Raw genomic sequence first — 220338 nt, forward strand, 5'->3', positions numbered from 1 at the left:
CCGATCCGATATTGATGATGCGGCCGAAGCGCGCCTTGGTCATGCCGCGCAGCACGGCCTTGGACAGACGATACAGACTGTTCAGGTTGGTATTGATGACGTCGAACCACTCGTCGTCCTTCATCCGCAGCATCAGGTTATCGCGGGTGATGCCGGCGTTGTTGACCAGGATCAATGGCTGACCCAAGTGCTGCTGAATATGCTCCAGCGTGCTGGCCACCGATTCGTCGTTACCGACATCCAGGACCAGGCCGGCGCCCTCGACGCCATTGGCCTTCAGGGTTTCGGCGATGCGCTCGGCACCGGCGGCGGACGTCGCCGTGCCGATGACCACGGCGCCTTGGCGCCCCAGCTCCAGGGCGATGGCCTGGCCGATACCGCGGCTCGCACCGGTGACCAGGGCAACTTTACCTTGCAGGCTCATAAAAACCTCTCCTCAATCAGGCCAAGGCCGCACGACTGGCGGCGAAGGCGTCTGGGGTATCCAAATTATGGGTATTGATGCCTTTGACGCAGCGCTTGTTCAGCCCCGACAACACCTTGCCCGGACCACACTCGAGCAGATCGGTCACGCCCTGCCCGGCCAGGCAGACCATCGACTCGACCCAGCGTACCGGGCTGTAGAGCTGAGCCAGCAAATCGCGCTTGAGCGCCTCCAGGTCGGCCACCGCGGCCGCACTGACATTCTGCACCAGGGGAATCTGCGGCGCCTGCCAGGCGATTGCCGCCACCGCCTCGGCGAAACGCTCGGCCGCCGGGCGCATCAGGGCGCAGTGCGACGGCACGCTCACCGGCAGGGGCATGGCTCGCTTGGCGCCACGCGCCTTGCAGGCCTCGACCGCACGCGCCACCGCGGCCGCGGCGCCCGCGATCACCACCTGGCCCGGCGCATTGAAATTGACCGCACTGACCACCTCGCCCTGCGCCGCCTCGGCACAGGCAGCCAACACGTCGGCGTCTTCCAGGCCCAGGATGGCCGCCATGCCCCCCTGGCCGGCCGGAACTGCCTGCTGCATCAACTGGCCACGGTGCTCGACCAGCTTCACCGCCGCGGCGAAGTCCAGGCTGCCGGCGGCCACCAGGGCCGAGTATTCACCCAGGCTGTGGCCGGCGACGAACGCCGGGCGCTGGCCGCCTTCGGCCAGCCACAGGCGCCACAAGGCGATGGAAGCCGCGAGGATCGCCGGCTGCGTCCTGTCGGTCTGGTTCAGCTGTTCTTCCGGCCCCTGCTGGGTCAGGGCCCACAGGTCGTAACCGAGGGCATCGGAAGCTTCGGCGAAGGTATCGACGATCGACTGCTGCTGAGCGCCATGCTCGGCCAGCATCGCCAGAGACTGGGAGCCCTGGCCGGGAAAGACAAAAGCGAGGGATGCAGACATGTAAACGATTCCCTAGTGGTCTTAGCATCGGGGAGTTGCGACAAGGCATAGCCAAACGCAACAAACTGACAGTTGGATGACAGGCCACCGGCCTCGGTCACATCCTAGAGCAACAGATCCTCGAGGCGGCCATGCAGGCGCTGCGGCAGATTCTCCTCCACCTCCAGCAAGGCCCGGCGAATCGCACTCCGGAAGCCTTCCTGCCCCGCCGCCCCGTGACTCTTCACCACGATACCCTGCAAGCCGAGAAAGCTCGCGCCATTATGCCGTGCAGGGGTCAGCTCGGCGCGCAAACGCCGCAGCAGCGGCAACGCCAGCGCCCCGACCAGGCGTGCGCCAGCGCCCTCGCTGAACAGCGTCCCGATGCGCGCAGAGATCATCTGCGCCAGCCCCTCGCTGGACTTGAGCAGGATATTGCCGACGAAACCGTCGCACACCACCACATCAGCCTCGCCGCGATACAGGCCGTCACCCTCGATAAAACCGCTGTAGTTCAGGCCGACGGCCTGCTGCAACAGGCTCGCCGCCAGCTTGACCTGCTGATTGCCCTTGATGTCCTCGGTGCCGACATTGAGCAGCGCCACCCGAGGCCGCACCACCCCCATCGCCTCGGCAGCCACGGAGCCCATCACGGCGAACTGATAGAGGTGTTCGGCACTGCAATCGACGTTCGCCCCCAGATCGAGCAACTGGCAATGCCCCTTGCGGGTCGGCACGGCCGCCATCATGGCGGGCCGATCGATGCCGGGCAGCGTTTTCAACACATAGCGCGACAGCGCCATCAGGGCCCCGGTATTGCCGGCACTGACGCAAGCCTGGGCCCGACCGCTGCGCACCAACTCCAAGGCGACACGCATCGAGGCGTCCGGCTTGTTGCGCAGGGCCTGCGCCGGACGCTCGTCCATGCCGATCACTTCGCCGGCATGCTCGACGCGCAGGCGTGCGCGATCGACCCCGGGACTTCGGGCGAGCAGTTCTTCAATAAGGGGGGCTTGGCCGACAAGGACCAGGTGCAGCGAGGGGTATTCGGCCAGACAGGCGATACTGGCTGGAACAATGCAGTGGGGACCGAAGTCCCCACCCATTGCATCAATCGCGATGATCGGAGCGGACAAGGATTACTCGTCGGCGCCCTTGTCGATCACTTTGCGACCACGGTAAACACCTTCCGGCGAAACATGGTGGCGCAGGTGTACTTCACCGGTGCTCTTCTCGACGGACAGCGCATTGCTCTCGAGGGCATCGTGCGAGCGACGCATGTCGCGAGCGGAGCGGGATTTTTTGTTCTGCTGAACAGCCATAACTAATTAACTCCTAAACGTTTGGGTCACGCTTTAACTGTGCCAATACACTGAACGGGTTGGACCGCGTTACCTCGTCCTCGCTCGGCGCGGGCTCTTCGAGGCCGGCCGGCTGCTGGCAATCTTCAGGATCATGGGCCGGCACTATGGGCAAGGCGAGCAGCAGCTCATCCTCGACCAGCGCCAGCAGATCCAATGGCTCTTCACCCAACTCCAGCACGTCATAGCCTTTCGGCACAGACTGGGTATTCGCACCTTCTTTCACCACAGCGTAATCACACGCGCTTTGGATCGGCAGAGCGACCAACTCCAGACAACGCTGGCAAACCATCTTGACCTCGACCTCGAGCTCGCTATGCATAACCACTGCATTGCGCTCATCGCGCTCGAAGACAAACTTCGCGCTCACCCTGCCGGCATTATCGGCAAGCGAATCGCAGAGCCTGTGCAAATCGGCCAGCGCCACCACTCCCTCGAGAGCAGTGCCACGATCGGCCAGTTTGCGCGGATCAACGTGAGGTGGAATCGGACCATTCGACATAGGCGCCGCATTCTAGGGATGCGCCCACCCCCTGTCAAAGGAAATTCGGCCTGTCCAGCATCCAGGGCGACCGCTAGAATCACCCTCCCTTTATAAGGAGTACAACATGCTGCCCCTGGTGCTCGCCTCCAGCTCCCCCTATCGCCGCGAACTCCTCGCCCGCCTGCGCCAACCCTTCACCTGGAGCGCGCCGGCGATCGACGAGAGCCGCCTGCCGAACGAGGACGCGAGCGGCCTGGTTCGCCGCCTGGCCGAGGAGAAAGCCCGCGCAATCAGCACCAGCCACCCCCAGCATCTGATCATCGGCTCCGACCAGGTCGCCACCCTCGACCAGGAGATCCTCGGCAAACCCCATGGCTTCGAACGGGCTCGCGAACAGCTGCTCGCCGCCAGCGGCCGTAGCGTGACCTTCCTTACCGGCCTGGCCCTGCTCAACAGCGACACCGGCCACTGCCAGGTCGACTGCATCCCCTTCACCGTGCACTTTCGCCAACTCGGCGAGCCTCAGATCAGGCGCTACCTGGAAGCCGAACAGCCCTACGACTGCGCCGGCAGCTTCAAGGCAGAAGGCCTGGGCATCAGCCTGTTCCGCAGCACCGAGGGCAGCGACGTCAACAGCCTGATCGGTTTGCCACTGATCCGCCTGGTGGACATGCTGCACCAGGCCGGCATCGACATCCCCTGAACTCAAACAAAGAAGCCCGGTCAAGACCGGGCTTCTGCGCAACAGGCAGAACCTAGCGCAGCGCCGGCCCCTGGAAGCCCATCCACAAGGCCAGATGCTCGGCAACACTGGCGCCGAGACGCTTGGCGAAGCGATCGAACGGCGTCTCCTGCACGGTGAAATCGACCAACCTCTCAACCCCGACCACTTCCCGCGCCACGTAGCTGGAGTTACCCAGGGCGTCGATCAACCCCAACTCCAGCGCCTGCTCGCCGGACCAGACCAGCCCCGAGAACAGCTCGGGATGGGCATCCACCTTCAAGCGCTCGCCACGCCCCTGCTTGACGCTGTCGATAAACTGCCGATGGGTAGTCTCCAGGACCCCCTGCCAGAAACGCTCCTCATCCTCCTTGGGTGGCTGGAACGGATCGAGAAAGGTCTTGTGCTCGCCCGACGCATACACCCGACGGTCGACACCCAGCTTCTCCATCACCCCGACGAAACCGAACCCCGCGGCAGTGACGCCGATGGACCCCACCAGGCTGGCCTTGTCGGCATAGATCTGATCCGCAGCACTGGCGATGTAATAGGCACCCGAAGCCCCCAGATCGCTGATCACCGCGTACAGTTTGATCTGCGGATACTTGGCACGCAGGCGGCGAATCTCGTCATAGATGTAACCGGACTGCACCGGACTGCCACCCGGGCTGTTGATCCGCAGAACCACACCCCTGGTACCGGCATCCTCGAAGGCCGCGCGCAGGCTGCCGACGATATTGTCGGCACTGGCCGCCTCCTTGTCGGCAATCATCCCCGCACCTCGATCAACGCGGTGTGATCCCCCCTTCCCCACCCCCTTCTGCGAGTCGAACAGCGGGGCAATCAACGCCAGGCCGACGAACAGGTAGACGAAGATCAGCAGCTTGAAGAATATCCCCCACCGCCTGGCCCTGCGCTGCTCCTGCACGCTGGCCAGCAGCGCCTTTTCCAGCAATTGCCAACTTTTGGCGTCGTCCTCACCCACGGCCGCCGCCTTCCATTCATCCGACATAATGACTCACCTCATCCTTCTGCCCGGTTGCGCGACCCTCGAGCCAGGCGCGCAACGCCGTAAATTCCTCGATCGCCAGCTTCGGCGCATAACGGCGTAACGCCGACAAGGGCTGCGCCCCATAACCTACCGCAACCGCGTCCATGCCGGCACGCTGCGCCATCAGCAGGTCGAACGCCGAATCCCCCACCATCAATGCCCGAGAGGCGCACACCCCGCAATGGGCGAGGATCTGCTCCAGCATAAGGGGATCCGGCTTGCTCGCCGACTCGTCCGCGCAGCGCGTCGTATCGAAATAATTCAGCCAGCCACGCTGCTCCAGCACCCGGTGCAAGCCATGCCGCCCCTTGCCCGTCGCCACGGCCAGGCCATAGCCCGCCGCCCGAAAAGCCTCCAGCGCCTCGGCCACCCCGGGAAACAAGGCCGACGGCTCCGACTCCAACCGCAGATACTGTTCGCTATAGCAGCGACGAAAGCGTTCGACGAGACACGGCTCATCCAGCTGCGGATACAAGGAACTGATCGCCTCGGGCAAACCGAGACCGATGATACCCTTGACCCGCAGATCACTTCGGCGCTCCAGGCCGCAGGCGTCTGCCGCGCGATGCATCGCCTCGACGATACGCCCTATGGAGTCGACCAGGGTGCCATCCCAATCGAAGATCAGCAGCTGGTAGTCAGGCACCCAGGCGCTCCAGGGTGAGCGCCCATACCTCATCGACCGGCGCCTCGAGACGCAGCTCGCCGCCATCGGGCAGCGGCACCACCAGCTCATAGGCATGCAGGAACAGGCGCTTGCCGCCCAGCTCGCGAATCTCGCGAGTGAACTGCTCGTCGCCATACTTGCTGTCACCGGCGATGCAGTGACCGGCATGCTGGGCATGTACGCGAATCTGATGAGTACGCCCCGTCACCGGCTTGGCCTCGACCAGGGTGGCGAACTCGCCGAACCGACGCAGCACGCGAAACAGGGTCAGCGCCTCCTTACCCTCGGAGCTGACCTCGACCATGCGCTCACCCGAGCGCAGATTGCTCTTCTGCAGCGGCGCATTGACCTGCTTCTTCGCCGTCGCCCAATGACCGCGCACCAAGGCCATGTAGCGCTTGTCCACGCCGTCGCCGCGCAGCGCCTCATGGAGGTGGCGCAACATGCTGCGCTTCTTGGCGATCATCAGGAGGCCGGAGGTGTCGCGATCGAGGCGATGGACCAGCTCCAGATCCTTGGCATCCGGGCGTAACTGGCGAAACGCCTCGATCACCCCGAAGCTCAGGCCGCTGCCACCATGCACGGCGAGGCCGGCTGGCTTGTTCAGCACGATCAAGCCCTTGTCCTCGTAGACGATCGCCGCCTCCAGCCGTTCGAGCAGCCCCTGGGCCAGCGGCGCCGGCTCGTCGCGTTCGGCCAGGCGCAGGGGCGGCACACGCACCACATCGCCGGCCTGCAGCTTGTACTCGGGCTTGATCCGCCCCTTGTTCACCCGCACCTCGCCCTTGCGCAAGATGCGGTAGATCAAGGTCTTGGGCACCCCCTTGAGCTGGGTACGCAGGAAGTTGTCGATACGTTGGCCGGCGAGTTCCGGTGCAACCTCGAGCAGTTGGACGCCGGAGGTTGGAGAGGCAGGAGTAGTCATCGCGCAATCATAACAATTTTTTATGGATTTGAAGCACTTAATCATTGCTGCTATAGTCGCGAACGCCGCCAAAAGCGGTCTGGTCTGCGGATGTTCGCCAAACTGCCATCCCCACACCAACGCAACCCATTCAGGACGCAAGGCCGTCCGACGGGTTCTTCAGAGACTGAATGGCCGCGAAGGCCCTCGAAGACCTCGGAAATAAAGCCTTAGCAATAGATGCGCGACCTTCCCCTTTGGACGGTTGCGGTAAATGCCAACCCGCTGCAGATTCTGCGCGCGGCACCCGATTTTCAGCGATACGTGTAGGGTGGAGATGTACAACTGTCGGCCTGCGTAGCACATAGCTTTACCAAGACGCTTCATCTCGTCCGCTACCGGCAGCTGATTCCTCCTCCTGAGCAAGTGCTTTCTGTCACAACAGCAAGCAGGAGACGTCCGTCGCGGCCCAGCACAACTGGCTGACTGCCGCTTGACAATGAAACGATTTACGACCGTTTCTGACGCGCCTGACACCGACCCTGAGAGTCGTGTGTGCCGAACGCCGTTTCCGTCAGCACCGGAAACCGACGGTACTACATGAAAAGAATGCTGATTAACGCGACTCAACCCGAAGAGTTGCGTGTTGCCCTCGTCGACGGCCAACGCCTGTACGATCTGGACATCGAATCGGGCGCCCGCCAGCAGAAGAAGGCCAACATCTACAAGGGCCGCATCACCCGCGTCGAACCCAGCCTCGAAGCCGCCTTCGTCGACTTCGGCTCCGAGCGCCACGGCTTTCTGCCCCTCAAAGAAATCTCCCGCGAATACTTCAGTAAAGCCCCCGAAGGTCGCGTCAACATCAAAGACGTGCTCAAGGAAGGCCAGGAGGTCATCGTTCAGGTCGAGAAGGAAGAGCGCGGTAATAAAGGCGCTGCCCTGACCACCTTTATCAGCCTGGCCGGTCGTTACCTGGTGCTGATGCCGAACAATCCGCGTGCCGGCGGCATTTCCCGCCGCATCGAAGGCGAAGAGCGCAACGAACTGCGCGAAGCGCTGAATGGCCTGGTCGCACCGAGCGACATGGGCCTGATCGTACGCACCGCCGGCCTGGGTCGCTCCAGCGAAGAAATGCAGTGGGACCTCGATTACCTGCTGCAACTCTGGACCGCCATTAAAGAAGCCTCGCTCGATCGCGCCGCCCCTTTCCTGATCTACCAGGAAAGCAACGTGATCATCCGCGCCATCCGCGACTACCTGCGCCAGGATATCGGCGAAGTACTGGTCGACAGCGTCGAAGCGCAGCAAGAAGCCCTCAGCTTCATCAACCAGGTGATGCCGCAGTACGCCAGCAAGATCAAGCTGTATGAGGACAGCGTGCCGCTGTTCAACCGCTTCCAGATCGAGAGCCAGATCGAGACCGCCTTCCAGCGCGAAGTGAAGCTGCCGTCCGGCGGTTCGATCTTCATCGACCCGACCGAGGCCCTGGTGTCCATCGACATCAACTCGGCCCGCGCCACCAAGGGCAGCGACATCGAGGAAACTGCCCTGCAGACCAACCTCGAGGCGGCCGAAGAAATCGCCCGCCAGCTGCGTCTGCGCGATATCGGCGGCCTGATCGTCATCGATTTCATCGACATGACCCCGGCCAAGAACCAGCGTGCCGTGGAAGAGAAGGTCCGCGAGTGCCTGGAAGCCGACCGCGCCCGCGTCCAGGTCGGACGCATCTCGCGCTTCGGCCTGCTGGAGATGTCCCGCCAGCGCCTGCGCCCGTCGCTGGGCGAAACCAGCGGCATCGTCTGCCCGCGCTGCAACGGTCAAGGCATCATCCGCGACGTCGAATCGCTGTCGCTGGCCATCCTGCGCCTGATCGAGGAAGAGGCCCTGAAGGACCGCACCGCCGAGGTTCGCGCCCAGGTGCCGATCCCGGTCGCGGCCTTCCTGCTCAACGAGAAGCGCAACTCGATCACCAAGATCGAACTGCGCACCCGCGCGCGCATCGTCATCCTGCCGAACGACCACCTGGAAACCCCGCACTTCGAAGTGCAGCGCCTGCGTGACGACAGCCCGGAAGCCCAGACCACCCAGTCCAGCTACGAGATGGCCACGGCGGAAGTGGAAGAAGAGAAGCCGACCGCCGCCACCCGCACCCTGGTCCGCCAGGAGGCCGCGATCAAGGCCGCACCGCCTCGCACCGCGCCGACCCCGGCGCCGGTCGAGGAAGCCCCGGTGGCCGCTCCGGTGGCCAGCGAACCCAGCCTGTTCAAGGGCCTGGTCAAGTCCCTGGTCAGCCTGTTCGCCGGCAAGGAAGAGGAAAAGCCCGCGGTCATCGAGAAGAAGACCAGCGAGCGCCCGGCCCGCAGCGAAGAGCGTCGCAGCGGCCGCCAGCAGAACCGCAGCCGCGGCGGTCGCCGCGACGAGGAACGCAAGCCGCGCGAAGAGCGCAAGCCGCGCGAAGACCGTGCGCCCCGCGAGGAGCGCCAGCCCCGTGAGGAGCGCGCCGCGCGCGAGGAGCGTCAGCCGCGTGAGGAACGCCAGCCGCGCGACTCCGTAGAGGTCCGCGAACCCCAGGAAGTGCGCCAGTCGCGCCCGCCGCGCGAAGGCCAGGAGGGACGCCGTGAGCGCAAGCCACGCGAAGAGCGCCAGCCACGGGAACTGCGTGCCCCCCTGGACGCCCCGGAAAGCAGCGAGGGCGAAGAGCCCCGCGCCGAGCGCCCGCAGCGCGAGCCGCGCCAGCCACGCCCGCCGCGTGAGGAGCGCGTGGCGCGCGAGGAACAGAGCCAGGCCGAGGAAGAAGTGCTGAGCACCGAGCCCCAGGCGACCGACGACGAGCAGGAGAGCGCTGAAGGTGGCGAGCGTCCGCGCCGTCGCTCCCGCGGCCAGCGTCGCCGCAGCAACCGTCGCGAGCGTCAACGCGATGCCAGCGGCAACCTGATCGAAGGCGGCGAAGAAGCCGGCGAAGAAGGTGGCGAAGGCCCAGCCAAGCCAAGCGCGATTACCCCCGTGGCGGCTGCCGTCGAGGCCGCAAGCGGCGCAGCGGCGGCCAGCGAGCAGCCGACCAGCGAAACACCGGCCGAGGCTGTTGAGGCTGTTGAGGCTGTTGAGGCTGTTGAGGCTGTTGAGGCTGTTGAGCAGCCTGAAGCAGCGGCAAGCGAGGCCGCAACCGCCCAAGCCGAACCTGCCGAACCTGCCGAACCTGCCGAACCTACCGAGGAGGCCCCGGCCGTCGCCGACGCACAACCAGTGGCCGAAGAGGCGCCCAGTGCCGACGTGAAGCAGGGCGAAGCCCAGGTCGAAGCCGCGGCTAGCGAGGCTGTAGCCGAATCCGCCCCGGAAGCGGTGCCAGCGCCGACTCCCGCACCGGCCGCCGGCGGTCGCGCACCGAACGACCCGCGCGAAGTGCGTCGCCGTCAGCGCGAAGCCGAGCGCCAGGCCCGTGAAGCCGCAGCCGCTGCAGCCCGGGGCGAGAGCGAGGCGAACGCAGCCGAGGTTGCGCAGGCCGATGCCGAGCCGACCAGCGAGACGGACGAAGCGAGCGAAGCCAAGGTAGGGGCTGGCGAGCAGGTAGCAGGCGAAGCAGCAGAAGCGCCGACGCAAGACGTCGAGGCACAGGCTGAAGACCAGGCCGAGGACGGCGAGAAGCAGCAGAAAGAGCAGGCGGAGAAACCGCACGCCTGACACGGCTCGGCAACATGAAAAAGGGGATGCTTCGGCATCCCCTTTTTCATTGCAGCTTCGTCGCCCCGGGCAGTATGCCCGGCGGCCGCAGCGGGCTCATTCAGAGTACGTTGGGTTCGATCTCCAGGGTCACCGCGAAACGCTCGGCGATATCCGCCTGGATGCGCCGCGCCAAGGCCAGCAGTTGCCGCCCGGTGGCCTGGCCGTAGTTGACCAGCACCAGCGCCTGCAAGCGGTGCACCCCGGCATCGCCCTCGCGAAAGCCCTTCCAGCCGGCCTGCTCGATTAGCCAGCCGGCGGCCAGCTTGACCAGACCATCGGCCTGCGGGTAGGCCACCAGCCCCGCATGGGCAGCGCGCAGGCGCTGTGCCACTTCGGCGGTCACCAGGGGATTCTTGAAGAAACTGCCGGCATTGCCCAGCACCGCCGGATCCGGCAACTTCTCGCTGCGAATGGCGCAGATGGCGCGACCGACGTCGATCGCCGTCGGCACCTCGATACCCTGCTCCGCCAGGCGCTGGCGCACCGGCCCGTAGTCCAGGTGCAGCGCCGCCGAGCGACTCAGGGCGAAGCGCACCCGCAGTATCACCCAGCGCCCCGCCTCGCACTTGAAACGGCTGTCGCGATAGGCGAACGCGCAGTCGGCCAGGCCGAACTCGCGCGACTCGCCCGTCTGGCGGTCCAGGGCGGTCAGGCCGGCGAACACGTCCTTGAGCTCGACGCCGTAGGCGCCGATGTTCTGCATGGGCGCGGCGCCGACCGTGCCCGGGATCAGGCTGAGGTTCTCCAGGCCGACGAAACCCTGGTGCAGCGTCCACTGCACGAAGGGATGCCAGGGCTCACCCGCCTCCGCCTCGATCAGCACACGCTCGGCGCCATCCTCCAGCACGCGGATGCCGCGACTGGCCATGCGCACCACCAGGGCCTCGACGTCGCCGGTCAGCAGCAGGTTGCTGCCGCCGCCGAGCAGCATCACGGGCAGCCCCCGCTCAGTGGCGCAGGCCAGGGCCTGAAGCACCTCGCCGTCGTTGTGCGCCTCGGCGAACTGGCGCGCCCGGGCCTCGACGGCGAAGCTGTTATAGGCCTTGAGCGAGACATCCTCGCGGACCTGCAAAGTCATAGCCGCCCCCTGAGTTCGAGCAACAGGGCGTCGCCGGCCTGTTCGATCAGGTCCAGCACCTGCTCGAAGCCGGCCTCGCCACCATAGTAAGGATCGGGCACCTCGTCCGGCGCCAACCGGCAGCGGCGCAGCAGGAGATCCAACTCGGCACCACCGCCAGCCGGGCGCAAACGCTCGAGATGACGCAGATTATTGACGTCCATGGCCAGGATCAGGTCGAAACGGGCGAAGTCATCGACGCACACCTGGCGGGCACGCAGGGCCGACAGGTCATAACCGCGGCGCAGCGCGGCCTGGCGGGTGCGCGCGTCCGGTGCCTTGCCGACGTGCCAGTCGCCGGTGCCGGCGGAGTCGACCTCGATGCGGGCCTGCAACCCCGCCTCGCGCACCTTGTGGCGAAACACCCCCTCGGCGGTGGGCGAGCGGCAGATATTGCCCAGGCAGACGAACAGGACGCGCATCAGGCCTCCAGCAGTCGACGGACCCGCTCGAGATCCTCGGGCGTATCGACCCCGGCCGGCGGCGCCTGCAGGGCATCGGCGACATGGATACGCACGCCGTGCCACAGCGCACGCAGCTGCTCCAGACACTCGGTGTTCTCCAGCCAGCAGGGACCCCAGGCGACGAAGTCGTGGAGAAACTGCGCACGGTAGGCATAGATGCCGATGTGCCGGCGGTAGGGCACGCCGGCCGGCAGCTGCGTGCGATCCGTCGCGAAGGCATCCCGCGCCCAGGGCAATGGCGCGCGGCTGAAGGTCAGGGCCAGGCCGCTCGCATCGCTGGCCACCTTGACCACGTTGGGATTGAACAGCGCGGCCACCTCGCCGATCGGCTCGGCCAGGGTGGCGACCGCCGCCTGCGGGTTGGCCGCCAGGTTGGCGGCCACCTGATCGATGATCGCCGGCGGAATCAGCGGTTCGTCGCCCTGCACGTTGACCACTATGGCGTCGCCCGCCAGGCCCAGCGCCGTGGCGACCTCGGCCAGGCGGTCGGTGCCGGAGTTGTGCTCGGCGCGGGTCAGCTGCACCGCGGCACCGAAGGCGCGGCAGGCCGCGACGATGCGCGCGTCGTCGGTGGCCACCACCACCTGCTGCGCACTGCTCCTGCAGGCCTGCTCCCAGACATGCTGGATCATCGGCTTGCCGGCGATTTCCTGCAGCGGCTTGCCGGGCAGGCGACTGGAGGCATAGCGCGCCGGAATCACCACGGTGAAGGCTGTGCTCATCTACTTGTCCAGGCGCTCGTCGACGTTCAGGGTGCGGGCCTCGCTTTCCAGCATCACCGGGATACCGTCGCGCACGGGAAAGGCCAGGCCGTCGGCCTTGCAGATCAGCTCGTGCTTGTCGGCGGTCAGCTGCAGCGGCCCCTTGCACAGGGGGCAGGCCAAGATATCGAGAAGTTTCGGGTCCATGGGAGATCCTTGCTATAGGGCTGCATCGCTCGCCGCCGCCCCACATTGCCGCGAAGGACTAGGGAGCCATGGGCAGCAGGCGGGCCAGTTGCGAGTCGAACCAGGTGACAAAGGCCGCCGAAGGCTCGGCATCCACCGCCAGGTACCACCAGTCATCGGCGGCAAAGGCCCGGCATTTCACCGCGTCCTTCTCCGTCATCAGCAGCGGCAGGTGCGGAGTGAAATCCAGCCGCTCGGCGCTGTACTGCGCATGGTCGGGGAAGGCATGCGGAATCGGCCGCCAGTGTAGCGCCTCGAGCGTGGCGAAGAAACGCTGCGGATTGCCGATGCCGGCCACCGCATGCAGGCACTGCCCCGGCGGAAAATGCGCCAACGCGCAGCGCTCGCCGCTGCGCAGGTTGACCAGCGCCCGCGGCCGCAGGCCGAAGCCATAGCCGCCCGCCGGGTCGGTGTCGGCGCCGTTGAACAGCAGCGCGTCGACGCTGCCCAGGCGCTCGACCGGCTCGCGCAGCGGCCCGGCCGGCAGGCAGCGGCGGTTGCCCAGGCCGCGCGCCGCATCGATCAGCACCAGCTCCAGGTCGCGAGCCAGGCGGTAGTGCTGCAGCCCGTCGTCGCTGAGGATCAGATCGAGGTCCTCCTGCTCGAGCAGCGCGCGCACCGCGCGCCCACGGTCCGGATCGATCACCAGCTGCACGCCGCTGCGCTGCACGATCAGCAGGGGTTCGTCGCCGGCCAGGCTGGCCGCCTGTTCGGCACGCACCCGCCAGGGAAATTGCGGCGGGCTCGCGCCGTAGCCGCGGCTGACCACGCCGACGCGCAGGCCGCGCTTGCGGCAATGCTCGATCAGCCAGAGGATCAGCGGGGTCTTGCCGGTGCCGCCGACGGTGATATTGCCCACCACCAACACAGGCACCGGCGCCCGATAGATCTCGCCCGCCCCGGCGAGAAAGCGTGCGCGCTTGCGCTGCGCCACCCGCCGATAGAGCATCTCCAGCGGCCGCAGCAGAGCGAGCGCAGGATGACCGGCATACCAGGCGGCGACCAGGCGGTCGGACAGCCCCATCAACGGCCCGCCATCACGGTGCGGCCTGCGCCTCGACCGTGGTGATGCGCAGGTGGGCGAAGCCCAGCTTGCCGGCGGCATCCATGGCGGTGATCACCGCCTGGTGCGGGGTCTTGGCGTCGGCGCTGATGGTCAGCGGGAGGCTGCTGTCGCCCTCCGACTCCTTCTGCAGGGCGGCGCTCAGGCCGGCCAGGTCGCTCTTGAGCAGCTGGCGGCCGTTCAGCGAGTAGCTGCCGTCGGCGGCGATCAGCACCTCCAGCTGCTTGAGTTCGGTCTGCTCCGGCGGCGTGCCGCTGGCGGCCTCGGGCAGGTCGACCTTGAGCTGGGTTTCGCGGGTGAAGGTGGTGGTGACCACGAAGAACAGCAGCAGGATGAAGACCACGTCGATCAACGAGGCCAGGTTGATCTCGACGTTCTCCCGCGGTTTACGCCGAAACTTCACGCCTTGCCCTCACCCAGGTCGACGTCGCGGTCGCCCTGCACCACTTCCACCAGCTTGATCGCCTCCTGCTCCATGCCGACCACCAGCTCGTCGATACGGCGCTGCAGATAGCGATGGAAGAACAGTGCCGGGATGGCCACCATCAGACCGGCCGCGGTGGTGATCAACGCCTTGGCGATGCCGCCGGCCAGCACCGGCGCATTGGCCATGCCCGAGCCCATGAAGGAGCTGAAGATCTCGATCATGCCCAGCACGGTGCCGAGCAGGCCGAGCAAGGGGGCGATGCCGGCGATGGTGCCGAGCGCGTTGAGATAGCGCTCCAGCTCGTGGATGACCCGCGCGGCGGCCTCCTCGATGCACTCCTTCATGATCTCCCGGCCATGCTTGGAGTTGGCCAGGCCCGCTGCGAGAATCTGCCCCAGGGGCGAATTGGCCCGTAGCTCCTTGAGCCTCTGGTTGTTCAGCTTCTTGTCCTTGATCCAGCGCCATACCTCGCCGAGCAGGTTGGGCGGCGTGATGCGACTGGCGCGCAACGTCCACAGGCGCTCGGCGACGATGCCCGCCGCGGCGATGGAGCACAGAATAATTGGCAGCATCATCCAGCCGCCGGCTTTGACCAGTTCCCACACGGTGGTAAATCCCCTTCGGAAAAGTGGCGCCACTCTAGCATAGGGGCGCACCCTCGCCGACCGCCGCCGTTCTCATTTTTCTCGCCAGAATCGGCGCTCGGCGCGCAGTCCACGGGCCTCGCCGAAGGTCCCCAGGCGCAGCCGCAAGGCGCCCTGCTCGGCCGTGTCATAGAGCCGCGCGGGCAGCGCCGCATAACGCGCCACGACCGTGGGGTGAGGGTGACCGAAACCATTGTGCCGACCGCGCGAGACGAGTACCGCGCGCGGCGCCACGGCGCGGAGGAACTCGGCGGACGAGGAGCTGCGGCTGCCGTGATGGGGCACCAACAGCCAGTCGGCCCGCAGGTCCCGACCCGTGGCGAGCAGGGCCCGCTCGGCCCGGCTGTCGATATCGCCGGTGAGCCACAGGCGCTCGCCCGCGGCCTCGACCAACAGCACGCAGGAGGCCTGATTGGCATCGCTCGCCTGGGCCCAGCGCCAGAGGCTGAAACGCACCCCATCCCACTCCCAGTGCCGGCCCGACGGGCAGTCGCCGGCCCGCAACTGTGCCGGCAAGGCGCCGGCCTCGCCACTCCACACCTGCGCCACAGGCATGCCCTGGTGTATCGCCGGGGCGCCACCGGCATGGTCGTTATCGGCATGGCTGAGCAACAGCAGGTCGAGGCGCCGCACATCCAGGGCACGCAACGAGGGCAGCACCACCCGCTCGCCGATATCGAATTCGCCGAAGCGCGCGCCGGCGTCATACAGCAGCGCATGCTCGCGGGTTCGCAGCAGGACGGCCAGGCCCTGGCCGACGTCCAGCACCCAGACCTCGGCCTGGCCCTGGGGCAGCTTCGACTGCGGACTGCAGACTATCGGCAGCAGCAAGAACCAGCCGAGCCCGCGCAGGGGAACGCCGGCCGGCAGCAACAGCAACAGGCTGCCGAACAGCACCAGCAACCAGGCCGCCAGCGGCAGCGCGCTGGGTAGCCAGGCCGGCAGCCAGGCGGCGATCAGCGCCAACAGGCGAAACAGCAACTCGAGGGCACCGCCGGCCAGCCAGAGCACCCCCTCGCCCACGCCCGCCACCGGCAGCAACAGGGTGCCGAGCAGGGCCAGGGGCACCACCACGATGCCGACCCAGGGCACGGCGATCAGGTTGGCCAGCGGCGCGCTGGCGCTGATCGGCAGCCCCAGGGCCAGCAACAACGGCAGCAAGCCGAGCGCCATCGCCCACTGCGCCCGCCCCAGGCCGCACCACCAGGACCAGGCCCCCAGGCGGCCGCCGAAGGTCAGAACCAGCAGCCCCACCGCGCCGAAGGACAGCCAGAAGCCCGGCTGCAGACTGCTCAGCGGCTCCACCAGCAGGACCAGGGCCAGGGCCACCAGCAGCGGCAGCCAGGCGCCGAGGTGGCGAAAGCGCCAACGCCAGAGCAGCACCAGCGCGACCATCACGCAGGCGCGCCGCACCGGCACCTCGAACCCCGCCGCCAGCCCGTAGGCCAGCGCCCCGACGAAGGCCAGCAGGCAGGCCCAGGGCAACCACGGCCAGGCGCGCGGCCACCCCCCCAGACGCACCAGCCCCACCACCAGGCCATAGAGCAGCCCCGCCACCAGGGCCACGTGCTGGCCGGAAATCACCAGCAGGTGCACGGTACCGGTGTGCTGCAGGACCCGCCAATCGGCCGTCGACAAGCCGGAATCATCGCCCAGCACCAGGGCCGCCAACGCCCCCGCCCGCGGCGCGGCGCTGGCCAGCAGGCGTTGCCGCAGGGCATCGCGCCAGGCCGCCGCCCCGTCGGCGGACGCCAGCCGCTGTCCGCTCTTCACCGTGCCGGTGGCACCGATACGCTGCGCCAGCAGCCAGGCCTCGTAATCGAAGGAGTGCGGGTTGACCAGGCCGTGGGGGCGCTTCAGGCGCACCGCCAGCCGCCAGGTTTCGCCACCCCGCAGCCGCGGCCCGCCGTACCAGGCCAGACGGAGCAGCGCCGGCAGCTCGGCGCGGCGCGAGACCGCCCCCCGCAACTGGAAACGCACCACGCCGTCGCGCACCTCCGGCAGCCCCACCACCTGCCCCTCCAGCCACAGGGTGCGCTCATCCAGCTCAGGCGCCAGACGGTCGTCCAGCGCCCACTGGGCCGAGACACAGGCCCAGCCGAAGCCGATCAGGAAAAAGCCCACTGGATAGCCGCGAGACGGCAGCGCCAGCAGGCCGAGCGACGCCAGCAGGCAGGCCAGCCAGACAGGCGGCAAGGCCGGCAGAATGCGCAGCACCAGCAATCCCGCGACCAGCGCGAATATCCCCAGGCGCATAGGCCAGCACTCCTTCAGATCCTTCCATGAATCCTGCGGGACGACGGCTGCCGCATATTTGCTGTCACAAAGTGTAAAAGCAGCCGTTTCCGAATCTGTGCATAATATCCGCGCTTTTCAGCCCGCCAGAGACTCCCCATGCCGCGTCGTTTTTTCAAGCGCTACATGCCCAACCCGGACCGCATCAAGGGCAACAAGTCCCTGCGCTTTCTCGGCACGCTGATTCACGATCCCAATCTCTGGCACCTCAACCGCCACTCCGTCTCCCGCGCCATGGCCATCGGCCTGTTCTGGGCGATGATCCCGATGCCCCTGCAGATGATAGCCGCCGCGGTGGTGGCGGTTCCGGCACGGGCCAACCTGCCGATCTCGGTCGGCCTGGTCTGGCTGACCAACCCCATCACCATGCCGCCGGTGTTCTATTGCAGCTACAAGTTCGGCGCCTGGATGACCGACACCCCCACCCTGCGCATGCCCGAGCAGGTCACCCTGGGCTGGATCGGCGAAGTGCTGCAGAGCCACTGGCAGCCGCTGTATCTCGGCTCCCTGGTCCTGGGCCTGCTGCTCGCCACGATCGGCTACCTGGCCACCAACACCTACTGGCACTGGTGGGTCCGGCATAACTGGCGCAAACGCCAGGAACGGCGGCGCAAAGCCAAGGCCCAAGGCTGAAACGTAAAAAGCCGTTACCCAGGTAACGGCTTTTTTCTGCCCGCAGCTTAGCTCACTCGTAGCGCAGCGCCTCGGCCGGCTGGATCTGCGCGGCGCGCCAGGACGGGTACAGGGTGGCGAGAAAGCTCAGGGCAAGGGCCGCCGAGCAGATCAGCAGGACATCCGACAGCAGCAGCTGCGACGGCAGGTTGCTGATGAAGTAGACGTCGGAGCTGAGCACCTGCTGACCGCTGACGCGTTCGATCCAGCCGACCAGCTGGCTGACGTTGAGGGCCGCCAGCACGCCCAGCACGCCGCCGATCAGCGTGCCCACGGTGCCGATCACCGTGCCCTGCACCATGAAGATGCCCATGATCTGCCGCGGCGTCGCGCCCAGGGTGCGCAGGATGGCGATGTCGGCGCCCTTGTCGGCCACCACCATGATCAGGGTGGCGATGATATTGAAGGCCGCCACCGCGACGATCAGCAGCAGCAGCAGGCCGATCATGGTCTTTTCCATCTTCATCGCGCTGAACAGGCTGCCCTGGGTCTGGGTCCAGTCGCTGGCGCTGTAGCCGCCCCCCAGCTGCGCCGCAACCTCGGCGGACACCTGCGGCGCCTGGTACAGGTCCTTCAGCTTCAGGCGCAGGCTCTGCACCCGGCCCGGCTCCAGGCGCTGGATCTGCGCGGCATCGGCCACGTTGATCAGCGCCAGGGAACTGTCCAGCTCGGCGCCGACCTTGAACACCCCGACCACGTTGATCCGCTGCATGCGCGGCACCACCCCGCCCGGTACCGAGCCGAGTTCGGGCACGATCAGGGTCAGCTTGTCGCCGACCTTGAGCTGGAAACGCCGCGCGGTGATTTCGCCGACCACCACACCGAACTCGCCGGCGCGCAGGTCGGCCAGACGCCCCTGGACCATGTGCCCGGGCAGGATGGAGACCCGCGACTCGAACTGCGGGTCGATGCCCTGCAGCTGGATCGGCTGCATCGCCCCGCGGTGCGACAGCATGCCCTCCAGCTCGGCGAAGGGCGCGGCCGCCAGTACCTGCGGATGCTTGCCGGCGACCTCGGCCACCGCCTGCCAATCCTCCAGGGCCTGCTCGTGGGCGACGCTGGCATGGGGCACCATGCCGAGGATGCGCGAGCTCATTTCCTGCTGGAAGCCGTTCATCACCGACAACACCACGATCATCGCCAGCACGCCGAGGGCCAGACCGATCATCGAGGTCAGGGAAATGAAGGAGATGAAGTGATTGCGCCGCTTGGCCCGGGTATAGCGGCTGCCGATGAAGAGACTCAGCGGACGGAACATCAGGCGGCCACCAGCTTGCCGTCTTCCAGACGCAGCACCCGATCCATCTGCAGGGCCAGCTGCATGTCATGGGTCACCACCAGGAAGGCGGTCCGGGACGAGGCGCTCAGCTCCTTCATCAACTCCTGAATACCCTGGGCGGTGTGATGGTCGAGGTTGCCGGTCGGCTCGTCCAGCAGTACCAGCCCCGGGCGGTTGACCAGGGCGCGGGCAATCGCCACCCGCTGGCGTTCGCCGCCGGACAACTCCGCCGGCTTGTGCGCCAGGCGATGACCCAGGCCGACCCGCTCGAGCAGCTCGGTGGCCCGCTGCCGGGCCTCGGCGATGGCCGTGCAGCCGATCAGCAGCGGCATGCAGACGTTCTCCAGGGCGGTGAACTCGGCCAGCAGGTGATGGAACTGATAGACGAAACCCAGGGCCCGGTTGCGCAGCAGGCCGCGCTCCTTCTCGTTGAGCGCCGACAGCTCTTCGCCGGCCAGCCAGACGCTGCCGGTGCTGGGCGTGTCCAGGCCGCCGAGCATGTTCAGCAGGGTACTCTTGCCCGACCCCGAGCTGCCGACGATGGCCACCCGCTCGCCGGGATGCAGCTCGAGCGCCAGGCCCTCGAGCACCACCACCGACTGCGGGCCCTCCTCGTAGCTCTTGCCCAGGTTGCGGCAGCTCAGCACGGCCTGATCTTGCATGACGCGGTCACCCATCAGTTGATTATTCATAACGCAGCGCCTCCGCCGGCTGGATGCGCGCGGCGCGCCAGGCCGGGTACAGGGTGGCGAGGAAGCTCAGGACCAGGGCCGCGGCGCACACCAGCAGCACGTCGCCCCACATCAGTTGCGCTGGCAGGTAGTCGATGAAATAGACGTCGGCATTGAGGAACTTGATCCCCAGCAGGCGTTCCAGTGCGGCGACCCCGGCGCTGACGTTGAGCGCCGCCCAGATGCCCAGCAGTGCGCCCAGCGCGGTGCCGAACACGCCGATCACCGTGCCCTGGACCATGAAGATCGCCATGATCTGCCGCGGCGTCGAACCCAGGGTACGCAGGATGGCGATGTCGCCCTTCTTGTCGGTGACCACCATGACCAGGGTCGAGATGATGTTGAACGCGGCCACCGCGACGATCAGCAGCAGCAGCAGGCCGATGATCGCCTTCTCCATGCGGATCGCCTGGTACAGGTTGCCGTGGGTACGGGTCCAGTCGCGGGCGTAGTAGTCGCCCTCGCCCAGGGTCTGAGCCAGCTCCCAGGCGGTACGCGGGGCCTGGAACAGGTCGGCGAACTGCAGCCGCACGCCCTGCACCTGGCCGGGCCGCCAACGCTGCAGGCGAGCCAGGTCCTGGACATGGGCCAGGGCCAGGTGGCCGTCGATCTCGCCGGCGCCGACATGGAAGATGCCGACCACGGTGAAACGCTTGAGGCGCGGGAACATCCCGGCCGGGGTGACCGTCACCTCCGGCGCGACGAAGGTCAGCTTGTCGCCCAGCGTCACACCCAGCTTGGCCGCCGCCTTGTCGCCGATGACCATGCCGAACTCGCCCGGCGCCAGGTCCTCCAGGCGGCCCTGGCGGAAGAAGTCGCCGATGATCGACACCCTGGCCTCCTCCTGCGGGTCGACGGCATTGATCAGCACCTTCTGCACCTTGCCATCGTTGCTGAGCAGGCCCTGCATCTGGCTGAAGGGGGCCGCCGCCAGCACCTGGGGGTGCTTCAGCGCACCGGCGGCGAGTTCGCGCCAGTCGGCGAGCGGCGTCGCGCTCTCGATCGTGGCATGCGGCACCATGCCCAGCACACGGGTGCGCATCTCGTGATCGAAGCCGTTCATCACCGACAGCACCAGGATCATCACCAGCACACCGAGTGCCAGCCCGATCATCGAGGTCAGGGATATGAAGGACACGAAATGACTGCGGCGTTTGGCACGCGTATAGCGCGTACCGATGAAGACGAACAGGGGTCTGAACATGTCGGGGGCTGATTCGGGGGAAAGAGGAACGTCCTTGTGGCGGGGCTTGGCGAGCAGCCTTACACTCAGACCACTACTGCTGCCATGGGTTCGCCATGCCGTCTCAAGATGAAAAAGATCGCCGCGAATACTATCGTATCGACGACACGATCGCACTGGATTTCACCCCGCTGTCCGGCGCCGAAGCCCTTGCCAGTGACGCACTGCACGACACCTCGCCGCTGTTCAATCTGCTCAGCGACCTGCACCTGATGGACTTCGAGTCGCAACACCTGTTGCGCCACATCAGCGAGCGCGACCGCACCCTGGCCAACTACCTCAAGGTGGTCAACAAGCGCATCGACCTGCTCGGCCAGGCCGTCGCCCAGAGCCTGCTGCGCGATATCGGCGCGCCGAAGCAGGTCTGCCTGTCCGAGGGTGGGGTGAATTTTACTCACGGCAAGGCGGTCGCCCCCGACAGCCATCTGGCGATCAAGATGGTGCTGATGCCCCAGGCCCTCGGCCTGCTGCTGCGCGCCAGGGTCATCCATTGCCGCGCGCTGGATGACGGCCAGTTCGAGATCGGCACCGAGTTCGAGGCCTTGACCGACGCACAGCGCCAGTTGCTGGCTCGGCATATCCTGCAGAAGCAGGCCTGGGAACGCCGCCAGGCCCGCGAATGACCACCACCAGCGCGAAGGAAAGCCCCATGCCACGCCTGCTCGCCCTATTGGCCTTGCTGCTGCCGCTGGGCAGCGTGGCCGAGACCCTGCAGATCCCCCTCGGCCAGCAGGGCGCCACGAGCTTCGAACTGCCGCAGCGCGGCGAGTCGCGCCGTGCCGTGCTCGAGCGCTTCGGCCTGGCCGACCAGGAGCATCCAGCGGTCGGCCGGCCGCCGATCACCCGCTGGGACTACCGCGAGTTCAGCGTGTACTTCGAGTACGACCATGTGATCAACAGCGTGCGCCAGCATCGACGGCGCACCGCCACGCCCGAGTAAGGAGTAATCGTGACCCTGATTTACGGCCACCGCGGCGCCAAGGGCGAAGCACCGGAAAACACCCTCGCCAGCTTCCAGACCTGCCTCGGTCACGGCGTGCGCCGCTGCGAGCTGGACCTGCACCTGTCGCGCGACGGCGAGCTGATGGTCATCCACGATCCGACCCTCAAGCGCACCACCGGCCATCGCGGCAAGGTGGTCGAGCACGACGCCGCCGATCTGGTGCGCTATGACGCCCGCCAGGCTGGCCCCGAGTGGCCCACGCCCTGCCCCATTCCACGCCTGGGCGAGCTGTTCGAGCAGTGCGACTTCGAACACTGGCAACTGGAGGTCAAGAGTGCCTCGAGGGAGCGCGCGGCACGCACGGTCGAGGCCATCGCCGCCCTGGCCGGGCAGCATGGCCTGAGCGACAGGATCACCGTGACCTCCAGCTCGCGGGAAGTGCTGCGGGCGCTGCAGCGCCTGCATCCGGGCATATCCCGCGGCCTGGTGGCCGAGCACGCCTGGCTCGACCCGCTGAAGGTGGCCCGCCACTACGGCTGCGAACTGCTCGCCCTGGACTGGACGCTGTGCAGCCCGGAGCGCCTGCTGAAGGCCCAGAAGGCCGGTCTGCACGTCTCAGTGTGGACGGTCAACGAACCGGCGCTGATGCGTCGGCTCGCCGATTTCGGCGTGGACAGCCTGATCACCGACTTCCCCGGCCTGGCGGTGGCGACGCTGACGCGCTGAGTCGGCCAGACCGCCTGCGAGCGAGCATGAAAAAACCGGCCATGGGGCCGGTTTTTTCATGCTGCCTGGTCAGAAACTCTCCCGATTCGGCCACTGCCAGGCTCGGGAGTCGCTGAACGGGTCCTCCCCGACCGGCTCAGGCCACCGGTCGGAGCCGCTCAAAAAAGCCGGTTGAGGCCGTCGAAGGCGGCCACGCGATAGGCCTCGGCCATGGTCGGGTAGTTGAAGGTGGTGTTGACGAAGTACTTGATGCTGTTCGCCTCGCCCTTCTGGTTCATGATCGCCTGACCGATGTGCACGATCTCCGAGGCCTGATAGCCGAAGCAATGCACCCCGAGCACCTCCAGGGTCTCGCGGTGGAACAGGATCTTCAGCATGCCCACCGGCTCGCTGGAAATCTGCGCCCGGGCCATGCTCTTGAAGAACGCCTTACCCACCTCGTAGGGAATCTTCGCCTGGGTCAGCTCGCGCTCGTTCTTGCCGATCGAGCTGATCTCCGGAATAGTGTAGATGCCGGTCGGCACATCGTCGACGAAGCGCCAGCTGTCGTTCTCGACTATATTGCCCGAGGCCGAACGGCCCTGGTCGTAGGCCGCGCTGGCCAGGCTCGGCCAGCCGATCACGTCGCCGGCGGCGAAGATATTGGACTGCTCGGTGCGGTAGTTCTGGTCGACCTCGACCTGGCCGCGGCTGTTGACCTGGATGCCGATGTTCTCCAGCCCCAGCTTGTCGGTATTGCCGGTACGGCCGTTGCACCAGAGCAGGGCATCGGCCTTGATCTTCTTGCCGGACTTGAGGTGCAGGATCACCCCGTTGTCCAGGCCCTCGATGCGCTCGTACTCCTCGTTGTGGCGGATCAGCACGTTGTTGTTGCGCAGGTGGTAGCTGAGCGCATCGGAGATCTCGGCATCGAGGAAGCTGAGCAGCTGGTCGCGGTTGTCGATCAGGTCGACCAGCACCCCCAGACCACTGAAGATCGAGGCGTATTCGCAGCCGATGACCCCGGCGCCGTAGATGATCAGCCGGCGCGGCGTGTGGCTCAGGGTCAGGATGGTGTCGCTGTCATAGACCCGCGGGTGGCGGAAATCGACGTCCGATGGGCGGTAGGGCCGCGAGCCGGTGGCAATGACGATCTGCTTGGCCACCAGGGTTTCCACCACGCCGTTGGGACACACCACCTCGACGGTCTGCTCGTCGGCGAAGCTGCCGGTGCCGTAGAACAGGTCGATGCGGTTGCGCGCGTAGTAACCGGTGCGCGAGGTGACCTGCTTGCCGATGACCCGCTCGGCGCTCTTGAGCACGTCCGGGAAGGAGAACCAGCGCGGCTCGCCGATCTGACGGAACATCGGGTTGGTGTTGAACTGCATGATCTGGCGCACCGAATGACGCAGCGCCTTGGACGGAATGGTCCCCAGGTGAGTGCAGTTGCCGCCGACTTCGCGGCGGGTGTCGACCACCGCCACCTTGCGGCCGGCCTTGGCGGCATTCATCGCCGCGCCTTCCCCTGCCGGACCGGAGCCCAGCACCACCACGTCATAGTTGTAGACCGCCATGTTCACTCCTTCAGATCACGCCGGGGCGCTTATGCCGCGCCCGCGGCAGGACCGGCGCCGCAGAGCGGCGCCGGCAATCAATCCATCCGCATAGCCTGCGGTCGGGCATCAACGCTTGCTGGCGTCGTAGGACAGGTCCGCGACCGCCTCGCCCTCAGGGCGATTGACCTCCTCGCACTTCTCGCGGCTGCCGCCACAGATCGAGCATTCCTTCTCGATGCCCAGGTTGGCAATGCCGCCACAGGAGCCGGCGATGGGCTTGCGGCCCATGATCACACCGACCGCCATCAGCCCCACCATCAGCAGCATGGCCAGAAAAACCACTACGAAAGTCATTGCTCTTCTCCTTCGGCGAATAATCGCTCGAATGCACCGCTAGTCTGTGTGACGAAACGTTCGCCATCCCGGATCACAAAAAATGCCGCGATACCCGCCCGCTCAGCGTAAGCCAAGCCGCGCGCCGGTCCCAGCACCATCAACAAGGTGGACAGGCCATCGGCGCGCAGGGTCGACGGATCGGCCACCGTCACCGATGCCAGCTTGTGGCCGATGGGCGCCCCGGTCTGCGGGTCCAGGGTATGGGAGTAACGCGTGCCGTTCTCCTCGAAATAGTTGCGGTAGTCGCCGGAGGTGGAAATGCCGTAGCCATCCAGCTCCAGGACCCGCTGCGCCACCCGCTCGTCGTCCCGCGGCGCCTCGATGGCGATGCGCCACGCGTCGCCGCCGGGCTTGCGGCCGGCCGCCTTCAGCTCCCCGGTGACATCCACCAGGTAGCGGGTGACGCCCAGCTCCACGAGACGGGCGACGATGCGGTCGACCGTATAACCGGCGGCGATGCTGTTGAGATCCAACTGCAGGTCGACGTCCTTGCACAGCCGCTCGCCGTCGATACGCAGGTGCCGATGGCCGGTGCGCGAACGCGCCTCGGCCAGTTGCTCGGCAGTCGGCAGCCGCTCGACCCGCGCCTGGGGACCGAAGCCCCAGAGGTTGAGCAGTGGCTCCAGGGTCAGGTCGAAGGCCCCGCCGCTTTCCTGCGCCAGAGCCTGGCCGACGCTCACCAGCTGCAACATCTCTGCCGGCATGGCCATGCAGCTGCCCGCCGGGGCGCGATTGAACCGGGAGATCAGCGAGTCGTCGCGGTAGGTGGACATCTGCCGATCGACCTCGGCGAGGATCGCCTCGGTCTCGGCCTGCAGCGCCTCGACAGCCGGCGCACCCTCGGTGCGCACGTACTTGACCGAGTAGGTGCTGCCCATGGTCGGACCAGCGAACTCCTCGACCCGCTCGGAAAACCAGCAGCCCGTTAAGGCGGCCGCCAAGGCGACCGCGATAACGGGCTGGAGTGCAGCGTGCAGCACGCTTAGCCGCCGAAGTCGTCGAGCAGAATGTTTTCCTGCTCCACACCCAGGTCGATCAGCATCTTGATCACCGCGGCGTTCATCATGGGTGGGCCGCACATGTAGAACTCGCAGTCCTCGGGCGCCGGATGGTCCTTGAGGTAGTTCTCGTACAGCACGTTGTGGATGAAGCCGGTGAGTCCGCTCCAGTTGTCCTCCGGCTGCGGATCGGACAGCGCCAGGTGCCACTTGAAGTTCGGGTTCTCGGCCTGCAGCTGATCGTACTCTTCGTTGTAGAAGGCCTCGCGCATGGAGCGCGCGCCGTACCAGAAGCTGATCTTGCGCGTGGATTTCAGGCGCTTGAGCTGGTCGAAGATGTGCGAGCGCATCGGCGCCATGCCGGCACCGCCGCCGATGAACACCATCTCGGCATCGGTGTCCTTGGCGAAGAACTCGCCGAAGGGTCCGTACACCGTGATCTTGTCGCCCGGCTTGAGGCTGAACACGTAGGAGGACATCTTGCCCGGCGGCAGGCCGTCCTTGCCCGGCGGCGGCGAGGCGATGCGGATGTTGAACTTGACCAGGCCGCGCTCTTCCGGGTAGTTGGCCATGGAGTAGGCACGGATCACGGTCTCCTCGACCTTGGACACGTACTTCCACTGGTTGAACTTGTCCCAGTCGCCGCGATACTCCTCCTGGATGTCGAAATCCTTGTAGTGGACGGTGTGCGGCGGGCACTCCAGCTGCACGTAGCCGCCGGCGCGGAAGTCGACGTTCTCGCCTTCCGGCAGTTTGAGGGTCAGCTCCTTGATGAAGGTGGCCACGTTCGGGTTGGACTCGACCGTGCATTCCCACTTCTTCACGCCGAAGACTTCTTCCGGCACCTCGATCTTCATGTCCTGCTTGACCGCGGTCTGGCAGGACAGGCGCCAGCCTTCCTTGGCCTCGCGGCGAGTGAAGTGCGACTCCTCGGTCGACAGCATCTCGCCGCCGCCCGACTCGACGATGCACTTGCACTGGGCGCAGGTGCCGCCGCCGCCACAGGCCGACGACAGGAAGATCTCGTTCTCGGCCAGGGTCTGCAGCAGCTTGCCGCCGGCCGGCACCACTATGGTCTTCTCGCCGTTGATCTCGATGCTCACGTCGCCGCTGGAGACCAGCTTGGCGCGCGCCGCGAGGATGATCAGCACCAGCGCCAATACAATGGCGGTGAACATGCCGATCGCTAGGAATATCTCGAAATTGATCATCTGCTCATCCTTTCCTTAGAGCTGCACGCCAGAGAAGGACATGAAGCCCAGAGACATCAGGCCGATGGTGATGAAGGTGATACCCAGCCCCTGCAGGCCGGCCGGTACGTCGCTGTACTTGAGCTTCTCGCGGATGCCCGCCAGGGCGGCGATCGCCAGGGCCCAGGAGACGCCGGCGCCGATGCCGTAGACGGTGCTCTCGGCCAGGTTGTAGTCGCGCTCGACCATGAACAGCGAGCCGCCCATGATGGCGCAGTTCACCGTGATCAGCGGCAGGAACACGCCGAGGGCGTTGTACAGGGCCGGTACGTACTTATCCAGGGTCATCTCGAGGATCTGCACGATCGCCGCGATGACGCCGATGAAGGTCAGCAGGCCGAGGAAGCTCAGGTCAACCTCGGGCAGGCCGGCCCAGGCCAGCGCGCCGTCCTTGAGGATGTTGGTGTAGATCAGGTTGTTGACCGGCATGGTGATGCCCAGCACCACCACCACGGCGATACCCAGGCCGATCGCCGTCTCCACTTTCTTGGAGATGGCGATGAAGGTGCACATGCCGAGGAAGAACGCCAGCGCCATGTTCTCGACGAACACCGCGCGGACGAACAGGCTGATGTAATGCTCCATTAGTAGGCCTCCTTGTTGGATACCTGAGGCGCCATCTTGTAGGCGTTGCTCTCGACCTGGTCGGTCTTCCAGCTGCGGACGGCCCAGATGAACAGGCCGATCAGGAAGAACGCCGAAGGCGGCAGCAGCAGCATGCCGTTGGGCTGGTACCAGCCGCCGTCGTTGACCACCGGAATGATCTCGTAGCCCATCAGCTTGCCCGCGCCGAACAGCTCGCGAATGATGCCCAGGGCGATCAGGAACGCGCTGTAGCCCAGACCATTGCCGATGCCGTCGAAGAACGACAGGACCGGCGGGTTCTGCATGGCGAACGCCTCGGCACGGCCCATCACGATGCAGTTGGTGATGATCAGGCCGACGAACACCGACAGCTGCTTGGACAGGCTGAAGGCGTAGGCCTTGAGTACCTGGTCCACCACGATCACCAGCGAGGCGATGATCACCATCTGCACGATCATGCGGATCGAGCTGGGGATCTGGCTGCGGATCATCGAGATGAACAGGTTGGAGAAACCGGTCACCAGGGTCAGCGCCGCGGACATCACCAGGGCGGTCTGCAGGTTCGAGGTCACCGCCAGGGCCGAGCAGATCCCGAGGATCTGCAGGCCGATGGGGTTGTTGTTGAAGATCGGATTGAGCAGGACTTCTTTAATAGTCGGCTGCGACATGATCAAGCCTCCCCTGCGCGCAGGTTAGCGATAAACGGACCGAAGCCGTTCTGGCCGAGCCAGAACTTCAGCAGGTTGTCCACCCCATTGCTGGTCAGCGTGGCGCCGGCCAGGCCGTCGACCTGGTGCTCGGCCTGCGGACTCTGTGGATCGACGCCGCCCTTGACGATGGCCACGGCCAGGTCGCCGTTCGCATCGAACAGGGTCTTGCCCGGCCACTGGCCCTTCCACTTGGGATTGTCGACTTCGCCGCCCAGGCCCGGGGTCTCGCCATGCTGGTAGAAGCCCATGCCGACCACAGTATTGAGGTCGCCCTTGAGGGCGATGAAGCCGTGCAGGGTCGACCACAGGCCATAGCCGCGCACCGGCAGGATCAGGGTCTGCACCTGGCCTTCCTGCTCGACCACATAGACGGTGCTGAAACGCTCCTGGCGCTTGATCCCGGCGATGTCCTCGCCGGCCGGCAGCGCGCCGGACAGCTTCGGGTCCTTGGACGCCTTGAGCGGGTCGAAGGTGACCGGGTCATGGGCCTCGGAGAAGGTGCCGGTTTCCAGGTCGACCAGTTTCGCCCTGATGGTGCTGGCGAACAGTTCCTTGACCTGCTTGCCGCTCATCGCGGCATCGCCCAGCCCGGCGATCGCCAGGATGCTGCGCTGCTTGTCCAGCAGGCGGTTGTCCACCTGGGTCGGCTTCAACGCGATGGCCGCGCCGGCGACGAACACCGAGCACACCAGGCACACCAGCAGGGCCACCGTCAGCGTGCGCACGGTGGATTCTTTATGACTAGACATTGCGTGCCAGCCTCCGCTTGATATTGGCTTGAACGACAAAGTGGTCGATCAGCGGTGCGAACAGGTTGGCGAACAGAATCGCCAGCATCATGCCTTCCGGGAAGGCCGGGTTGACCACACGGATCAGCACCACCATCACGCCGATCAGGGCACCGAAAATCCACTTGCCGGTATTGGTCATGGACGCCGACACCGGATCGGTGGCCATGAACAGCATGCCGAAGGCAAAGCCACCAACCACCAGGTGCCAGTGCCAGGGCATGGCGAACATCGGGTTGGTCTCCGAGCCGATGGCGTTGAACAGCAGGCTCAGGCCGACCATGCCCAGCATCACGCCGGCGACGATGCGCCAGGAGGCGATCTTGGTCAGTACCAGGACGCCGCCACCGATCAGGATGGCCAGGGTGCTGGTCTCGCCCAGGGAACCGTGAATGGTGCCGACGAAGGCGTCCATCCAGCTGATGCCCTGGCCGATAACGTTCTCGATGCCGCCGGAGGCCGCCAGGCTCAGCGCCGTGGCGCCGGCAAAGCCGTCCACCGTGGTCCACACCGCGTCGCCGGACATCTGCGCCGGATAGGCGAAGAACAGGAAGGCGCGACCGGTCAGGGCCGGGTTGAGGAAGTTCTTGCCGGTACCACCGAACACTTCCTTGCCGATCACCACGCCGAAACTGATGCCCAGCGCGACCTGCCACAGCGGAATGCTCGGCGGCAGGATCAGGGCGAACAGCACCGAGGTGACGAAGAAGCCTTCGTTGACCTCATGCTTGCGGATCGAGGCGAACAGCACCTCCCAGAAACCGCCGACGATGAAGGTCACCGCGTACACCGGCAGGAACCAGGCCGCGCCCTGGACGAAGTTGTCCCACAGGCTGTTCGGGTCGAACCCGGCCAGCGAGCCGATCAGGGCGAAACGCCAGCCTTCCTGGGCCGCCAGCAGCTCGGGGCTGTTGGCGAAGATCAGGTTGGCCTGATAGCCGGCGTTCCACATGCCGAAGAACATCGCCGGGAAGGTGCACAGCCATACGGTGATCATCATGCGCTTGAGGTCGATGCCGTCGCGCACGTGGGCGGTGGTCTTGGTCACGCTGCCCGGACGATAGAAGAAGGTGTCGATGGCTTCGTACAAGGCATACCAGTTCTCGTACTTGCCGCCCTTCTCGAAGTTGTGCTCGATCTTGTCGAGGAAATCGCGAATACCCATGGCTTAACCCTCCTTCTCGATACGGGCGAGGTTATCCCGCAGGATCGGGCCGTATTCATACTTGCCGGCGCACACGTAGGTGCACAGCGCCAGGTCTTCTTCGTCGAGTTCCAGGCAGCCCAGCTTCTGGGCCATCTCGGTGTCGCCGACGATCAGGTAGCGCAGCAACTGGGTCGGCAGGATGTCCAGCGGCATCACTTCTTCGTAGTTGCCGACCGGCACCATGGCCCGCGGACTGCCGTTGGTGGTGGTGGAGAAGGCGAAGGTCTTCGCGGCCATCAGTTTGGAGACGAAGACGTTCAGCACCGAGTGCTTGTTCACCCCGGCGCGCAGGTAGTGCATCAGTTCGCGCTCGGCGCCCTCCGCCAGGCAGGACACCTGCTGGTGGTAGCGACCGAGGAAGGCGAAGGCGCCCTGGGCCGTGCGGCCGCCGAGCACCGAACCGGAGATCACCCGGTTGTAGCCGGACTGCAGCTGGCCGGCGGTCAGCTCATCCAGATTGGCGCCCAGGCGGGTGCGCAGCAGGCGCGGCTGCTCGACCACCGGCCCGGCCAGGGCGACGACGCGCTCGACCCACAGCTGGCCACTGGTGAACAACTTGCCGGCGGCGATCACGTCCTGATAGCCGATCGACCAGACGCTCTTGCTGGCATTGACCGGATCGAGGAAGTGGATATGGGTGCCGGGCAAGCCGGCCGGGTGCGGGCCGGCGAAGGCCTCGGCCTGGACGTTGGCCAGCTGCTCGCCCGGCAGGCTGACGCCCTCGGCCTTGCACAGGAACACCTTGCCCAGGCGGCTCAGCACCTTGAGGCCGTTCTCGAAGTCGCCGGCGTACTCGCCGATCACCACCGCCGGATCGGCCGCCAGCGGATGGGTGTCCACCGCAGTAACGAAGATCGAGCTGGGCACCGCGTCGACGGCCGGCACCTTGCTGAACGGGCGGGTGCGCAGGGCGGTCCACAACCCGGACTGCTGCAGGTTCTCACGCACCTGTTCGGCGCTCAGGCTGTCCAGCTGGGCGGCCGGATACTGAGCGAAGGTCAGCTGCTCGTCGCCGTCGAGGTCGATCACCACCGACTGCAGGACGCGCTTCTCGCCGCGATGAATGGCACTGACCACGCCCGCGCCAGGCGCGGTGTAGGTCACGCCGGGAGTCTTCTTGTCGGAGAACAGCACCTGACCGAGCTTGACCCGATCACCGACCTGAACCTCCATCGTAGGCTTCATGCCGTGATAATCGAAGCCTATGACGGCGACGCTGCGCACCGGCCTGGCGGCCTCGATGCGTTGCGCCGGCGCGCCCGTTATGGGCAAGTCGAGCCCATGTTTAATTTTGATCATAGGTTTGCCTAACCACTGATTTATAAGCTTTTTTTAGAATACGACCGACACCTTGAACGGCTCATATCGAAAACCAGTGCGAGCCAGCAATCGGTGAGGACAGGCGTGTCGAACGCGGGTAAAAAATCCGCTCAATTATAGAGAGACGGCCACTGGCTGACCACCCAAGCGCTTGCTTTTTTTGAGTTTTCAGTCAAGTAGTCAGGGCAGCGACAACTTGACGCAAGGCCGCCGAGGCGCGGAACACAACCCCTGCCACCGGAGCCGGCATGCCCAACCTGCTTATGCCCGCCACCGCCCTCCTCCTGCCGAGCCAGCCGCAACCGGCCGGCGCCGGCACACGCCTGGACGAGGCGAACGTCGCCGCGCAGCACCGGCTCGACCGGGAGATTCTGGAATCTGAAGAATCAGGGCCTGCCGCACCACCATGGGCCGACGCCTATGCGGCCGCTTTCTACAGCGCTCAAGGAACACGCCCCGCCCAGGCACTCGACGCACTGTGCAGCCTGCACCTGGGACTGCATGACTTTCGTGCGATTGGCCGCGAGGACGTGATCAGGGTTGCCTGGACCACCAACAGACAGCGAGACGCCGACTACGGCGCCTGCGCCCCGAACTGGACGCCCTGCGCGCGCAATTTCGCGACACTCGCCCAGGCGACCGCTACGCCCTCGATTACAGCGTCGGCAGCGGCCCGAACCTGGAGCGCGCCAGCCTGCCGGCCGACCCGCCCACCGCACACACAAAAAAACGGGAGCCTAAGCTCCCGTTCTTTTCACGCCAATCCTGGCCTTAGCCCGGAAAGGCCGGCGGGTTGACGCCGACCATGTCTTCCATCACCCGGACCACCTGGCAGCTGTAGCCGAACTCGTTGTCGTACCACACGTACAGCACCACACGGTTGTCGTTGGCGATGGTCGCATCGGCATCCACCACACCGGCATGGCGCGAGCCGACGAAGTCGGTGGACACCACTTCCTGGGAATTGACGAAATCGATCTGCTTGTGCAGATCCGAGTGCAGCGCCATGTAGCGCAGGTACTCGTTGATCTCCTCGCGACTGGCGGCCTTCTCCAGGTTGAGGTTGAGGATGGCCATGGACACGTTGGGCGTCGGCACGCGAATCGCGTTGCCGGTCAGCTTGCCCTTGAGCACCGGCAACGCCTTGGCCGCAGCGGTGGCCGCGCCGGTTTCGGTGATGACCATGTTCAACGCGGCGCTGCGGCCGCGACGACTGCCCTTGTGGAAGTTGTCGATCAGGTTCTGGTCGTTGGTATAGGAGTGCACGGTCTCCACATGGCCATTGACGATGCCGTACTTGTCGTTCACCGCCTTGAGCACCGGCACGATGGCGTTGGTGGTGCAGGAGGCCGCGGAGACGATGCGGTCGTCGGCGGTGATGTCGGCATGGTTGATGCCATGCACGATGTTCTTCAGCTCGCCCTTGCCCGGCGCAGTCAGCACCACGCGATCGATACCCGGGCACTTGAGGTGCTGCCCCAGGCCCTCGGCATCGCGCCACTTGCCGGTGTTATCCACCAGCAACGCATCCTTGATGCCGTACTGGGTGTAGTCGATGGACGCCGGATCGTTGGAGTAGATGATCTGGATCAGGTTGCCGTTGGCGGTCAGGGTGTTGTTCGCCTCGTCGATGGTGATGGTGCCATCGAACGGGCCATGCACCGAGTCGCGGCGCAGCAGGCTGGCACGCTTGACCAGGTCGTTCTCGGCACCCTTGCGCACGACGATGGCGCGCAGGCGCAGGCCGTCGCCGCCGCCGGTCTTCTCGATCAGGATACGCGCCAGCAGGCGGCCGATGCGGCCGAAACCATAGAGCACCACGTCGGTGCCCTTGCGCGCCACGGCATTCTGCTGCCCGGCTACGGAGCCCAGTTCGTCGCGCACGAACTGCTCGATGCCGCGACCGGCGCCTTCCTGCAGGTACTTGGCCATCATCCGGCCCAGGTCCACGGAGGCGGCGCCGAGCTTGAGCTCGCACATGGTCTTGAGCATCGGGAAGGTGTCATGCACCGACAGTTCGGCATCGCCATCCAGGCGATGGCGGGCATAACGGTGGGCCTTGAGGATCTGGATGACGGAGCGATTGATCAGGCTACGGCCGTAGATCGAGGTGACCACGTTGTTGTTGCGGTAGAGCTGGCCAATCATCGGAATCATCGCTTCCGCAAGGGCTTCTCGATCGATCCACTCACCAAGACACTGGTCGGGCTTCTGAGTCACGGGCAGTACCTTCCACATGTAGGGGCTGAAAAAAGGGGCTACATTATGACGGCGCACGCAAGCGGGAGCAATGCGCGCCTGTCGCGACTGACACGATGCGCCCTGCCCCGCTACAATCGGCGGCCTTGTACCACGACCGTGAGCCGCCCGTGTCCGTACTGCGTCTGCCGCCCCTGCCGGCCACCGCCGGAAAACAGCACTGGGGCAACCTGCCCGGCGCCGCCCTGAGCCTGGCCATCGCCGAAGCCGCCAGCGCCGCCCGGCGCTTCACCCTGCTGCTGACCGCCGACAGCCAGAGCGCCGAGCGCCTGGAACAGGAGCTGAGCTTCTTCGCCCCGACGCTGCCGGTGCTGCACTTCCCCGACTGGGAAACCCTGCCCTACGACCTGTTCTCGCCGCACCAGGACATCATCTCCCAGCGCATCGCCGCGCTCTACCGCCTGCCCGAGCTGAAGCACGGCGTGCTGGTCGTGCCCATCACCACCGCCCTGCACCGCCTGGCGCCGACGAGTTTCCTGCTCGGCAGCAGCCTGGTGCTGGATGTCGGCCAGAAGCTCGACGTCGAACAGATGCGCCTGCGCCTGGAGGCGGCCGGCTACCGCTGCGTCGATACCGTCTACGAGCACGGCGAGTTCGCCGTGCGCGGCGCCCTCATCGACCTGTTTCCCATGGGCAGCGACACCCCCTATCGCATCGACCTGTTCGACGACGAGATCGAGACCCTGCGCACCTTCGACCCCGAGACCCAGCGCTCGGTGGACAAGGTCGAGTCGATCAAGCTGCTGCCGGCCCGTGAGTTCCCCCTGGAGAAGAAGGCCGTCGGCGATTTCCGCGGACGCTTTCGCGAGCGCTTCGACGTCGACTTCCGCCGCTGCCCGATCTACCAGGACCTGAGCACCGGCATCACCCCGGCCGGCATCGAGTATTACCTGCCGCTATTCTTCGAGCAGACCGCCACCCTGTTCGACTACCTGCCGGCAGACACCCAGGTCTTCTCCCTGCCCGGCGTGGAGAAGGCCGCCGAGCACTTCTGGCAGGATGCCCGCAACCGCTTCGATGAGCGCCGGGTCGATCCGGAACGCCCGCTGCTGCCGCCGGCCGACATCTTCCTGCCGGTGGAGGACTGCTTCGCCCGCCTGAAGGACTGGCCGCGGGTAGTGGTCAGCCAGGACGACATCGAGGCGGGCGTCGGCCGCCAGCGCTTCGCCGCCCGGCCGCTGCCGGACCTGGCGATCCAGGCCAAGGCCAACGAACCGCTGGCCGCCCTGCGCCGCTTCATCGAGGAACACCCGGGACGGGTGCTGTTCTGCGCCGAGTCGGCGGGGCGGCGCGAGGTGCTGCTGGAGCTGCTCGCCCGCCTCAAGCTCAAGCCCAGGACAGTGGAGGGCTGGCACGAGTTCGGCGCCAGCGCCGAGCGCCTGGCCATCTGCATCGCCCCGCTGGACGAGGGCCTGCTGCTCGACGACCTGGCCCTGATCGCCGAGAGCCCGCTGTTCGGCCAGCGGGTCATGCAGCGCCGGCGCCGCGAGAAGGCCCGCGACGGCGGCGACAACGTGATCAAGAACCTCACCGAGCTGCGCGAAGGCGCGCCGGTGGTGCATATCGACCATGGCGTCGGCCGCTACCAGGGCCTGATCACCCTGGAGATCGACGGCCAGAGCGCCGAGTTCCTCGCCCTGCAGTACGCCGAGGAGGCCAAGCTCTACGTGCCGGTTGCCAGCCTGCACCTGATCGCCCGCTACACCGGCAGCGACGACGCCCTGGCGCCGCTGCACCGGCTCGGCTCGGAGACCTGGCAGAAGGCCAAGCGCAAGGCCGCCGAACAGGTGCGCGACGTCGCCGCCGAGCTGCTGGATATCTACGCCCGCCGCGCCGCCCGCGAGGGCTATGCCTTCGCCGACCCGCAGCTCGACTACGCCACCTTCAGCGCCGACTTCCCCTTCGAGGAGACGCCGGACCAGCAGGCGGCCATCGACGCGGTGCGCGAGGACATGCTGGCGGCCAAGCCGATGGACCGCCTGGTCTGCGGCGACGTGGGCTTCGGCAAGACCGAGGTGGCCATGCGCGCCGCCTTTATCGCCGTGCACAGCGGCCGCCAGGTGGCGGTGCTGGTGCCCACCACCCTGCTCGCCCAGCAGCACTACAACAGCTTCCGCGATCGCTTCGCCGACTGGCCGGTGAAGGTCGAGGTGATGAGCCGCTTCAAGAGCGCCAAGGAGGTCGGCGAGGCCATGGCCCAGCTGGCCGAAGGCAAGGTCGACATCGTCATCGGCACCCACAAGCTGCTGCAGGACGACGTCAGGTTCAACAACCTGGGCCTGGTGATCATCGACGAGGAGCACCGCTTCGGCGTGCGCCAGAAGGAGCAGCTCAAGGCGCTGCGCAGCGAGGTGGACATCCTCACCCTCACGGCGACCCCCATTCCGCGCACGCTGAACATGGCGGTGGCGGGCATGCGCGACCTGTCGATCATCGCCACCCCGCCGGCGCGCCGGCTGTCGGTGCGCACCTTCGTCATGGAACAACAGAGCGGCGTGGTCAAGGAGGCCCTGCTGCGCGAGCTGTTGCGCGGCGGCCAGGTCTACTACCTGCACAACGACGTGAAGACCATCGAGAAGTGCGCCGCCGACCTGGCGGAGCTGGTACCCGAGGCGCGCATCGGCATCGGCCACGGGCAGATGCGCGAGCGCGAGCTGGAGCAGGTGATGAGCGACTTCTATCACAAGCGCTTCAACGTGCTGATCGCCTCGACCATCATCGAGACCGGCATCGACGTACCCAGCGCCAACACCATCATCATCGAGCGCGCCGACAAGTTCGGCCTGGCCCAGCTGCACCAGCTGCGCGGCCGGGTCGGTCGCAGCCACCACCAGGCCTACGCCTACCTGCTGACGCCGCCGCGCAAGCAGGTGACCGACGACGCGCAGAAGCGCCTGGAAGCCATCGCCGGCGCCCAGGACCTGGGTGCCGGCTTCGTCCTGGCCACCCACGACCTGGAGATCCGCGGCGCCGGCGAGCTGCTCGGCGACGGCCAGAGCGGACAGATCCAGGCGGTGGGCTTCACCCTCTACATGGAGATGCTCGAGCGGGCGGTCAAGGCCATCCGCAAGGGCGAGCAGCCCAACCTCGAGCAACCGCTGGGCGGCGGCCCGGAGATCAATCTGCGGGTGCCGGCGCTGATCCCCGAGGACTACCTGCCCGACGTGCATGCGCGCCTGATCCTCTACAAGCGCATTGCCTCGGCCGCCGACGAGGACGGCCTGAAGGAGCTGCAGGTGGAGATGATCGACCGCTTCGGCCTGCTGCCGGAACCGACCAAGAACCTGGTGCGCCTGACCCTGCTCAAGCTGCGGGCCGAGGCCCTGGGCATCAAGAAGGTCGACGCCGGCCCCCAGGGCGGGCGCGTCGAGTTCGCCGCCGACACCTGCGTCGACCCGCTGACCCTGATCAAGCTGATCCAGAGCGCGCCGACCCGCTACAAGTTCGAAGGCGCCACCCTGTTCAGGTTCCAGGTGCCGATGGAGCGCCCGGAACAACGCTTCAATACCCTGGAGGCGCTCTTCGAGCGCCTGATCCCCGCCGCCTAAGGACTGAACCATGCGCGCACTCCGCACCCTGGCCCTGCTGCCGCTCACCCTGCTCATGCTGCTCGCCACCCCGACCTTCGCCGAAGGCCTGTATCAGGTCGAGGTCATCGTCTTCCGCCAGGCCGGCGAACCGGTTCCCGCCAGCCGGACCGCGCCGGACGACTGGGCCCGGGACGCCCAGGCGATCGACGCCGGCAGCGAACGCGGCACCACGCTGAACAGCGAGGCCAGCAAGCTCACTCCGGGCAACGGTTATCAGGTGCTACTGCACAAGGCCTGGTCGCAGCACCTCTCCAGCGCCCCCAGCCGGGTGGCACTGAGCGGCGGCAGCGAGCAGTTCGGCCATTTCCCGGTAGAAGGCACCCTGAGCCTCAAGCAGGCCCGCTTCATCGATGTGGAGGCCGACCTCTGGATCAACAGCTTCGACGCCAGCGGGCTGCTCGCCGGCAGCGAGCGCCTCAGGCAGGACAGCCGCCTGAAGAGCGGCGAACTGACCTTCCTGGACCACGGCAGCCTCGGCCTGCTGATCCGGGTCAAGCCGCTGTAACCCCGGACCACGAAAAAGGGCCGCGCAATGCGGCCCCTTTTCATTCCCTCGCCGGCTTAGCCAACCAGCACCCGCGCCAGCACCGCCTTGACCTGACCCATCCCCTCATCCAGCGCCCGCTCGATCTCCGCCATAGTGATCAGCGCGGTGGACTTGCCGGCCGCCGGGTTGACCACCAGCGACAAGCAGGCATAGGGCAGCGACAGCTCGCGGGCCAGCACCGCCTCGGGCATGCCGGTCATGCCCACGATATCGCAGCCGTCGCGCTCCAGGCGGGCGATCTCCGCCACCGTCTCCAGCCGCGGCCCCTGGGTACAGCCGTAGACGCCATGGCCGCTGAAGGCGCAGCCTTCCGCCGCCAGGGCACCGCACAGCTTGTCACGCAGCGCCGCATCGTAAGGGTGGCTGAAGTCCACATGGGTGACATGTTCGAGCTCGCCCTCGTAGAAGGTGTGGGCGCGCCCGGAGGTGTAGTCGATGACCTGATGTGGCACGCAGAAATGTCCGGTGCCCATGGCCGGGTGGATGCCGCCTACCGCGTTCACCGCGATGACCGCCTTGGCCCCGGCCTCCTTCAGCGCCCAGAGGTTGGCGCGGTAGTTCACCTGATGCGGCGGGATGCGGTGCGGATGGCCGTGGCGTGCGAGGAACAGCACCTCGCGCCCGGCGTACTCGCCGCGCAGCACCGGCGCCGATGGCTGGCCGTAGGGCGAATCGAGGTTCAGCGCCGAGTTGATGGTCAGACCATCCAGTTGGGTCAAGCCGGTACCGCCGATAATGGCGTAAACAGTCATCACATCGTCCTCAATCTATTAGTTGGGCGGCACGCAACGCCGCCATTGCCTGCAGCCAGCGGGGGTCCTGCCGATACTCGGTCCCCGGAAAGGCCCGGCGGCGCATACGCGCCAGGCCCGCCGGCGCTCTGACCTTGAGGCGCTGCAGGGCGCTCAGGGCCAGCTCGGCAGCACCCCGGTCGTTGCACACCAGGCCCATGTCGCAGCCCGCCGCCAGCGCCGCCTCGATGCGCCCGGCGGCATCGCCGGCGACATGGGCGCCGGCCATGGACAGGTCATCGCTGAAGATCACCCCGGTGAACCCCAGCTCGCCGCGCAGGATGTCCTGCAGCCAGCGGCGCGAGAAACCCGCCGGCTGACTGTCGACCTGCGGATAGATGACATGGGCCGGCATCACCGCGGCCAACTGGCCGCCAAGCTGCACGAAGGGCTGCAGATCGCTGGCGCGAATCTCGGCCAGGCTGCGCTCGTCCAGTGGAATCGCCACATGGGAGTCGGCCTCGGCCCAGCCGTGCCCCGGAAAATGCTTGCCGGTGGCGGCCATGCCGGCCGCGGCCATGCCGCGGATGAAGGCACCGGCCAACAGCGTCGCACGCTGCGCATCACCCTCGAAAGCGCGACTGCCAACCACGGCACTGCGCTGGTGGTCGAGGTCCAGCACCGGGGCGAAGCTCAGATCCAGTCCGGCGGCCAGCACTTCGGTGGCCATGACCCAGCCGCACTGCTCGGCCAGCGCCTCGGCATTGTGATTGTCGGCCACCGCCCGCATCGCCGGCAGGCGCACGAAGCCCTGGCGCAGGCGCTGCACGCGCCCGCCCTCCTGATCCACCGCCAGCAACAGGTCGGGGCGCAGGGCGCGGATCGCCGCGCACAGTTCGCGCACCTGGCGCGGATGCTCGATGTTGCGGGCGAACAGGATCAACCCGCCCACTTCGGGCTGGCGCAACACATGACGGTCTTCGGCAGTCAGCCAGGTGCCGTCGATATCCAGCATCAGCGAACCTTGCATGCTTGAACTCACGAGAAATCCTTAATTGAGGGGCGCCGTCGCCCAGTCCGGGCAAGCCGCCTCGTCGATGCGTACCATGCAGTTGAGCGGCACCCGCGGGAACAGCTCGACCAGGTCGGCATTGCGCAGGCGTATGCAGCCATGGGAGCGCGGCTCGCCCATCGGCTCGCTGTCCGAGGTCCCGTGCAGGTAGATATAGCGGCGGAAGGTATCCACAGCGCCGAGCCTGTTGCGCCCCGGCTCGCAGCCGCTGAGCCAGAGGATGCGGCTGAGTATCCAGTCGCGTTCGGGGAAGCGCGCGGCGAGTTCGGCCGACCACAGCTCGCCGGTCCAGCGCCGGCCGCGTAGCACGGCGCCGACCGGCAGGCCCTCGCCGATCTTCGCCCGCACCCGGTGCAGACCGCGCGGGGTACACCCTGAGCCATTGAGCTCGCCAGGTCCGTTGAGCGCCGTGGAAACCGGCAGGCGCAGCAACAGCTGCCCGTCGGCAAAGCCGTACAGACGCTGATCGGCGAGAGAAATATGCAGAAGATCGAGAGCACGCATGGGCGGCTAGCTTAGCGGATCACACCCGCCGCGCCCACCCGTGGCGCATCAAACCTTGGCGGGTGCGGCCGGGCTCTTGATCCGCGGCTTGTGCTGCGCCGTGGCCAGTGCCTCGTCGGCCAGTCCGCTCTCCGCACGCATGCCGGCTGCGAGAAAGGGCACCATCAGGCGCATCACCTGCTCGATCGAGGTATTGACCCCGAAATCCGTCTCGGCCATGGCCCGCAGGGCCTTGATCCCGGACATGCTGAACGCCGCCGCACCGAGCATGAAATGCACCCGCCAGAACAGCTCCAGCGGCGGAATGCGCGGTGCAGCCTCGTGCACCAGGAGCATGTAGCGACGGAAGACCTTGCCGTACACCTCTTCCAGATACTTGCGCAGATGCCCCTGGCTCTGGCTGAACGCCAGCCCCAGCAGGCGCATGAAGATCGACAGGTCGTTGCCGCTGCGCGGCTTGACTGCCAGGGCCTGCTCGACCAGCAGCTCGAGCAGCTCCTCGAGGCTGGCCCTGCCCTCCGGCTTGGCCTGACGCCGGTCGAGTTCGCGCTCGAGACTGGCGCAGAAAGGCCCGAGAAAGCGCGAGAAGACCGCCTGAATGAGGGCCTTCTTCGAGCCGAAATGATAGTTGACGGCGGCCAGGTTGACTCCGGCCTTGCTGGTGATCAGGCGCAGCGAGGTCTCGGCGAAACCTTTCTCCGCGAACAGCTGTTCAGCGGCATCGAGAATGCGTTCAACGGTTTCCGACTGAGCCATGAGCTACCACCTGACAAACACTTGTTTGAAACATACGTTTCAGCCCGCCATCTTGTCAAGTCGCGCGGGCCGTCTTTTGGCCGGCCGGTCACGCTTGACTGGACGCGCCCAGCCCTAAGCCAAGACGCGCGTCACGGCCGCCTAGTAACACGCCGCCAACCACAAAGTGCAAGAGAGAAACCGCCCAGGAAGGCTAACAAGGATTGCCAAGCCAGGGTCACTGTATATAATCCCAGTCACTGTATAAAAAAACAGAGCCCAGACATGCTGAAACTGACGCCGCGGCAAACAGAGATTCTCGCCTTCATCAAGCAGTGCCTCGAGGACAATGGCTACCCGCCGACCCGCGCGGAAATCGCCCAGGCGCTCGGCTTCAAATCGCCCAACGCCGCCGAGGAGCACCTCAAGGCCCTGGCTCGCAAAGGCGCCATCGAGATGACCCCGGGCGCCTCCCGCGGCATTCGCATACCGGGCTTCGAACCCAGCGCCGAGGAAGAAGGCCTGCCGGTCATCGGCCGGGTCGCGGCCGGCGCCCCCATTCTGGCGCAGCAGCACGTGGAGGAATCCTGCCGCATCAACCCGGAGTTCTTCCACCCCCGCGCCGACTACCTGTTGCGCGTGCGCGGCATGAGCATGAAGGACATCGGCATCTTCGACGGCGACCTGCTCGCGGTACACACCACTCGCGAGGCGCGAAACGGCCAGGTGGTAGTGGCCCGCCTCGATGACGAGGTGACGGTCAAGCGCTTCAAGCGCGAGGGCAGCAAGGTCTGGCTGATCGCCGAGAACCCCGAATTCGCCCCGATCGAAGTGAACCTGGAAGAGCAGGAGCTGGTCATCGAAGGCCTGAGCGTCGGCGTCATTCGCCGCTAGAGGAGCATCCATGCAGTCCCCGCAGCCGCTGAACCGCAGCCAACTCCCCCTGTTCGACGCCTTCCTGACCGCGCCGGCCTGCGCGCTGATAGCCGAGGCCGAGCGAGCAGCCTGGCAGGACGAGTCCGAGGCGTTCAGCGAAATATCGCTGCGAGGGGCTGCCGGACACTGTCTCAACCTGCTCGCCCCCGTCCTCCGTGAGCTGAGCGAAAACCAGGATGCCCGCTGGCTGACCCTGATCGCCCCACCCCGCAGCCTGACGCCCGCCCGGCTGCGCGATGCCGGGCTGAACCGCGAGCGCATCCTGATCCTGCATCCAGGCAACAAAGGCAGCGCCCTGCAGCTCGCCGAGGAAGCCCTGAAGCTGGGCCATAGCCATACCGTGGTCAGCTGGCTGCAACCACTGGAGCAGCCTGCCCGGCGACGGCTCGAGCAAGCGGCTCGGCACGGCGGCGCGCAGAGCCTGAATATCAGCCTGGGTTAACGGGGGCTAGGGCAGAGAGGAGCTGCGCTAGAGAGTCGCCTCGAACAGGAAGCGACAACGGCGCAAGGGCATCGACCGACGGCCTGTTCGAGAAGAAGCCAGGCGGCGGCGTTCAGTGCAGCACACGCGCCTCTTCCTCATGCTGGAAGTCGCCCTCGGCCAAGCGGCCGGCCATCTGCACGCCCACGTTCAACATCGCCTTGGCCACCTCGACGTGCTGCCCCTGCAGGAAGGCCTTGGCATCGGAAGAAAAATCCAGCACCACCAGCGCCTCTTCATCCTCCGCTCGACGCAGGGCTATGCGCCCATCGGGCAATTCGACAATTTCCAGAAAGGCTGTAGACATTGGTTCGGCTCTCCACGTAAGGCCGGCATTGTAACAGCCGGCCAGGCTTCACCCTAGCCCGCCCATCCAGAGCCGCCTCACCACTCGGTGAGCGACTCGCGAAAGCGTTGTGCCAGCACCTTGAGCTGCTGCCGCCAGGCCTCGAGCGTCTCCCGCGCCAGCGGCGGCTCCTCGCGGTCCAGGCTGACCGCTTCGATCAGCGGCGTGGCCGGATCGACCTTGGCCTTGCGTTCGCCCTGGGGCGGCTGGAATAGCTCGGCGTAGGCCCGCAACAGCTGGGCCAGCCAGGTCTCCGGCTGCTGCGCCAGCTCGACCAACTCCGCCAGCTCCGGACTCGGCGCCGCCTCCAGCACCGCATGGCTGAGCAACTGCTCGGCCCGCGGTGCGGTGCGCTCCGGCAAGCGGTAATAGCCGGCGATTTCGTGACACAGCCCCAGCAGCGCCCCGTACAGGTGGAACAACGCCGCCTCGCGCTCGGCCTGAATCAGCGCCTGAGCGTTCATCGCCCGCCCCTCTTGCGCCTGGCGCCAGGACTCCAGCGCCAGGCCGGCGTAGAAAAGCTTCTGATTGGTACGGGTATAGAGTTCATTGGCCATCGGGACACCCTCCACGACTTATCCCATCACTATACGCGCGCCCGCGGCGAGCCGGCGCGCGCAGAATGATCAGCGCTTGTCTTCGACCTTCCATTTGCCGCCATCGTAGAAGGCGCGCCAGCCGGTGGGCTTGCCCTCGACCTCGGACTGCACGTACTGCTCCTTGGTCTTGCGGCTGTAACGGATCACCGCCGGGCGGCCTTCCGGATCCTTCTGCGGCGCCTCCAGCAGGAAGTGATACTTGGGGTCGATCTCGTCCTTGTGCGGAAGCAGTTCCAGCACCAGCGGCGCGCGGGTCTCGCGGTTCTTCGGGAACTGGCTGGCGGCGAGGAACAGTCCGGAAGCGCCGTCGCGCAGCACGTAGGTGTCGTTGACCTTCTCGCACTTGAGCTCCGGCATCTTCACCGCATCCATCTTCGGCGGCGCCGGCTCGCCGCTCTTGAGCAGCTTGCGGGTGTTCTTGCATTCGCCGTTGGTGCAGCCGAAGAACTTGCCGAAACGCCCGGTCTTGAGCTGCATCTGGCTGCCGCACTTGTCGCACTCCAGGCTCGGCCCCTCGTAGCCCTTGATGCGGTACTGGCCCTGTTCGACCTCATAGCCGGAGCAGTCCGGGTTATTGCCGCAGACGTGCAGCTTGCGCGTCTCGTCCAGCAGGTAGGCATCCATGGCGGTGCCGCATTTCTGGCAGCGATGCTTGCCGAGCAGCACCCGCGACTCGGATTCGCCCTCGTCGTCCGCGGCGATCTCGTCGCCCGGGATCAGGTTGAGGGTCGACTTGCAACGCTCCTTCGGCGGCAGGCTGTAGCCGGAGCAGCCGAGGAACACGCCGGTGGAGGCGGTCCGGATCATCATCGGCCTGCCGCATTCGCGGCAGGGAATGTCGGTCGGGGTCGGCAGGTTGGCGCGCATGCCGCTGTCGCTGGCCTCGGCCACCTCCAGCTTGCCCTTGAAGTCGCCGTAGAACTCGTCGAGCAGGTGCTTCCACTCGCGCTCGCCCTGGGCGACATCGTCCAGATGCTCCTCCATGCCGGCGGTGAAGCCGTAGTCCATCAGGTTGGCGAAGCTCTCGGACAGGCGCTCGGTGACGATCTCGCCCATCTTTTCCGAGTAGAAGCGACGGTTGTGCAGGGCGACGTAGCCACGGTCCTGGATGGTCGAGATGATCGCCGCGTAGGTCGAAGGCCGGCCGATGCCGCGCTTCTCCATCTCCTTGACCAGGCTGGCCTCGGAATAGCGCGCCGGCGGCTTGGTGAAATGCTGGCTGGGGTCGAGTTTGAGCAGCTCGAGCAGCTCGCCCTGACTCATCTCGGGCAGCACGTCGTCCTCGCCCGGCTTGCTCTGCTGCGGCAGCGCCCGGGTATAGCCGTCGAACTTGAGGATACGGCCCTTGGCACGCAGCTCGAACTGGGCCGCGGTCACGGTGACCGTGGTCGACAGGTACTCGGCCGGCGGCATCTGGCAGGCGACGAACTGGCGCCAGATCAACTCGTAGAGGCGCTCGGCATCGCGCTCCATGCCGGACAACTGGGTCGGCTTGAGGTTGACGTCGGAGGGGCGGATCGCCTCGTGGGCCTCCTGGGCGCCCTCCTTGCTGCTGTAGACATTGGCCTTGGCCGGCAGGTACTTGGTGCCGTACTCGTTCTCGATGAAATCACGGACCATGCTCACGGCGTCCGCCGAGAGGTTGGTCGAGTCGGTACGCATATAGGTGATGTAGCCGGCCTCGTAGAGGCGCTGGGCCATCATCATGGTCTTCTTCACGCCGAAGCCCAGGCGGTTGCTCGCGGCCTGCTGCAGGGTGGAGGTGATGAAGGGCGCCGAAGGCTTGCTGCTGGTCGGCTTGTCTTCGCGCTTGGCGATGCTGTAGCTGGACGCCTTGAGCGTCGCCAGGGCGGCCATGGCCTGAGCTTCGTTCAGCGGCTTGAAGGCGGCGCCGTTCTCCCGCGCCACCTCGAAGCGCACGGTCGCGCCCTTGGCGGTGCCGAGGTCGGCGTGCACTTCCCAGTACTCTTCCGGGACGAAGGCACGGATTTCCTTCTCGCGCTCGACCACCAGCTTCACCGCCACCGACTGCACGCGCCCGGCGGACAGGCCGCGGGCGATCTTCGCCCACAGCAGCGGCGAGACCATGTAGCCCACCACGCGATCGAGGAAACGTCGCGCCTGCTGGGCATTGACCCTGTTGATGTCGAGCTCGCCCGGTTCGGCGAAAGCCTCCTGGATCGCCTTCTTGGTGATCTCGTTGAACACCACGCGCTTGTAGCGGCTGTCGTCGCCGCCGATGGACTCGCGCAGGTGCCAGGCGATGGCTTCCCCCTCGCGATCCAAGTCGGTCGCGAGATAGATGGTGTCGGCTTCCTTGGCCAAGCGGCGCAGTTCCTCGACCACCTTTTCCTTGCCGGGGAGGATCTCGTACTTGGCCTTCCAGCCCTGCTCCGGATCGACCCCCATGCGGGAGAACAGCTGACGCTTGGCCTTTTCCTTGGGCGACAGGGCCGGCGCCTCGCCGGCCGCGGCCTTGCCGCGCTTGGCCGGCTCCTTGGCGGCGCTCGCCGAGCCACTGGTAGGCAGGTCACGGATGTGGCCGATGCTCGACTTCACCACGTACTGGCTGCCCAGGTACTTGTTGATGGTCTTGGCCTTGGCCGGGGATTCCACGATGACCAGCGATTTACCCATGGATCAGAAAATTCCTGAATGCAAAATAATGAAGGGCGACCGGCGCCCGACGCGGCACCGCTATATATAGTGGCGCCAAAGGTGAGGTCAAGCGAAGGCGTGACCCGCGAGCCGCTCAGTCCCCGCCGATTACCGGCGTCTCGGCCCGTATCAGGGCAAAGCGCGGCAGCGTTTTGCCCTCGACCACAACCTCCTCGCAGAACATCTCCAGCGGTCGCACCCACAGCCCGTAATCGCCGTACAGCGCCTGGTAGACCACCATCTGCTGTTCGCTCTCGGAGTGTCGGGCGACACCGAATACCCGGTACTCGGGCCCCTTGTAGTGACGATAAAGACCGGGTTGTAGCTGCATCGCAGAATTCCTTGAAAAAACTTATCGCCGACAAACAAAAACCGGGGCACTGGGCCCCGGTTTCGTACCGTGCAACGCTTAGACGCGTTCGAAGACGGTGGTGATGCCCTGGCCGAGGCCCACGCACATGGTGGACACGCCGAAGGTACCACCGTTCTGCTTCATGACGTTGAGCAGGGTACCGGAGATACGGGCACCGGAACAACCGAAGGGGTGGCCCAGGGCGATGGCGCCACCGTGCAGGTTGACCTTCTCCTCCATCTTGTCGAGCAGCTTGAGGTCCTTGAGCACCGGCAGGGCCTGGGCGGCGAAGGCCTCGTTGAGCTCGACGAAGTCGATGTCGGCCATGCTCAGGCCGGCGCGCTTGAGCGCCTTCTGCGTGGACGGCACCGGACCGTAGCCCATGATCGCCGGATCGACGCCGGCCACGGCCATGGCACGCACCACCGCCATCGGCTGGATCCCCAGATCCTGGGCGCGCTGGGCGCTCATGACGATCATGCAGGAGGCGCCATCGGTGATCTGCGAGGAGGTACCCGCGGTGACGGTACCGCCCTTGGGGTTGAACGCCGGCTTCAGGGCCGCCAGGCTCTCCAGGGTGGTCTCCGGACGAATGGTTTCGTCGTAGTCGAACACCTTGAGGAAGCCGTTCTCGTCGTAGCCCTGCAGCGGGATGATCTCATCCTTGAACTTGCCCTCGACGGTGGCCTTGTGCGCCAGGCGGTGCGAACGCTCGCCGAAGGCGTCCTGCTGCTCGCGGCCGATGCCGTGCATCTTGCCGAGCATTTCCGCGGTCAGGCCCATCATGCCCGACGCCTTGGCGGCGTACAGCGACAGGTGCGGGTTCGGGTCGACGCCGTGCATCATGCCGACGTGGCCCATGTGCTCGACGCCGCCGACGACGAAGACGTCGCCGTTGCCGGTCTGGATCGCCTGCACGGCGGTGTGCAGGGCGCTCATGGACGAACCGCACAGACGGCTGACGGTCTGCCCGGCGCTGGTGTGCGGGATCTGGGTCATCAGCGACGCCATGCGCGCGATGTTCCAGCCCTGCTCCAGGGTCTGGTTGACGCAGCCCCAGATCACGTCTTCCACCTCGGCCGGGTCGACCTTGGCGTTGCGCTCCAGCAGCTTGCTGATCAGCTGCGCCGACATGGTCTCGGCACGGGTGTTGCGGTGCATGCCGCCCTTGGAACGACCCATCGGGGTACGACCGAAGTCGACGATCACTGCATCTCTAGGATTCAGGCTCATAAATTCACTCTCGCTCTAGTCGTTGCGCGCTTAACCGAAGAACTTCTGGCCATTGGCGGCCATTTCGCGAAGCTTGGCGGTCGGCTGGTACAGCGCGCCCAGGTCGGCGTACTTGTCGGCCAGGGCCACGAATTCGGCGACTCCGACGCTGTCGATGTAGCGCAGCGCGCCCCCGCGGAAGGGCGGGAAGCCGATGCCGTAGATCAGGCCCATGTCGGCCTCGGCGGCGGTCTCGACGATGCCGTCCTCCAGGCAGCGCACGGTTTCCATGCACAGCGGGATCATCATGAAGTTGATGATGTCCTCATCGGTCACTTCACGCTGCTCGCGGACGATGGACTTGAGCAGCTCGTAGGCCTGCGGGTCGATGACCTTCTTCGGCTTGCCGCGCTTGTCGGTCTCGTAGGCATAGAAGCCCTTGCCGTTCTTCTGGCCCAGACGATCCGCTTCGTACATCACATCAACCGCGGTGCGACCTTCGACCGCCATGCGATCCGGGAAGCCTTCGGCCATGACGTCGCGACCATGGTGACCGGTGTCGATACCGACCACGTCGGACAGATAAGCCGGGCCCATTGGCCAGCCGAATTTCTCCATGACTTTATCGATGCGCTGGAAGTCGACACCGAGCTCAAGCAACTTGGAGAAGCCACCGAAGTACGGGAACAGCACGCGGTTGACCAGGAAGCCCGGGCAGTCGTTGACCACGACCGGGGTCTTGCCCATCTTCTTGGCGTAGGCCACGGTGGTGGCCACTGCCACTTCGCTGGACTTCTCCCCGCGGATGACTTCGACCAGCGGCATCATGTGCACCGGGTTGAAGAAGTGCATGCCGACGAAGTTTTCCGGACGCTTGAGCGCCTTGGCCAGCAGGCTGATGGAGATGGTCGAGGTGTTGGAGGCGAGGATCGCGCTCTCGCCGACGGCCGCTTCCACTTCGGCCAGCACGGCCTGCTTGACCTTGGGGTTCTCGACCACGGCCTCGACGACGATGTCGACGTTGCCGAAATCGCCATAGGACATGGTCGGACGGATGGCGTTGAGCGCCTCGGCCATCTTCGCCGGCGTCAGGCGGCCCTTCTCGACGCGCTTGCCGAGCAGCTTGGAGGCCTCGTTGAGGCCCATCTGGATACCCTCTTCGCGGATATCCTTCATCAGGATCGGCGTGCCCTTGACCGCCGACTGGTAGGCGATGCCGCCACCCATGATGCCGGCGCCGAGTACGGCCGCCAGTTTCACGTCCCGGGCGATCTCGTCGTGGTGCTTGGCCTTCTTCTTCAGCTCCTGATCATTGAGGAACAGGCCGATCAGGCTCTCGGCCACTGAGGTCTTGGCCAGCTTGACGAAGCCGGCGGCTTCGACTTCCAGCGCCTTGTCGCGACCGAAGTTGGCGGCCTTCTGGATGGTCTTGATGGCCTCGACCGGCGCCGGGTAGTTCGGGCCGGCCTGGCCTGCGACGAAACCCTTGGCGGTCTCGAAGCACATCATCTGCTCGATGGCGTTGAGCTTGAGCTTGTCCAGCTTCGGCTGGCGCTTGGCCTTGTGGTCCAGCTCGCCGGCAATGGCGCGCTTGACCAGGTCCAGGGCTGCTGCCTGGAGCTTGTCGGCGCCGACCACGACATCGACGGCACCCACTTTCAGGGCGTCGTCCGCGCGATTTTCCTTGCCGGCGGCGATCCACTCCACCGCGTTGTCGGTACCGATCAGGCGCGGCAGGCGCACGGTGCCGCCGAAGCCGGGGTAGATGCCCAGCTTGACTTCCGGCAGGCCCACCTTGGCGCTGTCGGCCATGACCCGGTAATCCGCGGCCAGGCACATCTCGAAACCGCCACCCAGGGCGATGCCGTTGATGACCGCGACGGTCGGCACGCCGAGGTCTTCGAAATCACTGAAGATCTTGTTGGCTTCCAGGTTGCCCGCCACCAGCTCCTCGTCAGGCAGCTTGAAGTTGTCGACGAATTCGGTGATATCGGCGCCGACGATGAACACGTCCTTGCCACTGGTGACAATCACGCCCTTGATCGAGTCATCGGCCTTGATCGCATCAACCGACTGACGCAGTTCGTTCAGGGTTAGGCGGTTGAACTTGTTGACGGATTCACCCTTGAGGTCGAATTTCAGTTCGACGATGCCACTCTCAAGAGCCGTAACCGTGATGGCTTTACCTTCGTAAATCATCAACTGATCTCCACGGTATGGAAGCTGAACAGTACACATCGGAGCCAACCAGTGGGCTTGTCCCACGGCACTGCCGTCGAGAATAGCCCCAAGCCGCCTGGCACACCCGCCGACGCGATATTCGGACTGTAAAGGCGCCGCCGCTTCAGGCAAACGCTCAATTCATACGCCCGTTTGATTTGGGTGTGCACACCATCGGGGAAAAGCCGCGAATTGTCAATCGGCCGAGCGCTTCCCGCCCTCCGCGAGCCCCGGCCTGGAGCGCCGCTGGGCCGAAGAGCCCGCGCCAGACGGAGCAGAACGGCCGATCAGCGGTGTCGATCCCCCGTCATTCGCCGGAGCCTCGCATCGGCGAATGTGAAGCAGCGCATGCCTGGAAAAATAAAATATCTCCGGGTACAGTCGTCCCACTACGCCCCGGCATGACTGGCGCGTAACCACAACAAAAACAAAATACCCCCAGAGGGGCACACGGAGTTCCCATGTCGAGCCGACTGCTTGCCATTTCCCTGAGCACCCTGCTCGCCACCGGCCTGACGCTGTTCAGCAGCGCCAGCCAGGCCGCCGACGCCGCCAGCAACCTGCTCGCCCTGCACCAGCTGCGCCTGGCCGCGCAGAAGAGTCTGGGCGATTTCTACATGTACAACGCCATGGAGGGCGATCAGCGTTACGCGCGGCTGATCGACCAGTCCCAGACCCAGGCCAGTCAACACCTGCAGGCCCTCGCCGAGATGCCGGGAGAGGGCTCGCGCGTCCTGCTTGCCCAACTCGACGAACAGTGGCGAGACTACCGGAGCGCGCTCGACAGGCTGATCAAGGCCTTGAAACAGCAGGGATACACCGACCTGCAGCCGGTAGCCGATCTGGGCGCCAGCAACCAGCAACTGCTGGCCCTGAGCAACGCGCTCTACAGCAAGATCGAACAGGAAAGCCAGTTCAAGGTAGCGCCCCTGACCCAGCAGAGCCGCGATCAGAGCCTGCTGATGCAGGCCATCGCGGTGGACTACGCCGCACGCAACGCTTCGGTGGGGGCTACGTTCATGGGCGGCGGCGAGGTCCGCCCTATCGAGGAAATGGTCGACCAGTTCGCCGCGGGCCTGGCGAACCTGCAGCAAGCCACGCGAAACGACACACAGCTCAAACAGACCTTGAGCACCGTCGGCACCAAGTGGCGCTACATCGAGAAATCGTTGATGAACTATAACGAGAACAGCGTGCCCTTCCTCGTCAACAAGTACTCGGACAGCATCATCGAGGGGCTCGAGCGCGTCTCCGCCCAGTATGCGGCCACCCGCTCGTAAGCCCGGCCCCCTCGGCGTGCCGCATACAAGCTTTCCGGCCTGCCTGGCCAACCCTGCGGCCCGGCGCTTGCGTCGGGCCCTTCTTTATCCCCTAGGCGCGCGCCCGCAGGAAGTCGTTGACTCTCTGCAGCGCGTCGTCCTGCCCACGCTCGCCCCAGCACAGCGCCACCATCTGCGGCGAGGCTTCGACCTTGAACACATCGGCAGGCAGCTGCGCCAGCTGCTCGACCAGGGACGCCTCGGCGCAGGGCTCGCGCCATTGGTTCAGCCATCGCCCCGGCTCCGCCTGCCAGTAGCACCAGCTGTCCGCATGCCCGCGGCGGCGCCCCAGGTGGTACTGGGCGCAGGCGCCCGGAGGCTGCTCGGCCAACCAGTGCGGCCACTCCTGGCGCGACAACTGCATCGCCAGCCCCAGGCGCCGCGCCTGCAGACGCACGTCCATCTGCCCACGCTGACGCCGCGACGGAATCAGCCAGCTCAGCGGGCTGAGCACGCAAGCCAGAAGCAACAGTGCTATCCACAGGGTCATCGGATTGTTCTCGCAGGCAAAAGCCTGTCGCCAGCCGTCAATACAGTCATACTTACTCTCAACGCTTGTCCATTCGAGGAGTCACCCCATGCCCTACCAGCACATCCTGGTTGCCGTCGACCTGACCGAGGAATGCGACCCGGTCATGCAGCGTGCGCAGAAACTGGCCGCCAGCAGCCACGCCAAGCTGTCCGTGGTGCACGTCGTCGAGCCCATGGCCATGGCCTTTGGCGGTGACGTGCCGATGGACCTGTCGATGCTGCAACAGCAGCAGTTCGACCAGGCCCGCGAGCGCCTGGACAGCTTCGCCGGGAAATACCCGAAACTGAGCGCCGACCAACGCCACCTGGCCTATGGTCAACCGCGCCAGGAAATTCATCGCCTGGCCGAGGAGCAGGGCTGCGACCTGATCATGGTCGGCAGCCACGGTCGCCACGGCCTGGCCCTGCTGCTGGGTTCGACCGCCAACGACGTGCTGCACGGCGCCCCCTGCGACGTCCTGGCCGTGCGTCTGAACAAGCCCGAATAAGCCTCCGCTCGGCGAGTGGCGCGCCTGCGCCATTCGCCGCCCCGTCACTCGAAGCCTTCACCGGAACTCATCACCAGCGGGCGAATCTTCTGCAGCTGGGTCTCCAACGAGTAGGTCATGCTCGAGGCCATCGAGAAGAAGGTCAGGAACGCCTTCAGATTCGAGTCGCCCTCGCAGGTATCGTGGATGCGCTGCCAGAACGCCTGATTGACCAGCTGCAGCTGCTGGAACATCCGCACCAGCCCCTTCAGCTCCCAATCCGCATGGCGCCCTTCGCGGTGATTGAAATACTGGCGCGCCAGATACAGCGAGAAGGTCCGCAGGATGAACTCCTGATTGCTGGCGAACGGCAGATGGTTCTGCGCCATCGGCCGCAGCTTGCCCAGCACCGGGCAGGCACTGGTCGCCATGATGACCCCGAGAAGCGCCCGCAAGCCCTCCTCCAGACCGACCTGCTTGGTGTACTCGCGCTCCGGGGTGCGCACCCAGACCACGGCCTTCTTGAAGGCCGGCAGGCCCTGAAAGTCCTCGATCACCCGGTGCAGGTCGACAGCCGCCGGGCAATGGCTGAAGCTGTTGCGACTCAGCGGGCAGTTGCTGCACTGCTGATACCCCAGCCGGGTCCACTTCGGCGCGGCCTGGGCCTGCGCCGAGTCATAGGGGCGCTCCAGCTCGATGTGATAGCTGAACTGATGATTGTCGTCGAGAGTGAATCGGTACTCGATGGCCATGCCTTGCTCCGCCAGACGTCCAGGTGTCCTGTTTGAGGGTTTTCGATCGTATTGTCGGCGGTTTTAGCCTTCCAGTTCGGCCCAACGCTCCAAAAGCTGATCCAGTTCATCCTGCAGCGCCTGCAGCTGCGCCAGGACCGCCGCCGTCTCCTGCGCCGGCTGCTGGTAGAAGCCAGGGTCGCCCACGCGCTCCTGCACGGTGGCGATCTGCGTCTCCAGGGCATCGATCTGCCCGGGCAGCGCCTCCAGCTCGCGCTGCAGCTTGTAGCTGAGCTTCTTTTTCCCTGCAGCCGCGGCCGGCTCGGGCACCGCTGCGGGCGCCGCGGCCGCGGCAACCACGGCGGAGGCCAGTTCGGCCTTGCCGCCCTTGCTCTCGCCGACCCCCAGCAGGCGCGCCGAGCCGCCCTGACGCAGCCAGTCCTGATAGCCGCCGACATATTCGCGCACGCGCCCCTCGCCCTCGAACACCAGGGTGCTGGTGACCACGTTATCGAGGAAGGCACGGTCGTGGCTGACCATCAGCACGGTGCCGGGGAAGGTCAGCAGCACCTCCTCGAGCAGCTCCAGGGTTTCCACGTCGAGGTCGTTGGTCGGCTCGTCCAGCACCAGCAGGTTGGCCGGCTTGCTGAACAGCTTGGCCAGCAGCAGGCGGGCCCGCTCGCCACCCGACAGGGCCTTGACCGGGGTCCGTGCGCGCTGGGGGCTGAACAGGAAATCGCCGAGATAGCTCAGCACATGACGGTTCTGCCCGTCGATGCTGATGAAGTCGCGGCCCTCGGCGACGTTGTCGATCACCGTCTTCTCCGGGTCCAGCTGATGGCGCAGCTGGTCGAAATAGGCCACTTCCAACTTGGTGCCGATCTCGATCTTGCCGGCGGTGGGCTGCAGGTCGCCGAGCAACAGCTTGAGCAGGGTGGTCTTGCCGGTGCCGTTGGCGCCGAGCAGGCCGATACGGTCGGAACGCTGCAGGACCATGGAGAAATCATCGATCAGCTTCGGCCCGCCCGGGTGGGCGAAGCCGACCTGCTCGACCACCATCACCTGCTTGCCGGACTTCTCCGCCACGTCCAACTGGATCGTCGCCTTGCCCTGGCGCTCGCGCCGCTCGCTGCGCTCGGCACGCATCGCCTTGAGCGCACGCACGCGCCCCTCGTTGCGGGTGCGCCGCGCCTTGATGCCCTGGCGAATCCACACCTCCTCCTGGGCCAGGCGCTTGTCGAACAGCGCATTGGCGGTCTCTTCGGCCGCCAGCTGCTGCTCCTTGTGCACCAGGAAACTGGCGTAGTCGCCGTTCCAGTCGATCAGGCCGCCGCGATCCAGTTCGAGGATGCGCGTGGCCAGGTTCTGCAGGAAGGCCCGGTCGTGGGTGATGAACAGTACCGCGCCGCCGAAGCCCAACAGCGCCTCTTCCAGCCAGGCGATGGCGCCGATGTCCAGGTGGTTGGTCGGCTCGTCCAGCAGCAGCAGGTCCGGCTCCGAGACCAGCGCCTGGGCCAGCAGCACGCGCCGGCGCCAGCCGCCGGACAGCTCGGCCAGGGTCTTGTCGGCCGGCAGCTGCAGGCGGCTCAGGGTGCTCTCGACCAGTTGCTGCAGGCGCCAGCCGTCGCGCGCCTCGAGGTCCTGCTGGACGTGCATCAGCTTGTCCAGGTCGGCATCGCTGTGGATGTTCTGGCTCAGGTGGTGGTACTCGGCGAGCAAGGCGCCGACCCCATCCAGCCCCTCGGCAACCACATCGAACACCGTGCGTTCGTCGGCGCGCGGCAGCTCCTGCGGCAGCTCGCCGATCTTCAGCCCCGGCGCCCGCCAGATCTCGCCATCGTCGGCCTGCCGGTCGCCCTTGACCAGGCGCAGCAGGCTGGACTTGCCGGTACCGTTGCGGCCGATGATGCACACCCGCTCGCCCCGGGCGATCTGCCAGGACACCTGGTCCAGCAGCGGCATGGCGCCGTAGGCCAGGGAAACATCGGTGAACTTGAGCAGGGTCATGGCACGCCTCGAATACGACAGGCACTGAGGCGGCGGACAAGGTCCGGAAGCATGCATCGACATGCGCCCCGGCTGCCGATTGCCCGCCACGCTCAGCGCAGAAACTGATTCGTCGCAGCCCGAGGGCCGCGACAAAAACTGGGCGCGCATTCTAACCGAGATACGCCCGGGGTTTGCGCCAATTTCATGCAGGCGCCGGGCGGCGCCGCGCTTTCGTCGCCCCCGGGCAAAAGGCTAAGCTAGCGGAACTCCGCCCCGGCCATGCCGGCGCCCACCCAACTGCCTAGCCTGGAAGTGTCATGCGCGGTCGCCTGTTCTCCCTGCTGTCCTGCTTCTGTCTCCTTGCCGCCACGCTCGCCTCGGCCCAGGCCGCCAGCCTGGAGCAGCAGCGCCAGTACTACGACGAGGCCAAGCGGGCCCTGGCCAAGGGCAACAGCGAGCCCTATCGGCGCTACGCCAGCGCCTTGCGCGACTACCCCCTGGAGCCCTACCTGGCCTACGACGAGCTGACCGCCCGTCTGAAATCGGCGAGCAATGACGAGATCGAGAAGTTCCTCGCCGAGCACGGCGACCTGCCCCAGGCCGGCTGGATGAAACTGCGCTGGCTGCGCTGGTTGGCCGAACGCGGCGAATGGCAGCGCTTCGTCAACCACTACGACCCGGCGCTGAACTTCACCGAGCTGGACTGCCTGTACGGCCAGTACCAGCTCGGCCACGGCCTGACCGCCGAGGGCCATGCCACGGCGGAGAAGCTCTGGTTGGTCGGCAAGTCCCAGCCGGAGGCCTGCGATCGCCTGTTCGAGCGTTGGAGCGGCGCCGGCCAGCTCACCGAACAGAAGCGCTGGCAACGGGCCAAGCTGGCCGCCGAAGCCCGCAACTATGGCCTGGCCAAGTACCTGGTCAAGAGCCTGCCGAACCTGGGCAAGCAGGGCCAGCTGCTGATCGAGGTGGCGCAGAAGCCGCAACTGCTCGCCCAGACCGCGCGTTTCGCGCCGGCGGACGCAGCCATGGCCGACGTGGTCGGCCTGGGCCTGCGCCGCCTGGCCCGCCAGGATCCGGAGCAGGCACTGAGGCTGCTCGACGGTTACGCCCAGCGCCTGCACTTCTCCAGCGAGGAGCAGGTCGCCATCGCCCGCGAGATCGGCCTGACCCTGGCCAAGCGCTTCGACGCCCGCGCCCTCGAGGTGATGGCCAAGTACGACCCAGAACTGCGCGACAACACCGTCAGCGAATGGCGCGCGCGCCTGCTGCTGCGTCTCGGTCGCTGGAACGAAGCGCACCGCCTGACCCGGCTGATGCCCGCCGCCCTGGCGCAGACCAGCCGCTGGCGCTACTGGCAGGCGCGCAGCCTGCAACTGGCCCAGCCCAACAATAGCGAGCACCAGGCCCTCTACCAGGGCCTGGCCAAGGAGCGCGACTTCTACGGCTTCATGGCCGCCGACCAGGTCAAGGCGCCTTACCAGCTGAACAACAAGCCCCTGGCGCTGGACCGCAACACACTGCAGAAGGTACGCAACGCCGCCGGCATCCGCCGCGCCCTGGAGTTCCATGCCCGCGGCCAGATCGTCGACGGCCGCCGCGAGTGGTATCACGTCAGTCGCCTGTTCAGCCGCGAGGAGCTGGTCGCCCAGGCCCGCCTGGCCTATGACCTGGGCTGGTATTTCCCGGCCATCCGCACCATCAGCCAGGCCCAGTACTGGGACGACCTCGACGTGCGCTTCCCCATGGCCCACCGCTCGGAGCTGACCCGCGAGGCGAAGAAGCGCGGCATTCACTCCAGCTGGGTGTTCGCCATCACCCGCCAGGAAAGCGCCTTCATGGCCGACGCCCGCTCGCCGGTCGGCGCCATGGGCCTGATGCAGCTGATGCCGGCCACCGCCAAGGAGACCGCGCGGCGCTTCGGCATCCCCCTATCTTCGCCGCAACTGGCCTACCGCCCGGAGGTCAACATCCAGCTGGGCGCCGCCTACCTGAGCCAGATCTACGGCCAGTTCAACGGCAACCGGGTACTCGCCTCCGCCGCCTACAACGCCGGACCCGGCCGCGTGCGCCAGTGGCTGCGCGGCGCCGACCACCTGGCCTACGACGTGTGGATCGAGAACATTCCGTTCGACGAGACGCGGCAATACGTGCAGAACGTGCTGTCCTATGCGGTGATCTACGGGCAGAAGCTCAACGCCCCGCAGCCGCTGATCGGCTGGCACGAACGCTACTTCGACGATCAATGACCGGCTGCGGCGCCTGCCGGTCGCATGCCTACTCGAGGACCTCGACCGGCATGCCCACGGCCAGCTCGCCGCTGCCGCAGGCGATCAGGTTCTGCCCGAAATACACCTCGCCCTCGCGCTGACGATAGCCGCGCAGAGTCGTCAGCGGCTCGCGGTCGACGCTGCGCTCGCCGGTCTGCGGGTCGAGGGTGGTCATGATGCAACGGGAACAGCCCTTGGCCACGCGAAACTCCAGGTCGCCGATGCGGATGCGTTTCCAGCCGTCTTCGGCATAGGGCGGCGCACCCTCGATCACCAGATTGGGGCGAAAGCGCAACATCTCCAGGGGACGGCCGACCCGGACGGACAGGTCGTCCAGCGAGCCCTGACCGATCAGCAGCAGGGGGAAACCGTCGGCAAAGGCCACCTTGTCGCCGACCGCGGCATAGGCGGTGTCGACCTGCCGCGCGCGGGCCTCGCAGACCTGCACCAGACGGCAATCGCGTCCGAGCGCCTGGCTCAGCCAGCGGGCCGCCGCCTCGCCGGCATCCGGCACCCGCAGGCTGTCGCGCCAGATGGTCACCCCGCGCAGCTCGGCCTGCTCGCCGGGCAGCGCGACCAGCAGATCGGCCATGCCCGGCGCGCTCAGGCGCAGTTGCTCGGCATCCTGCCAGCGCGCCCGCAACTGGGTCATCTGCGGCAGCAGGCGCTGAGTCAGGAAGCGCCCGCTGGCCGCATCCACTACCATCCAGCGGCGGTCCCCCGAGAGCCCCAGGGCATCGAGCTGCGCCTCGTCCAGGGACTCGGCGATGGCCGACTTCAGCGGATAACGGTACAACCCCGAGAGACGTAACATGAGCCAGTTTTCCCTTAGGCAAAACGCCCTTATACGAGCAACCCGCCCCGCCCACAAGCCCGGACTGGCCCTCGCGCTGGCCCTGCTGGGCGCCTGCGGCGGCGCGCCGCCGGAGCACCTGGGCGTGCACGCCGGCCGCCTGGCGCCCTGCCCCGACTCGCCCAACTGCGTCAGCAGCCAGGCCCGCGACGAGGCCCACCGGGTTGCGCCGCTGCCGCTGCTGGGGACCCGGCAACAGACCCGCGCACGACTGGTCGCGCTGCTCGGTCGCGAGCCGCGGGCACGGCTGGTGGTGCAGGGCGATGACTATTTGCGTGCGGAATTCAGCAGCCGGCTGCTGCGCTTCGTCGACGACGTGGAGTTTCTCATCGGCGAGCAGGGGGTCGAGGTGCGTTCGGCGTCACGCCTGGGCCACTCGGACTTGGGCGTCAACCGCCAGCGCATCGAACGGCTGCGCCGGCGCCTGGCTCCACAGCCTGCCCCCTAGGCGCTGGCCTCGTCGCGCAGCAGGCGCTCGCGTATCACCTCGACCAGCCGGTCCGGCTGGAACTTGGACAGGAAACCATCGCAACCGACCTTCTTCACCATGGCCTCGTTGAAGCTGCCGGAGAGCGAGGTATGCAGCACCACGTAGAGGTCTTTCAGGCGCGGGTCCTGACGGATCTCGGTGGTCAGACGATAGCCGTCCATCTCCGGCATCTCCGCATCGGTGAAGACCATCAGCAGCTTGTCGCTCACCACCTCCCCGGCATCGGCCCACTGCTTGAGCAGGCGCAGGCCCTTGAGGCCGTCGGTGGCCACGTGCATCTTCATGCCCAGCTGCGACAGGGTATCGCGCAGCTGGGTCAGGGCCACGCTGGAGTCGTCCACCAGCAGCACCTCGCGGCCGCGGGCGCGGGCCAGCAGCGGATCGCTCAGCCGCTCGCTGGAGATCTTGGTGCTGTACGGCACGATCTCGGCCAGCACCTTCTCCACATCGATGATTTCCACCAGCTGATCCTCGATCTTGGTGATCGCGGTCAGGTAGTGCTGGCGCCCGGCCCCGCCCGGCGGCGGCAGTATGGCCTCCCAGTTGAGGTTGAGGATGCGCTCGACGCCACCCACCAGGAAGGCCTGCACCGAGCGGTTGTACTCGGTGACGATGATGGTACTGCGCTCGTCCGGCACCAGCGGACGCATGCCGATGGCCTGGGACAGGTCGATCACCGGCAGGGTCTGGCCGCGCAGGTTGACCACTCCGCAGACACAGCGATGACGCTGCGGAATCAGGGTCAGCCTGGGCAGCTGCAGGACTTCCTGCACCTTGAACACGTTGATCGCGAACAGCTGTCGACCGGCCAGGCGGAACATCAGGATTTCCAGACGGTTCTCGCCCACCAACTGGGTGCGTTGATCGACCGAGTCGAGAATGCCGGCCATTGCGTACTCCTATAGATTGTCGAGCCTAGCTACGGCAGGGCTATCGGCCGGACGCGGCAAAACTGTAGGCGCCGCCGGGCGCCATGATGCCCGAGGCACCACGGTGAAGCCAGGCTGCCACCGCATCGGCGCTCGGGCCATGCTGAGGCCCTGGCGGACAGAAGCGCGGCCAGGCTTCGGCGGACACGCTAAGGAACGGCGGGCGCGCCGGAGGCGCCTCCATCAGAAACCTGCGCAGTCGACCGCCCGTCGCACCGGCCCTAGGCCGGATAGCCGGTGATGGCCCGAATGCTCCGGTACAGCGGCCTGAGTTGCCGATACATGCGCAGGTAGACCTCGAGATACAACCGCTGGTAGGTCTGCTGGGCCTGCGGATCGGGCTGGAAGACCCGGCCCACGCGGGTCATGCCACGGATCGCCGAGGGGAAGTCCGGATACAGCCCCAGCCCCACCGCGCAGTCGATCGCCGCGCCCAGTCCCGAGGTCTCGTAGGTGTGCGGGCGCTCGGCCGGCAGGCCGAAGATGTCGGCGGTCAGCTGCATGGCCGCATCGCTCTGGGAGCCGCCGCCGGACACCCGCAGGCGGGTGATCTTGCTGCCCGAGCGCCTCTCGATGCGTTCCTTGCCCTGGCGCAGGGCATAGGCCAGCCCCTCGAGGATGGCGCGGTACAGGTGCGCCCGGGTGTGCACGTCGCCGAAGCCGATGATCGAGCCCTTGGCCTCCAGGCCCGGCTCACGGATGCCCGGCGACCAGTAGGGTTGCAGCATCAACCCCATGGCGCCGGGCGGCACCGCATCGACCAGCTCGTCGAACAGCGCCTCGGGGGCGACGCCGAGTTCGCCGGCGCGCTGCATCTCGTGCAGGCCGAACTCCTGCTTGAACCAGCTAACCATCCAGAAGCCGCGAAAGATCATCACCTCGGTGTTGAAGTGTCCGGGTATCGCCGCCGGATAGGGCGGGATCAGCCGGGTAGTCTCCAGGTAGCGGCGACGGGTGGTGTTGATGGTCGCCGTGGTGCCGTAGGACAGGCAGGCGACGTGCGGCTCCACACCGCCGGCGCCGAGCACCTCGCAGGCCTTGTCGGCGCCGGCGGCGATCAGCGGCAGGCCCTCGGGAATGCCGGTGTGGCGGCTGGCCTCGGCCGTGACGTGGCCGAGCAGCTCGCCGGGCCGGCACAACTCGGGCAGCTGCTCGCGGCGCACCGCCAGCGCCTGCCACTTCCAGTCGCCGGGCGCCGCCCACTGCAGGCGCTTGTAGTCGAACGGCAGGTAGGCCACGCAGCTGGTCAGCGAATCGACGAAGCGGCCGCACAGTCGATGGGTGAGAAAGCCCGAGAGCAGCAGCACCTTGTGGGTCCGGCTGTGTACCTCCGGTTGCTGCTGGGCCACCCAGTTGACCTCGGCCTGGGCGCGGAAATGCGCCACCGCCTCGCCGGCGCCGGCCAGTCTGAGCAGCCAGCCCCAGAGTCCGCTGATCGGCCCCGCCACCTCGGCGCGGCGCTGATCCAGCCAGAGGATCGCCGGGCGCAACGGCATGCCGGCGGCGTCGACATGGATCAGGGTGCCACGCTGCGAGGTCAGCGACACGCCCTTGATCTGGCTGCGATCGATGTCCAGTTGCCGCCACAGTTGCTGGCAGGCCTCGCCGACGCTGGCCCAGTAGTATTCGGGGTCCTGCTCGGCCCAGCCGGGTTGCGCCGAGTAGTAGGCCTCGAGCTCCACCTTGCCCTTGCCGAGCAGGTTGCCCTGCAGGTCGAACAACAGGGCGCGCACGCTCTGGGTGCCGTTGTCGATGGCCAGCAGGTAGCTTGTCTCGCTCACAGCGCAATCCTTCTCGTCAGGCGCCCGGTCCACGGGCATCAGTGCTCGCCCGGCACGCTGTAGCAGCGCCGCCAGAGCGCCAGATAGTCCCGCTGCTCCTGCTCCCAGCGGGCATCGCTCCAGCCCAGGCGAGGCTGGCACAGCGCGCGGATGCGCGGCAACTGGGCCTGGGCACCGCCGGGCAGCAGCAGGCCGAGGCGGGTACGGCGCAGCAGCAGGTCATCCAGATGCAGCACCAGCTCGTGCTGCGCCGCCCAGGCCAGTTCGATCCAGAGCGTCTCGCTGCCGGCAACCGGCTGGCTGCCGACCTCGGCCTGCAGAGCCAGCAGCCCCGGCAGCTCGCGGCCATAGCGTCCGCCCAGACGTTTCTGCCGGGCCGGGCTCAGGTGTGTCACGGGCGGGTTCGCGCAGGGCCGGAAGGTCGCTGCGCCGCCGTCCACCAGCGGCCGCCCGACAAACTCCGCGCAGGCACGCAGCACCTCCAGAGCCAGCGGACGGAAGGTGGTCAGCTTGCCGCCGGCCAGGGTCACGCTGCCGGGCTCGACCCACAGCGCGTGTTCGCGGGTCTCATCGGAAGGCCGGCGACCGGCCTCGCCGTCGCTCACCACCGGACGTACCCCGGCCCAGGTCGAGAGCACATCGCCGGAGCCGATCCGCGCCGCGGGAAACTGCTGGGCGCAGGCGGCCAGCAGGTAGTCCAGCTCCACGACGCTGATGCAGGCCTCCTGATCCAGTGGCTCGCGATGGTCCAGGTCGGTGGTGCCGACCACGGTGGCACCCTCCCAGGGGAAGACGAAGACCGGCCGGCCATCCGCCGCGTGCATGAAGCTGAAGGCGTGGGCCACCGGCAGGCACCAGGCCGGCAGCAGCAGGTGGCTGCCGCGTAGCGGACGGATCCGCGCGCCGCCATCCAGGCGATCGGCCCAGGCCCCGGTGGCCTGGGCCACCGCGCGGCTGCGCAGGCGATAGCGGCGGCCAGTTTCCCGGTCCTCGGCGAGCAGGCCGACCACCCGCCCGCCCTCGCGCAGCAGCTCCAGCACACGCACGCCATTGAGCGCCTCGGCGCCGTCGCCGCGGGCCTCGCCGAGCACGCGCATGACCAGGCGGGCGTCGTCGGTCACCGCATCGAAGAAGCGCGTGGCGCCCAGCAGGCCGTCCTCCTTGAGCCCCGGCGCCAGATAGCGCAGCGCCTGCCGGGGGTAATACAGATGGTTGCGCCTGCCGGCCAGGGCGTCATACAGCGCCAGCAGCCCGCCGAACACTCTCGGCCCGGGAAACTGTCCCCGGTAATGGGCCATCAGGAAGCTCAGCGGCTCCACCAGGCCCGGCGCCTCGGCCAGCAGGCGCTGGCGCTCGCGCACCGCGTCGCGGGTCAGGCCGAGCTGGCCCTTGGCGATATAGCGCAGGCCGCCATGGACCATCTTCGACGAACGGCTGGAGGTACCCCAGGCGAAGTCGCGCTGCTCCAGCAACAGGCATGTCCAGCCGCGCCGCGCCGCCTCGCGGAGGATGCCAGCCCCGCAAATGCCGCCACCGACCACGATCAGATCCCAGTCGCGCGCCGCCAGCTGCGGCAGCGCGCGTTCACGCCAGGCGGCATTCCAGGCTTCCATGCTCACTCCTCGAGCAGCACGCCGGGTGCCAGGCGGCGCTCCGGGTCGAAGTGCGCGGCCAGCGCCTGCAGCGCCGCCATGCCCAGCTCGCCCTTCTCCGCCGCCAGATAGGGCGCGTGGTCGCGGCCGACGCCGTGCTGGTGGCTGATGGTGCCGCGATTCTCGGCGATGGTCCGGCTGGCCGCCTGCTTGAGCCGCTGCCAGCGATCCAGGGCCTGCGCATAACTGCCGCCGGGGCGGAACACGTAGGTGGTGTAGATGCTCGAGCCCTCGCCATAGACATGGGACAGGTGGGTGAACACATGCACCCGCTCGCCTTCGGCGGCCAGGCCCTGACGCAGGCTGGTCTCGATCTTGTTCAGCAGGTTGTCGACGTTGCTCCAGTCCGTGGCGGTCTCCAGGGTGTCCACCGCATAGCCGGCGGCCCACAGGCCATGGCGCAGGTAGGGAAAGCGAAAACGATTCTCGGCCCACTTGTTGCCCAGCAGGGTGCCGGTGAACACCCCACCGAAGCCCTTGAGCAGGCGCCTGGCCTGCTTCAGCGAGGCGGCATTCTGCGCCCGCGCGCCGGTGACCCCGAAGGTCAGCATGCACTTGCCCGCGCCCGCACCGCGCAGCGCCAGGTACTTCTCCAGCCAGGCGATCTGCCGCGGATGGCCGGCCAGGGCCAGCTGGGTTTCGGTCTCGATGGCGTTGGACAAGCGCAGCATGGACAGCGGCACCCGGGCCTGCACCAGGGTACGGATAGCCTGCAGCGCCTGCGTCCAGCTGGGCATGAACACCGAGTAGAAACGCTCCTGCTCGGCCAGGCGGCTGATGCGCACCTTGACCTCGGAGATGATGCCGAAGCGCCCCTCCGAGCCCATCACCATCTCGCGCAGATCAGGGCCGGCGGCCGAGGCCGGGAAGCTCGGCAGCTCCAGGGTCCCGGCGAAGGTCTCCAGCTTGCCGCCGGCGAACAACTGCTCGATGCGCCCGTAGCGCAAGGACTGCTGGCCACTGGAGCGGCTGGCCACCCAGCCGCCGAGGGTCGACAGCTCCCAGGACTGCGGGAAGTGGCCGAGGGTATAGCCGCGGGCGCGCAGCTGGCTCTCCACCTGGGGGCCGTTGGCGCCGGGCCCGAAGGTGGCGATCAGGCTGTCCTCGTCGATCTCGAGCAGCCGGCTCATGTGTGCCAGCGACAGGGTCAGCACCGGCCGCGCGCCGGCCTGCGGGTTGATATGCCCGGCCACCGAGGTGCCGCCGCCGTAGGAAATCACCTGCGCGTCCTGCTGCCGCGCCCATACCAGCAGCTCGCGGATCTGCTCGGCGCTCTCCGGGAAGGCGACGCCATCGGGAAACTGGCCGAACTCCCCGGAACGCATGGCCAGCCAGTCCGGCAGGCTCTGCCCGCGGGCGTGACGCAGGCGCGACTCGGCGTCCAGGCTGACCAGCGGATGGGCGGCCAGGCGCGAGCTCGGCACCTTGGCCAGCACCTGCGCCAGACTGGCATCGGCGAGCGCCTGGCCCGGGCCGACCAATTCGGCGAGAAACGCCTGGCCGTGGGCCGGCAGCCCCACCTCGGTACTCTCCTCGCCCCAGCCGTTCCAACGTCGCATGCGCTTCCCCCTGTTCCGATCACCTTCGATGGCTGCCTATACTAGCCAGCCGCCGCCAGGGGTCACTGTCGAATCGGGACAGCCCCTGTCGCCAATCAAGACAGTCAGAACCAGAACGCGCCATGGACAATCTCGGCTACACCTCGGTCCCCGCCCTGCTCAAGTACCTGCGTCACGCCGAACGGCTCGGCCTGGACATCGAGGCGGCACTGACGGCGGCCGGCATCGCGGCCGAAGACCTGCGCGACAACGCCAAGCGCCTGCCGGGCGAGGCCCACGAGCGGCTGCTCGCGCACCTGCTGCAACTGTCCGGCGACCCGTTGTTCGGCCTGCGCTCGGCGCGCTTCGTGCAACCCGGCTCGTGGAGCGTGCTCGGCTACATCGCGATGAACTGCGCCACCCTGGGCGAGGCCATGAGCCGCATCGTGCCCTACGAGAAACTGGTGGGCGACATGGGCGTGAGCCGGATCGAAAGCGCCGCCGATCATGTCCGCCTGATCTGGAACTGTCGCCACCAGGGCGCGCAGATTCGCCGGCACATGGTGGAGAACGTGCTGGCCTCCTGGTTGCTGTATGCCCGCTGGATCGCCGAGTCGGACCACGCACCGCGCGAGGTGTGGTTCGAGCACGCCCTGCCGGACGGTGTCGAGCGGGCCGAGTACGAGGCGCTATTCGCTTGCCCGGTGCACTTCGAGCGTCCCTGCAACGCCTTGATCGTGCCGCTGGAATACCTCGGCGTGCCCCTGCGCCAGGCCGACGCCAACCTGCTGCGCACCCTGGAAGACCACGCCCTGACCCTGATGGCCGGGCTGGACGACGGCGAACCGCTGCCGCGACGGGTGAAGAACGCCCTGCGCCAGCTGCTCAAGGACGGCCTGCCGCGCAAGGAGCGGGTGGCGGAAAGATTCAACATGACCGTGCGCACCCTGCAGCGCCACCTGCAACAGGCCGGCACCAGCTACCAGCAGATCCTCGACCAGCTGCGCCAGGAGCTGGCCGAGCACTACCTGCTGCGCAGCGACCTGGCGATTCAGGACATCGCCTGTTACCTGGGCTTCACCGAGGCACGCTCCTTCCACCGCAGCTTCAAGGGCTGGACCGGGCAGACCCCCGGCGAGTTCCGCGAACGCCGGCGCCAGGCGGCTGCGCCTCAGCCCTAGGCTGGGCCGCCCGGCGGGATAACCCGGCAGCGCCCCGTACTAGCCGAGCAGCTCGCTCAGCGGGATGAAACGCAGGCTGTCGCCCTCGGCCAGGGTCGTGCCCTCCAGCACCTCGGCGATGCCCTCGGCCCAGGCCGCACTGCGCAACACCCCGGAACTCTGGTTCGGATAGGGCACCACCCGGCCGTTCTCCAGGCGCGCGCGCAGGTACTCACGGCGCTTGCCCGGCTTGCCCCAGCTGAAACCCGCCGGCATAGCAAAGCCCAGCGGCGCCACCCGCTGCACGCCCAGGCGGCGCAACAGATAGGGCCGCGCCAGCAGGCCGAAGGTGACCAGGGTGGAGGCCGGGTTGCCCGGCAGACCGAGCACCGGCACGCCGCGGAAGCACCCGAAGGTGAGCGGCTTGCCCGGCTTGATCGCCAGCTTCCACAGGCTCAGCTCGCCGGCCTCGCGCAGGGCCACGCCGAGGTAATCCGCCTCGCCCACCGACACCCCGCCGGTGGACAGGATCAGGTCGACATGACTCAAGCCCCCCAGCGCGGCGCGGGTCTGCTCGAGATCGTCGGCGAGGATGCCGCCGTCCACCACCGCGCAGCCCAGGCGTTGCAGCCAGGCGATCAGCAGGCGGCGGTTGCTGTTGTAGATCTGTCCAGGCCCCAGCGGCAGCCCGGGCTCGACCAGCTCATCGCCGGTGGACAGCACGGCGACCCGCGGCCGCCGCCGTACCGCCAGCTCGGCCACCCCGAGGGAGGCGGCCAGGCCCAGCTCGATCGGCCCCAGACGGGTTCCAGCCGCCAGCACCTGGTCGCCGGTGCGGGTTTCCTGGCCCTGCGCTCGGACGTTCTGCCCGGGTTTGAGCGGCTCGCGGAAGTGCACCCGCCCTTGCTCGTCGAGCTCGACGTTTTCCTGCATCTCCACGGTATCGGCGCCGGCCGGTAGCGGCGCGCCGGTGAAGATGCGCGCACAGCTGCCAGGCTGCAGCGGCCCCGGGGCGCTGCCGGCGAGAATGCGTTGGCTGACCGGCAGCGGCTCGCCCTGCCAGTCGGCCAGGCGCAGGGCGTAGCCGTCCATGGCGCTGTTGGCCCAGGGCGGCAGGTCGAGGGCGGCGACTAGCGGTTCGGCCAATACCCGGCCATCGGCGTCGGCCAGGGCGACGCGCTCGGTCTCGTCGATCGGCGCGGCCTCGGCCAGGCTCATCAGCCGTGCCAGCGCCTCCTCGACCGGTAGCAGGCCGGGCTGCTCGCCCCCCATCATCCGCGGCTCTCGCAGACTTCGGCCTGCTTCAGGTGGGCGACGAAGTTGCAGGGCCGGTGGCGCGCATCCAGCTGCTCGGCGAGGATGCCGTCCCAGGCGGTGCGGCAGGCGTTGGTCGACCCCGGCAGGCAGCACACCAGGGTACCGTTGGCCATGCCGGCCAGGGCGCGGGACTGTACGGTGGAGGTGCCGATGTCGGCCACGGAGATCTGCCGGAACAGCTCGCCGAAGCCGTCCACCTGCTTGTCCAGCAGGCAGGCGACCGCCTCCGGGGTGCTGTCGCGCCCGGTGAAGCCGGTGCCGCCGGTGATCAGCACCACCTGCACCTCGTCCGCGGCGATCCAGGTGGCGACCTGGGCGCGGATCTTGTACAGATCGTCCTTCAGCAACTGCCGGGCAGCCAGCCGGTGTCCGGCCGCCTGCAGGCGGTCGACGAAGAGTTGCCCGGAGGTGTCGGTGTCCAGGTTGCGGGTGTCGCTGACGGTCAGCACGGCGATGTTCAGCGGCACGAATACCGCCTCGGCCTTGTGATGCATGGCAGGCTTCCAGTTATCGGGGATAATGCCGGAAGTTATATCACAGGCCCGCCCCAGGAGGCTCCGCCATGCCCGTCGCCATTGTTCCGCCGCCCTGCTCCGTGCTGCTGCTGGCCGGTGGCCGCGGGCAACGCATGGGCGGGCGCGACAAGGGCCTGCTCGACTGGCATGGGCGCCCGCTGATCGCCTGGCTGCACGACCTGGTGCGCCCGCGCACCGACGACCTGATCATCTCGTGCAACCGCAATGCCGAGCGCTACGCGCCCTTCGCCGACCGCCTGGTGGAGGACGCCGATCAGGACTTCCAGGGCCCGTTGGCCGGCATCCACGCCGGATTGCAGGTGGCCCGCCACCCTCAGCTGCTGGTCTTGCCGTGCGACGCGCCCTGTCTGGACGACGCCCTGCTCGAGGCTCTGCTGGGCCAGGCCGGCGAGCATCCGGTCATGGTTCGCCAGGACGGCTACTGGGAACCCTTGTTCTGCCTGATCCCCACGGCCCTCGGCGCGTCCCTGGAGCAGGCCTGGCAGGCCGGCGAACGCAGCCCGCAGCGCTGGCTGCGCGAACTGGCGCCAGTGGCCGTCGACTGCCCCCCCGACGACCCGCGGCTGGCCAATCTGAACACCCCCACCCTGCTCGCCCGACACGGCGGCTCCCGGGCTTAACCAAACGTGCACGGAACCGAAACGGCTAATCTCCGTCTGAGGGTGGGTAGACCTCATCCATCCAAGGAGACAGACCATGGCACGACGGACCATTCCGGCAATCCTGCTAACCCTGGGACTGGTGACGCTGGCCGGTTGCGCCGCGCCGTCAGTGATCACCCTCAACGATGGCCGCGAGCTGCAGACCCTGGACCAGCCGCGCTACGACGAGGCCTCCGGCTTCTACGAATTCGAACAGCTCGACGGCACCCGCGCCAAGGTCAACAAGGACCAGGTGCAGACCATCCACGAGCTGTGAGCGGCAGCTGCCTCCGGGCGGTTCGCCCTGCGCGGGCTACCCGGGCGCGGCACCAACGCCGAGGCCGCCGGTCATTTCGTCCCCTCCCGGGAAAAAAATTCGGCCTAACCCCTTGTGCAACAAAACTTTTTCAGTACAATTTCGACTTATTCGGAGTGTAGCGCAGCTTGGTAGCGCGTCTCGTTCGGGACGAGAAGGTCGCAGGTTCGAATCCTGTCTCTCCGACCAAATCCCAGTTTCAACCAGTGCTGAACGCAATAGTTGAAACACACAAAAAAGCCCGCCTAGCGCGGGCTTTTTTGTGGCCGTCGATTATTTCCCGATAGCGTCACGGCCCACGCCCTGCGCACGACCCCGTCGCGAGCGACCGACTCAAGCTGACCCTCAACGCAGGAACGCCACGACCTGCTCGGCATCGAACGGCCAGTCCAACTCGGCACCGGTGTCGCAGCGACGCAACACCGGGATGCGCAGGCCGTACTGCTCCACCCAGTCCTCCTGATCGGCGATGTCGACCAACTCGACCAGCAGGCCGTGCTCGACGAAAGGCATCAGCAACGCTTCGGCCACATCACAGAGGTGACAGCCCAGGGTGCCGAACAGTTGGCATTCAGGGAGCATTCGCACGCCTCCACAAACAACGAGGACAGCAGTCTAGCACCAGGCCACGGCGCTCGCTGCCCGGGCCGCCGCGCAGGGAGCAGCGAGCACCTCCCGCCACCCGCCCGCAAAAGTTCGCTCGGGCGCGCGCCGCAGCTACCGATGCCCCGAGTACAAGCAGCACATCTTCAATCTGGTACACGTGCTGCCGATCGCCGACAAGCAGAGCCTGAAGAGCGACCTGCGCTACGCCCGCTCCACCGACGACGGCTCGAGCAACGTCGACAACAAGGCCTTCGGCGCCCTGTTCACCTACGCCCTGGGCTTCCACAGCTTCGGCCTGGGCTACCAGAAGATGAGCGGCGACACCGGCTATGCCTACATCAACGGCAGCGATCCGTTCCTGGTCAACTACGTGCAGATCGGCGACTTCGCCAACAAGGACGAGAAGTCCTACCAGCTGCGCTACGACTACAACTTCGCCGGCCTGGGCATCCCCGGCCTGACCTTCATGACCCGCTACCTCAACGGCGATAACATCGACCGCCTGAACGCCGCGGGCGAAGGCAAGGAGTGGGAGCGCAACAGCGAGCTGATGTACGTGGTTCAGGATGGCCCGCTGAAGAACCTCGGTCTGCGCCTGCGCAACGCCACCGTGCGCTCGAACATCGGCAACGACATCGACGAGAACCGCTTCATCGTCAGCTACAGCCTGCCGCTGCTCTGAACGACGCTTCGTTGAACATGACCGGGCAGTTGCATCCTGCCCGGTCGTGACGAGGTACGAAGAAGCCCGCCGATTGGCGGGCTTCTTCCATGCCGGAGCGAGATTCAGTCCTGGCTGACCGCACCGATCTTGTGCACCGACAGGTCGGCGCCGTAGTACTCCTCCTCCTGGCTCAGGCGAATGCCCAACAGGATCTTGAGCACGCCGTAGACCAGAAAGCCGCCGACCAGGGCCACCGCCACGCCGAGCGCCGTGCCGATCAGCTGGCTGCTCAGGCTGACCCCGCCCAGCCCGCCCAGCGCCTGCTGGCCGAAGATGCCGCAGGCGATACCGCCCCACACGCCGCACAGGCCGTGCAGCGGCCAGACGCCCAGTACGTCGTCGACCTTCCACTTGACCTGGGTGGCGGTGAACGCCCAGACGAACAGGGCACCGGCCACCGCGCCGGTGATCAGGGCGCCGACCGGGTGCATCAGGTCGGAGCCGGCGCACACCGCCACCAGGCCGGCCAGGGGGCCGTTGTGCAGGAAGCCCGGGTCGTTGCGTCCGACCAGCAGCGCCGCCACGGTGCCGCCGACCATCGCCATCAGGGTGTTGACCGCCACCAGGCCGCTGACGCTGCCCAGGGTCTGCGCGCTCATCACGTTGAAGCCGAACCAGCCGATGATCAGGATCCACGACCCCAGGGCCAGGAACGGGATGTTGGACGGCGCGAACGCCACCAGGCGGCCGTCGCGGTACCGGCCATCGCGGCGCCCGAGCAGGACCACGGCGCCGAAGGCCAGCCAGCCGCCCACAGCATGCACCACCACCGAGCCGGCGAAGTCATGGAAGCTGGCACCGTACTGCGCCTCCAGCCACGCCTGCACGCCATAGTTGCCGTTCCAGATCATGCCCTCGAAGAATGGATAAACGAAGGCTACGATCAATACGGTGGCGCACAGTTGCGGACCGAACTTGGCGCGCTCGGCGATGCCGCCGGAAATGATCGCCGGAATCGCCGCGGCGAAAGTCAGCAGGAAGAAGAACTTGACCAGGGCGTAACCGCTTTCCTCGGTCAGCACGCTCGCCGGCTCGAGGAACGTCACCCCGTAGGCGATCCAGTAGCCGATGAAGAAGTAGGCCAGGGCCGACACGGCGAAGTCGGAGATGATTTTCGACAAGGCATTGACCTGGTTCTTCTGCCGCACCGTGCCGACCTCGAGGAAGGCGAAGCCGGCGTGCATGGCCAGCACCATCACCGCGCCCAGCAGGATGAACAGGGTATTGGAGCCGTGAATCAGGGTTTCCACCGCACTGTTGATGTCTTCCATCAGCGAAGAACACTCCGAGGTTAGGGAAAAAGCACCAAACTGGACCAGTCTTCATGCGGAGCGCACCATTTGGCGGCACGCCCCTCGCCCTGCTCCAGTTGCAACGGCCTCGGCCGGCTCCAGAATGGGGCTTGACCGAAACACGAATGAGGCACTTATTCTTTATTTATCAAATAGTTACTAACGCACCACGATATCTAGAACCAATCCCGAGCAGCTCCATAAAGGAGCATCGAACCGAGGCTGCGCACCAACATACTGCAAGCGCTGTACCAGGCAGGCGCGGGGAACCTGCCCCCGGGACAAGACTCGAACCCCTTACATTCAACAGTCGAAGGAGAGACCCATGCCCCGCAAGAGTGCCAACTCATCCAGCCAGGACGAACTGCTCGAGGAATTCCAGGCCCTGGTGCGCGACACCGAGAAGCTCCTGCAACACTCGGCCAGCCTGGCCGGCGAGCAAGCCGAAGAGTTGCGCGAACAGATTCGCACCAGCCTGGGCCGTGCGCGCAGCACGCTGCACAATGCCGAAGATTCGCTGCGTGAGCGCGGCAAGGCCGCGGTCCAGGCGACCGAGGGCTACGTGCAGAGCCATCCCTGGCAGACACTGGGTATAGCCGCCGCCATCGGCCTGCTCCTCGGTATGCTGATCAGTCGCCGCTGATGAGTGATGCGATGGATGATGCGTCCGCGGCCGCTCGCGGCCCTTCGCCGCGCCGTGTCGGCGGTGCTCTGCTGGGCTTGCTGCATGGCCACCTGGCCCTGTTCGGCGAAGAACTCAGCGAACAGCGCCACCACACCCTGCGCCTGCTGGTGCTCAGCGGCCTGAGCCTGCTGTTCGGTCTGCTGCTGCTGATCGGCCTGTCGGCCGCAGTGCTGATCGCCTTCTGGGACAGTCATCGCCTGGGCGTGATCATCGCCCTGTGCGCCCTGTACGGCGCCGGGCTGCTGACCTGCCTGCTCGCCCTGCTGCATCGCCTGCGCACGGCCCCCGCCCCCTTCGGCGCCAGCCTCGAAGAGCTGGCCCGCGACCGCGAGCAATTGCTGCCATGAACCTACCGGAACTGCCCGCCAAGGCCTCGCGCAGCGAGTTGCGCAAGGCCATGCTGCGCCTGCGCCTGGAAATGCACCGCCAGGAACTGCGTCACGAAACCCTGGTGCTGCTGCAGCCATTGCGCCAGGCGCAGCACTTCGGCCGGCACTGGCGCGAGGAGCTGCGCGACAGCAATGCGCCGCTGTGGGCCGCCGGCGGCGCCCTGCTGCTGGCGACCCTCGGCATGCGCCGTGGCCACTGGCGCCGCTGGCTGCGCATCGCGCTGATCGCCTTCCCCCTGCTGCGCCGTCATCCGCCCCGCCCGCCGGCCAGCGACCGCGCCGAGCGAGGCTAGTCGACTGGCCAACAGGGCGGCGTGGCCGGCACGGCAGCGCACCGGCGACTAGGCTTCGGGTGTCGCCTGTCGTTCGCGAGGCTGCCGCCATGGCCGTCTACCCTGCCCCCTTGCTGGCGCTCGTCCTGCTGCTCGGCCTGCCCGCTGCCGGGCCGGCCGAGCAGCGGGCCGCGCCCGGAAAAATCGTGGATTACCGCGACGTCCAGCCGATCCTCGTCGGCCGCTGCGCCAAGTGCCACGCCCCCCAGGGCATGATGGGCCCGGCGCCGGAGGGCTACTCGCTGGCCAGCTATGCAGAAACCCTGGCCCAGGGCGAACGGGCGCGCGTGGTACCCGGCCTGGCAGAGGCCAGCGAACTGGTGCGGCGCATCCGCGGCCAGGCGCGGCCGCGCATGCCCTTCGACGGCCCGCCTTTTCTCGATGAGACGGAAATCGCCCTGATCGTCGCCTGGATCGACCAGGGCGCCCGCGACGCCCAGGGCAACCCCGCGCCGGCTCCACGCGAGGCCAAGCTGCGCCTGCACGGCAGGCTGGGGGCGAACGGCCAGCTGGACGGACTCGCGCTGAGAATCACCGCGGCGAGCCGCGTCGAGGGCGCGCCGCAGCCGGGCGACTACGTCCAGGTCCGCGGCCGCCTGCTCGAGGATGGCAGCCTGCTGGTCGAGCGCATCCGCCGGCGCTGAGCGGCAGCCCGGCGAATTGGGCCCTGGCGGCCCTGGCCCGTCTCAGTCGCGCTGGTGGTTGCGCCTGAAGGTTTCCTCGCCCATGGCCGCGATCTGCCCCTCGATCAGCGCCTCGAAGGGCCTGAGCAAGGCGTCGAAACGCGCCGGCGCTTCGAGGATTTCCAGCGCCTGGACAATCGCCTCGACGCTGGACAAGGCCCCCGGCAGCGGCGCCTTGCGCAGGCGATAGCGCGAAGACAGGCCCTCCGGCAGCGCCACCCTCGGCAATTCGTCCAGCAGCGGGTTCAGGTGCAGCAGCTTGCGCGCCTTGCGCCAGGTGCCGTCGGGCACCACCAGCAGCGCCGGCGTCTCCGCTGCCGACGCGGCGAACTGCATGAGGGGTTGCGCGCCCTCCCCCGGAAACAGCAGGCAGGGGCGGTAGCCGGGCCGGGCGAGCAGCTGCGGCAGGTCCTCGAACACCTCGCCCACCCGCAGCTCGGCATTGTCCAGGCCCAGCGCCGCCAGGCGCGCGGTATTCAGGGCATGCCTGACCTCGCTGGGGTGCTGCAGGATCAGCACATGGGTGCGGCTGCCGAGCCGGGGAATCAGCGCACAGAGGCAGTGGTCGAGCGGGCGACAACAGCGTGGGCAATGGGGGCGTGGCATCGGGTTCTCCTCAGCCGCGCAGTGTGCCACAAGCCGTCCCTCGCGGCGTCCTGCCGGTCAGCGGTTGAAGCGCTCGGCCAGGCTGTGCAGGTAGTCGGCCATGTCTTCCAGCTCCTTGCCGATTTCCGCGCCCCGGTGCGCCTGCCCGGCGCTGTGATCGGAAAGCTGGGCGATGCGGGTGATCTGCCGGCTGATGTCCTCGGCCACCTGGCTCTGCTGCTCGGAGGCCGCGGCCATCTGCTGGCTCATGCCGGTGATACGGCTGACCGACTCGCTGATGCCGTCCAGCGCGCTGCGCACCGCCTCGACACTCTCCACGCTGGTCCGGGAGATCTCCTGGCCCCGTTCGGCCGTGGCGACCGCGCGGTCGGCACCGGCACGCAGGGTGGCGATGATGCCGTGGATCTGCTCGGTCGACTCGCGGGTGCGTCCGGCCAGCGCGCGCACCTCGTCGGCGACCACGGCGAAGCCGCGTCCCTGCTCGCCGGCCCGCGCCGCCTCGATGGCGGCGTTGAGGGCCAGCAGGTTGGTCTGCTCGGCGATCGCGGTGATCACGTCGGCGACACTGCCGATCGACTGGGTGGCATCGGCCAGTTCGCTGACCGCCTGGCCGATGTCGACCACCGCCTGGGCCATCTGCGACATGGACTCCAGACTGCCGCCGGCCAGTTGCCGGCCCTGCTGGGCCAGGCGCTCGGCCTCTTCGGCGGCATGCGCGGTGTTCTGTACGTTGTGCGTGACTTCCTGGATGGTGGCAGCCATCTGGTTGATCGCGGTGGCCGACTGGTCGGTCTCGCTGCGCTGCTGGTCGAGCATCTCAGCGCCTGAGCGCGACAGGTCCGCGGCCTGCGCGGCCTGCAGCTTGACGTTGACACCGGCGTCCTCCAGGCGCGTCAGCGCGGTCTGCAGGCGCGCCTCCTCGCTGATCATGGCCAAGTCGAGCAGGGCCTGGGCGCCCCGGTTGTCGCTGTAGGTCAGGGCGATCAGGCTGTCGGTGAAGGCCTTGGGGTGCTGGGCCAGGGTCTGCCGTATCCCCTGCCGCCGGCTGTGCAACTGGTAGATGCCGAGGGCGCCCAGCGTCACGGCGATGAAGGCCAGGAGCCAGGGCCCGGCGAGCAGGAAGTGGGCGCCCAGGATGACGATCGCCGCGCTAATCAGTGGCCAGGCGCGCAGCAGCTCGTAGGTCCAGTCTTCCAGCCTGGGCACCGCCGGCTTGCCCGCCCGCAACCGGGCGTAGAGCGCCTCGGCCCGGCGCTTCTGCGCGGCGCTGGGCAACGAGCGCACCGATTCGTAGCCGGCCATCCGGCCGTTCTCGTAGACGGCTGTCACGTAGGCGCTGACCCAGTAGTAATCGCCGTTCTTCGCCCGGTTCTTGACGATGCCCATCCAGGGCTTGCCCTGCTTGATGGTCTGCCACATGTGGGCGAATACCGCCGGCGGCATGTCCGGATGGCGCACCAGGTTGTGCGGCTGGCCGATCAGTTCCTCGCGGGTGAAGCCGCTGATGGCGACGAAGGCATCGTTGCAATAGGTGATCTTGCTGCTGAGATCGGTAGTGGAGATCAACCGCTGCTGCTCGGGAAAGGTTCTTTCCCGCTGAGTCACTGGGAGGTTCTGGCGCATCGGTACATCCCTGTCTTGGAGGATTCGGGCATTCCATATCCACACAGAAATTAGGTCTAGCACAGCCCCGGCACTGTGCCAGCACTATTCTGCAATCACAGCGCGTTGAGCTGGGCCTTGAGCAGGTCGCGGAAGGTCTGGATCAGCGGCTCGCGCGAGCGGCCGCGGCGCAGGATCAGGGAAAACGGCGCCTGGTAGCCGAACACCGTCGGCAGCAGCACGCGCAGGCGGCCCTGGCCGACCCAGTGCTGGGTGTAGTGTTCCGGCAGGTAGCCGATATAAGCGCCCGACAGCACCAGGATCAGCTGCGCCTCCATCGACTCCACGGTCGCCGCGCTGTGCTTGAAGCCGTGCCGCGCCAACTCCGACTGGCTCCAGTAGCCACGGCCGACCATGCGCTGCTGGGTCACCACCTCCTCCGGAATGCGCCGCTCGGGAAACAGCGGATGACGGTCGCTGCAGTACAGCCAGTGCTGCTCGCGGTACAGGGGCTGGTAGACCAGGCCGTTCATCCGCGTCGGACAGGCGCTGATGGCCAGATCCAGGCGGTTCTCCAGCACCGCCAGCTGCAGTTCGTAGGGGCTCATCACCGAGAGGTGCAGGTGCACCGCGGGGTGCTCCTGGCTGTAGGCGCCGATCACCTCGGCCAGCGGCAGCGCCGGGTCGCTGACGGTGGTGTCCAGCACCCCCAGGTTGAGGGTGCCGCGCAGCTCGCCCTTGAGCTCGGCGGCGTAGCGCTCGAAGCCTTCCAGTTGGCCGAGCAGGCGCAGGGTTTCCTGGTAGAACAGCTCGCCCTTGCTGGTCAGGCTGAAGCCACCGCGGCCGCGGTGGCACAGGGTGATGCCCAGCTGGCCTTCGAGCTGACTCATATAGGTGCTGATCGCCGAGGTCGACAGGTTCAGTTCCTGCTGCGCGGCGGCAAACCCCTGGTGGCGCACCACGCTGACGAAGATGCGCAGCAGTTTCAGATCCGGCAGGGCTTGGCTCATCGGGCAAACGTTCTTCGTCGGATGGGTTAGGCGCATGCCACCCTGGATGGCGAGGCGCACAGGCTCCGGGATGGTCCTCGGCACGGCATCCAGCGCCGCCGGCCCATCCTACAGGCAGCCATTTAGTTTAGAAATCTCTGAACTAAGTTTTTGCCCTGGGCGATTTGTCCCCCGCCCATCCTGTCCAACAATCCGGCCCAACGCTTCCTACAACCCCAACAACCGTGAGGCCTTCCCATGGACAAGATCCTGCACCAGCCCCTGGGCGGCAACGAGATGCCCCGTTTCGGCGGCATCGCCACCATGATGCGCCTGCCGCATATCCAGAGCGCCGAGGACAAGCGCCAGCTGGACGTCGCCTTCGTCGGCGTGCCCCTGGACATCGGCACCTCGCTGCGCTCCGGCACCCGCTTCGGCCCCCGCGAGATCCGCGCCCAGTCGGTGATGATCCGCCCCTACAACATGGCCACCGGCGCCGCCCCCTTCGACTCGCTGAACATCGCCGACATCGGCGACGTGGCGATCAACACCTTCAACATGGCCGAGGCCATCCGCATCATCGAGCAGGCCTACGACGAGATCGTCGAGTACGGCATCAAGCCGCTGACCCTGGGCGGCGACCACACCATCACCCTGCCGATCCTGCGCGCGCTGAAGAAGAAGCACGGCAAGATCGGCCTGGTGCACATCGACGCCCATGCCGACGTCAACGATCATATGTTCGGCGAGAAGATCGCCCACGGCACCACCTTCCGCCGCGCGGTGGAAGAAGGCCTGCTCGATTGCGACCGGGTGGTGCAGATCGGCCTGCGCGCCCAGGGCTACACCGCCGAGGACTTCAACTGGAGCCGCAAGCAGGGCTTCCGCGTGGTCCAGGCCGAGGAGTGCTGGCACCAGTCCCTCGCCCCGCTGATGGCGGAAGTGCGCGCAAAGGTCGACGGCGGCCCGGTGTACCTGTCCTTCGACATCGACGGCATCGACCCGGCCTGGGCGCCGGGCACCGGCACCCCGGAAATCGGCGGCCTGACCACCATCCAGGCGATGGAGATCATCCGTGGCTGCCAGGGCCTGGACCTGATCGGCGGCGACCTGGTGGAGGTTTCCCCGCCCTACGACACCACCGGCAACACCTCGCTGCTCGGCGCCAACCTGCTGTACGAAATGCTCTGCGTGTTGCCCGGCGTGCAGCGTCGCTGAACGCTCGGGCCTTTTATCCACACTGGGCGCCGAACGGCGCCCAGGCACTGCACAACAACAATTAAGGTGCTGATATGAATCATGACGAAACCCTGCCGCTGCTGGACGATCAGCCGCCGGCCACCTCCAGCTTCAACCTGCGCCAGCTGCTGATCTTCCTGATCCCCTCGCTGCTCGGCGTGCTGCTTTTCCTCACCCCCATCGTCTACGACGGCAAGGTGACCATCGGCCTCGGCGTCATGGCCGATGCGCTGAAGACGACCCTGGCGGCCTGGCTGCCGGCCATCGCCACCGGCCTGCTGCTGTTCTCCGCCGTTGTCGGCCTGTTCGCCAGCCTGCTCAAGCCGCGCTGGCTCACCGAGCGCAAGGCCCTCAACGAACTGTTCAACCTGCATCCGTTGTGGCTGGGCCTGCGGGTGCTCGGCGCGCTGTTCGCCGCCATGACCTTCTGGCAGTTCGGCCCGGAATGGATCTGGAACGCCAACACCGGCGGCGTGGTGCTCAAGGACCTGGCGCCGGTGCTGATCACCTTCTTCCTGGTGGCCGGCTTGATCCTGCCGCTGCTCACCGACTACGGCCTGATGGAGTTCATCGGCACCCTCGTGCGCAATCTGTTCCGCAAGATCTTCGGCCTGCCGGGCCGCTCGGCCATCGACGCCATCGCCAGCTGGCTGGGCTCGGGCACCGTGGGCGTGCTGATCACCGCCCAGCAGTACCAGAAGGGCTTCTACAGCGCCCGGGAGGCGGCGGTGATCGCCACCAACTTCTCCATCGCCTCGATCGCCTTCAGCCTGCTGATCACCAGCTTCATGAAGCTCGACCACCTGTTCGTGCCCTTCTACCTGACGGTGGTGGTGGCCGGCCTGGCGGCCGCCATCATCACCCCGCGCATCCCGCCGCTGTCGTGGAAGAAGGACGAATACATCGCCGGCGTCGGCAAGCAGATCAAGGAAGACGTGCCGGCCGGCACCTCGCTGCTGCGCTGGGGCGTCAGCCAGGCGGTCAAGCGCGCCAACGCCAATCCCTCGCCGGCGCAGATGGTCAAGGTCGGCGTGCACAACGTGGTGGACATCTGGCTGGGCCTGCTGCCGCTGGTGATGGCCATCGGCACCCTGTCCCTGGCCATCGCCGAGTTCACCCCGGTGTTCAACTGGCTGTCCTACCCCATAGTGCCGCTGCTCGAGGCGCTGCAGCTGCCGGAGGCGGCCAAGGCGGCGCCGGCCATGCTGGTGGGCTTCGCCGACATGTTCCTGCCGGCCGTGCTGGGCAAGGGCATCGAGAGCGAACTGACCCGCTTCGTGGTGGCCTGCGTGTCGCTGACCCAGCTGATCTACATGTCCGAGGTGGGCGTGCTGATCATCAAGGCCAAGCTGCCGCTGAACCTGCTGGAGCTGTTCGTGATCTTCATCATCCGCACCCTGATCACCCTGCCGATCATCGCCCTGATGGCGCACTGGATCGTCGGTTGACCGTCGCGCCCTCCGCGGAGGGCGCAGCGCTTTCAAGAAGGAAACAGCATGACCACCTGCGGCGAATTTCTCGTCAAACAACTGCAAGCCTGGGGCGTCGACACCGTGTTCGGCATTCCCGGCGTGCACACCGTCGAGCTGTACCGCGGCCTGCCGCACAGCGACATCCGCCACGTCACCCCGCGCCACGAGCAGGGTGCCGGCTTCATGGCCGACGGCTACGCGCGCAGCACCGGCAAGCCCGGGGTGTGCTTCATCATCACCGGCCCGGGGATGACCAACATCCTCACCGCCATGGCCCAGGCCTATGCCGACTCCATCCCCATGCTGGTCATCTCCAGCGTCAACCAACGCGAGCGCCTGGGCCTGGGCAAGGGCTACCTGCACGAGCTGCCCGACCAGCGCGCGCTGGTGGCCGGGGTCAGCGCCTTCAGCCACACCCTGATGAGCGTCGAGGAGCTGCCCGCCGTGCTGGCCCGCGCATTCGCCGTGTTCGAGGGCGAACGGCCGCGGCCGGTGCATATCGAGCTGCCGCTGGACATCATCACCGCCCCGGCCGGACACCTGCGCGTGCAGGCCAAGCCCGGCGTATCCCGCCCGGCACCGGCCGTGGCCCAGTTGCGCGAGGCGGCGGCCAAGCTGCGCGCGGCCAGGCGCCCGCTGCTGCTCGGCGGCGGCTGCGTCGAGGCCCAGGCCGAGGCCCGCGCCCTGGCAGTCGCCCTGGACGCGCCGACCGCCCTGACCATCAACGCCAAGGGCCTGCTGCCGCCGGGCCACCCGCTGCTGCTGGGCAGCAACCAGTCGCTGGTCCCGGTGCGCCAGCTGGCGCTGGAGGCCGACGTGGTCCTGGCGATCGGCACCGAACTGGGCGAGACCGACTACGACGTGGTGTTCGACGGCAACTTCAAGCTGGGCGGCGAGCTGATCCGCATCGACATCGACGCCCAGCAGCTGCTGCGCAACCACATGCCGAGCCTGGCCATCCAGAGCGATGCGCGCCTGGCCATGCGCATGCTGCTGGCCGACCTGCCGCCCGGCGAGCCGCGCGCCGACAGCCCCGGCGCGCGGCGCAGCGCGGCGGTGCAGGCGCAGCTGGCCGAGGACTTCAGCGGCTGGGCGCACTACCGCCAGCTGTTCGCCACCGTGCTGCAGGCCCTGCCCGAGGCGCGCTTCGTCGGCGACTCGACCCAGACGGTGTACAGCGGCAACCACCTGGTCGAGCTGGACGGCGCGCGGCGCTGGTTCAACTCCTCCACCGGCTACGGCACCCTCGGCTACGGCCTGCCGGCGGCCATCGGCGCCAAGCTGGGCGAACCGGGCCGCCCGGTGGTGTGCCTGATCGGCGATGGCGGCCTGCAGTTCACCCTGGCGGAACTGGCCAGCGCCGTGGAGGCCGGCGTGGGCATCGTGGTGCTGCTGTGGAACAACAGCGGTTACGGCGAAATCAAGCGCTACATGGAGAAGCGCGACATCACCCCGCTCGGCGTGGACATCTACACCCCGGACTTCCTCGCCCTGGCCCGCGGCTTCGGCTGCGCCGCGGAACGGGCCCGCGACCACGACCACCTGGCCCGACTGCTGCGCGAGGCGCCGCAGGACCGGCCGCTGCTGATCGAGATCGCCGAGGCGCCCCCCTTCCATCCCTGAGCACGCCGCCCCTGGCCCGGATGCCGTCCGGGCCAGGGGCGCTTGCCGTCCTGGGGCAGCGGCTCCGCAATGGAGTAGGCTGAAGGCAACACCAGCCGGGAGGGACAGCGCCATGCAGATCGTCAGCCGCGACCGCTGGTTCGAGGTAGCCCAGCGCCAGGACGGCATCAGCCTGATCCACGAGCCCTATGTGCGGCCCTTCTACCGCTGCAACCTGTGGCATGTGCGCGGCCGCGAGCGCGACGCGCTGATCGACTCCGGCTCCGGCCTGGTCAGTCTGCGCGAGCAGCTGCCCTGGCTGACCGAACGACCGCTGCTGGCGGTGGCCAGCCACACCCATTTCGACCATATCGCCGGGCACCATGAATTCCCCGAGCGCCTGGTGCACCCGGCCGAGGCGGCCATCCTCGCCGCGCCGACCCGGGAGAGCACCCTGGCGGCGGACTGCATCGGCGACGCCATGTTCGAGGCGCACCCCGACCAGCCCTTGTCCTACGCCGAATACCGGGTCAAGGCGGCGCCGGCCACCCGGCTGATCGAGGAAGGCGATGTGCTGGAGCTGGGCGACCGGGTGCTGCAGGTGCTGCATACCCCGGGCCATTCGCCGGGGGGCATCAGCCTGTGGGAGAAGGCGACGCAGACCCTGTTCTCCGGCGACATCCTCTACGACGGCCCGCTGGTCGAGGATGCCTACCATTCCAACCTGGACGACTACGCCCGCAGCCTGGCACGCCTGCGCCGCCTACCGGTGCGCTGCGTGCATGGCGGGCACTTCCCGAGCTTTTCCGGAGAACGCATGCACGAACTGATCGACGCCTGGTTCGCCAGACACCCCTAGCAGTCCGTGCTCAGTGATGCCGGCGCCCCGGCCCCGTCAGCCGGGCCCTGTCCTCATGACGAATCGCCACGGGTTGCAGGTGCGCGGGCTTCACCAACCCCAGCGCGACCAGCAGTTTCCACACCTTCAGGTTGAGCCAAGCGTTCATGAACCAGCCCCTCCGTTCGACTACCCAGAGCGGATGGCCGCCGCTTCTGGCCATCCTCGGCGGGCAGTGGGCGACGCTGCCTGCGTGCCACCACCCTCAACCTACAGACTAGACCGGGCTGCGCCCCGGCGGATGGTTTCCGATCGGCTGCAGGCAACCGCCGGGTCGCCCCAGAGGCCGGCCCGGCGCCGGGCTCAGGCGACCGGATCGCCCTTGCGCCGGTAGGGGAACACGTCGATCACCTTGCCGTCGCGGATCGCCTGCTGCAGGCCCTGCCAGTAGTCGGCGTCGTACAGCTCGCCGTGCAGCTGGCTGAACAGCCGGCGCTGCTTGATGTCGGCGAACAGGAAGGGCGGGAACTCCTCGGGGAACACGTCCATGGGCGCCACCGAGTACCAGGGCTCGGAGGCCATCTCGTCCTCCGGGTAACGCGGCGGCGGGATGTGGCGGAAGTTCACCTCGGTGAGGAAGCAGATCTCGTCGTAGTCGTAGAACACCACGCGGCCATGGCGGGTGACGCCGAAGTTCTTCAGCAGCATGTCGCCGGGGAAGATGTTCGCCGCCGCCAACTGCTTGATCGCCAGGCCGTAGTCGTCCAGCGCCTCGCGCACCTGGGCCTCGCTGGCGTTCTCCACATAGAGGTTGAGCGGGGTCATGCGCCGCTCGGTCCAGCAGTGACGAATGAGCACGGTATCGCCCTCCAGCACCACGGTGGACGGCGCCACCTCCAGCAGTTCGGCCAGGCACTCGGGCTCGAACTTGGCCCTGGGGAAGCGGAAGTCGGCGAACTCCTGGGTGTCGGCCATGCGCCCGACCCGGTCGACGCTCTTCACCAGGCGGTACTTCTGGATCACCGTGGCCCGGTCGACGCTCTTCACCGGCGAGAAGCGGTCCTTGATGATCTTGAACACGGTGTTGAAGCCCGGCAGGGTGAACACGCTCATGACCATGCCGCGCACCCCCGGGGCCATGATGAAGCGGTCGTCGCTGTGGGCCAGATGGTCGATCAGTGCCCGGTAGAACTCCGACTTGCCGTGCTTGTAGAAGCCGATCGAGGTGTAGAGTTCGGCGATGTGCTTGCCCGGCAGGATGCGCCGGAGAAAACCGATGAAGTCCGCCGGAATGTCCACCCGCACCATGAAATAGGAACGGGTGAAGGAGAAGATGATCGACACCTCGGCCTCGTCGGTGATCAGCGCGTCGATCTGGATACCCCGCCCCTCGCGGTGCAGCAAGGGGATGACCAGCGGCCACTGTTCGTCGCGGGTATAGAGGCGCCCGACCAGGTAGGCGCCCTTGTTGCGATAGAGCACCGAGGAGAACAGCTCGATGCACAGTTCCGGGTCCTTGCATATCCAGTCCGGCAGGCTGTCGCGCAACTGCGCCTCCAGGCGCTTGAGATCGCGGGGCAGGTCGTCGAAGGCCACGCTGAAGCGGTAGTCCTGGAAGATCGCCGCGAGCATGCCCGACAACCCCTCGCCGGGCCGATAGCTGCGGGTCTGCACCGCCCGCTGGCGGCTGTGCGGCGACGGCCGGGTGGTGTGGATGAACATGCAGCCATCGCTGATCTGGTCGTGGCTGAACAGGCCGCAGAAGATCGAGTTGAACCAGGTCTCCGCCAGCTCGTCGTCGCAACGCAGGTCGATCAGGGCGATGTAGGCGCTCTTCACCAGGGGCCACTGCGCCACCTCGCGCAGCTGCTCGCCAAAGCGCTGGCGCAGGCGCCCGACCGCCTCGCCGACCTGCTCTTCGTACAGGTTGATCCGTGCCGCCGATGCCTGCTGCGCCTCCTGCCACAGCGCCTGCTCGAAGCGCTCGCGGGCGCCGTCGGTGATCTGGCGAAAATACTCGCGGTAGTCGTCGAAGCCAGCGAGTATCCGCTGGGCGATGTCGGCGGCCGGCCATTGCTGCGCCATGGGCAATCCTCTGGGCGAAGGAGTCGGGGTCGAGTGGCGAGCTTAGCCACTGGCCGACGCCCGGGAAAGCCTCATGCGAGCCCGCGGGCGACGAGGCAGCCGGCCAAGTGCTCGATAAACGCCTGGACCTTGCGGGTCGCCCGGCGGTGGCTGGGGTAGACGGCGAGTATCGAGTGACCGAAGGCGTCCGGGTCGAACTCGTACTCGCTCATCAACTGGCACAGCTGGCCGCTCTCCAGGTAGGGCTGCACGCTCCAGGTCGGACAGGCATGTAACCCGGCGCCGCCCAGGGTATTGGCCAGCAGCAGGTCGTAGTTGTCGCTCTCCAGGCGCGGCTGCGGTTGCGGCACGCGCAGGCGCCGGCCGTCCAGCGATAACCACCAGTGGTTCGAGTCCAGGACCGGATGGCGATAGATCAGCCACTGGTGGCGAGCGAAATTCTCCGGGCACACCGGCGCAGGGTGGGCGGCCAGATACGCCGGACTGGCACACAGGACGATGCGGTTGTGCGCCAAGGACTTGGCGATCAGCCCCGGCTGATCGCTGCGACCCTCGCGCAACGCCAGGTCATAGCCGCTCTCGGCCAGTTCGATGAAGGCATCGGACAGGTCCACCCGCAGCCTGATATGCGGATGGGCCAGGAGAAAGGCCGCGCAGGCCTCGTCGAGAAAAGCCCGGCCGAAGGCCAGCGGCGCGGTCACCCGCAAGCTGCCGTGCAGGCCGTGCTGCAACTGGCCAATCTCCTCCCCGGCGTCGTGCAGGCGCTGCAGCACCAGGCGGGCGGTCTCCAGGTAGAGCCGGCCGGCCTCGGTCAGCGCGGTGCGTCGAGTGCTGCGCTCGAACAGCCGGGCGCCCAGCTCGGCCTCCAGGTGGCTGACCGCCTTGGTCAGCGCCGAAGGGGTCTTGCCGAGCTGCTCGGCTGCGCGGCTGAAGCTGCCGTGTTCGGCGGTGGCGACGAACATGCGCAGGGCACCGAGCTTGTCCATGGCTTTTCCTCTTAGGCAAAAATGTTTTGCACGAAAGCGGCGTTCTGCCGAGCCGCGTGCTTGGCTAGTCTCGCCCACAAACCAATAAAAACAAGGGATACCTATGAAACGCTTCGCACCCGGACTGATCGCCGCCGCGCTGGCTTTTTCCTCACTGGAATCGCAGGCCGCCGCCGATCTGGTGCTGTTCAATGCCAAGGTCTTCACCGCCGAGCCCGGCCAGCCGCTGGCCCAGGCGGTCGCGGTGGAAGGCGGCAAGATCCTCGCGGTCGGCGCCGATGCCGAGATCCTCGCCCTGGCCGACGCCAACACACGGCGCCTCGACCTGGCCGGCAAGGTGCTGATGCCGGGGCTGATCGATAGCCACAGCCACCCGGTGATGGGCGCCCTGGCCAGCCTGCGTGCCAATCTCCACGACGAGGTCAAGCCGCTCGCCGAGCTGGAGCAGTGGATAGTCGAGGAGGAGCGCGCCGGTCGCGCACGGATGGACGACATCCTGCTGATCTCCGGGGTCAGCTCGGCCTACTGGCAGCAGAGTCGCGCGCTGGCCGAGCGCTTCAACCGCGGTCGCTGGGCCAGCCAGCCGCTGGTGCTCGACGGCATCGACGGCCACACCGGCTGGGCCAACCGGGCGATGCTCGAACGCCTGGGCATCGATGCCCGGCTGGTCGCCAGCCTGGACGCCAAGGAGGCCGGCTACATCGAGCACGACGCCGACCTGAGGCCTACCGGCTTTCTCGCCGAAACCGGTTGGGACCGGGTGCGCAGCCGGCTCCCGGAGCCCTCCAAGGAGCTGCTGCTCGACGCCGCGCGCGAGGCGGTGCGGATCAACAACCGGGTCGGCGTCACCGCCTGGATGGACGCCGCGGCCAACGGCGGCGGCGACCAGTCGCTGTTCGAGATGCGCCCCACAGCAGACGACCTGGGCGTGCTGCCGCTGTACCGGAGGTTGGCCGAGAACGGCGAGCTGAGCGCCCACGTCGCGGCGCTGCTGCTTACCCACCCGCAGAGCCAGCCGGCCGACCTCGCGGTGCTGGACGAGGTCATGCAGAAGTTCCGGGGCGTGCCCAACCTGAGCTTCCCCGGCATCAAGGTGTTCGCCGACGGCGTGCTCGAATTCCCCGGGCAGACCGCGGCGCTGATCGCCCCCTACAGCAACAGCCTCAAGCAGGGCCAGCTGCTGATCGACCCGGTCGGCTTCGGCGACCTGGTGGCGGCGGCCGAGCGGCGCGGCTGGATAGTCCACACCCATGCGGTGGGCGACCGCGCGGTGCGCGAGGCGCTGAACGGCATCGAACGGGCCCGCCGGCTGGCCGCCGAACCGGTGCCGCACAGCATCACCCACCTGCAGCTGGTCAACCCCAGGGAATTTCCGCGCTTCAAGCAGCTCGGGGTGATCGCCTCCATGCAGCTGCTCTGGGCCACCGCGGAGAGCTATACCGAGGAGCTGGTCAAGCCCTACGTCAGCGCCTTCGCCTACCGCCATCAGTACCCGGCACGCTCGCTGCATCAGGCCGGGGCGACCCTCGCCGGGGCCAGCGACTGGCCGGTGTCCAGCCCCAACCCGTGGCACGCCATCGCCCAGGCGAGCACTCGCCAGGGGCCGCTCGGGGTGCTCAACGCCGCAGAAAGCATCGACCGCCAGACCATGTTCCGCGCCTACACGCTGAACGCCGCCAAGGCCCTGCGCCTGGACCGGCAGATCGGCTCCCTGGCGCCTGGCAAGCAGGCCGACCTGATCGTCCTCGACCGCGACGTGTTCGAGGTCAGCGATCAGGAGTTGTCCGACACCCAGGTGCTGCGCACCTTCTTCGCCGGCCGGCAGGTCTACGCGCCCGCCTCCTGAGCACCGCGTCCCGCTCGCCCTGCCCGCGTCGCCCGCACTCAGCCCACAACAATTACAACACTGAGGAAACCCGATGAACCGCCTTGCCTTTGCCTGCCTCGCCAGCATCAGTCTCGCCCCGCTCTACTCGCAGGCGCTGCCGCTCAACGATGAATTCGCCGTACTGATAGACCTGGCCGCCACCAGCGACTACCGCAACCGCGGCATCTCCCAGACCCTCGGCGACCCGGCGCTGCAGGCCGGCGCCACACTGGCCCATGCCAGCGGCCCGTACCTCGGCGTCTGGACCTCCAACGTCGACTACGGCTTCGACTTCAAGACCCGCCAGGAGCTGGACTATTACGCCGGCTACTACTGGCAGGCCACCGACGCCATCAGCCTCGACCTCGGCTACATCAAGTACAGCTATCCGCAGGAAGGCCAGTTCAACCAGGGCGAGCTCTACGCCCTGCTCGACGCCCACGGCGTGCTGCTCGGCCTCTACTACTCGAACGATGCGCCGAACTTCTTCGGCAAGGACCAGGACACCCTGTACAGCTACCTCGGCTACCGCACCCGGCTGCCCGCTGAGGTCGACTTGGAGCTGCGCTACGGACGCAACGACATCAAGGACCCGGCGTTCTGGTCGCACAGCGGCGCCAGCCGCGAGGCCTACCGCGAGTGGCAGATCAAGCTGAGCCGCGAGCTGGCCGGGGTGACCTGGGGACTGAGCTACGTCGACACCGACCTGTCGCGCAGCGAATGCACCAGCTGGTACGGCTACGACGACCTGTGCGGCGCCACCCTGGTGGCCAGCGTCAGCAAGAGCTTCTGAAACTGTGCCGGAGATTTGAAAGCCAGTTGTGGATTGCGCCGCCACCCGGGCGGCGTAAGCTCTACGGCTTCCTCCCCCGGAGCCGCACCGATGAGACCCGCCGACCTGCTCCGCCTGCTGCTGCTCGCCGCCATCTGGGGCGCCAGCTTCCTGTTCATGCGCATCATCGCCCCGGTGCTCGGCAGCATGCCCACCGCGTTCTTCCGCGCCAGCCTGGGCGCGCTCGGGCTGCTCCTGATCCTGCTGCTGATGCGCGTGCGCTGGGACTTTCGCGGCAAGCTCAAGCAGTGCCTGGTGCTCGGGGTGATCAATGCCGGCCTGCCCTCGGCCATGTATTGCCTGGCGGCCCAGGTGCTGCCGGCCGGCTACTCGGCGATCCTCAACGCCACCACGCCGATGATGGGCGTGCTGATCGGCGCGCTGTTCTTCGCCGAGGCGCTGACCGCGAGCAAGGCCGCCGGCGTGGCAATTGGGTTGTTCGGCGTGGCCGTGCTGACGCGCACCGGCCCGGTGCAGTTCGACCTGGAACTGCTGCTCGGCGCCGCGGCCTGCCTGGTCGCCACCGCCTGCTACGGCTTCGCCGGTTTCCTCGCCCGGCGCTGGATCGCCGAGCAAGGCGGCCTGGACAACCGCCTGACCGCGTTCAGCAGCCTGTGCGGCGCCAGCCTGTTCCTCCTGCCCTGGTTCGGCGGCTCGCTGCTGCTGCAGGCGCCGGCCAGCTGGGGCGGCCCCGCGGTCTGGCTGTCGCTGGCCGGCCTCGGCCTGCTCTGCACCGCCTTCGCCTACGTGCTCTACTTCCGCCTGCTGAACGACATCGGCCCGGTCAAGGCCTCGACCACCACCTTCCTGATTCCGCCCTTCGGCGTGTTGTGGGGGGCGTTGCTGCTGGACGAACCGCTGTCCTCGGCCTACCTCTATGGCGGTGCCCTGATCGCCGTGGCGCTGTGGCTGGTGGTGCGCCCCACGGCTGCGGCCGCGCAACCCAGAGCCGCCACCTAGGCCTGGGCGCCCCGGAGTCCGCGGCGGCCGCACCGCCCATCCGCCGGCAGCCGTCGGCGGTCGCCAGCGAGCGCCCACCCGGTACATCTGGACTAGACTTGCCAGTTACGCGGGAAATCGAGCGGCAGCGGGAGGAACGGGCACGCCGTAGCGCAGCGCCCCACCTCGCCCGCCTGCACGTTCAGCCACACCCCCGTCTCGATCGCCCCGCAGTGAGCCGTCCGCTACGCGCCTTTGTTCCCTCAAACCAGCGCAAGCTCAGGAGCACGGATGAACACAGAGGCCCAGATCGATTCGCCTGCCGCGGGCTCGAACAGTCCGCCCGAAATGGAGCCCGCCTCAGCCGCGCCATCGGCGTCACGGCGGCCGACCTGGTGGCGCAAGGCGATTGGGCCGCTACTCAAGCTGAGCCGTTCGACCCAGTTCGTGATCGCCGCGACGATAATCCTGGGGCTGACCATGACCTTCGTCGGCAATCTGGTCAGCAAGACCATCGAGCGCTCGGCCGTGCAGTCCGCGGCAAACGCCGGCGCCCTGTACATGACCACCTTCCTCGAACCCTACGTCCAGGAACTCAGCACTGGCCAGCGCCTGTCGGTCAAGACCGCCGAGGCCATCGACCGCCTGATGACCAGCGCCAGCCTCAACGCCCACGTGGTCTCGGTGAAGATCTGGAGCCCCGATGGCACCATCCTCTACAGCACCAACAAGGACATAGTCGGCAAGTCGTACCCGGCGGACGACCTGAAGATGGCCCTGCAGGGCCATACGGTCACCGAGTGGGGCGAGTTGACGGCCGAGGAGAACGCCTACGAGGCCAGCCTGGGCATTCCGCTGTACGAAATCTACGCCCCACTGCGCGAGTTCGGCACGGATCGGATCATCGCCGTCGGCGAGTTCTACGAACGGGCCGAGATGCTGCAGAACGAGATCGCCTGCATCCGTGAGGAGGTGTGGATCATCGTCGGCACGGGGACCCTGTCCATGCTGCTGCTGCTGTTCGCCATCGTTCGCCGCGGCGAGCGCATCATCCTGCGCCAGCAGCTGGCCCTGAGCCGACAGATGCAGGAGCAGGCGCGGCTGAGCACGCAGAACATCAACCTGCAACGCAAGATCACCAGCGCCAACCAGTCCTTCTCCCGGGTCAACGAACTCATCCTGCGCCGCCTCGGCGCCGACCTGCATGATGGCCCGGCGCAGCTGCTGACCCTGATCCTGGTGCGTCTCGACGAGCTCGCGGTGCTGCAGGAGCGTTACAAGCAGAACGGCGGCGAGTTCGACATAGAGGCCCTCGAGTCCCTGCGCCACGCCGCCCAGGACGCCCTGGGGGAAATCCGCGACATCTCCCGCGGCCTGGCCCTGCCGGAGATCAACGGCATGCCCCTGCGCCAGGAGCTGGAGCTGGTGGTGCAGCGCCACGAACTGCGCACCGAGACCAAGGTCGCGCTCGAGTGCGAGAACCTGCCGGAGACCGTACCGCTGGCCCACAAGACCTGCATCTATCGCTTCATCCAGGAGGCCTTGAACAACGCCTTCCACCATGCCGACGGCAAGGGCCAGGCGGTAAGCGCCCGCTACCATCAGGGCCTGCTGGAGATAAGGGTGCGCGACGACGGCGACGGCTTCGACACCGAGCACCTGGCCGCGAACAATCATCATCACCGAGCCCGCCTGGGGCTGGCGGGCATGCGCTACCGGGTCGAGTCCCTCGGCGGCCAGTTCCACATCGACTCCACCCCTGAGCACGGCACCACGGTAAGCGCCAAGTTCGCCCTGTGACGCCGGGCGTCAATCGGACTCGAAGTGCGGTACGGTCGCCGCTTGTCCGGCGAACTGGTGGCGAATGCGGGCCGCATGCTGATTGCGCCGGTATTCCATGATGGCGGTGACCGCCTCTACCCGGTTACGCACCTGGAGCTTCTGCATGATGCTGGTCATGTAGTGCTTGACGGTTTTCTCGCTCAGCGAGAGTTTCTCGGCGACCTCGCGATTGGTCAGCCCGTTGGCCACCTCGCGGATTATCTGCTCCTCGCGATGGGTGAGTTCGTCGACCGACTTCTCGCCATCCTTGTGCTTCTGCAGATCGCTGATCAGCTTGCCGGCGAAGCCCGGGGTTATGAAGGTCTGCCCCGTGGCCACGTTCCGGATCGCCTGGGCCAGCTCCGGCCCGCTCACGCCCTTGAGCACATAGCCCCTGGCGCCAGCCTCCAGGGCGGCATACGCGTCGTCTTCGGACTCCGACACGGTCAGCATCACGATCCTGACCGACGGGTTGTCGGTGACTATGGCGCGCACCGCCGCGAAACTGTCCCCCGGCATATGCACGTCCATGAGCATCACATCGGGGCGATACTTCGCCGCGATGCGCTCCGCCTCCTCGGCCGAGCCGCCCTGCTCGACCACCTCGAAATCCGCGATGCGCTTGAGTGCCGCGGCGACCCCCTGCCTCAGCAGCGGATGGTCATCGACTATGCCAATCCTGATCCTGCCACTCATGTTCGGTCCCTCCCCAACTACGAGCGCCCAGGCGGCGCGGGCCCCCTGACCGGGAGCCCCTAAACGTGTTCAGTGTAGTCAAGGCAGGAGCTAACCATAGGTAATCGCAGCTTTTCTGGGCGATTTTTTCCGCGTTATGGACGGACCCTGCTCAGACCAAAGTCCCACACACAATTAGGACCATGGTGGCGCGTTATAGCTGGACCTCTGCATCTTTGGCTTTACCGGAAACCGCTTGATCCTTTAAGCCTCATAGGACTAATCGAGCAGTGACTATGACTTATGCATCCAGATCCACCTCAGCCCCCGAAGACAGTCAAAACATTGACAACAATATCGAGTCCGCTATCCGGCAGGTTCTGAAGGTTGCCCGGTCAGTCGCCCCCAAATCGAGAGCCCAGCACGCACCGGCCAAGCCGGCCAACGTGGCGAAACACCATAAGTCCACCGATTACAGCCAGGCACTGGATGCTACCCGTCTGTACCTGAACGAAATCGGCTTCTCTCCGCTGCTGTCCCGCGAGGAAGAGCGGCATTTCGCCCGCCTGACCGTCCAGGGCGACGCCCTGGCCCGCAAGCGCATGATCGAAAGCAATCTGCGCCTGGTGGTGAAAATCGCCCGCGGCTACCTCAACCGCGGCCTGTCGCTGCTGGACCTGGTCGAGGAAGGCAATCTCGGGCTGATCCGCGCCGTGGACAAGTTCGATCCGGAGCTGGGCTACCGCTTTTCCACCTACGGGACCTGGTGGATTCGCGAAACCATCGAACGGGCACTGATGAACCAGACCCGCACCATCCGCCTGCCCATCCATGTGGTGAAGAAGCTGAACGGCTACCTGACCGCCGCCCGCGAGTTGACCCGCAAGCTCGATCACGACCCCTCCAGCGAGGAGATCGCCTCGCTGCTGGAGAAGGATGTGGGCGAAGTGGAACGCTTGCGCGACCTGAATGTCCGGGTCACCTCCCTGGACACCGCCTTCGGCCAGGACTCCGACCGGAGCCTGATGGATACCGTCAGCGACGAACAGCCGAACGACCCATGCGAGTTGCTGCAGGACAGCGAGCTGGCACAGAGCATCAGGGAGTGGCTGGCCGAGCTCACCGAACGGCAGAGTGAGGTGGTGATCCGCCGTTTCGGCCTGCACGGCGATGAGGGTTGCACCCTGGAGGAAATGGGCCAGTCCATCGGCCTGACCCGCGAACGGGTCAGGCAGATCCAGGCCGAGGCCCTCAAGCGCCTGCGCCGCATTCTCGAGAAGAACGGCCTCTCCAGCGAGACCCTGCTCGAGTAGCCCGCCGCAAGAGCCGCCGCGCGAGCGGCGGTTTCTTCGTGCTGCCCGTTACTGGACCAGTTCCTGCTCGCTGAACAGGTCGCTGAACAACATGCTCGACAGGTAGCGTTCGCCGGAGTCCGGCAATATCACCACCAGGGTCTTGCCCTGCATCTCCGGCTGCTCGGCCAAACGCACGGCCACGGCCATGGCCGCGCCGCAGGAGATCCCACAGAGAATCCCCTCCTCGCGCATCAGGCGCAGGGCCATGGCCTTGGCCTCCTCGTCGCTCACCTGCTCGACCCGGTCGACCATCTTCAGGTCGAGGTTCTTCGGCACGAAGCCGGCGCCGATGCCCTGGATCTTGTGCGGGCTGGGCTTGACCTCGGTGCCGGCGAGGGTCTGGCTGATCACCGGCGAGCCGAGCGGCTCGACTGCCACCGAGAGAATCGGCTTGCCCTGGGTCTGCTTGATGTAGCGCGACACCCCGGTGAGGGTGCCGCCGGTGCCGACCCCGGAAACCAGCACGTCGATGGCGCCCTCGGTATCCCTCCAGATTTCCGGCCCCGTGGTCTTCTCGTGGATCGCCGGGTTGGCCGGGTTATCGAACTGCTGCGGCATGTAGTAGGTGGCCGGATCGGCGGCGGCGATCTCCGCCGCCTTGTCGATGGCCCCCTTCATGCCCTTGGCCGGCTCGGTCAGCACCAGCTCGGCACCCAGGGCCTTGAGCACCTTGCGCCGCTCCAGGCTCATCGACGCCGGCATGGTCAGCAGCAGCTTGTAGCCGCGGGCGGCGGCGACGAACGCCAGGCCGATGCCGGTGTTGCCGGAAGTGGGCTCGACCAGGGTCATGCCCGGCTTGAGCACGCCACGCTCCTCGGCATCCCAGACCATGCTGGCGCCGATCCGGCACTTCACCGAATAGGCCGGGTTGCGTCCCTCGATCTTGGCCAGGAGGGTCACCCCGGCCGGCCCCAGGCGGTTGATCAGCACCAGCGGGGTATTGCCGATGGTTTGCGCGTTGTCTGCGAAGATGCGGCTCATGGCGGTGTCCTTGTGCGAGTTCTGCCGGAAAAGAGCGCCAGCCTAAGACCCGCAGGTGCGAGCGTCCAGCCCGGCGCAAACGCCTAGCTCCGGCGGCGGCGCGGGCACGCCCCGAGACAGCTCGGCAGTGACCCGCCATTCAGTGACTGAATGGCGGGTCTGCGTTCACAGTCGACGCCCCCCCGCGTTATAGTCGGGCCTTCAATACTGAACCGGCGGGTACTGCCCCGGCCGTTACCGTTCGAGGATTTTCCGATGAAGTTCGAAGGCACCCAGTCCTACGTCGCCACCGACGACCTCAAGCTCGCGGTCAACGCCGCCATCACCCTGCAGCGCCCGCTGCTGGTCAAGGGCGAACCGGGTACCGGCAAGACCATGCTGGCCGAGCAGCTGGCCGAGTCCTTCGGCGCCAGGCTGATCACCTGGCACATCAAGTCCACCACCAAGGCCCATCAGGGCCTGTACGAGTACGACGCGGTCAGCCGCCTGCGCGATTCGCAGCTGGACTCCGACCGCGTCCACGAGGTGCGCAACTACATCAAGAAGGGCAAGCTGTGGGAGGCCTTCGAGTCCGAGGAGCGGGTGATCCTGCTGATCGACGAGATCGACAAGGCCGACATCGAGTTCCCCAACGACCTGCTGCAGGAACTCGACAAGATGGAGTTCTACGTCTACGAGACCGACGAGACCATCAAGGCCAAGCAGCGGCCGATCATCATCATCACCTCGAACAACGAGAAGGAGCTGCCGGACGCCTTCCTGCGCCGCTGCTTCTTCCACTACATCGCCTTCCCGGACCGCGACACCCTGCAGAAGATCGTCGACGTGCACTACCCCGGCATCAAGCGCGACCTGGTGGCCGAGGCGCTCGACGTGTTCTTCGACGTGCGCAAGGTACCGGGCCTGAAGAAGAAGCCCTCGACCTCTGAGCTGGTCGACTGGCTCAAGCTGCTGATGGCCGACAACATAGGCGAAGCGGTGCTGCGCGAACGCGACCCGACCAAGGCCATCCCGCCGCTGGCCGGCGCCCTGGTCAAGAACGAGCAGGATGTGCAGCTGCTCGAACGCCTGGCCTTTATGAGCCGCCGCGCCAGCCGTTAAAGCCTGCCGGGGAGGTGTCTAACCATGCATAGCGGCAGCTGCCTGTGCGGCGCGGTGAAATACGAGATCGACGCGCCCATCAAATCGGCCACTCATTGCCACTGCAACCAATGCCGCAAAGGCCACGGGGCGGCGTTCGCCAGCTACGGCAATGTACGTCGCACGAACTTCCACTTTGTCGAGGGGCTGGATTCGGTGGCCGAGTTCCACTCATCCCCCGGGGTGACCCGGACCTTCTGCCGGCAGTGCGGCTCCAACCTGCAGTGGTTCGCCGATCATCCCTACCCCGACTGGCTATCGGTGGCCCTGGGCACGCTGGACTCGCCGCTTGGCGAAATACCGCAGAAACACATCTACGTGGAATCCAAGGCCGACTGGTACGCCATAGCCGACCGGCTACCCCAGGAGCACCACGTTGAGCCAGACGAATAAACGAGGGCGCAGCCATGCTGCTTAACCTGTTCAACGAAATGCGCGCGGCCAAGGTGCCGGTGTCGGTGCGCGAGCTGCTCGACCTGATCAACGCGCTGCAGCACAACCTGGTGTTCGCCGACATGGACGAGTTCTACTTCCTCGCCCGGGCCATCCTGGTCAAGGATGAGCGCCACTTCGACAAGTTCGACCGGGCCTTCGGTGCCTACTTCAAGGGCCTGCAGAACCTCGACCGGCATATCGAGGCGCTGATCCCCGACGAGTGGCTGCGCAAGGAGTTCGAGCGCTCCCTGACCGACGAGGAGCGCGCCCGGATCGAGTCCCTCGGCGGCCTGGACAAGCTGATCGAGGAGTTCAAGAAACGCCTGGAGGAGCAGAAGGAGCGCCATGCCGGCGGCAACAGGTGGATCGGCACCGGCGGCACCAGCCCCTTCGGCTCCGGCGGTTTCAACCCCGAGGGCATCCGCGTCGGCGACGCCGGCCAACGCCAGGGCAAGGCCGTCAAGGTGTGGGAGCAGCGCGAGTACAAGAACCTCGACGACCAGGTCGAACTGGGCACGCGCAACATCAAGATCGCCCTGCGCCGCCTGCGCAAGTTCGCCCGCCAGGGCGCCCAGGACGAACTGGACCTGGGCGGCACCATCGACCACACCGCCAAGGACGGCGGCCTGCTCAACATCCAGATGCGCCCGGAGCGGCGCAACGCGGTCAAGCTGCTGATCCTGTTCGACATCGGCGGCTCGATGGACGCCCACGTCAAGGTCTGCGAGGAGCTGTTTTCCGCCTGCAAGACCGAGTTCAAGCACCTGGAGTACTACTACTTCCACAACTGCGTGTACGAGTCGGTGTGGAAGAACAACCTGCGCCGCACCTCCGAGCGCTTCGCCACCCACGACCTGCTGCACAAGTACGGCCCGGACTACAAGGTGGTGTTCGTCGGCGACGCGGCCATGGCGCCCTACGAGATCACCCAGGCCGGCGGCAGCGTCGAACACTGGAACGAGGAACCGGGCTACCTGTGGATCCAGCGCTTCATGGAGAAGTATCGGAAGCTCATCTGGATCAACCCCTACCCCAAGGACACCTGGGGCTACACCGCCTCGACCAAGCTCATCCGCGAACTGGTGGAGGAGCAGATGTATCCCCTCACCCTGCAGGGCCTGGAAGACGGCATGAAGTTCCTGGCCAAATAGCGCCCCGCCGCCCCCCACTCGCAGACGCACAGAAAACGGCGCCGCCCCCGCCTCTAGGCGGGCTCGCGGCGCCGTAGTGCTGCACGTTGCCCTAGCGCAGAGCGCTTTCTCTCGAAGTGCTCCAGTGACTTCTCCGCTGTGCTGGCCACTGCTGTCACCGCGCCCTCTCCTGCGCCGTGCGGCCCGCCAACGTCCACACTCGATAGGACTTAAGTCTCACGATCTGCGCCTGTCAAGAAACCAGCGCCGCCTTCCATAAAACTCCTTAAAAATCATAAGTAGCTGCTACAAAAGAGAATTATTCAGCCCACGATGACACCCATACAGCCAAAACGCACCTTGCGCGAAGCGCGACCCAGCACCTATACCTAGGTGGCAACGGCCCCTTTTGCTTGTGGCGAGGACTTTTTTGCACAGGGCTTTCACCGTTAGGGACGGACGGTCAACGGGCATCGGCCACAGCTGAGCGATCAGCAAGCAGCAGTATTGGAGGAACGCCATGGACACGTCGCAGTCTCCCCGCTCCGAACTGGCGGAAGTGTTGTTTCGCTTGCGCCGAACCTTCCTCGCCCTGGCCGCCTTCAGCGGCGTGATCAACCTGCTGATGCTGACACCGGCGGTGTACATGCTGCAGGTCTACGACCGGGCCCTGGTCAGCAGCAACGTCACCACCCTGCTGATGCTGACCCTGCTGGTCGTCGGCCTCTATGTGCTGATGGGGCTGCTGGAGATGGTCCGCTCGACCGTGCTGATCCGCGTCGGCAACCGCCTGGACATGATGCTCAACAAGCGGGTGTTCACTGCCGCCTTCGAGCGCAACCTGAACCGGGCCGGCGGCAACCCGGCCCAGGCCCTGCAGGACATGGCCCAGGTCCGCCAGTTTCTCACCGGCAACGGCCTGTTCGCCTTCTTCGACTCGCCCTGGACGCCGATCTACCTGTTCGTCATCTACCTGGTCCACCCGCTGCTGGGCCTGATCACCCTGATCGGCTCGCTGCTGCTGGTCGCCCTGGCCTACCTGACCGAAGTCAGCACCCGCAAGCCGCTGGCCGAGGCCAACCAGGCCTCGGTGGCCTCCGGCACCTATGCCAACAACAACCTGCGCAATGCCGAGGTCATCGAGGCCATGGGCATGCTGCCAGCCATCCGCGAACGCTGGTTCGGCAACCATCGGCAGATTCTCGAGAAACAGACCCTGGCCTCCGACCGCGCGGCCTACATCAACGGCACCACCCGTTTCCTGCGGGTGACCCTGCAGTCGCTGATTCTCGGCACCGGTGCCTTGCTGGCGATCGAGGGCAAGATCACCCCGGGGATGATGATCGCCTGCTCGATCCTCGCCGGCCGTGCCCTCGCCCCGGTCGAACTGGCGATATCCACCTGGAAGCAGCTGCTCGCCAGCCGCGCCGCCTGGGGGCGGCTGTCCGGCCTGCTGGCCGACTTCCCGCCGCGCAAGCCCTCCATGCCACTGCCCAAGCCGGCCGGCCAGGTCAGCGTGGAGGGGGCATTCGCCAACGCACCCGGCACGCCCCTGACCATTCTGCGCAACATCAGCCTCAGCCTCGCCCCCGGCGAAGCCCTGGGCATCATCGGCCCATCGGCCGCCGGCAAGTCGACCCTGGCGCGCCTGCTGGTCGGCGTCTGGCCGGCCCACGCCGGCAAGGTGCGCCTGGACGGCGCCGACATCTTCCAGTGGAACAAGGACGAGCTGGGCCCCTGGCTCGGTTACCTGCCCCAGGACGTCGAGCTGTTCGAGGGCACCATCGCCGAGAACATCGCCCGCTTCGGCGAGGTCGATGGCGACGCGATCATCCTCGCGGCCCAGCAGGCCGGGGTGCACGACATGATCCTGCGCCTGCCGCAGGGCTACGACACCCCCCTGAGCGCCGACGGCAACTCGCTGTCCGGCGGCCAGAAACAGCGCATCGGCCTGGCTCGAGCGCTCTATGGCGACCCCGCGCTGATCGTCCTCGACGAACCCAATGCCAGCCTCGACGACATCGGCGAGGCCGCCCTGGTGAAAGCCCTCGCCGAGCTCAAGCAGCGGGGCAAGACCCTGGTGCTGATCTCGCACCGGCCGACGGTGCTGAACATCGTGGACAAGGTACTGGTACTGCGCGAAGGCACGGTGCACATGTTCGGCAGCCGCGACGAAGTGTTCAACGCCCTGCGCCAGGCCAGCGTCATGCCCACCACCATGGGCGGCGCGACCCTGGCCTCGGTCAAGACCAAGGAGTGATGAGTCATGTCGAATCTCGCCTTCGAACGCAAGAACCTCATCCCCGACGACCAGGAAGCCGTCGACGTCGATGACCGCCGTCCCGGCCGCTGGGGCCTGGCGCTGGTGCTCGCCGGCTTCGGCGGTTTCGTGCTCTGGGCCATCCTGGCGCCCCTGGATGCCGGCGTGGTGGCCAACGCCACGGTCAACGTCACCGACAACCGCAAGACCATCCAGCATTTGGACGGCGGCTCGATCAAGGCCATCGCGGTGCGCGAAGGCGAAATGGTCAGGCAGGGCCAGACCCTGGTCGAACTGGACGCCACCCGGGCCATCGCCGAACAGGGCGTGGTCAGTGCCCAGTACATCGTGGTCAAGACCGTGGAAAACCGCCTGCAGGCCGAGCGCGACGGCCTGGACCAGGTAACCTTCGACCCGGCGCTGCTCGAACGCTTCGCCGGCGACCCGCGCCTCAATGCCTCGATCGCCCTGCAGCAGCGCCTGTTCGCCACCCGCCGCGCCGCCCTGACCGGTGAGGCCGGCATCCTCGAGGAGAACATCCGCGGCGCCGAGGAGCAGCTCAAGGGCCTGCGCCAGGTGCAGGGCTCGCGCTACGCGCAGATCAAGTTCCTGCGCCAGGAACTCGAGGGCGTGCGCAGCCTGGCCGCCGAAGGCTACGTCACCCGCAACCGCATGCTCGAACTGGAGCGCAATGCCGCCGAACTGAACGCCGCGCTGGCGCAGAACATCGCCGAGATCGGCGGCACCCGCAACCAGATCGCCGAGCTGAAGCTGCGCATCCTGCAGCTCACGCAAGACTTCCAGAAGGAGGTGCAGTCGCTGCTGACCGATGCCCAGAAGGAAGCCGCGGCCCTGGCCGACCGCCTGCGCTCGCTCGACTACCAGGTCGCCAACACGGTGATCCGCTCGCCGATCGACGGCGTGGTGCTCGGCCTCAACGTCTCGACCATCGGCGGGGTGATCCAGCCGGGCTCGACCATCATGGACGTGGTGCCGGCCCACGAGCCGCTGCAGGTGGACGCCATGGTGCCGGTCCAGGCCATCGACAAGATGGCGCCGGGACTGCCGGTGGACATCACCTTCCCCGCCTTCAACCATGCGCAGACGCCGAACATTCCCGGGCGCGTGCTGACCATCTCCGCCGACCGTCTGGTCGACGAGGCCAACAAGCAGCCCTACTACCTGGCGCAGGTCGAGGTCACCCCGGAGGGCATGGACAAGCTCGGCAGCAATCGCATCCGCGCCGGCATGCCGGCCACCGTGACGATAAAAACCGGCGAACGCAACCTGATGAGTTACCTGATGAAGCCTATGCTTGACCGGATCGACAGTGCCTTCAAGGAGCAGTGATATGGCGATTCGTCTTGCCCTGGTTTGCCTGGCCGGGATGGCCAGCCTGCCCGCAGCGGCCCTGGATCTGGAGGAAGCGTGGAACACCCTGCGTCTGCAGGGACCGGTATACCGCTCCGCCGCCCACGAACGCGACGCCGGCGTGGAGAACCGCACCCTGGGCCGCGCCGGCCTGCTGCCACAGATCAACGCCAGCGCCAGCAGGAGCAAGATCGACGGCACCCAGGAGTTCGGCAACTCGACGGACAACGACCTGGACTACGACTCGCAGAACCTCGCGGTGCAACTGCGCCAGCCGCTGTTCAACCGGCAGAAGATGGCCGAGTACCGCCAGGGCGAGCAGCGCGCCGGGTACAGCGAAGCGGTGTTCGATGCCAAGACCCAGAACGTCGCGGTACGCCTGGCCAGCCGCTACTTCGATGTGCTGCTGACCCGGGAAACCATCGACCTGGCCGACGCCAAGCTCAAGGCCTTCGAGCAGCAGGTGGCGGCCGCCAAGCGGCGCTTCGACCTGGGCGATGGCACCATCACCGACGTCGACCAGGCCACCGCCCGGCGCGACCTCGCCCTGGCCGAGCAGATCGAGGCGCGGGACAACCTGGCGATCGCCCTGCGCCTGCTGCAGGAGATGCTCGGCGAGATGCCCCGGCAGGTCGCCACCCTGCGCGGCGACTTCCCCACCCCCGGCCTGCACCCCAACAACCTGCAGGCCTGGCTGAGCAAGGCCCAGGCGAACAATCCGGCGCTGCGGGCCCGCCACTACAACCGCCGGGTGGCGGAGGAAGAAGTCAATCGTGCCAGCGGCGGCCACTGGCCGACCCTCGACTTCGTCCTCGGCTACACCAACAGCGAAAGCGACTCGATCACCACCATCGACCAGAAGAACCGCTACGCCTCGGTCGGCCTGGAGTTCAACATGCCGCTGTTCTCCGGCGGCGCGGTCAGCGCCCGGGTGCGCCAGGCCACGGCGAGCCGCGAGCAGGCCGGCGAAGACCTCAACGCCACCCGCGAGGAGGTGTTCTCCGCCACCACCCGCGAGTTCCGCGGGGTGCAGAGCGGCCCCGCGCGCATCAGCGCACTGCAGCAGGCCGTGGCCTCCAGCAAGCGGGCCCTGGATTCGGCGAAGAAAGGCTTCCTGGCCGGCTCCAGCACCAACGTCGACATCCTCAACGCCGAGGAGCAGGTGTTCCTCGCCCGTCGCGACCTGCTGGAGGCCAAGCTGCGCTACCTGATCTCACGCCTGCAACTGGCGGCCGCGGTGGGCCTGCTCGGCGACGACGACATCCGTCAGGCCAACGCCTACCTGGGACCGGAACTGGCGCTGAACCACTGAGCGAGCGGGGCGCCTGAGGGCGGCTCAGCGCCAGTGGCGCTCTTGCGTGCGGCGCCCCTGGCCGGCGCCGAACACCCAGGCGAGCATCAGCAGCAGCCCTTCGGTCGTCCAGGCCAGCAGCAAGGCGCTGGCGATTCCCCAGGCAATGGCCTGCGGCGCCAGCAGCACCTGGTAGCGATAGGCCCGGTAGGTCTCCGCCAGCAACTCGTCGTCCGCCGCCGTGGCCAGGTGCCACAGCTGGGCGTACCAGCCCCCCTGCATCGCACGCTCCTCCCGGGCGAGAAAGTGCGCCCGCTCGACCAACCCGGCGACGCTCTGCGCGTCGCTGCGCATCACCGGGTCAGCGCTCACCCGGTAGTGCGCGACCAGGGCCTGGAGATCGTCCTTGAAGAAACGCCGGGCCGTTTCGCGAAACCCCTTCAGGCCCTGCTCGGACTCCAGGCGGTGCGCCGCCACGCGCTTGCCGTAGTCGTCGATGAAGCCGGGCACCTGCACTCCGACCAACAGGCCCAGGGCGAACAGCGCCAAGCGCAGATAACTTCTCAACATGTCCCTATTCCCCTCTTCATCCGCCCCGCCTCGTGCCTCAGGCCACGCCCTGCGCCAGGCACTCGCCCGCGCGCCACAGGCGCCATTCGCCGGGCTGGTAACGGCTCCAGTTCTCGTTGTCGGTAAGCGGCTCGGTGGCCAGTACCGTGACCACGTCGTTGGGCGTGGTTTCGGCCTGGAAGTCCACCCGCAGATCGGCGTCCTTCAGTTGCGCCGGGCCGAACGGCGCGCGCCGGGTGATATGCGCCAGCTTGCTCGAGCAGAAGCTGAACAGCCAGTCGCCATCACTGAGCAGGCAGTTGAATACCCCCTGCCGGCGATAGGCCGCGCAGGCCTCGACCAGGCTCGGCAGCAGCTGCTCGAACGGCGCAGGCTCGGGAAACGCCAGGCGCAGGCGGTTGAGCAGATCACAGAAGGCCGCCTCGCTGTCGGTGTCGCCAACCGGCCGGTAGCAGCCCGCCGCCGGGCGGAAGGCCTGTAGCTGGCCGTTATGGGCGAAGCACCAGTTGCGCCCCCACATTTCGCGCACGAAAGGATGGGTGTTGGCCAGGCAGACGCGGCCGACATTGGCCTGGCGGATGTGGCCGATCACCACCTCGCTCTTGATCGGGTAGCGCTGCACCAACTGCGCCACTTCCGACTCGCTGCTGGCGCGCGGGTCCTGGAACAGGCGCAGGCCACGGCCCTCGTAGAAGCCGATGCCCCAGCCGTCGCGATGCGGGCCGGTGCGGCCGCCACGCTGCATCAGCCCGGTGAAGCTGAAGACGATATCGGTGGGTACGTTGGCGCTCATGCCGAGCAATTCGCACATGGCTATAGGCCTCCGGCCAGGGACTGGCGCAAGCGCGCCGCCTGGTGCTGAAGATGGGCCTCCAGGCGCTTGCGCCCCAGGGGCAGGAAGCGCGTCAGCGAGCGCCAGAGCAGTGCCGGCAGATCGCCGCAGCGGCGCGGAATCAGGTGCAGGTGCAGATGGGGCACGTGCTGGTTGGACGCCGGGCCGTCGTTGATCAGCAGGTTGATGCCGTCTACCCCGTAGCCCTCGGTGCGCAGCGCGGCGGCCATGCGCTCGGCCACGGCGAACAGGCCTTCACGGGCGCCGCCGGCCAGGTCCCTGAACAGCGGGGCGTGCTGGCGGCTGACCACCAGCAGGTGCGCCGGCCGCAGGGGGAAGGCATCCAGCAGGACGATGAAGTGCTCGTCCTCGTACAGCCGGTGGGCCGGCAGACGATTCTCGACTATCCCACAGAACACACAGCCCATACGCCCTCCTGGCGCGCAAAAACCCATGCTGGACCCCCGCCGCAGCAGGCGCAAACCGCTGCGCACGAGGCGTCGTCTCAGAGTCGCGGCTCGATCCGCAGACCGCGCTCACCCCGCGCCTCGCGCGGGCTGTCGGGGCGCTCGTCGCGGCCCTGCTCCATCAGTTCGCGCAGGGTGGGGGCCTGCTCGTCGGCGGTCTCGCGCGCCGGGCCGCGGCGCCGCTGCCACCAGCGCTCGATCGGCCAGCGAATGGCCACGAACAGCAGATACAGGGCGAAGGCGATCAGGCCGTACAGGGCCAGGTCGGCCACCGCCCGCCAGGCGTTGTTGCCCACCTTGAACAGCAGGTCCAGGGCGGTGATGGCGACCGCCGGGGCGAACAGTTCCTCGGCCGGGTCGACTATGCTCGGGGTCAGCAACAGCACCGCCACCAGCAGCCGCAGCGGCTCGCGCAGGTAGCGCCACATCCAGGCGGTCAGGCGGAACCACACCAGCAGGCAGCCGAGCGCCGCGACGGCGTAGGCGCTCCAGGCGAGTAGATAGTCGTTCTCGATCATAAAACCGTGGGTCCCTGGCATGGCGGGGCTTACAAAGGGGGGCTTATGATAGCGGCTTTTCCGCGGACCGGCGCCCCCGCCGTCCCCCGCAGCAGACTCCGGAGTAGCTGCATGACGCACGCCCCCATCGCCCGCACCGAACCCGGCGCCGATCCCTACCGCTGGCTGGAGCAACGGGATGCCGCCGAGGTGCTCGCCCATCTCCAGGCCGAGAACGCCTACCTGGAGGCCCAGATGGCCGGGCAGCGCGCGCTGCGCGAGGCGTTGTTCCAGGAGATCAAGGGCCGCATCCGCGAGACCGACCTGTCGCTGCCCTCGCCCTGGGGCCCCTACCTCTACTACCAGCGCACCACGGCGGGCGACGAGTACCCACGCCACTACCGCTGCCCGCGGCCGAGCGACGACAGCCTGCAGGTCGACGACGGCGCCGAACAGCTGCTGCTCGACCCCAACCAGCTGGCCGGCGGCGGCTACCTGTCGCTCGGCGCCTTCAGCATCAGCCCCGACCACCGGCGCCTGGCCTACAGCCTGGACAGCAGCGGCGACGAGACCTACCGGCTGTTCGTCAAGGAGCTGGACGACGGCAGCGTGCGCGAACTGCCGTTCGCCGATTGCGACGGCAGCATGACCTGGGCCAACGACAGCCAGACCCTGTTCTTCGGCGAGCTGGACGAGACCCACCGCCCGCACAAGCTGTACCGCCACCGCCTCGGCGACGCGAGCGCCGAGCTGGTGTTCCACGAACGCGACGGGCGCTTCTTCCTCAGTTGCTACCGCACCAGTTCCGAACGGCAGCTGGTGCTGCTGCTGGGCAGCAAGACCACCAGCGAGGCCTGGGTGCTGGATGCCGACACCCCGCAGCAGGCCTTTCGCTGCCTGGCACCCCGCGAGGAGGGCCACGAGTACTACCTCGACCACGGCCGGCTCGACGGCCACTGGACCTGGCTGATCCGCAGCAACCAGGCCGGCATCAACTTCGCCCTGTACTTCGCCCACGACCCCGCCGGCCAGGAGCGCACGCCGACCCGCGCGCACTGGCACCCACTGCGCCCGCACGACCCGCAGGTGATGCTCGAAGGCGTCAGCCTGAACCGCCGCGCCCTGGTCCTCAGCCTGCGCGAGGCCGGCCTGCCGGTGATCGAGGTGCATCCCCAGGGGCTGCCGCCCTACCGGGTGCAGCTGCCGGATGCGGCCTACAGCCTCTATGTACAGGACGCCCTGGAATTCGACAGCCCGGTGATGCGCCTGCGCTACGAGGCGCTCAACCGCCCGGCGCAGATCCGCCAGCTCGACCTCGTCAGTGGCGAGCAGCGGGTGCTCAAGGAGACCCCGGTGGAAGGGCCGTTCGACGCCGACGCCTATGCCAGCCAGCGCCTGTGGGCCACGGCGGCGGACGGCACCCGGGTGCCCATCAGCCTGGTGGCCCGCCGCGAGGTGCTCCAGGGCGGGCAGCCCGCCCCGCTCTATCTCTATGGCTACGGCGCCTACGGCGAGAGCCTCGACCCCTGGTTCTCCCATGCCCGCCTGAGCCTGCTCGAACGCGGCTTCGTCTTCGCCATCGCCCATGTACGCGGCGGCGGCGAGCTGGGCGAGGCCTGGTACCGCGCCGGCAAGCTGGAGCACAAGCACAACAGCTTCGACGACTTCATCGCCTGCGCCGAGCACCTGATCGCCAGCGGCTACACCCGTCCCGAACGGCTGGCCATCAGCGGCGGCAGCGCCGGCGGCCTGCTGATCGGCGCGGTGCTCAACCTGCGCCCCGAGCTGTTCGCCGCCGCCATCGCCGAGGTGCCCTTCGTCGACGTGCTCAACACCATGCAGAACCCCGACCTGCCGCTGACCGTCACCGAGTACGACGAGTGGGGCGACCCCCACGAGCCCCAGGTATTCGAGCGGATCAAGGGCTACGCACCCTACGAGAACGTCAGGGCCCAGGCCTACCCGGCGATCCTTGCAGTGGCTGGCTACAACGACAGCCGCGTGCAGTACTGGGAGGCGGCCAAGTGGGTGGCCAAGCTGCGCGCGACCCGCACCGACGACCGCCTGCTGCTGCTCAAAACCGACCTCGACGCAGGCCATGGCGGCATGAGCGGGCGCTACCAGGCGCTGCGCGACGTGGCCCTGGAGTATGCTTTCCTGCTCAAGGTGCTCGGGATCGATGGCGCCTGAGTGCGGGCCCGGTCACAGCTTCCGGCGGACGGCCGTTGGCAATCCCCTGGCGGCCCGCTAACGTCGTGCCTGTACCCTTTCTTCTTGCCGGACAGCCCCAGAGTTCCCATGCCCGACAACAGCCACCTGATCGATGAAATCCGCGACATGCTGCTGGACTGCGGCATGTTCCATAACCTGCTGCCGGCCGAACTGCTCAACGCGGCCGGCTATTTCAACATCAGCCAGTACGACCCGGACGCCATCATCTGCAGCGAGGGCGATGCCGGTTCCTTCATGTGCATCATCCACTTCGGCGCGGTATCGATTCGCAAGACCAATTCCAGCGGCGAAATCGTCGAGCTGGCCAAGCTGCGCAGGGGCCGCGCCTTCGGCGAGATGGCCGTGCTGGACGGCGAGCGGCGCTCGGCCAGCTGCGTGGCGGTCAGCGACTGCACCCTGCTGGTGCTGGCCAAGGATTCGCTGGAGAGGATGCTGCAGGAGGCGCCCAAGTCGGCGGCCAAGATCATCCGCGCCATCGCCGTGGCCATGTCCAAGCGCCTGCGCATGGTCGACGGGCAGATGGTCGAGCAGCAGCTCTGATCAGTCGCCGCCCTGCCGGCCCCGGCTGTTGCGCTGCAATTGCTGCTCCAGCAGCGGCAGCCGGCCGTCCCCGGGCGGCGGCGCGGCGAGTGGCGGGCTGAGCGGACCGCCGCGGTTGCCCGTGCCGTCGTTGAGCAGCGGCAGATTGTGCGGCGCGGTGCCCAGGGGCCGGGGAGGCTGCGGCTGACTGAAGGGTTGCGGGGTGGCGGTACCGGGCGATCCGGCGGGCCGCTCCTGGGGGCCTGCCGGGCGGTAGTCCTGCGCCGCGAGCGTCGCGCCCCAGAACAAACCCAGGCACAGCCAGGCGCGCGGGAACGACCCCATCGGCCACCTCCATCGTCGAGACTCAGAATTTGGGCCGCGACAACGCCGATTAGTGCCGCGCAGACGGTTCTCGCCGACGGTCGGCCGGACTAAACTGCAAGCAAGCCCGCCTCCCACCACGGAACAGATCATGAGCACGGACAAATCCCCCTCGCCCACCGGCAAACTCGACCGCATCCTCGCCGAAGCCCAGCGCAGCCGCGAGGAAGGCTACCGGGACAAGGCGCTGAAGATGTACCCCCATGTCTGCGGCCGCTGTGGTCGCGAGTTCTCCGGCAAGCGCCTGAGCGAGTTGACGGTGCACCACCGCGACCACAACCACGACAACAACCCCCAGGACGGCTCCAACTGGGAGCTGCTGTGCCTGTACTGCCACGACAACGAACACTCGCGCTACACCGACCAGCAGTATTTCAGCGAAGGCTCCACCGCCAGTCCCCAGGGCCCCAAGGCGACCCACAAGGCCTTCGCCGACCTCGCCGCGCTGCTGAAGCACAAAGACTAGCCCGGCCCGGCCCGCGCCCCCTTATACTGGCGCCCTTTGCTCGAGGGGCCAGTCCGTGGCGAACAAGAGATACAGCTGCATCGGTCTGTTCAACCCCAAGTCGCCGGAGAACGTCGGCGCGGTGATGCGCGCCGCCGGCTGCTACGGGGTGAGCTCGGTGTTCTACACCGGCAAGCGCTACGAGCGCGCCCGCGACTTCGTCACCGACACCAAGCAGGTGCACCTGGACATCCCGCTGATCGCCATCGACGACCTGCAGAAGATCATCCCCCTGGGCTGCACCCCGGTCGCCGTGGAACTGGTGGAGGGCGCCCGGCCGCTGCCCGAGTACACCCACCCGGATCGGGCGATCTACATCTTCGGCCCGGAAGACGGCTCGCTGGACAAGCACATCCGTGCCTGGTGCGAGGACGTGGTGTACGTGCCGACCAACGGCTGCATGAACCTCGCCGCCACGGTCAACGTGGTGCTCTACGACCGCCTGGCCAAGGGCAACAACACCCGGTCCGGGGCGCAGTACTAGAGCGCTTCAGGCGCGCCGCTCGGTCAGTGCCAGGCCGATGCCCATGGCCATGATCAACACCCCGGCGCCGCTCTGCTGCCAGCGGCGCCAGGCCGGCCGATTGCCCAGACGACTGCCGAAGTGCCCGCACAGCAGCGCCACCGCGGCATTCACCAGGGTGCCGCACAGGCTGAAGAACAGACCGAGCAGGAGCATCTGCCCGACGAAGCCCGGCGCAGCGGGGTTGGCGAACTGGGGCAGGAAGGCGAGGAAGAACAGCGCCACCTTGGGGTTGAACAGGTTCACCAGCACGCCCTGGCAGAACACCCGAGACAGGCTGGCCGGCGCCAACGCCTGGCTGCCGGACTCGCGCCAGGCCGCGCGGACCAGCTGCACGCCCAGCCAGATCAGGTAGAGCACCCCGGCCCACTTCACCAGGCTGAAGGCCAGCGCCGACATCATCAGCAAGGCCGACAGGCCGAAGGCGGCCGCCAGGGCATGCACCAGGCAGCCGGTGCCGATCCCCAGGCTCGACACCAGCCCGGCCAAGGTGCCCTGGGCGCCGGCGCGCGAGGCGATGTACAGCATGTCCGGCCCGGGCGTCAGGTTCAGCGCCAGGGTCGCAGCGAGAAACAGGCCGAAATGTTCGATCTCAAGCATGGCGCAGCAACCTCCAGCACCGGGTCGTCATGGGATGGCCGGACAGCGCCGGCCCCTTGCGGGCCTCAGCGCAGCAGCCGGGTATCCAGCACCTTGGACGGTCCGCCCATGACGCTTTCGCTGATGGCGATCAGATCCTGGGTGCTGACCTTGTCCAGACGCATCAGGCCGCGGGTGACGTCGTCCAGCGAGCGCGGCTGGCTGTCCTTGGTGGCCTGGCGGATCTCGCGGTCCAGCTCCTGCAGCAGCAGCACCGCCCGGGCCGTGACCGGGCCGGTGGAGCGCTTGCCGCGCAGGCTCTTGACCGGCTTGCTCCAGCGGCTCAGCTGCTGGCGAATCTTCTGGTAGCGCTCCTCGCTCAGGCCACCGGCGCGGCGCATCATCTCGATGGCGTAATACTCGGCCAGGCCCTCGACGACCCAGTCGCTGCGGTCGCGCTGGCTGATGCGGCTGAATACGTGTACCAGCTCGTGCACCAGGGAACTGGTGCCGTTCTCGCTGACCAGCGGGCGATCGGCATGCATGTAGTAGGAGTTGGTCGCCGACAGGCCGCCGCGCCACATCGGGTCGTCGGCGCCGACGATCAGCAGCTTGGCCGGGTCCCGTGGGAACACCGCCTGCATCTGCGGCCAGACGAAGGTCAGCAGGGTGAGGATGTCCATCCGCCGCATGCCCTCGCCGACCGGCGCCGCCACCGTCACCTCGGTCTCGCCGAGCTTGGCCCGGCGCGTGCCGATCTTGCCGGCGACTATCCAGCCGGTGGGGCGGTCGAACTTGCGCAGCGGGTTGTCGATGCGGAACCTGTTCTTGCCGATGCGCGGCCAGCCGGTCTCGACCCCGCGCCAGCCCTCGGGCAGGTCGAACTGCAGGCGCGCGACCAGCTCGGTCTTGTCCTCCTGGCGCAGCCTGGCGCTGGGCACCAGGTCGTCGCCGCGCAGCAACGCCCAGTCGGGCGTCATGCGCGCGTCATAGTGCTCGCCGTTGCGCAGGTGGCTGACGCGCACCCGGTAGCTCAGCTTCGCCCGCCCCTTGGCCGGCTGCCACAGCCCGCGCTCGGGGCTGTCCTGGGTCCACTGGCCGTCGGCGGCGAAGTCCGAGTAGGCGCCCTCCTCGCCCAGGTCGAAATCCAGGCCGAGCACCCGCTCGCCCTTCTCCAGGGTCAGGCTGACCTCGGCCTGGTCGCTGTCCGGGAGGAATTTCACCCGGTAGTCCAGGTCGACCCGTTCGGCGGCCCACAGCGGGGCGGCGGACAGCAACAGGGCGACGGACAACAGGCTGGAGCGAATCGGCATGGGGCGGTTTCCTTGACCAGAGGAGCGGCGCGGTACACGGACCGGCGCGGCTCGAGCGTTTTCCCGACGGTGGAGCGTTACGCTTGCACAAAGCCGGCGGGGCTGCAACGGCGCCCGGCGGCGTGCGCCTAGCCGGCGCGGAAGATCAGATGCTCTTCCCAATCGTCCTCGGCGACGCTGTGCTCGCTGAGCATGCGTCCGGCCTGGGAGATGCGCTCGACATGTACCGCCTGGGGGTCACCGCAGACCAGGTGGTGCCACAGCGGCAGATCCTTGCCCTCGCTGACCAGGCGGTAGGCGCAGGTCGGCGGCAACCACTGGAACTGGTCGGCCTGGGCGGGGGTGAGCTGGATGCAGTCGGGGACGAAGCGCGCACGATTGGCGTAGTCCGTACAGCGGCAACTGTCGAGATCGAGCAGCTTGCAGGCGATGCGCGTGTAGTAGACGCTGCCGTCGTCCTCGTCCTCGAGCTTCTGCAGGCAGCACAGGCCGCAGCCGTCGCACAGCGATTCCCACTCGTCCTGGTCGAGCTGGGCGAGGGTCTTGCGTTTCCAGAAGGGTTCGACTTTCGCGGCCATGGCAGGGGGTACGGTTGAGGACAAACGGGGCGGCAGTCTAGCGTGGCGCCCGCCGCCGGCCAAGGGCGCCTCGCCGAACGGCGCCGGCTAGTAGCCCCGGATGAAGTCCACCTGGCCGCGCAGCGCCTGCCCGCCGCGCCAGCGTTTCAGGTTGTCGAGGAACAGCCGCGCCATCAGCCGCGGATCGGTCGGTGCCGAGCTGTGTCCGGTGAGCAGCAGGCGTGGCGCGGTCCAGAACGGATGCCCGGCCGGCAGGGGCTCCTGGCGGCAGACGTCGATCACCGCGCCGGCCAGCCGGCCCCGTTGCAGGGCCGCGACCAGGTCGGCGTCGACCACCGCCGCGCCGCGACCGGCGTTGATCAGCACGGCGCTGGGCTTGAGCCGGCCCAGCAGTGCGGCATCGTAGACGTCGCGGGTGGCCGGGGTATCCGGCAGCAAGTTGACCAGGTAGTCGGCGTCGGCGGCCAGGCGCGGCAGCGCCTCCATGCCGGCCACCGCGACGAAGGGCGCCAGCTCCCGTGCCTGGCTGGCCACGCCGAACAGCTCGACGCCGAAGGGGGCGAGGAACTGCGCCACGCTCTGGCCGATGTCGCCGCAACCGACGATCAGCACCCGGCGCCCGGCCAGGCTGCGCGGCAGGCTGCTGTCCCAGCGCTGCTCGGCCTGGGCGGCCTGGCGCGCGAACAGCCGGCGCTCATGGGCCAGCAGGTGGCCCAGCACATATTCGGCCATCACCTGGCCGAAGATGCCCACGGCGCGGCTCAACCGGTAGTCCCGCGGCAGCTCCGGCGCCAGCAGGGGCGTGATGCCGGCCCAGGTCGACTGCAGCCACTGCGGCCTGTGTCCCGCGGCCAGCAGGGCGGCGAGCAGGTCGGGCTGGCCCAGCCACAGCGGGCAGCCGTCGGCCCAGCGTGCCAACTCGGCGGGGTCGGCGCTGCCGCGCAGCTCCAGCTCCGGCGCGGCCTGGCGCAGCAGTTCGGCGTAGGTGGTGTGGGCGCCTTCGGCGATCAGCAGGTGCATGGGTGGCGGCTCCTCGGCCAGGGTTGCTCAGACCGGGTCGTTGCGCCGCAGCAGCTCGTCCGGCAGGTGCTCGATGTAGTCCTCCTCGGCCGGCGGCATCTGCAGGTGGAAACCCTGCTGCTCGAGGTTGTCGAGCACCTTGTGAATGTCCTCGCGGGCCAGCTGGCGCTCCGGGGTCAGCACCATGTCGAAGCTGTGGATCGGCGGGCCGAAGGCCGCCAGCAGGTTCTCGGGCACACGCTTGAGCGCATCGCTCTTGAGCACGTAGAGGTACATCTCGTTCTTGCGCGGGCTTTTGTAGATCGAGCAGATGCGCTTCACGCGGGGTCTCCTTCGGCGGCCAGGCAGTCGAGCAGGGCCTGGCCCATCAAGTCGCGGCGCCAGCCGCGCAGGGCGTCCGGCAGTTCATAGGGGCCATGGGGGTAGCCGCTTTTCAGCAGGGCCTCGAGGGTCTTCTTGCGCAACATCAGCTCCGGGGCGATGTCCAGCCGCTCGGCCTGGCGCTGGCCGATGGCGCGCAGCTTCTTCAGCAGTGCCGCGGCCTCCACCGGCAACGGCTCGGGCAGCGCCTCGGGCCAGTCGGCCGGCGACGTGGCGGCGGCGTCCTTGATCAGCTGCAACAGGGTCTCGCCGTCCTGGCGCACGGTCTTGGGATGCATGTCGTCGATCCGCGCCAGGACCACCAGGTTGTCCGGCTGGCTACGCGCCAGGGGCCACAGCGAATGCTCGCGGATGATGCGGTTGCGCGGCTGGTCGCGCGCCCGCGCCTCGCGCTCGCGCCAGGCGCACAACGCACGCAGTACCGCCAGTTGCTGACGGGACAGCTTCCAGGCCAGCTTGGCCTCGCGGTAGAGCTCCTGCGGGTCGACCTCGCGGCCCAGGTTGGCCACCAGTTCGGCGCCGTCCTCCAGCACCCAGGCGTTCTTCTGCGGCGACAGGCGCTGCTGCAGGGCCAGGTAGATCTCCGCCAGGTGCAGCACATCCTCGGCGGCGTAGCTGACCTGGGTCGCCGACAGCGGTCGCTGCAGCCAGTCGGAGCGGGTCTCGCCCTTGGGCAGCTCGATGTTCAGCACCGCCTGCACCAGGCGCGAGTAGCCCATGGAGAACCCCAGGTTGAGGTAGCCGGCGGCCAGCTGGGTGTCGAACAGCGGCGCCGGCAGGCTGCCGGTCAGGCGCTGGAAGACCTCCAGGTCCTCGCTGCAGGCGTGCAGCACCTTGACCACCGCCGGGTCCGCCAGCAAGGCGGCGAACGGTTGCCAGTCGCCGATCTGCAAAGGGTCGATCAGGTAGGCCCGCTCGCCCTCGCTGACCTGCAGCAGGCCGGCGATCGGGTAGAAGGTGTCGACCCGCATGAACTCGGTGTCCAGGGCCACGAACGGCAATCGCCGCCAGTCGGCGCAATGCCGCGCCAGGCTGGCGTCGTCAAGAATCCAGTGAATATCGATAGCCACGCGGCACTCCCATCAAGAATACCGCGCAGTATATATCGCCCTCGGCCCTTGCCGGGCATCGCGGCGGCAAAGGGGCACACGCGCTGCACGATCTGTGTAATCTGGCGCCCCGCGCCACCCGCCGGCTTCAGCACAAGGAACGCCCACGATGAACACACCCCTCGGCCTGCTCGCCCTGGCAATCGCCGCCGGCGCCGCCTACCTGGCCGTCACCCCAAGTCCCATCGAGCCGCTGGCCTGGCAGGCACCGCCGGCCCCGGCCATGACCGGCGTGCTGGAGCCGAACGACACCCTGATGAAAGCCGAGCTGATCGGCAAGGGCCAGCTGCCGGGGCCGGAGGACAGCGCCGTGGACGCCCAGGGCCGGCTCTACAGCGGCCTGCAGGACGGCCGCATCGTGCGCATCGACGCCGACGGCGCCGTGGCGACCTTCGTCGACACCGGCGGCCGCCCGCTGGGCATGGACTTCGATGCGGCCGGCAACCTGATCGTCGCCGACGCCTACAAGGGCCTGCTGAGCATCGACCCGCAGGGGCGCATCGAGGTGCTGAGCACCGAGGCCGCCGGGGTGCCCTTCAAGTTCACCGACGACCTGGCGATCGCCCGCAACGGCCGCATCTACTTCAGCGATGCCTCCTCGCGCTTCGAGCAGCCGGACTACCTGCTCGACCTGCTCGAGGCCCGCCCCCACGGTCGCCTGCTGCGCTACGACCCGCAGACCGCGACGACCGAGGTGCTGCTCGAGGACCTGTACTTCGCCAACGGCGTGGCGCTGTCGGCGGACGAGGACTTCGTGCTGGTCAACGAGACCTACCGCTACCGCATCACCCGCTACTGGCTCGAGGGCGACCAGGCCGGCACCGCGGACACCTTCATCGACAACCTGCCGGGCCTGCCGGACAATCTGCAGGGCGACGGCGCCGGCACCTTCTGGGTCGCCCTGCCGTCGCCGCGCAAGGCCGACGCCGACCTGCTGCACCGTCACCCCTGGGTCAAGGCGCAGCTGGCCAAGCTGCCCCGGGCGCTGTGGCCCAAGGCCATTCCCTACGGCCTGGTCATCGCCCTCGATGAGCGGGGCGAGATCGTCCGCAGCCTGCACGACACCAGCGGCAGCCACCTGCGCATGATCACCTCGGCCAAGCCGGTGGGCGACTACCTGTACCTCGGCAGCCTGGACAACGACCGCATCGGCAGGCTGCGGATTCGCTGAGGCCCGCCGGCGACGCGCCCAGGTCGGATTCCTGGCCGCTCAGCCGAGCTTCTCGGCGATCCACAGGGTGTGGCGGGTGCCGCGGTTGCCGTGGGCGTAGACCTGCACCTCCTCCACCCTGAAACCGGCCCGGCGCACCCGCTCGCCGAACGGGCGGTCGGCACTGGCCGACCACACCGCCAGCCGGCCCCTGGGCCGCAGCGCCTGATGGCACTGGCGCAGGCCCGCGGCCGAATACAGCCAGCCGTTGCCCTTCTGGGTCAGCCCCTCGGGGCCGTTGTCGACATCCAGCATGATCGCGTCATAGGCCTGGCTGGCACGCTGCAGCAGCTTGGCGACATCCTCCAGCACCACCCGGGTGCGCGGATCGCGCAGCGGATAACCGGCCTTGGCTCCCAGCGCCCCGCGGTTCCACTCCACCACCCCCGGCACCAGCTCGGCCACCGTCACCTCGGCATCCGTCCCCAGGTGCTGCAGCGCCGAGGCCAGGGTGAAGCCCATGCCCAGGCCGCCGATCAGCGCCCGCACCTGCGGGCGACTCGCCACCTGCTGGCAGGGAATCGCCGCCAGGGCATCCTCGGAACCGTGCATGCGGGTGTTCATCAGCTGGCCGCCGTCGCCGCCGGCGATCTTGATCACGAAGTCCTCGCCGTACTCGAACAGGCACAGCGCGCCGGCGTTGTCGGGAATCTCAACCGTATCCAGCAGTACGAAGCGCTTCATGGCGATCTCGCGGCAGCCCAAGTGAAAGAGGGCGCCACGATACAGCAGCCGGACGCCCGCCACAGCAGTAGGTCGCCTGCCCATGCTGCGGCGGGGCGGCCGGCTCAGTCGCGGAGCGCCGCGGTGGCCCCGCCCTCGGTCTTCCACTGCTCGATACCGCCGCGCAGGTAGCGGGCGCGCAGCCCCAGGCCGCCGAGGTACGCGGCGACGCCCTGGCTGACCTCGTGGCCGTGCACGCAGTACACCACCACCTCGGCCGCGCCGGGCAACGCCGCGGCCCAGTCCGCGACGGCCTCGGGCTGGCGCCGCAACGCGCCGGGAATGACCTGCGGACTGGCGTCGAACGCCGGCTGGCGACGCACGTCGCACAGCAGCGGCGGCCGGGCCGACGCCAGCAGGGCCTGCAACTCGGCGACGGCAACGGCTTCAGCCATGACCGTTCACCGCAGGCCGCGATGAGAATGTCCCATACGCCCTCCTCTATTACCGCGCCGGAATCTATCGACGGGCCATCCCCAGCCTAGCCCATGCGCTTTTCCTCCGCCGCGCTCCCGGGTTTATGATGCCCCTGCCCCTTCCGACTCAGGATGCCCGTCATGCCCCTCGCCCAGCTGATCACCCCCGCGGCCCTCGCCCTGCGCCTGGAGCAGGACGGGCCGCCGCTGATCCTCGACTGCCGCTTCGCCCTCGACGACCCGAGCTACGGCCAGCGCAGCTATGCCGCCGGGCATATCCCCGGCGCGCAGTTCGCCGACCTGGAGCAGCACCTCTCCGGCCCAGTACGCCAGGGCGTCACCGGCCGCCACCCGTTGCCGGACCCCAAGGTCCTGCTCGAACGCCTGCGCCAATGGGGCCTGCGCCAGGACAGCCAGGTGGTGCTGTACGACGACGGCCCCGGCGCCTTCGCCGCCCGCGCCTGGTGGCTGCTGGCCTGGCTCGGCAAGCGCGACGGCGTCTACCTCCTCGACGGCGGCCTCAAGGCCTGGCACAAGGCCGGCCTGGGCCTGAGCCACGAGCAGCCGGACCCGGTCCGCGGCGACTTCAGCGGCGAGCCCGACGAGGGCCTGCTGGTCAGCGCCAGCCGGCTGCAACAGCGCCTCGGCAGCAGCGACCTGACCCTGCTCGACGCCCGCGCTTTGCCGCGCTTTCGCGGCGAGGTGGAACCGCTGGACCCGGTGGCCGGGCACATTCCCGGCGCCCGCTGCGCGGCCTTCAGCGACAACCTGGACAGCGACGGCCACTTCCTCCCGGCCGAGCAGCTGCGCCAGCGCTTCGCCGCGCAGCTGGGAGCGCGCCCGGCCGACGGACTGGTGGCCTACTGCGGCTCCGGTGTCACCGCGTGCCACAACCTGTTCGCCCTGTGCCTGGCCGGCTATCCGCTGGCCGCGCTCTATGCCGGCTCCTGGAGCGAATGGATCACCGATCCCGGCCGCCCCGTGGCCAGCGGCGACTGAACCGCGCCCGGCTAAGCACCAAGCGGAATATGGGCAATAACCGAAAGCCGAAAACAATTTAAAAACAGCTCTTTACAGCTCAAAGGTCGCACTAGACTTGAACATGAGCGGCTAACCCCCGCTCCCGGTGGGGTCTTTAGAGAACAAGCAGAAGCTGCCACGCGCCACGGCCCCACCGGCCATTTTTCGCGAGGGCTCTATGGGAATCGCCGCCTGCGAGTTGCGCCAGCACGTCATCCGCCCCACCCTGGTCTACCTGGGCCGCCACTCGGTCTGCGCCGAAGCCCTGCTGCTGGGCGCCGCCGCCAGCCAATCGGGCCTCGGCAGCGCCCTCGACGACCGCCATGGCCATGGCCTGTACCGCATCGCCGAGGGCCGCCACCAGCACCTGTGGGACCTGCACCTGGCCCGCGATCCAGACCTCGCCAGCCAGGTGCGCGGTCTCGCCAGCCAGCATGCCTTCCTCGCCGCGCCGCACCTGGAACTGACGGTCAACCTGCGCTATGCCACCGCCATCGCCTGGCTGCTGATCGAGGTGGAAAACCTCGTCCTGCCCGCGGCGGACGACCTGCTCGGCCTGGCCCTGGTCTGGCGCCGGGTATTCCAGCCCAACGGCCAGCCCGGGACCTTCATCGAGGCCTGGCAACGCTGCGTCGGCAGCGTCAGCCGGGTGGCCTGAGCCCGCCAACGCCCCGACGGCCGACCGCCCGGGAGTGACCCAGCGCCGCCAATTCGGCGGCCCGTTTGCGCTACACTCGCGCGGCGTCGACAACTACAAGAACAGCCGCGTGGGACACACCATGACCACAGTCTGCACCGCCCTGCCCGACCAGCTGCGCCTGCTGCTGGTGGATGATCACCGCATCTTCCTCGATGGCCTGAGCCTGGCCCTCGCCCCGCTATGCCCGGACCTGCAGGTACAAACCGCACACTCCGCCGCCGAGGCCGAAGCCCAGCTGCGGCGGCAGGATTTCGACCTGGTCCTGCTGGACCTGCGCCTGCCCGATCTGCCCGGCCTCGAACTGCTGCAACGCTGGCAACGCCAGGGACGCATGACCCCGGTGGCGATTCTCAGCGCCAGCGACTCCAGCCTGGAGGCCCAGGCCGCGCTGGCCGCCGGCGCCCTGGGCTTCATTCCCAAGAGTGCCGACGGCGACGACCTGCGCGGCGCCGTGACCCGCGTGCTGCTCGGCGAGACGCTGCCGCCCCCCGCCGGCGAGAAGCCGCAACTCACCCCGCGGCAGCAGGAGATTCTCCTGTTGCTGGCCGACGGCCTGCCGAACAAGGCCATCAGCCGCCGTCTCGGGGTGGCCGAGGACACGGTCAAGACCCACCTCAAGACGCTGTTCCAGGAACTGGCCGTGCACACCCGCACCGCCTGCGTCAACGCAGCGCGCCAGCGTGGCTGGCTCTAACCCTAGGCGTCGGGCAGCACGGCCGCGGATGGCGCGACGGCCGCCGCGGTGCCTGGCAGCAGGACCGTCAGGACCTGGCGCAGGCGGGCCGGCAACAGCGGTTTGCCGAGCAGGGTGGCATGGGCCGGAATGCAGCGTTCCTGCAGTTCCGGGCAGACATCGGCGCTGATCAGCAGCGCCGGCACCATCCAGCCGCTCGCCTCGCGCAGTCGTTCGAGGGCGATCAGGCCGTCCTCCGCCGCGCCCAGGCGATAGTCGCTGATCAGCAGCTGCGGCCGCGCCTCGTCCAGGCACGCCAGCGCCTCGGGCAACCCGGCACAGGCCCAGACCTGGCACCCCCAGCGCCGCAACAACCCGGCCAGCGCCTCGCGGCCGGCGCCGTCGTCCTCCAGCAGCAGGATGCGCCCGCCCAGCGCCGCGCCGCCAACTGCGGCCGCCGGTGCGGCGCCGGCATCCGCGCGCGGCAGACGCAGGCTGAAGCGCGCCCCCTGCCCCGGCGCCGAGTCCAGTCGTAGCGGATGCTCCAGCAGCTGCGTCAGCTGCCGGACGATGGCCAGCCCCAGGCCCAGGCCATGCTCGGCGTTGCGTCCGGGATTGCCCAGCTGGCGGAACTCCTCGAACACCTGGGTCTGCTCCTCCTGACTCAGGCCGCGACCGTCGTCGGCCACCTCCAGCAGCACCGCCCCGGCCTCCTCCCGGGCACGCAGCCAGACCCGCCGCGCCTGGGCATGGCGCAGGGCATTGACCAGCAGGTTGCGCAGTACCCGCTCCAGCAGCAGCGGGTCGCTGCTCACCCAGAGTTCGCTGCAGTCCAATCGCAGCTCGATGCCCTGGGCCCTGGCCTGGTCTGCGGTTTCCCCGCTCAGGCGCTCGAGCATGGGCCGCAGGGCGAAGGCCTGCGGCCTGACCGGCACGCCCCCCGGCAGGGTCAGGCGGCTGTAGTCCAGCAGCGACTGCAGCAGGCGGCTGAGCTGCTCGACCGAGGTCGCCAGGCGGCCGCAGACCTGGCGCGTGGCCGGCTCGCGGCTCTGCTCCAGCAGGTGCTGGGCATACAGGCCCATGGCGTTGAGCGGCTGGCGCAGATCGTGGCTGGCGGCGGCCAGCAGGCGCAGCTTGCGCGCATCGTCGGCCTCGGCGCGCTGGCGCGCCAGGTCGAGCAGGCGCATGTTCAGCCAGGCGCCGCGCTGGCCGTGCTCCTGCAGGTAGGCGCCGCCGCTGCCGATCAGGTTGGCGCAGATCAGGAACAGGGCCTGATAGCCCAGGTCCGCGCCCGCCTCGGTCAACAGCACGCCCAGCAGCAGGTACAACAGGCAGAAGCCCCAGGCCGCCAGGCTGATGGCCCGGAACGACACGCCGAGCAGCACGTAGCCGAACAGCAGGATGAGGAACAGGCCGTCGTAGGGCATGGCCGCGCCCTGGGCCCAGCACAGGTGGATCATCGCCACCACGCAGCCGCCGTTGAAGGCGTAGGCGCCGGTGTAGGCCAGCTGGGTACCGCCCAGGGCGCTCTGCGGGCGGCGGCAGTAGGCGCAGGCCAGCAGCACGGCGCCGATCCCCAGCAGGCGCAGCGGCAGTATCGACAGGCCCACGTCCAGCGGCATCAGGCTCAGGTCCAGGCCGGCGTAGATCGCCTGGAAGGCGATGGCGATGCCGGCGATCAGCCACAGGCGCCGGCGAATGCGTTGCACCCGGTGTTCGACGAAGCCCTGCTCCAGGGCGGCGACAAAACGCAGGCGGGCGTAGCCACGGCGTTGTTGCGCCAGCAGCAGGCGCTCCTCGTCCTGCAGGCTCATCGCCTGACGCCCCGCACAGGCGCCCCTGACTCAGGGCGTGCTCGCGGCGCCCTCCCGCTGCTTAGCGGCAATCGCATCATAGGTATCCACCCGGTGCAGGTCTTCGACATCGAACAGGCGTTGGCGCAGGCGCTGCCGCTCCCGTTCGCGGTCGCTCGCGCTGAGCCCCTGGCCCTGCAGGCCCGCCAGCTCATCCCGGTAGGCGGCGTAGCGCTGCTGCCAGGCCCGCTCGCGGCGTTGCTCGTCGAGCAGGCGCTCGACCGTGGGCGGATCATAGGCCATGGCGAGCGCCTGCCGCACCTGTTCCTCGCCGGCGCCCTCGCGCCACAGCCGCTCGCTCTCGGCCTGCTGGGCCAGCGCCAGCTGCTGGCGCTCCTCGCTGGCCCGCAGCGCCTCGGGCAGCTGCTCGCCCAGGCGCTCCTGCGCCGCGGCGCGGCTCTGCTCGCTCAAGTCTTCGCGGCCGAGCAGCGCCAGGTTGTCCAGGGTGTAGCGGGCATAGGCTTCCTCGGCGCCGAACAGCGCCTCCAGCGCAGCGGCGGAGAAATGCGCGCGCCGCAGCTGCGCCAGGCTGTCGAACGCCTGGCGCAGGGCGGCCAGCTGCGCCTGCGGTTCGACCTGTTGCTGCGCGCTCAGCGGCTGTTGCAGCAACGCCAGGCTGGCGCGCTTGTAGTCCAGATAGTCGCCCAGCAGGCCCACCAGCTGGCCCAGCGCCGGCTCCTGCAGGCGACTGCCGGCATCGGCCAGCAGCGCCGCGACCGCCGGTTCCAGGCCCAGCCGGTCGGCGCTGCTGAGGAAATAGTCGAAGTAGTCGCGCACCCCGAGGCCGAGCAGCAGGTTGCCACGGCCGTCGATGCGCAGCTGGCCATCGACCTCGGTGTCGGCCATCGCCGGCACCGGGAGTCGCGGCGCCGGGCGCCGTTGCTCGACGGCCAGCACCGGCGCCGGCGAGGAAGCAGGGTTCGTGCTCGGCGGTTCGGCCAGCGGCGCCACCGCCGACGGCAGGGTCGCCGCCGGCCATTGCCAGTAGAGGGTCAGGGCGACGGCGGCGAGCGCCAGGGCGGCCATGAGGGGATAGCGTACAGACGAGGGCATGGGGACCTCCTGAGGGCGGACGGCCGCGCCGCCCGCCCATGCGGCAAGGGTCAGACGCCCTTGTTCTTCAGCCGGTTGGCATGCTGGCGGTACAGCGACACCGGGTCGGTCCAGCCACGGATACCGAACAGGTGGTTGATCGCGTCGGCATGGTTGAGGTGGTAGCTGTCGCCGAGCACCTGGCCCAGGTAGGTCGAGCAGACGCCGACCAGGCCGTCGTTCTTCTCGCCGCCGAAGGCCAGGCCGGTGGTCGCCAGCAGCGGGTCGGTGGCATCGAAGATATTGGTGAAGGCGGTGTTGCCGGTCCAGGAGAAGTAACGGATGGCGTGGCCGCGCACGTTGTGCAGCTCGCTGGACTTGGCGCAGTAGCTGGCGTTGTTCACGCCCCAGGGGTGGCGGCTGTTGAGCGCCGCGGTGCCCGGCGTGGTCAGGGTTTCCAGGGAGGCCAGCGGGTCCTGGCTGTTGTTGCTGCCCGACAGCAGGTTGATGAAACCGCCCAGCGCGGCGGCGATGGCGGCGGCACCGCCCTCGATGGCGCTGTCGGCCGGCACCACCCCGCGTACCACGTCGGCCACCTTCGAGCCCTTGTTGACGCCATTGACCGAGGTCACCGAGGCCACCAGGTCGGGGCGCAGCGAGGCGGCCACCCGCGCGGTCGGCGAGCCCTGGCTGTGGCCGATCAGGTTGACCTTGCCGCCGCCTGCCGCCGCCCAGGGCAGGATCTGCCGGGCCAGTTCGGCGCCGCGCTGCTCGCTGTCGTTGAACGCGGCGACGCTGGCGACATAGACCTTGGCACCGTCGCGCTCCAGGTTCCAGGGGATGCTGTGGAAGTAGTTGACCAGGCCACCGAGGCTGCTGAAGCCGGAGATGCCGTGCACCAGCACGATGGGGTACTTGGTCTGGGTGTAGCCGGCCTGGGCCTCGACGGCGCCAACCAGGGCCAGAGCGGCCAAAGCGGAAGTGAAAACGCGACGCATGGGTGCCTCCTTATGATTCTTGTGGGCACGCCGGGAAACTGCGTCCGGCGTGCCACGAGTCTAAGGAGCTGCAGGGCCCCGCCCCATCGCCCAGATGGGTGAAACCCCGGCGGGGCCATCCGCCCCTAGCAGATGCCCACGCCCAGTTGCAGCAGCGCCAGACCGCCCTGCTGCCAGCCCCACCAGCTCAGCGCCAGCACGGCCGCGCCGGCCAGGGCCAGGCCGACGCCCGTCCACAGCCTGGCGCTCACGCCTCGGCTCCGGCGCCCTGCAGGCGCGCCACCGGCTGCTCGCGCACCGGCCAGTTCAGCGCCGCGGCCATCAGGCTGAGGGCGATCGAGATCTGCCAGACCAGGGTGTAGCTGCCGGTCTGATCGTACAGGTAGCCGCCCAGCCAGCCGCCGAGGAAGGCGCCCAGTTGGTGGAAGAGGAAGACGATGCCGCCGAGCATCGACAGGTTGCGCACGCCGAACAGGGTCGCCACCGTGCCGTTGGTCAGCGGCACCGTGGACAGCCACAGCAGGCCCATGGCGACGCCGAAGGCGTAGGCGCTCCACACCGTCAGCGGCGCCATGACGAAGGCGGCGATCACCACGCCCCGCGCCAGGTACAGGGCGCTGAGCAGGCGCGGCTTGGCCATGCGCCCGCCGAGCCAGCCGGCGATATAGGTGCCGAACACGTTGAACAGGCCGACCAGGGCCAGCACCGTGGTGCCGACCAGCGCCGGCAAGTGCTGGTCGACCAGGTAGGCCGGCAGGTGCACGCCGATGAACACCACCTGGAAGCCACAGACGAAGAAGCCCAGCGACAGCAGCCAGAAGCCGGAATGACCGCCGGCCTCGCGCAAGGCTTCCAGCAGCGTCTGTTCGTTGCCCTGCTTGGGCAGGGGCCGATCCTCGATCATCCCCGCCAGCGGCACGATCAGCGCCACCAACAGGCCCAGGGCGAGCAGCGCCGCCGACCAGCCGAGCCAGCCGATCAGGCCCAGGGTGCCGGGCAGCATGGCGAACTGGCCGAACGAGCCGGCGGCGCTGGCGATGCCCATGGCCATGCTGCGCTTCTCCATCGGCACGGCGCGGCCGATGGCGCCGAGAATCACCGAGAACGAGGTGCCCGACAGGCCCAGGCCGATCAGCAGGCCGGCGCTCAGCGACAGCGACCAGGGGGAGTCGGCCAGGCCCATCAGCACCAGGCCCACGGCATACAGCACGCCGCCGACGATGATGGTGCGCTTGGCCCCCAGACGGTCGGCCAGCGCCCCGGTGAACGGCTGGGCCAGGCCCCAGATCAGGTTCTGCAGGGCGATGGCGAAGGCGAACACCTCGCGGCCCCAGCCGAACTCGGCGCTCATGGGCGGCAGGAACAGGCCGAAACCATGGCGAATGCCCAGCGACAGGGCCAGGATCAGCGATCCGCCCAGCATGATCCACAAACTTGCCCGTCCCACCGACTTCATCGCCTAACCCCTGAAAAGCGTCCATTGCACACAGCAAAGCCGCAAGCTTGAAGCCGGTTGGCGGATAAGGCAATCCGACCATGGCATATGCCTGGGTGAAGCCAGGCCTATGCCCTCCTGCGGCGCGTCATCCTGACCGACCGTTGTGCTACCGCCTGTCGGCATCTCTGCTCAAAAAACGAACAAGCCGCCCTTTCGACGCTCTCACTGACCTAGTGAGTGATCGAGTGTCCCGCCTCGTTTTTCCCTCAAAGCCCCTGGAGCAAGACTCTTTTCATGTGCATCGGCGCACAGGGGAGCTCTTTGCCCCGAAACTGGAGGACGGAAAATGTCCAGTCATTCGTTGCAGAACCTCGAGCGCATGCCAGCGGCCCTCCGCACTCCGCGCCAGGCCCAGCAGCTGCCCTTCTGGCGTCGCCTGATCGCCTTGACCGCACCGGCCCCCAACAGCTGGCGCGGCGGGCTCAAGCTCAAGGGCTACAAGCAGTTGTCCAACGCCACGCCGATCGTCCCGCTGCCGGCCGGACACCTGCTGCTGGCGATCCCCCTCGAGCGCGGTCGCCGCTGCGCCCAGCCCTGCGTGCAGCCGGGCCAGCGTGTGCGCAAGGGCGAGGTGATCGGCACGGGCGACGACAACACGCCCTGGGTGCATGCCAGCACCTCCGGCACCGTGCAGCAGATCGGCCCGGCCTTCGCGGCCGACTCGGCCGAGCCGGTTCTGGCGGTTAGCCTGCGTGCCGACGGCCTGGACGAATGGTTCGAGCGCCCCGCGCTGGCGCCACCGCAAACCCCCGAGGCGCTGGTCCAGCGGGCCTTGCAGATGGGCATCGTCGGCCTGGGCGGGGCGGGCTTCCCCACGGGCCTGAAGCTGGCCGGCGCCCAGCGGCCCGACCTGCTGCTGATCAACGGCGCCGAATGCGAACCCTTCCTGACCTGCGACGACCGCCTGATGCGCGAACGCGCCGCGGCGCTGATCGAGACCGCCGACTACCTGGCCAGCCTGCTGGGCATCGTGCAGACCCGCTTCGGCGTCGAGACCAACAAGCCCGAGGCCATGGCGGCGTTGCGCGACGCCGCCCGCCAGGCGCGCACCCCGGTGGAGGTCTGCCCGCTGCCCACGCGCTACCCGGCAGGCGGCCAGCCGCTGATGATCAAGAGCCTGAGCGGGCGCAACCTGGCGCCCGGCGCCCGGCCGGCCGATATCGGTGTGCTGGCCCTGAATGTCGCGACCCTCTATGCCCTGGGCCGCGCCGTGTTCCATGGCGAGCCGCTGATCTCGCGGGTGCTGACGCTGACCGGGGGCTGCGAGTACCCCGGCAATGTCGAGCTGCCGATCGGCTATCCGGTCAGCGCCCTGCGCGCGGTGGCCGGCGCCTACCCCGAGGGCCAGCTGACCCAGGTCGGCGGGCCGATGATGGGCCAGCCCCTGCCCGACCCCGGCGCCGTCATCAGCAAGACCAGCAGCTGCCTGATCTTCGGCGCCGAGCGCTACCTGCCGGCCGCCGCCCCCGCGGCCAGCTGCATCCGCTGCACCCGCTGCGTGGATGTCTGCCCGATGTCGCTGCAGCCGCTGGACCTCTACGCCGCCGCCGAACGCGGTGACCAGGCCGGCCTGCAGGCACTGCGCCTGGACGACTGCATCGAATGCGGCAGTTGCAGCAGCACCTGCCCCAGCAACCTGCCGCTGCGCGACAGCTTTCGCCAGAGCAAGAGGGAGATGCGCCGATGAGCCTGGTCCACCGCCCTACCCCGCACCGCCTGCGCACGCTGATGCTGCTGGTGAGCCTGTGCCTGCTGCCGGGCACCGTCCTGTATGCCTGGCAGTTCGGCACCGTGGTCTGGCTGCAGACCTTCTGGTGCGTACTGCTGGCCCTGGGCTTCGAAGCCGGCCTGCTGCGCCTGCGCGGACATGATGTGCGCAAGGGCTTGAGCGACCTGAGCTGGCTGGTGCTCGGCCTGATCCTGGCGCGGGCCCTGCCGCTGCTGGTGCCGCTGTGGATGATGGCGGTGGCCAGCTTTGCCGCTCTCGCCCTGTGCAAACACGGCAGTGGCGGCCTGGGTCGCAACCGGCTCAACCCCGCCATGGTGGGCCTGGGGATCATCGCCATCTGCTTCTACCAGCAGCTCTACCCGGCCCCCACCAACCAGGCCCCCTGGACCCTCGACCTCAGTACCGCAGAGGTGCTGCTGCAGCAACTGCAACTGGCGCCGCGCCTCAGCCTCGATGCCTTCGCCGGCGCCACCCAGCTGGCCCTCGGCGAGTACAAGCCGATCACCCCCAACCTGTCCGGGTACGGCTACGTGGCGGGTGGCCTGATACTGGCGACCCTGCGGGTGATCCGCATCGAGATCCCCCTGGCGATGCTCGGCAGCACGGCCTTGCTGTGCCTGGCCGCCGGCTACAGCCTGCAGGAAAGCCTGTACAGCCTCAGCCTCGGCGGTTGTCTGTTCACCGCCTTCTTCATCGCCACCGACCCGGTCACCAGTCCCGACAGCCGTGGCGGGCGCATCCTGTTCGGCGCCACCATCGGCGTGCTGACCGAGTTGATCCGCGAGTTCGGGCTGTACGCCGACGGCCTGTGCTTCGCCGTCCTGGCCGCCAACCTTTTGGTGCCGCAGATCAATGGCCTGATGCAGCGCGCGCAGCGGCCCTGGTACGACCAACGCGCCGTACTGGCGGGATAGGCCAAGCGCCCGCCGAACAGCCGAAGCGCGCCGGCTCGGTCGAGCCGGCCGCCATTCCCGGGAGGCGGGGGCCGACGCCCCTTTCGCCGGCTGAAGGGAGCAGGCACCGGCCCTCCGCCGGCGGGGCTCGCGGCCACTATCAACGAAATCCGAAAAGTGAATGCGGGCGCTGCCTTCTTATCATGCCGGCCACCCTTCCATAGTCTGGGTGCACCTTCACTCGCGGAGCATGACTTCCATGAAAGCAATGATCATCAACGAGTTCGGCGGCGCGGACCTGTTCGTACCCGCGGAGCTTGCGACACCGGCAGTCAAACCCGGTCATGTGCTGGTTCGCGTGGCGGCCACCAGCGTCAACACCGTGGACATGATGATCCGCCAGATGGGCAAGAAGCTGCCGATTGCCCCGGACCTGCCGGCCGTGCTGGGCATGGACTTCGCGGGTACCGTCGAGGCGCTCGGTGCCGGCGTCACCGACTACGCGATCGGCGACGAGGTCTATGGCTGCGCCGGCGGCCTCGGCGAGCTGCCGGGCGCTCTGGCGCAATACATGCCGGCCGATGCGCGGCTGATCGCCCGCAAGCCCAAGAACCTCTCGATGCGCGAAGCGGCGGCCCTGCCCCTGGTCGGCATCACGGCCTATGAAGGTCTCAAGCGTGCCGGCATCGCCGAGGACCAGCAGGTGCTGGTGCACGGCGGCTCCGGTGGCGTGGGCCATATCGCCGTGCAACTGGCCCGTCACTTCGGCGCCCGGGTCTTCTCGACCGGCGGCGCTGAAGCCCAGCTGGCCCTGATCGAGTCCCTGGGCGCGGTCGCCATCAACTACCGCGAACAAAGCGTGGCGGACTATGTCGAGCAGCACACCGACGGCGCCGGCTTCGATGTGGTGTTCGACTCGGTGGGCGCGGGCAACCTGGTCAATTCCTTCGAGGCGGCGGCCCTCAACGGACAGGTGGCCACCACGGTGTCCCTGGTGGAGCTTGACCTCTCCACGGCTCACTTCAAGGGGTTGTCCCTGCATGTCGTCTTCATGCTGATCCCGATGATTCACGACCGGGGACGTGCTGCCCACGGCAAGATCCTCGCCGAGCTGGCGAGCATCGCCGAGGCCGGCGGGCTGCGTCCGGTGCTCGACGAGCAGCGCTTCGGCCTGGTCGATGTGGCACGTGCCCACGAGCGGCTGGCCAGCGGCCTGGCCCTGGGCAAGGTCGTGATCGAGGTCTGATCCCGGCCATAGGGGTCCCGGATCGCACGGCCCAAACGCGACAACCGGCAGGTAAGGAATCGTCTGGAGACAGCCGGAATGCCCCCGCCGCCGCGACGGCGGGGAGCGGCCTTAGATCACCCGCTTGACGCTCAGGTATTCGCCCTTGGTCTTCAGCGTGATGGTCACGTCGCGATTGCTACGGTTACGCCAGAACCAGCCGTGGGTGCCGTCGAAGATGGCGGTGAACTCGCCCTTGTCACCCTTGACCTGCTTGGCCTTGCTGTAGCTGTGGTAGTAGCCCTTAGGCCCGTTGTAGGGCTCGCCGTGGGTGTCGTGGTTGACCGGCACGCCGTTGGTCGTCCACTCGTAGCTGACCGTGGCAGTGTTGAGCATTTCCAGCTTGATTTCACTGGCCTCGCCCGGCTTCAGCGTGACGCTCAGCTCATCGGACTTCAGGGCCGGCTGCGGTTCTGCTGGCGCTTCAGCCACAGGCGCCGCCGCAAGCGGTTCTTGAGCGACCGGCTGAACGGGCGCGGAGGCTTGAACAACTGGAGCCGGCGCTGGCTGCACGGCGGCATCGGCCACCGCCTCTTCGGCCAGGGTTATCTTCATTTCGCCCATCTGGGTCAGGCCGAGCACGCGGCCAGCACCCGTGGGGTCGATGGCGTACTCCGAAGGCATCACCACGGTGACCAGCAAGACCGCGGCAACGCCCGCGGCGATCAGGGTGGAGCGCAGCAATTGGCGGCTGGTCGGCAATTCGCTGTGGGTCGGAAGCTTGGTGTTGAACATGCGGGAAATTCCTTACTGAGAGACGATCAGGCCGGTGAGCTGGTAACCCATCAACAGGAAACCGGCGCTCATCATGGCGACGTTGGCGGTGTAGGCATGACGCCAGAAACCGGCGGTGCGCCGCCAGTAGCCCATGACAATCAGGATGGCACTCAGGGCCAGGAGCTGGCCGATCTCGACGCCGACGTTGAAGGCGACCAGGTTGGCGATCAGGCCGTCTGCCGAGATCTCGTACTCCTGGATCTTGGTCGCCAGGCCGAAGCCGTGCAGCAAGCCGAAGATCAGCGTGGCCGCCTTGGTGTCCGGCTGATGGCCGAACCAGCGCTGGAACGCGCCCAGGTTGTCCAGCGCCTTGTACACCACCGAGAAACCTATGATGGCGTCGATCACATAGGCACTGATGCTGATCTCCGCCAGCACGCCCAGCAGCAGCGTCACGCTGTGGCCCACGGCGAACAGGGTGACGTAGAGCCCCACGTCCTTCAGGCGATAGAGAAAGAAGATCACCCCGAACAGGAACAGCAGGTGGTCGTAGCCGGTGATCATGTGCTTGGCGCCCATGTAGATGAACGGCAGCACCATCACCCCGGCGCTTTCCTGGATGAAGCCCTTGTCGCCCTCGGCGACAGCGTGGGCCAGGGCGTCGGGCATGCCGAGAAACAGCAGTGCCGCGAACAACAGCAACAGTAGTAACGAGCGGTTCGGGCGCACGGCAGGTGCGTCCATTGCGCCCATGGATAGCGAATGCATGGTCGAGTCCTAGATTGCAGTGGTCTTGGGCCGCGCAGCGGCCAGTGTCAGAGCACGAATGTGGCGCGTGGAGGCCGCTCGATCAGGAAGATCGGCCTGGGCGGAAGGGAGTGGCGAGGCGCCTCTATCGGCTGCGCACGCTCCGGCAGCGTGCCGATGCCCAGCAGCCTGGTCAGGTGCGGGGTTTCATGCACATGGTCGGCGGTCAGCGAGGAATGGTAGTGATCCGCGCAGGCCGCGCAGGCAAAGGCACCGTCACCGTGGGCAGGCGAATGGGCAGCGTCGTTGCCACTCAAGACGGGCTGGCTCGCCCCCATCAGCAGCGCAGAGCTATGCCCGGCCCAGACCATCAGGATGGCGAGAGCAAGGGCAAGAATCACCTTGGCGCTGATGGGGCTGCTGAGCATGTCGGGGTTCTTTCGGTGCCTGAGTGGCTGGCTTTTCTGGGGGGCGGTCGGTTTGACCATATCCCCTCCAGGGGGATAGCATGCGAGCGTAATTCATCGATGCACGAGACTCAAGACATGAGCGATCACGAACACGGCCACCAGCACCAAAGTCATAGCGATATCGTCAAAAGGTTGAAGCGCGCCGAGGGTCACCTGCGCAGCATCGTCACCATGATCGAAGACCAGCGGGCCTGCGTCGACATCGCCCAGCAGCTGCACGCCGTGGAAAAGGCCGTCTGCCAGGCCAAGCGCGTGCTTATCCAGGACCACATCGACCACTGCCTGGAACATACGGTCGAAGCACTCGCGACCGGCGAGCGCGCATCGCTGGAAGACTTCAAGCAGATCACCAAGTACCTCTAGGCCCCTTCCCATGTCGAGCTTCGCCGAACTGCTGCAACAGGGGGCCGCGCAGGCCTGGCTGTATTTCCCCAGCGCCATTCTGCTAGGTGCCTTGCATGGCCTGGAGCCGGGGCATTCGAAAACCATGATGGCGGCATTCATCGTGGCCATTCGTGGCACGGTCAAGCAGGCCGTTCTGCTGGGACTGGCCGCAACGCTGTCGCACACGGCCGTGGTCTGGCTGGTGGCCATGGCCGGCATGTACCTGGGGCAGAACCTGAATGCCGAAACCACCGAGCCCTATTTCCAGCTCGCGTCCGCCGCCATCATCATCGCCATCGCCCTGTGGATGCTCTGGCGTACCTGGCGCGGCGAACGGATGTGGCGTTTCGAGGAGGATGCGCATCGGCACGGCCCTCACCGGCACCCTGAAACCCAGCGCATCGATACCGGTCACGGGCGCATCGAGCTGTCGATCTTCGAGGACGGCGTGCCTGCGCGCTGGCGGCTGAATATCTTGAGCGGCCACGCTTGGCCGGCTGCAGAAGTCAGCCTGCTGACGACTCGCCCCGATGGCCTGGCCCAGCAGTTTCGCTTCGTCGGCCGGGGCGACTACCTGGAGTCGCTGGACGAGATTCCCGAGCCCCATGAGTTCACCGCGCGGCTGAGCCTGGGCCATGCCGGCCACAGCCACGATTATGACCTGGAGTTCCGTGAACACGGCCAGGGGCACGACCATGCACACGCCGAACTGCAGGGGTTGGAGCTGTCGCTGGAGGGCTACCAGGACGCCCATGAACGCGCGCATGCCAACGACATCCGCAGGCGCTTCGGCAACCGTAACGTCACCACCGGGCAGATCATCCTGTTCGGCCTGACCGGAGGACTGATCCCCTGCCCGGCGGCGATCACCGTGCTGCTGCTCTGCCTGCAAGTGAAAGAAGTCGCATTGGGTGCCGTCCTGGTGCTGTGCTTCAGCATCGGCTTGGCCATCACCCTGGTCAGTGTGGGCGCCGCCGCCGCTATCGGCGCGCGCCAGGCATCCAATCGCTGGCCCTGGCTTGGCACTGTGGCGCGTCGCGCCCCTTACCTGTCCAGCCTGTTGATCATCGGCGTGGGTGTTTACGTTGGCGTCCATGGCTGGACCGGCCTGAACGCCTAGGGTGACTGGGGGCGCTGTCCGGCCCATTCGGCCCGTCCTCGCCGTCTGGAAACCCTGAGGTAGCCCGACTAACGAATCTCGCCGCGCGGGAAGGGCAAGTAACGCGGTTGATAGGCTCCGTCAGAGCGCCAGCGCCACCAGCATCGCGCACTCCGTCAGCTCCAGCAGGGCCCCGGCCGTGTCGCCGGTGGTGCCGCCGAGGCGCCGCCGCAGCAGCCGGCGCAGCCAGAGGAACAGCAGCCCGGCCACCAGCAGGGCCAGCAGGCCCGGGCCGCCGAACAGGGCGATGGCGACCCCGTGGGCGGCCAGCAGCCAGGGCAGCTGGCGGCGCGGCAGGTGGTCGGCCAGGGCCTGACCCAGGCCGCCGGGACGCACGTAGGGGGTACTCAGCAGGAGCAGCGGCGGCAGTACCCGCGCCAGCCAGGGCACCAGCAGCAGGGCCAGGGCCTCGCCGGCCTCGAGCAAGGCCACCAGGGCGGCGAACTTGAGCAACAGCAGCAGCGCCAGCACCAGCACCGCCATGGGCCCGCTGCGCGGGTCCTTCATGATTGCCAGGGTGCGCTCGCGGTCGCCCATGCCGCCGACCCAGGCGTCGGCGCTGTCGGCCAGGCCGTCCAGGTGCAGGCCGCCGCTGAGGCCGACCCAGAGCGTCAGCAGCAGCGCCGCCTGCAACAGCACCTGCACATCGGCCAGCAGCTGCTGGGCGGTGACCAGCAGCAGGCCCAGCAACAGGCCCACCGCGGGGTACCAGAGCAGCGAGCGACCGAGCTGAGCGGGCGTCGGCATGCCGGCCAGGCGCACCGGAAGGCGGGTGAGAAACTGCAGGGCGATCAGCAGCGGCGTCACGGCAGCTCCCGCAGCCGGCCGGCGCCGTCCAGCGTCAGACGCACGCGCTGGCCATGGGCCACGCCGACCTGCAGCAGGTCGGCCGGCGCCAGGCTGCGGGCCCGCGCCAGCAGCAGGCGCATCACCCCGCCGTGGCTGACCAGCAGCAGGCGCTCGCCGGCATGCCGGGCCTGCAGCCGGTGCAGCGCGCCCAGCACCCGCGCCTCGAAGTCCGCCATGGCCTCGCCGCCGGGTGGCGGGCAGGCGTAGGGATCGGTCCAGAAGCGCCCCAGGGCCTCGGCGTCGGTCTGCATCAGCTCGGCGGCGCTGCGCCCTTCCCAGGCGCCGAAGTGCAGCTCCTGCAGGTCCGGTTCCAGGCTCAACGGCAGGCCGCGCCGCGCCGCCAGCTCCTCGGCGAAGCGGGCGCAGCGCTGCAGCGGCGAGCTGATCAGGCGGTCCCAGGGGCCGGCGTCCTGTACCGCCCCACGCAGCTGGGCCCAGCCGGCATCCGTCAGGGCATCGTCGATACGCCCGCGCAGGCCGCCGCCCCGTTCGGTCTCGCCATGGCGCAGCAGTTCCAGGTGGACCGTCACGGCGCGCGCTCCGCCACCGCCGCCTCGGCGAAGGTGGCCATCTCGCTGTGCAGCTGGCAGGCCAGGCGCAACAGCGGTACGGCCAGCGCCGCGCCGCTGCCCTCGCCCAGGCGCAGGCCCAATTGCAGCAGCGGCTCGGCCTCCAGGGCCTGCAGCACGCGACGATGCCCAGGTTCGGCGCCCTGGTGGGCGAACAACAGCCAGGGCCGACAGTCCGGGTTGAGGCGCACCGCCGCCAGGGCGGCGACGCTGCAGATGAAACCGTCCACTAGGGCTGTGACCCCCTCCTGGGCGCAGGCCAGGTAGGCGCCGACCAGGGCGAGGATCTCGAAGCCGCCGAGGCGTTGCAGGGCGTCGAAGGGCTCGGCGATGGCCGGCCGATGCAGGGCCAGGGCCACCTCGATCACCGCCGTCTTGCGCGCCAGCCCGGCGCCATCCAGGCCGGTGCCGGGGCCGACCAGCGCGGCGGCCGGGCAGTCCAGCAGCCAGCAGGCCAGGGCCGTGGCCGCAGTGGTGTTGCCGATGCCCATCTCGCCGCCGATAAACAACTGAGCCCCGCCCTGCTGCGCGCGCAGCAGGGCATCGCGACCGCCCTGCAGGGCCAGGCGGGCCTGCGCGGCGCTCATCGCCGGGCCCTGGGTGAAGTTCGCGGTACCGGCGCCCAGGTGCAGGTGGCGCACCCCGGGCAGCTCCAACGGCTGCGCGGTGCCCAGGTCGACCACCTCCAGGCTGGCGCCCAGCTGGCGGGCCAGCACGCTGATGGCCGCGCCGCCGGCGACGAAGTTGCCGAGCATCTGCCCGGTGACTGCCTGCGGGTAGGCCGACACGCCCTCGGCGACCACACCATGGTCGCCGGCGAAGATGCCGATGGCCACGCGCTCGACGCCGGGCCGCTCGCGCCCCTGCAGCGCGGCCAACTGCACCGCCAGGTGCTCCAGCTGGCCGAGGGAGCCGGCCGGCTTGGTCAGCTGCGCCTGGCGCGCCAGGGCCTGCTCGCGCGCCGCCTGGTCCGGCATTCGGCTGGGTTGCTGCCACCAGCCCTGGCTCATAGCGGCGCCCCCTTCAGTACCAGCGGCAGGCCCGCCACAGTCAGGGTCACCCGCCCGCAGCGCTCGGCCAGGGCCTGGTGCAGCCAGCCGGCTTCGTCGACATAGCGGCGGGTCAGCTCGCCCAGGGGCACCACCCCCAGGCCGGTCTCGTTGCTGACCAGGATCACCCGCCCCGGCAGCGCGTGCAGGCACTCGAGCAGCGCCTCGCGCTCGGCGTCCAGGCGCGCCTGATCGTCCAGCATCAGCAGGTTGCTCAGCCACAGGGTCAGGCAGTCGACCAGCAGGCAGCGCCCTTCCCCCGCCTGCTCGGCCAGCACCCGGGCCAGGGCCAGCGGCTCCTCCACCAGGGCCCAGTGCGCCGGGCGGCGCGCCCGGTGTTCGCGGATGCGCGCGGCCATCTCGCCGTCCAGCGCCTGGCCGGTGGCGATGTAGGTCACCGCCAGGCCGGATTCGCCGGCCAGCCTCTCGGCCAGGCGGCTCTTGCCGGAACGGGCGCCGCCGAGGATCAGTTCGATCATGAGTTCTCCCTGGGCTGCGCCATGCCGCACAGCTCGCGCAGCCTGGCGGTATCCAGATGGGCCTCGACCAGGTCGGCCAGGCGCTCGATGTCGCGCTCGCGCAGGGCCTGGTAGTCGACCGCCTGCACCTCGCGCAGGCCGGCCCAGCGCAGCAGCGCCGCACAGGCCGGGCCCGACTCGAACAGCCCGTGCAGGTAGGTGCCGAGCACCTGGCCGTCGGCGCTCAAGGCGCCGTCGCCACGGCCGTCGTCCAGCAGCACGGCGCCGTTCAGGCCGGCCCCCGTGCTGACCCCGGCGTGGATCTCGTAGCCGGTTACCGGCGCATCCTCCAGGCGCAGGCGGCCGCGGACGTTGCGCAGCTGCTTCTCGGGCTCCAGCACGGTGGAAAAATCCAGCAGGCCCAGGCCGTCGCTGCCGCCCGCCACGCCTTCCAGGCCATGGGGGTCGTCGAGGCGCGTGCCGAGCATCTGCAGGCCGCCGCAGATGCCGACGAGCTTGCCGCCGTAGCGCAGGTGCCTATGGATGGCCGCCTCCCAGCCCTGCTCGCGCAGGAACGCCAGGTCGGCGCGCACGCTCTTGGAGCCGGGCAGGATGATCAGGTCGGCCGGCGGTATCGCCTGGCCGGGGCCGACGAAGCTCAGCTCGACCTGCGGATGCAGGCGCAGCGGGTCGAAGTCGGTGTGATTGCTGATGCGCGGCAGCACCGGCACCACCACCTTGAGCACCTCGCCGGTCTTGGTCGCCTGGCGCTGATCGATGGCGTCCTCGGCTTCCAGGTGAAAATCCATCAGGTAGGGCAGCACGCCGAGCACCGGCTTGCCGGTACGTTGCTCCAGCCAGTCGAGGCCCGGCTGCAGCAGGGCGATGTCGCCGCGAAAGCGGTTGATCACGAAGCCCTGGATGCGCGCCTGTTCCGACGGGCTGAGCAACTCGAGGGTGCCGACCAGGTGGGCGAACACCCCGCCCTTGTCGATGTCGGCGATGAGGATCACCGGGCAGTCCACCGCCTCGGCGAAGCCCATGTTGGCGATGTCGCCGGCGCGCAGGTTGATCTCCGCCGGCGAGCCGGCGCCCTCCACCGCCACCACCTGGTAGGCGGCGCTCAGGCGCTGGTGCGACTGCAGCACCGCATCCATCGCCACCTTCTTGTAGTCGTGGTAGGCGGCGGCCTCCATGCTGCTGATGGCGCGGCCATGGATGATCACCTGGGCGCCGGTGTCGCTGTTGGGCTTGAGCAGCACCGGGTTCATGTCGCTGTGCGGCGCCAGGCCGGCGGCCTGGGCCTGCACCGCCTGGGCCCGGCCGATCTCGCCGCCGTCTTCAGTCACGGCGGAATTGAGCGCCATGTTCTGCGGCTTGAACGGTGCCACCGCCACGCCCTGGCGCCTGAGCCAGCGGCACAGCGCGGTCACCAGGGTGCTCTTGCCGGCGTCGGAGGTGGTGCCCTGCACCATCAGGGTGGTCATGCCGAATGCTCCTTGAATGCGTGTAACGCCTGCTCCAGCCGGGCCCAGCCCGGCTCGTCGGCGGGCAGGCCGAAGCGCAGGCTGAGCGGCGCCTGGAACAGGCGGGTGAGGATGCCCTGGGCGGCGAGAAATTCATGTAGCGCCGCCGCCCGCGGATCAGAGCACCACTGGAACAGCGCACAGCCACCGCTGGGCGGCCAGCCCCGGGCGCTCAGCAGCTCGGCCAGGCGCCGGCCGTCGGCACTCAGGCGCCGGCGCTGCTCGCCCTGGCCACGCCGGTCCGGCAGCAACGCAGTGGCCAACGCCCGGGCCGGACCGCTGACCGTCCAGGGCCCGAGCAGTTCGTCGAGCCGCCCCAGCAGCGCCGGTTCGGCCAGGACGAAGCCCAGGCGGATACCGGCCAGGCCGAAGAACTTGCCGAACGAGCGCAGCACGATCAGCCCGGGCCGGTCGCAGTAGGCCGCCAGGCTGTGCTGCGGGGTGCAGTCGATGAAGGCCTCGTCGACCAGCAGCCAGCCGCCGCGCGCGGCCAGGCGCCGATGCCAGGCCAGCAGCTGCGCGGGGGCGAAACGCCGTCCAGTCGGATTGTTCGGGTTGACCAGCAGCAGCACGTCGAGGCCATCGACCTGCCGGTCCATTTCCTCTGCATCCAGTTGCAGCAGCTCATGGCCCGCGCGCTCCCAGGCCGCCGCATGCTCGGCGTAGGCCGGCGCGAGGACGCCGACCCGCGAACGGCCGCGCAGCCGCGGCAGGGCCTGGATCGCCGACTGGGAGCCGGCCACCGGCAGCAACGCCGGCGCCCCGTAATAGTCGCGGGCGGCCGCCTCCAGGCCGTCGTCTGCTTCGGGCAGGCGCGTCCAGGCGCTCGCGGGAACAGGCGGCAAGGGCCAGCCATAGGGGGCGATGCCGGTGGACAGGTCCAGCCAGTCGCCCAGGGCGATGCCATGGCGCTGCGCCGCCGCGCGCAGCCGGCCGCCGTGCTCAAGCAAGGCCCACCTCCGCCACCAGCAGCAACGCCAGCCACAGCAGCACGCCGCCGTACACCAGATTGAGCGCCCGCTCGATATCCCGGGCCCGCGGCGCGGCGCCCTCGCCCAGGGGCGGGCGCTGCTCCTCGCGGCCGTGGTAGATGGCCGCGCCGCCCAGGCGCACGCCCAGGGCGCCGGCACCGGCGGCCATCACCGGGCCGGCATTGGGGCTGTCCCACTGCGGTGCCTGGCGGCGCCAGCAGCGCAGTGCCGAGGCGCTGCTGCCGAGCAGCGCGTAGGTCAGCGCCACCAGGCGCGCCGGCAGGTAGTTGAGGCCGTCGTCGATCTTCGCCGCGGCCCAGCCGAAGCGGGCGAAGCGCGGGGTACGGTAGCCCCACATGGCGTCCAGGGTGTTGCTCAGGCGATAGAGCACCACCCCCGGCGCGCCGGCGACGAGGAACCAGAACAGCGCGGCGAACACCGCATCCGAGCCGTTCTCCAGCACCGACTCGGTGCCGGCGCGGGCCACCCCGCTGGCGTCCAGTTCGCTGGTGGTGCGGCTGACCAGATAGCCGACCCGCTCGCGCGCCAGGGGCAGGTCGCCCAGGCGCAGGGCCTGGGCCACCGGCAGGGCGTGCTCGCCGAGGCTCTTCAAGCCCAGGGCGGCATACAGGGCGAGGATCTCCACCGCCCAGCCGATGCCCGGCAGCTGGGCCAGCAGCGCCGCCAGCAGGGTCGGCGGCAGCACCGCCAGGCACCAAGCCGTGACGCCATGACTGCGCCAGCCGCGCCCGGCCGAATTGAAACGCCGCTCCAGCCCTGCGGCCAGACGGCCGAAGGCCACCAGCGGGTGCGCGCGCCTGGGCTCGCCCAGCCAGGCATCCAGGGCGACGGCTGTCAGGCCGCTCAGGGCCAGGCTCACGGACCCGCCCTCGTCCAGCCTTCTGCTACTGCGAACACGCCTCGATCCCCCATCGGTCCTGAAACAGCAATTCCTGCAGCGCCCGCTGCTGCGCCCAGCCCTGCTGCACCAGCATCGGTGCCTGATAGAACTCCGCCACCGGGCCGAGACAGAGCAGCGCCAGCGGCTGGCTGCCGGGCGGCATGGCCAGCAGCTCGGCCAATGCCTGCGGCTCGAACAGCGACACCCAGCCCATGCCCAGCCCCTCGGCGCGGGCGGCCAGCCAGAGATTCTGAATGGCGCAGGCCACCGAGGCCAGGTCCATTTCCGGCATTGTGCGGCGACCGAACACATGGGCCTCGCGGTCGTCCATCAGGGCCGCCACCAGCAGCTCGGCGCAGTCGCCGACGCCCTCGACCTTGAGCCGCATGAAGGCGTCGCCACGCTCGCCCAGGGCCTCGGCGGTGCGCTGTCGCTCCTCCTCCACCAGGGCCTGGATCGCCCGGCGCAGCTCCGGACGGGTGATGCGGATAAAGCGCCAGGGCTGCATCAGGCCGACGCTGGGCGCCTGGTGCGCCGCCTGCAGCAGCCGCGTCAGCACCGCCGGCTCGACCCGCCCGCCGCTGAAGTGGCGCATGTCGCGGCGCTCGGCGATGGCCCGGTAGACCGCCGCCCGCTCGGCAGCGCTGAAGGCCTGCTGGCTCATGGCTGGAACAGCTCGGCGGCCGCCACGGGATCGGACGGCAGGTAGAAGTGGATATAGGAGGCGCTCAGCCGGCCCTGGCGATAGACCGCCTCGGCGGTGCGCTTGTAGTTCGGGCACTCGCCCCGGGCGATGGGCTGCAGGTCGCAGGTCAGGGCCGAGTGATGGAAGGTATGCCCACGCAGGCGGCCGCCGGGCAGCTCGACCTCCTGCAGGGCCAGGGCGGTCAGGCGCGGCTGCAGGGTCGCCGCGCCGGGCAGCAGGCCGAGCATGCGCCCGCTCTGCCCTTGCTTGTCGGTGAGCCTGTCGAGCAGGTAGAGCATGCCGCCGCACTCGGCGTGGATCGGCTTGCCGGCCGCGTGGTGGGCGCGGATCGCCTCGGCCATGGCCTGGTTGGCTTCCAGGCGCGCCAGGTGCAGCTCGGGGTAGCCGCCGGGCAGGTAGAGGCTGTCGACCTCGGGCAACTGCTCATCGGCCAGGGGCGAGAAGAACCGCAGCTCGGCGCCCAGTTCGCGCAACAGGTCCAGGTTGGCCTGGTAGAGGAAGGCGAAGGCGGCGTCCAAGGCCACGCCGCTGCGCACCCCGGCCAGCAGCGGCGCGAGCGCCTGCGGCTCGGGGGCGGCGCAGCTCACCGGCGGCGGCAGGGCCACCTCGGCGCTGGCGGCCAGGGCGTCGGCGGCGGCGTCCAGGCGGGCATCCAGGTCGGCCAGTTCCCCGGCCTGGACCAGGCCCAGGTGGCGACTGGGCAGTTCGATGTCGGCACTGCGCGGCAAGGCGCCATACCAGCGGATGGACGCGGGCAAGGCATCGCGCAGGATCTCGCCGTGCCGAACGCTGCCGACCTTGTTGCCGAGCACCCCGGAAAACGGCAGGTCCGCCTGGAAGCTGGCCAGGCCATGGGCCAGGGCGCCGAAGGTCTGGGCCATGGCCGAGCCGTCGATCACCGCCAGCACCGGCACGCCGAAATGCCGGGCCAGGTCGGCGGCCGAGGGGCTGCCGTCGAACAGCCCCATCACCCCCTCGATGAGGATCAGCTCGGCCTCCCCGGCCGCCTGCCAGAGCAGCCGGCGGCTCTCGGCCGCGCCGACCATCCACAGGTCCAGCTGGTACACCGGCGCGCCGCTGGCGCGGGCGAGGATCATCGGGTCGAGGAAATCCGGGCCGCACTTGAACACCCGCACGCGCTTGCCCTGGCGCGCGTGCAGGCGCGCCAGGGCGGCGGTGACCGTGGTCTTGCCCTGGCCCGAGGCCGGCGCGGCGATCAGCAGCGCCGGGCAGTTCCTGGCGCTCATCAGAACTCCACGCCCTTCTGCGCTTTCACCCCGGCCTTGAAGGCATGCTTGACCAGGCTCATCTCGGTGACGGTGTCCGCCGCCTCGATCATCCCCGGCGGGGCGCCGCGGCCGGTCACCACCACGTGCTGCAGCAGCGGCCGGGCCTCGATGTCGGCCAGCACCGTCTCCAGCTCCAGGTAGCCGTACTTGAGGGCGATGTTCAGCTCGTCCAGCACCACCAGGCCGATGGCCGGGTCGCCGAGCAACTGGCGCGCCACCGCCCAGGCCTCCTGGGCTTTCTGGATATCGCGCTGGCGGTCCTGGGTTTCCCAGGTGAAGCCCTCGCCCATCACGTGGTAGCTGACCTCCTCGGGGAAGCGGCGGAAGAAGGTCTCCTCGCCGGTGCTGGCGGCGCCCTTGATGAACTGCACCACGCCGACCCTGATGCCGTGCCCCAGGGCCCGGGCGACCATGCCGAAGGCCGAGCTGCTCTTGCCCTTGCCGTTGCCCGTGTGCACCAGCAACAGGCCGTATTCGTCCTGGGCCTGGGCGATCTTCTCGTCGATCAGCGCCTTCTTGCGCGCCATGCGTGCCTTGTGCCGCGCGTCGCGCTCCATCGACTCGCTCATCCCTGCACCTCCGCGCGCCGCTGCGCCAGTTGCCAGGAGCGGGCGCCGCCGTAGAGCAGCGTCGCCAGGCCGAGATAGAGCGCCAGGTTACCCAGGTAGCGCGGGTAGTAGACGGCGATGCGCTCGACCAGCAGGGCCAGGCTCGGCTCCGCATAGCGCCCGGAGAAGAACAGGAAGCCGCCGCCGGAGAACAGGTAGGCGACGAAGGCGCTGAGCGCCGCGGTCGCCGCCAGCAGTGCCAGGCTCTGCAGGCTGTCGCGGTGCCGGCCGGCGTACAGGCGGCCGCCCAGCCACAGCGAGGCGTAGGCCGGCAGCAGCAGCCAGTAGGCCGGCGACAGGCACCAGTCGCTCACCCCGCTCCACTGCATGGCGGCCAGATCCAGCAGCGAGGCCTCGGCGAACAGCGCCGGGAACACCCAGCGCGGGGTCAGCAGCACGCCGGCGAGGAAGAACACCGCCCAGGAGGCGCTGGGCAGGTTGAGCGTGGCGAAGTGCTGGCCGCGGGTCATGGCCAGCAGCGCCGCCAGGGCGAGGCCGAGCAGCAGTTGCGTGGAGGGTGACAGCTTGGGCATGGGGGTTCTCCTGGTGAGGGCGCCGACGGGTCAACCCGTCGGCGCCGGGGGGATTACAGCGCCTGGTAGCGCAGCGTCAGGTAGAGCGCCTGGCCGGGCTGGTTGAAGCCCTCGGCGGTCTCGTAGTCGGCGTCCAGCAGGTTGGCCACCCGGGCCTGCAGGCGCCATGCGGGGTCGATGCGGTACTCGCCGCGCAGGTCCAGGGTGGCGAAGCCGGACAGCTCCCTGGTATTGGCCAGGTCGTCGTAGCGCTGGCCCTCGGCATGCAGGCTGGCGCCGAGGCTGAAGGCGCCGAGGCGGCGATCCAGGTCGAGGTTGAACAGCTGCTTGGCGCGGCGCGCCAGCTCGTTGCCGTCGTTGGCCCCGGCCGAACGGTTCTCCGGTTCCAGCAGCGTGTAGTTGGCGTTCCAGTCCCAGCCGAGCAGCTGGCTGGCCAGCAGCAGCTCGACGCCGCGGATGCGTGCCTGGTCGACGTTGGCCGGACCACGGATGCTCGAGTCGTAGGCGATCAGGTCGTCGATGACGCTGCGAAAGGCGTTCACCGCCCAGTGGCCCCAGCCGTGCCGGCCGGCCAGGCCGAGCTCCAGGCTGCGCGAGGTCTCCGCGTCCAGCTCGGGGTTGCCGTAGCCGGGGTAGTACAGTTCGTTGAAAGTCGGCGCCTTGAACGCCGTGCCGTAGCCGAGGGTGGCCCGCAACGCGTCGCTCAGGGCAAAGCCGTAGCCGAGGTTGCCGGTGTCGTGCCGGCCGAACTGCTGGTTGTCGTCGCGGCGCAGCGACAGCTGCCAGTCGTGCCGGCCGACCTCGCCCAGGTACTGGGCGAAGGCGCCCTTGTTGTCCCGCGAGTCCTCGGCGTAGGCGGTGCTGCCGTTGACCTCGTCGTGCTGGTAGTCGGCGCCCAGGGTCAGGAGATGGCCGGGGGCCAGGCTCAGGTCGTTCTGCCAGCTGGCGCTGTCGCGGCGGCTGTCGAAACGCGAGTAGAAGGCGCCGTCCTGGAAGGCATCGGACTTGTCCTCGCTGCGCCCGGCCTGCAGGGTCACCTGCCAGGGCTCCAGCGGGGCGAACCGCGCGCGGGTGCCCAGCACATTCGACTCGCCGTCGGCATGGGCGTGGAAACCGGCGGTGCGCCGGCGGTTGACCTGGTCGTAATCGTTGTGCGACTTGGCCTGCAGCAGGTTGGCGTCCAGCTCCAGGCCGTTGGCGAAGCGGTAGCCGGCGCTGAGCGCGGCGGACAGGTTGCGGTAGCCGTCGGCATCGTCCTCGTAGCCGCTGGCATCCATCGCCTTGGCGTTGAGGCCATCGGTGTCCGCCCCGCTCACCCCCAGGCTGTACCAGCCCCGGTCGTCGCCACCGCTGACCCCGGCGCTGCCGCTGTAGCTGTCGTGGGTGCCGTAGCCGGCGGAGAAGAACGGCCTGGCGCCACCCGAGCCGCCCTTGCGGGTGAAGATCTGGATCACCCCGCCTATGGCCTCGGAGCCGTACAGGCTGGAACGCGGGCCACGCACCACCTCGATGCGCTCGATCAGCTCCAGGGGCAGGTCCTGCAGGGCCACCGCGCCCGAGGTCACCGAGCCGACCTTGATGCCGTCGATCAGCACCAGCACATGGTCGGACTCGCTGCCGCGCATGAACAGCGAGCTGTGCTTGCCCGGCCCGCCGTTGTTGGCGAAGGACACACCCGGCACCCGCTTGAGCAGTTCGGGCACCGAAGTGGCCTGGCTCAGTTCGATCTGCTCGCGGTCGAATACGGTGACCGCCGCCAGGCTCTGCTCGACGGTCTGCGCGGTACGGGTGGCGGTCACCACCTGGTCCTGCAAACGGCTGGGTTCGGCCGCCTGGGCCTGGGAAAGACTGGAAACGCCGCACAGCAGCGCCGCTGCCGGGGTCAGAAGGGACTTACTCATCGCGTATGCATGCTCCGCCGCCCCACCCGGGCGACTCAGACCTATATGGGCATACGGAGAGCAATGGACGGGGCACGCCGAGGACGCAGTCACCCGCCAGACAACGCCCTCCGCGATGCCGTGGATTGCGACAGGCCGGTCTCCGGGCTCACGAGTGGCGATCCAACTGGGGGTCGCCGGCCAGCGCACCTTCCCATGCGAGCAAACCCTGGGGGCTGCTGTCGGCACAGTGGTTGCAAAAGCGCTGGTTTGACTCGTCTACCGTTGCGGGGGCAGCGTCGGAATTGCGGGCGTGAATCGCCACGCGCACCGACTTCCCTGTTTCACCCCCGGACGCGCAGCGTCGGGGGCACCTGAAGCAAGGCGCGCAGGGTAGAGACTTGCCGCGGCAACGTCAAACACTGCCCGCTGCCCCGAACTAGCCGCCCTGCGCCGGGCTCACTGGCCGATCAGGATCAGCTTGCCGGTCTGCGGGTCGCGATAGACCTGGCCGACGCTCTGCAGCCCCTCGCCGCCCCGGCCCTTGAGGCTGTCGGGCAGAGCCGGCAGCTCGCGGCCGCGCTCGACCGGCAGCGGCTGCTGGCGCGCCTGCAGCTCGGCCAGCAGGTCGGTCTGTGCCACCAGCGCGGCGATCAGGCCGCAGGCGAACACCAGCACCACGTCGACCAAGTTGGCCAGGGGCCCGAGCGGGTCGTCGTCGCCTTCGGCGAAACGGCTAGAGCGCCAGCGCCGGCTCATCGGTCTGCTCCTCGCCCGTCCGGGCCTCGCACCGGTCCAGCAGCTCGTCGTACCAGCGGCGGCGCAGACGCCCCAGGCCGAAGCCGAGCACCCCGGCGAGCAGGCCGAACACCGTGGTATCGAAGGCCACCCGCATGGCCACGCTGAGGATCTGCACATTGCCCTCGCCGAGGGCCGCCAGCCCGGGCCCCAGGGGGATCAGGGTGCCCATCAGGCCGAGCATGGGGCCGATACGGGCGATCAGGTCGGCGCGATCCAGGCGCTTGCGCGCCCGCCGCTCGATCTCCGCCAGCGGCAAGCGCTGCCAGTGGGCCAGGCCGCCGCAGCGCTCGCCGACGGCCACCCCGCAATCCCACACCGCCAGCGCCAGCAGGGCGAACAGGCCGAGGGTGACCGGCTGCAGCAGCCAGCCGACCAGCAGGTGCAGCCAGGTGAATACTTGACTGTCGAACATCTTCAACGTCCTCCCGGGGTATGGGCGCCGCGGCCGCGCCAGACGCCCAGGGCGAGCAGGCCGGCCAGCAGCGCCAGGGCGAACCAGAATGCCTGGTTCAGGGGTTGGGCCTCGCCTTGGCCGGCGCCCGGCTCGGTGGCGGGCTCGGCCTGCGCCGCCTGGATCTCGCTGAGGGTACTCGGCGCCGGCATCGGCGCGGCCTCGACCTGCGCCGCCTGCAGGCGCTGCTGCAGGGCGCTGCGCAGCTCATCCGGCAGCTGCGGCAGCAACCACTGCAGCATCGGGTGGTCCGGCCGGGTGTGGCCGCTGCCGGGCAGGCCGTGCTCGACCACCAGGCGGGCGAACTGCTCGCCGAGCTGCCGCAGCGTGGCCGCGTCGGCCTGCCAGAAGTCCTTGTGGATGGCCACCAGCATGATCGCCAGCATGTTGCTCTTCACGTGCACGTTGGCGCCCTGCTCGAGGAAGGCATCCAGGCCGACTTCGTAGCGGTCGTCGATATACACCGCCTTGACCTCCTCCCAGGCGCTGTCACGGATGATCTCCGGGTTGGTCACCTGCCAGCCCCAGAGGTATTCGAGGAACTCGCTGCCCATGGTCCGCGCGCCGGCGTAGTCGTGCTGCATCAGCGCCTCGATCCAGGCCGGGTTGAGGAAGCGCCCGCGCAGCTCGGCCAGCAGCGCCTGCTGCAGCGGCTCCAGGCGCACCCGCGCCGGGTCGTTGTGCCAGCTGACGAAGTTCTCCGGGGTGCTGCCGGAAACCTGCTCCACCGCCAGGCTCAGGCCGCCCAGGTAATCGAAGGAGTCGTTGTTGTCCAGCAGGCCGTAGAGGTTGCTGGAGCGCCCCAGATAGGTGCGGCGCACCTGCTTGAGGTTGTCGCGGAACACCTCCTGCACCGGCTCGCCCTGGTGGCGCAGGCCGTAGGCGTGGCCGAGGCGCGCGACATAGGCCTGGGCCAGTTCGCCGCGCTGCTGCCAGCTGCCGGAGCGCTCCACCAGGCGGTTGATGCCGGCGCCATAGGCGCCCGGGGCCACGCCGAACAGGCGCAGGGCCGCCAGGCTGCCGGCCTGCTCGGCATCCAGCCCGGCCTCCAGGCGCCGCGCCGCGTCCGCCACCCAATGGGCGGCGACGCGGTTCACCGCCAGGCTCTCGCGGCCGCCCTCGGCCGCCGCGCCGAGCGGCTCCAGGGCCGCGGCCAGGGCCGGGCGCAGCGCCGGGTAGTCGCGGCGGATGGTCTCGGCGCCGCCGTCCAGGGCCAGCAGCACCGCGCGCTCGAGCAGCGCCAGCTGGTCGGCGTAGAGGTCGCGGAACAGCCCGGAGGTGGTGAACAGCAGGTCGCGGCGCTCCTCCCCCGCCGCCAGCGGCCGGCGCCGGATGCCCTGGACGATGCCGCGGCCGTTCCACTGCGGCTCGACGCCGAGCAGCTCGAGGCCGAAGGCGATCATCGCGCCCTCGTCGCGCACCGTGTCCGAGGCCCAGAGGATCACCGCCTCGCGGCCCTCGGCGGCGAGCGGCCGCTGCCGCGCCTGCCGCGCCATCTCGCGGCCGATGCCCCAGCCGATGCGGCTGGGCAGCAGGCTGCTGTCCAGGGCATGGAAGTTGCGCCCGGTGGGCAGCGCCTGCGGTGTGCGGATCGGGTCGTTGCCCTTGCCGGGGGCGACGAAGCCCCCGTCCAGGGCCCTCAGCAGCGCCGCCATCTCGGCCGCCGGCGAGTCGATCAGCGCCTGGCGGTGTCCCGTCCCGGCGGTGCCCATGGAGGTCAGCAGGGTGTCCACCGCCTCGGGCCGCCAGGGCTTGCCGAACACGTGCAGGCCCATGGGCATGAAGCGTTCCTGGATGTTGGTCAGGTAATGGCCGACCTCGTGCACCAGCAGGTCGTCGTCGACCTGCTCGAAGTCGATGCCGCGGGTGGCCAGCACCTCGGCCATGGATTCGCGCAGCTCCGGCTCCAGGCCGGCGCTGCCGACCAGGCGCTTGATCTCGGCGATGCTGGCGTGCCGCGCCGGCCCCTCGCCCTGCCCGGCGCCGGCCTCGAAGCTCTCGATCAGCTGGCGCAGCTTGAGCAGGTCGTCGTACAGCGGCGTGGCCAGCAGCGGCGGGGTCAGGTGGTCGATCATCACCGCCAGGCCGCGGCGCTTGGCCTGGATGCCCTCGCCGACCCCGTCGACTATGTAGGGGTAGATGCTCGGCAGGTCGCCGAGGACCTGGGTCGGATAGTCCTCGTCGCTCAGGCCGACCCGCCGCCGCGGCAGGAACTCGTAGGTGGAGTGGCGGCCCAGGTGGATCAGCGCGTCGGCGCGGAAGCCCTCGCGCAGCCAGTGGTAGAAGGCCAGGTACTGGTGCGGCGGCGGGAACACCAGGTTGGCGTGCAGCAGCTCCTCGTCCACCTCCCAGCCGCGCGGCGGCTGCGGGCCGACGAACACCTTGCCGAAGCGCAGCCCCGGCAGCAGCAGGCGGCCGTCGTGGACCATCACATAGCCGGGGCCTTCGCCCCAGCCGCGCAGGCCCTCGATGCCGGTCGCCGCCAGCGCCGCGATCAGCCCCTCGGCCTGGGCCCAGTCGGCCTGGCTCGGCTGCGCCAGGGCCGCCCGGTACAGCGCCTCGAGCTGCGCCAGCAGGTCCAGGGCGCGGGCCCGCGCCGGGTGCGCGACGCCATCGAGCACGTGGTGCAGCTCGCTGGAGCCGTTGGCCAGGATCTCCCCGGCGATCTGCAGCTGCGAGGCCGCCAGGGCGCGGCGCAGCTGGGCGTGCCAGTAGCCCAGGGGGCCCTGGACCATCTCCGCCTGCAACGCCGCCGGCAGGGTGGCGAACCAGTCGCGGTATTCCTCACCGCCCAGGCTCTGCACCTTGCCGGCCATCTCGGCCAGGGCGTCGCCCTGCTCCGGCAGGTTGACGCCGCGCTCCTGCAGCAGCTCCAGCAGGGCCGCGGGGCTGTCCGGCAGCGGCCCGGTGTCGTAGCCCTCGGCCTGCAGGCGGCGGAGGATGTGCCACAGCGACTGCGGCACGTCGAGGTTGTCCGCGCCGATGTTGTGCCGGCCCGGCGGATGGTTGTAGTAGACGATCGCCAGGCGCTTGTCGGCGTTGGCCGTGCGCTGCAGGTGTCGCCAGCGCTGGATGCGCGCGCTCATCGCGGCGACCTGGCGCGGCAGCGGCTCGCCGATGGCGAAGCGGATGCCGGACAGCGGGTCGAGCTGGCACTCGCGCCAGGCCGCCAGCACCACGGCCTGGCTGGTACCCTGCAGCTCCGGCATGGCCAGCTGGTAATGCACCTTGTCGCGGGCCAGGCCGTCGCTGGACAGCTGCCAGGCCGCCTCGCTGCGGTCCTCCAGGCGCAGGCCCTTGAGCACCGGCACGTTCAGCTCGCCGAACAGCTCGCTGACCTGCTCGCGGTGCTCGCCGCCGCCGATGACGAAGTCCTGCAGGGCGACCACCGCGGCCAACGGCGGATGCTCGCCCTCTTTGAGCCAGCGCACCGCCTGCAGGGAACCCGCCCCCCAGTTGGCGAACAGGCTGACGCAGGCCAGGCCGGCCTCGCCCAGGGCCCGGCACAGCGCATCGTTGAGCGCCTGGTCGCCGGCGCGGTCGGCGCGCCCGTGATCGACGATCGCCACCAGGGCGTCGCCGCGCCAGCGTAACTGCTCGGCCGCACGCAGCTCGCCGTCCTGGTAGAAGCGCAGCGGCGCCCGCGCCTTGGCCGGTGCCACCGCCACCTCGGCGTCCACCCGCGCCGCCAGCCAGGCGAGCAGCCCGGCGATGTTCTCGCTGCCGCCGGCCAGCCAGTAGCTGCGCGCACTCAGCCAGTCGGCCTGGCGCGGGTGCGCGCGCTGCTGCTCCTGCAGCCAGGGCGCCAGCGCCCCGCCCGGCTTGAGCGCGCCCAGGCGCTCGGCCTCCCTCGCGGGAGGCGAACAGCGGCCGGCCGGCGGCGCGGCTGAGCTGCACCAGGCCATGGTCGCTGTGCAGGACGAACAGCTCGGCGACCGCCGCCCGGCCGAGCAGGGGGCGCAGGCGCTCCACCTCGGCACCGAAGATGCCGGCGCCGAACAGCACCTGGCCCGCATCCAGCCACTGCGCCAGGGCGGCATCGTCCAGCTCGGCCAGCTGCTCGGGGGTGCGCGCGCTGACCCGCTGGCCGGGATGCAGGCGCTGGAACTGGGCCACCGCCGCGGCGAACTCGGCGGCGCTGTAGGCGGAGACGATGGCGTTGATCTGCGCCGCGCCGGCCAGCGGCGCGCTCAGCAGCAGGCACGCGGCCAAGGCCAGGCGCCTGCTCAGGGAAAGGGCGCGCGTCAGGAAGGACGCAGGCCGTGGAAGGGACTCGCTCATGTCGTATTCGCTCCGCCGCACTCACCCGCGCGACTCAGGCCGCAAGAGGCAGGCGGAGGAACGGCGACGCATGAGCCGCGACAAAGGACGCGGACCACCCGCCGGACAACGCCCTCCGCGATGCCGTGGACTGCGACAGGCCGGTCTCCGGGCTTACGAGCGGCGATCCGACTGCTGGATCGCCGGCCAGCGCACCTTCCCATGCCGAGGCACAGTGGTTGCAAAAGCGCTGGTTTGACTCGTCTACCGTTGCGGGGGCAGCGTCGGAGTTGTCGGCCTACCTGGGCCGAACGCACCGACTTCCCTGTTTCACCCCTCGGACGCGCGGCGTCGGGGGCACCTGTTGCAAGGCGCGCAGGGTAGAGACAGGCCGGCGGGGCGTCAATGCATGGGTGCGCCCGATGCCTCCCACAACGGAAGCTAAGCTTCTACCTCCCCTTACTCGTCAGGAACGTTGCGATGAATTATCGAGGCAGTTGCCACTGCGGCCGCATAGCGTTCGAGGTGGAAGGTGAAATCGACAAGGCGATGGCCTGCAATTGCTCGATTTGCCAGCGCAAGGGTTCGCTGATGTGGTTCGTCCCCCGGGACAAACTGTACTTGCTGACCCCGGACCAGGACGCCGCCACCTACAGCTTCAACAAGCACGTGATCCAGCACCGCTTCTGCCCGCGCTGCGGCATCCACCCTTACGGCGAAGGCCGCGACCCCAAGGGCAATGCCGTGGCGGCCATCAATATCCGTTGTCTGGAGGGCATCGACCTGGAGCGCATCCCTGTCGAACGGTTCGACGGGCGGGCGCTTTAGATCGCCATTGGCGCCCTGCACAAGCAAAAAGCCAGGCCGCAAGGGCCTGGCTTTCGACTTGGTGGACCGAAGGAGGATCGAACTCCCGACCTCCGCATTGCGAACGCGGCGCTCTCCCAGCTGAGCTATCGGCCCGTCATGGGATTGAATCTAGCGCCCTGCCGCGCCCCCGACAACTGCCGCCGCGTATTCACCGACGCCGCTCATAGATCATCGGGCAGGGCCGCGGTCCAGATGCGCTTGAGCGGCAGCTCGGACTTGATCGCCTCGTCCAGCTTGTCGTAGTGCAGGAACAGCTGCTCCAGTAGGTCGTCCTGGTTCCACAGGCGCAGGCGGAAGAAGCTGGAGGCCAACTCCTTCTGCACGTTGCTGCGATAACCGCCCCAGGCGACGAACAGGCCCTGGTCGGCGTTGAACTTGCTCATGGCGCCAAGCAACTTGTCCACCGTCGGCCGGTCGATCAGGCCGGTGCCGGACTTCACCTCCACGCAGAGGTTCTGCCCGCCGAAGCCCATCAGGCCGTTGCTGGCCAGGATATCCACGCCGCCGTCGGCGCCTTCCGGGCTCTGCCACACGCTGAAGCCCTGGGCATGCAGGATGGCGGCCACCAGGGTGGTCAGGCGGTGGCCTTTGAAGCGTCGCTCGATCAGGCGGACGATATGGTCCTTACCGGTGCGCTCCAGGTCGGTTTCCGCCTGCTCCAGCGCCACCTCGTCAGAGGCCGTGGCCTCGTCCTTGACCAGTTGCTGCAAGGATTCCGGCTGCCAGCCGTTGGCCGCCATGGCCTTGAGCCGGCCCTCGGCGTTATTGCGCTGGATGCGGCAGATGGTCATAAAGGCGCCGAAGCTGTAGAGCAGGTCCTGGGCGAAGTGCGAACGCGGAATGGCCTCGCCGATCCACTTGACCGCGCGCCAATGGAAGAAGGGATCGGGGCCCTCGGCGGTGAACCGGTAGTCGCCGACTATCTCGCCGATATAGATCACCGGCTGGGTCTTCAGCGGCAGCACCAGCCAGTCGCCGACCTGCATGCGCTGGGCGAAGGGCCAGACCTGGCTGCTCCAGTTCTGCAGGGTCTTGGCCTTGGCCTCCGGGTAGCGCTCGGCCAGGGCCGCCTGCACCTGCTCGCGCTGCTGCAAACTCGCCAGGTTCACATCCAGGCCATCCCAGGTCACATAAACGCGGCGCTCGCCGATAAACCTGTCCTCGAACTCCCCGGCGGAACCCGCTCGCACCAACCACACGGCCATGGCCTTACTCCCTTAATGCGTTAATCGGCCCGTTACGGGCACCTCGATCAGTTCGCCGCAGCCGCCTTGCGCCCGCGCCGCGCCTTGGGCTGCGCCGCCCGCTGGGCGCGGATGCGTTCCAGCAGCACGCTGGCCGGCTCGTCGTTAGGGTCCTGCGGCACCAGCTCGCCACGGAAGGCCTTGGCCAGCAGGCTTTGGGTCAGCAGGTCGATACGCGCCTGGGCGGTCTGGACCTTGCTTTCCAACTGATCGGCGAAGGCGAAGAGTTGTTCGACGCGGCGGACTATTTCGGTTTGTTCGTCAAGTGGAGGCAAGCTAATACCGATCTCGCGAACTTTGTTCAGGTTAAGGTTGGGTTGAGCACCACCAGCTGCTTGCTTACGAATCTCCTCATAGTTCTCCTGCAAGCGAATTTTTACAAACTCCCTTTTAGCAAGACCCTCATTAACCGTAATCGCCGCGCATGCCTGATTGCAGCTTGCAGTGATTTTAAGCTCTGTAACCTGACCTCTGGTTTTTCCTTCGCCATACATCGCCATGAGCAATGTACCAGGCGGAAAAAGTTTAAGCAGACAGTCTTTTACCGCCAATTCAGTCACATACTGATCTGCTTCCGAACAAAATTCCGACCCAGTAACCGCACTGGTAAGCCAAGGGATATTACCCCCATCCCAATACTCTGCCAATTTCCGCCCTGGAGTTTTCCCCGTAGCTACAGAACATACTTCACCAAGGCTGACCTCACGCCATCCAAAGCCTGATGTATCACTATTACCAATCCGTAGATTGGCTTGAGCCTGCGAGCCCCAAATTTCGGCATCGTGATCGGGCGTTGTTGCCGAATTCTGTGCCCGCCATTGCTCCGTCAGACGCCCGGAAACGGCGGCGGCCAGCACGGATTGGCGAAAGCGTTTAAGCAACGCAGGGATGGCGTCGATACGGGCTTTTAGGGTATCGACCTGGGCCAGCAGCTTATCGAGCTTTTGGGCGATGCGGGTTTGCTCGGCTGAAGGAGGGAGCAAGACAACAACCTCCTCTACATCCCCCTTTCTGATCGATGGCACGGTTGTTGAGCGAGAGAGGCTCGAAAAATCTTGTGCTTTCAAAAAATAATAAATAAAACGATCATCAACTCCTGGCTCACCCTTGTAGCCCATCACATTGTTATCCGCCAACCCAGCACGAACAACATACCCCCTTCTGTTCAACTTAAGGGCTTCGCCGATCTTTGCGAACAAGGTCGACCCATGAGGAAAAACAAATCCTTTGAGACTTTCAGCAGTACGCTTAGTCACATAATTTGCAGCAACTTGTAAATTGCCATTCCGTTGCAACACCCCACGCGAAACATCCCCAACCTTGTATACGGGATAATCGCCACTTGTGAGACCTTGCTCTTGGTTAGGAAATCCGATGCCACTCTGAACAATGCCAATTTCCCCTAAAGAAGCTATTCGCCACCCACTCGGCAGCTCACTCATCCCCCTGAGCCTCCACCATCTCCAGCCCCAGCATCTGCGCCAGCAACTGCTTCTGTGCCACCAGCTCATCCCCCGCGCCCAGGGCCTTCATCAGTTCGTCCAGCTCGTGCAGGGCCTCGGTCAGTTCGGCCATGGCCTCGCCGGCCAGCACCTCGGGGGCCAGCAGCTCGCTGGCGTCCAGGCTGCTGGCGTCCTTCAGCCAGCTGATATCCAGGGAGTCGCCGCGTTCGCGGATCTGCTCGCGGCTGAAGCAGCGGAAACGGCTCAACTCGCCGATGCCCTCGACGCTCTCGGCGCGCGGGCCGTTGCCGTTGGGGTCGTCGCCGTAGGCGTCCTGGAAGGCCTTGAGCTGGGCGGCGCCGAAGGGGGTGCGCTTGCCGAAGCTGGGCATATTGCTGCGTAGGTCGTAGACCCAGGTGCGCTGAGTGCAGCCTCGGTCCTGATGCGGGTCGGTGGGGCTGCCCTTCTGGAAGAACAGCACGTTGGTCTTCACCCCCTGGGCGTAGAAGATGCCGGTGGGCAGGCGCAGGAGGGTGTGCAGGTTGCACTTGTCCAGCAGGTCGCGGCGGATGTCGCTGCCCACCCCGGCCTCGAACAGCACGTTGTCCGGCAGCACCACGGCGGCGCGGCCGCCGGGCTTGAGGCCGCGGTAGATGTGCTGGAGGAAGGCCAGTTGCTTGTTGGCGGTGGGCCAGTTCAGGTCGTCGCGGCTCGGCAGGCCGCCGCCCTTGGCGGTGCCGAAGGGCGGGTTGCTGAGGATCAGGTCGGCCGCCGGCAGGTCTTGGCCGTCCTTCGACAGGGCATCGCCGAAGCGCACGCCGGTTTCGCCGTCGGACTGCAGGTTGTGCAGCATCAGGTTCATCAGCGCCAGGCGGTGGGTATCCAGCACCAGCTCGATGCCGTGGAACTGGCGGCGGTAGCGCTGGAACTCCTCGACGCTCAGGCCGCTCAGGTCGGCATGCTCGGCCAGGTAGTGGTTGGCGGCGATGAGGAAGCCGCCGGTGCCGGCGGCCGGGTCCTGGATGGTCTCGAACAGGCGCGGCTTGACGCAGGCGACGATGCAGTCGATCAGCGGCCGTGGGGTGAAGTACTGGCCGGCGCCGGACTTGGTCTCGCCGGCGTTCTTCTCCAGCAGGCCCTCGTAGAGGTCGCCCAGGCCCTCCTTGCGGGCGGAGTACCAGTCCAGTTCGTCGATGGCCTTGACCAGGCTGGTGAGGGTGGCCGGCTTGCGGATAAAGGAGCCGGCACTGGCGAAGATCTGCCGGGTGATGGCGCTGCCCTGGCTGTCCTTGCTGCCGAGGTGGATCAGCAGGGCGCGGTAGAAGTCCAGGTCGGCGCGGGCGGCGGCGGCCTCCAGGTCGTCCCAGCGGTAGCCGTCCGGCAAGTCGCCTTCGCGGCCGGTTTCCTTGGCCATCTTGAGGAACAGCAGGTAGGTCAGCTCGGTGACGTACTGGTGGTAGGTGACGCCGTCGCTGCGCAGCACATGGCAGAGGTTCCAGAGTTTCTGGACGATATCGTGGGTGACTTGGCTCATGGGGCTCTCTACAACTGGGCGGGGCAATAAAGGAACGCGGGCGCGCCCGGACTGGCGCGCCTTATATCACTGTCAGGCGGGCTGTGCCCACACCGCCTCATTCAGCTCGGCCAGCAGTTCCTGCAGCTGGCCGTCGAAGAACCGGTCGATGCGGCGAAAGCCGCCCTCCTCGGCCAGCGGCCCGCTGTCGAGCACTTCGCGGTCGAGCACCACGTTGCGTTTGAGCTGCTTGCCGAGCTTGTCCAGCCATTGCTTCTGCAGGGCGCTGAACTCCGGGTGGCGCTGGCGGATGCGCTCGAGCGCCTGGTCGACCCGGTGCTCGAAGGGCACCAGGGGGTCGCCCAGGGCCGCCTGGCGGATGAAGCCGATGATGCCGGCGGCGATGGACTGGTTGCTGCGCCGCGCCCAGGCGGTACCCAGGGAACGTTCGTCGAAACCGGCCAGGTCGAGGGTCACCGCCAGCTTCTTCAGGTCGGCGCGGGTCAGCTCGCGCGGGCGCTGCAGCACGGCGAGCAGGGCGGGAATCTGGTTGCCGTGCTCCTTGAGGTAGCTGGCGAAACGCTCCAGGTAGTCGCCGGCCTCGCCGAAGAAGGGCGCGACATCCACCACCCGATCCGGGTGCTGGGAGATGGGGATGGCGTCGCGGCTCTTGCCCGACCTGGCGTCGAGCATTTCGCCCAGCCAGGGGTTGTCGCAGAACCACTGGGCGATCTGCGCCAGCGGGGTCTGCTTGAGGAAGGTGCCGAACTGCTCGGGGGTCATGCCGGCACCTTCGCGCAACAGGCCCTGCTGGCGTTCGTCCAGGTGGCGGGCCTTGCGCTGGAACTTGGCGAGGAACTGCTCGCGGATCAATGCCTGGGCCTCTTCGCCCTGCTGCTGGCGCATTTCCTCGCCGAGCTGGCTGAAGCTGATGCTGGGATTGACCACCACCGGGCGCATGCTGGTGTTCTGCAGCATGTCGCTGTAGGTGCCGACGGCGTCGAACACCCGGAACTCTTCCTTGCCGATCGCCTCGCAGCGACGGGTGGCGCGGCCGAGCATCTGCTCGAAGAGAATCCGGCTGTTGACCTTGCGCAGGAACACCAGGTTGCAGATTGCCGGCACGTCGATGCCGGTGGTCAGCAGGTCGACGGTCACCGCGATGGCCGGCAGCCGCTCGTTGCGGTAGTTGCGGATCTGCTGCAGGGGTTTGTCCGACTGGCCGGTGATCTTGCGGATATGGTCGTCGCCGACCTCGCCGGGATAACGCTGGGCCATGGCCTGTTTCAGGCGGTCCACCACCAGGTCGGCGTGCTCGTCGGTGACGCAGAAGATCAGGGTCTTGTCCGGGCCGAAGGGGTTGATGTGCTTGACCAGCTCGGCGCAGACCGCCTCGTTGAACGGCGCGGTGATGACCTTCTTGTTGAACTCGGCGACCTCGAAGGACAACTCGTCGGGGGCGTCGAACAGCTCGATTTCGCGGGTATCCGGGCGGTAGGCCGAGACCTTTTCCCCGGCCCGCCAGTGAATGCCGGCTTCCGACAGCTCGGTCTTGATCAGCAGCGGCGGGTCGTAGTCGACCAGCACGCCGTCCAGCACCGCCTCGCGGTAGCTGTAGAAGTACACCGGATGGCCGAAGATTTCCGAGGTGTGCAGGGCCGGGGTGGCGGTCATGCCGATGCGCACGGCGTCGAAGTGCTCGACCACCTTGCGGTACTTGGAGATGTAGTCCTGCTGGTCGCGGAAGCTGAATTCGGTATCCGACAGTTCGCGGTCGAGCAGGTAGCCGCGGTGGCATTCGTCGATGATCACGCAGTCGTAGGCGTCCACCGGCGGCACCTGGTCCGGCTCGTTGCCGAGAATACGCGCCACCATGCCCTGCACCGTGGCGATATGCACGCAGGTGTCCGGCTCGGCCGTGGCCTCGTCGATTTCCTTGATGCCGAAGGCGTCGGCGAAGGTCAGCAGGCTGTCGACGCGGGTGTCCTTGAAGCTGTTGGCGGCCTGCTCGCCGAGGGCGGCGCGGTCGACCAGGAACAGCACGCGGCGGAAGCGGCGGGTCTTGAGCAGGCGGTAGATCAGGGCGATGCAGGTCTTGGTCTTGCCGGTGCCGGTGGCCATGGCCAGCAGGCAGTAGCGCTTACCCTGACGCAGGTTCTCCTCTACCGCCTCGATGGCCTTGCGCTGGTAGCTGCGCAGATCGAAGCCGAAGTCGAAGGGCATCTGCTGCAGCTCGGTCTCGGCCCTGGGGATGTCCTGTTTGAGCAACTCGCGCAAACCTTCCGGGCTGTACCAGCCGTCCAGGGCACGGCGCAGGTTGCTCGCCAGGCGCAGGTCGCAGAACCAGATGCCGGAGAGGTGTTCGAGCTGCTTGAGGTAAGGCCGGCCGTTGCTGGCGAAGACGAAGGGCGCCTGGAACTCGCCCCAGGGCCCGCCGGGCAACGTGCAGTCTCTGGCGGTCGCGCCGCGGGCGTAGCGCTTGGCCTGGTCGATATCGCCGGACACATTGCGGCTTTCGCGCTTGGCCTCCACCAGGGCCAACAGCTCCAGGCCATGGAACAGCGCATAGTCGGCCGGGCCATTGGCGGTGGGCCACTCGGCGATGGCCTGGTAACAACCGGCTGCGGGGCGCGCGCCCTTGCTGTATCGCAGGTTGACGCTATCGACCTCCCAACCGGCTGCGGCCAGTTGGGCGTCGATCAGCACGCGGGTGGCGGACTCGTCCATCTCGACCTGCGCGGCTGCCTTGAAGGCACGCTGCATATGGGGCATGGCAAAGCCGACGTCGGCGACTCCCTGTGCCTGGAGTTCGGCCAGCTTGGCCTGCAGTTGCTGCTTGCTGGCTTCCTCCTCGGAGGCCAGCAACGCCCAGAGCTGGGCCTCTTCTTCCAGAGCCTGGGCGCGCAGACTCGCCGCGCAAGCCTCGGACTGAGCCGCCGCGAGCTGGGCCTCGAACTGCGCCCTGTGCTCGCGCAAGGTGGCCAGCTCCCGCTGAACCTCCTCGGGGATGACTACCGGGACTTCAGGAATGACGAAAGCCCCCGCGTTAAGGTCCTCGCGACCGAACGTGCGCTGGAACCAGACGCCAAGCTGCGCGGCGAACTTGAGCGCCTGCAGTGCCAGACGCAGGTCATCGGCGAACTGGTGGTTGGCCTGGTTGCCGAGCTTGCGCACCACATGGAACAGATCGAGCACGGCACGCGGCACACCCAGGCGGCCGAGTTGTTGAATCAACTGCAGCTGGGTCTGCTCGGCTTCCACCTTGTAGCGGCCAAAGCGCGCAGCCGTTTCCTGGGCCAGCAGCTCACCGAACTGGCGTGACTTGAGCAAGCTGGTATTGGGGTCGTCCTTGAAATACTGCTCGGCCCGCGAGCCGAGTTTGGCCAGTTCGGGACTGAGGGCAACGAGGTGGGAGAAGTTGGACTGGCGATCCGTCATAACGTCCGTCCTTAACTGGCTACGGCTCCGAAACAGAACCCGTACCATAACCTAGACGCGAACTTTTTTAGAGCCTCAGACAGGGCAGAATGCCAGCGCTTCTGCAAACGAGCCCATTGCTATCAGTCTGAATACGGACTATATCTGGCCCAGACGACACAGTAGACCGCCTCAGGCTCTTGAAGGACCCCTTTCCGCCCCAGGACTGGGCTCCTTTCACCACCAGGAGACAGCCATGAAAGTCCAAACCATCAGTTACCTGAAGCAGCATGCCGCTTCGCTGGACCTGAGCGAGCCTATGGTGATCACCCAGAATGGCGTGCCGACCTACGTGGTCGAGTCTTACGCCGAGCGCAAACGCCGGGATGAAGCCCTAGCACTGATCAAGCTGCTGTCCTTCGCCGAGCGCGATAAGGCCGAAGGCCGCTTGATGTCGGGTGACACCCTGCTGGAACGCTTGAAACAGCGCAGCCCCGCGGCAGAGGGATCGGCAGGAGCCATTCTCGATGAGCAAGACGATTAAGGTCGCCTACGCGACCACCGCCGAAGAAAGCCTGGTTTCACAGATCCATCATTTGACGCCCTACCATGGCGTACAACGCGCACAGACTAAACTGGTCGAGCTGATCAAAACCTTGGAGCAGCGCCTCAAGACCCACCCCCTGGCCGCACCCGTGTGTCAGCAGGCCGCCTTGCTGGGCATCACTCACTACCGCGAACTGAATCTGGATGAGTACCGCATCCTCTATCAGTATGACGAGGCGGCGGGGTTGGTGATGGTCGCGCTCATTCTGCGGCAGCGCCAAAGCATCGAAGAACAGCTCATCAATTACTGCTTGTTGCGCTGACGAAAGCGGCCTTTGCCGCTCGGCCGACCTCAGTGCCGGGGCATGAACCCGTCAGGCTTGCCCGCCAGCCAGGCGACGAAGACGCGCAATCGCTCGTCGCCCAGCAGCGCCTCGCGGCTGTTGTAGGTCAGGGCCAGTTCCTTCTCGCCGAACAGCCGGTGGATCTGGTTGTGGCAGGCCCGGCAGACCCAGAGGGTGGCGGTGATGCGCTCGCTCCTGGCGTAGCGCTTCTGCACGTAGGGCTTGCTGTGCAGGGCCTTGGGAATCAGGTGGTGGCGGGTCAGCGGCGTAGCGCGGGCACAGAGCTCGCAGGCCTCGGGCTGGGGTGGCAGGCGGATCGGCTCGGCCATGGGGCAGTCTGCTCGAGTCGACTCAGCGCTTGCGGCACAGGCTCAGGCCGTCGCCCAATGGCAGCAGCGACAGGTCGATGCGTTCGTCGTCGCGCAGCGCCAGGTTGAGCGCCTGGATGGCGCGGGTGTCGGCGCTGTCCGGGCTGCGTTCCAGCACCCGGCCGCTCCACAGGGTGTTGTCGAACAGGATCAAACCGCCCTGACGCAGCAACCTCAGGGCCTGCTCGAAATAGGCCGGGTAGTTGGCCTTGTCGGCGTCGATGAAGATCAGGTCGATGCTGCCCGCCAGGCCCTCGCCCTCCAGCGCGGCGAGGGTCTCCAGGGCCGGTGCCAGGCGCTGCTCGATGCGCCCGGCCAGACCCGCCTCGCGCCAGTAGCGCTCGGCCACGGCGTTGTAGTCGCCGGGGATGTCGCAGCAGATCAGCCGGCCGTCGTCCGGCAGCGCCGCCGCCATGCACAGGGCGCTGTAGCCGGTGAAGGTGCCGACCTCCACCAGCCGCTTGGCACCGATCAGCTTGACCAGCAGGGCCATGAACTGGCCCTGCTCCGGGGCGATCTGCCACTGGGCATTGGCCAGCCGGGCGGTCTCGGCGCGCAGGCGCGCCTGCAGCGGCGTCTCGCGCAGGGACACATCCAGCAGGTAACGGTAGAGGTCGTCGTCGAGGTTGAGGGTGCGGTTGGTCATGGTCGGGCCCCTTCGCGAATCAGGGATTACGCGCCAGTTCGGCGCTGAACACGCGCTTGGCATCGAGGTAGGTGCGCTGCCAGTAGCTGTTGCTCAGGCTGTCCAGGCGCACGGTGCCGCCGCTGGACGGCGCGTGGACGAAGCGCCCCTCGCCGACATAGATGCCGGCATGGCTGACCTGGCGCCCGCCATTGGTGGCGAAGAACACCAGGTCGCCGCTTTGCAGGGCCTCGCGACTGGCGATGGTCGGCGCGCGCAGGGCACTCAGCTCGCGGGTGGAACGGGGCAGGCGGATGCCGGCGGCGTCGCGGTAGACGTAGCCGATCAGGCCGCTGCAGTCGAAGCCGCCGTCCGGGGTGTTGCCGCCATAGCGGTAGGGCGTGCCGACCAGGCCGAGGGCACGGAACAGCACGTCGTCGGAGCTGCCGTGGGGGCTGCCGGTCGGTATCTGGATACTGCTGGGTGCGGGCGCATGGCCGGCGCAGGCAGCGAGCAACGCGATGAGGAGCAACAGGGCGACGCGGAGCGTGGCGGGCATGTGCGAGGCAATCCTAGGCCTGGTTGCGCCCTACTCTGCCGTCTCGAGGCTTACCGCGCAACCTCGAGGCCGCGCGGGTGCTTCAGGGGTGGCGCTCCAGCGTCTCGCTCGGCGCCATGGCCAGAACGCGCTTGGCCTCGAGGAAACTGCGTTTCCAGTAGCGGTCGTCGAGGCTGTCGACCCGCACCCCGCCGCTGCGGCGGCTGGCGGAATGGATGAACTGGTCATCGCCCAGGTAGATGCCGGCGTGGCTGACGCGACCGCGACCATTGGTGCTGAAGAACACCAGGTCGCCCGGCTCCAGCTCGTCGCGCTCGACCAGCGGCGCGTCGATATTGATCATCTCGCGGGTGGAGCGCGGCAGCTGCAGGCCGGCCTCCTCCTTGAACAGGTAGCCGATGAAACCGCTGCAGTCGAAGCCCGACTTCACCGAGCTGCCGCCGTAGCGGTAGCGGGTGCCGACCAGCGACAGGCCATGGGACAGGATGCTGTCGGCCAGCTGGGGCAGCTCGTAGGGCTGGTCATCGGTGAGCTCGGCGAGCTCCTGCTCCGTCGGTTCGGCATGGGGCGCCCTGGAGGCGAAGGTCGACGACTGGCTGAGTGGGCCGAACACTGCGGATTGCGTCTGCGGAGCCTGGCCGGCGCAGGCGGCGAGCAATAGAACCAGTGCGAGGGGCACGAGGGGTGCGAAGCGTTTGCGCATGGGCACGACCGTGTCGGGAATTCTGATAGGGCCGCGACTATGCCTTCAATAGGGTCTATTTGCAAATTCTATGGGCGCGCACTGTGACCCAGTAGCGCCTGCAGCACATCTAAGGCCCGCCCCTGCAGATGGACGTCGACCAGATCGCTCAGTTCGGTGCGCCCCGGGTTGATCTCCACCGTCAGGCCACCGGCCTGGCGGGTGCGCAGCACCGGCTCGATGATGTAGGGGAAGCTGGCGCTGGTACCGACGCTCAGCACCAGCTCGAAGCCCTTGGCCAGCTCGGCGTAGAGGCAGTCGATGGCCGCCTCCGGGAGCATTTCCTCGAACAGCACCACCGGCGGGCGCAGGATGCCGCCACAGTGCCGGCAGCGCGGCGGCAGAGGCCGGCTCAGGTGCTCGGCCAGTTCGGCATCCTCGGCCGCGCAGGACTGGCAATACAGCGGCGCCAGTTCGCCATGGATCTCGATCAGCCGCTCGACCGGGCTGCCGGCAGCCCGGTGGTAACCGTCGATGTTCTGGGTCAGCAGCCAGCACTGGGGCTTGCGCCGCTGCAGTGCGGCGAGGGCGAAGTGACCGGCATTGGCCCGGGCGCCGAGGCAGGCCTTGCCCAGCTCGGCCAGGTATTTCCAGCACAGCGCCGGGTCGCGCCGCAACATGGGCCCGGACAGCGCCGCCTCGATCGGCAGGCCCTCGTCCGTGTGGCCGTTGTACAGGCCGCCGAGGCCGCGATAGGTGGGCAGCCCGGAGTCGGCGGAGAGCCCGGCGCCGGTGATCACCAGGATGCGCTCGGCCCGGGCGATGGCCGTGGCGACACGCTCGAGCTGCTGTCTCATCTCAGGCGTCCACCCTCTCAGTGGTTGACGGTATGGGCCAGCATCACCGACAGCTGGCACAGCGGCCGGCCGCTCTGGGCCTGCCACTGGTTGAACGCGGCCTGCACCGCGGCCAGGTCCTTCAGGCTGGTGGGTGCCTTGTCGACTATGCCCTGGGCCTTGAGCGCCGCGACCATGTCGTTGGTGGGGATGAAGGTGTCCTTGCCGACCATGCGCAGCAGGCGCGGCGCCGACAAGCCGCCCAACTGACAACCGTGCTTGGCCAGGTACTTCCACAGGCCGACGATGTCGGTCACCGGCCAGTCGGCGATCAGGGCGCCGAAGCTGCCCTTCTCCCGCCGCACGTCCAGCACGAACTGGGCATTGCGCGGCACGCTCTTGAGCTTGCCCAGGTGGCGGATCAGCCGCGCATCCTGCATCAGGCGCTCCAGCCGCTCGCCGCCCAGCAGCACCACCTTCTCCGGGTCGAAGCCGAAGAACACCTCCTCGAAGGCCGGCCATTTGGCGTCCACCAGGCTGTGCTTGAGGCCGGCGCGGAAGATGCGCAGGCTGATCAGCGACAGGTAGCGGTCGTCGCTCAGCGCCCGCAGCTGGTCCGCGCCGGCCGGCTGCGGCAGCATCGCCTCCAGTGCCGCCGCCGAGCCGAAACGGTTCAGGCAGTATTCATTCAGCCATTGATAGTCGCGCATGGGCTGTCCTTGCAGTCGTCCGGGACCGTCAGAGGTTCATCACGTCGAGGAAGCGTGGAGCGGCGCTGTCGTCGATCTTCAGGCTGGCGAAGTCGAACAGGTTGCGGTCGGCCAGCTGCGAGGGCACTACGTTCTGCAGGGCACGGAACATGATCTCGGTGCGCCCCGGGGTCTTGCGCTCCCACTCCTGAAGCATCTCCTTGACCACCTTGCGCTGCAGGTTCTCCTGGGAGCCGCACAGGTTGCAGGGGATGATCGGGAATTCCTTGAGCTTGGCGTAGGCCTCGATGTCGGCCTCGTTGCAGTAGGCCAGCGGGCGGATCACCACGTTGCGCCCGTCGTCGGCGCGCAGCTTCGGCGGCATGGCCTTGAGGGTGCCGCCATGGAACATGTTGAGGAAGAAGGTCTCGAGGATGTCGTCGCGATGGTGCCCCAGGGCCATCTTGGTCGCGCCGATCTCGTCGGCGAAGGTGTACAGGGTGCCGCGGCGCAGGCGCGAACACAGCGAGCAGGTGGTCTTGCCCTCGGGGATCTTCTCCTTGACCACCGAGTAGGTGTCCTTCTCGACGATGTGGTAGGGCACGCCGATGGACTCCAGATAGGCCGGCAGCACGTGCTCGGGGAAGCCCGGCTGCTTCTGGTCCATGTTCACCGCCACCAGTTCGAACCTGATCGGCGCGACCTTCTGCAGGTACAGCAGCACGTCGAGCATGGTGTAGCTGTCCTTGCCGCCAGACAGGCAGACCATGACCTTGTCGCCGTCCTCGATCATGTTGAAGTCGGCGATGGCCTCGCCGGCCTGGCGGCGCAGGCGTTTTTGCAGTTTGTTCTGGTTGACCGAGAGGGTGCCCATGGTGCGCTGGAATCCGGATAGAAGTGCTAGAGCGCGACATTTTACGCAGAAAGGGCCGGGCGCCCCACCCCATTGGCGTCGAAGTGTTAGGCTGAAACCATGAACGACGAACTCGACCCCGACCTAGAACTGGCCGACCAGGTCCTGCAGTTGCTGCATGCGGCGCCAGCCGGAGTCAGCGAATACGAGCTGATCCAGCAGCTGAAAAGCGGCCACTCGACGCACATCCCCAACCTCCCCCTGCTCGACAAGCTGGTGCTGTTTCGCACCCACTTCCTGGTATTCAACGCCCTCTATCGGCTGCGCGAGCGCCTGTGGCAGGAGCAGCGCGCGCACCTGGCGATCAGCCCGCTGTGCGTCCAGCTGCAGCCCTACCGCTGCGGCGGCGCGGCCCTCGCCGAGCACGACCCGCTGCGCGACTACTACCTGGACCTGGGCAACCTGCGCGACACCGACGAGGACGACGTGGAGAAGCTGCTCGCCAGCTTCTGGACGCGCATGCAGGGCGGCGAGGAAAAGCAGGCGGCCCTGGAGCTGTTCGAGCTGCACGACAGCCGCCAGGCCCTCAGCCTCGCCACCATCAAGCACCGCTACCGCCAGCTGGTGAGCCAGCACCACCCCGACCGCGGCGGCAGCACCGAGCGCCTGCAGTCGATCAACAAGGCGATGGAAATACTAGAGCGCTATTACGGCTGATCCTGAGAGATCAATTTGCTCTAAACCCTCACCCCGCGCGACGCCCAGCCCTTGCCTATACTGCGACATACGGTCGCATAGGTTCGGCCTGGCACCCGGTGGCGCTGTTCACGCGCGCCGGGCGCTCCGCTGGGGGGCGATCGCTATAAAAATAGGAGGTGTTCGGCATGATCCATCATGTTTGGGGGCTCTTCACCCATCCTGACCAAGAATGGCAAGAAATCCGTGGCGAGGAAGAAACCATCAGCCACATGTACCTCACCCACATCCTGATCCTCGCGGCGATTCCCGCGATATCCGCATATATCGGCACCACCCAGGTCGGCTGGTCGATCGGCGACCGCGCGCCGGTCATGTTGACCGAGGCCAGCGCATTGCAGATGACCATCATGTCCTACCTGGCGATGCTCGCCGGCGTCGCGGTAATGGGCGCCTTCATCCACTGGATGGCGCGTACCTACGACGCCAGTCCCAACCTGACCCAATGCGTGGTGTTCGCCGCGTACACCGCCACCCCGTTGTTCGTCGGCGGCCTGGCGGCGCTCTATCCGCACCTGTGGCTGGCCATGACCGTGGGTACGGTGGCCATCTGTTACACCGTCTACCTGCTCTACGTGGGCATACCGACCTTCATGAACATCCCCAAGGACGAGGGCTTCATGTTCTCCAGCTCGGTACTGGCGGTGGGGCTGGTGGTACTGGTGGCGATGATCGCCTGCTCGGTGATCCTCTGGGGCTTCGGCGTCGGTCCGGTCTACACCAGCTGAGGCCTGGCGTGCGGCAAGACGAGACCACCTGCGGGTGGTTTCGTCGTTTCAGGGCTGTGGCGGACACCCCACTTGGGCATAATCGCGGCCTCAGCCGAGAAGCCATCGCCATGCCCGAACGCCTCCACGCCCGTGTCGAAGCCTGCTTTCAGCAGGCCGAAGCCTTCTTCAAGCGCCCCTTCGTCCGCCCCCAGGTGAGCTTCAAGCTGCGCGGGCAGAAGGCCGGGGTGGCGCACCTGACGGAGAACAAGCTGCGCTTCAATCCCCAGCTGTACCGGGACAATCAGGACGACTTCCTCAGGCAGACGGTGGCCCACGAGGTGGCCCACCTGATCGCCCATCAGCTGTTCGGCGCGAATATCCAGCCCCATGGCGAGGAATGGCAGCTGATCATGCGCGGGGTCTACGAGTTGGCGCCGCACCGCTGCCACACCTACGAGGTTGAGCGGCGCCCGGTCAGCCGCTTCATCTACCGCTGCGCCTGCCCCCAGGGCGAGTTCCCCTTCTCCGCCCAGCGCCATCGCCTGGTTGCCAAGGGAAGGCGCTATTACTGCCGGCGCTGCAAGGCGACCCTGAGCTTCACCGGCGAACAGCGCCTGGCGTGAATCGGGCCGCGCGAGGGGAGCGCTGATCCACAACGCCGGAGCGCTGCCGGCCTAGGCGAGCAGGCGCTGATAGACCTGCAGGTCGCCGGCGGAGAAGCAGCAGAAGATCACTTCCTCGATCGTGCTGAGTTCTTTCAAGGTCCCGCGCACGGTGCTCAAGGCCGTCCTGGCCGCCAGTTCCACCGGATAGCCGTAGACCCCCGTGCCGATGCTGGGAAAGGCGAGGCGGCGCACACCATGGGCGGCCGCCAGCTCCAGCGAACGCCGATAACAGGACGCCAGCAGCTCCGGCTCGCCGCGCTCGCCCCCCTTCCAGACCGGACCGACGGTATGGATGACGTACTTGGCCGGCAGGCGATAGCCCGGGGTGATCCTGGCCTCGCCCGCAGGACAGCCACCAAGCAGCCGGCAGGCCTGCAACAGCTCGGGGCCGGCGGCGCGATGAATGGCACCATCCACTCCACCGCCACCGAGCAGGGAACTGTTCGCGGCGTTGACTATGGCATCGAGCTGCAAGGTGGTGATATCCGCGCGCATGGCGCTGAGCTTGGCTGGCATGATCCGCATGACCTCCCGAGTCCTCTCCCCCAAGTTTAGCGAGCCGTGCGCCGCCCGTCCGGCCAAGCGCATGACGGCGGATCGACCGCCGTCGCGCCCTGCCCCACCCGGCCTGACGCCCAGGCGACCCGGCCTTTGGCGCGATTTTGGGAGTGCTATACTTTTTTGGGACTGCAGTCAGTGCGCAATCTGTCTCACGGGGGCAACTACCAACTGCAATTTTCAGTCATCGGCTTCTGGATGGAGGGGGTCTGGAGCAACCACGAGGTGGGAGGTGTGTCATGAATCGACACTACTACATCAGTGACGATCTCGACGATCTTGAAACCGTTGAAAGCGAGTTGGAAGCCAACGGCATCAGTACCGAACAAATCCATGTACTCAGCGAAAAGGATGCCGACGTGGAACAGCATCACCTGCACGACGTGCCCTCCTTCATGAAGCAGGATGTCGTGCATTCCGGCGAAATCGGCGCCCTGATCGGCGCGGTGCTGGCCGCCGTGGTCCTGGGCGGCGCCTACCTGCTGGGCTGGACCGCATCGGCGGCGGGCTGGGTGCCCTTCGTCTTCCTGGCCATCGTGCTGTTCGGCTTCTGTACCTGGGAAGGCGGCTTCTTCGGCATACAGGTGCCGAACGCGCATTTCCGCAACTTCCGGCAGAAGCTCAAGGAAGGCAAGCACGTGTTCTTCGTGGATGTCGAACCCGAGCAGGAGTCGGTACTGGACCGGGTCATCCAACACCACCCGTCCCTGAGGGATGCCGGCACCGGCGCGGCCTCACCGCACTGGGTAGTCGCCTGGCAACAGAAGTGGCATCAGTTCAAGCGCACCATCTAGTGTCCTGTCCTGGAAATGCGCTCAAGAACTGGTGAACGAACTTTTCTGGCAGCCGAGGCGCCGCGACGAGTCATGGCAGGGCTATGGCGAGGAGTGGCAACGCCGGATGGCGGGAAAGGGCGCCATCAGACTCGAGCGGTTATTTTCGGGACAGGGCACTAGCCCGCCATTCGCGGGCTCACCCGCCCTGGCCGGCCCGTTGCGGCCGCCAGGGCGTGGTTCTCACTGGCCGAAGAAGAACGCCCGGCTGAGAAAGATGTAGTCCGCCTCGGCGGCCATCAGCCCGACCAGCACCAGCAGACACAAGGGCGGCACCAGGATGGCGTAGACCATGGCCAGGCGCTCCCAGGCCATGTGCATGAAGATCGCGACTATCAACCCCGCCTTGAGCAGCATGAAGACGAGGATCAGCGACCAGCGCAGATAGCCGACGAAATGGAAGTAGTCGACCAGGTAGGACAGGGTACTGAGGACGAACAGCAGCCCCCAGATCTTCAGGTACAGGCCGATCGGATGTTGCTGGCCCTGTGCATGTGCCATCGCCTGGGCTCCTTTGGCATTCACCATAGATAGAAGAACGCGAAGATAAACACCCACACCAGGTCGACGAAGTGCCAGTACAGCCCGGCGATCTCGACGATCTGGTAGTTGCCGGAACGCTCGTAGTCGCCGCGCAACACCTTCAGCGCCACGATGCTCAGGTAGATCACCCCTATCGACACGTGCAGGCCGTGGAAGCCGGTGATCATGAAGAAACTCGCGCCGAACTGCGCCGCCCCCATGGGGTTGCCCCAGGGCCGCACGCCTTCGGCGATCAGCTTGCTCCACTCGAAGGCCTGCATGCCGACGAAGGTCAGGCCGAAGAGGGCCGTGGTCAGCATCAGCGCCGCGGTTTTGACGCGGTCGCGGCGGTAGGCGAAGTTCACCGCCATGGCCATGGTGCCGCTGCTGCTGATCAGCACGAAGGTCATGATGGCGATCAGGATCAGCGGAATCTCGGCCCCGGCGATGGTCAGGGCGAACACCTCGCTGGCGTGGGGCCAGGGCTCGGTGGTGGTGATGCGCACCGCCATGTAGCCGGTCAGGAAGCAGGTGAAGATGAAGGTGTCGCTGAGCAGGAAGATCCACATCATCGCCTTGCCCCAGGACACCTGCTTGAACGCATCCTTGTCCGAGGCCCAATCCCGGGCGACGCCCTGCCAGCCGGGCACTGCGCCCTCGCTCGGGTTCAGGGTGGAAGGATTCGGCTCCCCCGGACCGGCGTTGGCCATGGCGTCACCTCAGGCCGCAGAACGCAGCGATGGCTCGATAGGTTTCCGGCGTGCTGGTCAGCACGGCGAACAGCAGCAACCAGAGGCCCAGCAGGTAGTGCCAGTAGATGGCGCACAGCTCCACGCCGTGTCCCAGGCGGGCCAGGGGAGCGCCGCGCAGCAGTCTGCCCAGGGTCCGCCCCCAGGCGACCAGGCCACCGAGCAGGTGCAACCCGTGCAGGCCGGTCAGCAGGAAGAAGAAGCTGTTGGCCGGGTTACCTGCGACGCCATAGCCCCAGACCACGAACTGGCGCCAGAGCCACAGCTGCCCCAGCAGGAAGGCGATGGCGAATGCCCCGCCCAGGGCAAAGGCCAGGGCCGTCGACGTCGCTCGACCCTGCCTGGCCGCCACCCGCGCCCATTGCAGGGCGATGCTCGCGGCCACCAGCGACGCCGTGTTCAGCCACAGCTGCCTGGGCTGGGCGAGCGGCGCCAGCGGCTCGGTCAGGGGCTGCCAGTCGGCCACCTGCGAGCGCGTGATGAAGGCGATGAGGAACAGCAGGAACAGCGAACTGACCACCACCAGGAACAGGCGCAAGCCGAATCTGACGGTGCGCGCCCGCTGCCCACCGGCGAGAAGCGGCCCATCCGACTGCGGCCCCCAGTTGCCGCCGGGGTCGGCGCCGCCGGCGTCGCGCAGCAAGAGCCGGTTCATGGCTTGCTCTCCACTGGCTGGCTGCTGTCGGCGCGGTGGCGCCAGAGTGCCAGTTCCTCGTCCGACACCGTCTGCGGCACGAAGTCCTGCTCGATGTCCGGCACGCTGTAGTCATAGGCCCAACGGTGCACCACCGGCAGCTTGGCGCCCCAGTTGCCGTGCACCGGCGGGGTGTCCGGCGTCAGCCATTCCAGGCTGGTGGCGCCCCAGGGGTTGGCCCCCGCCGGCTTGCCCCGGAACAGGCTCCAGGCCAGGTTGAACAGGAACAGCAACTGGGCCACGCCGACCGTCAGCGCGGCCACGGTGATGAAGGCGTTGAGGTCCTGGGCCGACTGCGGGATGAACTCGTAGTTCTCGTAGGCGTAGTAGCGCCGCGGCATGCCGAGGAAGCCCAGGTAGTGCATGGGGAAGTAGATGGCGTAGGTGCCGAGGAAGGTGATCCAGAAGTGCAGCTTGCCCAGGCGGTCGTCGAGCAGGCGCCCGGTGATCTTCGGATACCAGTGATAGATGGCGCCGAACACCACCAGGATGGGCGCGACACCCATGACCATGTGGAAGTGGGCGACCACGAAATAGGTGTCCGACAGCGGGATGTCGACTATCACGTTGCCGAGGAACAGGCCGGTCAGGCCGCCGACCACGAAGGTGAGGATGAAGGCCAGGGCGAACAGCATCGGCACCGTCAGGTGGATGTCGCCGCGCCACAGGGTCAGCACCCAGTTGTAGACCTTCAGCGCGGTGGGCACGGCGATGACCAGGGTGGTGGTGGCGAAGAAGAAGCCGAAGTAGGGGTTCATGCCGCTGACGTACATGTGGTGCGCCCAGACCACGAAGCTGAGCACGCCGATGGCCACTATGGCCCAGACCATCATGCGGTAGCCGAAGATGTTCTTGCGCGCGTGGGTGCTGATCAGGTCCGAGACCAGGCCGAAGGCCGGCAGCGCCACTATGTAGACCTCCGGGTGGCCGAAGAACCAGAACAGGTGCTGGAACAGGATGGGGCTGCCGCCCTCGTGCTCCAGCGGCTGGCCGAGGGAGATGATCGCCGGCATGAAGAAGCTGGTGCCCAGCAGTTTGTCGAACAGCATCATCACCGCGCTGACGAACAGCGCCGGGAAGGCCAGCAGGGCGAGGATCGAGGCCATGAAGATGCCCCACACCGACAGCGGCATGCGCAGCAGGGTCATGCCGTGGGTACGCGCCTGCAGCACCGTGGTCACGTAGTTGAGGCCGCCCATGGTGGCGGCGACGATGAAGATGGCCAGGGACACCAGCATCAGCACGATGCCCCACTCGGTGCCCGGCGAGCCCTGGGTGATGGCCTGCGGTGGATAGAGGGTCCAGCCCGCCCCGGTGGGGCCGCCGGGCACGAAGAAGCTGGCCAGCAGCACCAGCACCGAGAGCAGGTAGAACCAGTAGCTGAGCATGTTGACGTAGGGAAACACCATGTCCCGGGCGCCGACCATCAAGGGAATCAGGTAGTTGCCGAAACCACCGAGAAACAGCGCGGTGAGCAGGTAGATGACCATGATCATGCCGTGCATGGTCATGGCCTGGTAATAGGCGCTGGCGTCCATGAACTCGAGGCTGCCGGGGAAGCCGATCTGCATGCGCATCAGCCCGGACAGCACCAGGGCGATGAGGCCGACGAAGATCGCCGTCAGCGCATACTGAATGGCGATCACCTTGTGGTCCTGACTCCAGATGTAGCGGGTCAGGAAGCTGTGCGGCTCGTGCAGCAGCGCGCTTTCCGCTTGCTCCGCATAGGCCATCGGGTCACCCTCCTGGCGAAGATTCGGGGCACTCCGACTGCTGGGGACTACTGGCCCGACTCCGCCTTGCCGGCATCGGCATTGCCGTTCGCCTTGGACTTGATCAGCGCGATCAGCGCCTGCAACTCGTCGTCGCTGGGAGCGTAGGCCGGCATGATCGCGGCATAGCCCCTGACGATCTGGCTGTTGGGATTAAGGATAGACGCTTTTAGGTAGGCCTCATCGACCCGCACCTCGGTACCGTCGGCCAGGGTTTCGGTCGTGCCGTACAGGCCCAGCCAGCCCGGGCCGACGCGAGGGCTGCCGTCGAGGCTGTGGCAGGCCAGGCAGCCGAGGGATTCGGCCAGTTGCTGCCCCTTGCGCAGCAGCTCGCCGCCGTCCGCCCCGGGCTCGGCCGCAGGTGCGGGCGCGTCGCTCAGCGACTTGATCAGGGCGACCAGGGCGTCCAGCTCAGCCTCGTTGAACGAGTAGGCCACCATCACCGGCGGATAGCCCTGAACCAGCTTGGCCTTGGGCTCGAGGATCGACTCCTTCAGATAGGCCTCGTCGACCCGCACGCGGCTGCCGTCGGCCAGCGCTTCCTCGCGGCCGAACAGCCCCTGCCAAGTCGGCCCCAGCCGCGCACTGCCGTCCAGGCTGTGGCAGGCCAGGCAGCCGTGGCTCTCGGCGAGCAGGCGGCCCTGCGCCAGCGTCTCGTCCCGAGTCGGCTTGGCGGCCTGCGCCAGGGTCTGGGCGAAGGTCGGCTGGGCAGCCAGCCACTGCTCGAACGCCGCCTGCGGCTCCACCCGCAGATAGCCGCGCATGTTGTAGTGGCCCACGCCGCAATATTCGGCGCAGAGCACCTCGAACCTGCCGATCTGGGTCGGGGTGAACCAGAAGTACGACACCATGCCCGGCACCATGTCCATCTTGCTGCGGATCTGCGGGACATAGAAGTTGTGCAGCACGTCCTTGGAACGCAGCAGCACCTTGACCGCACGGCCCAGGGGCAGGCGCACCTCGTTGCTGCTGACCAGCACATCGTCCTGTCCGGCCGGATCCTCGGGGTCGACGCCCAGGGGATTGCCGGCATCGATGAAGCGCACATCCGACTTGCCCAGCCTGCCGTCGACCCCGGGAAAGCGGAACGCCCACTGCCACTGCTGGGCGACCACCTCCAGTTCGTAGGCATCCTCGGGCACCCGCACGAAATCGTCGTAGACCACCAGCCCCGGGGCCAGCATGCCGACGATGCCCACACTGGTGACGCCGATCAGCCACCATTCGAGCTTCTTGTTCTCCGGCTCATAGGTCGCCCGCCGCCCCGCACGATGACGGAAACGTATCACCGCCACCGCCATGAACACGGTGACGGCGACGAAGAAGATGCCGGTGATGACCAGGGTGATGAACAGCGTGGTGTCGATCGAGCCCCAGTTGGAAGCAGCCGGGGTCAGTTGCCAGGGGCTGAGCAGATGAAACAGCAGCGAAGCGACGACTATTAGCAGCAAGACAATTGCGATTGCCATGGTCTCTTCATCCTGTCTTCGTGGGCACCTGGCATTGCACGAGCGGCACCGCCCAACGGCGCCGCGCCCTTACTCTCGGCCCTCCCCCCACGGCCCGTGGCCAGCCACGGCACGGCCAGTGGCGAAGTCAGCGCAAGTATAGTGCACGGCCCAAACGCCACCCTCGGCCCCAGCGGGCGACGACCTGGCAATGGCCGCAGGCGGCTCAGGCGACGACGTTGCGGGCCCTGAGTTCGGCGATGCGCTCGGGCGAACAACCCAGTTCCGCCAGCACCTGGTCGGTGTGCGCGCCGAGCGCCGCGCCGACGTGCCTGGGCGCGGGCAGGCCGCCGGAGAACTTCAGCGGACAGGCGATCTGCCGTTGCGCCGGCCTGCCCGCGCGCGGCACTTCGGTCACCAGCTCGCGGGCCTCGAGCTGGGGATGCTCGAGGGCCTCGGCCAGGCCCAGCACCGGCTCGACGCAGGCATCCCGCTCGGCGAACAGGCGGCTCCAGTCCGCCAGGTCGCGCTTCTCGATCTCGATCTCGATCTCGCGCTTGAGCGTCTGCTGCTCCGCGGGGTCGTTCGACAGCCCGCGCTCGGCCAGTTCGGGGCGGCCGATGACGGCGCAGAACTGCCGCATGAACTGCGGCTCCAGGCTGCCGACCGACAGCCAGCGCCCGTCGCGGGTGCGGTAATAGTCGTAGAAGCTGCCGCCGTTGAGCACCTGGCTCTCCATACCCGGCTCGACACCGGCGGCCAGGTAGCCGGCTCCGGCCATGCCGTGCAGGCTGAAGGCGCAGTCGGTCATGCTCACATCCACCTGCTGGCCCTGCCCCGTGACCTGGCGCTGGATCACCGCCGCCAGCAACCCCACCGCCCCGTGCAACGAGCCGCCGGCGAGGTCCGCCAGCTGCACGCCCAGGGGCACGGGTCCGCTGGCGCGCCGGCCGGTGTAGCTGGCCAGGCCGGCCAGGGCCAGGTAGTTGATGTCGTGACCGGCGCGCTCCCGGTAGGGGCCGGTCTGGCCGTAGCCGGTGATCGACACGTAGATCAGCCGCGGATTGATCGCCTTGAGCGCCTCGTAGCCGACCCCCAGCTTGTCCATCACCCCCGGGCGGAACTGTTCCAGGACGATGTCGTATTCGTTCACCAGCTGCTTGACCAGCGCCACCGCCTCGGCCTGCTTGAGGTCCAGGGCGATGCTGCGCTTGTTGCGGTTGAGGTAGGCATGGCTGGCCGAGACGCCGTCGGCGTAGGGCGGCAGCAGCCGCACCAGGTCCATGCGGCTGGGCGACTCGATGCGCAGCACCTCGGCGCCCAGGTCGGCCAGCAGCAGCGAGGCGAACGGCCCCGGTAACAGGGTGGAGAAGTCGAGAATCTTCAGGGAGGACAGCGGGCCTGGCATTTCAGCTCCTCGAGTGGTGAATCGGACGCGGCACGATAGCCTCAGGGTAGGCACGGCCGCCGCGCGCCTCAATGACCCAGGCGCTCAACCCTGGTTGACCCATTCGCTCGGCGACTTGTCCTTCCCGGCCGCGCCCGCCTACCATCGGCGGCCGGAACAGGAGCCCGAGCCATGCGCGAACGCACCATCGCCAGCCATTTCGTCCGCGCCGCCCTGCGCGGCGCCGTGCGCCAGGGCCTGGACTGCACGCCGCTGCTGCGCCAGGCGGGCATTCAGCCGGCGCTGCTCGACGAGCCGCGGGCGCGCATCGCCCCGCAACAGTTCGCCCGCCTGCTGCAGCTGCTCTGGGAACGGCTGGACGACGAGTATCTGGGCTGCGGCCGCCTGCGCAGCAGACGCGGCACCTTCGCCATGATGTGCCACGCGATCATCCACTGCCGCAGCCTGGGCAAGGCCCTGGCGCGCGGCGCGCTGTTCTACGGGCTGTTCCCCGGGGCGCCGAGCATCCGCCTCAGCCGCGAGGGCGATTGGGTCCGCCTGAGCATCGAAGACGCCCACCTGTGGGACCCGGACCATTTCCTGCTGGAGTGCCTGCTGGTGATCTGGCACCGCCTCGGCAGCTGGCTGATCGGCCAGCGTATCCGCCTGGAGGAAGTCAGCTTCGCCTACACCGCACCGGCCCATGTCGGCGAGTACGAACTGCTGTTCCCCGGCCGCCGCCGCTTCGATGCCGCCAGCAGCGGCCTGCTGTTCCATGCCCGCTACCTGGCGATGCCGCTGCTGCAGGACGAACGCACGCTCAAGCAGTTTCTCCAGCACTCGCCGGCCGACCTGCTGGCCCGTCCCGATGGCGGCGACAGCCTGGGCGGGCAGATCCGCCGCCTGCTCGGCCGCGATTGCGCCCGCTGGGCCGACCTGGACGCCATCGCCCGCCAGCTGCACATGAGCCCGCAGACCCTGCGCCGCCACCTGCGCGAGGAAGGCGCCAGCTTCCAGGAGCTCAAGGACCAGCTGCGCCGCGACCTGGCGATCTACCAGCTGGGCCGCGCCGAGCTGTCGATCCAGCAGATCGCCGAGCAGCTCGGCTTCTCCGAGCCCTCGGCCTTTCACCGCGCGTTCAAGAAGTGGACCGGGCTGACCCCCGGCGCCTACCGCGCCCAGGAGCACTAGGCGCAGGCGCCCCCGTCACAGGCGCCGGGCGCACCAGGCGGCCAGCAGGAACAGGCTGGTCAGCACCGCCAGCAGGGGCAGCCAGCCGGCGTGTTCCCAGACGAAGCCGGCGCCGTAGCCGACCAGGCTGGAACCCAGGTAGTAGGCGCCCAGGTACAGCGCCGAGGCCTGGGCCTTGGCGCTCCGGGCGCGCTGGCCGACCTGGCCGCTGGCCACCGCATGGGCGGCGAAGAAGCCCAGGGTGAACAGCGCCAGGCCGGTCACCAGTGCCAGCAGCCAGGCGGTGGCGCACAGGGCCACGCCGAGCAGCATGATGCCGATAGCGCCCTGCAGCACCTGGCGGGCGCCGAAGCGCGGCACCAGGCGTCCGGCCCAGCCGGCGCTGAAGATCCCCAGCAGATACACGCCGAACAGCAGGCCGATGGCGCTCGGCGACAGGTCGAACGGCGCCGCCGCCAGGCGAAAACCGATGTAGTTGAACAGCGCGACGAAACCGCCCATCAGCAGGAACGCCAGCAGGAACAGGCCGCGCAGCTCCGGGTTGCGCAGGTGCCGGGCGAAGTTGCCCAGCAGCCCGCGCAGCGACAGCGGGTGGGCCTGGAAATGCCGGGAAGGCGGCAGCAGCCAGAGGAACAGCGCCAGGGCCAGCAGCCCCAGCCCGGCGATGCCGCCCAGCGCCAGCTGCCAGCCACCGAGGTCGCTGAGCACCCCGGCCAGCAGACGCCCGAGCAGGCCGCCCAGGGCGGTGCCACCGATATACAGGCCCATCGCCGCCGGCAACGCCTCCGGGTCGAACTCCTCGCCGACATAGGCCATGGCCAGGGCCGGCAAGCCGCTCAGCGCCAGGCCCAGCAACGCCCGCAGCAGCAACAGGTAGTCCCAGCTCTCGACCAGGGCGCAGCCGATGCCCAGCACGCTGGCCAGGGCCAGGGCGGCGGCCATCACCGGCTTGCGTCCCCAGCTCTCGGCCAGGGCCCCGGACACCAGCAGGCATACCGCCAGGCTCAGGGTCGCCAGGGACAGGGCCAGGCTGCTGGCCGCCGCCGACACCGAGAACTCGGCGGCCAGCTGCGGCAGCAACGGCTGCACGCAGTAGAGCATGGCGAAGGTGGCGAAGCCGGCGCAGAACAGCGCCAGGGTGGCGCGCCGATAGGCGCCGGTACCGCGCTGCAGGTGCGCGCTGACAGGAGAGGTAGACATCGAAAGGGCTCACAAGACCGGCCACCAGCAGGCCGCCGGCAAAGCCTAGCACGGACGCTCGCTCGCACGCTGGGCGAGCTCACCGCCATGGCTCTAGAACGCGGCCGCTGGCCCGACGCGAAGGGGCAACTGGTGCCACCGCCGAGCCCCTGCCTATGGCAGTATTGACGCCCGGCAACCTGCTCCGCAGCGCCGCTGGGACAAGGAAGAAGCCGCTTGGAAACCGCCGTATTTCTCGCCGTGATGGCCGCCGCCGCCCTGCATGCCGGCTGGAACGCCCTGCTCAAGATCGGTCTCGACCGCTTTCTCGGCGCCTGCCTGATCCAGATCGCCGCCGGTGCGGTGGCACTCTGCACCCTACCCTTCGTGGCCTTTCCGCAGGCAGCGGCCTGGCCGTGGATCGCCCTCTCGGCCCTGCTGCATATCGGCTACAACAGCTTTCTCGCCCGCGCCTACCAGTATGGCGACCTGGGCCAGGTGTACCCGATCTCCCGCGGCAGCTCGCCGCTGATCGTGGCGCTGCTGTCGGTCACCCTACTGAGCGACAGCCTGCCTGCCGGGCAATGGCTCGGCCTGCTGGCGTTGGTCGCCGGAATCTGGCTGATGGCCCTGCGCGGCGGCCACCTCGCGGCGCGCTTCAATGCGCCGATGCTGTCCAGTGCGCTGCTGACCGCCTGCTTCATCGCCGGCTACACGCTGTCCGACGCGGTCGGTGCCCGCAACAATCAGGACGCGCTGTCCTACTCGATGTGGCTGTTCAGCGTCAGCGGCCTGGTCATGGCCCTGGTGGTCGCGGCGACCCGCGGGCCGCGGGTGTTCCTGCGCCTGGGCCCCCACTGGAAAGGCGGCCTGGCCGGCGGCGCCCTGTCGCTGGCGGCCTACAGCATCGTCATCTGGGCCATGACCCAGGCGCCGGTGGCGCTGGTCTCGGCCCTGCGCGAATCCAGCGTGCTGTTCGCCCTGCTGATCGGCAGCCTGTGGCTCAAGGAGACCCTGCCGCCGATCCGCCTGCTGGCGTGTGGCCTGATCCTCGCCGGCATGCTGGTGATGAAACTGGTCTGAACCGCTCTGCCGCTCGACACTGGCTAGCGGCGCCCCCGACTCGGCCCGCCGATGATCGCCTCGGTCAGCTGACGGAGGCTGGCGGGTCGAGCCACGTTTCTACCCGTTGTTACTGCAGCTCCGCCTCCAGAGGTTCGACGCTGACCGAGAAACTGCGCACGCGCCCCTGCTCCTCGATCTGATGCACCCCTATGCCCGTGACGGTACCCGACGCGCCGAGCGGGAAGCTCCCGGCATCCTCGCCCTTGACCTTGAAGTCGCGGTCCGATTCGCAGTCGCAATCCTCGGCCCCGACGAAGGGTCCTGGGTTGAAGGTGCCATCGTTGTGGAAGTGGGCGAAGCCCGGGTGCGCGTTCTCGACGAACTCGTTCTCGTCGTCGTCAAGTTTCTCCGTATTGTCGAACGCCCGTCCCCTGATGCCGCGCAGCAGCTGATAGTTGTTGTTGAGGCTCAGGTTCCAGGTGATGCGCAGGCCGAAGCTGTCTTCCGCCGCGGCCACCGCCTGCACGAAGCCGATGTCGATGGGCTTGGCGTTGGCGACGTTCAGGGTCAGGTCGAGCGTGCCCTTGTTGCGGCCGGTACCGGCATTGCCGGTGAATACGCAGTTGCTCACCTGGGCGTCGTCGAAGGTCAGCAGCCAGCCGGTATCCCGGTTGGCGTCCGCCAGTTCGCAGGTGCCCGCGCTGGCCGGCCCCGCAAAGAGGCCCGCCCCGGCAATGCCGATGGCCAGTGGCACCGAGTAGATTTTCAACCAATGAGTGAACATGGTGTCCTCCTTTCTCTACACAAAGCCCCAGCCTGTGCGTGTGTTCCCTCCCGAAACGCTGGAAAAGCCGAAAGAGTCGCCCTGCCTCTCTACACCGGAAAGCCAAGGCCGGCACCTCGCCCCGCGCAATCGTGGGTGGCGGCTGCCGGACTGCAGTATAAGGTTCAGACTAAAGTCTGATTGTGCTGGCGTTGCGCAATACTATGCGTCTTCGGGGCAGGGCCGACGTACGGGCCTGCCCATACGAAATTGCGACGGAGTGACGCCCATGCGCTGACGGAACAGGCGGGTGAAGTGCGAGGCGTTGCGAAACCCGGCGGCGCTGGCCGCCTCGCAGATGGTCACGTGGGTATTGCTCAGCAACTCCAGCGCACGCCGGAGTCGGTATTGGCAGAGGTACTCGCGGAAGGTCAGGCCGTGGACGCGCTTGAAGCTGCGACTGAGCTCCCAGACGCTCATGCGACAGCATTGCGCGACATCCTCGAGGCGCAATACCTCGGCGTAGTGGCCCTGCACATAGTTCAGCGCCTCCTCGGCCACGCGCGCGGACCGCCCTGGCACCTCGATGCGCGCCTCGCGGGGAATCAGCGGTGCCGGCATGGCGATCCGCCTGCCGGTGACCAGGTTAGTCGGCAGTACCTGCAACAACTGCCTGATGCGTCGCCACAGCTCCTGCTCGGAAACCGGCTTGACCAGATAGTCCCAGACCCGCGTGCGAAACGCCCACACGGCCAATGCCTCCGAGTGCTGCAGCGTGAGCATCAGAATGGGCAGGGACGGATAGGCCTGCTTGGTGGCGCGCAGCGCCTTCAGGCCACTCAGGTTCGGGTAGTCGTACTCGAAGCAGGCCAACAATGGCGGGTCCCTCTCGATGCCCTGAAGCAGGGACAGGGTTCCGGCCTGATGCTGCAGGCGAAAATGCGCCTTGAGCTCCCCGACCGGGCTGGGCTCCAGGGTGTTGCTGCGCAGATCAGTCCACAGGAGACTGGGCAAACTCATCATTTGCCTCTCATCGTTCCTATCCCGCCCTCGCACAGCGGCAGGAACTCGATTTCGACAGGGGCTCGCCGCCATCGCAAAGGCGCGGGCTCATCGCAACTCAGGCAGAGAGTATAGGCGGCGAACTGTCCAGCGTGCCCAGAGCGGGCCGTTCCCGTACGCGTAGCGCTCGCCCGGAGGCTACCTGCCCCCGGAGTTAGCACCGGCCATTCGAAAAAAAACGGGAGCCCAAACGGGCTCCCGTACTCGAGTCTGAGAACAAGGTCGACGCCGGCAGATGCCGACACCGACTACAACCTCACCTGCGCCCCGAAGAAGCGCAGGCGCCAGTCTGGCAAATCTCCGCTGGACTATCCGTAGCGCTTTGTTGCCCCAGTGCAAAGAATTGTAAACGCCCTCTGCGGCTGACAGGCCGGGCACGCCACGGCAGAATGCCGGCATGAACGAAGCCTACCTGCCGTCCTGCTGTACCCCGCTGCGCGAGCACTGGCCGCTGCCCCTGGCGCTGCCCGACGTACAGCTGTTCAGCACGCGCTTCGCCGCCGAGCGCCTGGCGGCCGAGGACTTCGAGCGCTGTGGCATCGCCCCGGTGCCGGGAGTCGCCAAGCGCCAGGCCGAGTACCTCGCCGGCCGCCTGTGTGCCCGCGCAGCCTTGCGCCGCCTGACCGGCGTGGCCCGGGTGCCGGCGGTAGGGGAAGACCGGGCGCCGCAATGGCCGGCCGGCGTGGTCGGCTCCATCACCCACGGCAACGGCTGGGCCGCCGCCCTGGTGGCCCAGCGCAGCGCCTGGCGCGGCCTGGGCCTGGATATCGAACGGCCGCTGCCGGTCGCGCGCGCCGAGCGCCTGGCCGCGGAGATCCTCAGCGCGGACGAGCTGCGCCGCCTGCAGCCGCTGTCCGCCGAGCAGCGCGCCTGGCGCATCAGCCTGACCTTCTCGCTCAAGGAGAGCCTGTTCAAGGCGCTCTACCCCCTGGTGCTGCGCCGCTTCTACTTCCAGGATGCCGAGCTGTTGAGCTGCACCGCGGACGGCCACGCGCGCCTGCGCCTGCTCAGCGACCTGGCCGCCGACTGGCCGGCCGGCAGCGAACTGCAGGGCCAGTTCGCCGAGTGCGAGGGCCAGCTGCTCAGCCTGGTCGGCATCCGCGCCTGAGCCGGCGGGGCGATGCCCCCCAATGCCCGGAGCAAATCCGATAAACTCCGCGCATTGCCGCCAGGAGTGCCCCATGCGCGAAGAATTCAACCAAGGCCTGATCGACTTCCTTAAGGCCTCGCCGACCCCCTTCCATGCCACCGCCGCCCTCGCCCAGCGCCTGCAGGCCGCCGGCTACCGCCATCTCGATGAGCGCGCGCCCTGGCACACCGAAGCCGGCGGCCGCTACTACGTGACCCGCAACGACTCCGCGATCATCGCCTTCAAGCTGGGCCAGCGCCCCCCCGTCGAGGGTGGCCTGCGCCTGGTCGGCGCCCACACCGACAGCCCCTGCCTGCGGGTCAAGCCGCATCCAGAGCTGCAGCGCCAGGGCTTCTTCCAGCTCGGTGTGGAGGTCTACGGCGGCGCGCTGTTCGCCCCCTGGTTCGACCGCGACCTGTCGCTGGCCGGCCGGGTGACCTTCCGCGAGAGCGGCAAGGTGCAGAGCCAGCTGATCGACTTCCAGGCGCCCATCGCGGTGATCCCCAACCTGGCCATCCACCTCAATCGCGAGGCCAACCAGGGCTGGAACATCAACCCGCAGAACGAGCTGCCGCCGATCCTGGCCCAGCTCACCGGCAGCGAAGCGGCGGACTTCCGCGCCCTGCTGGCCGACCAGCTGGCCAGCGAGCACGGCCTGAGCGCCGATGCGGTGCTGGATTACGAACTGAGCTTCTACGACACCCAGGCCGCCGCGGTAATCGGCCTCAATCGCGACTTCATCGCCGGCGCCCGCCTGGACAACCTGCTGTCCTGCTATGCCGGCCTGCAGGCGCTGCTCGCCGCCCCGGACGCGGAGAGCTGCGTGCTGGTGTGCAACGACCATGAGGAAGTCGGCTCCACCTCGGCCTGCGGCGCCGACGGGCCGATGCTCGAGCAGGTGCTGCGCCGCGTGCTGCCGGAGGGCGACGCCTTCGTGCGTTGCATCCAGCGCTCGCTGCTGGTGTCCGCCGACAACGCCCACGCGCTGCATCCCAACTACCCGGACAGGCACGACGAGAACCACGGCCCCAAGCTCAACGCCGGCCCGGTGATCAAGATCAACAGCAACCAGCGCTATGCCACCAACAGCGAGAGCGCCGGGTTCTTCCGCCACCTGTGTCTGGAGAACGAGGTGCCGGTGCAGAGCTTCGTCACCCGCAGCGACATGGGCTGCGGCTCGACCATCGGCCCGCTGACCGCCGGCCAGCTGGGCGTGCGCACCGTGGACATCGGCCTGCCGACCTTCGCCATGCACTCGATCCGCGAGCTGGCCGGCAGCCATGACCTGGCCCACCTGGTCAAGGTGCTGACGGCCTTCTACGCCAGCGCCGAGCTGCCCTGAGCAGGCGGCGCTACTCCGGCACCTCGACGCTCACGTGCAGGGCGTCGTGGCGCCAGAACTCCAGGTCGCAGTCGATCAGCCGGCCGTGCTGGTCGCGGTTGACCCGCACGATGCGCAGCGCCGGGCTGCCCAGCGCCACCCTGAGGGCGGTGGCGGCCTCGTGGTGCAGCGCGGTGGGCATCATGTCGAACCTGACCCGGCCATAGTGGATGCCGTATTCGCGGGCGTACAGCTCGGTCAACGAGCGCGTCAGGTCGAACTCCAGCACACCGGGGAAGTAGAGCGGATTGAGGTAGTGCTCGACATAGAGCACCAGACGCCCGTCGATGCGCCGCGCCCGGCGGATCTGGTACACGCTGGACAGCGCCGGCAACTCCAGTAACTGGCAAATCTCCGCATTGGCCGGCATCAGCCGGGCACTGAGCACCTCGGTGGCCGGCACCCGCCCCTGTTCGCCGACCATGGCGTGGAAGTGGCTACGCACCAAGGGGTTGTAGGTCAGCCGCGGCGGCGACACGAACCAGCCACGGCGCTCCTCGCGGTAGACCAGCCCCTGGGCTTCCAGCTGCCCCAGCGCCTCGCGCAGGGTAATGCGCGTGGTGTCGAACAGTTCGCTCAGCTTGCGTTCGGCCGGCAGCTTGCTGCCCGAGGGCAGCAAGCCATGTTCGATCTGTTCCTCCAGGGCACGGCAGATGGTGGTGACGGCACGCGGCGCTGCTTCGCGCATCAAAGATTCCTCGACATGGACTAGTCCAAGACCGCCAATGGCCCCTCGGACGCTGGGTAAACCCCGGAAAACCTGTTGCAAGTCTAGGCAATCCAGATGACCGCGCCGTGACAGCCGCCTCCACATACCAACGAGCCCCGCGACCAGGCCAGCAAATTCAGGCGCTTGCCCATGGTCTACGCTTCATCTTCGCCGCCCAGGCGAACCGCCGGAATAATCACGCGGGCGCGCCGGACATGAAACTGTCACCTCGGCTCACTAGATTGGCATGGATCCTTCTGATCTAGACCAACACCTTCATCGCAAAGGAGTTTCCTATGAAACAACTGCTGCTGGCTTCACTGATGGGTTCGGCCATCGCCCTGGCCACCCAGGCCATGGCCGCCACTACCGACCTCCAAGCATTGGAACAAGCCGCGCGCGCCGAAGGCGCGGTGAACAGCGTGGGCATGCCCGACAGCTGGGCCAACTGGAAGGACACCTGGGAGGATCTGAACAAGCTGTATGGCCTCAAGCACCTGGACACCGACATGAGCTCGGCCCAGGAAATCGCCAAGTTCGCCGCCGAGAAGGACAACGCCACCGCCGATATCGGCGACGTCGGCGCCGCCTTCGGCCCGATCGCCGTGCAGCAGGGCGTGACCCAACCCTACAAGCCGAGCACCTGGGAGCAGATCCCGGCCTGGGCCAAGGACCAGGACGGCCACTGGATGCTGGCCTATACCGGCTCCATCGCCTTCATCGTCAACAAGAAGCTGGTCAAGGACATTCCCACCTCCTGGGCCGACCTGAAGAACGGTCAGTACAAGGTCGCCATCGGTGACGTCAGCGCCGCCGCCCAGGCGGTCAACGGCGTACTGGCCGCGGCCATCGCCAACGGTGGCGACGAGAAGAACATCCAGCCGGGCCTGGACTTCTTCGCCGGCATCGCCGAGCAGGGCCGCCTGTCGCTGTCCAACCCGACCATCCAGACCCTGGAAAAGGGTGAGGTGGAAGTCGGCGTGGTCTGGGATTTCAACGGCCTGAGCTACCGCGACCAGATCGACCCGAGCCGCTTCGAGGTGCTGATCCCCGCCGATGGCTCGGTGATCTCCGGCTACAGCACCATCATCAACAAGTACGCCAAGCACCCCAACGCCGCCAAGCTGGCGCGCGAGTACATCCTCAGCGACGCCGGGCAGATCAACCTGGCCAAGGGCAACGCCCGGCCGATCCGCGCCGAGTACCTGAGCCTGCCGGCCGAGGTCCAGGCCAAGCTGCTGCCCAACGCCCAGTACGCCAAAGTCCGGCCGATCAAGGACGCCGCCGCCTGGGAGGCCACCTCCAAGGCCCTGCCGCAGCTGTGGCAGGAGCACGTGATCATCAACATGGAGTAAGCCGCGTTCGCCATCCGCACGCGCCGGGGACTGCGCTCCTAGCAGCCCCCCGGCGCGCCGTCAACCGAACGCAATCGGGGTCAATAGCAACGATGAGACACAACGTCATCCTGGTCGTACTGGATGGCCTGAATTACCAGGTCGCCCGCCATGCCCTGGGCCACCTGCAGGCCTACTGCGGCGCCGGCCGCGCCGCGCTGTACCGCCTCGACTGCGAGCTGCCGTCGCTGTCGCGGCCGCTCTACGAATGCATCCTCACCGGCGTGGCGCCGATCGACAGCGGCGTGGTGCACAACGAGGTGGTGCGCCTGTCCAACCAGCGCAGCATCTTCCACTACGCCCGCGACGCCGGCCTGTGCACCGCCGCCGCGGCCTATCACTGGGTCAGCGAGCTGTACAACCGCGCGCCCTTCGTCGCGGCCCGCGACCGCCACACCGAGGCCGCCGAGCTGCCGATCCAGCACGGCCACTTCTACTACGCCGACCACTACCCGGATTCGCACCTGTTCGCCGACGCCGAGAGCCTGCGCCGGCGCCACAGCCCGAATTTCCTTCTGGTGCACCCGATGAACATCGACGATGCCGGCCACAAGCACGGCCTCGACAGCCCGCAGTACCGCAACAGCGCGCGCCGCGCCGACATCCTCCTGGCCGACTACCTGGCAGCCTGGCTCGAGGATGGCTACCAGGTGCTGGTCACCGCCGACCACGGCATGAACAACGACCGCTCGCACAACGGCCTGCTGGCCGAGGAGCGCGAGGTGCCGCTGTTCGTCCTCGGCGAGGCCTTCAGCCTCGATAGCCGGGCGCAACCGAAGCAGACCGAACTGTGCGGCACCGTCTGCGAACTGCTCGGCGTCCCCCATGACAAGCCCGTCTGCCGTGAGCTGCTGAAATGACCGCGCCCCTGGAAAGCACCCCCAAGTCACCCGCCGCCCTGCTACCCGAGCAAGTGACCCAGCCGCGCGCACGCCTGCGCATCCCGGGCAAGTGGCTGGCCCTGCTCTGCCTGCTGCCCTTCGCCCTGTTCTTCTTCGCCTTCCAGATCGCCCCGCTGGTGTGGGTCGCGGTGCACAGCCTGAGCGTCGGCGACGGCTGGGGGCTGGGCAATTTCGAGAAGGTATTCAGCTCCAGGTTCTACCTGCAGGCGATCAAGCACAGCCTGCAGATCGCCTTCTGGTCGAGCCTGATCGGCATCGTCATCGCCATCCTCGGCAGCTACTCGCTGCGCCAGGTGGACTCCAGGCTGCGCGACTTCGTCATCGCCTTCTCCAACATGACCAGCAACTTCTCCGGGGTGCCGCTGGCCTTCGCCTTCATCATCCTGCTGGGCTTCAACGGCGCACTGACCATCCTGCTCAAGCAGATCGGCGTGATCGAGGACTTCAACCTCTATTCCAAGACCGGCCTGATCGTGCTCTACAGCTACTTCCAGATTCCCCTCGGCGTTCTGCTGCTGTACCCGGCCTTCGACGCCCTGCGCGAGGACTGGCGCGAGTCCGCCGCGCTGCTCGGCGCCGGCACCTGGGCCTACTGGCGGCACATCGGCCTGCCGGTGCTGACCCCGGCGCTGCTCGGCACCTTCGTCATCCTCCTGGCCAACGCCCTGGGCGCCTACGCCACCGTGTACTACCTGACCACCGGCAACTTCAACGTGCTGCCGATCCGCATCGCCGGGCTGGTGTCCGGCGATATCTCCCTCGACCCGGACATGGCCAGCGCCCTGGCCATGGTGCTGGTCGGCCTGATGGCGTTGATCACCGTGGCCCATCAGCTGCTGCTCAAGAGGAGCTACCATGCCACCCGTTGAAGCCAAGCCCGGCGCGCTCTACCACCGGGTGATGGTCTGGCTGCTGTTCACGATCCTGCTGCTGCCGCTGGCCGCCACCCTGCTCTACTCGCTGTCCACCAGCTGGGGCGCGACCATCCTGCCGGACGGCCTGACCTTCAAGTGGTACCTGGCGCTGTGGAGCGATGCGCGCTTTCTCGCCGCGTTCGGCCAGTCGCTGCTGGTGTGTTTCGCCGCCCTGCTGCTGGCGGTGCTGCTGATCCTGCCGCTGCTGTTCGTGGTGCACTACCACTTCCCCAGGCTGGACGCGCTGATGAACATCCTCATCCTGTTGCCCTTCGCCGTGCCGCCGGTGGTGTCCTCGGTGGGCCTGCTGCAGGTCTACGGCTCGGGGCCCCTGGCCATGGTCGGCACGCCGTGGATCCTGATCGGCTGCTACTTCACCATCGCCCTGCCCTTCATGTACCGGGCCATCACCAACAACCTGCAGGCGATCAACCTGCGCGACCTGATGGACGCCGCCCACCTGCTCGGCGCCAGCACCTGGCAGGCGGCCTTCCTGGTGGTGCTGCCGAACCTGCGCAAGGGCCTGATGGTCTCGCTGTTCCTCTCCTTCAGCTTCCTGTTCGGCGAGTTCGTCTTCGCCAACCTGCTGGTCGGCACGCGCTACGAGACCCTGCAGGTGTACCTGAACAACATGCGCAACAGCAGCGGCCACTTCAACAGCGCGCTGGTGATTTCCTACTTCTTCTTCGTGCTGGTGTTCACCTGGGCCGCCAACCGCCTGAACAAGGACAAGACATGAGCTTCCTGAGCATCCAAGGCCTGCATAAGAGTTACGGCCAGACTTCGATCTTCAGCGACATCGACTGCGAAATCGGCCAGGGCGAGTTCGTCACCCTGCTCGGCCCCTCCGGCTGCGGCAAGTCCACCCTGCTGCGCTGCATCGCCGGCCTGACCGGGGTCAACGGCGGGCAGATCCTCCTCGACGGCGAGGACCTGGTGCCGCTGGCGCCGCAGAAACGCGGCATCGGCATGGTGTTCCAGAGCTACGCGCTGTTTCCCAACATGACCGTGCGCGAGAACGTCGCCTTCGGCCTGCGCATGCAGCAGGTCAAGGCGGACGAGAGCAGCCGGCGCGTCGGCGAAGCCCTGGACATGGTCGAGCTGGGCGAGTTCGCCACGCGCTACCCGCAGCAGCTGTCCGGTGGCCAGTGCCAGCGCGTGGCCCTGGCCCGCTCGCTGGTCACCCGCCCGCGCCTGCTGCTGCTCGACGAGCCGCTGTCGGCGCTGGATGCGCGCATCCGCAAGCACCTGCGCGAGCAGATCCGCGGCATCCAGCAGGAACTGGGCCTGACCACCCTCTTCGTCACCCACGACCAGGAGGAGGCGCTGGTGATGAGCGACCGCATCTTCCTGATGAACGCCGGCAGGATCGTCCAGAGCGGCGATGCCGAGACCCTCTACACCGCACCGGTGGACGCCTTCGCCGCCGGTTTCATCGGCAACTACAACCTGCTGGATGCCGAGGCCGCCAGCCGCCTGCTCGGCCGCCCGGTTGGCGGGCGCATCGCCATCCGCCCGGAGGCCATCGCCCTCGGCGCCCAGGGCGAGATCGAGGCCCTGGTGCGCAGCCACAGCCTGCTCGGCAACGTCATCCGCTACCGGGTCGAGGCCCGCGGCGTGGAGCTGCTGGTCGACGTACTGAACCGTTCGGTGGCCGACATGCACCCCAGCGGCCAGCGCCTCGCGCTGCACATCGCGCCCCATGCCATTCACGAGGTGGCCTGATGAGCCTGGCCATCTTCGACCTGGACGACACCCTGATCGACGGCGACTGCGCCAGCCTGTGGAGCGCCGAAATGGCCAGGCTCGGCTGGGTCGACGGCGACAGTTTCCTCGAGCGCGACCGCGAGCTGATGGCGCTCTACGCCGAAGGCCAGCTGGCCATGGAGGACTACATGGCCTTCAGCCTCGCGCCCCTGGTCGGACGCAGCACGGACGAAGTGGCCTACGTCGTCGCGCCCTTCGTCGAGGAGGTAATCGAGCCGCTGCTGTACAGCGACGCCACCCGCTGCCTGGCCCGGCATCGCGCCGCCGGCGACCGCCTCCTGGTCATCTCCGCCTCGGCGCACTTTCTGGTCAGTGCCATCGCCGCCCACCTGGGGATCGACGAGGTGCTGGCGATCGACCTGGAACAGCGGCACGGCTGCTACAGCGGCCGCACCCAGGGCGTGCTGACCTACCGCGAGGGCAAGGTCAGCCGCCTGCAGCATTGGCTGGAGCAGCAGGGCGCAACGCTGGATGGCGCCTACTTCTACTCCGACTCGCGCAACGACCTGCCGCTGCTGCAACGGGTCAGCCGGCCCCACGCGGTCAACCCCGACCCGGTGCTGCGCGCCCATGCCGAGCGGGCCGGCTGGCCCATCCTCAACTGGCGTTAAGGCTTCCTCGGACAAACGCCTGTCTGTAAGGTGGCGCCTTTCAGGCCCAGGCCTGCCCCCCGACCGCGGAGCCCCCCATGCCCCAGCCCGATTCGCAACAGCACCTGGCCGCGCGCCTGGCGATTCTCAATCACCCGGATGCCCAGGACTGCACGGTCTACCGCCCGGACGAAAACGACGCCGATGCCGAGGAGCACGACCTGGGCGACGCCAAGGTCCTCTTCACCGGCGCCTTCCAGGCACCGCAGGACTGGGACGCCGAGCAGCGCGACGAGTACTACGGCGACAGCGCCCCCGAGCTGTTCATGACCGCCGCCCTCGAGTGCGAGGCCAAGCCCGGGTCTGCCGCCCACTTCACCGCCGAGGTCGGCGACTATGTGGCCTGCATGCCGGGCCTGGGCGAGGTGGTGATGTTCTATGTGCACGACTGCCAGGACGGCGAGAACGGCCGCAGCTATGTGCTGCTGCGTGACGACGAGGCGCTGGACTGAGGCCACCGGCAACCACGCCGAGGACGCTCAGAGCGCCTGTGGCGCCTGCGCGAGGGCGGCCCGGAACCACTCGATGACCGGCTGCACCAGGCTGCTGCCGCGGTGCCGGCTGAACAGCAGGTAGCCGTGGTCGCCGCGGACCACCTCGGGGCGCAAGGCGACCAGCTGCCCCTCGGCAACGGCCTGCTGCACCAGCTCGGCCCAGCCCAGGGCCATCCCTTCGCCCTGCAGCACCGCGCCAATCAGCAGCGGATAGTTGTTGAATCTGAAACGGGCGGAACTCTGCACCGGGGCCAGCCCGGCCAGCGTGCACCAACCGCTCCAGTCGAGCCAGCGCGGGTTGTTCTGGTCCATGTGCAGCAGCGGCACCCGCGCCAGCACCGCTTCGTCGATCCGCCCCGTCAGGCCATGCCGCTCGGCGAAAGCCGGACTGCAGATCGGGAACACCACCTCCCGCGCCAGCTGCACCTCGTTCGCCCGGCAGCTGCTGACGGCCCCGAAGCGGATGGCGATGTCCGCCTCGCCCATCTCCAGGGCCGACTCGGAGTCCGCCGGGGCGATCTCGAAGCGGTAGCGGGGAAAGGCCTGCTGCAGGGCGCTCATCCGCGGCAGCAGCCAGGCATGGGCAAAGCCGAAGTTGGCGGCGATCGACAGGCTGGGCGGCACGTCCAGCGCCTCGTCGCGCAGCTTGTCCACGGCCGCGTTGATGCTGGCCAGGGCGCTGGACAGCTCGCCAAAGAGGAAGCGCCCCGGGTCGGTGGGCGACAGCCGATTGCCCGAACGATCGAACAGCACACGGCCGATGCTGTCCTCCAGCGAACGAATGCGCTGCGAGATCACCGGCTGGGTGGTGCCCTGCTCCTGGGCGGCCGCAGTCATGGAGCCCAGACGGAAGGCGGCCTCGAAGGCGATCAGGGCCTTCATGGAGGGTGGATGGTTGCGCTCGGATCCCATAAAACCTGTGCATGCCTTGGCATCAATAATTACCGCTGGCCGGCCCGGCCAGGGCTTGCATATGCTGCGTGGCGAGCCGCATATTAGCGCCCGGCTCATGTCCGCCGGGCCGATGGTTGCACACTTGCACCATGGCGACCAACCGGCGGTCGATGCCCCATAGAATTTGCTGACCCACAACAAGAACAAGGGACAACGTTATGGACCTGGCACATCTTCTCAAGCTGGTATCGGCGCGCCCACGCCCGCTGCGCGAATCCCAAGGCAAGTCGCCGGCCAGCTCCCGGCAGCAACCTGGCAGTTCTTCGCGGCACTCGTTCGCCGGCGAGCGCCGCCAGGGCCTGGAGATACCCACGCAGCGCTGGCTGACACCGCCATTGATCTAGGAAGCCGCCAATGCCCCTGCGCGTAGAGGAGATCGTCGAAAACGGCCTGTGCATCGGCTGCGGCCTGTGCCGCTCGATCGCCGAACCGGGACAGATCGACCTGGTCTTGACGCCGCAGGGACGGGAGCGGCCGCTGGTTCACGGAACCTTGCCCGAGGCCACCCTGACGCGGATCAACGCGGTCTGCCCGGGCACCCGCATCGAGGGCGCACAACCGGCCGAGCACAGCGCCGAGGCCCGGCATGACCTGATCTGGGGCACGGCCGAGCGGCTCGCCATCGGCTATGCCGGCGACCCCCAGGTACGCTTTCGCGCCTCCACCGGCGGCGTGCTGACCGCCCTGGGGCAGTTTCTCCTGAACAGCGGACGGGTGGATTTCATCCTCCACGTCGGCGCCTCGCGCCAGCAGCCGATGCGCAGCGAGCGGCGGCTCAGCTTCGACGCCGCCGCGGTGCTCGAGGGCGCCGGCTCGCGCTACGCTCCGGCCGCCCCGCTGATCGACTTCAGCGAGATTCTCGAGCGCCGCCAGCCCTTCGCCCTGATCGCCAAGCCCTGCGACATCGCCGCGGTGCGCAACCTGGCACGGCTGGACCCGCGGGTGGACGCATACATGAAATACGCGCTGACCCTGGTCTGCGGCGGCGCCTCGGACCTGAGCAAGTCGCAGGAAGTCCTCGCCCAGTTCGGCATCGACGAGGACCAGCTCAGGCTGTTTCGCTACCGCGGCAACGGCAACCCGGGCCCGACCCGGCTGGAGACCAAGGACGGCCAGGCCTTCGAGCTCAGCTACCAGGCGATGTGGCAGAACGAAGACAAATGGATGATCCAGCCACGCTGCAAGATCTGCCCGGATGCCATCGGCGAGAGTGCCGACCTGGCGGCCTCCGATGTCTGGCCCGGAGGTGGCCCCACGGGCGAGGACGAGGGTTTCAACGGCATCATCGTGCGCACCCGGCGCGGCCTCGAGCTCTACCAGGCGGCCCTCGCCGCGGGCGCCATCGCGGTGCAGCCCACGGCCGTGGGCTTTCGCGACTTCGACCTGTTCCAACCGCACCAGGTGCGCAAGAAGCGTGCGGTCTGGGCACGCCTGGCCGGCATGCAGGCGGCCGGCAAGCCCGTTCCCGAGACGCACAACCTGCGGCTGATCGAGTGCGCCCAGCTCAACTCGGTCACCGATAACCTCGGCGAGGCCCGCGGTACCCGCCTGCGCGCGAAGAACGGGCGACTGAGCGAGCCCCGTCCCAGCCCGAACGGCCCCAGCGCGGTCGTCACGCCGCAGCGCCCCTAGCTGTGATCTCTCAGTAGGTTGTTCATCCGGGGCATTCCCGGAATTCTGGAAGTGCGACCAACCTAGCCTTCCAGGAGCCCCGGATGAACCTGCATAAACATGCCCGTCTTACCCCTCGCGGTCGAGCCCTTTTGGTTCGGCGCATCCAGCACGGCTTGCGGGTCGAAGAAGCCGCCCAGGCGGCCGGTGTGAGCGTGCGAACCGCCTACAAATGGTTGCGGCGCTTTCGCGAGGAAGGCGAGGCCGGGTTGATGGATCGTTCATCACGTCCGCAACACTGCCCGCATGCGACACCCGATACCGTGGTCGAGCGTCTGATCGAACATCGGCGATGCCGCAAGACCTATCGGCAGATCGCCAGAGAGCTAGGCTTGGCCGTCAGCACTGTTGCGCGCCGCCTGCGGCGGGCCGGCTTTCATCGACTGGCTGAGCTGGAGCCGGCGCCACCGGTGGTGCGCTACGAGTACCCGACACCCGGAGATCTGCTGCATCTGGATATCAAAAAGCTGGGCCGTTTCTGGCGACCTGGCCATCGGGTCACCGGCGACCGCCAGCAGAACTCCGACGGCGCGGGCTGGGAATTCGTCCACGTGGCCATCGACGATGCCAGCCGCATCGCCTTCAGCAGCCTGCATCCTGACGAGCGTGGTCGCAGTGCTTGCCAAGCCTTGCTCCAGGCGCTGCGCTACTACCGCAGCCTGGGCATTCGTTTCACCCGCATCATGACCGACAACGGCAGCTGCTATCGCTCTCGCACGTTTCGGCGTTTGCTCAGACGATTGGGGCTGCGCCATCTGCGCACCAAACCTTACACGCCACGCACCAACGGCAAGGCCGAGCGCTTCATCCAGACCAGTCTGCGCGAGTGGGCCTATGCCCATAGCTATGAAAGTTCGGCACAGCGAGCACAGCACCTGACGCCCTGGCTACATCACTACAATTGGCACCGGCCACACGCCAGCCTCGGCTACCAGCCACCAATCAGTCGCGTTCCGCTTTCACTGAATAACGTACTGGGTTTACACACCTAGCTAGCGGCTTGGCGGGCCGAGCGCGGCGACCCGCGCAAGGATGATGTCCGATCCCCCAGGCGAGTGCCGGGTGCCAGGCCGACGGGGCTACTGCAGCATCTCCGGCGCACGATAGGCGGCTCAAGCCCCCGGCTTCTTGGTCCGAGTTTGTGCGGCGATCTGGCCATACCAGGTCTCGAGCATTGCGCTACGCTCGCCGGACGCCACCCGCAACAACTCGCTGCGTGCCTGCACCCGCTCGACGCCATGGCGCTCCAGGTAACTCAGCAACTCATCGAACAACCGCCGCCGGCTCCGCCCAGCCGCCGAGTCATCGCGCCGCGAGGCGCAATTCACCAACAAGGTGGAGCCGCACACACAGTTACGAAAGACTTCGACCTGGGGCCCCTCTTCTTCGTCTTCGACCGCCTTAAGGCCGGTGATACCGGAACGGACCGCCAGGGTCTGGCGGAAGTAGTCGGCCTCGCTGGCAAATACCCGGCCACAGGTGCGGCAGCGCTTGGGGAAGTCGTCGAGGCACAGCGCCTTGAGTCCGGCGAACCAATCGTCAGCAGATGAAATGCCTGACATCTGTAATCCCTCGCCCGGGTGCGGGCCGATAGGCACGATCACAAGCGAGGCCGATGCGGGAATCCGCTCGGCTCGCAGAATCACAGGATAGGCGAATCCTGGGCGGGGGGTTCTCTACAGCCGCTCGCGGCGCAGTCTGGCCAGCTCCCGGGCCAGGGCATCCAGTTCGGCGCTCTGCCCCTGGGGCAGCTGGCGCAGGACCGCCTGGCTGAGGCGCATCTGACGGATGAAGCGTCGGCACTTGCGGCACATGGCCAGGTGCGCGCGGATGGACAGGCGCAGGCGCAGACTCAGCTGGCGATCCAGGAAATCGCTAGAGTTCGCCACCAGTTCCTTGCACGTCAGCATTGGCCGGTCTCCTCGAAATGTTCCAGGGTGGCGAACACCTTCAACCGTGCCCTATGCAGCAACACCCGCACATTGGAGAGGGTTATCTCCAAAAGATTACAGATTTCCTCCAGCTCCAGGCCCTGGCGCTCGCGCAGCAGCAGCACGCTGCCTTGCAGCTCGGACAGGCTGGTCAGGGTCTTTTCCAGGCAGTCGCGCAGCTCGCTCTCGGCCAGCAGCGCCTCCGGGCTGTCCTGGTGCCAGGCATGCGGCTCCAGCAGCCAGTGGCCGCTCTCCGCGAAGCGCTCCTCGCCGAGCGAGCCGTGGGGGCCCGGCAGGTCATCGAGCAGGACTTCGCGGCGGTTGTGCTTGAGGCGGGTCTTGGCGGCGTTGGCGGTGATGGTCAGCAGCCAGGTCTTCAGGCTGGAGCGGCCCTGGAAGCCATCCAGGCTGCGAACCACCGCCAGCCAGGCGTCCTGCACCACCTCGTCGGCATTGCGACTGCCGACTATGGCGAAGGCCACCGCCCGCATCGCCCCCTGATAGGTGCCGACCAGCTCGCGGAATGCCTGTTGCTCGCCGGCCAGCAGGCGGGCGAGCAATGCGTTATCGGCCGAGTAATCCATCAGCGCTTACGCAGGATCACGCTGCCGATCGAGTAACCGGCGCCGAAGGAGCTGAGCACGCCCAGGGCACCGCTGGGCAGGTCGTCCTGGTGCTTGTGCAGGGCGATCACCGAGCCGGCGGAACTGGTGTTGGCGTAGGTGTCGAGGATCACCGGCGCCTCGTGCGGCTCGGCGTCGCGGCCAAGCAGCTTGCGGGCGATCAGCAGGTTCATGTTGAGGTTGGCCTGGTGCAGCCAGAAGCGCTTGACCTGAGCGACGTCCAGGCCGTTCTCGGCGAGGTGCGCGGCGATCAGCTCGGCGACCATCGGGCAGACCTCCTTGAACACCTTGCGCCCTTCCTGGACGAACAGCTTGTCGCGGGCCCCCACGCCCTCCTCCGCACAGCGGTTGAGGAAGCCGAAGTTGTTGCGGATGTTGTTGCTGAACTGGGTCAGCAGCTTGGTGCCGACGATTTCGAACTGATGCGCCGAGGTCGCCAGGTCGGCACGCTCGACCACCACCGCGGTGCAGGCATCGCCGAAGATGAAGTGGCTGTCGCGATCGCGGAAGTTCAGGTGGCCGGTACAGATTTCCGGGTTGACCAGCAGCACCGCCCGGGCCTGGCCGAGCTGCACGCTGTTGGCCGCGGCCTGGATGCCGAAGGTGGCCGAGCTGCAGGCCACGTTCATGTCGTAGCCGAAGCCCTGGATGCCGAGGGCCGCCTGCACCTCGATGGCCACCGCCGGGTAGGCGCGCTGCAGGTTGGAACAGGCCACTATCACCCCGTCGATGTCCGCCGCGGTCTTGCCGGCGCGGGCCAGGGCCTGCTCGGCGGCGGCCACCGCCATCTCGCAGAGGATGCCCCACTGCTCGTTCGAGCGCTCGGGAATCCGCGGCAGCATGCGCTGCGGATCGAGGATGCCGGCCTTGTCGACGACGAAGCGGCTCTTGATGCCCGAGGCCTTCTCGATGAAGGCGCTGCTCGACTCGGCCAGCGCCTCGACCTCGCCACGGCCGATCGCCTCGGCATGCTCGGCGTTGAACTGCTGCACATAGGCATTGAAGGACGCCACCAGCTCGTCGTTGGAGATGCTGTTGGCCGGGGTGTACAGGCCGGTACCGCTGATGACGACGTTATGCACGGTCATTCCTCTCGTTCTCTGCCGCACGCGGCGGCCGGTTATGCAGAAGCCCGAGGCCGGGGCCGCAGGCACAGACTCTGGAGGGCGGCAGACACCGGCACCGGGCGGGACCTGCCCCCACTTGCAAGGCGCAGAGTGTGCCACAGGCGGAACGCGTTCGTCCGCAGATCAAACAAGCGACCGAATCGAATCCGCACGGCGTCACACCAGCGCGGGCGGCCCGGATCGCGGCCCCGCGCTATCGGGGATCGGCCCTGCCGCCCGCATCCCAGAGCGGCCGGACGCATTTCGACTTGCACAGAGCACATCGGCCGGGAATGATGCCCTGGCAATGGCGGCAAACCTGCTTAAATTGCAGGCAGCGCTGCGGCGAACCGTCGATCGGAGTTCCAGCCCCCATGCAGTCCCCAGCTTTGTCCGCGGTGCCCCTGGCGTCGAAGATCCTCCTGCTGGCCCTGGCCTATGCCGTCGCCGGCCGCCTGGCGTTGATGCTGGCCATCGCCCCCGGCTTCGTCAGCGCCGTCTTCCCCCCCGTGGGCATCGCCCTGGCCGCCGTGCTGATCTGGGGCTACCCGATGCTCGCCGGGGTGTTCCTCGGCTCGACCCTGCTCAACCTCAGTATCGGTTTCAGCAGTCTCGACCAGCTGAGCCGGCACGACCTGGCGCTCGCCTCCGGCATCGCCCTGGGCACCTCATTGAGCACCCTGCTGGGCAGTTGGCTGATCCGCCGCCTGGTCGGTTTTCCGACGCCGCTCACCAGCGAGCGCAGCATCTTCCTGCTGCTGTTTCTGGGCGGCCCCCTGGCCTGCCTGATCAGCGCCAGCGTCGGCACCGGCGCGCTCTACCTCAACCAGATCGTCGACGCCGCCGACGTCTCGTTCAGCTGGTGGACCTGGTGGGTGGGCGACAGCATCGGCGTGCTGATCGCCACGCCGCTGATGTTCATCCTGTTCGCCGAACCCCGGCCCTTGTGGCGTAGCCGCGCCGGCAGCGTCGGCCTGCCGCTGCTGATCAGCTGCGCCATCATGGTGCTGGTCTTCGTTCGCGCCAGCGAGGCCGAGCAGCACAACCTGCGCCAGCGCTTTCACGAGCAGGCGAAGATGATGAGCGCCACGCTCAAGTTCCGCTTCGAGCTCTACGGCAAGGCGGCGCATTCCATCGAGCGCCTGTTCGTCGCCTCGGAACGGGTGACGCGGGAGGACTTCGCACGCTTCGTCGCCAATCTGCCGAGCGCCTATCCGGGCATCACCGCGGTGAGCTGGGACCCGCTGATTCGCGCCGAGCAGCGCGCGGCCTTTGAAGCGCAGGTGGCCGCCGAGGGCTTCGCGAGCTTTCGCATCTACGAACACAGTGCCTTGGGCGAACCGATCGCGGCGCAGCAGCGCGACCTCTATGTCCCGGTGACCTACGTCGAGCCGCTCGCCGCCAACGCCAAGGCGCTGGGCTTCGACGTGGCCTCCAAGCCCCTGCGGCGCCAAGCCCTGGAGCAGGCCCGCGACAGCGCCGAGACCGTGATGACCGCGCCCATCACCCTCGCCCAGGACAACGAGGCGCCGCAACCCAGCGTGCTGCTGCTGCACGCGGTCTATGCCGGCGAACGCCCCCAGGACCTCGAGCAGCGCCGCCGCCAGCTGCGCGGCTACGCCGTGGCGGTGCTGCGCCTGACCGACCTGATTGAGAATGCGCTCAAGGCCTACCCGGCCGACAGCTACAGCCTGCAGCTGGAGGACGTCAGCGAAACCGAGCCGCAGCAACTCTACGGCCAGCCCGAGGATAACCTGCCGCCCTATGCCGCGGAGCTGGTCTGGCAGGAAAAACTCACGATTGGCGGCCGCACGCTGCAACTGGCCATCTCGCCGACCCAGGCCTTCCTGCAACGCAACCATGGCCTGCAACCCTGGGCCGTGCTCGCCGGCGGCCTGCTGCTGTGCAGCCTGCTCGGCGGCTACCTGCTGACCATCACCGGCCGCGCCGATCAGGTGCGCCACCAGGTGCACCGACGCACCCTGGAGCTCAGTGCCATCCTGGAGAATGCCGCCGAGGGCATCCTGATCTTCGATGAGCGCGGTCTGATCGAACGCGCCAACCCGGCCAGCAGCCAGCTGTTCGGCTACGCCAGCGCCGCACTACTCGGACGCCGCATCGGCAGCCTGATCCCGCATCTGCACCCCTGCAGCAGCGCCATGCTCGACAAGCAGCTGCGCACGCCACTGGAGGTCGGCGGCACCCATGCCCAGGGCCATGAGCTGGAACTGGAAATCAGCCTGAGCAGCTACGAGCTGCCGGGGCGCCACCTGTATATCTGCATGCTGCGCGACATCAGCGCGCGCAAGCAGGTCGAGCGCCTGAAGAGCGAGTTCGTCGCCACCGTCAGCCATGAGCTGCGCACCCCGCTCACCTCGATCAAGGGCTCGCTGGGCCTGCTCAGCGCCGGCGCGGTCGGCCCGCTCAGCGAACAGGCCCACGGCCTGGTGAGCATTGCCCAGAGCAACTCGGAGCGCCTGGTCAATCTGGTCAACGACATCCTCGACGTCGAGAAGCTCGAGTCCGGCCACAGCCGCCTCCAGCTCAGCCGCACCGACCTGCGCCCCGTGCTGCGCGAGGCGCTGGCCCACAACCAGGGTTACGCGGACGGCTACCAGGTCAGCCTCAGCCTCGACGACAGCGCCCTGCCCGAGCAGGTACCGGTGCGGATCGACGGCCTGCGCCTGCAACAGGTGCTGAGCAACCTGATCGCCAACGCGGTGAAGTTCTCCGAGCCCCGGAGCCGGGTCGAGATCTCCGCCCGGGTCGTCGACAGCCAGGTCAGGGTCCAGGTGCTCGACCACGGCGCCGGCATCGCCGAGGAGTTCCGCGAGCGCATCTTCCAGAAGTTCGCCCAGGCCGACGGCTCCGACAGCCGCCGCCGCGGCGGCACCGGCCTGGGCCTGAACATCTGCAAGACCCTGATCGAGCGCATGCACGGGCAGATCGGCTACGACAGCGTGGTCGGCCAGGGCAGCACCTTCTACTTCAGCCTGCCGTTGGCGGACGGCTGATCCGTCGACTCGCCGCGGCCAGTCCTCACCCGTCCGGGCGATGGCTGGCAGCGGCGCCCTCGCTATGCTCGAACGCCCCCGCATAACAACAACTAGAGGGTTCGTTCCATGCGCCAGCTCATGCTGTTTTTCATCTTGACACTCACCTCCCTGGCCGAGGCCGCCACCGGCGTGTTCCCCGACAGCACCTTCAATAACCTGGACCACGGCCTGTACTGGTTCGGCTACGGCGACAGCTGGCAGAAGGCCCAGCCGGGCTACAGCAACGCCTACTACAGCCCGGGCAAGCCGACCGTGATCTACATCCACGGCTGGCAGAACGGCTCCAGCGTCAGCAAGAACCGCGAGACCTTCAACCGCCTGGACGCCGGCGGGCCGAACCTGGACCTGGCCCACGCCTGGCTGGCGGCCGGCTACAACGTCGGCATCCTCTACTGGAACCAGTTCGCCGACGAGGGCGAGGTCAAGGACGCCGAGGCGAAGATCTGGACCGCCACGGGGCCGCGCGCCATGCGCTGGCGCAACGCCAGCGGCGTCTACAGCAATGGCCCCTCCCAATCGGTCGGCGACCTGCTGTTCCAGAGCTACAAGGACAACCTGGCCGGCTACAGCGGCAACAACATCCGCCTGCTCGGCCACTCCCTGGGTAACCAGCTGGCCATCGTCCTGACCAAGAAGATCAGCGACGCGGTCAGCGCCGGCACCGTCAACAGCAAGCTGTTGCCCAAGCGCGTGGCCCTGCTCGACCCCTTCTACTCCAACCAGGGCAAGAGCTACCTGGGCAACAAGTGGACCGGCGAGGTGTGCCGCAGCTACGTCAGCGAGCTGAAGAGCAAGGGCGTGATCTTCGAGGCCTACCGCACCTCGGCGGTCACCAGCAGCCTCTTCGTCGGCGACAACAACAGCGGGCTGATGAACATGACCGCCTTCAGCGAAGTCAAGACCGGCTACTTCAACAGCACCCAGCAGACCCAGAAGCACAACGCCGCGGTCTGGCACTACCTCTGGTCGTTCGCCTCCAACCCGCCGCCGATCACCGGCAGCAGCCACCAGGCCGCCTCGGCCAGCACCTCCGACAGCCGCATCACCAGCCTGATGAACGGCACCCAGAAACTGCTGCATGACCAGGGCGGCACCACCAAGGAACCCTGGGACGACAGCTTCAGGCTGTACGCCCGCTAAGCAGGGCCTTGCAGGCCGTCCCTGGGGCGGGCGGCCTGCCGGCACTTCGACATCGACTAAGCCCCCTGCCGGCGTCTACATTGAGCCGTCCCCGCCCGCTCCCGGAGCCCGCATGTCGCTGTCGCTGCTCAGCCGTTACGCCTTCTTCGCCGCCTGCCTGCTGTTCACCCTGATCGGCCTGGCCTTTCTCGACCGCCCCTGGCTTTGGCCTCTCACTCTGGTCACCGCACTGCTCAGCCTGGTCGGTATCGGCGACCTGCTGCAGAGCCGCCAGGCGGTGCGGCGCAACTACCCGATCCTCGGCAACATCCGCTACCTGGTCGAGGGCATCCGCCCGGAGATCCGCCAGTACCTGCTGGAAGCCGATGGCGACAAGCTGCCGTTCTCCCGCGCCCAGCGCTCGCTGGTCTACGCCCGGGCCAAGAATGAGGGCGCCGACAAGGCTTTCGGCACCTTGCTGGACGTCTACCAGAACGGCTACGAGTTCATCAGCCACTCCATGTGCCCGGCACCGCTGGCCGACCCGGCGAGCTTCCGCGTCAGCATCGGCGGGCCGCAGTGCCGCCAGCCCTACAGCGCCTCGCTGTTCAATATCTCGGCGATGAGCTTCGGCTCGCTCAGCGCCAACGCCATCCGCGCCCTGAACCAGGGCGCTCGGCTCGGCGACTTCGCCCACGACACCGGCGAGGGCAGCATCAGTCCCTATCATCGCGAGCACGGCGGCGACCTGATCTGGGAGATCGGCAGCGGCTACTTCGGCTGCCGCGACGACCAGGGCCGCTTCGATCCGACGCGCTTCGCCGAGCAGGCGGCCAGCCCCCAGGTACGGATGATCGAGATCAAGCTCAGCCAGGGCGCCAAACCCGGCCACGGCGGCATCCTGCCCAGGCACAAGGTCACCGCGGAAATCTCCGCGACCCGCGGCGTGCCCATGGGCCAGGACTGCGTGTCGCCGTCGCGCCACAGCGCCTTCTCCACCCCCATCGAACTGCTGCAGTTCATCGCACAACTCCGTCAGTTAGCGGAAGGAAAGCCGGTGGGCTTCAAGCTGTGCCTGGGCCATCCCTGGGAGTTCATGGGCATCGCCAAGGCCATGCTGGAGACCGGTATCCTGCCCGACTTCATCGTCATCGACGGCACCGAGGGCGGCACCGGCGCCGCGCCCCTGGAGTTCACCGACCACCTCGGCGTGCCCATGCGCGAGGGCCTGCTGTTCGTGCACAACACCCTGGTCGGCCTGAACCTGCGCGACAAGATCAGGCTCGGCGCCAGCGGCAAGATCGTCAGCGCCTTCGACATCGCCTGCGTGCTGGCCATCGGCGCCGACTGGGCCAACGCCGCCCGCGGCTTCATGTTCGCCATCGGCTGCATCCAGAGCCAGAGCTGCCACACCAACAAGTGCCCGACCGGGGTGGCCACCCAGGACCCGCTGCGCCAGCGCGCCCTGGTGGTCGCGGACAAGGCCCAGCGGGTGCACAACTTCCACCGCAACACCCTCAAGGCCCTGGCCGAGATGCTCGCCGCCGCCGGCCTGGAACACCCCGGCCAGCTGGACGCCAAGCACCTGGTGCGACGCATGTCGGCCACCGAGATCAAGCTGTTCGCCCAGCAGCACGTGTTCCTCAAGCCCGGCGAGTTGCTCGGCGAAGCGATCGAGGGCGAGTTCTACGCTCGCATGTGGCAGCTGGCCCGCGCCGACAGCTTCGCGGCGGCCTAACTGTGCCGCGGCCGGCTCACCGGCCCAATTGCGCCGACTCGGCCGGCACCGCCTGGGGTGCGGCAGGGCGAACGCCCCCGGCGAGCAGGCGCTTGAGCCTGAAGGCGCGCCAGCCGAGCAGACGCGCGGCGGTCAGCACGCCGCCCATCAAGGCGCCACCGACCCCGGCGGTGACCACGTCCGAGCCGGTCAGGTAGAAGTTCCGGATCGGCGTCTGCGGATGGATCCAGTGCTGCTCGAAGCGCTGCACCGTGTGTTCGATGCCGTAGATCTCGCCGACCTGGTTCCACTGGAACCACTCGGTGGACAGCGGCGTGGACAGCTCGCAGTAGTCCAGGGCGCCGCGCAGCTGCGGCTGATGCCGGTACAGCGCCGCCAGCAGCACCTCGCTGATCTGCGCCTTGAAGCCCTCGTAGTCGTCGCCGCGCTTGTTCCAGGTGCTGCCCTTCCAGCGCTCGAACCACTGCGGGAAGCTCGGCGCGACGATCTCCACCGTCGCCTTGCCGGGATAGCGGCGCGCCCAGTCCGGGTCCTTGGCCGAGGGGAAGGAGATGTAGATCATCGGGAAATCCAGCCCGGGCGACTCCATGAAGCGCTTGACGCTGAGGTCGTGGTCGAACTCCGGGTACAGCCAGTAGTTGGTCTTGGGCAGGCCCAGGCTGGCGGCATCGCCCCGGAAACCGGCGTACAGGCACACATGGGAAGCCGAGGGCGCGACTCGCTCGAGGCGGTCGAGCAGGCCATGGCGCGCGACCACCTCCGCCGGCAGCAGGCGCTGGTAGGTCGGCAACAGGCCGGCGCTGCTGACGATCTTGTCGGCGGTGATCTCGTGGCCGTCCTTGGCCAGGCGCACGCCGTAGGCGCGGTTGTCCTCGACCAGCACCTGCTCGACCCCGGCATAGGTGAACACCTGGCCGCCGGCCGCCTCGATCACCGGAATGATGGTCTCGGCGATGCGCACCGAGCCGCCCACCGGGTAGTTGCCGCCGGTGATGTAATGCTTGGCGACCATGGCGTGCATCATGAACGCCGCCTGGGCCGGCGGCAGGCCGTAGTCGCCCCACTGGGCGGTGAGCACGCCGATCAGCTGCTGGTTCTCGGTCAGGCCTTCGAGCACCTGGCGGGTGCTCTGGAAGAAGTAGGCGGGAAACAGCCGCCGGCGCAGCCGGTTGTACAGCACGCCGAGGCTGCGCGGCAGGGCCTGGCCGGCGAAGAAGCGCGGAATCTTCTGGCTGACCTCGCTGATCAGCTCGACGTAGCGGTCGATGGCCGCGCCTTCCTCGGGGAAGTGCCGCTTGATCTCCGCCTTGAACTCCTCGCGGCCGGCCAGGTAACGGAAGGGCTGCTCGCCGATGACGATATGGTCGTAATGCGCGTCCATCGGCGCCCACTGCAGCTGGCCGTCGCTGATCGCGTCGAACACCCGGCGGATCACCGACCAGGGCTTGTGCACCTCGCCGATGTAGTGCACGCCGACGTCCCACTCGTAGCCCTCGCGCTGGTAGACGTGGGTATAGCCGCCGGCCGTGTAGTGCTGCTCCAGCACGCAGACCTTCTGCCCGGCCTTGGCCAGCAGGGCGGCGGTGCACAGCCCACCGATGCCGGAGCCGATGACGATGCAGTCGTAGTGAGGAAGGGCCTTGTTCTTGCGAAAGCGGGTACCAGTGCGTTTCATCGTGGCTCCGGGCATTGTTGTTATGCAAGTATTTGCATAGATAGACCAGCCAACCGACAAATGCAAATTTTTGCATATGCACCTAGAATGAACCCTCCTCGCCGATCACGGGTTATCCATGTCCCTGCGCCACGCCATCCTCACCCTGCTGGAAACCGAACCGGCCAGCGGCTACGACATAATCCGCCACTTCAAGCAGTCGCTCGGCTACTTCTGGAACGCCAAGCACCAGCAGGTCTACCAGGAGCTGCGCCGCCTCAGCGACGAGGGCTGGTTGCTGTGCAGCGAGCAGGCCCAGAGCGACAAGCCGGACAGGAAGGTCTACAGCATCAGCCCCAGTGGCCGCGCCGAACTCAGGCGCTGGCTGGCCGAGCCGGCGCCGCCGAACAAGATCAACGATGCCCTGCTGGTCAAGCTGTACGCCGGTGCCCTGGCCGAGCCGGACAACCTGCGCGCGGAACTGGCCCGCCACCGTGCCACCCACCGGGCCACCCTCGACAGCCTGCAGGAGATCGAACGCCAGTACCTGGCCCTGGAGCCACAGGAGCAGGCCCGCCAGCGCCTGCCCTACCTGACCCTGCGCCGCGGCATCCTCGGCGAGCAGGCCTGGCTGGCCTGGGCCGAGGAGGTCGAGGCGGAACTGGCGGCTCGCGCCGGCCAGCCGCACGCAGAACCCGTTGGAAAATAACGAGAAAGTCTGCAACGGGGCCGTCCACCGACGGCTCAACTCAGCCTGCAAGCATGTGCGCAAGTTCATCGGTACCGGCACGGCCGGAGCGCTCGATGGCCAATCGAACGCCGCTTCAAACAGGCTTTCGCCCATCAACTAACACACCGAAAAACATCCACTTATCGGACAAACTTGTCACGTTACTTGCGAACGCTACGCTCTACAGGGTCAGCCTAGAAGTGCTGGTATTGGCACATCAAACAACAACCTCCTTGTCCATCAAGAGGAAGTTCCAATGCGCACCATCACCCTCAGTATCGTGGCGCTGGCAGTATCGGCAGCCTCGTTGCAAATGGCCGCTGCTAGTCAACAGAGCGAATCGAAGGGCTTTATCGAAGAAAGCACCTTCAACATCCTCAACCGTACTTTCTACTTCAATCGCGACTTCCGTAACGGCGGCTTCAATGGTGCGGGCACCAATGGCGCCAAGCCGGGCCGTGAGAACGGTTATCGCGAGGAAGCCGCGCACGGCATCATGGCCGTGTTCGAATCCGGCTTCACCCAGGGCACGGTCGGTTTCGGCGTGGACGCCTATGGCCACCTCGGTATCAAGCTCGACAGCGGTGGCGGCCGCACCGGCACCGCCTTGCTGCCGGTCGGTAGCGACGGCAGGCCGAGCGATGACTACAGTGAGGCAGGCGGAGTCGTCAAAGCCAGGCTGTCGAACACCACCCTCAAAGTCGGCGAGAAACGCGTCGAGAATCCGATGGTGGCGACCGGCGACGCGCGACTGCTGCCCCAGACCGCCACCGGCATCTTCCTCAACAGCGATGAAATCGACAGTCTGAACATCGATGCCGGGCATATCACCGCGATGAACGAGTTCGGCAGCACCAACTCCGACGGCGAGTTGCAGATTCAGTACGCCGGCAACGTGGGCGATACCGCAGACTGGGCCGGCGGCACCTACACCGCCAGCGACAGCTTGAGTCTGAGCCTGTTCGCCTCGGAAGTGGAAGACACCTGGCGGCGCTATTACGGCAATGCCAACTACACCCTGCCGCTCGGCGACAAGCGCTCGCTGAACTTCGACTTCAACATCTACCGCACCCTCGACGAGGGCAAGGCGCTGGTCGGCGCCATCGACAACACCACCTGGTCGCTCGCCTCGCAATACGCCATGGGCCCCCATGCGCTGACCCTGGCCTTCCAGAAGGTCGACGGCAACGACGGCTTCGACTATATCGGCTTCAACGCCATCTACCTGGCCAACTCGGTGCAGTACTCCGACTTCAACGCCCCGCGCGAAGAGTCCTGGCAACTGCGCTACGACCTCAACCTGGCCGACTATGGCGTGCCTGGCCTGACGCTGATGGCCCGCTATATCCGCGGCGACAACATCGACAGCAGCGACGCCGACCCGCTCAGCGGCTTCTTCGATGCCGCCGCCACCAACGAGAAGCACTGGGAGCGCGACCTGGAGGCCAAGTATGTGGTGCAGGATGGCGCCGCCAAGGACCTGTCCCTGCGCGTCCGCCAGGCGACCCACCGCGGCTCGTCCAACCAGATCGACGGCGACGTCGACGAGGTGCGCTTCATCGTCGAGTATCCGCTGAGCGTGCTCTGAGCCCAGCCGCGCCCGACGCGCTGGGAGACGCGGGCGCGACTCGATATGCCGGGCTGCTGCGATGCAGCCCGGCATATCGCCACTTGCCCTGCCGTCGTACCGAGAAAGTCGGCGTCCGGGCCCGCCCCCCTCTGCCCGCCTGCACACGCGACGCGCTTGACCGGCCGCCGCCCCGGGCTTACAAAGAGCGCGACGCACCCTCATCACCCCACTTCGACGGATTCGCCCCATGGCCCTGCACACCTGGCTGCTCTACCTCACCGCCGTCATCGGCCTGGTGCTGACCCCCGGTCCCAACAGCCTGCTGGTACTGACCCACGGCACCCTCTACGGCTACAAGAAAGCCCTGTGGACCACCGCCGGCGGGGTGATCGGCTTCGCCGCGCTGATGGCGCTGTCGATGTTCGGCATCGGCGCGCTGCTGCAGGCCTCGGCCAACGCCCTGGTGCTGCTCAAGTGGATCGGCGGCGCTTATCTGGTCTGGCTCGGCTTCCAGCTCTGGCGCGCCCCGCCGCTGCAACTCGACGCCGCCGTGGGTGCCATCGACAAGCCCGGCAGCGCCCTGTTCCGCCAGGGCCTGCTGTCGGCGCTGTCCAACCCCAAGGTGATCCTGTTCTTCGGTGCCTTCCTGCCGCAGTTCCTCGACCCCCAGGGTGACCTGCTGCTGCAGTTCGCGGTGATGGCCCTGACCTTCGCCGTGGTCGAGGCCCTGGCGGAATTCCTCCTGGCCCGCGCGGCGCATCACGTCCGGCCCTGGCTGCAGCGCTGCGGCCGCGGCTTCAACCGCTGCTGTGGCGGGCTGTTCGCGGCCATGGGCGCGGCCTTGCCGCTGACCCGCTGAGCACCGTCCCTTAGCCGGCACGCCGCCACTGGCGGCGCCGCGGCGATCCAGTACTATCGCGCCAGCTTGAGCGCTCGGCCGGAGCCCCTGCTGTGCCGGCGTCTAGCCCCCACGCCCCCGGACCATCGCCAGACCAGGTGAACGCGCCCCATGTACCAGCAAGAACTGCTCTACGGCCACAACAGTTTCGCCATCACCGCCGTGCTGTTCGTCCTGATCATCCTGTTCAACGAGGTCGGCTTCCAGATCGGCCGCTTCGTGCAGAACCGCACCGACAGCGAAGTCAAGGAACTGACCGGCTCGGTGCAGGCCAGCATCCTCGGCCTGCTGGCCCTGCTGCTGGGCTTCACCTTCAGCATGTCGATGCAGCGCTACGACGACCGCAACCAGGCGCTGATCGAGGAGGCCAACGCCATCGGCACGGCGTCGCTGCGCGTGCAGCTGCTGCCCGCCCGGTACCAGCAACCCATGTCCGAACTGCTGCGCCAGTACGTCGACCTGCGGGTATCCCTGGGCGAGATCGACCTGAGCCGGCACGCCGAACGCAGCCGGTACAACGCCCGGATCAAGCGGCTGCAAGGCGAGCTGTGGGCGCTGGCGGTGCAGGCCACCAACGACGACCCGCGCCCGGTCACCAGCGGCGCCTTCGTCTCCGCCCTGAACCAGATGATCGACAGCCAGGGCCAGCGCCACGCCCAGCTGCAGATGCACGTACCCGAGGTGGTGTTGCTGCTGCTGTTCGTCGTGTTCATCGCGTCGGTGGGCATCCTCGGCTACTCCAGCGGCCTGAGCGGCAAGCGCATCGTCGTGCCTACGGTGCTGGTGTCCCTGCTGATCGCCCTGATCGTGTTCATCATCATCGACCTGGACCGCCCCAAGCGCGGCCTGATCCAGGTCGACCAGGGCATCATGCAGGAACTGCAACAGAGGCCCCAGGGCTAGCCCGCCGCCCTACCCCCGCGGCCCTCGGCCGCCGTCCTCGCCGGCGTAGCACACCGGCGAGCCGGGCGGCCCGCGGCGGTCCAGTTCCTCCTCGAGAAACTCCGCCAGCACCCGGGCGTTGTTGTGCGCGTCGTCCCGCGCGGCGAACAGCAGGGTCAGGGTGCCCTGCCCGGCGAGCTCCAGCAGGCCCTGCCAATGCTCGGGATGGCCGGCGAGCTCGCGCCGATAGGCCTGGCGAAACTCGGCGAACGCCTGCGGCCGCTCATGCAACTGCCTGCGCAGTGCAGCGGATGGCGCCACCTCGCGCAACCAGGCGTGCAGTTGCAGCGCCGCCTTGCTGCAGCCGCGCGGCCACAGGCGGTCGACCAGCACGCGCCGGCCGTCGGCGGCGTCGACGGCCGCGTACACCCGCTTGCACTGGATCATCCGCGTCCTCCCTTGTGATCGTCCGGCGGCCTGGGTAACGTGGCGCCTCTTGCCAGGAGAGCGCCGATGTCCGCCAGCCGTACCCTAGTGTTTGCCCTGTTGCCGCTGTTCGCCAGTTGCCAGGTGTTCAAGGACCAGCCGAGCGATGCCGACCGCGCCGAACAGGTGCGCCTGCAGGGCGAGCTCAGCCAGGTCGGCGGTCAGCTGCTGCTGCGCCCCTGCCAGGAGCAGCGGCACTTCGTCATCAGCAACGACGGCGCCACCGACATCATGCGCGAAACCGCCGAGCTGCTCGGCGGCGGCCCCGGTCCGCTGTTCGCCGACCTGCGCGGCAGCCTGGCGGCGAGCCGGCAGAAGGGCGTCGACGGCCAGCTGCAGCTCAGCCGGGTGTACCGCCTGCAGCACGAGGGCCGGGGCTGCGAAGATCCCAACTTCAAGCGTTCCACCCTGCATGCCAGCGGCCAGGAGCCCGGCTGGAGCGTGACGGTCGGCGGCCGCGGCCTGGTGCTCGAGCGCCAGGGCCAGCAACCCCTGGCCCTGCCCTTTCTCGAGGAGCAGCTGCCCGAGGGCCGCCTGAACCTCAGCAGCGAGGCCAATGGCCAGCGCCTGGAGCTGTGGGTCGCGCCGCAGCGCTGCGTCGACCCCATGAGCGGCGCGGTGCAGCACCTGGCGGCCGAACTGCGCCTGAACGGCGAAGTGCTGCGCGGCTGCGGCTACTACGGCGGCGCGCGCAGCGACTGAGGCGGCCGGTTACACCGCCACACAGATTGGCCCGGCAACGCCGCCACCCTCTCCTAAGCTGAAGGCTATACGGCAGACGGGAGGCAGCTATGTTGCGCGTGGCCATCAACGGATATGGACGCATCGGCCGCGCCGTGCTGCGCGCGCTGTTCGAGCGCCGCCTGGAGCAACGGATTCACCTGGTGGCGATCAACGACCTCGGCGATCACCCGACCCTGGTGCACCTGACCGGCTTCGACTCGAGCTTCGGCCGCTTTCCCGGCCATGTCAGCCTGCACCAGGGCGACATGCAGGTGAACGGCCAGGTGGTGCACCTGCTGCGCGAGCCCGAGGCGGTGGAGCTGCCCTGGGACCGCCTGGGCATCGACCTGGTGCTGGAGTGTTCCGGCCACTGCAAGCGGCGCGCCCAGGTCGAACAGCACCTGACCGCCGGCGCGCCGCGGGTGCTGCTCTCCCACCCGCTGGCGGATGCCGACCTGAGCGTGGTCTATGGCGTCAACCACCAGTTGCTCGGCAGCCAGCAGATCGTCTCCAACGCCTCCTGCACCACCAACTGCCTGGCGCCCCTGGCCATGGTCCTGCACCGGGCGGTGGGCATCCGCCAGGGCCTGATCAACACCGTGCACGCCTACACCAACGACCAGCACCTGCTGGACAAGCCGCACCACGACCTCTACCGCGCCCGCGCCGCGGCCCTGTCGATGATCCCCACCAGCACCGGCGCGGCCAAGACCATCGGCCTGATCCTGCCGGAGCTGGCCGGGCGCCTGGACGGCCTCTCGGTGCGGGTGCCGACCGCCAGCGTGTCGCTGCTCGACCTGACCTTCAGCGCCGAACGCCCGAGCGACCGCGAGGCGATCAACGCCGCCCTGCAGCAGGGCGCCCAGGCCCTGCCGCCAGGGGTGATGGAGTGCAACGCGCTGCCGCTGGTGTCCAGCGACTTTCGCGCCTACCCGGCGTCCTGCGTGGTCGACCTCAACCACACCCGGGTGCAGGGCGAGCTGGTCAAGGTGCTGGCCTGGTACGACAACGAATGGGCCTTCGCCAACCGCATGCTCGACGTGCTGCTGGCCTGGCTGAACCCCTGAGCCATGGGGAGCGCCCGTACGCGTCGCCGGTCGCCAGGCAATCGCGGGTATAATCGCCGCCTCCCTAGATTGCCGGATCGTCACCGGCCCCGACCCTGGATGGCCCCATGCTGCGCATCACCGAACTGAAGCTGCCCCTCGACCACCCCGAAGAGGCCCTGCGCCCCGCCCTGCTCCAGCGCCTGGGCATCGCCGACGACCAGCTGCTCGACTTCAGCCTGTTCAAGCGCAGCTACGACGCGCGCAAGAAATCCAGCGAGCTGCAGTTCATCTACACCATCGACTTCGCCGTGCGCGACGAAGCGGCGCTGCTGGCCAGATTCGAGGGCGACAAGCACATCGGCCCCGCCCCGGACACCGCCTACCAGCCGGTCGGCCGGGCCAGCCAGCCGCTGGACGAGCGGCCGCTCGTGGTCGGCTTCGGCCCCTGCGGCATCTTCGCCGCGCTGATCCTCGCCCAGGCCGGCCTCAAGCCCATCGTGCTGGAGCGCGGCAAGGAGGTGCGCCAGCGCACCAAGGACACCTGGGGCCTGTGGCGCAAGAACGTGCTCAACCCCGAGTCCAACGTGCAGTTCGGCGAAGGCGGCGCCGGCACCTTCTCCGACGGCAAGCTGTACAGCCAGATCAAGGACCCCAAGCACCTGGGGCGCAAGGTGCTGCAGGAGTTCGTCAGGGCCGGCGCGCCGGAGGAGATCCTCTACGTCAGCAAGCCGCACATCGGCACCTTCCGCCTCACCGGCGTGGTCGCCACCATGCGCGAGGAGATCAAGGCCCTGGGCGGCGAGGTGCGCTTCCAGCAGCGGGTCAGCGACGTGCTGATCGAGGACGGCCAGCTGCTCGGCGTGGAGCTGGAGAGCGGCGAGCAGCTGCGCAGCCGCCACGTGATCCTGGCCCTCGGCCACAGCTCCCGCGACACCTTCCGCATGCTCCATGCCCGCGAGGTGTTCATGGAGGCCAAGCCGTTCTCGGTGGGCTTTCGTATCGAACACCCGCAGTCGCTGATCGACCGCGCGCGCCTGGGCAAGTACGCCGGCCACCCCAAGCTCGGCGCCGCCGACTACAAGCTGGTGCACCACGCCAGCAACGGCCGCTCGGTGTACAGCTTCTGCATGTGCCCGGGCGGCACCGTGGTGGCCGCCACCTCCGAGCCGGAGCGGGTGGTGACCAACGGCATGAGCCAGTACTCGCGCAACGAGCGCAACGCCAACGCCGGCATCGTCGTCGGCATCACCCCCGAGCGGGACTACCCGGGCGGCCCCCTGGCCGGCGTCGAGCTGCAGGAGCGCCTGGAGTCCCACGCCTACATCCTCGGCGGCAGCACCTACGAGGCGCCAGGCCAGCTGGTCGGCGACTTCATCGCCGGCAGACCGTCCACCGAATGGGGCAGCGTCGAGCCGTCCTACAAGCCCGGGGTCAAGCTCGGCGACCTGGCGCCCGCCCTGCCGGACTTCGCCATCGAAGCCATCCGCGAGGCGCTGCCGGCCTTCGACAAGCAGATCAAGGGCTTCGCCCTGCATGATGCCGTACTCACCGGCATCGAGACGCGCACCTCCTCGCCGCTGCGCATCACCCGCGGCGACAGCCTGCAGAGCCTCAACGTCAAGGGCCTGTACCCGGCCGGCGAAGGCGCCGGCTACGCGGGGGGGATTCTCTCGGCCGGGGTCGATGGCATTCGCGTGGCCGAGGCGGTGGCGCGGGATATGCTGGGCGGCTGATGCCCCCGGCGCAGCCAGCCGCAGCCTGAAGGTTGCGCGCTGTTGCGAAACGAAAAAGGCCCATCAATCGATGGGCCTTTTTTCTGGCGATTAGAAGTCTCAGCTCAACCTGCCTGGAACTATATTCACCGGCGCCATCGGGTACCGTAGCCCCCGACCCCGCCCCGGCACCGGCCAGCTGGTTTGAGATGCTTACGAGCGGATAGGAAGGCGCAGGCAGCACACCGTGGTGCGCCCCGAACCATTGGGCCGGCGGGCCGGGTCAGGGAAGGTCTCCAGCTCGACGAAGCCGGCCTTGCGCATCATCCCCGCCGAGGCGGCGTTTTCCTCGTGGCGGTCGATGTAGATGTCCTCCACGCCCTGCCCGGCCAGGTTCTCGACGGTCTGCTTGAGCAGGCGCGCGCCGAGGCCCTGGCCGGCGGCGGCGCGGTGCACCACGGCCTCGCAGATATAGGCATGCGGTTGCTCGCGGCGCGCCTCGGGCTGGTAGCGGGCGAAGTCGCGGCTGAGGCGGTAGCTGACCATGCCCAGCGGCTCGCCGCCGCTCTCGCGCTGGCCGCCGCGTTCTGCCAGCACCGCCTGCACCGAGCCGTCGGCGATAGCCTGCAGGTGCGCACGCACCTCGGCCTCGGGCAGGTGGTTCCAGGGGTTGGGGCCGTGCTCGAAGAGCAGCGCGCACAGGGCTTCGATATCCCGCGCCTCGGCCTGGCGAATCAGCAACTCGGTCATGGTTTTGTCTCCTGAAGCCCGATGCAGGGCAGGTCTTGCGGCAGCGGCGCGCCCAGTTCCGCGCAGGCGGCCAGCGCCTCGATCAACGGCGCCAACTGGAAGCTCTGACGTTGCAGCCAGGCCTCGTCGTAGTAGCTGTTGGCGTAGCGCTCGCCGCTGTCGCAGAGGATCGCCACCACCGAGCCGGACTCGCCGGCCGCGACCATCTGCCGGGCCACCAGCAGCGCGCCGATCAGGTTGGTGCCGCTGGAGCCGCCGACATGCCGGCCCAGGCGCCGCGCCAGGTAGTGCATGGCCGCCAGGGACAGGGCGTCGGGCACCTTGCACATGGCGTCGATCACCGACGGCAGGAAGGAGGCCTCGACCCGCGGCCGGCCGATGCCCTCGATGCGCGAGCCGTGATCCAGGGTCAGGCTGGCATCGCCCGTGCGGTAGTGGTCGAAGAACACCGAGCGCTCGGCGTCGGCGCAGAGCACCCGGGTGCGGTGCTGGCGGTAGCGCACGTAGCGGCCGAGGGTCGCCAGGGTGCCGCCGGTGCCGGCGCTGGAGACCAGCCAGGCCGGCTCGGGATGGCGCTCGTAGCGCATCTGCTGGAAGATCGACTCGGCGATGTTGTTGTTGGCGCGCCAGTCGGTGGCGCGCTCGGCGTAGGTGAACTGGTCCATGAAGTGCCCGCCCGTCTCGCGGGCCAGGCGTTCGGACTCGGCGTAGATCTGCGTGGGGTCCTCGACCAGGTGGCTCTGGCCGCCGTAGAAGGCGATCTGGGCGATCTTCTGCGCGGAGGTGGTCACCGGCATCACGGCGATGAAGGGCAGCCCCAGCAGGCGGGCGAAGTAGGCCTCGGAAATCGCCGTGGAGCCGCTGGACGCCTCGATCACCGGCGCGCCCGGCTTGAGCCAGCCGTTGCCCAGGGCGTAGAGGAACAGCGAGCGGGCCAGGCGGTGCTTGAGACTGCCGGTGGGGTGGCTGGATTCGTCCTTGAAGTACAGCTCGATGCCGGGCAGGCCGGGCAACTCCAGGGGAATCAGGTGGGTGTCGGCGCTACGCTGGAAGTCCGCCTCGATGATGCGGATCGCCTCGCGGGCCCAGGTTCTCGAATCGCTCATCGACGGCTCCTCGTCAATCCAGTACGCCGGCCGGCACCGGCGGCGTGCTGCGCCACTGGCTCAGGGCCACGCCGGCGAATACCAGGACAGCGGCCAGCAGCTGCTCGGGGTTCAGCCGCTCGCCGAGCAGCAGCATGGCGAACACCAGGGTGAACACCGGGATCAGGTTGATGAAGCCGGACGCCTGGCTGGCCGGCAGGCGGCTGACCCCGTAGTTGTACAGGCCGTAGGCGCCGACGGTGACCACCACGCCCAGGTACAGCAAGGCGCCGATGCCCAGGGTGCTGACGGCCTGGGGCACCGGCGCGTCCCAGGCGGCCAGCGGCAGGAAGAACAGCGCGCCGATAAAGGCCTGCATGGCGGTGAGGATAAAGGCCGAGTAGCGCGCCGAGAGGTGCTTGAGCAGCAGCGTATAGCCGGTGGCGCAGAGCATCGCCAGCAGCTCGTAGAAGTTGCCCAGCAACGGATCGGGGGCGTGGGCGTCGGCGCTGCCGGCCAGACTCAGCCACACCGCCCCGGCCATCGCCAGGAGGAAGCCGGCCAGGGTGGTGCGGCTGATGCGCTCGCGCAGGAAGACGAAGGCGCCCATGGCCACCAGCAGCGGCAACAGCGCGGTGATCATGCCGGCCTGGGAGGCGCTGGTGTGCTGCAGCGCCAGGGCCTCGAAGATGAAGTACAGGCAGGGTTCGCAGGCGGCCAGGCCGAGCAGGTACTTCCAGTCGCCGGCGCGGTACAGCAGACGCCCGCGCCAGCGCCAGGCGAGGAGGAACACCAGGCTACCGAGGGCCATGCGGGCGAAGATCACCCACAGCGGCGGCAGCTCGGCGAAGGCCAGTTTCAGGGCGATGAAGGAACTGCCCCACAACGCCATCGCCACCACCAGGCACACCACCGCCGTCCCCCTGCCCTGCCCGTGCATCGCTCGCTCCCGCGCAAAACCCGAGTGTAGAGAGGCGGGCCCGGCCTGCACAGGTACAGTCAGGCGCGCGAACTGTGCGCGGCTACTGCTCCCAGGGCTTGCCGTGGGTCTTGTCGCTCAGACGCACCTTCTGTTGCAGGGCGGCCTTGGCCAGCATGTGGGCGCTGACCGGCGCGGTGATGAACAGGAACAGGGTGATCAGCAGTTCGTGCAGGCTGATGCCCTCGCCCTGGGCGCCGAAGTAGATCAGCGAGGCGATGACCATGCCGCCGACGCCCAGGGTGGTGGACTTGGTCGGCCCGTGCAGGCGCATGAAGAAGTCCGGCAGGCGGTACAGGCCGATGGCGCCGACCAGGGCGAACAGGCTGCCGAGCAGCAGTGCAATGGCGACCAGCGCCTCGATCCAGGTATTCATCAGACCTCCCCTACTCGATGATGTCGCCGCGCAACAGGTATTTGGCCACCGCCACGGTGCCGACGAAGCCCATCACCGCGATCAGCAGGGCCGCCTCGAAGTACAGCTTGGAACCGAGCCAGACGCCGAACAGCACCAGCAGGGCGATGGCGTTGATGTACAGGGTGTCCAGGGCGAGGATGCGGTCGGGCATGTCCGGGCCCTTGATCAGCCGCGCCAGGGTCAGCATCAGGGCCAGGCCCATGATCGCCAGGCAGAGCGGAATCACGTAGTCGAGCATGGGAATACCTCCAGCAGCGGCGCCTCGTAGCGGGCCTGGATCTCGCGCACCATGGCCGCCTCGTCGCCGACGTCCAGGCTGTGCACCAGCAGGGTCTTGCGGTCGTCGCTGAGATCGGCCGACACCGTACCCGGGGTCAGCGAGATGACGCTGGCGAGCATGGTCAGGGCCAGTTCGTCCTCCAGGCGCAGCGGGATCTCGACGAAGGCCGGCCGCAGCCGGGCACCGGGGCCGAGGATCAGCTTCGCCACCTGCAGGTTGGCCACCACGATGTCGCCCAGCACCCGCAGCAGGAACAGGCACAGCTTCAGCGGTCGCTGCAGGCGCGGCGGGTTGATCCAGAACACCTGGGTCACCAGGGGGATCAGCCAGCCGAGCAGCGCGCCGAGCAACCAGTGGCCCAGGCTCAGGTCGTTGACCAGCAACAGCCAGACCACCAGCAGGCACAGGCTCAGCAGCGGATGGGGCAACCAGCGGCTGGTTCTCATGGCGCACCTCCGCCGAGCACGGCCTGACGATAGAGCGAGAGGTCATGCAGCTGGCCGACCGTGGCCTGGGCGTACTCCAGCAGCGGCGCGGCCAGGCCGACCAGCAGCGGGCTGAGCGCCAGCAACCCGGCGCAGGCCAGCAGGCGGCCGCGGTCCAGCTCGGCGCTGTCCAGCTGGTGCAGGCCGACCCGCCAGAACAGCGTGCTGCCGGCGCGGCTCAGGGCGATCACCGTGGCCAGCCCGCCCACCAGCACCACCGGCCACAGCAACAAGGCCTGGAGACCCGGCTCGACCGCCCGCAGCAGCAGCAGCTTGCCGATGAAGCCGGAGAACGGCGGCAGGCCGGCCACGGCGATGGCGCCGACGAAGAACAGGCCGCCGAGCAGATGGGGGTTCTGCAACTCGGGCCCCTGCACCAGGCGGGTGGCCTTCGCCCCGCGCTGGCGGGCGATCAGGTCGGCGACCAGGAACAGGCCGCCGCCGATCCAGGTGCTGTGCACCAGATAGAACAGCGCGGCGGCCTGCGACTCGGGCGTGCCCAGGGCGATGCCGGCCAGCAGGGTGCCGACCGAGACGACCACCAGGTAGGCCAGCAGGCCGTGCAGGCTGCCGGCCGCCAATGCGCCGACCACCCCGCAGGCGATGGTCAGCAGCGCCAGGGGCCAGAGCCAGTCCTCGGCCATGTTGGCCAGGCTGCCGGCTTCGTCGCCGAAGATCAGCGTGAACACCCGCAGGATCGAGTACAGGCCGACCTTGGTCATGATGGCGAACAGCGCCGCCACCGGCGCCGAGGCCGCGGCATAGGCCCGGGGCAGCCAGAAGTACAGCGGCAGGAAGGCCGCCTTGAGGCCGAACACCACCAGCAGCAGCAGGCCGGCGGCGCCCAGCAGCGGCGCCTGGTCGGCACTGGCCGCCGCCACCCGCTGGGCCATGTCGGCCATGTTCAGGGTGCCGGTGATGCCGTACAGCACGCCGACGGCGATCAGGAAGAACGAGGAACCCACCAGGTTGAGGATCACGTAGTGCAGCCCGGCGCGCACCCGCTCCGCACCGCCGCCGTGCAGCAGCAGGGAGTAGGAGGCGATCAGCAGGATCTCGAAGAACACGAACAGGTTGAACAGGTCGCCGGTGAGGAAGGCGCCGTTGATGCCCATCAGCTGGAATTGGAACAGGGCGTGGAAATTGCGCCCGCGCTCGTCGTCGCCGCGCACCGCGTAGAGCAGCGCGAACAGCGCCAGCACCGCGGTGACCATCAGCAGCAGCGCACTGAGGCGATCGAGCAGCAGGACGATGCCGAACGGTGCCTGCCAGGCGCCCAGGGCATAGACCTGCAAGTCGCCCTGATTGGCCTGCTGCAGCAGCAGGAAGCTCAGCAGCAGCAGGATCGTCGTCGCAGCCAGGGACAGCGAGCGCTTGGCCGTCATGTTCAGCCGCGCGCCGAACAGCAGCAGGCTGCCGACGAACATCGGCAGCAGCACCGGCAGGATCAACGCATGGTTCATCGACCCGCCTCCCGGCCGTCGACATGGTCGCTCTGCGACTCGCCGACGCTGCGCAGCGCCAGCACCACCACGAAGGCGGTCATGGCGAAGCCGATGACGATGGCGGTGAGCACCAGGGCCTGGGGCAACGGATCGACGTACTGGCTGCCCTTGCCGATCACCGTGCTCGCCCCGCTCTGCAGGCGGCCCATGGCGAAGAGGAACAGGTTGACCGCGTAGGAGATCAGGGTCAGGCCCATCACCACCGGAAAGCTGCGGGCCCGCAACAGCAGGTAGACGCCGCTGGCGGTGAGGATGCCGAGGGTGCCGGCAAACAGTGCTTCCATCTCAGAGTACCTCTTGTCCGGCCTTTTCCTGGGTCAGCTTGCCCAGGTTGGCGAGAATCAGCAGGGTCGCGCCGACTACCGTCAGGTACACGCCCAGGTCAAACAGCATGGCCGTGGCCAGTTCGATCTCGCCCACCAGCGGAATCTGGAAGTGGCCGAAGGCCGAGGTCAGGAACGGCCTGCCGAACGCCCAGCTGCCGAGCCCGGTCAAGCCGGCGATCGCCACCCCGGCCCCGGCGATGCGGTGGTAGTTCAGCGGCAGGCGCGACTGGGTCCACTGCACGCCGTTGGCGACGTACTGCAGGATCAGCGCCACGGCGGTGACCAGACCGGCGATGAAGCCGCCGCCCGGCAGGTTGTGGCCGCGCAGGAAGATGAACACCGAAATCAGCAGGGCCATCGGCAGCAGCACCCGCGACAGGGTGGCGAGGATCAGCGGATGGCGGTCGCGCGCCCAGCTGCGTCCGGCGGCGTCGACCCGCGGCTGGATCAGGCGCAGGCCGTCGAGCATGGCGTAGATGCCCACGCCGGCGATCGCCAGCACGCTGATCTCGCCCAGGGTATCGAAGCCGCGGAAGTCCACCAGGATGACGTTGACCACGTTGCTGCCGCCGCCACCGGACAGGCTGTTGGCCAGGAAGAAGCCGGCGATGCTGTCGTAGGGCCGGGTCAGCACGGCGAACACCAGCATGGCCACCATCACCCCGCTGCCCACCGCCAGGACGAAATCGCGCAGGCCGCGGATGCTGCTCGACTCGCCGCGGGTCTGCTCCGGCAGGAAGTACAGCGCCAGCATCAGCAGGATGATGGTCACCACCTCCACCGACAGCTGGGTCAGGGCCAGGTCGGGCGCCGAGTAGCGGGCGAACGCCAGGGCCACCATCAGGCCGACCACGCTGAGCATCAGCAGCGAGACCAGGCGCTGACGGTGGAAGATCACCGTGACCAGCGCCGCCACGGCGAGGATGCCCATGCCCAGCGCGCTGAAGCCGTCGACCGGGGTCATGGCCACCGAGCCGGTGACCTGCGGCAGCGGTCCGAGGCCGAGCGTCACCACTATCAGCGCGGCGCCCAGCAGCAGGGCCAGGTAGCGCTGCAGGGAACCGCTCTCCAGGCGCCCGGTGAGGCTCACGCAGGCCTGCACCGTCAGCTGCACGCCGCGTTCGAACAACAACCGCGCATCCAGGCTCGGCAGCCCGGCGTACCAGCGGAACAGCGGCTGGCGCAGGGCATAGACCAGGACCCCGCCGAACAGGGCGATGAAGCTCATCAGCAGCGGCAGGTTGAAGCCGTGCCAGATCGCCAGGCTGTAGTCCGGCAGCTCGCCGCCGAGGCTGGCCGAGGCGGCGGCGGCCAGCAGCGGCGCCACGGTGTAGGCCGGAACCACCCCGACCAGCAGGCAGAGGAACACCAGGATCTCCACCGGCACCTTCATATAGCGCGGCGGTTCATGGGGCGGATACTTCGGCAGGTTGATCGGCTCGCCGTTGAAGAACACGTCGTGGATGAAGCGCAGGGAGTAGGCCACCGAGAACACCCCGGCCAGGGTCGCCGCCGCCGGGATCACCCAGTTGAAGCTGCCGAGCAGGTGCTGGTTGAGCGTCTCGCTGAAGAACATCTCCTTGCTCAGGAAGCCGTTGAGCAGCGGCACCCCGGCCATCGCCGAGGCCGCCACCATGGCCAGCATCGCCGTGTGCGGCATGTACTTCCACATGCCGTTGATGCGCCGCATGTCGCGACTGCCGGTCTCGTGGTCGATGATCCCGGCGGCCATGAACAGCGAGGCCTTGAAGGTGGCGTGGTTGATGATGTGGAACACCGCCGCCACCGCCGCCAGGCGGGTGTCCAGGCCGAACAGCAGGGTGATCAGGCCCAGGTGGCTGATGGTCGAATAGGCCAGCAGGCCCTTGAGATCATGCTGGAACAGCGCCATGCCGGCGCCGACCAGCAGGGTCACCAGGCCGGTCAGGCTGACCAGGTAGAACCACCACTCCGAACCGGCCAGCGCCGGGTACAGGCGCGCCAGGAGGAAGACCCCGGCCTTGACCATGGTCGCCGAGTGCAGGTAGGCCGAGACCGGGGTCGGCGCCGCCATGGCGTGGGGCAGCCAGAAGTGGAAGGGAAACTGCGCCGACTTGGTGAACACGCCGAGCAGCACCAGCACCAGGGCCACCGGGTAGAGTTCATGGGCACGGATCGCATAGCCGCTGGCCAGCACCCGCGACAGCTCGAAGCTGCCGGCGATATGGCCGATCAGCAGGATCCCGGCGAGCAGCGCCAGGCCGCCGCCGCCGGTGATCGCCAGGGCCATGCGCGCGCCCTTGCGCGCATCCGAACGGGCGCTCCAGAAGCCGATCAGGAGGAACGACGACAGGCTGGTCAGTTCCCAGAACATCAGCATCAGCAGCAGGTTTTCCGACATCACCACGCCGAGCATGGCGCCCATGAACAGCAGCAGGAAGGCGAAGAAACGCCCCATCGGCTCGTCTTTCGACAGGTAGTAGCGGGCGTAGAGGATCACCAGCAGGCCGATGCCGAGGATCAGCAAGGCGAACAGGAAGGCCAGGCCGTCCAGGCGCAGGCTGAGGTTCACCCCCAGCTCCGGCAACCACTCCAGCCTGGCCCGCAGCAGTTCGCCGGCGAACACCGACGAACGCTGGCTCAGCAGCAGCACCAGCGCCAGCAGCGGCGCCATCCCGGTCGCCACGGCACAGGCCGAGCGCCCCAGGCGCTCGGTGAGCAGGGGCAACAGCACCCCAAGGAACGGCAAGGCCACGATCAGCGCAAGCGCCATACACTAAAACCCCTTCTGCAAGCCCACCACCCATAGGGTCGGCGCTTAGCGGTCCATGAGGGTGGCCGCGCCGGGCGCTGTGCGTCGCCCTGGCCCGATCCCCATTTCCGATGAACAGGCTCACGCCTGCTATATGGCCTGAGCCTTCGTCGGCGCAGGATTATCCATATCTATCGGCGCCCCGTCATGAATAGAATTATTACGAAAAGCTCAATGCCGCGCATTCTTGACTCTAGCCGTGGGTCGTCACGCCGGGCGCGCGGATGCAACGGCGCCGAACGCGCACAAAAAAGCCGGATCAGCTCAGGCTGATCCGGCTCGCTTGGCGATCAATGGGCGACGCGGCTGGTGCCGTTGACGCTGAGGATCCGCACCCGCTCGCCCACCCGGAAGATCTGGTTCTCCTCGACCTCCTGGACATAGGCGCGCATGGTGCCGTCGTCTTCACGCACGGTGATCTCCACGCCCTGGGTGCGGGTCAGGCCTTCTTCGGCCGCGGCGCCGAGCAAGCCGCCGGCCACCGCGCCGACCACCGCCGCCACGGCGCTGCCGCGGCCACCGCCGACACCGCTACCGGCTACACCACCGACCACGGCACCGGCACCGGCACCGATCGGCGTCTTGGTGCCCTCGATCTTCACCGGCCGCAACGACTCGATGGTGCCCATGCGTACGACCTGCACGCGGCGCGCCTCGTCGCGCGAGTAGGTATCGCCGGTCAGGCTGGACGCGCAACCGCCCAGCGTCAGGGCCATCGCGGTAAACGAGGCGATGAGCAGAGTGGGTTTACGCATGTCGACTCCTCCAATGGCTTTCACTGCATTAGACCGCGCCCACCCGGGCACCGTCACTGTGATAAGGCAACAATAACCGATAGCCCGCCCCCGCACCTAACCCCAGGCCGTTACACCATCTGTCAGGCGTCGGGCGCTATCGGCGCCGGCCCCCTCAGGGCGCCAGTCGCTCGCGCAGCCAGGCGCCGTCCTGCAGACGGTAGTTGAGGCGGTCGTGCAGGCGGCTGGCGCGCCCCTGCCAGAATTCGACACGCTCGGGCAGCAGGCGATAGCCGCCCCAGTGCGGTGGACACTCCGGCGCCTGGTCGAGAAAACGCTGCTCGGTCTGCGCCAGCAAACCCTCCAGCTCGGCGCGATCGGCGATCACCCGGCTCTGCGGCGAGGCCCAGGCGCCCAGGCGGCTGCCCAGCGGGCGCACCTGGAAGTAGGCATCGGACTCCCGCGCCGTGACCCGCTCGACCCGCCCCTCGATCCGCACCTGGCGCTCCAGGGTCGGCCAGAAGAAGGTCATGGCGGCGAACGGCCGGGCCGCCAGCTGCTGGCCCTTGGCGCTGTCGTAGTTGCTGAAGAAGGTGAAGCCCTGCGCGTCCAGGCCCTTGAGCAGCAACACCCGCGCATGCGGGCGGCCATCGGCATCGACCGTCGCCAGGGTCATGACATTGGGCTCGACCGGCAGCTGCTCGGTCTTCACCGCATCGGCGAACCACTGCTGGAACAGGGCGAAGGGCTCGAGCGGCGCCTGCGCCTCGCTGAGCCCGTCTCGGGTGTAGTCGCGGCGCATGTCCGCCAGGGTCTGGGTCATGGCATAGCCCTCTAGAACGAATAGCGCCTAGTTTATCGGGCCCTATGCTAGTTGGCTTGTTCGGCGGCCACTACCTGTTTGCCCGTGACCGGCTTGCTCTTGGCTGTCTTGGCCGCGGGGCTGGCCTGGGCGACCGCCGGGATCGCGGCCGGCTGACTGTACTGGGCAAGCAGCGCCTTGAGACTGTCCTGACGGGTCAGCAGGATCTCCACGCGGCGGTTGAGGGCGCGGCCCGCGGCGCTGCCGTTGTCGGCCCGAGGCATATCCGAACCCAGGCCCTTGACCAGCAGACGGTCCTGACGCAGGCCGCTGAGACGGAAGATCGCGGTGAAGGCCCGGGCCCGCTCATGACTCAGCTCCCGGTTCGAGGCCGCGGCACCGCTGCTGTCGGCATGCCCGAGTACCAGTACGGCGACGTTCTTGTCGTGCTCCACCAACTTGGCGACACGGCTGATCGGCCCCAGGGTGATCGGCAGCAGCATGTGCGGGCGGTCAGGATTGAAGGAACCCTGCACCGGCGCGGTCACCACCAGCAGATTGTCCCGCCGCTCCAGTTCGAAATGGCTGCCCTTGATCGCCTCGCGCAGCCGCGGCTCGTAGTCGTCCAGCCAGGCTTGGCTGACTAGCGGGGCCGGCATGACGACGGCCTGGGCCTGCGGCTTGTTTTCCGAGCCGGCACAACCGGCCATCAGCAGACACAGGGCGAGCGCGAGATTTTTCTTGGCAAACATCGGTAATCCACACAGGTCGGTCAAAGGGAATGGCCACGGGCCAGTAATAATTGTCAGTAAAGTCTGGTCGTGCCGGGAGTCTAGCCAGACTCCTACAAACAATCCGCCAACACCCGCGCAAGTTTCTGCGCACGCGGGTCCATTAAGACGAACGGTCCTAGATTGCTGGTGACGAAGCCGAATGCCACCTCCCGTTCCGGGTCGGCAAAGCCGATGGAGCCACCGGCCCCCGGGTGGCCGAAGGCATAAGGCCCCATGCCGTAGGTGGCGTTGGCCTCCTCGCGCTGCTCGAGCATGCAGCCGAGGCCGAAGCGGGTACGCGTCAGCAGGGTCTTGTCGTCGCCGCGACTGTGCTCGCGGGTCAGCTCGGCGAGCAGCTCGCTCTCCAGCAACCGGCCGTCCAGCAGGCCGCTGTAGAAACCCGCCAGGCTGCGGGCATTGCCGTGGCCGTTGGCGGCCGGTTGCTGCATGCGTCGCCACTGCGGCTTGTTGGTGCTGGTCATGATCGACGGCGGATTGGTGAAGGCCCGGGTGCTCAGGGCCGTCGGCTCGCTCAGGGTCACCTTGAGCAGGCGCTGCGCCGCCGCATCGCCCAGGTTGCCCTTGCCGCGGGAGATGTGCGCGACACGATCGAACTCGCTGTCGGCCAGGCCGACATGGAAGTCCAGGCCCAGCGGCTTGGCCGTGCGCGCCACGATGGATTCGCCTGGGCCGCGCCCCTCCACCCGGCGCAGCAGCTCGCCGACCAGCCAGCCATAGGTGATGGGCGCATAGCCATGGCCCTCGCCCAGTGCCCACCAGGGCTGCTCGGCGGCCAGCGCCGCGGTCATCACCTGCCAGTCATACAGCGCCTCGGCCGGCAATGGCTGGCGCAGCGCCGGCAGGCCGGCCTGGTGGCTGAGCAGGTGACGCAGGGTGATCTTCTCCTTGCCGGCGGCGGCGAACTCCGGCCAGTAGCGGGCCACCGGCACGTCCAGCTCGAGCTTGCCCTCGCCGACCAGCTGCAACGCGGTGACCGCGGTGAAGGGCTTGGTGCAGGAGAACAGGTTGAGGATGGTGTCGCCGTGCCAGGCCTGCTGGCCGTCCTTGTCGGCCGTCCCGGCCCAGATGTCCACCACGGTCTCGCCGGCGACCTGGATGCACAGCGCCGCACCGCGCTCCTGGCGATCCTCGAACAAGGCGGCGAACGCTTCCTTGACGGCTTCGAACTGCAGGTCGAAATAGCCCTGAATCTGCAACTGCGGCTCCTAACTCTTGGAAATCAACGAGGTGCCGCGCATTGTTCCAGCCCCGGCGGCACTTGGGAACCGGCCGAGGCCTTCGCGGAGCCCTTCTAGCCGATCTCCCGACGAAATGGCGGCAGGGCATTGAGAATCGCCTTGCCGTAGCGCTGGGTCACCACCCGCCGGTCCAGCAGGGTGATGGTGCCGCGGTCGGCCTCGGTGCGCAGCAGCCGCCCGCAGGCCTGCACCAGGCGCAGCGAGGCGTCCGGCACGGCGATCTCCATGAAGGGGTTGCCGCCGCGGGCCTCGATCCACTCGGCCAGGGCCGCCTCCACCGGGTCGTCCGGCACGGCGAAGGGAATCTTGGCGATCACCACGTGCTCGCAGTAGGCCCCCGGCAGGTCGACCCCCTCGGCGAAGCTGGCCAGGCCGAACAGCACGCTCTCCTCGCCACTGTCGACCCGCGCCTTGTGCTTGTTCAGGGTCTCCTGCTTGGACAGGTTGCCCTGGATGAACACCCGCTTGCGCCAGTCGCGCTCCAGACCGTCGAACACGTCCTGCATCTGCTTGCGCGAGGAGAACAGCACCAGGGTGCCGCGCGAGCCGGCCACCAGGCCCGGCAACTCGCGGATGATCGCCGCGGTGTGGGCCGGCGCCTCGCGCGGATCGGCCTTGAGGTCCGGCACCTTGAGCACGCCGGCGTCGGCGTGATGGAAGGGACTCGGCACCACGGCGGTCACCGCCACCTTGGGCAGGCCGGCGCGCATCCGGTAGCGGTCGAAGGTGCCCAGGGCGGTAAGGGTCGCCGAGGTCACCAGGGCGCCATAGGCGACATTCCACAGGTTGCGCCGCAGGGTCTCGGCGGCGAGGATCGGGCTGGCGTTGACCTCGATATCGAACAATGCGCCGCTCTCGGCCAATGTCAGCCAGCGCGCCATCGGCGGGCTGTCCTCCGGGTCATCGGCGGTGAAGGCCAGCCACAGCTCCCAGTTGCCCTTGGCCCGCGCCAGCAGGCTGCCGAACAGCGGGTACCACTCCTCGGCCTGGTGGCTGGCGATGCCGATGCCGGCCTCGCCGTCCATGGCCTCCTTGAGCTGCTCGGCGACCCCGGTGAACAGGTCGGTGAGCCGGGAGAAGCCCTTCTTCAGCTCCAGACCCAGCTCCT

General features: G+C 67.7%; 219 protein-coding genes, 2 tRNA genes, 2 pseudogenes and 2 riboswitches (2 of these 225 cut by a window edge). Of the genes and pseudogenes, 83 read left to right on the forward strand and 140 right to left on the reverse strand.

From position 1 onward, the window contains the following. From fabG to I0D00_RS04510, 5 genes are all read right to left on the reverse strand, one after another. Nucleotides 1-424 carry the 5' portion of a 3-oxoacyl-ACP reductase FabG gene (gene fabG, locus I0D00_RS04490; RefSeq protein ID WP_213638542.1) on the reverse strand. Its footprint begins 320 nt before the window's first position, so 424 of the gene's 744 nt are visible here — the first part of the coding sequence; it begins with the start codon at nucleotides 422-424; its stop codon lies off the left edge, out of view. A 16-nt stretch (nucleotides 425-440) separates the two neighbouring features. Beyond that, on the reverse strand, nucleotides 441-1379 hold the full coding sequence (gene fabD / locus I0D00_RS04495; RefSeq protein ID WP_213638543.1) for an ACP S-malonyltransferase: 939 nt from the start codon (nucleotides 1377-1379) through the stop codon (nucleotides 441-443). 104 nt (nucleotides 1380-1483) lie between these two features. Beyond that, nucleotides 1484-2494 carry a phosphate acyltransferase PlsX gene (gene plsX / locus I0D00_RS04500; protein WP_274611215.1) on the reverse strand — a complete coding sequence of 337 codons (1011 nt, stop codon included), beginning with the start codon at nucleotides 2492-2494 and terminating at the stop codon, nucleotides 1484-1486. 3 nt (nucleotides 2495-2497) lie between these two features. Next, nucleotides 2498-2680, reverse strand: a complete 183-nt coding sequence (gene rpmF / locus I0D00_RS04505) for a 50S ribosomal protein L32 (RefSeq protein WP_213638544.1) — start codon at nucleotides 2678-2680, stop codon at nucleotides 2498-2500. A 13-nt stretch (nucleotides 2681-2693) separates the two neighbouring features. Beyond that, a complete protein-coding gene (locus I0D00_RS04510) occupies nucleotides 2694-3221 on the reverse strand; it encodes a YceD family protein (RefSeq protein WP_213638545.1) in 528 nt (175 codons plus the stop codon). Nucleotides 3222-3327: 106 nt separating this feature from the next. Here I0D00_RS04510 and I0D00_RS04515 point away from each other — a divergent pair, with 106 nt between their 5' ends. Continuing rightward, a complete protein-coding gene (locus tag I0D00_RS04515; RefSeq protein WP_213638546.1) occupies nucleotides 3328-3906 on the forward strand; it encodes a Maf family protein in 579 nt (192 codons plus the stop codon). A 52-nt stretch (nucleotides 3907-3958) separates the two neighbouring features. Here the strand turns inward: I0D00_RS04515 and I0D00_RS04520 are convergent, their stop codons facing one another. Genes I0D00_RS04520 through rluC form a run of 3 tightly spaced genes read right to left on the reverse strand, consistent with a single transcriptional unit; the run spans nucleotide 3959 to nucleotide 6567 of the window. Beyond that, entirely contained in the window at nucleotides 3959-4936 is a 978-nt protein-coding gene (locus tag I0D00_RS04520; protein ID WP_213638547.1) for a S49 family peptidase, read from the reverse strand. Continuing rightward, complete coding sequence (locus I0D00_RS04525; protein WP_213638548.1) at nucleotides 4926-5621, reverse strand: HAD-IA family hydrolase; 696 nt, start codon at nucleotides 5619-5621, stop codon at nucleotides 4926-4928. The genes I0D00_RS04520 and I0D00_RS04525 overlap by 11 nt, the downstream gene beginning before the upstream one ends. After that, a complete protein-coding gene (gene rluC, locus I0D00_RS04530; protein WP_213638549.1) occupies nucleotides 5614-6567 on the reverse strand; it encodes a 23S rRNA pseudouridine(955/2504/2580) synthase RluC in 954 nt (317 codons plus the stop codon). Before rluC ends, I0D00_RS04525 begins: the two co-directional genes overlap by 8 nt. 579 nt (nucleotides 6568-7146) lie before the next feature. On the opposite strand from rluC, the gene rne reads away from it, so the two are divergent. Then, nucleotides 7147-10224, forward strand: coding sequence for a ribonuclease E (gene rne, locus I0D00_RS04535; protein ID WP_213638550.1), 3078 nt, complete (start codon nucleotides 7147-7149; stop codon nucleotides 10222-10224). 100 nt (nucleotides 10225-10324) lie between these two features. Here the strand turns inward: rne and murB are convergent, their stop codons facing one another. The 8 genes from murB to I0D00_RS04575 all read right to left on the reverse strand — a co-directional run bounded on the left by murB (nucleotide 10325) and on the right by I0D00_RS04575 (nucleotide 17184). Next, on the reverse strand, nucleotides 10325-11344 hold the full coding sequence (gene murB, locus I0D00_RS04540; protein WP_213638551.1) for a UDP-N-acetylmuramate dehydrogenase: 1020 nt from the start codon (nucleotides 11342-11344) through the stop codon (nucleotides 10325-10327). Beyond that, on the reverse strand, nucleotides 11341-11805 hold the full coding sequence (locus I0D00_RS04545; protein WP_213638552.1) for a low molecular weight protein-tyrosine-phosphatase: 465 nt from the start codon (nucleotides 11803-11805) through the stop codon (nucleotides 11341-11343). The genes murB and I0D00_RS04545 overlap by 4 nt, the downstream gene beginning before the upstream one ends. Then, nucleotides 11805-12569, reverse strand: a complete 765-nt coding sequence (gene kdsB, locus I0D00_RS04550) for a 3-deoxy-manno-octulosonate cytidylyltransferase (RefSeq protein WP_213638553.1) — start codon at nucleotides 12567-12569, stop codon at nucleotides 11805-11807. The genes I0D00_RS04545 and kdsB overlap by 1 nt, the downstream gene beginning before the upstream one ends. Continuing rightward, nucleotides 12570-12755 (reverse strand): Trm112 family protein, encoded by a 186-nt coding sequence (locus I0D00_RS04555; RefSeq protein WP_213638554.1) that lies wholly within the window; start codon nucleotides 12753-12755, stop codon nucleotides 12570-12572. Nucleotides 12756-12813: 58 nt separating this feature from the next. Continuing rightward, entirely contained in the window at nucleotides 12814-13818 is a 1005-nt protein-coding gene (gene lpxK / locus I0D00_RS04560) for a tetraacyldisaccharide 4'-kinase (protein ID WP_213638555.1), read from the reverse strand. A 13-nt stretch (nucleotides 13819-13831) separates the two neighbouring features. Next, on the reverse strand, nucleotides 13832-14260 hold the full coding sequence (locus tag I0D00_RS04565; protein WP_213638556.1) for an ExbD/TolR family protein: 429 nt from the start codon (nucleotides 14258-14260) through the stop codon (nucleotides 13832-13834). Next, nucleotides 14257-14889 (reverse strand): MotA/TolQ/ExbB proton channel family protein, encoded by a 633-nt coding sequence (locus tag I0D00_RS04570; RefSeq protein WP_213638557.1) that lies wholly within the window; start codon nucleotides 14887-14889, stop codon nucleotides 14257-14259. The genes I0D00_RS04565 and I0D00_RS04570 overlap by 4 nt, the downstream gene beginning before the upstream one ends. A 72-nt stretch (nucleotides 14890-14961) precedes the next feature. Next, on the reverse strand, nucleotides 14962-17184 hold the full coding sequence (locus tag I0D00_RS04575) for a DNA internalization-related competence protein ComEC/Rec2 (RefSeq protein ID WP_213638558.1): 2223 nt from the start codon (nucleotides 17182-17184) through the stop codon (nucleotides 14962-14964). A 138-nt stretch (nucleotides 17185-17322) separates the two neighbouring features. On the opposite strand from I0D00_RS04575, the gene I0D00_RS04580 reads away from it, so the two are divergent. Continuing rightward, nucleotides 17323-17856 (forward strand): DUF2062 domain-containing protein, encoded by a 534-nt coding sequence (locus I0D00_RS04580; protein ID WP_213638559.1) that lies wholly within the window; start codon nucleotides 17323-17325, stop codon nucleotides 17854-17856. Between the two features lie 52 nt (nucleotides 17857-17908). Here I0D00_RS04580 and I0D00_RS04585 read toward each other — a convergent pair whose 3' ends face one another. The 3 genes from I0D00_RS04585 to I0D00_RS04595 are packed head-to-tail and all read right to left on the reverse strand — an operon-like array spanning nucleotide 17909 to nucleotide 21109. Beyond that, a complete protein-coding gene (locus tag I0D00_RS04585; RefSeq protein ID WP_213638560.1) occupies nucleotides 17909-19153 on the reverse strand; it encodes a lipoprotein-releasing ABC transporter permease subunit in 1245 nt (414 codons plus the stop codon). Then, the gene (gene lolD, locus I0D00_RS04590; protein ID WP_213640221.1) at nucleotides 19153-19836 is read right to left on the reverse strand and encodes a lipoprotein-releasing ABC transporter ATP-binding protein LolD; all 684 of its coding nucleotides are present in this window, start codon (nucleotides 19834-19836) and stop codon (nucleotides 19153-19155) included. The genes I0D00_RS04585 and lolD overlap by 1 nt, the downstream gene beginning before the upstream one ends. A gap of 22 nt (nucleotides 19837-19858) precedes the next feature. Continuing rightward, nucleotides 19859-21109: a lipoprotein-releasing ABC transporter permease subunit gene (locus tag I0D00_RS04595; protein WP_213638561.1), complete on the reverse strand. Its 1251-nt coding sequence runs from the start codon at nucleotides 21107-21109 to the stop codon at nucleotides 19859-19861. Nucleotides 21110-21204: 95 nt separating this feature from the next. Here I0D00_RS04595 and I0D00_RS04600 point away from each other — a divergent pair, with 95 nt between their 5' ends. The 3 genes from I0D00_RS04600 to I0D00_RS04610 are packed head-to-tail and all read left to right on the forward strand — an operon-like array spanning nucleotide 21205 to nucleotide 22817. After that, entirely contained in the window at nucleotides 21205-21771 is a 567-nt protein-coding gene (locus tag I0D00_RS04600; protein WP_213638562.1) for a PilZ domain-containing protein, read from the forward strand. Nucleotides 21772-21797: 26 nt separating this feature from the next. After that, on the forward strand, nucleotides 21798-22088 hold the full coding sequence (locus I0D00_RS04605) for a phosphodiesterase (RefSeq protein WP_213638563.1): 291 nt from the start codon (nucleotides 21798-21800) through the stop codon (nucleotides 22086-22088). Nucleotides 22089-22097: 9 nt separating this feature from the next. Beyond that, nucleotides 22098-22817: a glycerophosphodiester phosphodiesterase gene (locus I0D00_RS04610; protein ID WP_213638564.1), complete on the forward strand. Its 720-nt coding sequence runs from the start codon at nucleotides 22098-22100 to the stop codon at nucleotides 22815-22817. 158 nt (nucleotides 22818-22975) lie between these two features. Here I0D00_RS04610 and sthA read toward each other — a convergent pair whose 3' ends face one another. The 9 genes from sthA to I0D00_RS04655 form a co-directional block, all read right to left on the reverse strand. Continuing rightward, the gene (gene sthA, locus I0D00_RS04615) at nucleotides 22976-24370 is read right to left on the reverse strand and encodes a Si-specific NAD(P)(+) transhydrogenase (protein ID WP_213638565.1); all 1395 of its coding nucleotides are present in this window, start codon (nucleotides 24368-24370) and stop codon (nucleotides 22976-22978) included. Between the two features lie 108 nt (nucleotides 24371-24478). Beyond that, a complete protein-coding gene (gene nqrM / locus I0D00_RS04620) occupies nucleotides 24479-24706 on the reverse strand; it encodes a (Na+)-NQR maturation NqrM (protein ID WP_213638566.1) in 228 nt (75 codons plus the stop codon). Continuing rightward, nucleotides 24703-25728 (reverse strand): FAD:protein FMN transferase, encoded by a 1026-nt coding sequence (locus I0D00_RS04625; RefSeq protein ID WP_338050390.1) that lies wholly within the window; start codon nucleotides 25726-25728, stop codon nucleotides 24703-24705. The genes nqrM and I0D00_RS04625 overlap by 4 nt, the downstream gene beginning before the upstream one ends. A 2-nt stretch (nucleotides 25729-25730) precedes the next feature. Next, nucleotides 25731-26957, reverse strand: coding sequence for an NADH:ubiquinone reductase (Na(+)-transporting) subunit F (gene nqrF / locus I0D00_RS04630; protein ID WP_213638567.1), 1227 nt, complete (start codon nucleotides 26955-26957; stop codon nucleotides 25731-25733). 15 nt (nucleotides 26958-26972) lie between these two features. After that, the gene (gene nqrE, locus I0D00_RS04635; RefSeq protein ID WP_025167392.1) at nucleotides 26973-27581 is read right to left on the reverse strand and encodes an NADH:ubiquinone reductase (Na(+)-transporting) subunit E; all 609 of its coding nucleotides are present in this window, start codon (nucleotides 27579-27581) and stop codon (nucleotides 26973-26975) included. Beyond that, nucleotides 27581-28255, reverse strand: a complete 675-nt coding sequence (locus I0D00_RS04640) for an NADH:ubiquinone reductase (Na(+)-transporting) subunit D (RefSeq protein ID WP_213638568.1) — start codon at nucleotides 28253-28255, stop codon at nucleotides 27581-27583. Before I0D00_RS04640 ends, nqrE begins: the two co-directional genes overlap by 1 nt. Further along, complete coding sequence (locus tag I0D00_RS04645) at nucleotides 28252-29040, reverse strand: Na(+)-translocating NADH-quinone reductase subunit C (protein WP_213638569.1); 789 nt, start codon at nucleotides 29038-29040, stop codon at nucleotides 28252-28254. The genes I0D00_RS04640 and I0D00_RS04645 overlap by 4 nt, the downstream gene beginning before the upstream one ends. Continuing rightward, nucleotides 29033-30244: an NADH:ubiquinone reductase (Na(+)-transporting) subunit B gene (locus I0D00_RS04650; protein ID WP_213638570.1), complete on the reverse strand. Its 1212-nt coding sequence runs from the start codon at nucleotides 30242-30244 to the stop codon at nucleotides 29033-29035. Before I0D00_RS04650 ends, I0D00_RS04645 begins: the two co-directional genes overlap by 8 nt. 3 nt (nucleotides 30245-30247) lie before the next feature. After that, a complete protein-coding gene (locus I0D00_RS04655; protein ID WP_213638571.1) occupies nucleotides 30248-31585 on the reverse strand; it encodes a Na(+)-translocating NADH-quinone reductase subunit A in 1338 nt (445 codons plus the stop codon). A gap of 269 nt (nucleotides 31586-31854) precedes the next feature. Here I0D00_RS04655 and I0D00_RS04660 point away from each other — a divergent pair, with 269 nt between their 5' ends. Continuing rightward, nucleotides 31855-32403 carry a hypothetical protein gene (locus tag I0D00_RS04660; protein WP_213638572.1) on the forward strand — a complete coding sequence of 183 codons (549 nt, stop codon included), beginning with the start codon at nucleotides 31855-31857 and terminating at the stop codon, nucleotides 32401-32403. Here the strand turns inward: I0D00_RS04660 and I0D00_RS04665 are convergent. Beyond that, nucleotides 32378-33844, reverse strand: a complete 1467-nt coding sequence (locus I0D00_RS04665; RefSeq protein WP_213638573.1) for a glyceraldehyde-3-phosphate dehydrogenase — start codon at nucleotides 33842-33844, stop codon at nucleotides 32378-32380. The two genes, I0D00_RS04660 and I0D00_RS04665, sit on opposite strands and share 26 nt — an antisense overlap. 131 nt (nucleotides 33845-33975) lie before the next feature. Between I0D00_RS04665 and mfd the strand changes: the two genes are divergently transcribed. Next, on the forward strand, nucleotides 33976-37413 hold the full coding sequence (gene mfd / locus I0D00_RS04670; RefSeq protein ID WP_213638574.1) for a transcription-repair coupling factor: 3438 nt from the start codon (nucleotides 33976-33978) through the stop codon (nucleotides 37411-37413). Nucleotides 37414-37423: 10 nt separating this feature from the next. Beyond that, nucleotides 37424-37960, forward strand: coding sequence for a CsiV family protein (locus tag I0D00_RS04675; protein ID WP_213638575.1), 537 nt, complete (start codon nucleotides 37424-37426; stop codon nucleotides 37958-37960). A gap of 56 nt (nucleotides 37961-38016) precedes the next feature. Here I0D00_RS04675 and I0D00_RS04680 read toward each other — a convergent pair whose 3' ends face one another. The 4 genes from I0D00_RS04680 to I0D00_RS04695 are packed head-to-tail and all read right to left on the reverse strand — an operon-like array spanning nucleotide 38017 to nucleotide 41065. After that, the gene (locus I0D00_RS04680; RefSeq protein ID WP_213638576.1) at nucleotides 38017-38754 is read right to left on the reverse strand and encodes an S-methyl-5'-thioinosine phosphorylase; all 738 of its coding nucleotides are present in this window, start codon (nucleotides 38752-38754) and stop codon (nucleotides 38017-38019) included. A gap of 10 nt (nucleotides 38755-38764) precedes the next feature. Beyond that, nucleotides 38765-39763 (reverse strand): beta-N-acetylhexosaminidase, encoded by a 999-nt coding sequence (gene nagZ, locus I0D00_RS04685; RefSeq protein WP_213638577.1) that lies wholly within the window; start codon nucleotides 39761-39763, stop codon nucleotides 38765-38767. Between the two features lie 21 nt (nucleotides 39764-39784). Then, entirely contained in the window at nucleotides 39785-40309 is a 525-nt protein-coding gene (locus tag I0D00_RS04690; RefSeq protein WP_213638578.1) for a L,D-transpeptidase, read from the reverse strand. A 48-nt stretch (nucleotides 40310-40357) separates the two neighbouring features. Then, on the reverse strand, nucleotides 40358-41065 hold the full coding sequence (locus I0D00_RS04695; RefSeq protein ID WP_213638579.1) for a TetR/AcrR family transcriptional regulator: 708 nt from the start codon (nucleotides 41063-41065) through the stop codon (nucleotides 40358-40360). A gap of 264 nt (nucleotides 41066-41329) precedes the next feature. On the opposite strand from I0D00_RS04695, the gene lexA reads away from it, so the two are divergent. Further along, nucleotides 41330-41938 carry a transcriptional repressor LexA gene (gene lexA / locus I0D00_RS04700; protein WP_213638580.1) on the forward strand — a complete coding sequence of 203 codons (609 nt, stop codon included), beginning with the start codon at nucleotides 41330-41332 and terminating at the stop codon, nucleotides 41936-41938. A 10-nt stretch (nucleotides 41939-41948) separates the two neighbouring features. Further along, on the forward strand, nucleotides 41949-42422 hold the full coding sequence (gene sulA, locus I0D00_RS04705) for an SOS-induced cell division inhibitor SulA (RefSeq protein ID WP_213638581.1): 474 nt from the start codon (nucleotides 41949-41951) through the stop codon (nucleotides 42420-42422). A 112-nt stretch (nucleotides 42423-42534) separates the two neighbouring features. Here sulA and I0D00_RS04710 read toward each other — a convergent pair whose 3' ends face one another. The 6 genes from I0D00_RS04710 to fadB form a co-directional block, all read right to left on the reverse strand. Beyond that, nucleotides 42535-42768: a hypothetical protein gene (locus I0D00_RS04710; protein WP_213638582.1), complete on the reverse strand. Its 234-nt coding sequence runs from the start codon at nucleotides 42766-42768 to the stop codon at nucleotides 42535-42537. A gap of 77 nt (nucleotides 42769-42845) precedes the next feature. Then, entirely contained in the window at nucleotides 42846-43364 is a 519-nt protein-coding gene (locus I0D00_RS04715; protein WP_213638583.1) for a DUF6586 family protein, read from the reverse strand. A 69-nt stretch (nucleotides 43365-43433) separates the two neighbouring features. Then, nucleotides 43434-46043, reverse strand: coding sequence for a type I DNA topoisomerase (gene topA, locus I0D00_RS04720; protein WP_213638584.1), 2610 nt, complete (start codon nucleotides 46041-46043; stop codon nucleotides 43434-43436). A 115-nt stretch (nucleotides 46044-46158) separates the two neighbouring features. Next, nucleotides 46159-46395, reverse strand: a complete 237-nt coding sequence (locus I0D00_RS04725) for a DUF1653 domain-containing protein (protein WP_213638585.1) — start codon at nucleotides 46393-46395, stop codon at nucleotides 46159-46161. 78 nt (nucleotides 46396-46473) lie between these two features. Beyond that, nucleotides 46474-47649 (reverse strand): acetyl-CoA C-acyltransferase FadA, encoded by a 1176-nt coding sequence (gene fadA / locus I0D00_RS04730; protein ID WP_213638586.1) that lies wholly within the window; start codon nucleotides 47647-47649, stop codon nucleotides 46474-46476. Nucleotides 47650-47679: 30 nt separating this feature from the next. Beyond that, nucleotides 47680-49827, reverse strand: a complete 2148-nt coding sequence (gene fadB / locus I0D00_RS04735) for a fatty acid oxidation complex subunit alpha FadB (RefSeq protein ID WP_213638587.1) — start codon at nucleotides 49825-49827, stop codon at nucleotides 47680-47682. A gap of 482 nt (nucleotides 49828-50309) precedes the next feature. Between fadB and I0D00_RS04740 the strand changes: the two genes are divergently transcribed. After that, the gene (locus I0D00_RS04740) at nucleotides 50310-51128 is read left to right on the forward strand and encodes a hypothetical protein (RefSeq protein ID WP_213638588.1); all 819 of its coding nucleotides are present in this window, start codon (nucleotides 50310-50312) and stop codon (nucleotides 51126-51128) included. 91 nt (nucleotides 51129-51219) lie between these two features. Here the strand turns inward: I0D00_RS04740 and I0D00_RS04745 are convergent, their stop codons facing one another. Further along, the gene (locus I0D00_RS04745; protein WP_213638589.1) at nucleotides 51220-51657 is read right to left on the reverse strand and encodes a hypothetical protein; all 438 of its coding nucleotides are present in this window, start codon (nucleotides 51655-51657) and stop codon (nucleotides 51220-51222) included. 88 nt (nucleotides 51658-51745) lie between these two features. Between I0D00_RS04745 and I0D00_RS04750 the strand changes: the two genes are divergently transcribed. After that, nucleotides 51746-52186, forward strand: coding sequence for a universal stress protein (locus I0D00_RS04750; protein ID WP_213638590.1), 441 nt, complete (start codon nucleotides 51746-51748; stop codon nucleotides 52184-52186). A gap of 44 nt (nucleotides 52187-52230) precedes the next feature. On the opposite strand, the gene I0D00_RS04755 is transcribed toward I0D00_RS04750, so the two are convergent. Beyond that, on the reverse strand, nucleotides 52231-52917 hold the full coding sequence (locus tag I0D00_RS04755; RefSeq protein WP_213638591.1) for a DUF6901 family protein: 687 nt from the start codon (nucleotides 52915-52917) through the stop codon (nucleotides 52231-52233). A 63-nt stretch (nucleotides 52918-52980) separates the two neighbouring features. Next, the gene (locus I0D00_RS04760; protein WP_213638592.1) at nucleotides 52981-54903 is read right to left on the reverse strand and encodes an ATP-binding cassette domain-containing protein; all 1923 of its coding nucleotides are present in this window, start codon (nucleotides 54901-54903) and stop codon (nucleotides 52981-52983) included. A gap of 299 nt (nucleotides 54904-55202) precedes the next feature. On the opposite strand from I0D00_RS04760, the gene I0D00_RS04765 reads away from it, so the two are divergent. Beyond that, on the forward strand, nucleotides 55203-57131 hold the full coding sequence (locus I0D00_RS04765) for a transglycosylase SLT domain-containing protein (RefSeq protein ID WP_213638593.1): 1929 nt from the start codon (nucleotides 55203-55205) through the stop codon (nucleotides 57129-57131). Between the two features lie 28 nt (nucleotides 57132-57159). Here I0D00_RS04765 and I0D00_RS04770 read toward each other — a convergent pair whose 3' ends face one another. After that, nucleotides 57160-57966, reverse strand: a complete 807-nt coding sequence (locus tag I0D00_RS04770) for an MOSC domain-containing protein (protein WP_213638594.1) — start codon at nucleotides 57964-57966, stop codon at nucleotides 57160-57162. Between I0D00_RS04770 and I0D00_RS04775 the strand changes: the two genes are divergently transcribed. Then, nucleotides 57965-58453 (forward strand): DUF1499 domain-containing protein, encoded by a 489-nt coding sequence (locus tag I0D00_RS04775; RefSeq protein WP_213638595.1) that lies wholly within the window; start codon nucleotides 57965-57967, stop codon nucleotides 58451-58453. The genes I0D00_RS04770 and I0D00_RS04775 overlap by 2 nt on opposite strands. On the opposite strand, the gene I0D00_RS04780 is transcribed toward I0D00_RS04775, so the two are convergent. The 4 genes from I0D00_RS04780 to I0D00_RS04795 all read right to left on the reverse strand — a co-directional run bounded on the left by I0D00_RS04780 (nucleotide 58450) and on the right by I0D00_RS04795 (nucleotide 64416). Further along, complete coding sequence (locus tag I0D00_RS04780) at nucleotides 58450-59385, reverse strand: chemotaxis protein CheV (RefSeq protein ID WP_213638596.1); 936 nt, start codon at nucleotides 59383-59385, stop codon at nucleotides 58450-58452. The genes I0D00_RS04775 and I0D00_RS04780 overlap by 4 nt on opposite strands. 260 nt (nucleotides 59386-59645) lie before the next feature. Further along, nucleotides 59646-61244: an FGGY-family carbohydrate kinase gene (locus tag I0D00_RS04785; RefSeq protein ID WP_215730787.1), complete on the reverse strand. Its 1599-nt coding sequence runs from the start codon at nucleotides 61242-61244 to the stop codon at nucleotides 59646-59648. Next, nucleotides 61244-62818, reverse strand: a complete 1575-nt coding sequence (locus I0D00_RS04790; protein WP_213638598.1) for a glycerol-3-phosphate dehydrogenase/oxidase — start codon at nucleotides 62816-62818, stop codon at nucleotides 61244-61246. Before I0D00_RS04790 ends, I0D00_RS04785 begins: the two co-directional genes overlap by 1 nt. 2 nt (nucleotides 62819-62820) lie before the next feature. After that, a complete protein-coding gene (locus tag I0D00_RS04795; protein WP_213638599.1) occupies nucleotides 62821-64416 on the reverse strand; it encodes an FAD-binding oxidoreductase in 1596 nt (531 codons plus the stop codon). Between the two features lie 122 nt (nucleotides 64417-64538). On the opposite strand from I0D00_RS04795, the gene gliR reads away from it, so the two are divergent. Continuing rightward, the gene (gliR, locus tag I0D00_RS04800; RefSeq protein ID WP_213638600.1) at nucleotides 64539-65576 is read left to right on the forward strand and encodes an AraC family transcriptional regulator GliR; all 1038 of its coding nucleotides are present in this window, start codon (nucleotides 64539-64541) and stop codon (nucleotides 65574-65576) included. A 39-nt stretch (nucleotides 65577-65615) separates the two neighbouring features. Here the strand turns inward: gliR and I0D00_RS04805 are convergent, their stop codons facing one another. Both I0D00_RS04805 and moaB read right to left on the reverse strand, forming a co-directional pair. Continuing rightward, entirely contained in the window at nucleotides 65616-66830 is a 1215-nt protein-coding gene (locus I0D00_RS04805) for a molybdopterin molybdotransferase MoeA (protein ID WP_213638601.1), read from the reverse strand. Further along, entirely contained in the window at nucleotides 66827-67366 is a 540-nt protein-coding gene (gene moaB / locus I0D00_RS04810) for a molybdenum cofactor biosynthesis protein B (protein ID WP_213638602.1), read from the reverse strand. Before moaB ends, I0D00_RS04805 begins: the two co-directional genes overlap by 4 nt. Nucleotides 67367-67434: 68 nt before the next feature. Here moaB and mobA point away from each other — a divergent pair, with 68 nt between their 5' ends. The 3 genes from mobA to I0D00_RS04825 all read left to right on the forward strand — a co-directional run bounded on the left by mobA (nucleotide 67435) and on the right by I0D00_RS04825 (nucleotide 68554). After that, on the forward strand, nucleotides 67435-68028 hold the full coding sequence (mobA, locus tag I0D00_RS04815; RefSeq protein ID WP_213638603.1) for a molybdenum cofactor guanylyltransferase MobA: 594 nt from the start codon (nucleotides 67435-67437) through the stop codon (nucleotides 68026-68028). Nucleotides 68029-68104: 76 nt separating this feature from the next. Then, entirely contained in the window at nucleotides 68105-68326 is a 222-nt protein-coding gene (locus tag I0D00_RS04820; RefSeq protein ID WP_213638604.1) for a YgdI/YgdR family lipoprotein, read from the forward strand. A gap of 151 nt (nucleotides 68327-68477) precedes the next feature. Next, nucleotides 68478-68554: transfer RNA gene (locus I0D00_RS04825), tRNA-Pro, on the forward strand. Nucleotides 68555-68710: 156 nt separating this feature from the next. Here the strand turns inward: I0D00_RS04825 and I0D00_RS04830 are convergent. Further along, a complete protein-coding gene (locus tag I0D00_RS04830; protein ID WP_213638605.1) occupies nucleotides 68711-68947 on the reverse strand; it encodes a glutaredoxin family protein in 237 nt (78 codons plus the stop codon). Between the two features lie 151 nt (nucleotides 68948-69098). Between I0D00_RS04830 and I0D00_RS04835 the strand changes: the two are divergent. Then, nucleotides 69099-69653 (forward strand): annotated as a pseudogene (locus tag I0D00_RS04835) (OprD family outer membrane porin); the annotation flags it as partial. A gap of 104 nt (nucleotides 69654-69757) precedes the next feature. Here I0D00_RS04835 and I0D00_RS04840 read toward each other — a convergent pair. Continuing rightward, a complete protein-coding gene (locus I0D00_RS04840) occupies nucleotides 69758-70966 on the reverse strand; it encodes an ammonium transporter (protein WP_213638606.1) in 1209 nt (402 codons plus the stop codon). A gap of 346 nt (nucleotides 70967-71312) precedes the next feature. On the opposite strand from I0D00_RS04840, the gene I0D00_RS04845 reads away from it, so the two are divergent. The 4 genes from I0D00_RS04845 to I0D00_RS04860 all read left to right on the forward strand — a co-directional run bounded on the left by I0D00_RS04845 (nucleotide 71313) and on the right by I0D00_RS04860 (nucleotide 73037). After that, a complete protein-coding gene (locus I0D00_RS04845; RefSeq protein WP_213638607.1) occupies nucleotides 71313-71630 on the forward strand; it encodes an ElaB/YgaM/YqjD family protein in 318 nt (105 codons plus the stop codon). Nucleotides 71631-71641: 11 nt separating this feature from the next. Continuing rightward, the gene (locus tag I0D00_RS04850) at nucleotides 71642-72019 is read left to right on the forward strand and encodes a phage holin family protein (RefSeq protein ID WP_213638608.1); all 378 of its coding nucleotides are present in this window, start codon (nucleotides 71642-71644) and stop codon (nucleotides 72017-72019) included. Next, nucleotides 72016-72354 carry a hypothetical protein gene (locus tag I0D00_RS04855; RefSeq protein ID WP_213638609.1) on the forward strand — a complete coding sequence of 113 codons (339 nt, stop codon included), beginning with the start codon at nucleotides 72016-72018 and terminating at the stop codon, nucleotides 72352-72354. Before I0D00_RS04850 ends, I0D00_RS04855 begins: the two co-directional genes overlap by 4 nt. An 89-nt stretch (nucleotides 72355-72443) precedes the next feature. Beyond that, a complete protein-coding gene (locus tag I0D00_RS04860; protein ID WP_213638610.1) occupies nucleotides 72444-73037 on the forward strand; it encodes a c-type cytochrome in 594 nt (197 codons plus the stop codon). Nucleotides 73038-73079: 42 nt separating this feature from the next. Here I0D00_RS04860 and I0D00_RS04865 read toward each other — a convergent pair whose 3' ends face one another. From I0D00_RS04865 to I0D00_RS04875, 4 genes and pseudogenes are all read right to left on the reverse strand, one after another. After that, nucleotides 73080-73682 carry a tRNA-uridine aminocarboxypropyltransferase gene (locus tag I0D00_RS04865; RefSeq protein WP_213638611.1) on the reverse strand — a complete coding sequence of 201 codons (603 nt, stop codon included), beginning with the start codon at nucleotides 73680-73682 and terminating at the stop codon, nucleotides 73080-73082. Nucleotides 73683-73739: 57 nt separating this feature from the next. After that, nucleotides 73740-74780, reverse strand: a complete 1041-nt coding sequence (locus I0D00_RS04870) for a methyl-accepting chemotaxis protein (RefSeq protein ID WP_420850798.1) — start codon at nucleotides 74778-74780, stop codon at nucleotides 73740-73742. A 246-nt stretch (nucleotides 74781-75026) separates the two neighbouring features. Then, a pseudogene (locus tag I0D00_RS21825) lies at nucleotides 75027-75305 on the reverse strand (PAS domain-containing protein); the annotation flags it as partial. A 95-nt stretch (nucleotides 75306-75400) separates the two neighbouring features. Next, a complete protein-coding gene (locus I0D00_RS04875; RefSeq protein WP_213638613.1) occupies nucleotides 75401-76294 on the reverse strand; it encodes a LysR family transcriptional regulator in 894 nt (297 codons plus the stop codon). Between the two features lie 237 nt (nucleotides 76295-76531). Between I0D00_RS04875 and speB the strand changes: the two genes are divergently transcribed. The 4 genes from speB (at nucleotide 76532) to I0D00_RS04895 (ending at nucleotide 81445) form a co-directional block, all read left to right on the forward strand. Continuing rightward, complete coding sequence (gene speB / locus I0D00_RS04880) at nucleotides 76532-77491, forward strand: agmatinase (RefSeq protein WP_213638614.1); 960 nt, start codon at nucleotides 76532-76534, stop codon at nucleotides 77489-77491. Between the two features lie 74 nt (nucleotides 77492-77565). Continuing rightward, complete coding sequence (locus tag I0D00_RS04885) at nucleotides 77566-78960, forward strand: YjiH family protein (RefSeq protein WP_213638615.1); 1395 nt, start codon at nucleotides 77566-77568, stop codon at nucleotides 78958-78960. Between the two features lie 48 nt (nucleotides 78961-79008). Further along, nucleotides 79009-80607: a 5-guanidino-2-oxopentanoate decarboxylase gene (locus tag I0D00_RS04890; protein WP_213638616.1), complete on the forward strand. Its 1599-nt coding sequence runs from the start codon at nucleotides 79009-79011 to the stop codon at nucleotides 80605-80607. Nucleotides 80608-80719: 112 nt separating this feature from the next. After that, entirely contained in the window at nucleotides 80720-81445 is a 726-nt protein-coding gene (locus I0D00_RS04895) for an MBL fold metallo-hydrolase (protein WP_213638617.1), read from the forward strand. Nucleotides 81446-81455: 10 nt separating this feature from the next. Here I0D00_RS04895 and I0D00_RS04900 read toward each other — a convergent pair whose 3' ends face one another. From I0D00_RS04900 to I0D00_RS04910, 3 genes are all read right to left on the reverse strand, one after another. Continuing rightward, nucleotides 81456-81593 carry a PA1414 family protein gene (locus tag I0D00_RS04900; RefSeq protein WP_213638618.1) on the reverse strand — a complete coding sequence of 46 codons (138 nt, stop codon included), beginning with the start codon at nucleotides 81591-81593 and terminating at the stop codon, nucleotides 81456-81458. 194 nt (nucleotides 81594-81787) lie between these two features. Next, complete coding sequence (aceK, locus tag I0D00_RS04905) at nucleotides 81788-83509, reverse strand: bifunctional isocitrate dehydrogenase kinase/phosphatase (protein WP_213638619.1); 1722 nt, start codon at nucleotides 83507-83509, stop codon at nucleotides 81788-81790. Nucleotides 83510-83580: 71 nt separating this feature from the next. Continuing rightward, complete coding sequence (locus I0D00_RS04910; RefSeq protein WP_213638620.1) at nucleotides 83581-84495, reverse strand: LysR family transcriptional regulator; 915 nt, start codon at nucleotides 84493-84495, stop codon at nucleotides 83581-83583. A 103-nt stretch (nucleotides 84496-84598) separates the two neighbouring features. Between I0D00_RS04910 and I0D00_RS04915 the strand changes: the two genes are divergently transcribed. The 4 genes from I0D00_RS04915 (at nucleotide 84599) to I0D00_RS04930 (ending at nucleotide 89933) form a co-directional block, all read left to right on the forward strand. Next, a complete protein-coding gene (locus I0D00_RS04915; protein ID WP_213638621.1) occupies nucleotides 84599-86341 on the forward strand; it encodes an amidohydrolase in 1743 nt (580 codons plus the stop codon). A 73-nt stretch (nucleotides 86342-86414) separates the two neighbouring features. Beyond that, a complete protein-coding gene (locus I0D00_RS04920) occupies nucleotides 86415-87155 on the forward strand; it encodes a TorF family putative porin (protein ID WP_213638622.1) in 741 nt (246 codons plus the stop codon). Between the two features lie 90 nt (nucleotides 87156-87245). Then, on the forward strand, nucleotides 87246-88154 hold the full coding sequence (locus tag I0D00_RS04925) for a DMT family transporter (RefSeq protein WP_213638623.1): 909 nt from the start codon (nucleotides 87246-87248) through the stop codon (nucleotides 88152-88154). Between the two features lie 270 nt (nucleotides 88155-88424). Then, a complete protein-coding gene (locus I0D00_RS04930; protein ID WP_213638624.1) occupies nucleotides 88425-89933 on the forward strand; it encodes a sensor histidine kinase in 1509 nt (502 codons plus the stop codon). A 9-nt stretch (nucleotides 89934-89942) separates the two neighbouring features. On the opposite strand, the gene I0D00_RS04935 is transcribed toward I0D00_RS04930, so the two are convergent. Next, nucleotides 89943-90650, reverse strand: a complete 708-nt coding sequence (locus I0D00_RS04935) for a response regulator (RefSeq protein ID WP_213638625.1) — start codon at nucleotides 90648-90650, stop codon at nucleotides 89943-89945. A 275-nt stretch (nucleotides 90651-90925) separates the two neighbouring features. Between I0D00_RS04935 and rpoS the strand changes: the two genes are divergently transcribed. Beyond that, entirely contained in the window at nucleotides 90926-91942 is a 1017-nt protein-coding gene (gene rpoS / locus I0D00_RS04940; RefSeq protein ID WP_213638626.1) for an RNA polymerase sigma factor RpoS, read from the forward strand. Between the two features lie 48 nt (nucleotides 91943-91990). Here rpoS and cysK read toward each other — a convergent pair whose 3' ends face one another. After that, nucleotides 91991-92965, reverse strand: a complete 975-nt coding sequence (gene cysK, locus I0D00_RS04945) for a cysteine synthase A (RefSeq protein WP_213638627.1) — start codon at nucleotides 92963-92965, stop codon at nucleotides 91991-91993. Between the two features lie 255 nt (nucleotides 92966-93220). On the opposite strand from cysK, the gene I0D00_RS04950 reads away from it, so the two are divergent. From I0D00_RS04950 to I0D00_RS04975, 6 genes are all read left to right on the forward strand, one after another. Beyond that, nucleotides 93221-94066: an AAA family ATPase gene (locus I0D00_RS04950; RefSeq protein WP_213638628.1), complete on the forward strand. Its 846-nt coding sequence runs from the start codon at nucleotides 93221-93223 to the stop codon at nucleotides 94064-94066. A gap of 24 nt (nucleotides 94067-94090) precedes the next feature. Continuing rightward, nucleotides 94091-94498 carry a GFA family protein gene (locus I0D00_RS04955; protein ID WP_213638629.1) on the forward strand — a complete coding sequence of 136 codons (408 nt, stop codon included), beginning with the start codon at nucleotides 94091-94093 and terminating at the stop codon, nucleotides 94496-94498. Nucleotides 94499-94512: 14 nt separating this feature from the next. Next, nucleotides 94513-95691, forward strand: coding sequence for a vWA domain-containing protein (locus I0D00_RS04960; RefSeq protein WP_213638630.1), 1179 nt, complete (start codon nucleotides 94513-94515; stop codon nucleotides 95689-95691). 499 nt (nucleotides 95692-96190) lie between these two features. Then, nucleotides 96191-97930: a type I secretion system permease/ATPase gene (locus I0D00_RS04965; protein WP_213638631.1), complete on the forward strand. Its 1740-nt coding sequence runs from the start codon at nucleotides 96191-96193 to the stop codon at nucleotides 97928-97930. Between the two features lie 6 nt (nucleotides 97931-97936). Beyond that, complete coding sequence (locus I0D00_RS04970; protein WP_213638632.1) at nucleotides 97937-99280, forward strand: HlyD family type I secretion periplasmic adaptor subunit; 1344 nt, start codon at nucleotides 97937-97939, stop codon at nucleotides 99278-99280. 1 nt (nucleotide 99281) lies between these two features. Then, nucleotides 99282-100613 carry a TolC family outer membrane protein gene (locus I0D00_RS04975; protein ID WP_213638633.1) on the forward strand — a complete coding sequence of 444 codons (1332 nt, stop codon included), beginning with the start codon at nucleotides 99282-99284 and terminating at the stop codon, nucleotides 100611-100613. Nucleotides 100614-100637: 24 nt separating this feature from the next. Here I0D00_RS04975 and I0D00_RS04980 read toward each other — a convergent pair whose 3' ends face one another. From I0D00_RS04980 to I0D00_RS04995, 4 genes are all read right to left on the reverse strand, one after another. Next, nucleotides 100638-101162 (reverse strand): DUF2937 family protein, encoded by a 525-nt coding sequence (locus tag I0D00_RS04980; protein WP_213638634.1) that lies wholly within the window; start codon nucleotides 101160-101162, stop codon nucleotides 100638-100640. Between the two features lie 37 nt (nucleotides 101163-101199). Next, nucleotides 101200-101973: a class II glutamine amidotransferase gene (locus tag I0D00_RS04985; protein ID WP_213638635.1), complete on the reverse strand. Its 774-nt coding sequence runs from the start codon at nucleotides 101971-101973 to the stop codon at nucleotides 101200-101202. A 2-nt stretch (nucleotides 101974-101975) separates the two neighbouring features. Further along, the gene (locus I0D00_RS04990) at nucleotides 101976-102422 is read right to left on the reverse strand and encodes an HIT family protein (protein WP_213638636.1); all 447 of its coding nucleotides are present in this window, start codon (nucleotides 102420-102422) and stop codon (nucleotides 101976-101978) included. 77 nt (nucleotides 102423-102499) lie between these two features. After that, nucleotides 102500-102979, reverse strand: coding sequence for an MFS transporter (locus I0D00_RS04995; protein WP_213638637.1), 480 nt, complete (start codon nucleotides 102977-102979; stop codon nucleotides 102500-102502). A gap of 111 nt (nucleotides 102980-103090) precedes the next feature. Between I0D00_RS04995 and I0D00_RS05000 the strand changes: the two genes are divergently transcribed. Together I0D00_RS05000 and I0D00_RS05005 are read left to right on the forward strand one after the other, a co-directional pair. Next, nucleotides 103091-105148: a S9 family peptidase gene (locus tag I0D00_RS05000; protein ID WP_213638638.1), complete on the forward strand. Its 2058-nt coding sequence runs from the start codon at nucleotides 103091-103093 to the stop codon at nucleotides 105146-105148. Between the two features lie 108 nt (nucleotides 105149-105256). Beyond that, on the forward strand, nucleotides 105257-105730 hold the full coding sequence (locus I0D00_RS05005) for a cyclic nucleotide-binding domain-containing protein (protein ID WP_213638639.1): 474 nt from the start codon (nucleotides 105257-105259) through the stop codon (nucleotides 105728-105730). On the opposite strand, the gene I0D00_RS05010 is transcribed toward I0D00_RS05005, so the two are convergent. Then, nucleotides 105731-106054, reverse strand: a complete 324-nt coding sequence (locus tag I0D00_RS05010) for a hypothetical protein (protein WP_213638640.1) — start codon at nucleotides 106052-106054, stop codon at nucleotides 105731-105733. 130 nt (nucleotides 106055-106184) lie between these two features. Between I0D00_RS05010 and I0D00_RS05015 the strand changes: the two genes are divergently transcribed. Together I0D00_RS05015 and I0D00_RS05020 are read left to right on the forward strand one after the other, a co-directional pair. Next, the gene (locus I0D00_RS05015; RefSeq protein WP_213638641.1) at nucleotides 106185-106559 is read left to right on the forward strand and encodes a YajD family HNH nuclease; all 375 of its coding nucleotides are present in this window, start codon (nucleotides 106185-106187) and stop codon (nucleotides 106557-106559) included. A 55-nt stretch (nucleotides 106560-106614) separates the two neighbouring features. Further along, the gene (locus I0D00_RS05020; RefSeq protein ID WP_213638642.1) at nucleotides 106615-107082 is read left to right on the forward strand and encodes an RNA methyltransferase; all 468 of its coding nucleotides are present in this window, start codon (nucleotides 106615-106617) and stop codon (nucleotides 107080-107082) included. Between the two features lie 6 nt (nucleotides 107083-107088). Here the strand turns inward: I0D00_RS05020 and I0D00_RS05025 are convergent, their stop codons facing one another. From I0D00_RS05025 to rnd, 6 genes are all read right to left on the reverse strand, one after another. Further along, on the reverse strand, nucleotides 107089-107721 hold the full coding sequence (locus I0D00_RS05025; RefSeq protein WP_213638643.1) for a LysE family translocator: 633 nt from the start codon (nucleotides 107719-107721) through the stop codon (nucleotides 107089-107091). Between the two features lie 65 nt (nucleotides 107722-107786). After that, nucleotides 107787-109013 carry a hypothetical protein gene (locus tag I0D00_RS05030; RefSeq protein WP_213638644.1) on the reverse strand — a complete coding sequence of 409 codons (1227 nt, stop codon included), beginning with the start codon at nucleotides 109011-109013 and terminating at the stop codon, nucleotides 107787-107789. Between the two features lie 128 nt (nucleotides 109014-109141). Beyond that, nucleotides 109142-109591: a YcgN family cysteine cluster protein gene (locus I0D00_RS05035; RefSeq protein ID WP_213638645.1), complete on the reverse strand. Its 450-nt coding sequence runs from the start codon at nucleotides 109589-109591 to the stop codon at nucleotides 109142-109144. 87 nt (nucleotides 109592-109678) lie between these two features. Beyond that, on the reverse strand, nucleotides 109679-110611 hold the full coding sequence (locus I0D00_RS05040; protein WP_213638646.1) for a D-2-hydroxyacid dehydrogenase: 933 nt from the start codon (nucleotides 110609-110611) through the stop codon (nucleotides 109679-109681). Nucleotides 110612-110638: 27 nt separating this feature from the next. Continuing rightward, nucleotides 110639-110932, reverse strand: a complete 294-nt coding sequence (locus I0D00_RS05045) for a YcgL domain-containing protein (RefSeq protein ID WP_213638647.1) — start codon at nucleotides 110930-110932, stop codon at nucleotides 110639-110641. Continuing rightward, entirely contained in the window at nucleotides 110929-112062 is a 1134-nt protein-coding gene (rnd, locus tag I0D00_RS05050) for a ribonuclease D (protein WP_213638648.1), read from the reverse strand. The genes I0D00_RS05045 and rnd overlap by 4 nt, the downstream gene beginning before the upstream one ends. Nucleotides 112063-112210: 148 nt before the next feature. Between rnd and I0D00_RS05055 the strand changes: the two genes are divergently transcribed. Beyond that, nucleotides 112211-113272, forward strand: a complete 1062-nt coding sequence (locus I0D00_RS05055) for an SMP-30/gluconolactonase/LRE family protein (protein WP_213638649.1) — start codon at nucleotides 112211-112213, stop codon at nucleotides 113270-113272. Between the two features lie 39 nt (nucleotides 113273-113311). On the opposite strand, the gene I0D00_RS05060 is transcribed toward I0D00_RS05055, so the two are convergent. Next, complete coding sequence (locus I0D00_RS05060; protein WP_213638650.1) at nucleotides 113312-113995, reverse strand: spermidine synthase; 684 nt, start codon at nucleotides 113993-113995, stop codon at nucleotides 113312-113314. 104 nt (nucleotides 113996-114099) lie between these two features. Then, nucleotides 114100-114429, reverse strand: a complete 330-nt coding sequence (locus tag I0D00_RS05065) for a rhodanese-like domain-containing protein (protein WP_213638651.1) — start codon at nucleotides 114427-114429, stop codon at nucleotides 114100-114102. A 162-nt stretch (nucleotides 114430-114591) separates the two neighbouring features. On the opposite strand from I0D00_RS05065, the gene I0D00_RS05070 reads away from it, so the two are divergent. The 3 genes from I0D00_RS05070 to I0D00_RS05080 all read left to right on the forward strand — a co-directional run bounded on the left by I0D00_RS05070 (nucleotide 114592) and on the right by I0D00_RS05080 (nucleotide 116864). Then, complete coding sequence (locus I0D00_RS05070) at nucleotides 114592-115449, forward strand: sulfurtransferase (RefSeq protein WP_213638652.1); 858 nt, start codon at nucleotides 114592-114594, stop codon at nucleotides 115447-115449. A 199-nt stretch (nucleotides 115450-115648) separates the two neighbouring features. After that, nucleotides 115649-116128: a hypothetical protein gene (locus tag I0D00_RS05075; RefSeq protein WP_213638653.1), complete on the forward strand. Its 480-nt coding sequence runs from the start codon at nucleotides 115649-115651 to the stop codon at nucleotides 116126-116128. A 121-nt stretch (nucleotides 116129-116249) separates the two neighbouring features. Next, complete coding sequence (locus tag I0D00_RS05080) at nucleotides 116250-116864, forward strand: response regulator transcription factor (RefSeq protein WP_213638654.1); 615 nt, start codon at nucleotides 116250-116252, stop codon at nucleotides 116862-116864. 2 nt (nucleotides 116865-116866) lie between these two features. Here the strand turns inward: I0D00_RS05080 and I0D00_RS05085 are convergent, their stop codons facing one another. The 5 genes from I0D00_RS05085 to I0D00_RS05100 all read right to left on the reverse strand — a co-directional run bounded on the left by I0D00_RS05085 (nucleotide 116867) and on the right by I0D00_RS05100 (nucleotide 122173). After that, nucleotides 116867-118657: an ATP-binding response regulator gene (locus I0D00_RS05085; protein ID WP_213638655.1), complete on the reverse strand. Its 1791-nt coding sequence runs from the start codon at nucleotides 118655-118657 to the stop codon at nucleotides 116867-116869. Between the two features lie 30 nt (nucleotides 118658-118687). Continuing rightward, nucleotides 118688-119749 (reverse strand): lipase secretion chaperone, encoded by a 1062-nt coding sequence (locus tag I0D00_RS05090; RefSeq protein WP_246533173.1) that lies wholly within the window; start codon nucleotides 119747-119749, stop codon nucleotides 118688-118690. A gap of 50 nt (nucleotides 119750-119799) precedes the next feature. Then, entirely contained in the window at nucleotides 119800-120726 is a 927-nt protein-coding gene (locus I0D00_RS05095) for an esterase/lipase family protein (RefSeq protein ID WP_213638656.1), read from the reverse strand. Nucleotides 120727-120851: 125 nt separating this feature from the next. Further along, the gene (locus I0D00_RS21650; protein WP_274611292.1) at nucleotides 120852-120977 is read right to left on the reverse strand and encodes a hypothetical protein; all 126 of its coding nucleotides are present in this window, start codon (nucleotides 120975-120977) and stop codon (nucleotides 120852-120854) included. Beyond that, nucleotides 120974-122173, reverse strand: a complete 1200-nt coding sequence (locus tag I0D00_RS05100) for an MFS transporter (RefSeq protein WP_213638657.1) — start codon at nucleotides 122171-122173, stop codon at nucleotides 120974-120976. Before I0D00_RS05100 ends, I0D00_RS21650 begins: the two co-directional genes overlap by 4 nt. 337 nt (nucleotides 122174-122510) lie before the next feature. Between I0D00_RS05100 and rsxC the strand changes: the two genes are divergently transcribed. From rsxC to I0D00_RS05115, 3 genes are all read left to right on the forward strand, one after another. Next, a complete protein-coding gene (rsxC, locus tag I0D00_RS05105; protein ID WP_213638658.1) occupies nucleotides 122511-123911 on the forward strand; it encodes an electron transport complex subunit RsxC in 1401 nt (466 codons plus the stop codon). Further along, a complete protein-coding gene (locus I0D00_RS05110) occupies nucleotides 123908-124867 on the forward strand; it encodes an RnfABCDGE type electron transport complex subunit D (RefSeq protein ID WP_213638659.1) in 960 nt (319 codons plus the stop codon). Before rsxC ends, I0D00_RS05110 begins: the two co-directional genes overlap by 4 nt. 238 nt (nucleotides 124868-125105) lie before the next feature. Then, on the forward strand, nucleotides 125106-126092 hold the full coding sequence (locus I0D00_RS05115) for a zinc-dependent alcohol dehydrogenase family protein (RefSeq protein WP_246533174.1): 987 nt from the start codon (nucleotides 125106-125108) through the stop codon (nucleotides 126090-126092). Between the two features lie 111 nt (nucleotides 126093-126203). Here the strand turns inward: I0D00_RS05115 and I0D00_RS05120 are convergent, their stop codons facing one another. The 3 genes from I0D00_RS05120 to I0D00_RS05130 are packed head-to-tail and all read right to left on the reverse strand — an operon-like array spanning nucleotide 126204 to nucleotide 128083. Next, a complete protein-coding gene (locus I0D00_RS05120; RefSeq protein ID WP_213638661.1) occupies nucleotides 126204-126866 on the reverse strand; it encodes a transmembrane anchor protein in 663 nt (220 codons plus the stop codon). Between the two features lie 12 nt (nucleotides 126867-126878). Then, entirely contained in the window at nucleotides 126879-127616 is a 738-nt protein-coding gene (locus I0D00_RS05125) for a HupE/UreJ family protein (RefSeq protein ID WP_213638662.1), read from the reverse strand. Between the two features lie 47 nt (nucleotides 127617-127663). Beyond that, the gene (locus I0D00_RS05130) at nucleotides 127664-128083 is read right to left on the reverse strand and encodes a hypothetical protein (protein WP_246533175.1); all 420 of its coding nucleotides are present in this window, start codon (nucleotides 128081-128083) and stop codon (nucleotides 127664-127666) included. A gap of 57 nt (nucleotides 128084-128140) precedes the next feature. Between I0D00_RS05130 and mreA the strand changes: the two genes are divergently transcribed. Further along, nucleotides 128141-128428 (forward strand): metal-sensing transcriptional repressor, encoded by a 288-nt coding sequence (mreA, locus tag I0D00_RS05135; protein ID WP_213638663.1) that lies wholly within the window; start codon nucleotides 128141-128143, stop codon nucleotides 128426-128428. A gap of 10 nt (nucleotides 128429-128438) precedes the next feature. Next, a complete protein-coding gene (locus tag I0D00_RS05140; RefSeq protein WP_213638664.1) occupies nucleotides 128439-129569 on the forward strand; it encodes a nickel/cobalt efflux transporter in 1131 nt (376 codons plus the stop codon). Nucleotides 129570-129689: 120 nt separating this feature from the next. Here the strand turns inward: I0D00_RS05140 and I0D00_RS05145 are convergent, their stop codons facing one another. The 15 genes from I0D00_RS05145 to I0D00_RS05215 all read right to left on the reverse strand — a co-directional run bounded on the left by I0D00_RS05145 (nucleotide 129690) and on the right by I0D00_RS05215 (nucleotide 146104). After that, complete coding sequence (locus I0D00_RS05145; protein WP_213638665.1) at nucleotides 129690-130415, reverse strand: adenosylcobinamide-GDP ribazoletransferase; 726 nt, start codon at nucleotides 130413-130415, stop codon at nucleotides 129690-129692. Further along, entirely contained in the window at nucleotides 130412-130987 is a 576-nt protein-coding gene (gene cobC / locus I0D00_RS05150) for an alpha-ribazole phosphatase family protein (protein WP_213638666.1), read from the reverse strand. Before cobC ends, I0D00_RS05145 begins: the two co-directional genes overlap by 4 nt. Further along, nucleotides 130984-132036, reverse strand: a complete 1053-nt coding sequence (cobT, locus tag I0D00_RS05155) for a nicotinate-nucleotide--dimethylbenzimidazole phosphoribosyltransferase (protein ID WP_213638667.1) — start codon at nucleotides 132034-132036, stop codon at nucleotides 130984-130986. Before cobT ends, cobC begins: the two co-directional genes overlap by 4 nt. Beyond that, a complete protein-coding gene (gene cobU / locus I0D00_RS05160; protein ID WP_213638669.1) occupies nucleotides 132033-132554 on the reverse strand; it encodes a bifunctional adenosylcobinamide kinase/adenosylcobinamide-phosphate guanylyltransferase in 522 nt (173 codons plus the stop codon). The genes cobT and cobU overlap by 4 nt, the downstream gene beginning before the upstream one ends. Next, on the reverse strand, nucleotides 132551-134020 hold the full coding sequence (locus tag I0D00_RS05165; protein WP_213638670.1) for a cobyric acid synthase: 1470 nt from the start codon (nucleotides 134018-134020) through the stop codon (nucleotides 132551-132553). The genes cobU and I0D00_RS05165 overlap by 4 nt, the downstream gene beginning before the upstream one ends. Further along, entirely contained in the window at nucleotides 134017-135009 is a 993-nt protein-coding gene (gene cobD / locus I0D00_RS05170) for a threonine-phosphate decarboxylase CobD (protein WP_213638671.1), read from the reverse strand. Before cobD ends, I0D00_RS05165 begins: the two co-directional genes overlap by 4 nt. Next, nucleotides 135002-135910: an adenosylcobinamide-phosphate synthase CbiB gene (cbiB, locus tag I0D00_RS05175; protein WP_213638672.1), complete on the reverse strand. Its 909-nt coding sequence runs from the start codon at nucleotides 135908-135910 to the stop codon at nucleotides 135002-135004. Before cbiB ends, cobD begins: the two co-directional genes overlap by 8 nt. Nucleotides 135911-135935: 25 nt before the next feature. Continuing rightward, complete coding sequence (gene bluB, locus I0D00_RS05180; protein WP_213638673.1) at nucleotides 135936-136595, reverse strand: 5,6-dimethylbenzimidazole synthase; 660 nt, start codon at nucleotides 136593-136595, stop codon at nucleotides 135936-135938. Next, nucleotides 136592-137884 (reverse strand): cobyrinic acid a,c-diamide synthase CobB, encoded by a 1293-nt coding sequence (locus tag I0D00_RS05185; RefSeq protein ID WP_213638674.1) that lies wholly within the window; start codon nucleotides 137882-137884, stop codon nucleotides 136592-136594. Before I0D00_RS05185 ends, bluB begins: the two co-directional genes overlap by 4 nt. Further along, entirely contained in the window at nucleotides 137884-138495 is a 612-nt protein-coding gene (gene cobO / locus I0D00_RS05190; protein ID WP_213638675.1) for a cob(I)yrinic acid a,c-diamide adenosyltransferase, read from the reverse strand. The genes I0D00_RS05185 and cobO overlap by 1 nt, the downstream gene beginning before the upstream one ends. Then, a complete protein-coding gene (locus I0D00_RS05195; protein WP_213638676.1) occupies nucleotides 138492-139067 on the reverse strand; it encodes a hypothetical protein in 576 nt (191 codons plus the stop codon). Before I0D00_RS05195 ends, cobO begins: the two co-directional genes overlap by 4 nt. A gap of 53 nt (nucleotides 139068-139120) precedes the next feature. After that, on the reverse strand, nucleotides 139121-140968 hold the full coding sequence (gene btuB, locus I0D00_RS05200; RefSeq protein WP_213638677.1) for a TonB-dependent vitamin B12 receptor: 1848 nt from the start codon (nucleotides 140966-140968) through the stop codon (nucleotides 139121-139123). 116 nt (nucleotides 140969-141084) lie between these two features. After that, nucleotides 141085-141340: riboswitch (cobalamin riboswitch) on the reverse strand. A 66-nt stretch (nucleotides 141341-141406) separates the two neighbouring features. Then, nucleotides 141407-141706, reverse strand: a complete 300-nt coding sequence (locus tag I0D00_RS05205) for a DUF2149 domain-containing protein (protein WP_213638678.1) — start codon at nucleotides 141704-141706, stop codon at nucleotides 141407-141409. Next, nucleotides 141684-142160 carry a MotA/TolQ/ExbB proton channel family protein gene (locus I0D00_RS05210; protein ID WP_213638679.1) on the reverse strand — a complete coding sequence of 159 codons (477 nt, stop codon included), beginning with the start codon at nucleotides 142158-142160 and terminating at the stop codon, nucleotides 141684-141686. Before I0D00_RS05210 ends, I0D00_RS05205 begins: the two co-directional genes overlap by 23 nt. Nucleotides 142161-142162: 2 nt before the next feature. Then, nucleotides 142163-146104, reverse strand: coding sequence for a cobaltochelatase subunit CobN (locus I0D00_RS05215; protein ID WP_246533176.1), 3942 nt, complete (start codon nucleotides 146102-146104; stop codon nucleotides 142163-142165). Nucleotides 146105-146601: 497 nt separating this feature from the next. Further along, a riboswitch (cobalamin riboswitch) is annotated at nucleotides 146602-146839 on the reverse strand. 100 nt (nucleotides 146840-146939) lie between these two features. On the opposite strand from I0D00_RS05215, the gene I0D00_RS05220 reads away from it, so the two are divergent. Beyond that, nucleotides 146940-147287 carry a GFA family protein gene (locus I0D00_RS05220; RefSeq protein ID WP_213638680.1) on the forward strand — a complete coding sequence of 116 codons (348 nt, stop codon included), beginning with the start codon at nucleotides 146940-146942 and terminating at the stop codon, nucleotides 147285-147287. A 59-nt stretch (nucleotides 147288-147346) separates the two neighbouring features. On the opposite strand, the gene I0D00_RS05225 is transcribed toward I0D00_RS05220, so the two are convergent. The 5 genes from I0D00_RS05225 to hsdR form a co-directional block, all read right to left on the reverse strand. Then, nucleotides 147347-147422 (reverse strand) — tRNA-Ala (locus tag I0D00_RS05225). A 68-nt stretch (nucleotides 147423-147490) separates the two neighbouring features. Then, on the reverse strand, nucleotides 147491-148534 hold the full coding sequence (locus I0D00_RS05230; protein ID WP_213638681.1) for a restriction endonuclease: 1044 nt from the start codon (nucleotides 148532-148534) through the stop codon (nucleotides 147491-147493). Nucleotides 148535-148581: 47 nt separating this feature from the next. Beyond that, entirely contained in the window at nucleotides 148582-150015 is a 1434-nt protein-coding gene (locus I0D00_RS05235; RefSeq protein WP_213638682.1) for a restriction endonuclease subunit S, read from the reverse strand. Further along, nucleotides 150008-151549, reverse strand: coding sequence for a class I SAM-dependent DNA methyltransferase (locus I0D00_RS05240; RefSeq protein ID WP_213638683.1), 1542 nt, complete (start codon nucleotides 151547-151549; stop codon nucleotides 150008-150010). Before I0D00_RS05240 ends, I0D00_RS05235 begins: the two co-directional genes overlap by 8 nt. Nucleotides 151550-151621: 72 nt before the next feature. Further along, the gene (gene hsdR / locus I0D00_RS05245; protein ID WP_213638684.1) at nucleotides 151622-154966 is read right to left on the reverse strand and encodes a type I restriction-modification system endonuclease; all 3345 of its coding nucleotides are present in this window, start codon (nucleotides 154964-154966) and stop codon (nucleotides 151622-151624) included. A gap of 235 nt (nucleotides 154967-155201) precedes the next feature. On the opposite strand from hsdR, the gene I0D00_RS05250 reads away from it, so the two are divergent. Together I0D00_RS05250 and I0D00_RS05255 are read left to right on the forward strand one after the other, a co-directional pair. Then, entirely contained in the window at nucleotides 155202-155489 is a 288-nt protein-coding gene (locus tag I0D00_RS05250) for a type II toxin-antitoxin system Phd/YefM family antitoxin (protein ID WP_213638685.1), read from the forward strand. Next, a complete protein-coding gene (locus tag I0D00_RS05255; protein ID WP_213638686.1) occupies nucleotides 155473-155814 on the forward strand; it encodes a type II toxin-antitoxin system RelE/ParE family toxin in 342 nt (113 codons plus the stop codon). The genes I0D00_RS05250 and I0D00_RS05255 overlap by 17 nt, the downstream gene beginning before the upstream one ends. Nucleotides 155815-155843: 29 nt before the next feature. Here the strand turns inward: I0D00_RS05255 and I0D00_RS05260 are convergent, their stop codons facing one another. The 7 genes from I0D00_RS05260 to ttcA all read right to left on the reverse strand — a co-directional run bounded on the left by I0D00_RS05260 (nucleotide 155844) and on the right by ttcA (nucleotide 160468). After that, nucleotides 155844-156164 (reverse strand): hypothetical protein, encoded by a 321-nt coding sequence (locus I0D00_RS05260; protein WP_213638687.1) that lies wholly within the window; start codon nucleotides 156162-156164, stop codon nucleotides 155844-155846. A 22-nt stretch (nucleotides 156165-156186) separates the two neighbouring features. Next, on the reverse strand, nucleotides 156187-156849 hold the full coding sequence (locus I0D00_RS05265; RefSeq protein ID WP_213638688.1) for an O-methyltransferase: 663 nt from the start codon (nucleotides 156847-156849) through the stop codon (nucleotides 156187-156189). A 19-nt stretch (nucleotides 156850-156868) separates the two neighbouring features. Further along, nucleotides 156869-157387, reverse strand: coding sequence for a C40 family peptidase (locus I0D00_RS05270; RefSeq protein WP_213638689.1), 519 nt, complete (start codon nucleotides 157385-157387; stop codon nucleotides 156869-156871). An 82-nt stretch (nucleotides 157388-157469) separates the two neighbouring features. Next, a complete protein-coding gene (locus I0D00_RS05275; protein WP_213638690.1) occupies nucleotides 157470-158090 on the reverse strand; it encodes a C40 family peptidase in 621 nt (206 codons plus the stop codon). Between the two features lie 68 nt (nucleotides 158091-158158). Further along, nucleotides 158159-158926 (reverse strand): NAD-dependent deacylase, encoded by a 768-nt coding sequence (locus tag I0D00_RS05280; protein ID WP_213638691.1) that lies wholly within the window; start codon nucleotides 158924-158926, stop codon nucleotides 158159-158161. A 17-nt stretch (nucleotides 158927-158943) separates the two neighbouring features. Next, nucleotides 158944-159615: a DNA-3-methyladenine glycosylase I gene (locus I0D00_RS05285; protein ID WP_213638692.1), complete on the reverse strand. Its 672-nt coding sequence runs from the start codon at nucleotides 159613-159615 to the stop codon at nucleotides 158944-158946. A 28-nt stretch (nucleotides 159616-159643) separates the two neighbouring features. Next, a complete protein-coding gene (gene ttcA, locus I0D00_RS05290; RefSeq protein WP_213638693.1) occupies nucleotides 159644-160468 on the reverse strand; it encodes a tRNA 2-thiocytidine(32) synthetase TtcA in 825 nt (274 codons plus the stop codon). 99 nt (nucleotides 160469-160567) lie between these two features. Between ttcA and I0D00_RS05295 the strand changes: the two genes are divergently transcribed. The 3 genes from I0D00_RS05295 (at nucleotide 160568) to I0D00_RS05305 (ending at nucleotide 162536) form a co-directional block, all read left to right on the forward strand. After that, nucleotides 160568-161164: a DNA-J related domain-containing protein gene (locus I0D00_RS05295; RefSeq protein ID WP_213638694.1), complete on the forward strand. Its 597-nt coding sequence runs from the start codon at nucleotides 160568-160570 to the stop codon at nucleotides 161162-161164. A gap of 167 nt (nucleotides 161165-161331) precedes the next feature. Further along, nucleotides 161332-161931: a Yip1 family protein gene (locus tag I0D00_RS05300; protein ID WP_213638695.1), complete on the forward strand. Its 600-nt coding sequence runs from the start codon at nucleotides 161332-161334 to the stop codon at nucleotides 161929-161931. A gap of 56 nt (nucleotides 161932-161987) precedes the next feature. Next, nucleotides 161988-162536 (forward strand): SprT family zinc-dependent metalloprotease, encoded by a 549-nt coding sequence (locus I0D00_RS05305; protein ID WP_338050391.1) that lies wholly within the window; start codon nucleotides 161988-161990, stop codon nucleotides 162534-162536. 51 nt (nucleotides 162537-162587) lie between these two features. On the opposite strand, the gene I0D00_RS05310 is transcribed toward I0D00_RS05305, so the two are convergent. Further along, nucleotides 162588-163094, reverse strand: a complete 507-nt coding sequence (locus I0D00_RS05310) for an O-acetyl-ADP-ribose deacetylase (RefSeq protein WP_213640226.1) — start codon at nucleotides 163092-163094, stop codon at nucleotides 162588-162590. 281 nt (nucleotides 163095-163375) lie between these two features. On the opposite strand from I0D00_RS05310, the gene I0D00_RS05315 reads away from it, so the two are divergent. Then, nucleotides 163376-163930 carry a magnesium transporter gene (locus I0D00_RS05315; RefSeq protein WP_213638697.1) on the forward strand — a complete coding sequence of 185 codons (555 nt, stop codon included), beginning with the start codon at nucleotides 163376-163378 and terminating at the stop codon, nucleotides 163928-163930. Between the two features lie 222 nt (nucleotides 163931-164152). On the opposite strand, the gene I0D00_RS05320 is transcribed toward I0D00_RS05315, so the two are convergent. The 6 genes from I0D00_RS05320 to I0D00_RS05345 form a co-directional block, all read right to left on the reverse strand. Beyond that, a complete protein-coding gene (locus I0D00_RS05320) occupies nucleotides 164153-164470 on the reverse strand; it encodes a cytochrome C oxidase subunit IV family protein (protein WP_213638698.1) in 318 nt (105 codons plus the stop codon). A 20-nt stretch (nucleotides 164471-164490) separates the two neighbouring features. Further along, a complete protein-coding gene (locus I0D00_RS05325) occupies nucleotides 164491-165201 on the reverse strand; it encodes a heme-copper oxidase subunit III family protein (RefSeq protein ID WP_213638699.1) in 711 nt (236 codons plus the stop codon). Nucleotides 165202-165205: 4 nt separating this feature from the next. Continuing rightward, entirely contained in the window at nucleotides 165206-165895 is a 690-nt protein-coding gene (locus tag I0D00_RS05330) for a cytochrome c oxidase subunit 3 (RefSeq protein WP_213638700.1), read from the reverse strand. Next, nucleotides 165892-167667: a cytochrome c oxidase subunit I gene (gene ctaD, locus I0D00_RS05335; protein WP_213638701.1), complete on the reverse strand. Its 1776-nt coding sequence runs from the start codon at nucleotides 167665-167667 to the stop codon at nucleotides 165892-165894. Before ctaD ends, I0D00_RS05330 begins: the two co-directional genes overlap by 4 nt. 47 nt (nucleotides 167668-167714) lie before the next feature. Beyond that, nucleotides 167715-169175, reverse strand: a complete 1461-nt coding sequence (locus I0D00_RS05340; RefSeq protein ID WP_213638703.1) for a cytochrome c oxidase subunit II — start codon at nucleotides 169173-169175, stop codon at nucleotides 167715-167717. Nucleotides 169176-169380: 205 nt separating this feature from the next. Beyond that, nucleotides 169381-170562, reverse strand: a complete 1182-nt coding sequence (locus I0D00_RS05345; protein ID WP_213638704.1) for a CaiB/BaiF CoA transferase family protein — start codon at nucleotides 170560-170562, stop codon at nucleotides 169381-169383. 171 nt (nucleotides 170563-170733) lie between these two features. Between I0D00_RS05345 and I0D00_RS05350 the strand changes: the two genes are divergently transcribed. After that, nucleotides 170734-171732 (forward strand): AraC family transcriptional regulator, encoded by a 999-nt coding sequence (locus tag I0D00_RS05350; protein ID WP_213638705.1) that lies wholly within the window; start codon nucleotides 170734-170736, stop codon nucleotides 171730-171732. A gap of 15 nt (nucleotides 171733-171747) precedes the next feature. Here I0D00_RS05350 and I0D00_RS05355 read toward each other — a convergent pair whose 3' ends face one another. Beyond that, nucleotides 171748-172932, reverse strand: a complete 1185-nt coding sequence (locus I0D00_RS05355) for an MFS transporter (protein ID WP_213638706.1) — start codon at nucleotides 172930-172932, stop codon at nucleotides 171748-171750. 216 nt (nucleotides 172933-173148) lie between these two features. On the opposite strand from I0D00_RS05355, the gene I0D00_RS05360 reads away from it, so the two are divergent. Then, nucleotides 173149-173994, forward strand: coding sequence for an EamA family transporter (locus I0D00_RS05360; protein WP_213638707.1), 846 nt, complete (start codon nucleotides 173149-173151; stop codon nucleotides 173992-173994). A gap of 109 nt (nucleotides 173995-174103) precedes the next feature. Here the strand turns inward: I0D00_RS05360 and I0D00_RS05365 are convergent, their stop codons facing one another. Both I0D00_RS05365 and I0D00_RS05370 read right to left on the reverse strand, forming a co-directional pair. Then, a complete protein-coding gene (locus I0D00_RS05365; protein WP_213638708.1) occupies nucleotides 174104-174760 on the reverse strand; it encodes a hypothetical protein in 657 nt (218 codons plus the stop codon). A gap of 201 nt (nucleotides 174761-174961) precedes the next feature. Next, complete coding sequence (locus tag I0D00_RS05370) at nucleotides 174962-175759, reverse strand: helix-turn-helix transcriptional regulator (protein ID WP_213638709.1); 798 nt, start codon at nucleotides 175757-175759, stop codon at nucleotides 174962-174964. Nucleotides 175760-176198: 439 nt separating this feature from the next. Here I0D00_RS05370 and I0D00_RS05375 point away from each other — a divergent pair, with 439 nt between their 5' ends. Next, complete coding sequence (locus I0D00_RS05375; RefSeq protein ID WP_213638710.1) at nucleotides 176199-176909, forward strand: 4'-phosphopantetheinyl transferase family protein; 711 nt, start codon at nucleotides 176199-176201, stop codon at nucleotides 176907-176909. A 73-nt stretch (nucleotides 176910-176982) separates the two neighbouring features. Further along, the gene (locus I0D00_RS05380) at nucleotides 176983-178272 is read left to right on the forward strand and encodes a M18 family aminopeptidase (protein WP_213638711.1); all 1290 of its coding nucleotides are present in this window, start codon (nucleotides 176983-176985) and stop codon (nucleotides 178270-178272) included. A gap of 10 nt (nucleotides 178273-178282) precedes the next feature. Here I0D00_RS05380 and I0D00_RS05385 read toward each other — a convergent pair whose 3' ends face one another. Then, nucleotides 178283-178999 (reverse strand): UTRA domain-containing protein, encoded by a 717-nt coding sequence (locus I0D00_RS05385; protein WP_213638712.1) that lies wholly within the window; start codon nucleotides 178997-178999, stop codon nucleotides 178283-178285. Between the two features lie 317 nt (nucleotides 179000-179316). Between I0D00_RS05385 and I0D00_RS05390 the strand changes: the two genes are divergently transcribed. The 7 genes from I0D00_RS05390 to I0D00_RS05420 all read left to right on the forward strand — a co-directional run bounded on the left by I0D00_RS05390 (nucleotide 179317) and on the right by I0D00_RS05420 (nucleotide 185099). Then, a complete protein-coding gene (locus I0D00_RS05390; RefSeq protein ID WP_213638713.1) occupies nucleotides 179317-180375 on the forward strand; it encodes an ABC transporter substrate-binding protein in 1059 nt (352 codons plus the stop codon). A gap of 92 nt (nucleotides 180376-180467) precedes the next feature. Next, entirely contained in the window at nucleotides 180468-181274 is an 807-nt protein-coding gene (locus tag I0D00_RS05395) for an alkaline phosphatase family protein (protein WP_213638714.1), read from the forward strand. Then, nucleotides 181271-182185: an ABC transporter permease gene (locus I0D00_RS05400; protein ID WP_213638715.1), complete on the forward strand. Its 915-nt coding sequence runs from the start codon at nucleotides 181271-181273 to the stop codon at nucleotides 182183-182185. The genes I0D00_RS05395 and I0D00_RS05400 overlap by 4 nt, the downstream gene beginning before the upstream one ends. Further along, nucleotides 182172-182969, forward strand: coding sequence for an ABC transporter permease (locus tag I0D00_RS05405; protein ID WP_213638716.1), 798 nt, complete (start codon nucleotides 182172-182174; stop codon nucleotides 182967-182969). Before I0D00_RS05400 ends, I0D00_RS05405 begins: the two co-directional genes overlap by 14 nt. Continuing rightward, entirely contained in the window at nucleotides 182966-183955 is a 990-nt protein-coding gene (locus I0D00_RS05410) for an ABC transporter ATP-binding protein (RefSeq protein WP_213638717.1), read from the forward strand. The genes I0D00_RS05405 and I0D00_RS05410 overlap by 4 nt, the downstream gene beginning before the upstream one ends. Further along, entirely contained in the window at nucleotides 183955-184608 is a 654-nt protein-coding gene (locus I0D00_RS05415; RefSeq protein WP_213638718.1) for an HAD family hydrolase, read from the forward strand. The genes I0D00_RS05410 and I0D00_RS05415 overlap by 1 nt, the downstream gene beginning before the upstream one ends. Before the next feature lie 77 nt (nucleotides 184609-184685). Further along, the gene (locus I0D00_RS05420; RefSeq protein WP_213638719.1) at nucleotides 184686-185099 is read left to right on the forward strand and encodes a hypothetical protein; all 414 of its coding nucleotides are present in this window, start codon (nucleotides 184686-184688) and stop codon (nucleotides 185097-185099) included. Between the two features lie 27 nt (nucleotides 185100-185126). Here the strand turns inward: I0D00_RS05420 and I0D00_RS05425 are convergent, their stop codons facing one another. Beyond that, nucleotides 185127-186023: a LysR substrate-binding domain-containing protein gene (locus tag I0D00_RS05425; protein ID WP_213638720.1), complete on the reverse strand. Its 897-nt coding sequence runs from the start codon at nucleotides 186021-186023 to the stop codon at nucleotides 185127-185129. Nucleotides 186024-186253: 230 nt separating this feature from the next. Here I0D00_RS05425 and I0D00_RS05430 point away from each other — a divergent pair, with 230 nt between their 5' ends. The 3 genes from I0D00_RS05430 to I0D00_RS05440 all read left to right on the forward strand — a co-directional run bounded on the left by I0D00_RS05430 (nucleotide 186254) and on the right by I0D00_RS05440 (nucleotide 188758). Next, nucleotides 186254-186439, forward strand: coding sequence for a hypothetical protein (locus tag I0D00_RS05430; RefSeq protein ID WP_213638721.1), 186 nt, complete (start codon nucleotides 186254-186256; stop codon nucleotides 186437-186439). A gap of 10 nt (nucleotides 186440-186449) precedes the next feature. Beyond that, nucleotides 186450-187727 carry a Coenzyme F420 hydrogenase/dehydrogenase, beta subunit C-terminal domain gene (locus I0D00_RS05435; protein ID WP_213638722.1) on the forward strand — a complete coding sequence of 426 codons (1278 nt, stop codon included), beginning with the start codon at nucleotides 186450-186452 and terminating at the stop codon, nucleotides 187725-187727. An 83-nt stretch (nucleotides 187728-187810) separates the two neighbouring features. Then, entirely contained in the window at nucleotides 187811-188758 is a 948-nt protein-coding gene (locus tag I0D00_RS05440) for an IS481 family transposase (RefSeq protein ID WP_213638723.1), read from the forward strand. Between the two features lie 120 nt (nucleotides 188759-188878). Here the strand turns inward: I0D00_RS05440 and I0D00_RS05445 are convergent, their stop codons facing one another. The 4 genes from I0D00_RS05445 to I0D00_RS05460 are packed head-to-tail and all read right to left on the reverse strand — an operon-like array spanning nucleotide 188879 to nucleotide 191402. Beyond that, nucleotides 188879-189412: a hypothetical protein gene (locus I0D00_RS05445; protein ID WP_213638724.1), complete on the reverse strand. Its 534-nt coding sequence runs from the start codon at nucleotides 189410-189412 to the stop codon at nucleotides 188879-188881. 30 nt (nucleotides 189413-189442) lie between these two features. Next, nucleotides 189443-189676, reverse strand: a complete 234-nt coding sequence (locus I0D00_RS05450; protein WP_213638725.1) for a zf-HC2 domain-containing protein — start codon at nucleotides 189674-189676, stop codon at nucleotides 189443-189445. Beyond that, a complete protein-coding gene (locus tag I0D00_RS05455; RefSeq protein WP_213638726.1) occupies nucleotides 189670-190281 on the reverse strand; it encodes an RNA polymerase sigma factor in 612 nt (203 codons plus the stop codon). Before I0D00_RS05455 ends, I0D00_RS05450 begins: the two co-directional genes overlap by 7 nt. Then, complete coding sequence (locus I0D00_RS05460) at nucleotides 190281-191402, reverse strand: beta-ketoacyl-ACP synthase III (RefSeq protein WP_213638727.1); 1122 nt, start codon at nucleotides 191400-191402, stop codon at nucleotides 190281-190283. Before I0D00_RS05460 ends, I0D00_RS05455 begins: the two co-directional genes overlap by 1 nt. Nucleotides 191403-191800: 398 nt before the next feature. Here I0D00_RS05460 and I0D00_RS05465 point away from each other — a divergent pair, with 398 nt between their 5' ends. From I0D00_RS05465 to I0D00_RS05475, 3 genes are all read left to right on the forward strand, one after another. Further along, nucleotides 191801-194440, forward strand: a complete 2640-nt coding sequence (locus I0D00_RS05465; protein WP_213638728.1) for a CHASE domain-containing protein — start codon at nucleotides 191801-191803, stop codon at nucleotides 194438-194440. 108 nt (nucleotides 194441-194548) lie between these two features. Then, nucleotides 194549-195622, forward strand: a complete 1074-nt coding sequence (locus I0D00_RS05470) for an alpha/beta hydrolase family protein (RefSeq protein ID WP_213638729.1) — start codon at nucleotides 194549-194551, stop codon at nucleotides 195620-195622. A 112-nt stretch (nucleotides 195623-195734) separates the two neighbouring features. Then, nucleotides 195735-197339, forward strand: coding sequence for an FMN-binding glutamate synthase family protein (locus I0D00_RS05475; protein WP_213638730.1), 1605 nt, complete (start codon nucleotides 195735-195737; stop codon nucleotides 197337-197339). A gap of 16 nt (nucleotides 197340-197355) precedes the next feature. On the opposite strand, the gene I0D00_RS05480 is transcribed toward I0D00_RS05475, so the two are convergent. Next, the gene (locus tag I0D00_RS05480; RefSeq protein ID WP_213638731.1) at nucleotides 197356-199014 is read right to left on the reverse strand and encodes a phytoene desaturase family protein; all 1659 of its coding nucleotides are present in this window, start codon (nucleotides 199012-199014) and stop codon (nucleotides 197356-197358) included. Nucleotides 199015-199132: 118 nt separating this feature from the next. Between I0D00_RS05480 and I0D00_RS05485 the strand changes: the two genes are divergently transcribed. From I0D00_RS05485 to I0D00_RS05500, 4 genes are all read left to right on the forward strand, one after another. Beyond that, entirely contained in the window at nucleotides 199133-199702 is a 570-nt protein-coding gene (locus I0D00_RS05485; RefSeq protein ID WP_213638732.1) for a PadR family transcriptional regulator, read from the forward strand. A gap of 277 nt (nucleotides 199703-199979) precedes the next feature. Further along, on the forward strand, nucleotides 199980-201311 hold the full coding sequence (locus tag I0D00_RS05490) for an OprD family porin (protein WP_213638733.1): 1332 nt from the start codon (nucleotides 199980-199982) through the stop codon (nucleotides 201309-201311). A 229-nt stretch (nucleotides 201312-201540) separates the two neighbouring features. Continuing rightward, nucleotides 201541-202152 carry a LysE family translocator gene (locus I0D00_RS05495; protein WP_213638734.1) on the forward strand — a complete coding sequence of 204 codons (612 nt, stop codon included), beginning with the start codon at nucleotides 201541-201543 and terminating at the stop codon, nucleotides 202150-202152. Between the two features lie 150 nt (nucleotides 202153-202302). Then, the gene (locus tag I0D00_RS05500; protein ID WP_213638735.1) at nucleotides 202303-203094 is read left to right on the forward strand and encodes a bestrophin-like domain; all 792 of its coding nucleotides are present in this window, start codon (nucleotides 202303-202305) and stop codon (nucleotides 203092-203094) included. Between the two features lie 9 nt (nucleotides 203095-203103). On the opposite strand, the gene I0D00_RS05505 is transcribed toward I0D00_RS05500, so the two are convergent. Continuing rightward, nucleotides 203104-203520 carry a DUF488 domain-containing protein gene (locus I0D00_RS05505; RefSeq protein WP_213638736.1) on the reverse strand — a complete coding sequence of 139 codons (417 nt, stop codon included), beginning with the start codon at nucleotides 203518-203520 and terminating at the stop codon, nucleotides 203104-203106. Nucleotides 203521-203586: 66 nt separating this feature from the next. Between I0D00_RS05505 and I0D00_RS05510 the strand changes: the two genes are divergently transcribed. The 3 genes from I0D00_RS05510 to I0D00_RS05520 all read left to right on the forward strand — a co-directional run bounded on the left by I0D00_RS05510 (nucleotide 203587) and on the right by I0D00_RS05520 (nucleotide 207064). Continuing rightward, entirely contained in the window at nucleotides 203587-204261 is a 675-nt protein-coding gene (locus I0D00_RS05510) for a COG3650 family protein (protein WP_213638737.1), read from the forward strand. Between the two features lie 89 nt (nucleotides 204262-204350). Continuing rightward, a complete protein-coding gene (locus I0D00_RS05515) occupies nucleotides 204351-205349 on the forward strand; it encodes a type I glyceraldehyde-3-phosphate dehydrogenase (protein ID WP_213638738.1) in 999 nt (332 codons plus the stop codon). A 107-nt stretch (nucleotides 205350-205456) separates the two neighbouring features. Then, on the forward strand, nucleotides 205457-207064 hold the full coding sequence (locus I0D00_RS05520; RefSeq protein ID WP_213638739.1) for an NAD(P)/FAD-dependent oxidoreductase: 1608 nt from the start codon (nucleotides 205457-205459) through the stop codon (nucleotides 207062-207064). Between the two features lie 192 nt (nucleotides 207065-207256). Here I0D00_RS05520 and I0D00_RS05525 read toward each other — a convergent pair whose 3' ends face one another. From I0D00_RS05525 to dinG, 14 genes are all read right to left on the reverse strand, one after another. Next, complete coding sequence (locus tag I0D00_RS05525) at nucleotides 207257-207793, reverse strand: GNAT family N-acetyltransferase (protein WP_213638740.1); 537 nt, start codon at nucleotides 207791-207793, stop codon at nucleotides 207257-207259. Continuing rightward, the gene (locus I0D00_RS05530; RefSeq protein WP_213638741.1) at nucleotides 207790-208899 is read right to left on the reverse strand and encodes a PLP-dependent cysteine synthase family protein; all 1110 of its coding nucleotides are present in this window, start codon (nucleotides 208897-208899) and stop codon (nucleotides 207790-207792) included. The genes I0D00_RS05525 and I0D00_RS05530 overlap by 4 nt, the downstream gene beginning before the upstream one ends. 13 nt (nucleotides 208900-208912) lie before the next feature. Further along, a complete protein-coding gene (locus tag I0D00_RS05535; protein WP_213638742.1) occupies nucleotides 208913-209818 on the reverse strand; it encodes a DMT family transporter in 906 nt (301 codons plus the stop codon). Nucleotides 209819-209900: 82 nt separating this feature from the next. Further along, nucleotides 209901-210233, reverse strand: coding sequence for a Na+/H+ antiporter subunit G (locus I0D00_RS05540; RefSeq protein ID WP_213638743.1), 333 nt, complete (start codon nucleotides 210231-210233; stop codon nucleotides 209901-209903). Between the two features lie 10 nt (nucleotides 210234-210243). Then, nucleotides 210244-210513: a K+/H+ antiporter subunit F gene (locus I0D00_RS05545; RefSeq protein WP_213638744.1), complete on the reverse strand. Its 270-nt coding sequence runs from the start codon at nucleotides 210511-210513 to the stop codon at nucleotides 210244-210246. Then, complete coding sequence (locus I0D00_RS05550) at nucleotides 210498-211001, reverse strand: Na+/H+ antiporter subunit E (protein ID WP_213638745.1); 504 nt, start codon at nucleotides 210999-211001, stop codon at nucleotides 210498-210500. The genes I0D00_RS05545 and I0D00_RS05550 overlap by 16 nt, the downstream gene beginning before the upstream one ends. Further along, the gene (locus I0D00_RS05555) at nucleotides 210998-212503 is read right to left on the reverse strand and encodes a monovalent cation/H+ antiporter subunit D (protein WP_213638746.1); all 1506 of its coding nucleotides are present in this window, start codon (nucleotides 212501-212503) and stop codon (nucleotides 210998-211000) included. Before I0D00_RS05555 ends, I0D00_RS05550 begins: the two co-directional genes overlap by 4 nt. After that, complete coding sequence (locus tag I0D00_RS05560) at nucleotides 212500-212829, reverse strand: Na+/H+ antiporter subunit C (protein ID WP_213638747.1); 330 nt, start codon at nucleotides 212827-212829, stop codon at nucleotides 212500-212502. The genes I0D00_RS05555 and I0D00_RS05560 overlap by 4 nt, the downstream gene beginning before the upstream one ends. A 1-nt stretch (nucleotide 212830) precedes the next feature. Further along, nucleotides 212831-215623, reverse strand: coding sequence for a monovalent cation/H+ antiporter subunit A (locus I0D00_RS05565; protein ID WP_213638748.1), 2793 nt, complete (start codon nucleotides 215621-215623; stop codon nucleotides 212831-212833). 329 nt (nucleotides 215624-215952) lie between these two features. After that, nucleotides 215953-216417: an outer membrane lipoprotein gene (locus I0D00_RS05570; RefSeq protein ID WP_213638749.1), complete on the reverse strand. Its 465-nt coding sequence runs from the start codon at nucleotides 216415-216417 to the stop codon at nucleotides 215953-215955. Nucleotides 216418-216571: 154 nt separating this feature from the next. After that, nucleotides 216572-217219, reverse strand: coding sequence for a pyridoxamine 5'-phosphate oxidase (gene pdxH, locus I0D00_RS05575; RefSeq protein ID WP_213638750.1), 648 nt, complete (start codon nucleotides 217217-217219; stop codon nucleotides 216572-216574). A gap of 47 nt (nucleotides 217220-217266) precedes the next feature. Then, nucleotides 217267-217950, reverse strand: a complete 684-nt coding sequence (locus I0D00_RS05580) for an OmpA family protein (RefSeq protein ID WP_213638751.1) — start codon at nucleotides 217948-217950, stop codon at nucleotides 217267-217269. Between the two features lie 92 nt (nucleotides 217951-218042). Continuing rightward, nucleotides 218043-219188: a serine hydrolase domain-containing protein gene (locus I0D00_RS05585; protein WP_213638752.1), complete on the reverse strand. Its 1146-nt coding sequence runs from the start codon at nucleotides 219186-219188 to the stop codon at nucleotides 218043-218045. Nucleotides 219189-219283: 95 nt separating this feature from the next. Continuing rightward, a protein-coding gene (gene dinG / locus I0D00_RS05590; RefSeq protein WP_213638753.1) for an ATP-dependent DNA helicase DinG crosses the window boundary here: on the reverse strand, nucleotides 219284-220338 show its 3' portion. The gene runs 1090 nt beyond the window's last position; 1055 of the gene's 2145 nt are visible here — the last part of the coding sequence; its start codon lies beyond the right edge, outside the window — the gene reads right to left on this strand; its stop codon occupies nucleotides 219284-219286.

The sequence above is a fragment of the Pseudomonas lalucatii genome (assembly GCF_018398425.1).
Lineage (GTDB): Bacteria > Pseudomonadota > Gammaproteobacteria > Pseudomonadales > Pseudomonadaceae > Aquipseudomonas > Aquipseudomonas lalucatii.

Excerpts from the sequence above, each read along its gene's own strand:
- fabD (WP_213638543.1), bottom strand. The coding sequence starts at position 1,379 with ATGTCTGCATCCCTCGCTTTTGTCTTTCCCGGCCAGGGCTCCCAGTCT.
- rpmF (WP_213638544.1), bottom strand. The coding sequence starts at position 2,680 with ATGGCTGTTCAGCAGAACAAAAAATCCCGCTCCGCTCGCGACATGCGT.
- I0D00_RS04510 (WP_213638545.1), bottom strand. The coding sequence starts at position 3,221 with ATGTCGAATGGTCCGATTCCACCTCACGTTGATCCGCGCAAACTGGCC.
- I0D00_RS04515 (WP_213638546.1), top strand. The coding sequence starts at position 3,328 with ATGCTGCCCCTGGTGCTCGCCTCCAGCTCCCCCTATCGCCGCGAACTC.
- I0D00_RS04520 (WP_213638547.1), bottom strand. The coding sequence starts at position 4,936 with ATGTCGGATGAATGGAAGGCGGCGGCCGTGGGTGAGGACGACGCCAAA.
- rluC (WP_213638549.1), bottom strand. The coding sequence starts at position 6,567 with ATGACTACTCCTGCCTCTCCAACCTCCGGCGTCCAACTGCTCGAGGTT.
- rne (WP_213638550.1), top strand. The coding sequence starts at position 7,147 with ATGAAAAGAATGCTGATTAACGCGACTCAACCCGAAGAGTTGCGTGTT.
- murB (WP_213638551.1), bottom strand. The coding sequence starts at position 11,344 with ATGACTTTGCAGGTCCGCGAGGATGTCTCGCTCAAGGCCTATAACAGC.
- I0D00_RS04545 (WP_213638552.1), bottom strand. The coding sequence starts at position 11,805 with ATGCGCGTCCTGTTCGTCTGCCTGGGCAATATCTGCCGCTCGCCCACC.
- kdsB (WP_213638553.1), bottom strand. The coding sequence starts at position 12,569 with ATGAGCACAGCCTTCACCGTGGTGATTCCGGCGCGCTATGCCTCCAGT.
- I0D00_RS04555 (WP_213638554.1), bottom strand. The coding sequence starts at position 12,755 with ATGGACCCGAAACTTCTCGATATCTTGGCCTGCCCCCTGTGCAAGGGG.
- lpxK (WP_213638555.1), bottom strand. The coding sequence starts at position 13,818 with ATGGGGCTGTCCGACCGCCTGGTCGCCGCCTGGTATGCCGGTCATCCT.
- I0D00_RS04575 (WP_213638558.1), bottom strand. The coding sequence starts at position 17,184 with ATGCGCCTGGGGATATTCGCGCTGGTCGCGGGATTGCTGGTGCTGCGC.
- I0D00_RS04580 (WP_213638559.1), top strand. The coding sequence starts at position 17,323 with ATGCCGCGTCGTTTTTTCAAGCGCTACATGCCCAACCCGGACCGCATC.
- I0D00_RS04585 (WP_213638560.1), bottom strand. The coding sequence starts at position 19,153 with ATGTTCCGTCCGCTGAGTCTCTTCATCGGCAGCCGCTATACCCGGGCC.
- lolD (WP_213640221.1), bottom strand. The coding sequence starts at position 19,836 with ATGCAAGATCAGGCCGTGCTGAGCTGCCGCAACCTGGGCAAGAGCTAC.
- I0D00_RS04595 (WP_213638561.1), bottom strand. The coding sequence starts at position 21,109 with ATGTTCAGACCCCTGTTCGTCTTCATCGGTACGCGCTATACGCGTGCC.
- I0D00_RS04600 (WP_213638562.1), top strand. The coding sequence starts at position 21,205 with ATGCCGTCTCAAGATGAAAAAGATCGCCGCGAATACTATCGTATCGAC.
- I0D00_RS04605 (WP_213638563.1), top strand. The coding sequence starts at position 21,798 with ATGCCACGCCTGCTCGCCCTATTGGCCTTGCTGCTGCCGCTGGGCAGC.
- sthA (WP_213638565.1), bottom strand. The coding sequence starts at position 24,370 with ATGGCGGTCTACAACTATGACGTGGTGGTGCTGGGCTCCGGTCCGGCA.
- nqrM (WP_213638566.1), bottom strand. The coding sequence starts at position 24,706 with ATGACTTTCGTAGTGGTTTTTCTGGCCATGCTGCTGATGGTGGGGCTG.
- nqrF (WP_213638567.1), bottom strand. The coding sequence starts at position 26,957 with ATGATCAATTTCGAGATATTCCTAGCGATCGGCATGTTCACCGCCATT.
- nqrE (WP_025167392.1), bottom strand. The coding sequence starts at position 27,581 with ATGGAGCATTACATCAGCCTGTTCGTCCGCGCGGTGTTCGTCGAGAAC.
- I0D00_RS04645 (WP_213638569.1), bottom strand. The coding sequence starts at position 29,040 with ATGTCTAGTCATAAAGAATCCACCGTGCGCACGCTGACGGTGGCCCTG.
- I0D00_RS04650 (WP_213638570.1), bottom strand. The coding sequence starts at position 30,244 with ATGGGTATTCGCGATTTCCTCGACAAGATCGAGCACAACTTCGAGAAG.
- I0D00_RS04655 (WP_213638571.1), bottom strand. The coding sequence starts at position 31,585 with ATGATCAAAATTAAACATGGGCTCGACTTGCCCATAACGGGCGCGCCG.
- I0D00_RS04660 (WP_213638572.1), top strand. The coding sequence starts at position 31,855 with ATGCCCAACCTGCTTATGCCCGCCACCGCCCTCCTCCTGCCGAGCCAG.
- I0D00_RS04665 (WP_213638573.1), bottom strand. The coding sequence starts at position 33,844 with ATGTGGAAGGTACTGCCCGTGACTCAGAAGCCCGACCAGTGTCTTGGT.
- I0D00_RS04675 (WP_213638575.1), top strand. The coding sequence starts at position 37,424 with ATGCGCGCACTCCGCACCCTGGCCCTGCTGCCGCTCACCCTGCTCATG.
- I0D00_RS04680 (WP_213638576.1), bottom strand. The coding sequence starts at position 38,754 with ATGACTGTTTACGCCATTATCGGCGGTACCGGCTTGACCCAACTGGAT.
- nagZ (WP_213638577.1), bottom strand. The coding sequence starts at position 39,763 with ATGCAAGGTTCGCTGATGCTGGATATCGACGGCACCTGGCTGACTGCC.
- I0D00_RS04690 (WP_213638578.1), bottom strand. The coding sequence starts at position 40,309 with ATGCGTGCTCTCGATCTTCTGCATATTTCTCTCGCCGATCAGCGTCTG.
- I0D00_RS04695 (WP_213638579.1), bottom strand. The coding sequence starts at position 41,065 with ATGGCTCAGTCGGAAACCGTTGAACGCATTCTCGATGCCGCTGAACAG.
- lexA (WP_213638580.1), top strand. The coding sequence starts at position 41,330 with ATGCTGAAACTGACGCCGCGGCAAACAGAGATTCTCGCCTTCATCAAG.
- sulA (WP_213638581.1), top strand. The coding sequence starts at position 41,949 with ATGCAGTCCCCGCAGCCGCTGAACCGCAGCCAACTCCCCCTGTTCGAC.
- I0D00_RS04710 (WP_213638582.1), bottom strand. The coding sequence starts at position 42,768 with ATGTCTACAGCCTTTCTGGAAATTGTCGAATTGCCCGATGGGCGCATA.
- I0D00_RS04715 (WP_213638583.1), bottom strand. The coding sequence starts at position 43,364 with ATGGCCAATGAACTCTATACCCGTACCAATCAGAAGCTTTTCTACGCC.
- topA (WP_213638584.1), bottom strand. The coding sequence starts at position 46,043 with ATGGGTAAATCGCTGGTCATCGTGGAATCCCCGGCCAAGGCCAAGACC.
- I0D00_RS04725 (WP_213638585.1), bottom strand. The coding sequence starts at position 46,395 with ATGCAGCTACAACCCGGTCTTTATCGTCACTACAAGGGGCCCGAGTAC.
- fadA (WP_213638586.1), bottom strand. The coding sequence starts at position 47,649 with ATGAGCCTGAATCCTAGAGATGCAGTGATCGTCGACTTCGGTCGTACC.
- fadB (WP_213638587.1), bottom strand. The coding sequence starts at position 49,827 with ATGATTTACGAAGGTAAAGCCATCACGGTTACGGCTCTTGAGAGTGGC.
- I0D00_RS04740 (WP_213638588.1), top strand. The coding sequence starts at position 50,310 with ATGTCGAGCCGACTGCTTGCCATTTCCCTGAGCACCCTGCTCGCCACC.
- I0D00_RS04745 (WP_213638589.1), bottom strand. The coding sequence starts at position 51,657 with ATGACCCTGTGGATAGCACTGTTGCTTCTGGCTTGCGTGCTCAGCCCG.
- I0D00_RS04750 (WP_213638590.1), top strand. The coding sequence starts at position 51,746 with ATGCCCTACCAGCACATCCTGGTTGCCGTCGACCTGACCGAGGAATGC.
- I0D00_RS04755 (WP_213638591.1), bottom strand. The coding sequence starts at position 52,917 with ATGGCCATCGAGTACCGATTCACTCTCGACGACAATCATCAGTTCAGC.
- I0D00_RS04760 (WP_213638592.1), bottom strand. The coding sequence starts at position 54,903 with ATGACCCTGCTCAAGTTCACCGATGTTTCCCTGGCCTACGGCGCCATG.
- I0D00_RS04765 (WP_213638593.1), top strand. The coding sequence starts at position 55,203 with ATGCGCGGTCGCCTGTTCTCCCTGCTGTCCTGCTTCTGTCTCCTTGCC.
- I0D00_RS04775 (WP_213638595.1), top strand. The coding sequence starts at position 57,965 with ATGAGCCAGTTTTCCCTTAGGCAAAACGCCCTTATACGAGCAACCCGC.
- I0D00_RS04770 (WP_213638594.1), bottom strand. The coding sequence starts at position 57,966 with ATGTTACGTCTCTCGGGGTTGTACCGTTATCCGCTGAAGTCGGCCATC.
- I0D00_RS04780 (WP_213638596.1), bottom strand. The coding sequence starts at position 59,385 with ATGGCCGGCATTCTCGACTCGGTCGATCAACGCACCCAGTTGGTGGGC.
- I0D00_RS04785 (WP_215730787.1), bottom strand. The coding sequence starts at position 61,244 with ATGCCCGTGGACCGGGCGCCTGACGAGAAGGATTGCGCTGTGAGCGAG.
- I0D00_RS04790 (WP_213638598.1), bottom strand. The coding sequence starts at position 62,818 with ATGGAAGCCTGGAATGCCGCCTGGCGTGAACGCGCGCTGCCGCAGCTG.
- I0D00_RS04795 (WP_213638599.1), bottom strand. The coding sequence starts at position 64,416 with ATGCGACGTTGGAACGGCTGGGGCGAGGAGAGTACCGAGGTGGGGCTG.
- gliR (WP_213638600.1), top strand. The coding sequence starts at position 64,539 with ATGGACAATCTCGGCTACACCTCGGTCCCCGCCCTGCTCAAGTACCTG.
- I0D00_RS04805 (WP_213638601.1), bottom strand. The coding sequence starts at position 66,830 with ATGATGGGGGGCGAGCAGCCCGGCCTGCTACCGGTCGAGGAGGCGCTG.
- moaB (WP_213638602.1), bottom strand. The coding sequence starts at position 67,366 with ATGCATCACAAGGCCGAGGCGGTATTCGTGCCGCTGAACATCGCCGTG.
- mobA (WP_213638603.1), top strand. The coding sequence starts at position 67,435 with ATGCCCGTCGCCATTGTTCCGCCGCCCTGCTCCGTGCTGCTGCTGGCC.
- I0D00_RS04820 (WP_213638604.1), top strand. The coding sequence starts at position 68,105 with ATGGCACGACGGACCATTCCGGCAATCCTGCTAACCCTGGGACTGGTG.
- I0D00_RS04830 (WP_213638605.1), bottom strand. The coding sequence starts at position 68,947 with ATGCTCCCTGAATGCCAACTGTTCGGCACCCTGGGCTGTCACCTCTGT.
- I0D00_RS04840 (WP_213638606.1), bottom strand. The coding sequence starts at position 70,966 with ATGGAAGACATCAACAGTGCGGTGGAAACCCTGATTCACGGCTCCAAT.
- I0D00_RS04845 (WP_213638607.1), top strand. The coding sequence starts at position 71,313 with ATGCCCCGCAAGAGTGCCAACTCATCCAGCCAGGACGAACTGCTCGAG.
- I0D00_RS04850 (WP_213638608.1), top strand. The coding sequence starts at position 71,642 with ATGGATGATGCGTCCGCGGCCGCTCGCGGCCCTTCGCCGCGCCGTGTC.
- I0D00_RS04855 (WP_213638609.1), top strand. The coding sequence starts at position 72,016 with ATGAACCTACCGGAACTGCCCGCCAAGGCCTCGCGCAGCGAGTTGCGC.
- I0D00_RS04860 (WP_213638610.1), top strand. The coding sequence starts at position 72,444 with ATGGCCGTCTACCCTGCCCCCTTGCTGGCGCTCGTCCTGCTGCTCGGC.
- I0D00_RS04865 (WP_213638611.1), bottom strand. The coding sequence starts at position 73,682 with ATGCCACGCCCCCATTGCCCACGCTGTTGTCGCCCGCTCGACCACTGC.
- I0D00_RS04875 (WP_213638613.1), bottom strand. The coding sequence starts at position 76,294 with ATGAGCCAAGCCCTGCCGGATCTGAAACTGCTGCGCATCTTCGTCAGC.
- speB (WP_213638614.1), top strand. The coding sequence starts at position 76,532 with ATGGACAAGATCCTGCACCAGCCCCTGGGCGGCAACGAGATGCCCCGT.
- I0D00_RS04885 (WP_213638615.1), top strand. The coding sequence starts at position 77,566 with ATGAATCATGACGAAACCCTGCCGCTGCTGGACGATCAGCCGCCGGCC.
- I0D00_RS04890 (WP_213638616.1), top strand. The coding sequence starts at position 79,009 with ATGACCACCTGCGGCGAATTTCTCGTCAAACAACTGCAAGCCTGGGGC.
- I0D00_RS04895 (WP_213638617.1), top strand. The coding sequence starts at position 80,720 with ATGCAGATCGTCAGCCGCGACCGCTGGTTCGAGGTAGCCCAGCGCCAG.
- I0D00_RS04900 (WP_213638618.1), bottom strand. The coding sequence starts at position 81,593 with ATGAACGCTTGGCTCAACCTGAAGGTGTGGAAACTGCTGGTCGCGCTG.
- aceK (WP_213638619.1), bottom strand. The coding sequence starts at position 83,509 with ATGGCGCAGCAATGGCCGGCCGCCGACATCGCCCAGCGGATACTCGCT.
- I0D00_RS04910 (WP_213638620.1), bottom strand. The coding sequence starts at position 84,495 with ATGGACAAGCTCGGTGCCCTGCGCATGTTCGTCGCCACCGCCGAACAC.
- I0D00_RS04915 (WP_213638621.1), top strand. The coding sequence starts at position 84,599 with ATGAAACGCTTCGCACCCGGACTGATCGCCGCCGCGCTGGCTTTTTCC.
- I0D00_RS04920 (WP_213638622.1), top strand. The coding sequence starts at position 86,415 with ATGAACCGCCTTGCCTTTGCCTGCCTCGCCAGCATCAGTCTCGCCCCG.
- I0D00_RS04925 (WP_213638623.1), top strand. The coding sequence starts at position 87,246 with ATGAGACCCGCCGACCTGCTCCGCCTGCTGCTGCTCGCCGCCATCTGG.
- I0D00_RS04930 (WP_213638624.1), top strand. The coding sequence starts at position 88,425 with ATGAACACAGAGGCCCAGATCGATTCGCCTGCCGCGGGCTCGAACAGT.
- I0D00_RS04935 (WP_213638625.1), bottom strand. The coding sequence starts at position 90,650 with ATGAGTGGCAGGATCAGGATTGGCATAGTCGATGACCATCCGCTGCTG.
- rpoS (WP_213638626.1), top strand. The coding sequence starts at position 90,926 with ATGACTTATGCATCCAGATCCACCTCAGCCCCCGAAGACAGTCAAAAC.
- cysK (WP_213638627.1), bottom strand. The coding sequence starts at position 92,965 with ATGAGCCGCATCTTCGCAGACAACGCGCAAACCATCGGCAATACCCCG.
- I0D00_RS04950 (WP_213638628.1), top strand. The coding sequence starts at position 93,221 with ATGAAGTTCGAAGGCACCCAGTCCTACGTCGCCACCGACGACCTCAAG.
- I0D00_RS04955 (WP_213638629.1), top strand. The coding sequence starts at position 94,091 with ATGCATAGCGGCAGCTGCCTGTGCGGCGCGGTGAAATACGAGATCGAC.
- I0D00_RS04960 (WP_213638630.1), top strand. The coding sequence starts at position 94,513 with ATGCTGCTTAACCTGTTCAACGAAATGCGCGCGGCCAAGGTGCCGGTG.
- I0D00_RS04965 (WP_213638631.1), top strand. The coding sequence starts at position 96,191 with ATGGACACGTCGCAGTCTCCCCGCTCCGAACTGGCGGAAGTGTTGTTT.
- I0D00_RS04970 (WP_213638632.1), top strand. The coding sequence starts at position 97,937 with ATGTCGAATCTCGCCTTCGAACGCAAGAACCTCATCCCCGACGACCAG.
- I0D00_RS04975 (WP_213638633.1), top strand. The coding sequence starts at position 99,282 with ATGGCGATTCGTCTTGCCCTGGTTTGCCTGGCCGGGATGGCCAGCCTG.
- I0D00_RS04980 (WP_213638634.1), bottom strand. The coding sequence starts at position 101,162 with ATGTTGAGAAGTTATCTGCGCTTGGCGCTGTTCGCCCTGGGCCTGTTG.
- I0D00_RS04985 (WP_213638635.1), bottom strand. The coding sequence starts at position 101,973 with ATGTGCGAATTGCTCGGCATGAGCGCCAACGTACCCACCGATATCGTC.
- I0D00_RS04990 (WP_213638636.1), bottom strand. The coding sequence starts at position 102,422 with ATGGGCTGTGTGTTCTGTGGGATAGTCGAGAATCGTCTGCCGGCCCAC.
- I0D00_RS04995 (WP_213638637.1), bottom strand. The coding sequence starts at position 102,979 with ATGATCGAGAACGACTATCTACTCGCCTGGAGCGCCTACGCCGTCGCG.
- I0D00_RS05000 (WP_213638638.1), top strand. The coding sequence starts at position 103,091 with ATGACGCACGCCCCCATCGCCCGCACCGAACCCGGCGCCGATCCCTAC.
- I0D00_RS05005 (WP_213638639.1), top strand. The coding sequence starts at position 105,257 with ATGCCCGACAACAGCCACCTGATCGATGAAATCCGCGACATGCTGCTG.
- I0D00_RS05010 (WP_213638640.1), bottom strand. The coding sequence starts at position 106,054 with ATGGGGTCGTTCCCGCGCGCCTGGCTGTGCCTGGGTTTGTTCTGGGGC.
- I0D00_RS05015 (WP_213638641.1), top strand. The coding sequence starts at position 106,185 with ATGAGCACGGACAAATCCCCCTCGCCCACCGGCAAACTCGACCGCATC.
- I0D00_RS05025 (WP_213638643.1), bottom strand. The coding sequence starts at position 107,721 with ATGCTTGAGATCGAACATTTCGGCCTGTTTCTCGCTGCGACCCTGGCG.
- I0D00_RS05030 (WP_213638644.1), bottom strand. The coding sequence starts at position 109,013 with ATGCCGATTCGCTCCAGCCTGTTGTCCGTCGCCCTGTTGCTGTCCGCC.
- I0D00_RS05035 (WP_213638645.1), bottom strand. The coding sequence starts at position 109,591 with ATGGCCGCGAAAGTCGAACCCTTCTGGAAACGCAAGACCCTCGCCCAG.
- I0D00_RS05040 (WP_213638646.1), bottom strand. The coding sequence starts at position 110,611 with ATGCACCTGCTGATCGCCGAAGGCGCCCACACCACCTACGCCGAACTG.
- I0D00_RS05055 (WP_213638649.1), top strand. The coding sequence starts at position 112,211 with ATGAACACACCCCTCGGCCTGCTCGCCCTGGCAATCGCCGCCGGCGCC.
- I0D00_RS05060 (WP_213638650.1), bottom strand. The coding sequence starts at position 113,995 with ATGAAGCGCTTCGTACTGCTGGATACGGTTGAGATTCCCGACAACGCC.
- I0D00_RS05065 (WP_213638651.1), bottom strand. The coding sequence starts at position 114,429 with ATGGCTGAAGCCGTTGCCGTCGCCGAGTTGCAGGCCCTGCTGGCGTCG.
- I0D00_RS05070 (WP_213638652.1), top strand. The coding sequence starts at position 114,592 with ATGCCCCTCGCCCAGCTGATCACCCCCGCGGCCCTCGCCCTGCGCCTG.
- I0D00_RS05075 (WP_213638653.1), top strand. The coding sequence starts at position 115,649 with ATGGGAATCGCCGCCTGCGAGTTGCGCCAGCACGTCATCCGCCCCACC.
- I0D00_RS05080 (WP_213638654.1), top strand. The coding sequence starts at position 116,250 with ATGACCACAGTCTGCACCGCCCTGCCCGACCAGCTGCGCCTGCTGCTG.
- I0D00_RS05085 (WP_213638655.1), bottom strand. The coding sequence starts at position 118,657 with ATGAGCCTGCAGGACGAGGAGCGCCTGCTGCTGGCGCAACAACGCCGT.
- I0D00_RS05090 (WP_246533173.1), bottom strand. The coding sequence starts at position 119,749 with ATGCCCTCGTCTGTACGCTATCCCCTCATGGCCGCCCTGGCGCTCGCC.
- I0D00_RS05095 (WP_213638656.1), bottom strand. The coding sequence starts at position 120,726 with ATGCGTCGCGTTTTCACTTCCGCTTTGGCCGCTCTGGCCCTGGTTGGC.
- rsxC (WP_213638658.1), top strand. The coding sequence starts at position 122,511 with ATGTCCAGTCATTCGTTGCAGAACCTCGAGCGCATGCCAGCGGCCCTC.
- I0D00_RS05110 (WP_213638659.1), top strand. The coding sequence starts at position 123,908 with ATGAGCCTGGTCCACCGCCCTACCCCGCACCGCCTGCGCACGCTGATG.
- I0D00_RS05115 (WP_246533174.1), top strand. The coding sequence starts at position 125,106 with ATGAAAGCAATGATCATCAACGAGTTCGGCGGCGCGGACCTGTTCGTA.
- I0D00_RS05120 (WP_213638661.1), bottom strand. The coding sequence starts at position 126,866 with ATGTTCAACACCAAGCTTCCGACCCACAGCGAATTGCCGACCAGCCGC.
- I0D00_RS05125 (WP_213638662.1), bottom strand. The coding sequence starts at position 127,616 with ATGCATTCGCTATCCATGGGCGCAATGGACGCACCTGCCGTGCGCCCG.
- I0D00_RS05130 (WP_246533175.1), bottom strand. The coding sequence starts at position 128,083 with ATGGTCAAACCGACCGCCCCCCAGAAAAGCCAGCCACTCAGGCACCGA.
- mreA (WP_213638663.1), top strand. The coding sequence starts at position 128,141 with ATGAGCGATCACGAACACGGCCACCAGCACCAAAGTCATAGCGATATC.
- I0D00_RS05140 (WP_213638664.1), top strand. The coding sequence starts at position 128,439 with ATGTCGAGCTTCGCCGAACTGCTGCAACAGGGGGCCGCGCAGGCCTGG.
- cobT (WP_213638667.1), bottom strand. The coding sequence starts at position 132,036 with ATGAGCCAGGGCTGGTGGCAGCAACCCAGCCGAATGCCGGACCAGGCG.
- cobU (WP_213638669.1), bottom strand. The coding sequence starts at position 132,554 with ATGATCGAACTGATCCTCGGCGGCGCCCGTTCCGGCAAGAGCCGCCTG.
- I0D00_RS05165 (WP_213638670.1), bottom strand. The coding sequence starts at position 134,020 with ATGACCACCCTGATGGTGCAGGGCACCACCTCCGACGCCGGCAAGAGC.
- bluB (WP_213638673.1), bottom strand. The coding sequence starts at position 136,595 with ATGAGCCAGCAGGCCTTCAGCGCTGCCGAGCGGGCGGCGGTCTACCGG.
- I0D00_RS05185 (WP_213638674.1), bottom strand. The coding sequence starts at position 137,884 with ATGAGCGCCAGGAACTGCCCGGCGCTGCTGATCGCCGCGCCGGCCTCG.
- cobO (WP_213638675.1), bottom strand. The coding sequence starts at position 138,495 with ATGAGCGAGTCGATGGAGCGCGACGCGCGGCACAAGGCACGCATGGCG.
- I0D00_RS05195 (WP_213638676.1), bottom strand. The coding sequence starts at position 139,067 with ATGCCCAAGCTGTCACCCTCCACGCAACTGCTGCTCGGCCTCGCCCTG.
- btuB (WP_213638677.1), bottom strand. The coding sequence starts at position 140,968 with ATGAGTAAGTCCCTTCTGACCCCGGCAGCGGCGCTGCTGTGCGGCGTT.
- I0D00_RS05205 (WP_213638678.1), bottom strand. The coding sequence starts at position 141,706 with ATGAGCCGGCGCTGGCGCTCTAGCCGTTTCGCCGAAGGCGACGACGAC.
- I0D00_RS05210 (WP_213638679.1), bottom strand. The coding sequence starts at position 142,160 with ATGTTCGACAGTCAAGTATTCACCTGGCTGCACCTGCTGGTCGGCTGG.
- I0D00_RS05215 (WP_246533176.1), bottom strand. The coding sequence starts at position 146,104 with ATGGCCTGGTGCAGCTCAGCCGCGCCGCCGGCCGGCCGCTGTTCGCCT.
- I0D00_RS05220 (WP_213638680.1), top strand. The coding sequence starts at position 146,940 with ATGAATTATCGAGGCAGTTGCCACTGCGGCCGCATAGCGTTCGAGGTG.
- I0D00_RS05230 (WP_213638681.1), bottom strand. The coding sequence starts at position 148,534 with ATGGCCGTGTGGTTGGTGCGAGCGGGTTCCGCCGGGGAGTTCGAGGAC.
- I0D00_RS05235 (WP_213638682.1), bottom strand. The coding sequence starts at position 150,015 with ATGAGTGAGCTGCCGAGTGGGTGGCGAATAGCTTCTTTAGGGGAAATT.
- I0D00_RS05240 (WP_213638683.1), bottom strand. The coding sequence starts at position 151,549 with ATGAGCCAAGTCACCCACGATATCGTCCAGAAACTCTGGAACCTCTGC.
- hsdR (WP_213638684.1), bottom strand. The coding sequence starts at position 154,966 with ATGACGGATCGCCAGTCCAACTTCTCCCACCTCGTTGCCCTCAGTCCC.
- I0D00_RS05250 (WP_213638685.1), top strand. The coding sequence starts at position 155,202 with ATGAAAGTCCAAACCATCAGTTACCTGAAGCAGCATGCCGCTTCGCTG.
- I0D00_RS05255 (WP_213638686.1), top strand. The coding sequence starts at position 155,473 with ATGAGCAAGACGATTAAGGTCGCCTACGCGACCACCGCCGAAGAAAGC.
- I0D00_RS05260 (WP_213638687.1), bottom strand. The coding sequence starts at position 156,164 with ATGGCCGAGCCGATCCGCCTGCCACCCCAGCCCGAGGCCTGCGAGCTC.
- I0D00_RS05265 (WP_213638688.1), bottom strand. The coding sequence starts at position 156,849 with ATGACCAACCGCACCCTCAACCTCGACGACGACCTCTACCGTTACCTG.
- I0D00_RS05270 (WP_213638689.1), bottom strand. The coding sequence starts at position 157,387 with ATGCCCGCCACGCTCCGCGTCGCCCTGTTGCTCCTCATCGCGTTGCTC.
- I0D00_RS05275 (WP_213638690.1), bottom strand. The coding sequence starts at position 158,090 with ATGCGCAAACGCTTCGCACCCCTCGTGCCCCTCGCACTGGTTCTATTG.
- I0D00_RS05280 (WP_213638691.1), bottom strand. The coding sequence starts at position 158,926 with ATGAGACAGCAGCTCGAGCGTGTCGCCACGGCCATCGCCCGGGCCGAG.
- I0D00_RS05285 (WP_213638692.1), bottom strand. The coding sequence starts at position 159,615 with ATGCGCGACTATCAATGGCTGAATGAATACTGCCTGAACCGTTTCGGC.
- ttcA (WP_213638693.1), bottom strand. The coding sequence starts at position 160,468 with ATGGGCACCCTCTCGGTCAACCAGAACAAACTGCAAAAACGCCTGCGC.
- I0D00_RS05295 (WP_213638694.1), top strand. The coding sequence starts at position 160,568 with ATGAACGACGAACTCGACCCCGACCTAGAACTGGCCGACCAGGTCCTG.
- I0D00_RS05300 (WP_213638695.1), top strand. The coding sequence starts at position 161,332 with ATGATCCATCATGTTTGGGGGCTCTTCACCCATCCTGACCAAGAATGG.
- I0D00_RS05310 (WP_213640226.1), bottom strand. The coding sequence starts at position 163,094 with ATGCCAGCCAAGCTCAGCGCCATGCGCGCGGATATCACCACCTTGCAG.
- I0D00_RS05315 (WP_213638697.1), top strand. The coding sequence starts at position 163,376 with ATGAATCGACACTACTACATCAGTGACGATCTCGACGATCTTGAAACC.
- I0D00_RS05320 (WP_213638698.1), bottom strand. The coding sequence starts at position 164,470 with ATGGCACATGCACAGGGCCAGCAACATCCGATCGGCCTGTACCTGAAG.
- I0D00_RS05325 (WP_213638699.1), bottom strand. The coding sequence starts at position 165,201 with ATGGCCAACGCCGGTCCGGGGGAGCCGAATCCTTCCACCCTGAACCCG.
- I0D00_RS05330 (WP_213638700.1), bottom strand. The coding sequence starts at position 165,895 with ATGAACCGGCTCTTGCTGCGCGACGCCGGCGGCGCCGACCCCGGCGGC.
- ctaD (WP_213638701.1), bottom strand. The coding sequence starts at position 167,667 with ATGGCCTATGCGGAGCAAGCGGAAAGCGCGCTGCTGCACGAGCCGCAC.
- I0D00_RS05340 (WP_213638703.1), bottom strand. The coding sequence starts at position 169,175 with ATGGCAATCGCAATTGTCTTGCTGCTAATAGTCGTCGCTTCGCTGCTG.
- I0D00_RS05345 (WP_213638704.1), bottom strand. The coding sequence starts at position 170,562 with ATGCCAGGCCCGCTGTCCTCCCTGAAGATTCTCGACTTCTCCACCCTG.
- I0D00_RS05350 (WP_213638705.1), top strand. The coding sequence starts at position 170,734 with ATGCGCGAACGCACCATCGCCAGCCATTTCGTCCGCGCCGCCCTGCGC.
- I0D00_RS05355 (WP_213638706.1), bottom strand. The coding sequence starts at position 172,932 with ATGTCTACCTCTCCTGTCAGCGCGCACCTGCAGCGCGGTACCGGCGCC.
- I0D00_RS05365 (WP_213638708.1), bottom strand. The coding sequence starts at position 174,760 with ATGTTCACTCATTGGTTGAAAATCTACTCGGTGCCACTGGCCATCGGC.
- I0D00_RS05370 (WP_213638709.1), bottom strand. The coding sequence starts at position 175,759 with ATGAGTTTGCCCAGTCTCCTGTGGACTGATCTGCGCAGCAACACCCTG.
- I0D00_RS05375 (WP_213638710.1), top strand. The coding sequence starts at position 176,199 with ATGAACGAAGCCTACCTGCCGTCCTGCTGTACCCCGCTGCGCGAGCAC.
- I0D00_RS05380 (WP_213638711.1), top strand. The coding sequence starts at position 176,983 with ATGCGCGAAGAATTCAACCAAGGCCTGATCGACTTCCTTAAGGCCTCG.
- I0D00_RS05385 (WP_213638712.1), bottom strand. The coding sequence starts at position 178,999 with ATGCGCGAAGCAGCGCCGCGTGCCGTCACCACCATCTGCCGTGCCCTG.
- I0D00_RS05390 (WP_213638713.1), top strand. The coding sequence starts at position 179,317 with ATGAAACAACTGCTGCTGGCTTCACTGATGGGTTCGGCCATCGCCCTG.
- I0D00_RS05395 (WP_213638714.1), top strand. The coding sequence starts at position 180,468 with ATGAGACACAACGTCATCCTGGTCGTACTGGATGGCCTGAATTACCAG.
- I0D00_RS05400 (WP_213638715.1), top strand. The coding sequence starts at position 181,271 with ATGACCGCGCCCCTGGAAAGCACCCCCAAGTCACCCGCCGCCCTGCTA.
- I0D00_RS05405 (WP_213638716.1), top strand. The coding sequence starts at position 182,172 with ATGCCACCCGTTGAAGCCAAGCCCGGCGCGCTCTACCACCGGGTGATG.
- I0D00_RS05410 (WP_213638717.1), top strand. The coding sequence starts at position 182,966 with ATGAGCTTCCTGAGCATCCAAGGCCTGCATAAGAGTTACGGCCAGACT.
- I0D00_RS05415 (WP_213638718.1), top strand. The coding sequence starts at position 183,955 with ATGAGCCTGGCCATCTTCGACCTGGACGACACCCTGATCGACGGCGAC.
- I0D00_RS05420 (WP_213638719.1), top strand. The coding sequence starts at position 184,686 with ATGCCCCAGCCCGATTCGCAACAGCACCTGGCCGCGCGCCTGGCGATT.
- I0D00_RS05425 (WP_213638720.1), bottom strand. The coding sequence starts at position 186,023 with ATGAAGGCCCTGATCGCCTTCGAGGCCGCCTTCCGTCTGGGCTCCATG.
- I0D00_RS05430 (WP_213638721.1), top strand. The coding sequence starts at position 186,254 with ATGGACCTGGCACATCTTCTCAAGCTGGTATCGGCGCGCCCACGCCCG.
- I0D00_RS05435 (WP_213638722.1), top strand. The coding sequence starts at position 186,450 with ATGCCCCTGCGCGTAGAGGAGATCGTCGAAAACGGCCTGTGCATCGGC.
- I0D00_RS05440 (WP_213638723.1), top strand. The coding sequence starts at position 187,811 with ATGAACCTGCATAAACATGCCCGTCTTACCCCTCGCGGTCGAGCCCTT.
- I0D00_RS05450 (WP_213638725.1), bottom strand. The coding sequence starts at position 189,676 with ATGCTGACGTGCAAGGAACTGGTGGCGAACTCTAGCGATTTCCTGGAT.
- I0D00_RS05455 (WP_213638726.1), bottom strand. The coding sequence starts at position 190,281 with ATGGATTACTCGGCCGATAACGCATTGCTCGCCCGCCTGCTGGCCGGC.
- I0D00_RS05465 (WP_213638728.1), top strand. The coding sequence starts at position 191,801 with ATGCAGTCCCCAGCTTTGTCCGCGGTGCCCCTGGCGTCGAAGATCCTC.
- I0D00_RS05470 (WP_213638729.1), top strand. The coding sequence starts at position 194,549 with ATGCGCCAGCTCATGCTGTTTTTCATCTTGACACTCACCTCCCTGGCC.
- I0D00_RS05475 (WP_213638730.1), top strand. The coding sequence starts at position 195,735 with ATGTCGCTGTCGCTGCTCAGCCGTTACGCCTTCTTCGCCGCCTGCCTG.
- I0D00_RS05480 (WP_213638731.1), bottom strand. The coding sequence starts at position 199,014 with ATGAAACGCACTGGTACCCGCTTTCGCAAGAACAAGGCCCTTCCTCAC.
- I0D00_RS05485 (WP_213638732.1), top strand. The coding sequence starts at position 199,133 with ATGTCCCTGCGCCACGCCATCCTCACCCTGCTGGAAACCGAACCGGCC.
- I0D00_RS05490 (WP_213638733.1), top strand. The coding sequence starts at position 199,980 with ATGCGCACCATCACCCTCAGTATCGTGGCGCTGGCAGTATCGGCAGCC.
- I0D00_RS05495 (WP_213638734.1), top strand. The coding sequence starts at position 201,541 with ATGGCCCTGCACACCTGGCTGCTCTACCTCACCGCCGTCATCGGCCTG.
- I0D00_RS05500 (WP_213638735.1), top strand. The coding sequence starts at position 202,303 with ATGTACCAGCAAGAACTGCTCTACGGCCACAACAGTTTCGCCATCACC.
- I0D00_RS05505 (WP_213638736.1), bottom strand. The coding sequence starts at position 203,520 with ATGATCCAGTGCAAGCGGGTGTACGCGGCCGTCGACGCCGCCGACGGC.
- I0D00_RS05510 (WP_213638737.1), top strand. The coding sequence starts at position 203,587 with ATGTCCGCCAGCCGTACCCTAGTGTTTGCCCTGTTGCCGCTGTTCGCC.
- I0D00_RS05515 (WP_213638738.1), top strand. The coding sequence starts at position 204,351 with ATGTTGCGCGTGGCCATCAACGGATATGGACGCATCGGCCGCGCCGTG.
- I0D00_RS05520 (WP_213638739.1), top strand. The coding sequence starts at position 205,457 with ATGCTGCGCATCACCGAACTGAAGCTGCCCCTCGACCACCCCGAAGAG.
- I0D00_RS05525 (WP_213638740.1), bottom strand. The coding sequence starts at position 207,793 with ATGACCGAGTTGCTGATTCGCCAGGCCGAGGCGCGGGATATCGAAGCC.
- I0D00_RS05530 (WP_213638741.1), bottom strand. The coding sequence starts at position 208,899 with ATGAGCGATTCGAGAACCTGGGCCCGCGAGGCGATCCGCATCATCGAG.
- I0D00_RS05535 (WP_213638742.1), bottom strand. The coding sequence starts at position 209,818 with ATGCACGGGCAGGGCAGGGGGACGGCGGTGGTGTGCCTGGTGGTGGCG.
- I0D00_RS05540 (WP_213638743.1), bottom strand. The coding sequence starts at position 210,233 with ATGAATACCTGGATCGAGGCGCTGGTCGCCATTGCACTGCTGCTCGGC.
- I0D00_RS05545 (WP_213638744.1), bottom strand. The coding sequence starts at position 210,513 with ATGCTCGACTACGTGATTCCGCTCTGCCTGGCGATCATGGGCCTGGCC.
- I0D00_RS05550 (WP_213638745.1), bottom strand. The coding sequence starts at position 211,001 with ATGAGAACCAGCCGCTGGTTGCCCCATCCGCTGCTGAGCCTGTGCCTG.
- I0D00_RS05555 (WP_213638746.1), bottom strand. The coding sequence starts at position 212,503 with ATGAACCATGCGTTGATCCTGCCGGTGCTGCTGCCGATGTTCGTCGGC.
- I0D00_RS05560 (WP_213638747.1), bottom strand. The coding sequence starts at position 212,829 with ATGGAAGCACTGTTTGCCGGCACCCTCGGCATCCTCACCGCCAGCGGC.
- I0D00_RS05565 (WP_213638748.1), bottom strand. The coding sequence starts at position 215,623 with ATGGCGCTTGCGCTGATCGTGGCCTTGCCGTTCCTTGGGGTGCTGTTG.
- I0D00_RS05570 (WP_213638749.1), bottom strand. The coding sequence starts at position 216,417 with ATGCGTAAACCCACTCTGCTCATCGCCTCGTTTACCGCGATGGCCCTG.
- pdxH (WP_213638750.1), bottom strand. The coding sequence starts at position 217,219 with ATGACCCAGACCCTGGCGGACATGCGCCGCGACTACACCCGAGACGGG.
- I0D00_RS05580 (WP_213638751.1), bottom strand. The coding sequence starts at position 217,950 with ATGTTTGCCAAGAAAAATCTCGCGCTCGCCCTGTGTCTGCTGATGGCC.